This is a genomic window from Pseudomonas sp. LBUM1652, assembly GCF_059716105.1.
In genome coordinates this window covers 5,030,321-5,261,006 of sequence record NZ_CP166804.1, presented here as the reverse complement: position 1 = coordinate 5,261,006, position 230,686 = coordinate 5,030,321, and the positions used below count along the sequence as shown (strand labels likewise).

The window sequence follows — 230,686 nt, the reverse complement described above, 5'->3', positions numbered from 1 at the left end:
ATCCGCAGTGGGGCGAGCGCCCGTTTGCCCTGCTGGTGATCCGCGAAGGTCATGAAATCGGGGCACGTGAGCTCAAGGAACACCTCAAGCCGTTCGTCGAACTGGGGCACCTGAGCAAGTGGGCGATTCCAAGCCAGATCGCTGTTGTTACGGAAATTCCCAAGACCAGCGTCGGCAAGCTCGACAAGAAGCGCATCCGCCTCGACATCACCGAATGGCAGGCCAATAACAGCACCTTCCTCTCGACACTTTAAGTGTCTCTGGCGCGCCGAAAACGGCGCGCCAGACCCACCAAGCAAGCGCTTGGCTTGTGAAATCGAAAAAATCAGCCATCCTTGCCGTGCCGACATCTGTCGGACTGGCGAAAGGACTGTTCCAGAGTGGTTGGCGGCTGCAAATCACACTTTAGAGGGATCAAGCAGTACCACCTGCTGGCTATAGTCCGCTCAAGGATTTTTAAGAACGGGGCACACGCACAAAACGGGGCGATGCATTTTTGGAGTGACATCGGACAGCCGTTGGCATCCGGTCCTTCAGACGTTTTTAAAAGTACTCACTGCCATAACAATAATGCACATGGAGTAGCGTCGATGACCTCAGTAAACCAGTTCTGGCGCCGGGCGAAACTGCCTCTGGCGGTCAGTCTTGCCTCCTCGCTCGCCGGGCCTGCATTCGGCGTCAGTTTCAACGTCGGTGAAATCGAAGGCCAGTTCGACTCTTCCCTGTCGATCGGTGCCAGTTGGTCTACTCAGAGCCCGAACAAGAACCTCATCGGCGTCAACAACGGCGGTCAGGGGCTGTCGCAGACTTCCGACGACGGCCACGCCAACTTCAAAAGTGGCGAAACCTTTTCGAAGATCTTCAAGGGTATCCATGACCTTGAATTGAAATACGGCGACACCGGCGTGTTCGTCCGTGGCAAATACTGGTACGACTTTGAACTCAAGGACGAAAGCCGCGAGTTCAAGGACATCAGCGATTCGGGTCGCAAAGAGGGCGCCAAGTCGTCCGGCGCGCAGATCCTCGACGCCTTCGTCTACCACAACTACTCCATCGCCGATCAGCCGGGTTCCGTGCGTCTGGGCAAGCAGGTGGTGAGCTGGGGTGAAAGTACCTTTATCGGCGGCGGCATCAACTCCATCAACCCGATCGACGTGTCTGCATTCCGTCGTCCGGGCGCCGAGATCAAGGAAGGCCTGATCCCGGTCAACATGTTCTACGTGTCCCAGAGCCTGACCGAGAACCTCTCGGCCGAAGCGTTCTATCAGCTTGAGTGGGACCAGACCGTCGTCGACAACTGCGGCACGTTCTTCTCGCAGCCGGACATCGTTGCCGACGGTTGCAACGACAACCTGCGGGTGCTGAACAAGCGTTCACAAATCCCGGCCATCGCTTTGGGGCCGTTGGCTGCCAACGGTGTCAACGTAGACCAGGAAGGCGTTCTGGTGCGTCGTGGCCCTGATCGTGATGCCCGTGACAGCGGTCAGTGGGGCGCGTCCCTGAAGTACATGTTCGAGCCACTGGATACCGAGTTCGGCGCGTACTTCATGAACTACCACAGCCGTGCGCCGATCTTCAGTGCCACCGGTGCGCCACAGTCGGTCTACAACACCGCAGCGTCTTTGCCAGGACCGTTCGCTGCCCTCGCACCACTGCTGGTGGCGGGTAACTCGAATTACTTCATTGAATACCCGGAAGACATTCGCCTCTACGGCCTGAGCTTCTCCACCACCTTGCCTACCGGTACGGCGTGGAGCGGTGAGATCAGCTATCGCCCGAACGCACCGGTGCAACTGAACTCCACCGATATCCTGTTCGCCGGGGTACGTCCGCTGGGCGGCGCGCTGACCAACGCTTCGCTGCTCACTGGCGTTCCTGGCCAGGATCTGCATGGCTACGAGCGTAAGGAAATCACCCAACTGCAAACGACCTTCACACACTTCTTCGACCAGGTCATGGGCGCCAGCCGTCTGACCCTCGTCGGTGAAGTCGGCGCGACCTACGTCGGCGGGCTGGAAAGCCGGTCCGACAAGCGTTATGGCCGCGATCCGGTGTATGGCCCGGGTGAGTTGCCGGCCACGGGTACCACCAACACCTGCGCCAACATCCTCAACGCCAGCACCATCAATGGTGCCGGGCCGGGTTCGCCGCAGAACAACCGCAGCCGCAATTGCGACAACGACGGCTTCACCACATCGATGTCGTGGGGCTACCGCGGTCGTGCCATCTGGGAATACAACGACGTATTCGCCGGTGTGAACCTCAAGCCTAACGTGGCCTGGTCGCACGACGTCAGCGGCTACTCGCCAGGCCCTGGCGGCAACTTCGAGGAAGGTCGCAAAGCCGTCAGCCTGGGCGTCGATGCCGAGTACCAGAACACCTACACCGCGAGCCTGGCTTACACCAACTTCTTCGACGGCAAGTACACCACCGTGGATGACCGCGACTTCGTTGCGCTCAGCTTCGGCGTGAACTTCTAAGCACTGCATTTCAGGACGAACGAATTTATGAAAATAACAAAGAGTCTGTTCCACGCCGGTGTTTTGGGCCTGTCGCTGCTGGCGACCAGTGTCATGGCCGCAGTGCCTGCTGCCGAAGCCGACAAGTTGGGCAAGAGCCTGACCCCGATGGGCGCCGAAATGGCCGGTAATGCCGACGGTTCGATTCCGGCCTGGAAGCCGCTGCCGAAGAATGCCGGCAGCGTCGACAGCAAAGGTTTCCTGTCCAACCCGTACGCCAGTGAACAGCCGCTGTTCACCATCACCGCGAAAGATGCCGACAAGTACAAGGACAAACTTGCACCGGGCCAGTACGCGATGTTCAAGCGCTACCCGGAAACCTTCAAAATGCCGGTGTATCCGTCCCATCGCGGCGCCACCGTGCCGGATGAGGTGTTCGCCTCGATCAAGAAAAACGCCACGACCACCAATCTGGTGTCCGGTGGCAACGGTCTGGAAAACTTCGAAACCGCCGTGCCGTTCCCGATTCCGAAAACCGGTGTGGAAGTCATCTGGAACCACATCACCCGCTATCGCGGCGGCAGTGTGACCCGTCTGGTGACCCAGGCGACGCCACAGCCGAATGGCTCGTACAGTCTGGTGTACTTCCAGGACCAGTTCGTGTTCCGCGACAAGATGAAGGACTACGACCCGAAAAACCCGGGCAACATCCTGTTCTACTTCAAGCAGAAAGTGACCGCGCCGGCACGTCTGGCCGGTGGTGTGTTGCTGGTGCACGAGACCCTCGACCAGGTGAAAGAACCACGTTCGGCGTGGGTATACAACGCTGGTCAGCGCCGTGTGCGCCGTGCGCCACAAGTGTCCTATGACGGCCCGGGTACTGCGGCGGATGGCCTGCGGACCTCCGACAACCTCGACATGTACAACGGTGCGCCGGACCGCTACGACTGGAAGCTTGAAGGCAAGAAAGAGATGTACATCGCCTCGGACAGCTACAAGCTCGACGATCCGAAACTGAAGTACTCCGACATCATCAAGGCCGGCCACATCAACCAGGATCTTGCGCGTTACGAGCTGCGTCGCGTCTGGCACGTGGTTGCAACCCTGAAGGAAGGTCAGCGCCACATCTACGCCAAGCGTGACTTCTACATCGATGAAGATACCTGGCAAGCAGCCGTCATCGACCACTACGACGGTCGCGGTCAACTGTGGCGCGTAGCCGAGGCGCACGCCGAGAACTACTACGACAAACAAGTGCCGTGGTACGCGCTGGAAACCCTCTACGACCTGCAGTCCGGCCGCTATCTGGCACTGGGCATGAAGAACGAAGAGAAGCAGGCGTATGACTTCGGCTTCACCGCCACCACCAGCGACTTCACCCCGGCCGCTCTGCGCCAGGACGGTGTTCGCTAATCCGCTGTAAATCCGAGGCCGCATCCTCGTGAAAACGCCCCGACCGGTTCGGGGCGTTTTTTTGTCTGTAGCTTTTTTGTAGCCATTTGTAGCGGCAACCTTCATAACCGGTTCGATTAACGCTAGTCTGCGGACATCTGCAACGCCGCCAACAGCAATTCGAACAAGAGCCGGCCATGACTGATCTGTCCCCACTTCCGGGTCCCGCAAGCGTTGCCGTCGCGGCACTGGACGGGCGTTTTTTTCGCCCGCCATTACCCGACGGATACGTGCTGCGACCCCGCCTTTGCGAGCGCCTGCAAGCCGGGCTCGGTGGACGACTGTTGCTGGTCAGCGCCCCGGCCGGGTTCGGCAAGAGTTCGCTGGCGGTGGAGTTCTGCCAGAGTCTGCCGGCACACTGGCAAAGTCTCTGGCTGGGTTTGAGCCCGCGCGACAGCGACCCCGGACGCTTTCTCGAGCGCTTGCTTGAAGGTCTGCAGGACTACTTTCCGCAACTGGGCAGTCGCGCACTCGGCCTGCTGAAGATGCGTCAACGCCATCAACCCTTTGCTTTCGAAGAATGGCTCGACGGTCTGCTCGATGAGCTGACGCTGCACCTCGATACGGCAACCCCGTTGCTGCTGGTGCTCGACGATTACCATCTCGCCCAAGGGCCGGTGCTTGACCGCTGCCTGCAATTTTTTCTCAATCATTTGCCCGATGGCTTGCTGGTGATGGTCACCAGTCGGCAGCGCCCGGACTGGCATCTGGCGCGTTTACGTCTTTCGCGGCAATTGCTCGAATTGCATGAGCAGGATCTGCGCCTGACCCACGATGAAGCCCTGACGCTACTCGATCGCCACAGCACGTCTTTGCGCGGCGAGGCCCTGGAAAACCTCATTCAGCGCAGCGAAGGCTGGGTCGCCGGGCTGCGCTTCTGGCTGCTGGCTGTGTCCGAGGCCGGCAGCGACGCGGCATTACCGCAAGCGCTGAACGGCGGGGAAGGGCTGATCCGCGACTACCTGCTTGAAGAAGTCATCGATTGCCTGCCCACCGAAGTGCAGGCGTTTCTCTACGACACTGCACCGCAAGAACGCTTTTGCAGCGAACTGTGTGACGCCGTGCGCGAAGCTCACGACAGTGCCGAAATCCTGCGTTTCCTGCTTGCCCATCAGGTGTTTCTGGTGCCGCTGGACGAACACGGGCACTGGTATCGCTATCACCATCTGTTTTCTGATTTGTTGCGCAGCCGGCCGATTGCCCAGGCGATGGTGCCGACCGCCACCCTGCACTTGCGCGCCTGTCGCTGGTTCAATGCCCAGGGCTTGCTTGACGAAGCGGTAGAGCAGGCCTTGCGCGCCGGGCACCTCGACGTCGCCGCAAATCTGGTACAGAACCTCTCCGAAGAACAGCTGCTGGCCGAGCAAAACGTCGGCATGCTGCTGCGCTGGAAAATGGACTTGCCTGACAGCCTGCTGATCAGCACGCCGCGACTGATCGTTTTGTACAGCTGGGCGCTGGGGCTGGCCTGCCAGCTCGACGCAGCTGAAGAGTTGTCCAGTCACTTGAGCCGTTTCCTGCCGGCGCCGTCCGCCACGGCGCAAAGGTCGATGCTGGCGCAATGGCTGGCGCTGAGCGGAATCATTGCCCGTGGCCGCGGCCATCGGGAACTGACCCTCAGGTATTGCTCAGAAGCTCTTGAGAGTCTGCCGGCCAAGCGTTATGGCCAGCGATTGATGTGTTTGTCGACCTTGTCCAACCTAGCGATTGCCGACGGTGATCTGTGGCGCGCTCGCGGGCTGAACCGCGAATCCCTTGAGCTGGCGCAACGCGTCGGCAATCCCTTGTTCGAAGCATTGGCGCACTACGACCGTGCCCGCGTCTTGCAGGCGCGCGGCGAAATCCTGCGCTCACTGGATGAAGTGCATCAGGGCCTTGAGCGCTTGCGCGGCCTGTCGCCGCAACGGTTGTATGCGGTGCGCGCGCGGCTGACGCTGTACGAAGGTTTTCTACTGGCGATGCGCTTGCAGCCGCAGGCCGCACGTGTGCGCTTGCTGGCGGGGATTGGCGAAGCGCGAGCCTGTCGCGATATCAGCGTATTGATCGGTCATTGCGTGATCGCCCGCCTGGACGGTTCTAGCGGCGAGTTTGCCAAGGCCTTCGCCGAACTCGCCGAAGCCGAACGCCTGATGCACATCTGGGACGTGCCGCCGATTTACTATCTGGCGATGATCACCCTGGTCAAATGCGAACTGTGGCTGGCGCAGGGTCGTACCGATCTGGCTGAAGGTTGGCTGGCGCGGCTTGGCCAGACCTACACGGGCGAACGTGCAGCGGCGCCACCGGAATTTCATCCACAGTTGCCGTTGCATGTTGAGTTGCAGCAGGCGCTGCTCGACATGACTCAAGGGCAACCGATGATTGCCGAAGGGCGGTTGAATGTGTTGCATGAAAACGGTCAGCGAACGGGGCGGCAGTTGCTCAGTGTGATGGCGTTGACGCAGAAAGTGGTGTTGCTGCTGGCGGGTGGGCGTGAGCCGGAATCCCGCAAGGTGCTGGTTCAGGCACTGGAGGCTGCCCATGGCGGCGTGCTGCAACCTTTTGATGGCTTGTTCAAGCAACATCCTCACTGGTTGCGCGGACAACTGATGCTGATCTCGCAACATCCGGTCGGACAACAATTGCTGGAGCATTTTCCGGTGACCGAGGTACGCCCCACCGTTGAGTGTTCAGCAACAGAGCAGTTGAGCAGTCGAGAGCTCGCAGTCCTGCGGTTGATTGCTCAGGGGTGTTCGAATCAGGAAATCAGCGAGCAACTGTTTATTTCGCTGCACACGGTGAAAACCCACGCCAGCCATATCAACAGCAAACTGGGAGTTGAGCGGCGTACGCAGGCCGTGGCGCGCGCCAAGGAGCTCGGCGTACTGAGTTGAACGAACCCGCAGCACGCCCGAAAAAAAAACGCCCCGAACCAGTCGGGGTGCTTGTTTTGTGGTTCCCGGTCCATCCTGCAGACCGGGTCATGCGTGTGCGTTGAGCGTCAGGCCACCAGATCGTTGGTGCTGAAGCTGTTCACACCGACCAGTTGGATTTCAAAGTCCGCGCCGGCATTGCCAGTGACGTTGCCCGACAGCACGTGATCGACGAAACGCAATTGACCGGCACCGGTGAAGTCATTGGCGCCGATGAAAGTGAAACCATCCATGCCGCCTTGCAGCAGGTTGGCATCGAATTTCGTCAGATCGATCTTGTCGCCTTGCAGGCTGTTGAAGTCAGTGATGACATCACGGTTGGCACCCAGCCCCATATCACTGCGCGAACTGAAGACGAAGGTGTCGGCGCCAGCACCGCCTGTGAGCGTGTCCGTCCCCGCGCCGCCATCCAGGATATTGTCTGCGTCGTTGCCGTAAATGGAGTTGTTCAACCCGTTGCCGGTGCCTTTGCTGGCGGACCCGACGAGACTCAGAATCTCCAGGTTGGCCCCCAGGGTGTAATCGACGTACGAATAGACGCTGTCGATTTCCGAGAGCGACGTGCCGGTTTCGGTGACCACATCGCCGATGTTGTCGACGATATACGTGTCGTTGCCACCGCCGCCGGTCATGGTGTCAGCGCCTTTGCCACCGTTGATGAAATCATTTCCGCTGCTGCCGGTCAGGCTGTTGCCGAGATCGTTGCCAGCCAGCGTGAAATCGCCCGCGCCCGTCACTACCACGTTCTCGACATTCTTCAGATTGTTGAGGTTGAGGTCGACGGTGCCGGTCTGTGCAGTCGCTGTGTATTCAATGAAAAGAGAGTCGGTGCCTTCGCTGGCGAGCTCCTGAACCAACGCGAGCTCTCCCGCCTGATCGATGCTGTAGATATCGTTGCCCTTGCCACCGATCATGGTGTCGAGCCCTGCACCACCAATCAGTTGGTTGTTCCCCTCGTTGCCGGTAATGACGTTGTTCTGGCTGTTTCCGACGCCATAGATATTGCCGCTGCCAGTAAGAATCAGATTCTCCAGGTTGGCCCCTAGCGTGTAGTTGACGGATGCGCGAACAGTATCGATTTCGCTCGCGATGGTGCTGGTTTCGCTAACGACATCGCCGAGATTATCGACAATGTAGGTGTCGTTACCGGTGCCGCCAGCCATGAAGTCGGCGCCGGTGCCCCCGTCGAGGATGTTGTTGCCTGCGGTACCGTACAGCGAGTTGTTCAGCGCGTTACCGGTCGCACTCAAAGCGCTTCCGACCAGATTCAATACCTCTAGATTTGCTCCCAGCGTGTAGTCGATGTAGGAATACACCGTATCGATTTCAGAGAGCGAGATGCTGCTTTCAATCACCACGTCGCCGACGTTGTCGACAATATACGTGTCGTTACCGGCGGCACCGCTCATGGTGTCGGCACCTTTACCGCCGTTGATGAAGTCATTACCGCTGCCACCGGCGAGATTGTTGTTCAGGTCGTTGCCGGCGAAAGTGAAATCGCCGCCGGCCAGTACGGTGACATTCTCGATCTGCTGCAGGTTGCTCAGATTGAGATCAATCAGGCTGCCCGTTGCCGCAGCCGCATAACTGATGAGAAGTCTGTCCGTACCCTGATTGGCACTTTCGCTGACCAGCGCCAATTCTCCAGCCTGGTCTAGGACATACTCATCATCGCCCTTGCCGCCGACCATGGTGTCGAGGCCAGCGCCGCCATCGAGCCGGTTGTTGCCGTCATTGCCGTACAGCGAGTTGTTCAACGCGTTGCCGGTGCCGTTTACGGCGTTGCCGACCAGGTTGAGCACCTCGACGTTAGCCCCCAGGGTGTAGTCGACATAGGAGTAGACCGTGTCGATTTCCGAGAGCGAGGTGCTGGTTTCGGTGACGATATCGCCGATATTGTCGACGATGTAGATGTCGTTGCCAGCGCCACCGTTCATGGCGTCGGCACCCTTGCCGCCATTGATGAAGTCAGCGCCGCTGCCGCCGTTAAGGCTGTTGTTCAGGTCGTTGCCGGCCAGGGTGAAGTTGCCGGCGGCGGACACGACGAGATTTTCAACGTTGAGCAAATTGCCCAGGTTGAGGTCGATGGTAGCGGCGTTAGCCGCGTATTCGATGTAGAGAGTGTCGTTGCCTTCGCCGGCAACTTCCTGGACCAGTGCCAGTTCGCCGGCCTGATCAATGCTGTAGATGTCGTTGCCTTTGCCGCCGATCAGGGTGTCGAGGCCAGCGCCACCGATCATCCGGTTGTTGCCGTCATTGCCGGTGATCACGTTGTTCTGGGCGTTGCCGATGCCGGAAAAGTCACCGTTGCCGGTGAGAATCAGGTTCTCGACGTTGGCGCTGAGCCCGTAGGTCACGGAGGCGCGAACGGTGTCGATTTCGCTGGCCAGTGTGCTGGTTTCGCTGATCACGTCACCGATGTTGTCGACGATGTAGGTGTCATTGCCAGTGCCGCCGACCATCAGGTCCGCGCCCGCGCCGCCGTCCAGCACGTTGTCGCCGGCGCTGCCGTACAGCGAATTGTTCAACGCGTTGCCGGTGCCGTTTACGGCGTTGCCGACCAGGTTGAGCACCTCGACGTTAGCCCCCAGGGTGTAGTCGACATAGGAGTAGACCGTGTCGATTTCCGAGAGCGAGGTGCTGGTTTCGGTGACGATATCGCCGATATTGTCGACGATGTAGATGTCGTTGCCAGCGCCACCGTTCATGGCGTCGGCACCCTTGCCGCCATTGATGAAGTCAGCGCCGCTGCCGCCGTTAAGGCTGTTGTTCAGGTCGTTGCCGGCCAGGGTGAAGTTGCCGGCGGCGGACACGACGAGATTTTCAACGTTGAGCAAATTGCCCAGGTTGAGGTCGATGGTAGCGGCGTTAGCCGCGTATTCGATGTAGAGAGTGTCGTTGCCTTCGCCGGCAACTTCCTGGACCAGTGCCAGTTCGCCGGCCTGATCAATGCTGTAGATGTCGTTGCCTTTGCCGCCGATCAGGGTGTCGAGGCCAGCGCCACCGATCATCCGGTTGTTGCCGTCATTGCCGGTGATCACGTTGTTCTGGGCGTTGCCGATGCCGGAAAAGTCACCGTTGCCGGTGAGAATCAGGTTCTCGACGTTGGCGCTGAGCCCGTAGGTCACGGAGGCGCGAACGGTGTCGATTTCGCTGGCCAGTGTGCTGGTTTCGCTGATCACGTCACCGATGTTGTCGACGATGTAGGTGTCATTGCCAGTGCCGCCGACCATCAGGTCCGCGCCCGCGCCGCCGTCCAGCACGTTGTCGCCGGAATTGCCGTAAAGCGAGTTGCCGGCGCTGTTGCCAAGCAGTGTGAAGGCACCAGTGCCTGTCACTCTGACGTTTTCGAAGTTTTGCAGGTTGCCCTGGCTCAGGTCGATGGTGTCGGTTTGCGCAGTCGCATTGAAATCAATGACGAGGGTGTCAATGCCTTCGTTGGCGTTCTCTTGCACCAATGCAAGTTCGCTTTCCTGATCCAGGCTGTAACTGTCGTCACCCTTGCCGCCGATCAACGTGTCGAGACCGGCACCGCCCACCAATTGGTTGTTGCCGTCGTTCCCGGTGATTACATTGTTCTGACTGTTGCCGACGCCTGATAGGTTGCCAACGCCAGTCAGGATCAGGTTTTCCAGGTTGGCGCTGAGGCTGTAGTTCACGGAGGCGCGAACGGTGTCGATTTCGCTGGCCAGGGTACTGGTTTCGCTGATCACGTCACCGATGTTGTCGACGATGTAGGTGTCATTGCCAGTGCCGCCGACCATCAGGTCCGCGCCCGCGCCGCCGTCCAGCACGTTGTCGCCGGCGCTGCCGTACAGCGAATTGTTCAACGCGTTGCCGGTGCCGTTTACGGCGTTGCCGATCAGGTTGAGCACCTCGACGTTAGCCCCCAGGGTGTAGTCGACATAGGAGTAGACCGTGTCGATTTCCGAGAGCGAGGTGCTGGTTTCGGTGACGATATCGCCGATATTGTCGACGATGTAGATGTCGTTGCCAGCGCCACCGTTCATGGCGTCGGCACCCTTGCCGCCATTGATGAAGTCAGCGCCGCTGCCGCCGTTAAGGCTGTTGTTCAGGTCGTTGCCGGCCAGGGTGAAGTTGCCGGCGGCGGACACGACGAGATTTTCAACGTTGAGCAAATTGCCCAGGTTGAGGTCGATGGTAGCGGCGTTAGCCGCGTATTCGATGTAGAGAGTGTCGTTGCCTTCGCCGGCAACTTCCTGGACCAGTGCCAGTTCGCCGGCCTGATCAATGCTGTAGATGTCGTTGCCTTTGCCGCCGATCAGGGTGTCGAGGCCAGCGCCACCGATCATCCGGTTGTTGCCGTCATTGCCGGTGATCACGTTGTTCTGGGCGTTGCCGATGCCGGAAAAGTCACCGTTGCCGGTGAGAATCAGGTTCTCGACGTTGGCGCTGAGCCCGTAGGTCACGGAGGCGCGAACGGTGTCGATTTCGCTGGCCAGTGTGCTGGTTTCGCTGATCACGTCACCGATGTTGTCGACGATGTAGGTGTCATTGCCAGTGCCGCCGACCATCAGGTCCGCGCCCGCGCCGCCGTCCAGCACGTTGTCGCCGGCGCTGCCGTACAGCGAATTGTTCAACGCGTTGCCGGTGCCGATTACGGCGTTGCCGACCAGGTTGAGCACCTCGACGTTAGCCCCCAGAGTGTAGTCGACATAGGAGTAGACCGTGTCGATTTCCGAGAGCGAGGTGCTGGTTTCGGTGACGATATCGCCGATATTGTCGACGATGTAGATGTCGTTGCCAGCGCCACCGTTCATGGTGTCGGCGCCAGTCATACCGTTGATGAAATTGTCGAGCGCGTTGCCCGTGAGGATGTCATCGAAATTCGAGCCAGTGGCGTTTTCGATTTTGGCGCCATATGCAATCGCCAGCCCCTGGTTGAAATCGTTGCCACCCTGATCGGTGAATATCTTGCCGATTTTGCTGTATTGACCTTCATTGAGGTCGATCGACACCGCCGCCAACTGGTTACTTGCGTCGATCGTATCGTTGCCGCCAGCGTCCCAGATCGTCTCGAAAATGGATTGGTTGGGTGCCCACGAGTAATTGTTGTCGCCGGTCATCCAGTATTTGTTGATGCCATACAAACTCTGGATCGCCAGAATGTCGAGCACCATGGGTGTGGTCGGCAGATAGGAATAATTGTTGTTGTAGCTCATGACGCTGAATGCGACATCGTCAAGCGATGGATCGATGGTGAGACCATTGTTGGCTGACGGTGCGAATGGATGTTTCAAGCCAATCGCGTGTCCGATTTCATGAACAAACGTCATGAAGTCATAAGTGCCTTTGACGGGCGCAGGATTATTGGTGTTCGGGCCGAGCCAGACGTCACCGGCGTTTGGAGTTTCGGCGGGCGTGTAAGCCCATGCTGCGGCATCGGCATCCATGAGCTGGTAGCCGCCGAATCGCATGTCGCCTACGCTGGATGACGTCTCAGGGGCCAACTGGAACGTGATGTTGGCCACGGCTGACCACGTGTCGAGTGCGGTCATGATGCCCAGTTGCTGCGCACCAGTCAGCGCATACGCCGCTTTGTACTCGTTGTTGGCGCTGTAGTTGGGCGCAAAGACAGAAACGCCAGGCGTAATGAAGCTGTAAGTCAGACTGGTTACAGCGTCTGGCGAGTACCACTTGGTACTTTCCCATTTATAGCCGGATATCAGGCTGTCGACGGGTTTGACGCCGGTGGAGTAGGCGCGCGTAGCATAGGTGTAACCAGTTGGGCGTGGCATGCAGAGTTCCTGATAAATTCTGCGGCCTGTCCTGGAATGTGGCCGCTACAAGGGATCGATTTTGCACGAAAAATGCGTGCGATGGCATCATTGTGCCATTACTTTTTGATCAATGGCGCCAATTTCCCGTCCTCGTAATCTGTATCGACGTGTACGGTACAATCCTGAGCCGGATTTTTTCCCTGCCTGCTTCAGGATTCTTGTCATGTCTGTCCCAAGCCCGTCGCTCATCCGCGAAACCTTCCCCGTCGGCCCGCTCCAGTGCAACTGCACCATCATCGGCGACCCGATCACAAAAAAGGCCATCGTCGTCGACCCGGGCGGCAACCCCGATCTGATCATGGCGCGCCTCGACGCGCTGGGCCTCAAGGTCGTCAGCATCATCCACACCCACGCCCATCTCGATCATTTCCTCGCGTCCGGCCAGATGAAAGAAAAAACCGGCGCAACGCTGCATTTGCACAAAGAAGATCAGTTCCTGTGGGACAACCTCGAGATGCAATGCCAGATGTTCGGCGTGCCTTACGTGCCGGTGCCATCGCCCGATCGCTGGTTGAGCGATGATGAAGAACTCGCTTGCGGCTGCGGCGTGGCCCTGCATACGCCGGGTCATACGCCAGGTTCCATGAGCTTTTGGTTTTCCGAGGCTAAGCTGTTGATTGCCGGCGACACGTTGTTTCGTCGCGGGGTAGGGCGCACGGATTTGTGGGGCGGCGATCAGGCGACCATCGTGCGATCGATCAAGCAGCGGCTGTACACCCTGGATGAAGACGCGACGGTAATTGCCGGGCATGGTCCGGACACGCGTCTAGGGGATGAAATGCGCGAGAACCCGTTTGTACGGGCCTAAATATTTTGTCACGAGTGCCCGGTGGAATTTTTGCGCATAGTCACGATCAAACGCCCGCAGAGGTTTATTGCCAAACGGCCGCTGCACCACAGAATGCAGAAACGTAGGAGCTCTTCATGTTCACCAAGCGTCGTTTGATTATTGTCGCTACTGCCGTGGCCTTGCTGTCCGGATGCGCCTCGCCCAACCCGTATGACAATCAGGGTCAGGCCGACGGTGGCTCCCAAGGCATGAGCAAAACTGCCAAATACGGTGGCCTCGGCGCTCTGGCCGGTGCACTGGCCGGCGCTGCTATCGGTCACGATAACCGTGGCAAGGGTGCCTTGATCGGTGCGGCCGTGGTCGGTGCTTCGGCGGCCGGTTACGGTTACTACGCCGACCAGCAGGAGAAAAAACTGCGCGCCAGCATGGCCAACACCGGCGTTGAAGTGCAGCGTCAGGGCGATCAGATCAAGCTGATCATGCCGGGCAATATCACTTTCGCTACCGATTCGGCGAACATCGCGTCGAGCTTCTACCAGCCGCTGAACAACCTGGCCGGCTCGTTGAAAGAATTCAGCCAGAACCAGATCGAAATCGTCGGCTACACCGACAGCACCGGCAGCCGCCAGCACAACATGGACCTGTCCCAGCGCCGTGCGCAGAGCGTGGCGACTTACCTGACCTCGCAAGGTGTCAGTGGCGCCAACCTGTCGGCCCGTGGTGCCGGCCCGGATAACCCGATTGCCAGCAACGGTGACGTCAATGGCCGTGCGCAGAACCGACGCGTCGAGGTCAACCTGAAGGCGATTCCGGGTCAGCAGTATGGTGGTCAGCAGCAGCCGGGTACGGTTCAGCAGTATCCGTAACTGAATGCCTGAATGAAGAAATGCCCGATCCTGGTGATCGGGCATTTTTTTGTTTGGGCAGTGCCGGCCTCTTCGCGGGCAAGCCCGCTCCCACAGGGTTTTATGTTGAACACACATTCTGTGGGCAACATCACTCACTGTGGGAGCGAGCTTGCTCGCGAAGGGACCGGTCAGGCACCGAAGATTCCATGTCACAAAAAAGCCCCCGGACAACCGAATTGTCCGGGGGCTTTTTGTTTTCAGCGAAGACTGATTACTTCTTCAAACCATATTGCTCATCAAGCATGCCCGGCGAGTTCGGCGTCTTCGGAGCGTAGTCGCGCGGTGGCTCTTGATCGCGCGGGGGCGTCAGGCGTTCGCGTGGTGCCACCGCCGCGTCGGCGTGCAGGGCGGCGATCAGGCGCTGGCGGGTCTGCTCGTCCAGGGCCAGACGATTGGCGCCCTCGGCGAGATGATCCTGCACTTCCTGATAGCTCTGGGTCAGCTTCTTGACCAGCATTGCGGTGCTGTTGAAGTGGGTGACCACCTCGTTTTGATAACTGTCGAAACGCTCCTGGATATCATCCAGTTGACGCTGCGTACGGCTCGGCGCGGCGTTCGGCGCAACGCGCGCGATCAGGAATCCAATGGCGACACCCACAACCAGGGCAAGAGTCGGTAACAACCAAACTAAGAGCGAGTGTTCCACGAGTCCTTCCTCTATAAACGGCTTTGCTTTACGTTAACGGCTCGAACCTGCGCTGTATACCGCGATTCACTCGCAATAGATTGGCACAGACAATTTGCTAGACGAGTCGACCCGATTCGAGGTCACGGAGTTCCTTCCTTGCTGATGCGTGAAACCCCTGTAGTGATTGACGGCCCGGTGGGTCAACTTGAGTCTCTGTACCTGGACAACGAGCAGCCGCGCGGCATCGCGCTGATCTGCCATCCGAACCCGGTGCAGGGCGGCACCATGCTCAACAAGGTCGTCTCGACCCTGCAGCGCACCGCGCGCGACGCGGGCCTGATCACCTTGCGTTTTAACTATCGTGGCGTCGGCGCCAGCGAAGGGGCACACGACATGGGCACCGGCGAAGTCGATGACGCTCAAGCCGTTGCTGACTGGCTTCGGGAAAAACACCCGGATCTGCCGCTGACCCTGTTCGGTTTCTCCTTCGGCGGATTTGTTGCAGCAAGTCTCGGCGGCCGTCTTGAAGCCCAGGGTGTGCAGCTCAAGCACCTGTTCATGGTCGCGCCGGCGGTGATGCGTCTGGGCGAACAGGATCAACTGCCGCAACTCGGCGAGTTGACTCTGATCCAGCCGGAAACCGATGAAGTCATCGATCCGCAACTGGTTTACCAATGGTCTGAAAAACTCCAGCGCCCCCATGAGCTGCTGAAAGTGGCAGAATGCGGACACTTTTTTCATGGCAAGTTGACCGATCTCAAGGATCTGATCCTGCCGCGTCTCTCGAATTGATTGCAGTCTGACAAGCGATTACCCATGACGAACCGTACCCGCATCCTTACCGGCATCACCACCACCGGCACGCCGCACCTGGGCAACTACGCCGGCGCCATCCGCCCGGCGATCCTCGCCAGCCGCGACAGCAATGCCGATTCGTTCTACTTCCTGGCTGACTACCACGCCCTGATCAAATGCGATGACCCGCTGCGCATTCAGCGCTCGCGTCTGGAAATCGCCGCGACCTGGCTGGCCGGTGGCCTTGATGTCGACCGCGTGACCTTCTACCGCCAGTCCGATATTCCGGAAATCCCCGAGCTGACCTGGTTGCTGACCTGTGTTGCCGCCAAGGGCCTGCTCAACCGCGCCCACGCTTACAAAGCGTCTGTGGATAAAAACGTCGAGACCGGCGAAGACCCGGATGCCGGCATCACCATGGGCCTCTACAGCTACCCGGTACTGATGGCCGCGGACATCCTGATGTTCAACGCGCACAAGGTGCCGGTGGGGCGTGACCAGATTCAGCACGTGGAAATGGCCCGTGATATCGGCCAGCGCTTCAACCACCTGTTCGGCCAGGGCAAAGAATTCTTCACCATGCCCGAAGCGCTGATCGAAGAAAGCGTGGCGACGTTGCCGGGCCTGGACGGTCGCAAGATGTCGAAGAGCTACGACAACACCATCCCGTTGTTCTCCAGCGCCAAAGAGATGAAGGACGCGATCTCGCGGATCGTCACTGACTCGAAAGCGCCGGGCGAAGCCAAGGATCCGGACAACTCGCACCTGTTCACCCTGTTCCAGGCGTTCTCGACGCCGGCGCAGTCGGACGAATTCCGCAGCGAACTGCTGGGCGGTCTGGGTTGGGGCGAGGCGAAGAACCGTCTGTTCCAGTTGCTCGACAACGAACTCGGCGAGTCTCGCGAGCGTTATCACCAATTGATCGAGCGTCCGGCGGATCTGGAAGACATCCTGCAGATCGGCGCGAAAAAGGCCCGTGCCGTGGCGACGCCGTTCCTCAACGAGTTGCGCGAAGCGGTTGGCCTGCGTTCGTTCGTAAATCAGGTTCAAGTGGCCGCGACCACCAAGAAGAAAGCCGTGAAAGCCGCGCGTTTCGTCAGTTTCCGTGAAGACGACGGCAGTTTCCGCTTCCGTCTGCTGGCGGCTGATGGCGAGCAACTGCTGCTGTCGCGCAACTTCGCTGATGGCAAAGCGGCAGGGCAGGTGACCAAGCAATTGCAATCCGGTCAACCACTGGACGTGCGCAGCGAAGACCTGAGCTTCAGCGTGTGGCTGGAAGGCCAGTGTGTCGGCGACAGCCCGGTGTTCGCCGACAGTGCAGCACGGGACGCGGCCATCGAGGCCCTGCGCATCGCACTGACACCGGTTCAGGAATAATCAGCGGCTCGGCCCGACCAAGGGCTGATTGCCATTCCCACGGGCCGTCGCTACAGTGACGGCCCGTTTTTGTTGCCTTGCTAACGAATTATGACGCCCCTAGAACGATACCAAGCTGATCTGAAACGCCCGGACTTCTTCCATGACGCCGCGCAGGAAACTGCTGTGCGTCATTTGCAGCGCCTGTACGAGGATCTGATCGCCGCCGATCAGAACAAGCCCGGCCTGTTGAGCAAACTGTTTGGCAAAAAGGATCAGACGCCGGTCAAGGGTCTGTATTTCTGGGGCGGCGTGGGTCGCGGCAAGACTTACCTGGTCGACACCTTCTTCGAAGCGCTGCCGTTCAAGGAAAAGACCCGCACGCACTTCCACCGCTTCATGAAGCGTGTGCACGAAGAGATGAAAACCCTCGGCGGCGAGAAAAACCCGCTGACCCTCATCGCCAAGCGTTTTGCGGCGGAATCGCGGGTTATCTGCTTCGATGAGTTCTTCGTTTCCGACATCACCGACGCCATGATTCTCGGCACGCTGATGGAAGAGCTGTTCAAGAACGGCGTGACCCTGGTCGCAACGTCGAACATCGTTCCGGACGGCCTGTACAAGGACGGCCTGCAACGTGCGCGCTTCCTGCCAGCCATCGCGCTGATCAAGCAGAACACCGAGATCGTCAACGTCGACAGCGGCGTTGACTACCGTCTGCGTCACCTCGAACAGGCGGAGTTGTTCCATTATCCGCTCGACGAAGCCGCTCACGAAAGCCTGCGCAAGAGCTTCAAGGCACTGACACCGGAATGCACGGCGGCGGTGGAAAACGATGTGTTGATCATCGAGAACCGTGAAATTCGCGCGCTGCGTACCTGTGACGACGTGGCCTGGTTCGACTTCCGCGAACTGTGCGACGGCCCGCGTAGCCAGAACGACTACATCGAACTGGGCAAGATCTTCCACGCCGTGCTGCTCAGCGGTGTCGAGCAGATGAGCGTCACCACCGACGACATCGCTCGTCGCTTCATCAACATGGTCGACGAGTTCTACGACCGCAACGTGAAGCTGATCATTTCTGCGGAAGTCGAGTTGAAGGATCTGTACACCGGCGGACGTCTGAACTTCGAGTTCCAGCGTACGCTGAGCCGTTTGCTGGAGATGCAATCGCACGAATTCCTGTCCCGGGCGCACAAGCCTTAAACGGATTCGCCAAAAAAAAGGGCCTGCAATTGCAGGCCCTTTTTTGTGCGCTGAAGATCCCTGTGGGAGCGAGCCTGCTCGCGAAAGCGGTGTGTCAGCCAACAGTATTGTTGAATGTAAAACCGAATTCGCGAGCAGGCTCGCTCCCACATTGGATTTGTGTCGTTACGAGAATCTATGCCGCCTGCTGAAACTGCTGCCGATACTGGTTCGGTGACAATTCGGTGTGCTGGCGGAACAGTCGCGCAAAGAAACTCGCATCGTCGTATCCGACTTCATAGCTGATGGTCTTGATGCTCTTGCGACTGCCCGACAGCAAGCCCTTGGCCGTCTCGATGCGCAGCCGTTGCAGGTAATGCAGCGGTTTGTCGCCCGTGGCGGTCTGGAAGCGGCGCATGAAATTGCGAATGCTCATGCCGTGTTCGCGGGCGACGTCTTCGAAACGGAACTTGTCGGCAAAATGCTCTTCGAGCCAGTGCTGGATCTGCAGGATGATCACGTCCTGATGCAGCTTCTGTCCGCCAAAACCGATGCGCCCCGGCGAATAACTGCGCTGCACTTCGTAGAGGATGTCGCGCGCCACGGCCTGTGCGACGTTGGCCCCGCAGAAGCGCTCTATCAAGTAGATGTAGAGGTCGCAGGCCGATGTGGTGCCGCCGGCGCAGTAGAGGTTGTCGGCGTCGGTCAGGTGTTTGTCCTGATTGAGGAACACTCGTGGGAAACGCTCGGCAAACGCATTGAAGAAGCGCCAGTAGGTGGTCGCTTCCTTGCCGTTGAGCAGGCCGGCCTCGGCCAGCCAGAACACTCCGGTGGCTTCGCCGCACAATACCGCGCCGCGAGCATGTTGCTCGCGCAGCCACGGCAGGACCTGTGGGTAACGGCTGCAGAGCGTATCGAAATCGTCCCAGAACGCCGGAAGGATGATGACGTCGGCATTTTCCAGGCCGCCGTCGACCGGCATGACCACGTCGCTGAAACTGTTCACCGGTTTGCCGTCGGGGCTAACCAGGCGTGTTTCGAACGCCGGAGTCAGGCCGTGGCCCAGTTGTTTACCGTAACGCAGGCTGGCCAGATGGAAAAAATCCTTGGCCTGCATGAGAGTGGATGCGAAAACCCGGTCGATCGCCAGGATGCTGACGCGCCGCAAGGGCGTGGAGACTTGCTTAGACATAATTCAACTTTTGTTTTGTTTTTATAAGGGAAAGTGGTCACCAGACGGCTGGATCGTCTTATTTTTTGTCGGATGTGTCCAGTGTCCTGTATCGGAGGGGAGGCATAGTCTCTGAAGGTCATATCCCTCCAACAAGAAAGAAAGGTGCCGCATGATCCCTAGAACTTTGTTCAGCCCCGAGCACGAACTGTTCCGCGACAGCGTACGAACCTTCCTCGAAAAAGAGGCGGTGCCGTTTCATGCGCAATGGGAGAAACAAGGCTATATCGACCGCAAACTGTGGAACAAGGCAGGGGAGGCAGGGATGCTGTGCTCGCATCTGCCGGAAGAATACGGCGGGTTGGGGGCGGACTTTCTTTACAGCACCGTAGTGATCGAGGAGGTCGGTCGACTAGGCCTGACCGGTATCGGTTTCTCGCTGCATTCGGACATCGTGGCGCCTTACATCCTGCATTACGGCAGCGAAGCGCTGAAGCACAAATACCTGCCGAAACTGGTCTCGGGCGAGATGGTCACGGCGATTGCCATGACCGAGCCGGGCGCCGGTTCCGACCTGCAAGGCGTCAAGACTACTGCTGTGCTGGACGGCGATGAGTACGTGATCAACGGCTCGAAAACCTTCATCACCAACGGCTTTCTGGCTGATTTGGTGATCGTCGTCGCCAAGACTGATCCGAAGGCTGGAGCGAAGGGCACCAGTCTGTTTCTGGTGGAAGCAAACACGCCGGGTTTCGACAAGGGCAAACGCCTGGAGAAGGTCGGAATGAAGGCCCAGGACACGTCGGAATTGTTCTTTCAGGACGTACGCGTGCCGAAAGAAAACCTGTTGGGTCAGGCCGGGGCGGGGTTTGCCTATTTGATGCAGGAACTGCCGCAGGAGCGTCTGACCGTGGCGATTGGTGGACTGGCCTCGGCGGAAGCTGCGCTGCAATGGACACTCGATTACACCCGCGATCGCAAGGCGTTCGGCAAGGCGATTGCCGACTTCCAGAACACCCGCTTCAAACTGGCGGAGATGGCCACCGAGATTCAGATCGGTCGGGTGTTCGTCGACCGATGCCTGGAGTTGCATCTGCAAGGCAAGCTCGACGTGCCGACGGCGGCGATGGCCAAGTATTGGGGCACGGACCTGCAGTGCAAGGTGCTCGACGAGTGCGTGCAGTTGCATGGTGGCTACGGTTTCATGTGGGAATATCCGGTGGCCCGGGCGTGGGCGGATGCGCGGGTGCAGCGAATTTATGCCGGGACCAACGAAATCATGAAGGAAATCATTGCGCGGTCGCTTTGATGAGCGTTCCCAAGCTCTGCGTGGGAATGCCGCCGGGGACGCTCCGCGTTCCGCTTTGAGCGCGACACGGAGCGTCAGGAATGCATTCCCACACGCTGGGTGGGAATGATCACTCTTTTTTACTTATGGCGCAGGATTTGGATGATCCTTGTGAATCGCATCGATCCCTGCCAGCACTTCATCGGAAAGTTTCAGATCGAAACTGGCAATGTTGCTGTCCAGTTGCTCAAGAGTGGTTGCACCAATGATGTTGCTGGTGACGAACGGTTGCTGGGTCACGAACGCCAGAGCCATTTGCGCCGGATCCAGACCGTGTTCACGGGCCAATGCGACGTAACGGCTGCAGGCAGCTTCCGATTGTGGATTGAAGTAGCGGCTGAAGCGGCTGTAGAGGCTCAGGCGACCTTTTGGCGGGCGGGCGCCACCTTCGTACTTGCCCGACAGGAAGCCGAACGCCAACGGCGAATAGGCGAGCAGGCCGCACTGTTCGCGGATGGCGATTTCGGCCAGGCCGACTTCGAAGCTGCGGTTGAGCAGGTTGTAAGGGTTCTGGATCGACACAGCGCGCGGCCAGCCACGGGCTTCGGCCAGAGCGAGGAAACGCATGGTGCCCCACGGCGTTTCGTTGGACAGACCGACGTGGCGGATCTTGCCGGCCTTCACCTGCTCGTCGAGCGCTTCAAGGGTGTCTTCGAGCGGGGTCAGGTTGGCTTCGATCTTGTGCTTGTAGCCCAGTTGTCCGAAAAAATTGGTGCTGCGCTCAGGCCAGTGCAACTGGTAAAGATCGATGTAATCGGTTTGCAGGCGTTTGAGGCTGGCATCCACCGCTTCAGTTATGTGCTGGCGGTTGTGGCGCAGATTTTTGTCGCGGATGTAGTCGATGGTGTTTCCCGGGCCGGCGATCTTGCTGGCCAGGATCCAGTCGGCACGATCACCCCGACTTTTGAAGTAATTGCCGATGTAGCGCTCGGTGGTGGCGTAGGTTTCGGCTTTCGGCGGCACCGGGTACATCTCGGCGGTGTCGATGAAATTGATCCCGGCCTCTTTGGCCCGTTCAATCTGTGCGAAGGCTTCAGCTTCAGTGTTTTGCTCGCCCCAGGTCATGGTGCCGAGGCAGATTGCACTCACGTTCAGGTCGGTACGGCCTAGCTGGCGATAGTCCATCGGGTGCTCCTTGGGCAAAACAATCATAAAAGCAGGTTGAATTATTTTTCGCAATCTGCATAATTGCCGACCTCTTTCTGCAGTGGAAGTGATGCGCCGCCGCCGAAGAATCTTGCCGTTGAACGGACGCGCCGACCCGAGCCCCCGAAAGCGTCTGTATCCGGCTGCCTTTGACTTGTCAAAGTACGCACTATTCAGTAAGATCCGCCGTCTAATTTACAGGGCGGCCCCTGAGGCTATAAAGAATGAAAACTTTTACTGCTAAACCGGAAACAGTAAAGCGCGACTGGTTTGTCGTCGACGCTGCTGGTCAGACCCTGGGTCGTCTGGCCACCGAAATCGCGAGCCGTCTGCGTGGCAAGCACAAGCCTGAGTACACTCCTCACGTTGACACCGGCGACTACATCGTCGTAATCAACGCCGAGCAGATCCGTGTTACCGGCGCTAAAACCACTGACAAAATGTACTACTCCCACTCCGGTTTCCCGGGCGGTATCAAGTCGATCAACTTTGAAAAGCTGATCGCTAAAGCCCCTGAGCGCGTGATCGAGACCGCGGTTAAAGGCATGCTGCCTAAAAACCCACTGGGTCGCGACATGTACCGTAAGCTGAAAGTCTATGCGGGCGCTGCACACCCACATACTGCTCAGCAGCCCCAAGAACTGAAGTTTTAACGGAATAGTACATTATGTCGGCGACTCAAAATTACGGCACTGGCCGTCGCAAGACCGCAACCGCACGCGTTTTCCTGCGTCCGGGTACTGGTAATATCTCCATCAACAACCGTTCGCTGGAAAACTTCTTCGGCCGCGAAACTGCCCGCATGGTAGTTCGTCAGCCGCTGGAGCTGACTGAGACTGTCGAGAAGTTCGACATCTACGTCACCGTGATCGGCGGTGGTGTAAGTGGTCAAGCTGGCGCAATCCGCCACGGCATCACTCGCGCTCTGATGGACTACGACGAAACCCTGCGTGGCGCTCTGCGCAAAGCTGGCTTCGTTACTCGCGACGCCCGTGAAGTTGAACGTAAGAAAGTTGGTCTGCGTAAAGCGCGTAAGCGTCCGCAGTACTCGAAGCGTTAATTCCGCTTCCACGTTCAAAAAGAACGCCCGATTCCTCACGGAACCGGGCGTTTTTTTATGCCTGCGATTTATCAAAAGAATTGCGCTGCGACAACTTGCCACTTCCGTAGACCCCCTATACTGCAAGGCTTGAGGGTGAGAGCTCCGGGTAATTCCCTTGTCAGAATTGGGGCTTTTCATTACCATCTCGGCAAAATTTTTATAAGTTACATTGATTTATTTAGTAGATGCCTGATTTAACAGGCCACAAAGCTGATGGGAGAGGACTGAATGAGCAATGACGGCGTGAATGCAGGCCGGCGTCGCTTCTTGGTAGCAGCCACATCCGTGGTGGGTGCTGCAGGAGCGGTGGGGGCTGCGGTCCCGTTCGTGGGGTCATGGTTTCCCAGTGCCAAGGCGAAAGCCGCAGGTGCACCGGTGAAAGTGAATGTCAGCAAAATCGAGCCAGGACAGCAGATGATTGCTGAGTGGCGCGGCCAGCCGGTGTTCATTGTCCGCCGTACTGAGGAAATCCTGGGGAATCTCAAGAAGATCGAGGGCCAGCTCTCTGATCCAACCTCCAAAAACTCCACGCAACCCACCTATGTCGACCCTGAAGTGCGATCGATCAAGCCGGAAATTCTGCTGCTGATCGGGATCTGCACACACTTGGGTTGCTCACCGACCTTCCGTCCCGAAGTGGCACCTGCGGATCTGGGTAAAGACTGGGTAGGCGGTTATTTCTGCCCTTGCCACGGTTCTCACTACGATCTGGCTGGCCGCGTCTACAAGTCGCAACCTGCGCCTTTGAACCTGCCAGTTCCCCCGCATTCCTATGAGACCGATGACCTGATTGTCATTGGCGTCGATACGGAGAAAGCGTGATGAGCAAGTTCATGGATTGGGTTGATGCGCGCTTCCCTGCCACCAAAATGTGGGAAGACCATCTCAGCAAGTATTACGCTCCAAAAAACTTCAACTTCTTCTATTTCTTCGGCTCGCTGGCGCTGCTCGTTCTGGTCAACCAGATCGTCACCGGTGTCTGGCTGACGATGAGTTACACGCCGTCGGCAGAAGAAGCGTTTGCTTCCGTCGAATACATCATGCGTGACGTCGAGTACGGCTCGATCCTGCGCCTGCTTCACTCCACTGGTGCCTCGGCGTTTTTCATCGTGGTCTATCTGCACATGTTCCGTGGCCTGCTCTACGGTTCGTATCAGAAACCGCGTGAACTGGTCTGGGTGTTCGGCATGCTGATCTACCTGGCGCTGATGGCCGAGGCCTTCATGGGTTATCTGCTGCCTTGGGGGCAGATGTCCTACTGGGGTGCGCAGGTGATCATCTCGCTGTTCGGTGCGATTCCGGTCATCGGTAACGACCTGACCCAGTGGATCCGTGGTGACTATCTGATCTCCGGGATCACCCTCAACCGCTTCTTCGCCTTGCACGTGGTGGCCCTGCCAATCGTGATTCTCGGTCTGGTGGTGTTGCACATTCTGGCGCTGCACGAAGTGGGTTCGAACAACCCTGACGGCGTCGACATCAAGAAGCACAAAGACGAAAACGGCATCCCGCTGGATGGCATTGCCTTCCACCCTTACTACACCGTGAAGGATATTGTCGGCGTAGTGGTGTTCCTGTTCATCTTCTGCTTTATCGTGTTCTTCTTCCCGGAAATGGGCGGCTACTTCCTCGAAAAGCCAAACTTTGAACCGGCTAACCCGTTCAAGACGCCAGAGCACATTGCGCCGGTCTGGTACTTCACACCGTTCTACGCGATCCTGCGGGCAATTCCGGACAAGCTCATGGGTGTTATCGCCATGGGCGCGGCCATCGCCGTGCTATTTGTCCTGCCATGGCTCGATCGCAGTCCCGTCAAGTCGATGCGCTATAAAGGCTGGATGAGCAAAATCTGGCTGTTGGTGTTCTGCATTTCGTTCGTGATTCTGGGCATTCTGGGCGTTCTGTCTCCGACACCGGGGCGAACCTTGCTGTCGCAGGTCTGCACCTTCTTGTACTTCGCCTACTTCATTCTGATGCCGTTCTACACCAGGCTCGAGAAGACCAAACCGGTTCCGGAAAGGGTGACTGGCTGATGAAAAAGTTATTTTTTGCTCTGCTTTTTGCTGCTTTGCCTGTCCTGTCTTTCGCCGCTGAATCTGGCGGTCCGGAACTGGAAAAAGTCGACATCGACGTTTCCGACAAGGCTGCCCTGCAGGATGGCGCACGTACCTTTGCCAACTATTGCATGGGGTGCCACAGTGCCAAGTTCCAGCGTTACGAGCGCGTGGCTGATGACCTCGGCGTGCCTCACGAACTGATGCTGGAAAAACTGGTGTTCACTGGGGCCAAGATCGGCGATCACATGAACATCGGCATGCAGCCGGCGGACGCCAAGACCTGGTTCGGTGCTGCGCCACCGGATCTGACTCTGGTGGCTCGCGTGCGTGGCACTGACTGGCTCTACGGTTACCTGAAGTCGTTCTACGAAGATCCTGCACGTCCTTGGGGCGTGAACAACAAGGTCTTCCCGAACGTTGGCATGCCTAACGTGCTGGTCGGCCTGCAGGGTCGTCAGGTCGTGGGTTGCAAACAGGTGCAGATCGTCGAGGACGGCAAGAAGCAATATGATCCGCTGACCGGTACGCCTTTGACCCATGAAGCGTGCGATCAGTTGACCATCGTGCCGAAGTCCGGTGCTCTGAACGAAGAGCAGTTCGATGAGAAGGTCAAGAATCTGGTAACCTTCCTGGCTTACTCGGCTAACCCGGTTAAGCTGCAACATCAGCGCATCGGTACTTACGTTTTGCTGTACTTGGCGTTCTTCTTTGTGTTCGCCTATCTGCTCAAGCGTGAATACTGGAAAGACGTGCACTGATACGCTTCAAAGCATTGCTGTTAATCGCGCGCGTCCAAGGGCGTCTCCGATAGCGCAACGCCTGGTCAGCCAGGCTTTGCCGGAGGCGCCCTCTGGGCGCGCGCGTTTTTCCGGTTCCGATAATTTCAACAAGCGAGGAGGATCGCCATGGGCGTGACCAATCGGTTGGCCTGTTACTCCGACCCCGCCGACCACTATTCCCACCGGGTGCGTATCGTACTTGCAGAGAAGGGTGTCAGCGCCGAGATCATTTATGTGGAAGCTGGTCGCCAGCCGCCTAAACTGATTGAGGTGAACCCTTACGGAAGCCTGCCCACGCTGGTCGATCGTGACCTGGCGTTGTGGGAGTCGACCGTGGTGATGGAATATCTGGATGAGCGTTACCCGCACCCGCCATTGATGCCGGTTTATCCGGTGGCGCGTGCCAACAGTCGTCTGCTGATTCACCGTATTCAGCGTGACTGGTGTGGTCTGGTGGATCTGATACTTGATCCCAAGTCCAAGGAGGCCGCGCGTGTCGTGGCGCGTAAGGAATTGCGAGAAAGCCTGACGGGCGTGTCGCCGCTGTTTGCCGACAAGCCGTTTTTCCTCAGTGAGGAACAAAGTCTGGTGGATTGCTGCCTATTGCCAATACTCTGGCGTTTGCCGATTCTGGGTATTGAACTGCCGCGGCCAGCCAAGCCGCTGCTTGATTATATGGAGCGCCAGTTTGCGCGTGAGGCTTTCCAGGCGAGTCTGTCTGGTGTCGAACGCGATATGCGCTAAGGCTTAAGGAGCCGCTATGAACTCCAGTCGACCTTATCTGGTCCGCGCGCTCTACGAGTGGATTGTGGATAACGATTGCACCCCGCACATGCTGGTCAACTCCGAGTACCCAGCGGTGCAGGTGCCGCAGGGTTTCGCCAGTGACGGGCAGATTGTCCTGAACATCTCGCCCAGCGCTGTGCGGCATCTGCACATGGACAACGACGTAGTGACCTTCGAAGGTCGCTTCGGTGGTGTCCCGCACAGTCTGTACGTGCCGATCAGCGCAATCCTGGGCATCTACGCCCGGGAGAACGGGCAGGGCATGGTGTTCGATATCGAGTCGCCGATGGATGACGAAGACGACATCGAGCCGGATGACGACTTGCCGCCACCGGACAGCGAGCCACCGCGCCCTAGCGGCCGGCCAAGTTTGAAAGTGGTGAAGTAATAAAAAAGGCGATCCGGATGGATCGCCTTTTTTGTGTGCGCGTTTCAGCTATCAGTCGATGTATTCGAACAGTTTCACGATCTTCTGCACGCCGGAAACACCCTGGACCAGATTGGTTGCCTGGGTGGCTTCCTGTTTGGTCAGCAGGCCCAGCAGGTAAACGATGCCGTTCTCGGTCACAACCTTGATGCGCGAGCCCGGAATACTGGCGTCGGTGAGCATCTGTGTCTTGATCTTGGTGGTCAGCCACGCGTCGTTCTGGCGAGCCAGCAAGGAGGAGGGCTGCAGCACTTGCAGTTCGTTGTGCACCTTCTTCACGCGCTGCACATTGGCGGCGGCCTGTTCGGCCTTGGCCTTGAGGTCTTCGCGCGGCGTTTGACCCGCCAGCAGCACTACGCCGTTGAAGCTGGTGGCGACGATGTGCGAGTCGTTGTCCAGCGCCGGATCGGCCTTGGCGATGTTCACGCCTACTTTGGTTTCGATCAGCGAATCGTCGATCTTGCTGCCGAAGGTACGGGTGCCGCGGTCGTCTTCGATCGGCGCTTCACGGCTGGCGTTCACCACCGAGGTGCAGCCGCTGATGCCGAGGCACAGGGTCAAGGCCAGAAGGCCAAGGCGATTAGGGGTCATTCTTCACTCCCGAACAGTTGGCTGTCGATCAGATCGCAGAGGCAATGGATCGCCAGCAAGTGGACTTCTTGAATACGTGCAGTGACGTTGGCCGGTACGCGAATCTCGACGTCCTCGGGCAACAGCAGCGACGCCATGCCGCCGCCATCGCGTCCGGTCAAAGCTACGACAATCATTTCGCGATCATGTGCGGCCTGGATCGCTTGAATAATGTTCGCCGAGTTACCGCTGGTCGAAATAGCCAGCAAAACATCGCCTGGCTGACCGAGCGCACGGATCTGCTTGGAGAACACTTCGTTGTAGCTGTAGTCGTTGGCGATCGAGGTGATCGTCGATGTGTCGGTGGTCAGGGCGATGGCTGGCAGGCTCGGGCGCTCGCGCTCGAAGCGGTTGAGTAACTCCGAGGAAAAGTGCTGCGCATCGCCGGCGGAGCCGCCGTTGCCGCACGAAAGCATTTTGCCTTCGTTGAGCAGGGCGTTGACCATGATCTGGCTGGCTTGCTCGATGTGCGGTGCAAGTACGTCCATCGCCTGTTGCTTGGTGTCGATACTGGCCTGGAAAAGCTGGCGAATTCGGGATTGCATGTCCATCTGTGTGACCTTAAGTAGCGCGGCTGTCCGGCACGTGAATGTGCAGCCCGCAAAGCAAAGAGCAAAATGTGTCGGATGAAAAAGTCCGGGTTGGATGCAGATCAACTGTCGAAAGCATTCTGCAACCAGTTCAACTGACTCGGATGGCTGTCGATGGCCACCACGTCGAAGCGGCAGGGGGAATTGGCCCAGCGCGTCTCGCGCTGAAGAAAATACTGCGCAGCGAAAATCAGTTTCTGCTGCTTGCGCCCATCGATGCTAGCGAGCGCGCCACCCCATTGAGTGTTTTTTCTGTAGCGAACTTCAACGAATACTACTGTATCGCCATCAAGCATGACCAGATCAAGCTCGCCGCGTTTGCATAACCAGTTCTGCGCCAACAGTCGCAGCCCCTGTTTCTGCAGATGCTCGAGCGCATGGCGCTCGGCATCTTTACCGCTTTGCGAGCGTGACCTGTCGGGCATTAGCGCGCGGTGTCCGGCAGGCGTTGAATTTGACCGCTGACAAACTGCGCCCAAGGCAACTGACGCACAACACGCTGAGTCTGAGTCATGCCGAGGCTGCCCGACTGCCCTTCGATGCGGCTGTCCGGCAGGGCTTTGAGTTGGCCCAAACGCGGCGCCAGACGATAGGCGTCGACGCCCATGGCATACAGGCGGCCGAGGCTGCCGGCGGCTTGTGGCCACTGTGCGGTGACTTGCTGGCGCAGCGGATCGTTGGCTTCCAGTAGCCATGGGGTTTCGCAGAAGCGAATGCCGTTCATGTCGTTGTACTGGTTCACATCGCCGCTGGCGCTGTACACGTGGGAGGTCGCGTAAACCGGAACATCACCAGCGTACTGGAAGTTCAGGGTCGGCTTGATCTGCTGCGCTTGCTGTGGAGTGGCAGCAAGGAAGATGAACTCAATGTCCTGACGACGCGAAGGCTGTGCGGCGACGTTGGTGCCAGCCGCATTCTGCAGGCTCTTGGCGCGGGCTTCGCTCTGGCGCAACTGGAACATGTCGGCGATCTGCTGGGCGAGTTGCACCGGCTGATCAACACGCTCTGTGGCAACGATGCTGCCGCCATTGGCTTGCCAGTCCTGGCTGAACGCACGCAGCACGCGGTCACCCCATTCGCCTTTGGGCACCATGATTGCGGCGCGGTGCAGGCCGTCGGCGCGGGCGCGACGGGAGACTTCGCGGGCTTCGTCTTCAGCGGCCAGACCAAACTGGAACAGTTGCGCCGGGCCTTGATCGCCTTCGCTGTAGTTCAGCGCCAGGGTGGTGATTGGTAGTTGCGGGCGGGTGCTCAGTTGTTTGACCAGTGGTTTTTCCAGCGGGCCAACGACCAATTGCACGCCGTCTGCCTGAGCCTTGCGGTAGAACTCGTCCATCGAGGTCAGTTTCGAGCTGTCGTAGAACTCGATGGCTGGTGGTTTCTGCCCGGCCTGTTGAGCCTGGTAGTGCGCGGCCATGAAACCTTCACGCAATGCTTTGCCGACTGAAGCCAGCTGGCCGTCTTGCGGCAGCAGCAGGGCGATTTTGCTCAGGGGCTGGCTGGCCAGTTCCTTGAGCTTGGTCAGCGGCAGTGGCAGGTTGATCGCTGCTGGGTGCTTTGGATTCTGTGCGCGCCAGGTGTCGATAGCGGCCTGCTGCTGCTCCAGGGTGCCAGCGGTTTTAACCGCCTGCGCCAGAGCCATCCAGCCACCGAGGTCATCGGTGCTGTTTGGTTGCAATTGGTCGGTCGGCAGCGAGGCAATCAGTGTCCAGATCGCTTCGTGGTTCTTGCTCGCGGCTTCGCCTTGCAGCATCGGCGCAATGAAGATGCGCTCGCGGGCGGCGGCCAGCGTCTGGCCATCGGCTTCGAGGGCGCGGGCATGAACGGTGCCGGTGCGCACCTGCTGCTCTTCCGGCATCTCACCCAGCTTTTGCAGGCTCGGGTGGCTCAGTGCGGTCAGCGCGGCTTTCGGCTGATTGCGGGTCATGGCCAGTTCGGCGGCCAACGTGTTAGCAAAAATCTGCTGCCCCGGCTTTAGCTGTTCAACGGGCACTTGTTGCAGGATTTGCGCGGACTGTCCGGCATTGCCCTGACGATAAGCCAGATCCGCTGCGCTCAGGCGCAGCAGGGCGGCTTTTTCCGGGGTTTTAGCCTGGGTAGCCTGTTCGAGCAGTTGCTCGATGCTGGCATCCGGAGTCCGTGGAAGTTCGCCAAGGCTGGAGGAAGGGGAGCTGGCGCAGGCCGCCAAAAGGGCAGCGAGGCAGAGGGCAGTGAACAGCCGCAGGCAAGCGATCATGTAAGTGTTCCTGATACTCGATCAAATTAGCGTGGAATTGTACCCAAGCACTGGCCGGGGCGCGATGTTAGTGGCGTGAAACAGTCAATTTAGCTGGAGTAAATGTTGCGGAGCCGCACATCTGCGCGCAAAACCGTGTGCGGGCAGAGCGCATCGCAAGCCTCGTGACGCGTTACAATGCCGGCTTTTACCGATCATGAGGTGTGCGCTTTGACTGCTCCAGGTCCTTTGAATTCCGCTGCTGGCTCGCTTTATGTGGTGGCGACGCCCATCGGCAACCTGGACGACATCAGCGCCCGGGCACTGAAAATTCTCCGCGAAGTGGCATTGATTGCTGCCGAGGACACGCGTCACTCGCAGCGACTGATGCAGCACTTCGGTATCTCCACGCCGTTGGCCGCTTGCCACGAACATAACGAACGAGATGAAGGTAGCCGCTTTATTACTCGTTTGCTGGCGGGCGACAACGTTGCGCTGATTTCCGATGCCGGTACGCCGCTGATTTCCGATCCGGGCTATCACCTTGTGCGTCAGGCCCGTGCCGCGGGGATCAATGTGGTGCCGGTGCCCGGCGCTTGCGCCTTGATCGCGGCATTGTCGGCGGCAGGCCTGCCATCCGACCGATTCATCTTCGAAGGTTTTCTGCCGGCCAAGTCGGTTGGGCGCAAGGCGCGCCTGGAAGCGGTTAAGGAAGAGCCGCGCACGCTGATTTTCTACGAGGCCCCGCATCGCATTCTTGAATGTCTGCAGGATATGGAGGCGGTGTTCGGTGGTGAGCGCCAGGCATTGCTGGCTCGTGAGATAACCAAAACCTTCGAAACCCTCAAAGGATTGCCCCTGGCTGAATTGCGCGCGTTCGTCGAGTCCGACAGCAATCAGCAGCGCGGCGAGTGCGTGGTGTTGGTCGCAGGCTGGACAGCGCCGGAGTCTGAAGACGCCGTTAGCAGCGAGGCGATGCGCGTCCTCAATCTGTTGCTCGAAGAGATGCCGCTCAAGCGTGCCGCTGCGTTGGCAGCGCAGATCACCGGTGAGCGCAAAAACGTGCTGTATCAGGTCGCGCTGGACAAACAGAAAGACGTGTAAGCCGTCGCCCATAGCGGTCTTGGGGCTTTTAGCGCTTGTTCTTCGGCCGCTCTGCCGTTAACCTTCGCGGCGGAGAGTCGATCGGACAGTCGCTGCCCTCTATGAAAATTAGGGGGGGGAGGAAAGTCCGGGCTCCATAGGGCGAAGTGCCAGGTAATGCCTGGGAGGCGTGAGCCTACGGAAAGTGCCACAGAAAATAACCGCCTAAGCGCTTCGGCGACGGTAAGGGTGAAAAGGTGCGGTAAGAGCGCACCGCACGTCTGGCAACAGTTCGTGGCTAGGTAAACCCCACTTGGAGCAAGACCAAATAGGGTCCCAAGGCGTGGCCCGCGCTGGGACCGGGTAGGTTGCTAAAGATGTCCAGTGATGGCCATCGTAGACGAATGACTGTTCAAGACAGAACCCGGCTTACAGATCGACTCTCCACCTTTTTCTTTCCCTGCTTGAATCAGTGTTATCGGGGCTGTGTATTATCAGCAGGCCCACGCTGAAAGTTCGGCAGCGGCAAATGCAGTAATAGCCATTTCCCACCCTGCTTCAATCAACAGCAGAAGCGCCTTCGTAATACCGAAAAAATCTTACTCTTAACAAATTACTTTAACTTTCGAGCGCAGCTTTCAGTGCTGCATCAAGTTATGGGTCAAAAGTCTCCGCCAGATTCTCGTTGTGCCTCCTTTTATGCTCCTAAATCTCCGTTCTGTAAGGGTTTTCCTTTAATCCGCGCCTTGACGGTGTGGTGGGCGCATTCCTATAGTGTGCGCAAGTGGCGGAAAGTGGCATGAAGTGGGTTTTTTGAGCTCAAAACGATAAAAATTGGAGAAACGCAGACGTGTTTCGCGGAGCTAACGCTATCAGTCTCGATGCAAAGGGCCGTCTCGCTATGCCGAGCCGGTACCGTGACGAGCTCGATTCGCGCAGTTCCGGCCAATTGATCGTCACCATTGATGCCGTTGATCCGTGTCTGTGTGTCTATCCGCTCGACGAGTGGGAAATTATTGAAACCAAGTTGCGCGCACTCCCTTCGCTTCGCGAAGAGAACCGTCGCCTGCAACGTTTATTGATTGGTAATGCCGTCGACCTCGAACTCGATGGCAGCGGTCGTTTTCTGGTTCCACCGCGTCTGCGCGAATACGCCAAGCTTGATAAGAAAGCGATGCTGGTGGGCCAACTGAACAAGTTCCAATTGTGGGACGAGGATGCATGGAACGCGGTATCTGCCGCTGACCTTGCTGCCATTCAACAACCGGGCGCGATGCCTGATGAACTGCGTGATTTGATCCTGTGACTATTGATAGCGGCTTTAACCACATCACCGTACTGCTTGACGAAGCCGTCGAGGCTCTCGCCGTACGTCCTGATGGCTGCTATCTGGACGGCACGTTCGGGCGCGGCGGGCACAGTCGGTTGATCCTCAGCCAGCTCGGGACTGACGGGCGACTCATCGGATTCGACAAGGATCCACAAGCGATTGCCACCGGGCAAACGCTAGCGGCCGAAGACGGCCGCTTTGTCGTTGTGCAGCGCAGCTTTGCCGAGCTCGGTTCGGTCGTCGCCGAACGTGGTCTGGCCGGCAAGGTCAGCGGCATCCTGCTCGACCTGGGCGTGTCTTCGCCGCAGCTCGACGACGCTGAACGCGGCTTCAGTTTCCTCAACGACGGCCCGCTCGACATGCGCATGGATCCGTCCCGTGGCATCAGCGCTGCCGAGTTCGTTAACACCGCGCCGGCTGAGGAAATCGCCCGTGTGTTCAAGGAATACGGCGAAGAGCGTTTCTCCGGTCGCATGGCTCGCGCCGTCGCCGAGCGTCGCGATATCAAGCCTTTCGAGCGCACCGCCGATCTGGCTGAAGTACTCAAGGTTGCCAACCCGGCTTGGGAGAAGGGCAAGAACCCGGCTACCCGTGCGTTCCAGGGTTTGCGTATTCACGTCAACAACGAGCTGGGCGATCTGGAAGCCGGCCTTGAAGCCGCACTGGACGCCCTGGAAGTCGGCGGCCGTCTGGTCGTGATCAGCTTCCACTCGCTGGAAGACCGCATCGTCAAACTGTTCATGCGCAAGCTGGTGAAAGGCGAAGCCGACAACCTGCCGCGCAACCTGCCGGTTCGCCACGTAGCGTTCGAACCGAAAATCAAAGTCCATGGCAAAGCGCAGACGGCCTCCGACGCCGAACTCAAAGCCAACCCACGTTCCCGTAGCGCCGTCATGCGCGTCGCGGAGAAGTTGCGGTGAGCAAGCTTTTCGCCAAGCCACTGCCCGGCGGCAGCTTTTTCATGCTGCTGCTGTTTGTCGGCGTGCTCGTGTCGGCCATCGGCGTGTCTTACAGCGCGCATTGGAACCGCCAGTTGCTCAACAACCTTTACAACGAACTCAGCGTGCGCGACAAGGCGCAGGCCGAGTGGGGCCGGCTGATTCTTGAGCAAAGCACCTGGACCGCGCACAGCCGGATCGAAGTGCTGGCCACCGAACAATTGAAGATGCACATCCCGGGCGCGGCTGACGTGAAGATGGTGGCGCCATGATGAAACTCGAAGGCGCACTCTTCCCTTGGCGCTTCCGTCTGATGGTGGCGTTGCTCGGCGTGATGGTTGCGGCGATCTGCTGGCGCATCATCGACCTGCAAGTGGTTGACCGTGACTTCCTCAAAGGCCAGGGCGACGCGCGCAGTCTTCGTCACATCCCGATTCCTGCTCACCGTGGTCTGATCACCGACCGTAACGGCGAGCCGTTGGCCGTGAGTACCCCGGTGACCACGCTGTGGGCCAACGCCAAGGAAATGCAGACCGCCAAAGAGAAGTGGCCGGCACTGGCCGCCGCGTTGGGTCAGGACCCGAAAGCCCTGACCGAGCGCCTCGAAGCGCAAGCCAACAAAGAATTCATTTATCTGGTGCGCGGGTTGACCCCCGAGCAGGGCCAGTCTGTGCTCGACCTTAAAGTGCCGGGCGTCTACGGCATCGAAGAATTCCGCCGGTTCTATCCGGCCGGTGAAGTCACGGCGCACATGGTCGGCTTTACCGACATCGATGATCACGGTCGCGAAGGTGTCGAACTGGCTTATGACGAATGGCTCGCCGGTGTACCCGGCAAGCGGCAGGTCATCAAGGATCGGCGCGGACGGCTGATCAAGGATGTCCAGGTCACCAAAAACGCCAAGGCCGGCAAGCCCTTGGCGTTGTCCATTGACCTGCGTCTGCAATATCTGGCCAACCGCGAACTGCGTAACGCGATCATCGAGAACGGCGCCAAGGCCGGCAGCCTGGTGATCATGGACGTGAAGACCGGCGAAATTCTGGCCATGGTCAACCAGCCGACCTACAACCCGAACAACCGCCGCAACCTGCAGCCGGCAATGATGCGTAACCGCGCGATGATCGACGTGTTCGAACCGGGTTCGACCATGAAAGCCATCTCGATGAGTGCTGCCATCGAGTCCGGCCGCTGGAAACCGACCGACACCGTCGAGGTGTATCCGGGCACTCTGCAGATCGGCAAGTACACGATCAAGGACGTTTCCAAGAGCGAAGGCCCGGTGCTGGACATGACCGGCATCCTGATCAATTCCAGTAACGTCGGCATGAGTAAGGTCGCGTTCGATATTGGCGGTGAAACCATTTACCGTCTCGCGCAGAAAGTCGGTCTGGGCCAGGACACCGGCCTCGGCTTCCCGGGCGAGCGCGTCGGCAACCTGCCGAACTACCGCGATTGGCGCAAGGCTGAAACCGCGACGCTGTCTTACGGCTACGGTATTTCCGTGACCGCGATTCAGCTGGTTCACGCCTTCTCTGCGTTGGCCAACAACGGTCGCCTCGCGCCGCTCACCCTGATCAAAACCGACAAGCCGCCGCAGACCACTCAGGTGCTTCCTGAAGCTGTCGCGAAAACCATGCAGGGCATGTTGACCCAAGTGATTGAGGCCCCACGCGGCGTTTTCCGTGCGCAGGTGCCGGCGTATCACGTGGCCGGCAAGTCGGGTACTGCGCGCAAGACCTCGGTCGGCACCAAGGGCTACGCCGAAAACTCTTACCGTTCGCTGTTCGCCGGTTTCGGCCCGATGAGCGATCCGCGTTACGCCATTGTTGTGGTGATCGATGAACCGTCCAAGGCCGGTTACTTCGGTGGTCTGGTATCGGCGCCGGTTTTCAGCCGTGTGATGTCCGGCACCCTGCGTCTGATGAACGTGACTCCGGACAATCTGCCGACCACGCAACAGGCCAACGCCACCCCGGTTATTCCGCTGAAAGCCAATGGAGGGCGCGGCTGATGTCATTAAGTCTGAACAAAATATTCCCCCACGCCGGCCACGATCTGTTGATCCGTGAATTGGCGCTGGACAGCCGTAACGTGCGCGCGGGTGATTTGTTCCTCGCGGTGCCGGGCGGCAAATTCGATGGCCGTGCGCACATTGCCGATGCACTGGCGCGCGGCGCTGCCGCTGTGGCCTATGAAGTGGAGGGCGCTACCGTCCTGCCTATCACTGACGTTCCGTTGATTCCGGTCAAGGGGCTCGCGGCGCAGTTGTCAGATATCGCCGGGCGTTTTTACGGCGAACCAAGCCATCATCTGAACTTGATCGGCGTCACCGGCACCAACGGTAAAACCAGCGTGACCCAACTGGTCGCGCAGGCATTGGATCTGCTTGGTCAGCATTGCGGCATTGTCGGCACCCTCGGTTCCGGCTTCTATGGCGCATTGGAAAGCGGTCTGCACACCACGCCGAACCCGATTGCCGTGCAAGCGACTTTGGGCGACCTGAAAAAGGCCGGCGCGAAAGCCGTGGCCATGGAAGTCTCGTCCCATGGTCTGGATCAAGGCCGGGTGACTGCGCTGGCGTTCGACGTGGCAGTGATGACCAACCTGTCCCGCGATCACCTCGATTATCACGGCACCATGGAGGCTTACGCCGAGGCCAAGGCCCGGCTGTTCGCCTGGAATGATCTGAAGTGCCGCGTGGTCAACCTCGACGACGATTTCGGCCGGCAACTGGCTGCTGAAAAACGTGAGTCGCGCTTGATCACCTATAGCCTGCTCGACAGCAGCGCTTATCTGTTCTGTCGCGAAGCGCAGTTCGACGACCACGGCGTACGCGCCACGCTGGTGACGCCGCAGGGCGAACATCATCTGCGCAGCACCTTGCTCGGTCGTTTCAACCTGAGCAACGTACTGGCTGCGGTCGGTGCTTTGCTCGGCCTGGATTACGCACTCGACGAAATTCTCAAAGTGTTGCCGAAGCTCGAAGGCCCGGCCGGACGCATGCAGCGTCTTGGCGGCGGTACTCAGCCGCTGGTGGTGGTTGATTACGCCCACACCCCGGATGCGCTGGAAAAAGTTCTCACGGCATTGCGTCCGCACGTCAAAGGTCAGTTGCTGTGCCTGTTCGGCTGTGGCGGTGATCGTGATCGTGGCAAGCGTCCGTTGATGGCCGAAGTGGTCGAGCGTCTGGCCGATCAAGTGCTGGTCACCGATGACAATCCGCGCACCGAAGACCCGGCAGTGATTTTCGATGACATCCGTGCCGGTTTTACCGCTGTGGATAAAGTCACGTTCGTGGCTGGCCGTGGTCAGGCCATCGCGCAATTGATTGCCGCTGCTTCGGCCGATGACGTGATTGTGCTGGCTGGCAAAGGTCACGAGGACTATCAGGAAATCAACGGCGAGCGCCATGCCTTCTCTGATCTGGTCGAGGCCGATCACGCCTTGACCGCTTGGGAGGTGGCCCATGCTTAAAGCCCTGAAACTCAGTGAATTGACCAACGCGCTCGACGCACGCTTGATCAGCGCCGATGCCAGTTTCGACGGTGTGAGCATCGACAGCCGCGCGATCAAGCCTGGCCAACTGTTTATTGCCCTGACCGGCCCGCGTTTCGATGGTCACGATTATCTGAACGACGTCGCCACCAAAGGCGCCGTAGCAGCGCTGGTCGAGCGTGAAGTCGCCGACAGCACGTTGCCGCAGCTGTTGGTCAAGGATACCCGTCAGGCCTTGGGCCAATTGGGTGCCTTGAACCGCGCCGCCTTCACTCAGCCAGTGGCTGCCGTGACCGGTTCCAGTGGCAAGACCACGGTCAAGGAAATGCTCGCAAGCATCCTGCGCACGCGCGGCCCGGTGCTGGCGACCCGTGGCAATCTGAACAATGACCTCGGCGTACCGCTGACCCTGATCGAACTGGCCGCGGAACACACCTCGGCCGTGATCGAACTGGGCGCTTCGCGTCTGGGTGAAATCGCCTACACGGTCGGGCTGACCAAGCCGCATGTGGCGATCCTCAACAATGCCGGCACCGCTCACGTCGGTGAGTTCGGCGGCCCGGAAAAAATCGTCGAAGCCAAAGGTGAAATCATCGAAGGTCTGGCGGCTGATGGCATCGCCGTGCTGAATCTCGACGACAAGGCCTTCGGTATCTGGAAGACCCGCGCGGGTGCTCGCAAAGTGCTGACCTTCGCCCTGAGCAATTCGCAAGCTGACTTCTACGCCAGCGACCTGAGCACCGATGCCCGGGGTTGCCCGGCGTTCAATCTGCACACGCCTGAAGGTTCGGAGCGCGTTCAACTGAATCTGCTCGGCACCCATAACGTCGCCAACTCGATGGCCGCTGCTGCTGCCGCACATGCGTTGGGCGTGTCGCTGTTCGGCATCGCCACCGGGCTTGGCGCGGTGCAACCGGTCAAGGGCCGCACCGTCGCGCAACTGGCGAAAAACGGCATGCGCGTGATCGATGACACTTACAACGCAAACCCCACCTCAATGTGCGCGGCCGTTGATATACTCGCCGGCTTTTCCGGCCGCACCGTCCTGGTGCTCGGAGATATCGGCGAGTTGGGCGATTGGGCGGAGCAGGGGCACCGCGACGTGGGCGAATACGCCCGGGGCAAGGTTTCCGCGCTTTATGCCGTTGGGCCGAACATGGTTCACGCCGTAAACGCTTTCGGTGAACAGGCGCATCACTTCGGCACGCAAGCCGAACTGATCCAGGCCCTCGACGCCGAGCAGGACACAAACACCACCATTTTGATCAAGGGTTCGCGCAGTGCAGCGATGGAAAACATCGTTGCGGCTCTGTGCGGGTCCAGTCTGGAGAAACATTAATGCTGCTGCTGCTAGCGGAGTATCTGCAACAGTTCTACAAAGGCTTCGCGGTCTTTCAGTACCTGACCCTGCGCGGGATTCTCGGTGTGCTGACCGCGCTGGTTTTGTCGCTGTGCTATGGCCCGTGGATGATCCGCACTTTGCAGAACCGTCAGATCGGTCAATCCGTTCGTAACGACGGCCCGCAATCGCACCTGTCCAAGTCGGGTACTCCGACCATGGGCGGCGCACTGATTCTGTCTTCTATCGGCGTCAGCACCTTGCTCTGGGCTGACCTGAGCAACCGTTATGTCTGGACCGTACTGCTGGTGACCTTGTTGTTCGGCGCCATCGGTTGGGTTGACGATTACCGCAAAGTCATCGAGAAGAACTCCCGTGGCCTACCGAGCCGCTGGAAGTATTTCTGGCAGTCGGTGTTTGGCCTCGGCGCGGCGATCTTCCTTTATATGACCGCCAGCACGCCGGTAGAAACCACGTTGATCCTGCCGATGCTCAAGGACTACAGCATTCCGCTGGGCCTGGGCTTCATCGTGCTGACCTACTTTGTGATCGTCGGTTCGAGCAACGCGGTCAACCTGACCGACGGCCTCGACGGTTTGGCGATCATGCCAACCGTGATGGTCGGCGGTGGCCTGGGCATTTTCTGCTACCTGTCGGGTAACGTGAAATTCGCCGAATACCTGTTGATTCCTTATGTGCCGGGTGCGGGCGAACTGATCGTGTTCTGCGGCGCATTGATCGGTGCCGGTCTGGGGTTCCTCTGGTTCAACACCTATCCGGCCCAAGTATTCATGGGCGACGTCGGCGCACTGGCGCTGGGTGCTGCACTGGGCACCATCGCGGTGATCGTCCGTCAGGAAATCGTCCTGTTCATCATGGGCGGCGTGTTCGTGATGGAAACCTTGTCGGTCGTCATCCAGGTTGCGTCCTTTAAGTTGACCGGTCGCCGCGTGTTCCGCATGGCACCGATTCACCACCACTTTGAACTCAAGGGCTGGCCCGAGCCGCGTGTGATCGTCCGTTTCTGGATCATCACCGTGATTCTCGTGTTGGTTGGCCTTGCCACCCTGAAGCTGAGGTAGAACGAGTGTCTCTGATCGCTTCTGACCACTTCCGCATCGTTGTCGGCCTCGGCAAGAGCGGCATGTCCCTGGTTCGCTTCCTGGCGAACCGGGGCACGTCGTTTGCTGTGGCTGACACGCGGGAAAATCCACCGGAACTGGCCACGCTCAAGCGTGACTATCCGCACGTGGAAGTGCGTTGTGGCGAGCTGGACGTCGAATTCCTGTGCCGTGCCGACGAGCTCTACGTGAGCCCCGGTCTGGCGCTGGCGACCCCGGCCCTGCAAGCCGCCGCGGCCCGTGGCGTGAAACTGTCCGGTGACATCGAGCTGTTCGCGCGTAACGCGCAGGCGCCGATCGTGGCCATCAGCGGTTCCAACGCGAAAAGCACCGTCACCACGCTGGTTGGCGAGATGGCGGCTGCGGCCGGCAAGCGCGTGGCGGTGGGCGGCAACCTCGGTACGCCGGCGCTGGATCTGCTCAGTGACGATGTCGAGCTGTACGTGATGGAGCTGTCGAGTTTCCAGCTGGAAACCACCGACCAGCTCAACGCCGAAGTGGCTACCGTTCTGAACATCAGCGAAGACCACATGGATCGCTACAGCGGTCTGCCGGCCTATCACCTGGCCAAGCACCGGATCTTCCGTGGCGCGAAGCAGTTCGTGGTCAACCGTCAGGACGCGCTGACCCGTCCGCTGATGGGTGAGGGCCAGCCGTGCTGGACCTTCGGCCTGAGCAAACCTGATTTCAAGGCATTCGGTATCCGTGAAGAAGACGGCGAGAAGTATCTGGCCTTCGAATTCCAGAACCTGATGCCGGTGCGCGAATTGAAAATTCGTGGCGCCCACAACCAGTCCAACGCCTTGGCGGCGCTGGCGCTCGGCCATGCGGTCGGTCTGCCATTCGACGCCATGCTTTCGGCCCTGCGCACGTTCGCCGGCCTCGAACATCGCTGCCAGTGGGTGCGTGATCTGGACGGCGTCGCTTATTACAACGACTCCAAAGCCACCAACGTTGGCGCCGCACTGGCGGCCATCGAAGGCCTGGGTGCGGACATCGACGGCAAGGTCATTCTGATCGCCGGCGGTGACGGCAAGGGCGCCGAGTTCAATGATCTGCGTGATCCGGTGGCGGCCAACTGCCGCGCCGTGATCCTGATGGGCCGCGACTCGGACAAGATCGGTGACGCCATCGGCGATGCCGTGCCACTGATTCGCGCCACCTCGCTGGTTGAAGCCGTTGAGCAATGTCGCGCCGCCGCGCAAGCGGGCGACGTGGTGCTGCTGTCGCCGGCCTGCGCCAGTTTCGACATGTTCAAGAATTACGAAGACCGTGGTCACCAGTTCGTCCGCGCCGTGGAGGAACTGGCATGAGCCTGCTCAACATCATCAAGCCGTATCCGTCGCCGATCATCACCGGACGCGGGATCGACCTCGACTTCCCGATGCTTGCCGGTTGCCTGGCGTTGTTGGGGCTGGGCCTGATCATGATCGCCTCGGCATCGACCGAAGTCGCGGCGGCGCAGTCGGGCAGTCCGCTGTATTACATGATCCGTCACCTTATTTATGTGGTGCTGGGGCTGGGCGCGTGCATCGTCACCATGATGATTCCGATCGCCACCTGGCAGCGCCTCGGCTGGTTGATGCTGCTGGGTGCCTTTGGCTTGCTGGTGATGGTGATCATCCCGGGCATTGGCCGAGAGGTGAACGGTTCGATGCGCTGGATCGGTTTCAGCTTCTTCAACGTGCAGCCATCGGAAATCGCCAAAGTGTTCGTGGTGATCTACCTCGCCGGTTACCTGGTGCGGCGCCAGAAAGAAGTGCGCGAAAGCTGGATGGGCTTCTTCAAGCCATTCATCGTGCTGCTGCCGATGGCCGGCCTGTTGCTGATGGAGCCGGACTTCGGTGCCACCGTCGTCATGATGGGCGCTGCGGCGGCGATGCTGTTCCTCGGCGGGGTCGGCTTGTTCCGCTTCTCGCTGATGGTGGTGCTGGCGGTCGGGGCCGTGGTCTTGCTGATTCAAATGCAGCCGTACCGGATGGCGCGTCTTACCAACTTCGCCGACCCGTGGGCCGACCAGTTCGGTGCCGGTTACCAGTTGTCGCAAGCCTTGATCGCGTTCGGTCGCGGTGAGTGGCTGGGCGTGGGTCTGGGCAACAGCGTGCAGAAGCAGTTCTACCTGCCGGAAGCGCACACCGACTTCGTGTTCTCGGTGCTGGCCGAAGAGCTGGGCGCGGTGGGTTCGCTGTGCACCGTGGCGCTGTTCGTGTTCGTGTGTATTCGCGGCATGTACATCGGCTTGTGGGCCGAGAAAGCCAAACAGTTTTTTGCCGCTTATGTGGCTTACGGCTTGTCGTTCCTGTGGATCGGTCAGTTCCTGATCAACATCGGTGTGAACGTCGGCCTGCTGCCAACCAAAGGTCTGACCTTGCCGTTCCTCAGTTACGGCGGCAGTTCGTTGGTGATTTGCTGTGCCTGTCTCGGCTTGTTGCTGAGGATCGAGTGGGAGAGTCGAACCCACCTGGGCAGTGAAGAGATGGAATTCCATGAGAGCGACTTCGCCGAGGAGCCGAATCATGGGCGCTAACGTATTGATTATGGCCGGCGGAACCGGCGGCCACGTGTTCCCGGCGCTGGCCTGTGCCCGCGAGTTTCAGGCGCGCGGCTACACCGTGCACTGGCTCGGCACGCCACGCGGGATCGAGAACGAACTGGTCCCGGCCGCTGGGCTGGAACTGCATCGCATCAACGCCAGCGGCTTGCGCGGCAAGGGCAAGCTGTCGCTGCTCAAGGCGCCGTTCATGCTGCTTAAATCGGTGTGGCAGGCGCGCGCAATCATTCGTCGGCTGCGTCCGGTGTGTGTGGTTGGCTTCGGTGGTTATGTGACTGGCCCCGGTGGCCTCGCCGCGAAACTGGCTGGCGTGCCGGTGATTGTTCACGAGCAGAACGCTGTTGCCGGCACCGCCAATCGGTTGCTGGTGCCGTTCGCCGCCCGGGTGTGTGAAGCATTCCCCGACACCTTTACTCTGTCGGACAGCCGCCGTACCACCGGAAACCCGGTGCGCAGCGAGCTGTTCCTCGACACATCGCGACCTGCTCTGGCCGGTCGCAAAGCGCGTTTGCTGATCCTTGGCGGAAGCCTGGGCGCAGAACCGTTGAACAAGTTGCTGCCTGAAGCCCTGGCCCAAGTCGCTGCCGATTTGCGTCCAGAGGTGTTTCATCAGGCCGGCAAAAACCACGATGAAGTGACTGCAGAGCGCTACCGCGCCGCCGGCGTGGACGCGCAGGTGCAGCCGTTCATCAAAGACATGGCCCAGGCCTATGGCTGGGCTGACCTGGTGGTGTGCCGCGCAGGCGCGTTGACCATCAGTGAGCTGGCTGCCGCCGGTCTGCCCTCGATGCTGGTGCCTTTGCCCCACGCGATCGACGATCACCAGACCCGCAACGCCGATTATTTGGCCCGTGAAGGCGCTGCCTTCCTGATGCCGCAAAGAACGACTGGTGCCGCGGACCTTGCCGCGCGCCTGACAGAGGTCTTGATGCAACCGCAACGACTCGAAGAAATGGCCCAAGCGGCCCGCCGTCTGGCGAAACCCGATGCCACCCGTAGCGTGGTCGATACCTGTCTGGAGGTGGCCCATGGTTGAGAATCAGAAAGCCATGCCGCAACCGGAAATGCGCCGCATCCGTCGCATCCACTTCGTCGGCATCGGCGGCGTGGGCATGTGCGGCATTGCCGAAGTGTTGTTGAACCTGGGCTATGAAGTGTCCGGTTCCGACCTGAAAGCATCGCCGGTGACCGAGCGTCTGGAATCGTTCGGCGCGAAAATCTATATCGGCCACCGCGCCGAGAACGCCGCTGCTGCCGATGTGTTGGTGGTGTCGAGCGCCGTCAACACGTCCAACCCGGAAGTCGCGACCGCGCTGGAGCGCCGCATCCCGGTGGTGCCGCGTGCCGAAATGCTGGCTGAGCTGATGCGTTATCGCCACGGCATCGCCGTCGCCGGTACCCACGGCAAAACCACTACTACCAGTCTGATCGCTTCGGTGTTCGCTGCCGGTGGCCTCGATCCGACGTTCGTCATCGGTGGTCGTCTGAATGCCGCGGGCACCAATGCCCAGCTCGGCACCAGCCGTTACCTGATCGCCGAAGCCGACGAAAGCGACGCGAGCTTCCTGCATCTGCAACCTCTGGTGGCCGTGGTCACCAACATCGACGCCGACCACATGGCGACCTACGACGGTGACTTCAACAAACTGAAGAAAACCTTCGTCGAGTTCCTGCACAACCTGCCGTTCTACGGTTTGGCCGTGATGTGCCTGGACGATCCAGTGGTGCGCGAAATCCTGCCGCTGGTCAAACGTCCGACAGTGACTTACGGCTTCAGCGAAGACGCTGACGTGCGCGCAATCAATGTGCGCCAGCAAGGCATGCAGACGTTCTTCACTGTACTGCGTCCTGACCGCGAGCCGCTGGAAGTGTCGGTGAACATGCCCGGCAACCACAACGTGCTCAACTCTCTGGCGACCATCTGCATCGCCACCGACGAAGGCGTCAGTGATGAGGCCATCGTTCAGGGCCTGTCCGGGTTCCAGGGTGTCGGTCGACGCTTCCAGGTCTACGGCGAACTGCCGGTGGACGGCGGCCACGTGATGCTGGTCGACGACTACGGTCACCACCCGACCGAAGTCGCTGCCGTGATCAAAGCCGTGCGCGGTGGCTGGCCGGAGCGCCGTCTGGTGATGGTTTACCAGCCGCACCGTTACAGCCGCACTCGCGACCTGTACGACGACTTCGTCAATGTACTTGCCGACGCCAACGTGCTGCTGCTGATGGAAGTCTACCCGGCCGGCGAAGAACCGATCCCGGGCGCCGACAGCCGCAAGCTGTGCAACAGCATCCGTCAGCGCGGTCAGCTAGATCCGATCTACATCGAGCGTGGCGTCGATCTGGCGCCGCTGGTCAAGCCGCTGCTGCGTGCCGGCGACATTCTGCTGTGCCAGGGCGCCGGTGATATCGGCGGTCTCGCACCGAAACTGTTGAAAAGTGAGTTGTTCGCTGGCGCCGTGGCGGCGTCGGTCGAGGGGAAGTTGAAATGACTGCTGCCTACGCCAATCTGTCCTCCACTATCGCGCCGAAAGACTTCGGCCGTGTCGCCGTGCTTTTCGGTGGCCTGAGTGCCGAGCGTGAGGTTTCGTTGAAATCCGGTAACGCCGTGCTCGAGGCGCTGCAAAGCGCTGGCGTGGACGCGTTCGGCATCGACGTCGGCGCAGACTTTCTGCAGCGTCTGCTCAGCGAGAAAATCGACCGCGCCTTCATCATTCTCCACGGTCGCGGCGGCGAAGACGGCTCCATGCAGGGCCTGCTCGAATGCGCGGGCATCCCGTACACCGGCAGCGGCATCCTCGCTTCGGCACTGGCAATGGACAAACTGCGCACCAAGCAGGTCTGGCACAGCCTCGGGATTCCGACGCCGCGTCACGCCGTGCTGTGCAGCGAAGCCGATTGTATTTCGGCAGCGACGGAACTGGGCTTCCCTTTGATCGTCAAACCGGCGCATGAAGGTTCAAGTATCGGGATGGCCAAAGTGAGTTCTGCGTCCGAGTTGATCGACGCATGGAAAGCGGCCAGTACCTACGATTCGCAAGTCTTGGTTGAGCAATGGATTCAAGGTCCGGAGTTCACCATCGCCACCCTGCGTGACCAGGTGTTGCCTCCAATCGCCCTGGGTACACCGCACACGTTCTACGACTACGACGCCAAGTACATCGCCAACGATACCCAGTACCGCATTCCGTGCGGGCTGGATGCCGCCAAGGAACAGGAACTCATGGATCTCACGGCCAAGGCCTGTGAGGCGCTGGGTATCGCCGGTTGGGGCAGGGCGGACGTGATGCAGGACGCCGACGGGCAGTTCTGGTTCCTGGAAGTGAACACCGCACCGGGCATGACCGATCACAGTCTAGTGCCGATGGCGGCCCGTGCCGCCGGTCTGGATTTCCAGCAACTGGTTCTGGCCATTCTGGCCGCCAGTGTTGAAGACGCTAGAGGTTAAGACGATGCAAGGCGCTCAGCTCAGACATCAGCCACCCGCACCCGGCCGCAAGCCGGTGCCGCGGGGTGCCAGCCGAATGGTGGCCAAAGAGCCGATGTCCGCGCGCCTGCCGAAAGCCAATTTCGGTTTTCTGAAAAGCCTGTTCTGGCCGGTGCTGCTGGTCGCGCTCGGGTTCGGTACTTACGAAGGCGCGCAGCGTTTGCTGCCGTACGCCGACCGGCCGATCACCAAGATCGCCGTGCAGGGCGACCTGAGCTACATCAGCCAGCAAGCGGTGCAGCAGCGAATTGCCCCTTTTGTGGCGGCGAGCTTCTTCACCATCGATCTGGCGAGCATGCGCAAGGAACTTGAGCAAATGCCCTGGATCGCCCACGCCGAAGTGCGTCGGGTCTGGCCCGATCAAGTGGTGATTCGCCTCGAAGAGCAACTGCCGGTGGCGCGTTGGGGTGACGAGTCTTTGCTGAACAACCAGGGCCAGGCGTTTACGCCCAGGGAACTGGCGAACTACGAACACCTGCCACAGCTGTTCGGCCCCCAACGGGCCCAGCAGCAAGTGATGCAGCAGTACCAAGTGCTGAGCCAGATGTTGCGCCCGCTGGGCTTCTCGATTGCACGCCTGGAATTGCGTGAACGCGGGAGCTGGTTCCTGACCACCGGTGCCGGCAGTTCCGGCCCCGGCATCGAGTTGCTGCTGGGACGCGGCAACCTGGTGGAAAAGATGCGCCGTTTCATCGCCATCTACGACAAGACGCTCAAAGAACAGATTACGAACATTGCGCGCATCGATCTGCGCTACGCCAACGGCCTCGCTGTTGGCTGGCGGGAACCAGTAGCGCCGACGACAGCCCAACCCGCTGTCGCAAAGAATTAAGAAGAGGCAGGACCCATGGCAAACGTGCAAAGCGGCAAAATGATCGTCGGTCTGGATATCGGCACCTCCAAGGTGGTGGCGCTGGTAGGCGAGGTCTCGGACGACGGCACGCTGGAAATCGTCGGTATCGGTACACATCCGTCCCGCGGCCTGAAAAAAGGCGTGGTGGTGAATATCGAGTCCACCGTGCAATCGATCCAGCGCGCGATCGAAGAAGCCCAACTGATGGCGGGCTGCCGCATTCACTCGGCGTTCGTCGGCGTGGCGGGCAATCACATCCGCAGCCTGAACTCCCACGGCATCGTCGCGATTCGTGATCGCGAAGTCAGCTCGGCTGACCTTGAGCGTGTTCTCGACGCTGCCCAGGCAGTGGCGATCCCGGCTGACCAGCGCGTGCTGCACACCCTGCCGCAGGATTACGTGATCGATAACCAGGAAGGCGTTCGCGAACCTCTGGGCATGTCCGGCGTACGTCTGGAAGCCAAGGTTCACGTGGTCACCTGCGCCGTCAACGCCGCACAGAACATTGAAAAATGCGTGCGTCGCTGTGGCCTGGAAATCGACGACATCATTCTTGAGCAACTGGCTTCGGCCTACTCGGTCCTGACCGACGACGAGAAAGAACTGGGCGTGTGCCTGGTCGACATCGGCGGCGGCACCACCGACATCGCGATCTTCACCGAAGGCGCGATCCGCCACACCGCGGTGATCCCGATTGCCGGTGATCAAGTGACCAACGACATCGCCATGGCGTTGCGCACTCCGACCCAGTACGCCGAAGAGATCAAGATCCGTTACGCCTGCGCCCTGGCCAAACTGGCCGGTGCCGGCGAAACCATCAAGGTGCCGAGCGTTGGCGATCGTCCACCGCGCGAACTGTCGCGTCAGGCCCTGGCCGAAGTGGTCGAGCCGCGTTACGACGAACTGTTCACCCTGATCCAGGCTGAACTGCGTCGCAGCGGTTACGAAGACCTGATCCCGGCCGGCATCGTCCTGACCGGCGGTACGTCGAAGATGGAAGGCGCCACAGAACTCGCCGAAGAAATCTTCCATATGCCGGTACGCCTCGGTGTTCCGCATGGCGTGAAAGGCCTGGATGACGTGGTGCGCAACCCGATTTATTCCACTGGCGTTGGCTTGTTGATGTACGGCCTGCAAAAGCAGTCCGACGGAGTTTCGTTCTCCGGCATCGGCAGCCGCGACAGCTACAGCAGCGACGAGCCACAGGCGCCGCTGCTGGACCGATTGAAGAAGTGGGTTCAAGGCAACTTCTAAAGCTTTACCGCAACACCGCAACAAAACGCAGTAGGCGAAAAAACTAGAGAATGTAAGGAGAGGGAAAATGTTCGAACTCGTAGACAACATCCCCGCAAGCCCGGTAATCAAAGTTATCGGTGTTGGCGGTGGCGGCGGCAACGCTGTCAATCACATGGTCAAGAGCAACATCGAAGGCGTCGAATTCATCTGCGCCAACACTGATGCTCAAGCGCTGAAAAACATCGGCGCGCGTACCATCCTGCAACTGGGCACCGGCGTGACCAAAGGTCTCGGCGCTGGCGCCAACCCTGAAGTAGGTCGTCAGGCCGCTCTCGAAGACCGTGAGCGCATTGCCGAAGTCCTGCAGGGCACCAACATGGTGTTCATCACCACTGGCATGGGCGGCGGTACCGGTACCGGTGCTGCACCGATCATCGCCGAAGTGGCCAAGGAAATGGGCATCCTGACCGTTGCGGTCGTGACCCGTCCGTTCCCGTTCGAAGGCCGCAAGCGTATGCAGATCGCCGACGAAGGCATCCGCATGCTGTCCGAAAGCGTCGACTCGTTGATCACCATTCCTAACGAGAAGCTGCTGACCATCCTCGGTAAAGACGCCAGCCTCTTGTCGGCTTTCGCCAAGGCTGACGATGTACTGGCCGGTGCCGTTCGCGGTATCTCCGACATCATCAAGCGTCCGGGCATGATCAACGTCGACTTCGCCGACGTACGTACCGTGATGAGCGAAATGGGCATGGCGATGATGGGCACTGGCTGCGCCAGCGGTCCGAACCGTGCACGTGAAGCCACCGAAGCTGCCATTCGTAACCCGCTGCTGGAAGACGTGAACCTGCAAGGCGCACGCGGCATCCTGGTGAACATCACCGCCGGTCCTGACCTGTCCCTGGGTGAGTACTCCGACGTGGGTAGCATCATCGAAGCCTTCGCTTCCGAGCACGCCATGGTCAAGGTCGGTACCGTTATCGATCCGGACATGCGCGACGAACTGCACGTGACTGTGGTTGCCACCGGTCTGGGCGCGAAAATCGAGAAGCCTGTGAAGGTTATCGACAACACCGTTCACACTTCGATGGCTGCCTCTCAGGTGCAACAACCGGCTCCGTCCCGTCAGGAAGCGCCGGCGGTGAACTACCGTGATCTGGACCGTCCGACCGTCATGCGCAACCAGGCTCAGGCCGGTGCTGCGGCTGCCGCGAAGATGAATCCGCAAGATGATCTGGACTACCTGGACATCCCGGCATTCCTGCGTCGTCAGGCCGATTGATGGAATGTATCAGGGCTATGAAGGTGATTGGTGTTCAGCAAAGGCTCGGTCTGCTATTATCGCCAGCCTTTGTTGATACCAGTTCGCAATTTGCGCTGAAGCGGCCCAAGCCATGATTAAACAACGCACACTGAAAAATATTATCCGTGCCACAGGTGTAGGCCTGCACTCCGGTGAGAAGGTCTATCTGACCCTCAAGCCTGCGCCTGTCGACACTGGCATTGTGTTTTGTCGCGCTGACCTCGACCCTGTGGTGCAGATTCCTGCCCGCGCGGAAAACGTCGGTGAAACCACTATGTCGACGACGCTGATCAACGGCGACGTCAAAGTGGACACGGTAGAGCACTTGCTCTCGGCCATGGCTGGCCTGGGCATCGATAACGCCTACGTCGAGCTCTCCGCGTCCGAAGTCCCGATCATGGATGGCAGCGCTGGACCCTTCGTATTCCTGATTCAATCGGCTGGCCTGGAAGAACAGGACGCCGCCAAGAAATTCATCCGCATCCTGCGTGAAGTGACAGTGGAAGACGGCGACAAGCGCGCCACTTTCGTCCCTTTCGAAGGGTTCAAGGTGAGCTTCGAGATCGATTTCGATCACCCGGTATTCCGGGACCGCACCCAAAGTGCAAGCGTGGATTTTTCCAGCACTTCGTTCGTAAAAGAAGTCAGCCGCGCCCGTACTTTCGGTTTCATGAGTGACATCGAGTACCTGCGCAAGCACAACCTCGCACTCGGCGGCAGCGTTGAAAACGCAATCGTGGTCGATGCCGATGGCGTACTGAACGAAGACGGCCTTCGCTATGAAGACGAATTCGTGAAGCACAAGATCCTCGATGCCATTGGCGATCTGTACCTGCTGGGCAATAGCCTGATTGGTGAGTTCAAAGGCTTCAAGTCCGGTCATGCACTGAACAACCAGCTGCTGCGCAAGTTGATTGAGCAGACAGACGCTTGGGAAGTGGTGACGTTCGAAGACGCCAGCACCGCACCAATCTCTTACATGCGCCCTGTTGCGGCCGTGTAAGTAAAAAACCTCTCTAGTTTTTTGAAGGCCATCCTCGGATGGCCTTTTTTTATGCCTGTTGTTTTTGTATTGCTGACTTGGCGCCTTCGCCGCAGAACTTTCAGGAAGCAACCACCACCCGATTGCGGCCACCTTCCTTGGCCTGATACAACGCCTTGTCCGCCGCAAACAACAACTGCTCCAGCGTCATCTCACTGGCCGCTGTCCAGACACAAATACCGATACTCACCGTCATCGGCACCTGCGCTCCGTTGCGCCACGGCAATTGCTCCACCGCCTGACGAATATGCTCGGCAATCTGCTGCGCGCCCGCGCTGTCGGTCTCGGCCAGAATCACCGAAAACTCTTCGCCGCCATAGCGCGCCACCAGATCCGCCGGTCGTCGCACACTCGCCGTGATCACCTTGGCCAGCTCGCGCAACGCCTGATCGCCAGCCTGATGCCCATGGAGGTCATTGAAAGCCTTGAAGTGGTCGGCATCGATCATCATCACCGACAGCGGCTTGCCCGAACGTTGGGCGCGGAACCACTCGTGGCGCAGCGCCTGATCGAGCATCCGCCGGTTGGCTACCCCGGTCAGCGCATCGGTGGCCGCCAGTTGCGCCAGCTCGCGCTCGGCCCTTTGGCGCAAGCGCAGTTCCCGGGCCAGCAGCCACGTCAGCCACAGCAGACCGAGGCACAGTATGCCGGTGGCGCCGCTGATCAGTAACGCCGTGCGCCGCCAAGTGCCGAACACTTCATCGCCGGACAGTGCGACGATCACCGTCAACGGCAAATTGCCGACTCGCGAATAGGTATAGAGCCGCTGTTGGAAATCGATGCTCGAAACGCTGTTGAAACTGCCATTGCCGGTTGGGTCGCGCAGGATCCGCACCACATTGGGCCGATTGCCGAAGCTTTTGCCGATGGAGTCGCTTTGCAGGTACGGCTTCTGCGCCAGCAATACACCGTCGTTGTCGATGATGTTCAGCGTGCTGTTGTGGCCAATGTCGAGGCTGTTGAACAACTGGTCGAAGTAATCGAGCTTCAACGAAGCCACGGCCACGCCGACGAATTCCCCGGTTTCAGAGGAAATGCGTCGGCTGAAGCTGATGCGCCATTGATTGGCTTCATCGCAGTCGCAACGGGTCTTGAACGGGCGGCTGATAAACATGCCAGTGTCGCGGTTGAACGCATGGGCAAGGAAGTAATCGCGGTCGGCGAAGTTGCCGGGTTTGGGTTCGACGCGCGAAGAATCGGCAACCACATCGCCATGCTTGTCGAGCAACAGAATGTCGCCTTTGTAGCGGGCGGTGGTCGAACGGTCGAACAACGCCAGATGGCGGATCTGCGGCGTGACGTCGCGCAAGTCATCACGCTGCGAGGCGGCGATCAGGCCTTGCAGCGTCAGGTCGTACAACTCGACGGTGCGCAGCACGTCGGCATCGATCAACTGAGCGATGGTCTTGGCACTGCGGGTGGCCGACTCCTGAGCGTTGGCGTGCTCACGAATCAATAGAAAAGTGACGATGCAGATAATCGCGATCACGGTCAGCAAGCTGCCACAAATCAGCAGCAGTTCGGGGCGTCCGGTTTTGCCCGAAGCAGGTGGGGTACGGCTCGCGATCATGATGGGGTTGTCGGTTGGGAAGTTATATAAGCGTAGTTGCAGACGCAAAAAGGCCAGCCTTCAGGCTGGCCTTTTTACTGTAGCGCCGATCTTAGAAGACGTTGATCGGGTAGTCGATGATTACGCGGTATTCATCTGTGTCTGAATCAATCGCGCCGTACCCGTTACCTCCACGGTTAGTGGCCCATTGCAGGCGCACTGCCAGATCTTTGGCCTGGCCACTTTGCACCACGTACTTGAGGTCGATGTCGCGTTCCCAGTGCTTGGCGTTGCGTCCATCGGCGCTGTACCAGTTGGAATAGCCCTGGCTGTCCGGGTCCACTTTGGTCAGGTCAACCGTACCGCGCGAGTAGGACACCGCCGACGTCAACCCCGGCACGCCGACACCGGCAAAGTCGTAGGCGTACTTGAGCTTCCACGAACGCTCGTTGGGGCCGTTGAAGTCCGAGTACTGCTGGGAGTTGTCGAGGTAAACGCTGTCGCCCTGGCTGATGTAGTCGAACGGCGTATTGCCGTTGACCCGCTGATACGCGGCAGTGACGCTGTGGCTGCCGATGCCGACGGTGAAATGCAGGCTGTAGGTGTTGTTGTCGATGTCGCCGAGCAGCGCATCGCCGGTGTCTTGGGTGTGATAAAAGTGCAGGCCAGGGTTGAGGCTGACCAGATCATTCACTTGCCAGGTGTAATCCAGATCGTAGTAGTACTGGTTCCAGATGTCCTTCAGCTCCGAGGCATACAGGCTGCTGGTCAGGCCTTCAACGCCGCTCCAGGAAACGCCGGCCCAGTTCAGGTGACGGCTATCGTCACCATCGGTCAGGGTGCCATACGAAGTACCGATGCGCGTGTGGCCGCTCTGGTTGTAAGGCTTGGTGAAACTGGCCTGGCCGCCTTCAATCAACCAGCCATCGAAGCTGTGGTTGGTCAGGCTGACGCCACGAAACGTCTGCGGCAGCATGCGGCTGTCACCGCCGGCAATCACCGGGTTGGTAAGGAATAGATCTCCGGCCTTCAGTTCAGTGTCGAACGCACGCATTTTCAAGGTGCCGCCCGCTGTCGAGAACGACCCCGGCGCTTTGCCGTTGCCATCGCTGATCGGCAGGATGCTGGAGCCGTCCGTGCCGCCACCACCATCCAGTTTCAGCCCGAGCATGGCGTGGGCATCCATGCCGAAACCGACCGTACCTTCGGTGTAACCCGACTGGAAGATGCCGAGAAAGCCCTGGCCCCACTCGATGTTGTCGTCCGCCTTCTGCAGGCGGTTGCGATTCATGTAGTAGTTGCGGGCGTTGAGGTTGAGGCTCGAGCCTTCGACGAAGCCTTCTGGTGCGGGTTCGTCGGCGTGAACGGCAGGGGCAATCGTTGCGGCAATTGCAATGAACAGCGGCGTGTAACGGACTGGGTAACGCACGTGCGGTAAAGCTCCTTGGGTCAACGGCACCTCAATGTCTTGAGGCGCTAGATGTTTCTTGTTGTAAAAGACGCACCAAACAGCTTTCAGACCACAACGAAAAAAGGCCGCTGAAAGGCAGCGGCCTGGAATGACGACGGTTGAACGGGAAGAGCCAAACAACCGCGTCGAGGGAAACGGTGCAGTGCGCGACTCAGCTGTCTTTCTCGGACGCTTGAGCCTGGGCGGCGGCAGCTTGAGGCGCCTGCGTCGCGTCTTTGGCCTTGGCCATCATTTCTGCCTGATGCTGATCGTACGCCTGGGCACGTGCGCTGTTTTGCGCGACGAACGCTTGGGATTCTTCAGCCATCGCCATGGGCGACAGGATCAATGAGGACAAAACGAAAGCGCTGGCAATACCCATACTGTTGGACATTCTGAAAACCTTCTTGCTTGGCAAGTGCTGTTTGGTGCGGGCAAAGATAAGGTTGCCGGGCGGTGGGAAACAGCGTGATTTTCATAAATGACTGTTGCGCAGAAGGTAAAAGTCGAAGATCGCGGTGTAGTCAAGAGCAACCCCCTCACCCCAGCCCTCTCCCCTAGGGGGGGCGAGGGGGAAAGGGAGCAGATCCGGGGCTTTTCAGAATCCGGGTTCGACTGGATATTTCAGGTCGGCGTACCTTGAAAGAACAACGCGGTCAGTCCCCTCTCCCTCTGGGAGAGGGTTAGGGTGAGGGGCTTTTCAGACCGGTAAATAAATCCCGAAGGTATTCATCCCCCGATCACTGCGCACAAACACATCCCCACCATGCATCAGCGCAATCGCTTTCACGATCGCCAGCCCCAGCCCATGGTTGTTCCCACTGTTGCTGCGCGAAGCATCGACCCGATAAAAGCGCTCGAACAACCGTGGCAAATGCTCACTGGCAATCGGCGAACCGGGGTTGGCCACGCCGATACTCACCTGATGTTCCTCGACCTCGATGCGCACCTCGATCACCTGACCCGCTTCAGTGTGCTGCACTGCGTTACTCAGCAGATTGATCAACGCCCGTCGCAAATGCGCGACCTCGATCTGCACCTGTGCATCGCCGCTGACCTGCACCTGAACCTGCGCGTCTTCGAGGATGAAATCCAGGTATTCAAGAGTCGTTGCCACCTCATCGGCCAACGACGTCGAAGTCAGTTTGGTGGCCTTGTTGCCCTGATCGGCACTGGCCAGAAACAGCATATCGTTGATGATCGAACGCAGCCGCTCCAACTCTTCGAGATTGGATTGCAGCACTTCGAAGTAGTGCTCGGCCGAACGTCCGCGCGTCAGTGCTACCTGCGTCTGGCCAATCAGATTGGTTAGCGGCGAGCGCAGCTCATGGGCCACATCGGCGTTGAACGATTCCAGCCGCGAGTAAGCCTGTTCAACCCGTTCCAGCGTCGAGTTGAACGAGTCGACAAACTGCTCAAGTTCCGGTGGCAATGGCGAAAGACGCAAGCGCCCGGCCCGCAGCGGCGGTGCCAGGCGTTGCGCCTCATGGGACAGTTTGATCAGCGGTTTGAGGCCGATCCGCGCCACCCAATAGCCCAGTGCCGAGGCCATCAGCACACCGGCAATGGCCAAGCCGATCAAGGCGATCAGCAGGTTGTGCTGGGTCTCATGAAAGGTCTCGGTATTGATGCCGATCATAAAGCGCAGGGGCGGGCGCTGATCCTTGGCCGGCAACTCGGTCAGCAGCACCTTCAACGGGTAAGGCTGGCCGGGTAACTTCAAGTCATGCATGCCCGTCGGGCCTTTGGCGAAGGCGCGGATCTCGGCATTCGGCTCGCCGAACTCATAACCCGGATTGCCGCTCACCACCCAGAAACGAATGCGTTTGTCTTCTTCGCTCAGCAGCTTGAGCTTGGCGTTGATCTTCACCCAATGCTCGGGCGTACCAAAACGGTTGAGGGCCGACTCCAGCACGCTGTAACGCGCGTCCAGTTCGGCTTCCGGCAACAGGCCCAAACCCTTGTCGACCTGCTGATACAGCGCGCCGCCGATCAACAGAAACACCACCAACGCCACCAGCGTGAACATCCCGCTCAGGCGCAGGGCAATAGAATTACTGGACACCGCGGCTCTCCAGCACATAACCCATGCCACGGATAGTGTGCAGCAGTTTCTCGTCGAACGGCCCGTCGAGCTTGGCCCGCAGGCGTTTGATCGCGACTTCGACCACGTTGGCGTCGCTGTCGAAATTGATGTCCCAGACCATCTCGGCAATCGCGGTTTTCGACAGGATTTCACCCTGGCGGCGGGCGAGGACGCTCAGCAACGAAAACTCTTTGGCGGTCAAATCCAGCCGCGTGCCGGCACGGGTAGCCTTGCGGCTGATCAAATCTATCCACAGGTCGGCGATGCTCACTTGCACCGGTTCATGGCCGCCGCTGCGTCGTGTCAGCGCTTGCAGGCGCGCGACCAGTTCAAGGAAGGAAAACGGTTTGCCCAGGTAATCGTCGGCGCCATCGCGCAGGCCCTTGATGCGGTCTTCAACGCGTTCGCGGGCGGTGAGCATGATCACCGGGGTTTGCTTGCGCGCACGCAATGCGCGCAACACGCCAAAGCCGTCGAGGCCCGGCAGCATGACGTCGAGGACGATCACCGCGTAGTCGCTTTCCAGCGCCAGGTGCAGGCCCTCGACGCCGTCGCGGGCCAGATCCACTGTGTAACCCTGTTCCGTCAGACCGCGGTGCAGATAATCCGCGGTTTTTTCCTCGTCTTCGATAATCAGAACGCGCATGACCCGCCTCAGTCTGTGGTCGCCAGTGCCGGTAAAGGCATGGGTTTGGGCCGATGAAATAGCCGCTCAAGCCACAAGTATATGACCGGCGTGGTAAACAGCGTCAGCATCTGGCTCACCAACAAACCGCCCACCACGGCGATCCCCAACGGCTGGCGCAGTTCGGCGCCGGTGCCGTAGCCGAGCATCAGCGGCAGCGCGCCGAGCAGGGCGGCGAGGGTGGTCATGATGATCGGCCGGAACCGCGTGATGCACGCCTCGAAAATCGCTTCCTGCGGCGTCAGCCCACGGTTGCGTTGGGCTTCGAGGGCGAAGTCGATCATCAGGATGCCGTTCTTCTTGACGATGCCGATCAGCAACACCAGGCCAATCAGCGCCATGATCGAAAAGTCCTGGCCGCAGATCCACAACATGATCACCGCTCCCAGGCCCGCCGCCGGCAGCGTCGAAATGATCGTCAGCGGATGCACGAAGCTCTCGTAGAGCACACCGAGAATGATGTACACCGCCACCAACGCCGCGAGAATCAGCCAAGGCTGACTGGCCAGCGAACTTTGGAATGCCTGCGCCGCACCCTGGAAATTGCCGCTGATCGCGGTCGGCATGCCGATCTCGGCCTGGGCTTGGTTGAGGAGAATCACCGCATCGCCCAACGCCACGCCGGGGGCGAGGTTGAACGACAGGTTGGCGGCCGGGAACATGCCGTCATGGGCAATCGACAACGGGCCGATGGTCGGCGCGTCGAACCTGGCCAGCGCCGACAGCGGCACCATTTCCCCGCTCAGCGGCGAGCGCAGGTAGAAATAGTTGAGGCTTTCGGCCTTGCCGCGCTGCTTGGTGTCCAGCTCCAGAATCACGTTGTACTGGTTGACCTGAGTCTGGAATTCATTGACTTGCCGTTGGCCGAAGGCGTCGTACAGCGCCTCATCGACGTCACTCGCAGTCAGGCCAAAACGCGCAGCGGCGCTGCGGTCGATGCTGATGTGAGTGATGCTGCCGCCCAATTGCAGATCGTTGGAAATATCGCGAAACGCCGGGATGCTGCGCAGTTTTTCCGTCAGGCGCTGGGTCCAGGTGGCGAGGGTCGCGCCGTCGTTGCTCTTGAGCACGTATTGATACTGCGCACGACTCGGGCCGGAGCTGAGGTTGATGTCCTGGCCGGCGCGCAGATAAAGCACGATGCCAGGGACTTTCATCAGTTGTGGGCGAATTCGGTCAATGAACTGGCTGGCGCTGACGTCGCGGTCACCGCGTTTTTTCAGGGCGATCCAGAAGCGACCGTTGGCAATGGTCTGGTTACTCCCGGACACACCCACCGAGTGGGAAAACGCCTGCACGGCCGGATCGGCGGCGACGATTTCGGCCATGGCCAAGTGTTTTTTCACCATGTCGCCGTAGGAAATATCCGCAGCGGCTTCGGTGGTGCCGAGGACAAAACCGGTGTCCTGTATCGGGAAGAACCCCTTGGGGATAAAGATGTAACCGGCGACGGCCAAAGCGAGGGACAAGCCAAACACGCCGATCATCAATTTCTGATGGGCGAGGGCGCGGCGCAGGCCTTTTTCGTACCAGCCGAGCAAGCGTTCGCTGAACCCCGGTTTATCGCTGGCGTGGTGCACCGGTTTGCGCATGAACAACGCCGCCAGTGTGGGTGCCAGCGTCAGCGAAACCACCACGGAAATCATGATGGTCGAGGTTGCCGTCAGAGCGAATTCCTTGAACAACCGCCCGACCACGCCACCCATAAACAGCAACGGAATAAACGCCGCCACCAGCGAGAAACTGATCGAGACCACAGTGAAGCCGATCTCGCCGGCGCCTTTTATCGCGGCCTCGCGCATCTCGTCGCCGGCCTCCAGATGCCGGTGGATGTTCTCCACCACCACAATCGCATCGTCGACCACAAACCCCACGGCCACCACGATCGCCACCAGCGTCAGGTTGTTGAGGCTGAAACCGAGGATGTACATCAACGCGAAACTGGCGATCAGCGACACACCGAGCACTGCTGACACGATCAGCGTCGCCGACAACTGGCGCAGGAACAGCGCCATCACCGCCACCACCAGCAGGATCGCGATCAGCAGCGTGATCTCGACCTCATGCAGCGAGGCGCGGATGGTCTGGGTGCGGTCGATCAGAACGTCGACCTGCACAGAGGCTGGCAGCATGGCTTCGAGGCCGGGCAGGGCGGCTTGAATTCGATCCACTGTCTCGACGATGTTGGCGCCCGGTTGGCGCGAAATGACCAGGTTTACCCCCGGTCGATCACCCGCCCACGCTTGCACATAATCATCTTCCGAACCGTTGATGACGTTGGCGACATCTCTTAGGTGAACCGGGGCGCCATCCTTGTAGGAAACAATGAGTTGGCGGTATTCCTCGGGCTGGAACAACTGATCGTTGGTCGACAGCGTGGAAATACTCGACTCGCCGTAAAGCGCTCCTTTTGCCAGATTGAGGCTGGTCTGTTGGATCGCCAGACGGATGTCGGCGAGGGTCAGGCCAATGGCCGCGAGTTTATCCGCTGAGGCCTGCACCCGGATCGCCGGACGTTGCTGACCGGTAATGTTGATTTGGCCTACGCCGTCGATCTGACTGATCTGACGTGCCAGCAGGGTTTCCACCAGATCACTGAGTTCGGTGCCGGGCATCTGTGTCGAGCTGACACTGAGGATCAGCACCGGGCTGTCCGCCGGGTTGACCTTCCTCCAGGTCGGCAGCGTCGGCATGTCCTTGGGTAGCTTGCCGGCGGCGGTGTTGATCGCCGCTTGTACTTCCTGGGCGGCCGTGTCGATGCTCTTGTCGAGGCTGAATTGCAGGGTCAGCAGGGTTGAGCCCAGGGCACTGCTTGAGGTCATCTGGGTCATGCCGGGGATGGCGCTGAATTGCACCTCCAGTGGCGTGGCCACGGACGAGGCCATGGTGTCGGGACTGGCACCGGGCAATTTCGCGGACACCTGAATCGTAGGAAATTCCGCTTCCGGCAGTGGGGCAATCGGCAAGCGCGGGAAGGCAATAATGCCGACCAGCACCAAAGCGATGGTCAGCAGAATCGTCGCCACCGGGTGATCAATGCACCACGTCGAAATCCCTTTGTGTTCCTTCATGGTTTAGGCCCTGCTTGCACCACCTGCGGCGGCTCACTCATCACTTGCACAGTCGAACCGGATTTGAGCCGCGACTGGCCGTCAGTGACCAGCACGTCACCGGCCTTCACGCCTTTGATAATGTCCTGACCGCTGCCCTGATAAACCATCTGCACCTGTACGGCTTCGACCTTGTCGCCGTTCACGCGATAGACGAAGTGTTGATCGAGGCCGCGTTGTACGACGGTGGGCGGGACGACCAGCGCATCTTTCTCCAGAGCCGTCTGAATTTTTACCGTCACCAGCAGGCCCGGCCAGAGTTTCTGGCTGGCGTTGTCGAATTCGGCCTTGGCGCGGATGGTGCCGGTGTTGGCGTTGATCTGGTTGTCGATCAGGGTCAGATGACCTTCGCCGAGCAGATTGCCGGTTTCGCCATCGGTGTCGGCACCGATGTAGGCCTTGACCTGCGCGTGCTGCGGATCGTTGATCAGGCCTTGCAGGGTGGGGAGCATTTGCTGGGGCAGGGCAAATTCCACGGCGATCGGGTCGATCTGGGTCACGGTGAACAGTCCCTGGGTGTCGGTCATGCGCAGGAAGTTGCCTTCGTCGACTGTGCGAATCCCGACGCGGCCGGTGACCGGGGAGCGAATCTGCGTGTAGGAAAGTTGTACCTGCGCGGCGTCGATCGAGGCCTGGTTGCCCTGGGCGGTGGCTTTGAGCTGGTTGACCAGGGCTTGTTGCTGGTCGTAGGTCTGTTTGGAGACGCCGTCGTCGACGCTGAGCAGTTTGTAGCGTTTGAGGTTGACCAGGGCGACTTGCAGTTGGGCCTGGCTTTCGCCCAGTTGCGCGCGGGTCTGGTCGAGGCTGGCGCGGATTGAGCGGTCGTCGATGGTGGCGAGCAGGTCGCCGGTTTTGACCAGTTGGCCTTCTTTGACGAGGATTTTGGTGAGGGTGCCGTCGATCTGCGGGCGTACGACCACGCTGTGTAATGAAAGGACTGAGCCGATGCCGCTGGTGTAGCGGGGGACGTCTTTTTCGCTGACGGTTATGACTCGTACCGGGATGGCGGTTGGGGTGGCGAGTTTGGTCGGGGCCGGTTTGATTGCAAACCATAGGCCCATGGCTGCCAGGGCGATGAGCAGGGTGGCTAGCAGGGCTTTGTGTTTTTGGATTCGCATGCTTTGGGGCGCCAAGGGTATGGAGTTTGGGCAGGTTGGGTATTTATAAACTTGTTTGGGGGTCAGGAGGGTGACCGGAAACTGACGGCGCTGTCAGTTTGGTGGGGGTTTTGGGGGTGGGTGAATATCCGTTGCTGCGGGTGTTGCTGATTAGGGTTCCGCCCTTACGGCGGGTCACTTTTTCCAGACGCCGAAAAAGTAACCAAAAAGGCTTTGCCCTGACGTTCGGCCCTCGCTGTGGCTCGGGTTCCTTCGCTCCGGAATTGATCCGGGCGCATCGCCTCCGGTTTGCTGCGCTGCACCTCCTCTCGATGTGTTCGACTTCGTCGAACGGTCGCTGCGCTCCCACACCCGGATCAATCCCTCCGCTCAGCCTGCCGACGGGCTCTGAGATCAAGATCAAGAGCTTTACTCGAGCTAACGCTCATTGTTGAGTGGGGCGGCATTCGCCGCATGCGGGTTGTACCTGTCTCCTCTGTAGGAGCTGCCGCAGGCTGCGATCTTTTGATCTGGCTTTTGCTTTCTGTGGGAGCTGGCTTGCCAGCGATGAGGCCCACACAGTCACCCGATTACTTTGCTGTGTTTAGAGGTGTATGAAATCACCAGAACCTTCCCACAAGGTTTTCAGGTTGTCCGTCGGACGTGCGCTCTCTAGTCTTTGGCTGTCGCTGACAACTCAGCGATCGGGAGTGAGATCCCCGGATAGCTTGCAACTGACGCCAACACAACGATAATTGGCGCCAACTCAATCTGCTGCCTGCGTTATGGCGGCTGTGTGCGGGCAGACTTCGGTCTGGCCGGTTGCCTGCTTCGGTGGATCTCACCCTGCACATAGCTGCCACCCATTCGCCGCGTGAGATCCGGCGAACGATGGCTTCCGCTCAAGCATCAGCAGGAGTTGTATTTTGGACAAACTAGTACCGGATCCACCAAACGAAACATCCATCCCTCTCGCCGACGCCATCCGCGCCGAAGACCGCATCAAAAACCACGAGGCCATAAAACGCGCCCTCGATTTCTACCTCTGTCCCGAACCCTCGAAACCACGAAGACCCAGCACCATGTTCATGGTCTGTCCCAACATCGACACCGAAAGTCTGCTCGCCCACGCCTGTGAGTCGTTGGCGTCCGCCAGTGCGGCGACCAGTAATTTCGCCAATGAGTTAAGCGGCTTGCAGCGCAACACGGCGCTCGGCATCCAGCAAATCATCATGCTCGCCGAGCTTGCAGTTAACCGGGCGCTGGATAGGGTTGATCCGCAGACCTGAGTCCGCGTTATCGTTCTTCGCCAGCAGGCTGGCTCCCACGGGAGTACGCATTCCAATTGTGGGAGCAGCCTGCTGGCGATGACGAACAGCTGTGACAGTTTCAACCTGTGAACCACCCCGCAAACTCACCACCGGTCATTCCCGAATCGGGATCCTTCTTTGCTGCGCCAACTACGCTCCTAAAGATCCGCCCCCACCAGCGGATACACGTTGTATAGCCCAGTCGTTCACCGCGTGGGTCTCTACGGGAGTGTCCTGCAATGAAGCTAGTAACCGTCATGTTCTGTGTATTTGTCCTGCTTCCGTTCACGGTCTCCGCTGCCCCTCAAACCACCTCCGGTGAAATCCGCTTTATCGGGCAGATCGTCGATTCCGCCTGTGAAGTAGGGCGAGCCGGCACGTTGAGCTCCAGCGAGTCTCGCCAGATCGAACTCAAGCCCGGTCTGAAGCTCGACGTCGACACGTACCGCAACGCGTGCAGCCATGAAGCGCTGCCAATGACCATGACCTTTGAGCCGCTGAAGACCTCGCCCGATAAAGGCATCGTCACCATCACGTACCTGTAAACCGTTCGGCGTACGCTGCAAATCTTCAGGTGCTGACCCGTGGCGCGCAGGTATACTGCGCGCCTTCGCGGCTCACTTACCGGGCGCGACTTTTTGTTTTGCGGAGCTTTCATGACTTCCCCGATCCAACCGCCGGTTGACGACGCCGTGAGCGATGTCCCGGCTGAACTGGCCGACGCCAGCGAATCCAAAGCCGAGATCCCGGCGTTCAAGTTCCCGTTCAAACCGGGCGAATTGGCCGCTGCCAAAGACTCGAACCAGCCGTGGTACAAGAACGGCGCCAAGAACGGTCACACCAAGACCCCGGGCATGGCCCCGCCGGGTACCCGTCGTTCGATGGGCAAGCGCTGAGTTTCTCTCTCAGAAAGAGACTATTCCCACACGGATAAGCGATCCGTCTTCTGGGAATTCCGATGACCTCTCGTCGAAGATTCATGCCCTCGTGAATGCTTTGATGAAGGTCATCTCAATGTCTCTGGCAAAAATCATATCCATCTTGTCGGTGTTAGCCCTGACCAGCGGCTGCGTGTCCTCAGCGGTTGAACCGACGATTCGTTTCGGCGTTGAGCCCCTTGTTCCTCCATTTGAAAGCCGAAACGATAAAGGTGAGCTGGTCGGGCTGAACATCGAACTGGGCAATGCGTTGTGCGCGGAGTTGCAAAAGCGCTGCGTCTGGGTCGATCAGGATTACGCGACCAACATCGCGGCACTTGAGGACAATCGCTTCGATGTGATCATGCCGATGACCGCCACGGTGGCGCGTCGTGAGCGAATTGACTTCACTGACAATCTCTACCCGCTGAGCAGCCAATTGGTCGCGCGCAAGGGTTCCAACCTGCAACCGGATGTCCGGTCCCTCGAAGGTAAACGTATCGGCGTGCTGGCCGGCACCAGCCGTGAAGCGTTCGCCAGGGAACGATGGGCGCCGTCTGGCGTGACGGTGCGCAGTTTTCAGTTCAACGACCAGCTGATCGCCAGCCTGCTGACCGGCGAGATAGATGCCACTCTGCAAGACTCCATCGAAATCACTGAGGCGCTGCTGCGGCATTCCCGAGGTGCGGCATTTGAATTCGCTGGTCCACCGCTGAAAGATCCGATGCTGGGCACCGGCGTGGCCATGGCTGTGCGCAAAACCGACAGTAAACTGCGCGATGACCTGAACGCCGCCCTTGGACGTCTGAAGCTCAATGGTGTGTATCAAGTGATTACCGAAGGGTACCTTCCGCCCGTCGTTGAAGAGTCACTTCGTTATCAGCCCAATGCCGAAGGGTTTCCGTTCTCTGATTCGGTCAGGATTGGAGACACGATCTACTTATCCGGCGTGCTGGGGCTCAATGATAAAGGCGAGCTGACTAAAGGGGGCATTCGCCCGCAGATGACTCAAGTGATGGAGAACCTGCGTAGCGCTTTGCACAGCAGCGGTTCATCGCTGTATCACGTCGCCAAATGCACGGTGATTCTGACTGACGTCAAGGATTTTGCCGGCATGAACGAGGTGTATCGCAGTTATTTCCCGGCTGACCGCTTACCGGCGCGCACTACATTCGCTGGCAAACAACTGGTGGTGCCGGGCGCAAAAGTGGAGCTTGAGTGCCTGGCGGTGGCTCGACGCTGAGTCATCGAAGCTTTCTCCATCGACCGTCTCGTCTCTGGACACTGACGGTTGATGGCTAAATACCGGTGATTCGCAGCATCTGGATCAAGCCACCCGCAGAGAAATAAACGCATACGTCTGCGCCGGCTCCGTCACCACCTGCGCCCCGGCCGCGAGCACTTGCCCGGCGACATCATCACCGGACAAATGAAACAGCCATTCACTCGATGCTTCGCTCAGTGGCTGCGCGCTCACCTGATCAATCACCGCTGCAAAAGCGTCCATATTCGGCAGATACGCCGTGAACCCGTCGCCCTTGAGCGCGGTGGTACGAATCCCCAATGCGGCACAAATCGCATCCTTGAGCCGAATGTCATCGCGATCCGCCTGCCTTGAGCGCTGAATCAGTTCAATCAGTTCCTGATCAACCAATTCGCCACCGACGATCAGCGCAGGCCCCTGTTCCCATGACTCTGGCGGGCAATCCTTGGCTGCAGGGTTGAGCGGGATATGCGGATTGATTTCCGCCGGATAAATTCGACACACCAAAGGCCGACGCTCGTAGATGCGACATAGCTTGTCTTCGTCAAGATTCCGACAAGGGCCGACGTTGTACGCGGCAAAGGTGATCGCCACGTGCACGTCCGATGCGCCGCTGCGTACCAGCGCCGAACGCCGCTCGGCGTGTTCACGTTGCTGCGCCGGCAAGCCCAGACCGTTGCCGAGAAAAGCCTCTGCCAGCACGATGACCTGGCCGCCGTCCGCCGCCCACATGCGGGCTTCGGCCAGGGTCAGGGGCACATGATGGTCAGTGCAGCATTTGCCGCAACCTACGCAGGAAAACGTCGTAGTCATTGAGCGATCAATCTTCAATCAGGGTGTGAATCGGCGGCAGAAAATCGCCGTGCAGACCCGGATCGAAGCAAGTTATGCGCCATTCACTGGGCTTTGGCGGTTGGTCGGATCGAGTCCCACTCGGTGACGAACGCGGTTTTCGACTTTTTGTTGTACAGGCACAGTTCGGTGCCTTGCTGGCCTTTCATGTGTTTTTGCGGGTATTGGCCTTGCAGCAACACGGCGGTGTAGCCGACGCGGTCGTCGAATTGAGCGGGGGTGCCGACGGGTTTGGCGTTTTTCAGGCCGCTGGTTTTGGTGCAACTGGCGAGCACGGTTTTGTCGTAGGCGGCCCATGCGTCGGGGCTTGATGCGTGGGCTTGGGAAGCGAGGGCGGTGAGGCAGAGCAGGCTTGCGGTAATGGCTTTCATGGTTGGGGCATCCTTGTAATGACCAAGGTTGGAGTATGCCTGAGGGCTGGAAGTTGCTGGCGATGGCGGTTTATCAGGCGGGAACACGTTCCCGGCGAACCACATACATCCCGGCACTCTCATACAGCCGCTGCGCCCGAACGTTATCTTCCAGCACCTTCAAATCAACAAATCCTTCGCGCCGCTGCTGAAAAATTTTGAATGCATTCAACAGTAGCGCCCGACCCAAACCTCGGCCTTGAGCGCGCGGATGCACCACCAGATTTTTGATATATGAACTGGTCCAGCACTGCACCACACCGACCACGCCCTCGGCATCAAGAGCAATGAAACACAGCGACGGGTCATATTCCGGATCGCTTTCAAAGCGCCGTTGCCAGGTGTCGAGATCTGGCACTCGCCCCCCACCTTCCCGGTGACCGAGTTGCATGAGGTGATGCACAGCCAATGCCAACTCCGGCCGGTAAGTGCTGATCTCAACACCCTCCGGCCAGACCATTTCCGGCACGTCTGCTCGCAAATCGCGCCGCATCAAAAAGCAGTAGGTCTCGCCCAACACTCAGTGGCCGTTGGCGGCGACGTGCTTGGCCGCTTCGATCAGGCGTTGGGTCAGTTCCGGCGAGGAGAACTTGGTCAGCACCGCGTTGGCCCCGGCCAGTCGGGCTTTTTCGCTGTTCATCGCGCTGTCGAGCGAGGTGTGCAGTAGCACGTAAAGGTGAGCGAAGTCCGGGGTTTCACGCAGGGTGCGGGTGAAGGCGTAGCCGTCCATCTCGGACATTTCGATGTCGGAGACGATCAGGTTGATCTGTTGCGCCGTGCCTTGCAGGTCGAGCAAGCAATCGATGGCTTCCTTGGCACTGCGCGCGGTGTGACATTGCAGGCCCAGGTTGCGCAGGGTGTGCACCGATTGCTGCAGCGCCACCTGGCTGTCGTCGACCACCAGAATCCGCGCGTTGCCGAGTACATCGGCGTCTTCCATGGACAGGTCGGTCGGCGCCATTTCGATCTGCGCCGGGGCAATGCTGTGGATGACTTTTTCGATGTCCAGCACTTGCACCAGTGTGCCGTCCACTGAGGTCACGCCAGTGATGTAGGCCCGCGAGCCGCCGGAACCGAACGGCGGTGGCTTGATGTCGGTGGTCAGGCAATGGACGATCTTGCTCACCGCCTGGACGTGCAGACCCTGCTTCGAACGGCTGACGTCGGTGACGATCAGGCAGCCGCCGTTCGGGTCTTCCAACGGCCGCTCGCCGATGGCGCGGCTGAGGTCGATCACCGACAACGAGGCGCCGCGCAGGGTCGCAATGCCTTTAACGTGCGGGTGCGACTCCGGCATTTTGGTCAGCGGCGGGCAGGGGATGATTTCACTGACTTTCAGCAGGTTGATCGCCATCAGCTTGCCGCTGCGCAAGGTAAACAGCAGAAGCGAAAGTGAGTCTGCGCGGGCTTTGGTGGAAGACATATAAACCTTCTGTGGAAAAGGTGGTGGGCGAGGGTGCAAATCGCCAGAAACTATTGATGCCGGGTTATCGGCGTTAATGGGGTGGGCTTTAGGTCAGTTGTCGGGTGGGGGGCTTAGCTTTTCATCCCCAACCGCTTGGCCATCCGTCCGAGGTTGGCTCTATCAAGCCCCAACTCCCGCGCCGCACTCGCCCAGTTATCCTGATTGCGTTCCAGCGCCGCACTGATCAACCGCCGCTGATACTCCTCGGTCGCGCTGCGCAAATCCCCGCTGATCAACGGCATCGCCGCGACAACCCCGGCAATCGGTTCGGGCGAGTTATCCACAACCTCGCGCGGCAAATCCAGGTCCGCCGCACTCAGGCTGAGGATTTTCGGCCGCACCTTGCAGTTGCCCAAAGCCTTCAACGCACTGCGCCCGATCAAGTGTTCCAGCTCACGTACGTTGCCCGGCCAAGTGTAGGCGAGCAGGGCTTCCTGAGCGTCGCTGGTGAGCCGCAGGCTATTAAGGCCCATGCGCGAGCGGTTCTGTTCGAGGAAAAAACCGCTGAGCAGCAATACGTCACGGCCGCGATCACGCAGAGCCGGCACCCGCAACGGGTACACGCTCAGACGATGATAAAAGTCGGCCCGGTAGCGGCCACTGCGCACTTCTTCGGCCAGATCGCGGTTGGTCGCGGCGATCAGGCGTACGTCGACCTGATGTTCCTTGTCCGAACCCAAACGCTGCAACTGGCCGCTTTGCAGGACCCGCAACAACTTGGCCTGCACGGTCAGCGACAGCTCGCCGACTTCATCGAGAAACAGCGTGCCGCCATTGGCCAGTTCGAATTTGCCACGGCGGTCGCTGGTGGCGCCGGTGAAGGCGCCGCGCACGTGGCCGAACAGTTCGCTTTCCACCAGTGTGTCGGGCAGTGCGGCGCAGTTGAGGCTGATGATCGGTTTGTCGGCACGCTTGGAGGCTGCATGGATCGCCTGAGCCACCAGCTCTTTGCCGACCCCGGTTTCACCCGTGATCAACACGGTCAGATCGCTGCCGCCGACCAGATTGATTTCTTCCACCAGATGTTTATGCGCCTTGCTCTGGCCGATCATTTCGCGGTTCTGCTGACCGCTGGCCTGACGGTAGACCTCGGCGCGCTGGTGCTCGTCTTCAGCGCGGATTGCCAGCCGTTCGATGCGCTCGGCGGCGTTGACCGTGGCCGAGGCGAGGCTGGCGAAGGCTTGCAAAGCGTCCAGTTCGATCGGCTCGAAACGCTCGGGGTCGAGGGCATCGAGGGTGATCAGACCCCAGAGTTTTTCATCGACAAACAACGGGCAGCCGAGGCAGTCGTGAACTTCGAGGTGATCGTCGAGGCCGTCGACCAGACCGTCGTAGGGATCAGGCAAGTCGCTGTCGGCGGCAAACCGGGTCGGGCCTCTGCCTGCCAACAACACTTCAAAGCGTGGATGCTCGCTGACTTTGAAGCGCCGGCCCAGGGTGTCGGTGCTCAAACCATCGACTGCCAGCGGCACCAGCGATTCACCGTCGAGGCGCAACAACGCGGCGGCATCGCACGGCAGCAGGGCGCGCATGGCTTCGAGCAGGCGTCGGTAGCGTTCACCCTCGGGCAGTTCGCGTGAGAGGTCGGATACGAGGGGAAGCAACGCGGTGAGCAGGGATTTGGCAGTCATGGTCTTGTAGTCAAAGAGACAAGATGTAGTCGGGATGACTATAAAGAGCTTTGAGTCGATTTGACTACTATGTTTTTAAGCTGCTGATTTATATGAATAAATTAGTTGGCATGGAAACTGATAAGCCTAGGTAACTTTTAAATCAAGCTCAGGAGTCAACCTTATGCTTAGCGTCCAGGATCGTGCCATCGTCAAATCCACCGTGCCTCTGTTGGAAAGCGGTGGTGAAGCGTTGATTACCCACTTCTACCGCATGATGCTCGCCGAATACCCGGAAGTCCGCCCGTTGTTCAACCAGGCCCACCAGGCCAGCGGCGACCAACCGCGGGCCTTGGCCAACGGCGTGTTGATGTACGCGCGGCATATCGATCAGCTCGACCAGTTGGGTGATCTGGTGGCGAAGATCATCAACAAGCACGTAGCTCTGCAAATTCTCCCGGAACACTACCCGATTGTGGGTGCCTGCCTGCTGCGCGCTATCTCCGAAGTGCTCGGCGAAGAGATCGCCACGCCAGAAGTGATGAGTGCCTGGGGCGCGGCTTACGGGCAACTGGCTGATATCCTGATCGGCGCCGAAACCGACATCTACGACCAGAAAGAGCAAGCCGTCGGCGGCTGGCGCGGGGCGCGGGAGTTCATTGTGGCGGCCAAGGTCGAGGAGAGCGCGGAAATCATTTCGTTCTACTTCGAGCCAGCGGACAAAGGCCCGATCCTCGCAGCCGAGCCGGGTCAGTACATCGGTATGAAGCTGATCCTCGACGGTGAAGAAATCCGCCGCAACTACTCGCTGTCGGCACTGGCGAACAACGGTCAGTACCGCATCAGCGTCAAACGCGAACCGGGAGGCCGTGCCTCCAATCATTTGCACGATCAACTGCATGTCGGCGCGAGCATTCAGTTGTTCCCGCCATCGGGTGAGTTCGTTCTGACCGCCAGCGACAAGCCGCTGGTTCTGATCAGTGGCGGTGTCGGCATCACCCCGACGCTGGCGATGCTGGAAGCGGCGCTGGAGACTGAGCGTCCGGTGCATTTTATCCACTGCGCGCGCAATGGCAGCGTCCACGCGTTCCGCGACTGGATTGATGAGTTGGCCGAACGTCATCCACAGCTCAAGCGTTTCTACTGCTACGCCGAAGATGACGGCGTGAGCCCGGCGGCGGACAAGGTCGGCCTGTTGAGCGAGGAGTTGCTCGGCGAGTGGCTGCCGGCGCAGCGTGATGTCGACGCTTACTTCCTTGGGCCGAAAGGTTTCATGGGGGCGATCAAGCGCCATTTGAAAGCACTGGGTGTGCCGGAGAAGCAGAGCCGGTATGAGTTCTTCGGGCCGGCGGCGGCTTTGGAGTGATCTGAAACCGCGTCGCCTTCATTCGCGAGCAGGCTCGCTCCCACAGGATTTGTGTTCAACGCAGATCCAATGTGGGAGCGAGCCTGCTCGCGATTTGCCGTTACACGGTCCTGATTCGTAAAAAGTGTTTAAAGGTTAATCGTTTCTTAACCGGTTTATCGTTTATTCCCCGATGCTGATGATAGGCGCTCGTTCGTTTACCTGATCAGGATCGCCCTCATGTCGCACCTCACCTTGTCCCGTCATTTCAGCCTTGCCGCTCTGGGCCTGTCGGCCGCTTTGCTGGCCAGTCCGTTTGCCTCTGCCGAATCGGCCTTGATCAAACCGCAGACCCTGATTGTCGATCAGAGCCTGCCCAAGGCACAGGCGCAAGCCATGGAGCTGGCGGCGCGGCGTTATGGCAGTTTCTGGAACAGCGGTGAAGAGGCCTTGGCCACCGCCGCCTTGTCGCCGCAATTTGTCGACAAGACCCCACCCGAAGGCCGGGTGCAGGGGCCGACCGGGCCATTGCTGGCGTCGAAGTTTTTTCGCACGGCGGTGCCGGACTTGAGTTGCGAGATCGAGCAAATGATCGTCGCCGGTGATCGCGTGGTAGTGCATTTGCACTTTCGCGGGCATTTCACTGGCACGTTCAAGGCTCTCAAAGGGCAGGGTCAGCGTGTAGACTTCCGGGCAACCGATATCTATCAGATCGACAACGGTCGCATTGCGGCCAATTGGCATATCGAAGACAACATCAGCCTGATGGCGCAACTGCAAGCGCAGCCGCCGGCCAGCTGAACCATGGACATATAAGGGAAACGCGATGAGCGAGGAAACGATTCGACTGGGACGTGAGCGGCGCTTTCTGGTGCTGCTGGGCATCATCTGCCTGGCGCTGATTGGTGGCGCGCTGTACATGCAGATCGTGCTCGGCGAAGCGCCGTGCCCGCTGTGCATCTTGCAGCGCTATGCGTTGCTGCTGATCGCGCTGTTCGCGTTCATCGGCGCGGCCATGCGGACCAAGCGCAGCATCACCGTGTTCGAAGCGCTGGTGGTGATTTGCGCGATTGCCGGTGCCGGCGTGGCGGGGCATCACGTGTACACCCAGTTCTATCCGGCGGTGAGCTGCGGTATCGATGTGTTGCAGCCGATTGTCGATGATCTGCCGCTGGCGAAGATCTTCCCGCTGGGCTTCCAGGTCGACGGTTTCTGCTCGACCCCGTACCCGCCGATACTCGGTCTGTCGCTGGCGCAATGGGCGCTGGTGGCGTTCGTGCTGGTGGTGATTCTAGTGCCACTGCTGACCTCGCGTAACCGAAAAGCACTGCGCTGAGTCAACTATTCGGCTGATTGGCCGATACAGAAAACGCCCCGATTTGCGGTTCAGCAAATCGGGGCGTTTTGCATTTCAGGGTGTTTGTGAAAACACCGTGACGAACGGCAAGGGAGGGTGCGGCAGATGTGCGACATGTTGTCACACAGACCGTGTCGCAGGCCGTCGCAGCGACACGGATTGGTGCGCTGTTACAAAAAAGGATTGGTCAGTTTCATTGAATTTTGGCTTTTGCACGCGTGTGCCAGATCAGGCAGTTTTAACAAGCGCAGGCAAATGGCCAGAAGCCTTGGGGTATCGGGCTTTGCGCTGATCCGGCATTCAGGAAATGCCTTCAGAGCTGTCTGAACTGAGGCGTGTACACCTACAAAATTTGGTGTTTTTGTTGAGAATCGATTTCGATAACATGCGGCACTTTTGCAAAAATGGCGATGGATTGTTGCTCGAACGGATAAAAATTATTTCGGGATAAGACATGGTGTATAGGGCGCTACCTATCTACAATCGCCCGCACTGAATTCCCGGCACTGTTCAGCCTTTATTAAGGAGGCGAGCAGGAAGTCGGGTGTCGAGTAAGTCGTGAGGCTTTCAAGACACCCAGGTGTCGGTGCCTTCCAACTTTCCGCACCAAATGGAATTGGTCTGTAACAAGGCCTTTGACCACGAATTCGAATAAGAACTGACCGCTGTCCCAGGTTTTGTCGAGCGTCTGACGCGCGACGGGCGGCCCTTATTCAATCCAAAGAAAATGCCAACCCTTGGCAGGGTGAAGTGTTGGCGATCAAAACCCAACTGCATTGCGCAAGCTGCTTTAGAGGTCGTGAGATGAGTAAAAACAGGTACCCCAGATTACTAGGCCTAGTGCCGCTGCTCGGCACGTTGTTGCTGGGAGGCTGCAACATGACCTTGCTCAATCCAACGGGCCAGGTTGGCCTGGAACAGCGCAACCTGATCATCACCGCGACCCTGCTGATGCTGTTGGTTGTGGTGCCGGTCATCGTCATGACCTTCCTGTTTGCCTGGAAGTACCGCGCCTCCAACAAAGACGCCATCTACACCCCGAAATGGTCGCACTCGACCAAAATCGAAGTGGCGGTCTGGACCATCCCGGTGCTGATCATCATTGCCCTGGGTTACATCACTTACATTTCGACCCACGAACTGGACCCGTATCGTCCAATTCAATCCGACGTCAAGCCTGTGACCATCGAAGTGGTCGCGCTGGACTGGAAGTGGCTGTTCATCTACCCGGAACAAGGCATTGCCACGGTCAACAAGATCGTGTTCCCGGCGCACACGCCAATCAACTTCAAGATCACCTCCGATGCCGTGATGAACTCGTTCTTCATCCCGGGCCTGGGCGGCCAGATCTACGCGATGGCGGGCATGCAGACCAAGCTGCACCTGATCGCTGACCGCAACGCTGAAATGGACGGGATCTCCGCCAACTACAGCGGTGCTGGTTTCACCGGCATGAAGTTCAAAGCCATCTCAACCACTCAGGAAGATTTCGACGCCTGGGTAAGTGAAGTCAAGAAGTCACCTAAACAGCTTGATCAGGCTGAATACGCAGCCCTTGCCAAGCCGAGCCAGAACAACCCAGTCGAACTCTACTCCTCGGTCACGCCGAACCAGTTCCAGATCATCGTCGACAAGTACGAAGGTATGAAGCCGGGCAAGCCGCTGAAGCACGAGAAGAAAGAGAAAGAAGTGGCGGCCACGGAAATTGACTCGAGTTCGCATTCAGCTGCCGGGGCAGAGGAGTAAACGATGTTTGGTAAATTAAGTTGGGAAGCAGTCCCATTCCACGAGCCGATCGTGATGGTGACCATCGCCATGATCGCCCTCGGTGGTCTGGCGCTGTTCGCTGCAATCACTTACTTCAAGAAGTGGACTTACTTGTGGACCGAGTGGCTGACGTCGGTCGACCACAAGAAAATCGGCGTGATGTACATCATCGTCGCCATGGTCATGCTGCTGCGCGGTTTTGCCGACGCCATCATGATGCGTACCCAGTTGGCCATGGCCACCGAGGGTTCGCCTGGCTACCTGCCGCCTGAACACTATGACCAGATCTTCACCGCTCACGGTGTGATCATGATCATCTTCATGGCGATGCCATTCTTCACCGGCCTGATGAACCTTGCAGTGCCGCTGCAGATCGGCGCGCGTGACGTTGCGTTCCCGTTCCTGAACTCCCTGAGCTTCTGGCTGCTGGTATCCGGCGTTGTGCTGATCAACCTGTCCCTGGGCGTCGGCGAATTCGCCAAGACCGGTTGGGTCGCTTATCCACCGCTGTCGGGCCTGCAATACAGTCCTGGCGTGGGGATGGATTACTACATCTGGGCGCTACAGCTATCCGGGTTAGGTACGACGCTGACGGGGGTCAACTTCCTGGCCACCGTGCTGAAAATGCGTACCCCTGGCATGAAGCTGATGGACATGCCGATCTTCACCTGGACCTGCACCTGGGCTAACGTCCTGATCGTGGCTTCGTTCCCGATCCTGACCGCTACCCTGGCACTGCTGACCCTTGACCGTTACATGGATTTCCACATTTTCACCAATGAACTTGGTGGCAATCCAATGATGTACGTCAACCTGTTCTGGGCCTGGGGCCACCCTGAGGTATACATCCTGATCCTGCCGGCATTCGGCATCTTCTCGGAAGTGATCTCGGCGTTCACCGGCAAGAAACTGTTCGGCCACCACTCGATGATCTACGCTTCGGGCGCGATCTCGGTGCTGGGCTTCATGGTTTGGCTGCACCACTTCTTCACCATGGGTTCGGGTGCGAGCGTCAACGCCTTCTTCGGTCTGGCGACGATGCTGATTTCCATCCCGACGGGTGTGAAGCTATTCAACTGGCTGTTCACCATCTACCAGGGCCGTCTGCGCTTCACCAGCCAGGTTCTGTGGACGCTGGGCTTCATGGTGACCTTCGCCATCGGCGGGATGACCGGCGTACTGCTGGCCATCCCGGGTGCTGACTTCGTTCTGCACAACAGCCTGTTCGTGATCGCGCACTTCCACAACGTGATCATCGGCGGTGCGGTATTCGGTTACATCGCAGGTTTCGCGTTCTACTTCCCGAAAGCGTTCGGCTTCAAGCTGCACGAAGGCTGGGGTAAAGCGGCGTTCTGGTTCTGGATCTCGGGCTTCTTCGTCGCGTTCATGCCGCTCTATGCACTGGGCTTCATGGGCATGACCCGTCGTCTGAACGCCACCACCAACCCTGAGTGGGTACCGTACCTGTACGTTGCCATGTTCGGTGCGGTGATGATCGCTGTCGGTATCGCTTGCCAGCTGATCCAGCTGTACGTGTCGGTGCGTGACCGCAACAAGCCAGAGAACGTTTGCGATCACGGTGACCCGTGGAATGCACATACCCTGGAATGGTCGACCTCGTCGCCACCTCCGTTCTACAACTTCGCTGTGCTGCCTAAGGCTGACTGCATCGATCCGTTCACCGAAGCCAAGGAAAACGGTACTGCGTACCAGCGTCCGGCCAAGTACGAGCCGATCCACATGCCGAACAACACCGCTACTGGTGTGGTGATGGGCGCACTGTTGACCGTCTTCGGTTTCGCAATGATCTGGCACATCTGGTGGCTGGCAATCGCGAGCCTGGTAGGCACTGTCGTCTACTTCGTGATCCACGCTGCACGTGACGACCAGGGCTATATGGTTCCGGTTGAAACGATCGAGCGCATCGAAGCCGAGCAGCACAAGCGTCTGGTTGCGGCAGGGAAAATCCCGGCCGGTGCCACCCGTGTTGAAACCTCGTTGGAACAGGCTTAAACCATGTCGAATTTAGTGACCAATGCCGGACACGCCCATGGTGAACATGGGCACGATGACCATCACCACGACTCGGGCGAGATGACCGTATACGGTTTCTGGCTCTACCTGATGACCGACTGCATTCTGTTTGCGTCGATCTTCGCGGTGTACGCAGTACTGGTAAACAACGTTGCCGGTGGCCCGTCGGGCCACGAAATCTTCGAACTGCCATACGTGCTGGGCGAAACCGCTCTGCTGTTGTTCAGTTCGATCACCTACGGCTTCGCCATGCTGGCGTTGTTCAAAGGTAAAAAGCAGCAGGTTCTGGGTTGGCTGTTCATGACCTTCCTGCTCGGCGCCGGCTTTATCGCCATGGAGATCAACGAGTTCCACCTGCTGATCTCCGAGGGCTTCGGTCCTAGCCGTTCGGGCTTCCTGTCCGCGTTCTTCACCCTGGTCGGTACCCACGGTCTGCACGTATCCGCGGGTCTGATCTGGATGGGCATCATGATGTACCAGGTCAACAAGCACGGCCTGACGGCGACCAACAAGACCCGTCTGAGCTGCCTGAGCCTGTTCTGGCACTTCCTGGACGTGGTGTGGATCTGCGTATTCACCGTTGTTTACCTGATGGGGACTCTGTAATGGCTAATGCACACTCCCATGACAGCCATGATGCTGGCCACGGCAGCGTAAAGTCGTACGCCATTGGCTTCATCCTGTCGGTGATCCTGACCGTCATCCCGTTCGGCCTGGTGATGTACCCGAGCCTGCCGAAGGCGACGACGCTGGCAATCGTTCTGCTGTTCGCAGTGATCCAGGTGATTGTTCACCTTTATTACTTCCTGCACCTGGACCGTTCCATCGCTCAGCGTAACAACGTGATCGCGTTTGTCTTCACGGCCATCGTGATCGTGCTGCTGGTTGGCCTGTCGCTGTGGATCATGTTCAGCATCCACACGTACATGATGGCGAAGTGAGGTAGACCCGATGTCGCTCAAGCACTTTATCCAAATCACCAAACCGGGGATCATTTTCGGTAACGTGCTTTCTGTGGCAGGCGGGTTCTTCCTGGCCTCGAAAGGGCATGTCGATCTGGCGGTGTTTCTGGCAGCCATGATCGGCACCTCCCTGGTTGTAGCCTCCGGTTGCGTGTTCAACAACTGCATCGACCGCGACATCGACCTGAAGATGGAACGCACCAAAAACCGGGTGCTGGTCCAGGGCTTGATCTCCCTGAAACTGGCCCTGGTCTACGCGACCATCCTTGGTGTTCTCGGCGTTGCATTGTTGTACAAGGTGGCCAACCCGTTGGCCGCCCTGTTCGCCGTAATCGGCTTCGTGATCTACGTCGGCTTCTACAGCCTGTACCTCAAGCGCAAGTCGGTTCACGGCACGCTGGTGGGCAGTCTGTCGGGCGCCATGCCGCCAGTGATCGGTTACGTCGCCGTAACCAATAGCTTCGACATGGCCGCGCTGGTCCTGCTGGTGATGTTCAGCCTGTGGCAGATGCCGCATTCCTACGCCATCGCGATCTTCCGCTTCAACGATTACCTGGCCGCATCGATTCCGGTGTTGCCAGTGAAGCGCGGGATTCAAGTGGCCAAGAAACACATCCTGCTCTACATCCTGGCGTTCCTCGTGGCGACATTGATGCTGACCTTCAGCGGCTACGCCGGCATGAGCTACCTCGCCGTCGCCGCGGCCATGGGCATGTACTGGTTGTATATGGCCTGGACCGGCTACAAGGCAGTGGATGACACGGTCTGGGCACGCAAGCTGTTCGTGTTCTCGATCTTCACCATCACCGCGTTGAGCGTCATGATGTCCCTGGACTTCAAGGTGCCGAGCGAGCTGCTGCTGACGTACGCGCCGTAAGGTTTCAGGTTGTACAAGAAACCCCGCCATCGAGAGATGTGCGGGGTTTTTTGTTGGGTGATTTTCACTGATTGAGGTGCCGCAGCTCCTACAGGGTTAGTTGCGGTATCTTGGCAAAACCCCTAGATTTGGATCCAGCCGCGACAGTGATAGCGCCCTGCTATTCCACAGGTGCTCGACTGTTATTCACGCATCAATCAAAAGGCTGGGCGAAATGACTGAGAGGATGACCTGCGACGAACGCTTCATTGCCCTGGCACAAGAGCTCAACTACGACATCTACGGCGAGAACACCGCCGGCGGCAATTACGCGCCGCTGATCCGACATCACGATGAGCTGTACATCAGCGGCATGGTGCCGCGCACCCATGGCAAGATTCAGTACCCCGGTCGCGTTGGCCTGGAGTTGACCCTCAAGGATGCGCAGGCCGCTGCCAGCATCAGTGCGATGCGGTGTCTGGCGTTGATCGTCGATGCGGTGGGGTCGCTGGACAAGATCCGGGTGTTGTTGCGGGTCACGGTGTACGTGAAGTCCACCCCTGACTTCGTTGACCTGAGCGAAGTAGCCAACGGCGCATCGGATGTGTTCAGTCATGTACTCGGCGATGCCGGGCGGCACACGCGCACCACGGTCGGTGTCTATCAGTTGCCGAAGAACGCGGCGATCGAAGTCGACATGATTGCGGCATTGCACGCCGACGCATAACCCGCCCGCCGGAAAACAAAAAGCCCCGCCTGAATCTCAGTGCGGGGCTTTTCTGTCAGCGTTGCCGTATTACTGCGCGGCGATGCTGTAGCCATCGAACGCGGTCTGCTGTTGCAGGGCGGTGATGATGTTCTTGCGGTTGACCGCGTGTTCAGTGCCGGCGTTGTCGACGAAGGTTTCGCCGTCGACTTCGGCTTCTTCGCCTTCACCGACGAAGGTGAAACCGAGGAACTCCAGCGCTTCACGATCAACGCTCAGGCGCGAACGTGGCGTGCGCAGTGGCAGGGTCACGCTGCTGCCGTCCTTGCTGATGGTGAAGATTTCGACTTCTTTCTTCGCCCGTGCCGCTTTGCTCTTGCCGCCGCTCGGGTTGCTGATCGCCAGATGCGTATGGTTCAGCACTTTGAGCGCCAGACCGTAAACGATTTCCTGGAACGCCGGATCGTCCTTGAAGCTGGACAGGATTCGGCCGATCGAGAACTTGCTGCTCAGGTCTTCAAGCGCGGCAATGTCCGCAGCTTCGGCGTCCTTCAGGGCCTTGAGTTCACCCATCAGTTCGTAAGCCTTGTCGTCGTCGAAGCGGTCGTGTGCCTGACGGATCGCGGTGCGCAGTTCGCGGATCTGGTCGCTTTCGCGGGTCGACTGAAAAGCGTCCAGCACCATCTCGCTGATGATTTTGGCTTGTGGCAGGTGTTGTGAAAGATTGATGGAGTTTTCGTATTCCGCTTTGGACGATTCGGTGACTACGGATTCAGCGGTGTTGAAATCGGACATTGAAATTTCACTACTTTTTAACTTGAGTGGAGATGAGCAAGCGCGGGGCTTTTTCAGGTCGACTAATTTAGGGGAGTGGGGTGGCGTTGTCACGGAGCAACAGTCTGCCGGTCGAGTTTTTTGCCCTTTGCTCAGTGCTCGCTCTGTTTCAAGCGTGCGCGTTCCATGGCGATCACCGACGCCTCAAAACCCAGACTGGCGAAAAACGCCTCCGCACCTTCACGGCCGGCACGCAGCATCCAGGTGATATCGGGGTTGTCGCCCATCACATGTTCGACCAGTGCGCGGCCAACGCCTTCGCGACGATGTTGGCCGTCAACCACCACCATCGACAGATAACCGTTGGATAAACCGTCAGTGATGCCTCGGGCGAAACCGATGATTTGCCCGTCCTTGAAGGCGACGGCGGTACGCTGGGAGTTCTGGATCAGTTGGGCAAAATATTCGGCGGCGCCCGTGCGATGTCCCCAGCCGTGCAGGCCTAGAAAGCGCCTGGCCGATTCCACTTCGGCGGGTTGCAGATCGCGTACGGTGAGTGCGTTGTTCATTGGCTGTCGAGTCCTTTGTCAGCGTTGGTTTGAGTCTGCTTCGGGCGTCCGTCGTCAGGATCTGCCCCATGCTTTCATCGCGAATTCGACAAAGCGCCGCAGCTTCGGCAGTCGATAGCGATCCGGGGCGTAGAGCAAGTGCAATGGGCGACTGGGCGGTTGGTAGTCGGGAATGACCGTGACCAGTTTGCCGTCGCGCAGGTCCTGTTCCACCAGCGCGTCAGGCAGCATCACGATGCCCATACCGGTGCGTGCGGCCTGATGCAAGCCGGCGGAGCTGTTGATCAGCATCGGGCCGCTGACGTCGACCATGATTTCTCCGTCCGGACCACTGAGGCGCCAGCGCTTTTCCACTGATTGCCAATCATCGCCGGTAGGGTAGGCGAAGGACAGGCAGTCATGCTGTTGCAGGTCTTGCGGTGTGAGGGGCATGCCGCGTCGTGCCACATATTCCGGCGATGCGCAGACCGTCAGGGTGTAGTCGATCAATGGCCGCGCAATCAGGTTGGACTGCTCGAAGTTTCCCAGCCGGAAGGCGACATCGAGACCGTTTTCCATCAGGTCCGGGCGGCTGTTGGTCAGCACCACGTCGAGTTTGACCTGCGGCCATTGCAGGGAATACTCACTGAGCGCCGGAGCCATGCGTTCAACGCCGAAGGTCAGGGGAGCGGTAATTCGCAGGATGCCACGCGGCTCATCAAGGGCCTGTTCGGCAAGTCGTTCGGAGTCCGCCACGAGCCCCAACACGTCCAGACAACGCTGGTAGTAAACGCTGCCGAACTCGGTGAGGCGCTGCCGCCGTGTGGTGCGTTGCAGCAGTTGCACGCCGAGCCGTTGCTCCAGGGCTCGCAGGTGATTGCCTACCATCGTCGTCGACATATCGCACTGCAACGCGGCCGCGGTCATGCTCCCCGCTTCGACAACTTTGACGTAGACGCTCATCGACTGAAACAGATCCATTATCAAGCTCTGCTTTTAAATGATTGAAGTTTTGCCGAGTTTATCCAGTTCTGGTGGCTAACCATACTGCAAGCACACCGACCTTCACTGGAGTTTGAAGTCATGACCGCCGCCCTGATGAACACCTACCAACCGCTGGCCCTGAGTTTCACCAAGGGCCTGGGCACCCGACTGTGGGATCAGGCCGGTCGCGAGTATCTGGATGCGGTTGCCGGGGTCGCGGTAACCAACGTTGGCCACTCGCATCCGCGGATCGTTTCGGCGATCAGCGAGCAGGCGGGATTGCTGCTGCATACCTCCAATCTGTACAGCATCGACTGGCAGCTACAACTGGCAAAGCGGCTGACTGTGTTGTCGGGGATGGAGCGGGCGTTCTTCAATAACTCCGGTGCCGAGGCCAACGAAACCGCGCTGAAACTGGCGCGGCTGTACGGGTGGCGCAAAGGTATCGAACAGCCGCTGGTGGTGGTGATGGCCAACGCGTTTCATGGCCGCACACTCGGTACGTTGTCTGCCAGCGACGGCCCGGCAGTACGCCTGGGCTTCAATGAGCTGCCGGGGGATTTCATCAAAGTGCCGTTCGGTGATCTCGCCGCACTGGAGAACATTCAGCGCAAGCACGGTGAGCGGATCGTGGCGATTCTGGTCGAGCCGATTCAAGGTGAAAGCGGCGTGCAACTGGCGCCGCCCAATTACCTCAAAGCCCTGCGTGAACTGTGCAATCGGCATGCGTGGCTGCTGATGCTCGACGAGATCCAGACCGGCATCGGTCGCACCGGCCAGTGGTTTGCGTTTCAGCATGAAGGCATCGTCCCGGACGTGATGACGCTCGCCAAAGGACTCGGCAACGGCGTACCCATCGGCGCTTGCCTGGCGCGGGGCAGGGCAGCAGATCTGTTCACGCCGGGCAGCCATGGCAGTACGTTCGGCGGTAATCCGCTGGCCTGTCGGGTGGGATGCACGGTGCTGGATATCATCGAAGAGCAGGGTTTGCTGGAAAATGCGCGGGTGCAGGGTGAGCGTCTGTTGGCTCGGTTACGCGCAGAACTGGCGGACAACCCCAATGTGCTGGCGATTCGCGGGCAGGGATTGATGATCGGTATCGAGTTGAAACAGCCAATTCGCGATCTCACATTGATCGCTGCGCGGGATCATGGGCTGCTGATCAACGTCACACGCGGCAAGACCATACGGCTGCTGCCGCCGCTGACGATTGATGAGCGTGAGGTGGGGATGATTGTCAGAGGTGTCGGGCGGGCGTTGGATAGAGACTGAGCGAGTGATCAGTAGTGGTATTTGCAGGTGATGACGCAAATTTCTCCGCCTTCGATCCTATATACCAAACGATGCTCGGCAGTTATTCGTCGTGACCAAAAGCCGCTCAGGTTGTGCTTGAGCGGTTCAGGTTTACCTACTCCCTCGAACGGTTCGCGCTGGATTGCTTTGATCAACAGATTGATACGTTTGAGCCCGGCCTTATCGTTCTGCTGAAACCACAAGTAGTCTTCCCAGACTGTTGGGGTGAACTCGATTTTCATTCTTCGATCAATTGCCTGACTTTGGCTTTTCCAGCGCGCATTTCACCAATCGATTTGATCAACCGCTCGGCGTTGGCCGGAGAGCGCAGCAGGTAGGCTGTCTCTTCGAGTGCGTTGTACTCAGCCAGAGACATCATTACGACAGGTTCACCTTTTTGACGGGTTACCAGAAGTGGTGCTCGGTCTTCATTGACCCGATCCATCGTCTCTGCCAAGTGTGCACGGGCTGTGGTGTAGTTGATGGTTTGCATGTTGTAGTCCTCGCTGGATGCAAAGAACGTACAGAAATGAGTACATGATGACAAGGTGATACCTACCAGTGGTTGTTTCGCAAATGGGCTTTTTGCGAGCAACTTCAGTATCACTCAAGAATTCTGCAGACGTTTCTGAGAAAGTTGTAATCCCTATCCTCGGTCGCGAACCCTGAATAGCCATCACACTGTCGTCATGTGGCAGCCTCAGTGTAGGAAAAGGGTCGTGCGTCAGTCCGGATAGTCCGTCAAATCCGGCGCCAGCATCCGCGTCTTCGCCGCGCCATTCGAATTGTGCTGAATGATCTCTCGCGGCTGCCCCTGCTCATTGAAAAACACCTGCCCGATCCCCGCCGAGTTCCACAAGCGCTCACCTGCTTCAGCATGGTCCGGCGTGTACGGCACGATGCGCATGCGCCGGCGTTTGGTCAGCCAGTTCAGGGGTGAGCGCGGTGAGTAGAGCCAGCGGTTGAGCCGGTCGAACCATTCCAGCAGCGCCGGCGGAAATTCGTTCTTGATGCCGCTGCTGGTGATCTGCCAGATCCGCGGGCCGGCCTTGCGGTGTCGGATAAGCACTTCGTAGACGAAGGAATAATGCACATCGCCGGACAGCACCACGTAGTTACCTGGCGTACGCGTGTGTCGGAAGATGTTCAGGATCACCTGCGCCGCACCCCGATGGGCCATCCAGTTCTCCGCGTCGACCAGCAGTGGATAACCGAACCAACTGAAGATCTTCTGCACGGTTTCAATCAGCTTCACGCCAAAGATCGGCGCGGGCGAAACGATGATTGCTGACGGGTGATCAAGCAGGTCCTGCTGCAACTCGCTCAAGGCTTCCCAGTCGAGCAGCCCCGACGGTTGCTTGAGCGCCAACTCGCTGCGCCAGCGTCGAGTACGAGTGTCGAGGACTACCAGCGCGGGACTGGTCGGCAGCACGAAATGCCAGTTCTGAAAGCGCAGCAGGTCATCGATCAGATCGTCCTGTACCGGGCTGTCGAGGTAGTGATCATCGCCGCTGGCGATCAGACCTCGGGTTTTCTCCAGTACATCCTTGAAGGCATCCGGGTTGTTGCCCCAGCCCTGGCACAGCATATAAGCGATCAGTGCGTTGCCGATGATGCGTTTGGAGAACGGATGGCCGTAGGCCGTTTCCTCCCATTGCGCGGACAGATTCCAGTCATCGGTGATGTCGTGGTCGTCGAAAATCATCAGGCTCGGCAGATGCGCCAGTGCTCGGGCGACGTTGCTCAGGCCAGCCTTGAAGGCGTCGATACGAGTTTGTTCGAGGGTGTAACGCTTGAGCCGTTCGGGCGTGAGCGTTGGCGCTGCCGGATTGATCAGTGTCCACGCGACCGGCGACCACACCAGCAAGTACATCGCCATGACTTCGGCGAACGTTACCAGGTGATTGTCGGCGCTGCTGCTGGTGAAAATCGGCTTACGCGCGCCGCCGAAAAATCGCTCACGCAGAGTCTCGTTGCTCTCCAGCGCCGGTAACAAATCCGCGCGGTGGTAGTAACTGGCCGGGTGTTCGTAAAGCTTGGCGCTGTCGCTGACCACGGCACCTTCGAGGTGTTCGTCGAACAGGCCGAGGCGCTTGATCAAGGCATGAATCGCCCGTAGCGTCGGCCCGGCAACGTCATCGGCGTAGACCTGATCGCCGCTCATCATCAACAGAGCCGGGCGTTGCTGTGGATCGGTTTCGGCGGCCAACAGTTGATCGACACAGAGCAAACCGTCCGCCGCCGGGTGATGTGGCTTGCGACAGGAACCGTGGAGCAACTGATCGATGCGTGAGCGCACGACGAAGTTTGGACACGTAGCGCCGCCATACAACAGGTGCGGCGCCCAATCGGCGATACCGTCCTGGTCATCAATCAGCAGGTCGTAGTCGATAAATTCGTCGAGGGGCAGGGCGTTTTCGAGTCTGACATCGATGAGATGAACGAACGCTCGGCTGCCCACGGCAATGACTGCGCATTTCTCGGCATCGAGAAGAATGTTTCCTACACCCTGCAAGCGCAAGGTCAGCGACAGCGGGCGTGTAGCAACCAGCCACAGTACCAGGCGTTTGGGCTCCAGCCGTCGGATCAACGGGCCAGCCAGAACAGGTGGCAACGGGGTCAGCTCATCAAGTGTTGGGGACATCCGGGGACAAAGCTCAAGGCGCACAGGCCGGCGATGATAGCGCAGCCGGCGCCTTGAACGCTTAAGTGAGACTTAAGAGTCCGCTTTTTGCAGCTTCAGGCCCAGCAGGCGCCATTCGGCAGGAATCGCATCAACTCTCGGCTGCTCCTGCACGGAGCAATCGAAATGGTATTTCACATCGTCGCCGTTCATGTTGCGCGCGGTGACGGTGTTGCTGAAGGTGTAGACCTGATCCTTGAAGCGATGGCTGACGAGGCCTTTGCTGTCAGCAAAGCGCGCCGAGTTGGGAAAGCGCAACGTGCTGGTCACGAACGGGCTGCACATGACATACGCGATCATCGACTTGTCGGCCTGTGCATCGCCGCGCAATTTCTTGTTCAGCGCTGCCAGGGCCATGCGACCCTGATAGTCGCTTTGATCCAGCACGGTCTGTAACCCGATTGATTTCGGCGCCCGGCTGGCGTAGTTCGGCAGCAATGCGGAGTCGGCGGGAGAGGGCTTGTCGTCCGGCTCGATGGCAGCAAAAACCGGCGCATCCTTCAGCTCGGCAGCGGGCGTGACTGACTCGGCCTCAGGCAATAGGGAGGTCGGCTCGGCGACCTGCGTGTTTTCAGCCTGCGCCGCCTCGTAGTCATGCGACGAAGGAAACAGCGATAAAGTGATCGACAGCACCACCATCGCAACAATGAAACCACCCGCAGCGCCAACAATGTTGCCGTAGAAAATATTCCAGCTAGCGCGGTTCTTCACCACCCAGCGCCACATGAAACCCCAGGCCGCGACAAACGCCAGAAAACGCAAAAACTCCATTTGATCCTTTCCTTAAACCTTCAAAAACCTGAAAACAGTGCGCAGCAGATGATGAGCCCTGAAGATGGACGGCAAGATATCAAAATCGAAGCGCTACGCTATCAAGAACCGGGGAAATAATTCACTGCAAGGAACGCCAGCGTGGTAAATCCGGCGGCGAAACCACACAGTGCGCCCAGCAACTGACGTGCGACCGGATGCTCCGGTTGACGGCGATGGGCAACCCACATCCATACACCCGCCAACACCCCGGCGCTGTTCATGATTACCACCAGGCTGCGATCCAGGTTTGACGTCGCCATCGTCGTGCCAATGACCCCGCCATAAATCAGCGTGAATACGATTCCAGTCACCACGGCACTTCCGGCACCGGCAAGGTTGGCAAGTAACAAATTCCACTCACCCCGTTGCTTCACGACCCACGTCCAGGTTCCGGCCATTACCAGCAAGCACAACAAAGCATCCATTGATTCATTCCTGAGTGCGCGATAGCAGAGGCGGTTGGTGCGCCTCCAGCGAAAGTGGACGGCAAGATATCAAAATAGTAGCGTCACGCCACTGCCCTTATCCTCGTAACGGACTACACATGCCTGCAATCACTAAAACCTTGCGCCTGTTTTGTGCACTCACTCTGGGCTTTTCCCTGACCCCGGCATTCGCCGCCTGGCAAGAACACCCGGAAAACAGCTGGAAGTATTACGCCGGCAACTGCCAGCAAGTGCAGGGAAAACTGGCCGAGGTGCAGAGCGGTCGAACCAGTGCCTACGAGATGATGGTTGCTCTGGAGAGCAATCTGCGAACCATGAATGAGCACCGCTCGAACCTGACTCCCGATCACGTGGGTTCCGCCGAATTTGCCCAATGCGAAAACGTCGCCGCCCAGGCTGAGGCGATGATCGCCCAAGGCAAAGCCGAGTTCGCCGAGAAAATGGAACGTGGCGTGCAGGAAGGTCGGATCGCCCACCAGAACTCCCCCGAATACCAACGCGCGCGCTCCCTCGGCTTCAGCGACGTCGGTGACATTTCCTTCCTGAAACTGCACGAAGACACCGAAGGCGAAGCACGCCTGAAAACCATGCTGATCACCGTCGACGAAGTCTGCGGCCAATACTTCCGTGCCACGCAGTATGTGAAGCCGTATGTGATTTATACGGTCAGGCCTTCGGATGGCGGTTGTGGGGAGGTAAAGCGCGTGGCGATCATGGGTGGCCGAGCGGTGGAGAAGGGTGACTACATCGATGAAAGAGGCGAGTTTCAGTATCTGGGATGGAAGAATATTGTCGGTGCGGATGGGTTTCCGACGGATATTCGGGTGCTGAAAGCCCGTCGTTAAGTTGCGTCAACACTTGGATGTTTTCTTGAATAAAGGGATAAACAGATGATCGACTTCAACAACAAAGGCTTCTTCAAACTCAAGCAGAACAATGAATACGCCGAACGCGTCACCGCCCTGTTGCTGGACGGGGAAGAAGTGATCGACGCCTACAAGGCCATGCGCGACGGCGTGGTGTTTACCAACAAACGCATCATCGCCGTCAACGTCCAGGGCATCACCGGCAGCAAGAAGGATTTCACTTCGCTGCCGTACAAGAACATCGTCGCGTACTCCGTGGAAACCTCAGGGACGTTTGATCTGGATTCGGAACTGGAGATTTACTTTTCGTCTCTGGGGAAGGTGAAGTTCGAATTCACCGGGAAGACTTCGATGGTCGAGATTTCGAAGTACATCTCTAAGCATCTGTTGTAAGAACGCTCAGGGCGGTCAGTCAAAGAATGTCTTTCAAGTAACCCTTGAGCGCGAGGAGCGGCTGATCAAGCTGCTCCAGCGATTGCGCCTGGCTGAAATCGGCTGACAGCTTGTGCAGCTCCCGCCCCAACGGTTTCTCGACACCGCCCAATGCATTCATCGCCAAATCCAGGCACTCATTCACTTTGAACTGAATGGTCTCGACATCACCCCGGCGCACCAGCAATTCGAACACGTCTTTCTGATAATCACCCATGACCATGTCGTCCCGCAAAATCGGGCTCAGGCCTTCTTCCTCGTAAGCGAGTTTGAGGGAGAAAAGGGCGACTGTTTCCAGTGACGTTTCCATGGTGTGCCTTTAGCGATGTCCTTCAGAAAAAGATGGCGGGCTGTTTTCAGATGGACGTGATTATACGGAGAGGGATCAACAAGTGCAGCCCAAAGGCGAGACTGGGCACGCTGAAGCCGATCAGTAACCTTTACTGGATCGAACGCCATTTCCCTCGGAAGATCGGCGAGTATTATGGTGAGCCCTGACAACTCGACGTTAACTCTTGGATACGAGCGGAGCGACGACCATGGAATACGACAACAAACTGATGGACGACGCCGTGCTTGCCTTGCTGGCAGCGCTCAGTTCCGATGACGGCAATGCCTGGAAAGGCTTCGACTTCGAAATCATGAATCGATTACATGAGCAGGGTTTCATCAGTAACCCGGTGAACAGGAACAAGTCGATCTGGTTGACGGAGGAGGGCCTGGAGCGAGGTCGGCAGATTGCCGAGCGGTTGTTTGGAGGGAGTGCTCAACCTGAGCCTGTATCCAGTTCCGACACCTGAGTCACTGCTACGCCGACTGTAGCGAGAGGACTCGTCGCCGACTCGCTAGATGAGGAACTGGAGGAATTTTAGCATTGGGACATTTTCTGACTGAACCACAACTGACAAACATCAGAGCCGCACTGTCCGAACCTTTCAACCATTTTCCAACTGATTACGACTACGTCGCACGTCAGCTCAAAGGCGTCGATCCAGCGGTGCTCTATGAGATTTTTTATTCGGAAGTAGCGCCAGTGTGCTTTACGAACATTGCGGTGGTCTTGCCCACTGTCTGGACAGGTTTTGACCCTGATTGGCTCAGGGCCGCGATAGAGGAAAGGCTCGCGGCGCGGCAGCGTAATTGGTTTCGCAGGCAGTTCGACAAGTTGCTGGTTCGTTGGCTGAAATACAACTACGACTATATGTGGGAAGAAATCGCCAGCAGACTTTGAACTTGTGATTAGGGTTTTAGAAATCTTTGCTTTTAGCGATCAACACTTTCGTCCGGTTTCAACGCACGGCCAGTCTGATCGTAGGTGAGCTGGTGGCAAATGAGTGAAGGGGGGCTTTATTGCAGACGAAAAAAAAAAGGCCTTGCTAAGCAAGACCTTTCTTAATTTTTGGTGCCCCGAGGGAGACTCGAACTCCCACTCCTTTCGAAAACGGATTTTGAATCCGCCGCGTCTACCAATTCCGCCATCAGGGCTCAATGGCGGCGAAGTATAGAGATGAGATTACCGTTGGTCAATCACGTTTCATGGTCAATTTTCGATATTTCCGCTAGACTTTCCGGCCCTGCTAGACGAACCCCATCATGCGCGTTGCTGACTTTACCTTCGAACTCCCTGATTCGCTGATCGCTCGCCACCCTTTGGCCGAGCGTCGCGGCAGTCGCCTGTTGACCCTGGATGGGGTGAGCGGCGCCTTGGCACACCGTCAATTCACTGATTTGCTTGAGCATTTGCGCCCGGGCGATTTGATGGTGTTCAACAATACCCGGGTGATTCCGGCGCGGCTGTTTGGACAAAAAGCGTCCGGCGGCAAGCTGGAAATCCTCATCGAGCGGGTGCTCGATACGCATCGCGTGCTGGCCCATGTGCGCTCCAGCAAGTCGCCGAAGCCGGGTTCGAAGATTCTCATCGACGGCGGTGGCGAAGCTGAAATGCTTGCGCGTCACGACGCGTTGTTCGAGTTGGGCTTCGCTGAGGAAGTGTTGCCGCTGCTTGATCGCGTCGGGCACATGCCGCTGCCTCCTTATATAGACCGCCCGGATGAAGGCTCGGATCGCGAGCGTTATCAGACCGTGTACGCCGAGCGCCTGGGCGCGGTGGCGGCGCCGACGGCGGGGCTGCATTTCGATCAGTCGCTGATGGAGGCGATTGCGGCCAAGGGCGTCGAGACCGCATTCGTCACGCTGCACGTAGGCGCGGGTACTTTCCAGCCGGTGCGCGTCGAGAAGCTTGAAGATCACCATATGCACACTGAGTGGCTGGAAGTCGGCCAGGACGTGGTCGATGCGGTCGCTGCGTGCCGTGCGCGCGGCGGTCGAGTGATTGCCGTTGGCACCACCAGCGTGCGTTCGCTGGAAAGCGCCGCGCGCGATGGCGTGCTCAAGCCATTCAGTGGCGATACCGACATCTTTATCTACCCTGGCCGGCCGTTCCATGTGGTCGATGCCCTGGTCACCAATTTCCATTTGCCGGAATCCACGCTGTTGATGCTGGTTTCGGCATTCGCCGGTTATCCCGAAACCATGGCCGCCTACAAGGCCGCCGTCGACAACGGTTACCGCTTTTTCAGCTACGGTGATGCCATGTTCATCACCCGTAATCCCGCACCTACTGCCCCTAAACAAACAGGCCCAGAGGAAACAGAATGAGTCGCGAATGTCGCATGTCCTTTGAGCTCCTGGCCACCGATGGCAAGGCCCGTCGTGGTCGTCTGACCTTCCCGCGTGGCACCGTCGAGACCCCGGCTTTCATGCCGGTCGGTACTTACGGCACGGTCAAGGGCATGTTGCCGCGTGACATCGTCGCCACTGGCGCAGAAATCATTCTGGGCAACACCTTCCACCTGTGGCTGCGTCCTGGCACCGAGGTGATCAAGGCGCACGGCGACTTGCACGATTTCATGCAGTGGAAAGGCCCGATCCTGACCGACTCCGGCGGCTTCCAGGTGTTCAGCCTGGGCGCGATGCGCAAGATCAAGGAAGAGGGCGTGACCTTCGCCTCTCCGGTCGACGGCTCGAAAGTGTTCATGGGCCCGGAAGAGTCGATGCAGGTTCAGCGCGATCTGGGTTCCGACATCGTGATGATCTTCGACGAATGCACGCCGTACCCGGCTGACGAAGACGTCGCCCGTGTGTCGATGGAGTTGTCGTTGCGCTGGGCTCAGCGTTCGAAAAACGCCCACGGTGAAAACACCGCGGCGCTGTTCGGTATCGTTCAGGGCGGCATGCACCAGGATCTGCGCATGCGCTCGCTGGAAGGTCTGGACAAGATCGGCTTTGACGGTCTGGCCATCGGTGGTTTGTCGGTGGGCGAACCGAAGCACGAGATGATCAAGGTGCTGGATTATCTGCCGGGCATGATGCCGGCTGACAAACCTCGTTACCTTATGGGCGTTGGCAAACCCGAAGATCTGGTTGAGGGTGTGCGCCGCGGTGTGGACATGTTCGATTGCGTGATGCCAACCCGTAATGCCCGCAATGGGCATCTGTTCATTGATACAGGCGTGCTGAAGATCCGTAACGCGTTCCATCGCCATGATGATTCGCCGCTGGATCCGACCTGCGATTGCTATACCTGCCAGAACTTCTCCCGCGCTTATCTGCATCACCTGGACAAGTGCGGCGAAATGCTGGGAAGCATGCTCAATACCATCCATAACTTGCGCCATTATCAGGTGCTGATGGCTGGTTTGCGCGAGGCTATTCAACAGGGTACATTGGCCGCCTTTGTCGATGCCTTCTACGCCAAACGCGGGCTCCCCGTTCCGCCTTTGGACTGAGTTTTCTGACCCCAAGATTCAACATTTGCAACTGGAGTGCTAAATGAGCTTTTTTATCTCTAATGCCATGGCTGACGCAGCTGCACCGGCTGCTGCCGGCCCAATGGGCGGCGGCTTCGAGTGGATTTTCCTGGTCGGCTTCCTGGTCATCTTTTACCTGATGATCTGGCGTCCACAGGCCAAGCGCGCCAAAGAGCAGAAGAACCTGCTGAGCAGCCTGCAAAAGGGCGACGAAGTGGTCACCACCGGCGGCATCGCCGGCAAGATCACCAAGGTGGCCGATGACTTCGTGGTTCTGGAAGTTTCCGACACCGTGGAAATGAAGTTCCAGAAAGGCGCCATCGCCGCCACGCTGCCAAAAGGCACGCTGAAAGCGATCTAAGGTTCCAACTTCTACTCAATCGACGGGGCGCGCAAGGCGCCCCGCGTTCATAACGGGCGGCGTGATGCTGAACAAATACCCTCTGTGGAAATACATTCTGATCCTGGCGGTGCTGGCGATCGGTCTGATTTATTCCGCTCCCAATCTATACCCCGATGACCCGGCCATTCAGGTGAGCGGCGCCAGCACGGCACTGCAGGTCAATCAGGCCGATCTGGATCGTGTAAGCACCGCGCTCAAAGAGTCCGGGATCACCGTCAAGGCGGCCACGCTGGCGGACAACGGCAAGGGCGGTCTGATCCGTCTGGCCAAAGCTGAAGACCAGCTGCCGGCAAAAGACGTTGTGCGCAAGGCATTGGGTGATGACTACGTCGTCGCGCTGAACCTGGCGCAGACCACCCCGCAATGGCTGCGCAATCTGGGCGCGCACCCGATGAAGCTGGGCCTGGACTTGTCCGGTGGTGTGCACTTCCTGCTGGAAGTGGACATGGATAAAGCCCTCGATGCACGCCTGAAAGTCTACGAAGGCGACGTCAAGAGCCTGCTGCGTAAAGAGAAGCTGCGCTATCGCAGTCTGCCGCAACTGGGCGGTGCCATTCAGTTGGGCTTCAGCGATGAAGATTCCCGCGAACAGGCCCGTGCGCTGATCCGCAAGAACTTCAACGATTTCGACATTGTTCCGGCCGACCTCAACGGTCAACCGGTGCTGCGTCTGGCGATGACCCCGGCCAAGCTGGCGGAAATCCGTGAATACTCCATCAAGCAGAACTTGACCACGGTACGTAACCGCGTCAACGAGCTGGGTGTTGCCGAACCGATCGTTCAGCGTCAGGGCGCCAACCGCATCGTGGTTGAGCTGCCAGGCGTGCAGGACACTGCCGAAGCCAAGCGTATTCTGGGCAAGACGGCCAACCTTGAGTTCCGTCTGGCTGCAGAGCCGGGTGCTTCGAAAGCCACTTCCGAGAGCTTTGAATTCCGTGAGGGCAACCGTCCTCCTGCGCAGATCGAGCGTGGCCTGATCATCACCGGTGACCAGGTGACTGACGCCAAGGCCGGTTTCGGCGAGCACGGCACACCTGAAGTGAACATCCGTCTGGATGGTCACGGTGGTGAGTTGATGAGCCGCGCGACTCGTTCGAACGTCGGTCGCAGCATGGCAGTGATCTTCATCGAGCAGCGTCCGGTCACCACTTACACCAAGCAAATGGTTAATGGCGTCGAGAAAGACGTCGCGGTGCAGACGTTCAAGGAAGAGAAGAAGATCATCAGCCTGGCGACTATCCAGTCGCCGCTGGGTGCTCAGTTCCGCATCACTGGCCTGAACGGTCAGGGCGAATCGTCCGAGCTGGCGCTGCTGTTGCGTGCCGGTGGTCTGGCAGCGCCGATGTACTTCGCTGAAGAGCGCACAATCGGCCCGAGCCTGGGTGCTGACAACATCACCAAAGGTATCGATGCATCGCTGTGGGGCATGCTGTTCGTGTCGCTGTTCATCATCGCCATCTACCGCTTCTTCGGCATCATCGCCACTGTCGCTCTGTCGGTGAACATGGTGTTGCTGCTGGCGCTGATGTCGCTGCTGGGTGCAACGCTGACCCTGCCGGGTATCGCCGGTATCGTGTTGACCATGGGTATGGCGGTTGACGCCAACGTACTGATCTTCTCGCGGATCCGCGAAGAGATCGCCGCCGGCATGACCGTGCAGCGCGCAATCAACGAAGGCTTCGGCCGGGCATTCACTGCGATTCTCGACGCCAACCTGACAACTCTGTTGGTCGGCGGGATTCTCTTTGCTATGGGCACCGGCCCGGTCAAAGGCTTCGCAGTGACCATGTCCCTCGGGATCTTTACCTCGATGTTCACGGCCATCATGGTGACCCGCGCAATGGTCAACCTGATCTTCGGCGGACGTGACTTCAAGAAGTTGTGGATTTAAGGGGCTGCCATGTTACGTACAATCAACTTCATGGGCGTTCGCAACTTCGCGTTCGGCGTCACAGTATTCCTCACCCTGCTGGCTATGTTCAGTGTCTTCACCAAGGGCATGAACTGGGGGCTGGACTTCACCGGCGGTACGCTCATCGAGCTGACCTACGAGCGTCCGGCCGATGTCACCAAGGTGCGCGAGCAACTGGTGACTTCGGGTTATCACGAAGCCGTCGTGCAGAGCTTCGGTGCGACTACCGATCTGCTGGTGCGGATGCCGGGTGAAGACCCGCAGTTGGGCCATCAGGTAGCGGAAGCGCTGCTGAAGGTCGGCGGCGACAACCCGGCAACGGTCAAGCGTGTCGAGTTCGTCGGCCCGCAGGTCGGTGAAGAGCTGCGCGACCAGGGCGGCCTCGGCATGCTGCTGGCGCTCGGCGGCATCCTGATCTACCTGGCTTTCCGCTTTCAGTGGAAGTTCGCGGTCGGCGCCATTGTTTCGCTGATCCACGACGTGATCGTGACCATCGGCATCCTGTCGTATTTCCAGATCACTTTCGATCTGACGGTACTGGCGGCGGTGCTGGCGATCATCGGTTACTCGCTGAACGACACCATCGTGGTATTCGACCGGGTTCGCGAGAACTTCCGCGTGCTGCGCAAGGCGACGCTGATCGAGAACATCAACATCTCGACCACTCAGACCCTGCTGCGCACCATGGCGACGTCGATCTCCACCTTGCTGGCGATCGCGGCACTGCTGTTCTTCGGTGGCGACAACCTGTTCGGCTTCTCCATCGCCCTGTTTATCGGTGTTCTGGCGGGTACTTACTCGTCGATCTACATCGCTAACGTGGTGCTGATCTGGCTGAACCTGACCACTGAGGATCTGATTCCTCCGGTCAACACCGAGAAGGAAGTCGACGACCGTCCATAACGGCCATCGTTTTCCCCCGCTGTCAGCCGAAAAAGGCGCGAGTTGAACTCGCGCCTTTTTTTATGCTCCAAGGCTGGGAGAAGCGCGGGCGCGTCCCGCATGTGATGGTCAGGAGGTTCATGTGAACAAGTCGTTGCTGGTTGGTGCGGTATTGGGTGCTGTCGGTGTGACTGCCGGGGGTGCTGTTGCCACCTACAGCCTGGTTAAAAGCGGCCCTGAGTATGCGCAAGTACTGGCTGTTGAACCGGTCAAAACACAGATCAAGACTCCACGTGAAGTGTGCAAGGATGTAGCCGTGACCCGCCAGGCGCCGGTCAAGGATCAACACCAGATCCTCGGTACCGCGATTGGTGCGGTAGCGGGTGGTTTGCTGGGTAATCAGGTCGGCGGCGGTACTGGCAAGAAGATCGCCACCGTGGCCGGTGCGGTTGGTGGCGGTTATGCCGGTAACAAGGTGCAGGAAGGTATGCAGAATCGCGATACCTACACCACCACGCAGACTCGCTGTAACACGGTGAATGACATCAGTGACAAAGTTGTCGGTTACGACGTGCGTTATTCGCTGGATGGCAAGGAAGGCAAGGTGCGGATGGATCGTGATCCGGGCAACCAGATTCCGGTCGACAAGGAAGGCAAGCTGGTTCTGTCGCAGAATGAGCCTGCTCAGTAATAGTCCGAGCGTTTAAAAAAAAGCACCCCGAAGGGTGCTTTTTTTCGTTTCGCGTAAAGCTTAGCGCTTCAGCGAGGCTGGCAGGTGCGGCTGGATCGCCGTCAGAACTGCCTTGAAGCATTTGGTGTTGCCGGCAACGATATGGCCTTTTTCAAGGAAGTCGTGACCGCCGGTGAAGTCGCTCACCAGGCCGCCAGCTTCTTGAATCAGCAGGGCGCCTGCAGCCATGTCCCACTCGGACAGACCCGACTCCCAGAATGCATCGAAACGACCGGCAGCTACATAGGCCAGGTCCAGGCTGGCCGAACCGGCGCGACGGATACCGGCAGTCTGGCCGACCAAGGCGCGGAACATGCCCAGGTAGTTGTCGAGGTTGTCCATTTGATCGTCACGGAACGGGAAGCCGGTACCCAGCAGGGCGCCGTCGAGGCTTGTGCGACCGCTGACGCGCAGGCGACGACCGTTCAGTTGCGCGCCGCGACCACGGCTGGCGGTGAATTCTTCCTGGCGAACCGGGTCCAGAACAACAGCGTGCTCCAGGCGACCACGGTATTTGCAGGCGATGCTGACAGCAAAGTGTGGAATGCCGCGCAGGAAGTTGGTGGTGCCGTCCAGCGGATCGATGATCCACAGGTATTCTTCGCCTTCGATGCCGGTACCGGCGTGCAGGCCAGTCTCTTCACCGCGGATCGAGTGGTTCGGGTAAGCCTTGCGCAGCGCGTCGATGATTTTCTGTTCGGCGGCGCGATCCACCTCGGATACATAATCCTTGGCGTCTTTTTCGTCGACCTTGATGGTATCCAGGCGCTCGATGGAGCGGAAGATCAGTTCACTGGCGCTGCGGGCGGCGCGCAGCGCGATATTCAGCATGGGCTGCATGGATGTGTCACCTAAGGTTGTTAAAGAAAGCCGCGCATTCTATCAGAACTTTTCTTCAGGTGAAGGTTGCTGTTCGCTTTCATAGCTTAACGGTAGGCTGTTCTGTAAGATTTGCACCCCTTTCCTGTGTCCGAGAGCGCCTCCCTTGCTGCAGAACATTCGTGTCGTCCTGGTCAATACCAGCCACCCCGGCAACATCGGCGGGGCTGCGCGCGCCATGAAAAACATGGGTCTGTCGCGCTTGGTGCTGGTCGAGCCGCGCCTGTTTCCGCACCACGAGGCCGATGCTCGCGCTTCCGGTGCCGGTGACATCCTTGAAAACGCCCAGGTCGTCGCCACCCTGGAAGATGCCTTGGTCGGCTGCAATCTGGTGCTCGGCACCAGCGCCCGTGATCGGCGTATTCCCTGGCCGCTGCTGGACCCGCGCGAATGCGGCACCAAAGTGGTTGAGGAAGCCGGGCAGGGCGCAGAGATTGCGCTGGTGTTCGGCCGTGAAGATTCCGGCCTGACCAATGACGAGCTGCAGCGATGTCACTTTCACGTGCACATCCCCTCCGATCCTGAGTTCAGTTCGCTGAACCTTGGGGCGGCGGTGCAGGTGTTGAGCTATGAAGTGCGCATGGCATGGCTGGCCGCGCAAGGTCAGCCGAGCAAGATCGAGAAGGAAGAAGTGGCTTCGGTGAAAAGCGCCGAGCTGGCGACCATGGATGAGCTGGAGCGATTCTATGAGCATCTGGAGCAGACGCTGGTCGCCATCGAATTCCTCGATCCTGAGAAGCCGCGGCACCTGATGGCGCGCCTGCGCCGGTTGTACGGACGCAGCTCGGTCAGCCGGGCGGAAATGAATATATTGCGTGGCATCCTCACGGAAACCCAAAAAGCGGCCCGTGGTGAGCTTCTGAAACGGAAGGACTGAATGATGTTTGAGCGTTTGCGTGAAGATATCCAAAGCGTATTCCATCGAGATCCGGCGGCGCGTAACGCTTTTGAAGTCCTGACTTGCTACCCCGGTATGCACGCGATCTGGATTCATCGTCTGGCCGGGATGCTCTGGCGCAATGACCTGAAGTGGCTGGCGCGTCTGGTGTCGAACTTTGGTCGCTGGTTGACCGGGATCGAGATTCACCCGGGGGCGAAAGTCGGTCGACGCTTCTTTATTGATCACGGCATGGGCATCGTCATTGGCGAAACCGCCGAGATCGGCGATGACGTGACTATCTATCAGGGCGTGACCCTCGGCGGCACAAGCTGGAACAAAGGCAAGCGTCATCCGACCTTGGGTGATGGTGTTGTTGTCGGTGCCGGAGCGAAAGTGCTTGGGCCATTCACTGTCGGCGCCGGGGCCAAGGTCGGCTCCAACGCTGTGGTGACCAAGGAGGTGCCGCCGGGCGCGACGGTCGTGGGTATTCCGGGGCGAATCATCGTTAAATCCGATGAGGAGCAGGACGCCAAGCGCAAGGCCATGGCCGAGAAAATCGGCTTCGATGCCTATGGTGTCAGCGAAGACATGCCTGACCCGGTGGCGCGCGCCATCGGTCAGTTGCTTGATCACCTGCAAGCGGTGGATGGGCGACTGGAGGGGATGTGCGGCGCACTGAAGGATCTGGGCAGTAATTACTGTGCGAAAGATTTGCCTGAGCTGCGCGAAGAGGATTTCGCCTGTGTAAAAGGCAAAGACGAATCCAAAACTGGCTGACACCCCTGCGGCAGCTCCTGCACGGCACATCCTGCAACCGGTGTGCCATTAAGCCGCAGACCCTGATATCATTCGCGCGCTCTTTTGCGGGTAAACCCGACTAAAGCACTAGGTCTTATAGTTGACTTAAATGCTCGGGAATTGCATACTCCCGCCCATTCTGAACTCCGTGGTAACTGTCCATGCGACTGACTACAAAAGGCCGATACGCCGTGACCGCCATGCTCGACCTGGCGTTGCACGCGCAGCACGGGCCGGTGTCCCTGGCCGATATCTCCGAGCGCCAAGGCATCTCCCTGTCCTATCTCGAACAGCTTTTCGCCAAGCTGCGCCGCAGCAACCTGGTATCCAGTGTTCGCGGTCCGGGCGGTGGCTACCAGTTGTCCCGCGACATGCAGGGCATCCAGGTTGCACAGGTGATCGATGCGGTTAACGAATCGGTCGATGCCACCAAATGCCAGGGCCAAGGCGATTGCCATTCCGGCGACACTTGCCTGACCCATCACCTGTGGTGCGACCTTAGCCTGCAGATTCACGAATTTCTCAGCGGTATCAGCTTGGCTGATCTTGTGACTCGCCGTGAGGTGCAAGAAGTAGCCCAGCGTCAGGATCAGCGTCGTTGCAATGGCAAGGCGCCGCGCCTGGACAAGATTGAAGCGTCCGCCGTCGAATGACAGCCAAAGAGCTAGCGGCACGCCAGCCAGCCTGATTTAGGAGATAGTCCATGAAATTGCCGATTTACCTTGATTACTCTGCGACCACCCCGGTCGATCCGCGCGTTGCGCAAAAAATGAGTGAATGCCTGCTGGTCGACGGAAACTTCGGTAACCCGGCTTCCCGTTCCCACGTGTTCGGCTGGAAAGCTGAAGAGTCCGTCGAAAACGCTCGTCGTCAGGTGGCCGATCTGGTCAACGCTGATCCGCGTGAAATCGTCTGGACGTCCGGCGCCACCGAGTCCAACAACCTGGCAATCAAGGGTGCGGCACATTTCTACGCCTCCAAGGGCAAGCACCTGATCACCTCCAAGATCGAGCACAAGGCTGTCCTCGACACCATGCGCCAACTCGAGCGTGAAGGTTTTGAAGTCACCTACCTTGATCCGACTGAAGACGGTCTGATCACTCCGGCCATGATCGAAGCCGCTTTGCGCGAAGACACCATCCTCGTGTCGGCCATGCACGTGAACAACGAAATCGGTACCGTCAACGATATCGCCGCCATCGGCGAGCTGCTTCGTTCGAAGGGCATCCTTTTCCACGTTGACGCTGCTCAGTCCACTGGCAAGGTCGAGATCGACCTGCAGAAGCTGAAAGTCGACATGATGTCGTTCTCTGCCCACAAAACCTACGGCCCTAAAGGCATTGGCGCGCTGTACGTCAGCCGCAAGCCGCGTGTGCGCATCGAAGCGACCATGCACGGTGGCGGTCACGAGCGTGGCATGCGTTCCGGCACCCTGGCGACTCACCAGATCGTTGGTATGGGCGAGGCGTTCCGTGTAGCTAAAGAAGATATGGCTGCTGAAAACGTTCGTATCCAAGCCTTGAGCGACCGTTTCTACAAGCAGGTCGAGCATCTGGAAGAGCTGTACGTCAACGGCAGCCTGATCGCCCGCGTTCCGCACAACCTGAACCTGAGCTTCAACTACGTTGAAGGCGAGTCGCTGATCATGGCACTCAAGGATCTGGCGGTTTCGTCCGGTTCCGCCTGCACCTCGGCATCGCTTGAGCCTTCGTACGTACTGCGCGCCCTGGGCCGCAACGACGAACTGGCGCACAGCTCGATCCGCTTCACCTTCGGCCGTTTCACCACCGAAGAAGAAATCGACTACGCCGCGCAGAAAGTCTGCGAGGCCGTTACCAAGCTGCGCGCTCTGTCGCCGCTGTGGGACATGTACAAAGACGGTGTCGACATTTCGAAAATCGAGTGGGCGGCACACTGATTTCAAGTCGCCGCGAACCGGCCCTGCGCCCCACGGTTGCAGGGCTTAAAGAGCGACTCTCTGATGAGTGAGGATTAAGCATCATGGCTTACAGCGAAAAGGTCATCGACCACTACGAAAACCCGCGCAACGTCGGCAAGATGAACGCGGAAGACCCGGATGTCGGTACTGGCATGGTCGGCGCTCCGGCGTGCGGCGATGTCATGCGCCTGCAAATCAAGGTCAACGATCAGGGCGTTATCGAAGACGCCAAGTTCAAGACCTACGGCTGCGGTTCGGCAATCGCTTCCAGCTCCCTCGCCACCGAGTGGATGAAGGGCAAGACCCTGGACGAAGCCGAAACCATCAAGAACACCCAGCTGGCCGAAGAATTGGCCCTGCCGCCAGTGAAAATTCACTGCTCGGTACTGGCTGAAGACGCTATCAAAGCGGCTGTTCGCGATTACAAGCAGAAGAAAGGCTTGATCTGACTTTCTGGATTTGGCGACGAGTAAGGAGTCAACGATGGCTATCAGCATGACAGAAGCGGCTGCTCAGCACGTGCGACGCTCCCTCAACGGGCGCGGCAAAGGTGAAGGGATTCGTCTGGGTGTTCGCACCACAGGTTGTTCCGGCCTTGCCTACGTGCTGGAGTTTGTCGACGAGGTGGTTGAAGAGGATCAGGTGTTCGAAAGTCACGGCGAGAAAGTGATCATCGACCCGAAAAGCCTGGCCTACCTGGACGGCACCGAACTCGATTTCGTCAAGGAAGGGTTGAACGAAGGCTTCAAGTTCAACAACCCCAACGTGCGCGGTGAATGTGGCTGCGGCGAAAGCTTCAACATCTGAGGCTTGTCGTGGGTATTCCTTGTCATTTCGCTTTATTCGAGCTGCAACCGAGCTTCCGTCTGGATCTCGAGCAGTTGGCCACGCGCTACCGTGAGTTGGCGCGCGGCGTTCATCCTGACCGTTTTGCCGACGCTTCCGAGCGCGAGCAGCGGTCGGCGCTCGAGCAGTCTGCGCGGCTCAACGATGCTTATCAGACGCTCAAGAGCCCGCCGCAGCGTGCGCGCTATCTGCTGAAAGTCAGCGGTCATGAAGTGCCGATGGAAGTCACGGTTCACGACCCCGAGTTTCTTCTGCAGCAGATGCAGTGGCGCGAAGAGCTCGAAGACCTCCAGGACAGCGCCGATCTGGACGGTGTCGCGGTGTTCAAGCGTCGCTTGAAAGTGGCTCAGGAAGAACTCAACGAAAGCTTCGCAGCCTGTTGGGATGATGCAGCGCAACGCGAACAGGCCGAACGCCTGATGCGACGCATGCAATTCCTCGACAAGCTCACCTACGAAGTGCGCCAGTTAGAAGAGCGCCTCGACGATTAACCCAGTGCCGCTCCGGTCGCACGCCTGATATACAGATAAGTCCTGATCACGATGGCCCTACTGCAGATCGCCGAACCCGGCCAAAGTCCTCAACCGCACCAGCGTCGTCTGGCTGTGGGGATCGACTTGGGCACTACCAATTCGCTGGTCGCTGCGTTGCGCAGTGGTCTTTCCGAGCCATTGGCCGACGCTGACGGGCAGGTCATCCTGCCGTCTGCCGTGCGTTACCACGCCGATCGCGTCGAAGTCGGCGAGTCGGCCAAGCTGGCCGCCGCTTCCGATCCTTTGAACACCGTGCTGTCGGTCAAGCGCTTGATGGGTCGTGGTCTGTCCGACGTCAAGCAATTGGGCGAGCAACTGCCATACCGCTTTGTCGGTGGCGAGTCGCACATGCCGTTCATCGACACCGTGCAAGGCCCGAAAAGCCCAGTCGAAGTTTCCGCCGATATCCTCAAGGTGTTGCGTCAGCGTGCTGAAGCGACGTTGGGTGGCGAACTGGTCGGCGCGGTAATCACCGTTCCGGCGTATTTCGACGACGCCCAGCGCCAGGCCACCAAGGATGCGGCGAAACTCGCTGGTCTGAATGTGCTGCGCCTGCTCAATGAGCCGACCGCCGCCGCTGTGGCTTACGGTCTGGATCAGCACGCTGAAGGCCTCGTAGCGATTTATGACTTGGGCGGCGGCACCTTCGATATTTCGATTTTGCGTCTGACTGGCGGTGTTTTCGAAGTCCTGGCCACCGGCGGCGATAGCGCGCTGGGCGGCGATGACTTCGATCACGCGATTGCCGGCTGGATCATCGATAGTGCGGGTCTGTCCGCCGATCTCGATCCGGGCGCACAACGTAATCTGCTGCAAACCGCCTGCGCGGCCAAAGAAGCCCTGACCGATGCGGCCAGTGTTGAAGTTGCCTATGGCGACTGGAAAGCACAGCTGACCCGCGAAGCCTTCGATGCGCTGATCGAGCCGATGGTCGCGCGTAGCCTGAAAGCCTGCCGCCGCGCCGTTCGCGATTCCGGCGTCGAGCTGGATGATGTACACGCCGTGGTCATGGTCGGCGGTTCGACTCGCGTTCCTCGTGTTCGTGAAGCCGTCGCCGAAGCGTTCGGTCGTCAGCCGTTGACTGAAATCGATCCGGATCAAGTGGTGGCCATCGGGGCCGCGATCCAGGCCGATACCCTGGCTGGCAACAAGCGCGATGGCGGCGAACTGCTGCTGCTCGACGTGATTCCGTTGTCCCTGGGGCTGGAAACCATGGGCGGCCTGATGGAGAAGGTGATTCCGCGTAACACCACCATCCCTGTCGCTCGCGCACAAGATTTCACCACTTATAAAGACGGCCAGTCGGCCATGGCGATCCACGTATTGCAGGGCGAACGCGAGCTGATCAGCGATTGCCGCTCGCTGGCGCGCTTTGAATTGCGTGGCATTCCAGCAATGGTGGCCGGTGCGGCGAAGATTCGCGTGACCTTCCAGGTCGATGCCGACGGTCTGCTCAGTGTTTCCGCTCGTGAACTGGGTTCGGGCGTCGAGGCGAGCATTCAGGTCAAGCCGTCCTACGGTCTGACCGACGGCGAAATCGCCAAGATGCTGAAAGATTCGTTCCAGCATGCCAATGACGACAAGGTCGCCCGTGTCCTGCGCGAGCAGCAAGTTGATGCCCAGCGCCTGATCGAGGCGGTGCAGGGCGCTCTGGAGGCTGATGGCGAGCGTTTGCTCGACGCCGAAGAGCGCATGGTCATCGACATGCAAGTGCAGGAACTGACCGAACTGATGAAAGGTACTGATGGTTACGCCATCGAGCAGCAGACCAAGCGTCTGTCGCAAGTGACCGATGCTTTTGCTGCCCGCCGCATGGATCTGACGGTGAAAGCCGCTCTGTCGGGGCGCAATCTGAATGAAATCGAGGATATCTGATGCCGCAGGTCATTTTTCTGCCCCACGAGAAGTTCTGCCCGGATGGCATGGTTGTGGAGGCTGAGCCGGGGACTTCCATTCTCGAGCTGGCCCACGAACACCATATCGATATGGAAAGCGCCTGTGGTGGCGTCTGCGCTTGCACTACTTGTCACTGCATCATTCGTGAAGGCTTTGACTCGCTGGAAGAAGCGGATGAGTTGGAAGAAGATTTTCTTGATCGGGCCTGGGGTCTGGAAGCGCAATCGCGTCTAGGCTGTCAGGCGATTGTCGGGACTGAAGACCTGACCGTTGAAATTCCGAAATACTCGCTCAACCATGCTGCCGAAGCGCCGCACTGATTCAAGGAAGCTGACATGAGTCTGAAATGGGTTGATGTGCAGGAAATCGCTATCCAGCTGGCAGAAAGCAAGCCGGATGTTGATCCAAGATCGCTTAACTTCGTCGATCTGCGCAAATGGGTGATGGAATTGCCCGAGTTCGATGATGCGCCGGATCGCAGTGGCGAGAAAGTTTTGGAGGCCATTCAGGCCTACTGGATCGAAGAGCTCGACTGAGCCCACGCTACAGGTTAGGCAATACCAAAGAACCCGCGTATAATTCGCGGGTTTAATTTTTCGCAAATTACCGTTTCTGGAGTTACACCATGGCTGTTCAACGTACTTTCTCCATCATCAAGCCTGACGCAGTTGCAAAAAACGTCATCGGCGAGATCACCACTCGTTTCGAAAAAGCAGGCCTGCGCGTTGTAGCTTCGAAACTGAAGCAACTGTCCAAAGCTGAAGCTGAAGGCTTCTACGCTGAGCACAGCGCTCGTGGTTTCTTCGGCGATCTGGTTTCCTTCATGATCTCCGGTCCAGTTGTTGTTCAGGTTCTGGAAGGCGAAAACGCTATCGCTCTGAACCGTGAGCTGATGGGCGCTACCAACCCTAAAGAAGCTGCTGCCGGCACCATCCGCGCTGATTTCGCTGATTCCATCGACGCCAACGCTGTTCACGGTTCGGACTCCGAAGCCGCAGCTGCTCGTGAAATCTCGTACTTCTTCGCAGCTACTGAAGTAACCACTCGCTAAGCATTGGCTTAAGAGTGAAGGTGAATCCATGACTACATCGACTGTAAAAACCAACCTGCTGGGTCTGACTCAACAGGAAATGGAAAAATTCTTCGACTCAATCGGGGAGAAGCGTTTCCGTGCTGGTCAGGTAATGAAATGGATTCACCACTTTGGTGTCGATGATTTCGACGCCATGACGAACGTCAGCAAGGCCTTGCGCGACAAGCTCAAGGCTATTGCTGAGGTCCGTGGTCCTGAAGTGGTCAGCGAGGACATTTCCAGCGACGGCACCCGTAAGTGGGTGGTGCGCGTGGCGTCCGGCAGCTGTGTCGAGACCGTGTACATTCCCCAGGGCAAACGCGGCACTCTATGCGTTTCGTCCCAGGCAGGCTGTGCCCTGGACTGCAGTTTCTGCTCCACCGGCAAGCAAGGCTTCAATAGCAACCTCACCGCCGCCGAAGTCATCGGACAGGTGTGGATTGCCAACAAATCTTTCGGCAGCGTCCCGGCAACCGTCGACCGTGCCATCACCAACGTGGTGATGATGGGCATGGGTGAGCCGCTGCTGAACTTCGACAACGTCGTGGCCGCCATGCATCTGATGATGGATGACCTCGGCTACGGGATCTCCAAGCGCCGCGTGACCCTGTCCACGTCTGGTGTGGTGCCGATGATCGATGAGCTGGCCAAGCACATCGACGTCTCCCTGGCGTTGTCCCTGCACGCACCGAATGACGCATTGCGTAACCAATTGGTGCCGATCAACAAGAAATATCCGCTTAAGATGCTGCTCGAGTCGTGCCAGCGCTACATGTCCGCCCTTGGCGAGAAGCGTGTGCTGACCATCGAGTACACCTTGCTCAAGGACATCAACGATAAAGTTGAGCATGCGGTGGAAATGATCGAGTTGCTGAAGAACATTCCGTGCAAGATCAACCTGATCCCGTTCAACCCGTTCCCGCATTCCGGGTACGAGCGGCCTAGCAACAACGCTATCCGCAGGTTCCAGGATCAGCTGCATCAGGCCGGTTTCAACGTCACCGTGCGCACCACCCGTGGTGAAGACATCGACGCCGCTTGTGGTCAATTGGTAGGGCAGGTGCTGGATCGCACCCGCCGCAGCGAACGTTACATCGCCGTGCGTGAGTTGAACGCCGACGGCGATCTGGCACAGAACGCTGCGAACACTAACTAAGAGAGGATCTCTATGTCCCTGCGCTTTGCGCTGCTGTTGCTGTTGGCCAGCCTGTGTGCTGGTTGTGTTCTGTCGGGTGACTACAACCCGATGAAGACCAGCAAGGGCCGCGACGAGGCGCGCGCTGCCTATGTGCAGTTGGGGCTGGGATACTTGCAGCAAGGCATGACCGAGCGGGCCAAGGTGCCGTTGAAGAAGGCGCTGGATCTGGACGACTCGGATCCTGACGCCAATGCTGCCCTCGGGCTGGTGTTTCAGGCCGAAATGGAGCCGAAACTGGCTGACGAGCACTTCCGCAAGGCCTTGTCCGGTCGCCCCTCCGATGCGCGCATCCTCAACAACTACGGCAGTTTTCTCTACGAAGAACAGCGTTACAAGGAAGCCTACGAGCGTTTTGAACAGGCCGCCGCCGATACCCTGTATCCTGAGCGTTCGCGTGTGTTCGAAAACCTCGGCATGACCGCATCGAAGCTGGGGCAGCGCGATCTGGCGCAGCAGCAGCTGGAAAAAGCCCTGCGACTGAACCGTCAACAACCGCGCGCGCTGCTCGAAATGGCTGAGTTGTCATTCGAAGACAGGCATTATGTGCCCGCACGTGACTATTACGACCGTTTCAGCCTGCTTACCGAACAAAATGCACGTAGTCTATTGCTCGGTGTTCGGCTGGCAAAAGTGTTTGAAAATCGCGACAAGGCCGCCAGTTATGGCCTGCAATTAAAACGACTCTATCCCGGTACGCCGGAATATCAGCAATACCTGTCGGAGCAATGATGAAAGCGGCGCATCCCGAAGTTGTAGCAGCGAATCGCGTTAACCCCGGTGAGACCCTGCGCCAGGCACGCGAAAGCAATGGCTGGTCGCTGGCCGAAGTGGCCCTCAAGCTCAACCTCACCGTGACTTCCCTGAGTAATCTTGAAGCCGGCGCTTTCGACAAGCTGCCGGGGCATACCTTCGCTCGCGGTTACATTCGCGCCTATGCCAAGTTGCTCGGCATGGACCAGACCGTTCTGGTTCAACAGTTCGACCAGTCCACCGGAACCGACTCCCAGGGCAGCAATGTCCATGCGCTCGGTCGTATCGAAGAGCCGGTGCGTGTTTCTCACACCATTTTGCGTATCGTCAGCCTGCTGTTGCTGATCGCGGTCATCGGCGGTGGTTTCGTCTGGTGGCAGGATCAGACTTCGCAGCGCAGCAAAGACTTGACCAGCCTGGCTCCGGAGCACGTCGAAGTCGAAGGCGCCGATGGCACCACGCAGATTCACCCGATCGATGAGCCGGAAGATCAAGCCGTCGCCGAAAATCAGGCCGAGGGCGCAACCGCTCTGGCGCTGCCGCAATCGGAAACTACCGCTGAATCGACCGGCGCCGAGCCTGCCGCTCCGGTAACCGCTCCAACGGCACCGGCTGCTCCCGTTGCAACGCCAACTGCACCGGTTCATACGCCCGCGCCAGTGGTCGCCACCCCGGCTACGAACGTACCGGCCACTCCAGCGCCGACCGTCACCGCACCGGTTGTTCCTGCGACGCCTGCACCAATCGCAGAAGCGACCGCACCGCTCGCCGGAGAAGGTCAGGTGCAACTGCAGTTCACCGCCGATTGCTGGGCACAGGTTACCGATGGCCGCGGCAAAGTACTGTTCAGTGGTCTGAAGCACAAAGGCGATAACGTTTCCGTTAGCGGTAAACCACCGCTTGCCGTGCGTCTGGGCGTGGCCCGCGCGGCACAGGTCAGCTACAACGGCCAGCCGGTCGATATCGCTCCGTTCACCAGTGGCGAGACTGCTCGCCTGAAGTTGGGTCAATAAGTCATGCACGGCGAATCTCCAATCAAACGTCGCGAATCGCGCAAGATCTGGGTCGGCAACGTACCGGTGGGCGGCGATGCGCCTATCGCTGTGCAGAGCATGACCAACAGCGACACCAATGATGTTGCCGCCACCGTGGCGCAGATCAACCGTCTGGAAGCCGCCGGCGTCGACATCGTCCGCGTTTCGGTGCCGGACATGGACGCCGCCGAGGCGTTCGGCAGAATCAAGCAACTGGTCAAGGTGCCGTTGGTTGCCGACATCCACTTCGACTACAAGATCGCCTTGCGCGTAGCCGAACTGGGTGTGGACTGCCTGCGCATCAATCCGGGCAACATCGGCCGTGAAGACCGCGTGCGTGCCGTGGTTGATGCTGCCCGTGATCGCGGGATCCCGATCCGCATCGGCGTCAACGCCGGGTCCCTGGAAAAAGACCTGCAAAAAAAATACGGCGAGCCGACCCCGGCAGCGCTGGTTGAATCAGCCCTGCGTCATGTCGAGCACCTCGAACGCCTGAATTTCCAGGACTTCAAGGTCAGCGTGAAGGCATCCGACGTGTTTATGGCCGTCGAAGCCTACCGTCTGCTGGCGAAAGAAATTGTTCAGCCACTGCACCTGGGCATCACCGAAGCCGGTGGATTGCGTTCGGGCACAGTGAAATCCGCCGTGGGCCTAGGTATGCTGCTCGCCGAGGGGATTGGCGATACTATCCGCATCTCGCTGGCGGCCGACCCGGTCGAAGAAGTGAAAGTCGGTTACGACATCCTCAAGTCTTTGCATTTGCGTTCCCGTGGCATCAACTTCATCGCCTGCCCGAGCTGCTCGCGGCAGAACTTCGATGTGGTCAAGACCATGAACGAGCTGGAAGGGCGCCTTGAAGACCTGCTGGTGCCGCTGGATGTCGCGGTGATCGGTTGTGTGGTCAACGGCCCCGGCGAAGCCAAGGAAGCCCATATCGGCTTGACCGGCGGTACGCCAAACCTGATTTACATCGATGGCAAGCCGTCGCAGAAACTGACGAATGACAATCTGGTGGACGAGCTGGAAAGGCTGATCCGCCAGAAAGCGGCCGAGAAGGTCGAAGCTGACGCAGCGGTTATCGCGCGCGGCTGAGCCTGACTGAAAGCCGAACGAATTTAAGGATTTATAGTGAGCAAGTCATTGCAAGCCATCCGTGGCATGAACGACATCCTGCCCGAACAGACCCCGCTGTGGCGTTATTTCGAGAGCACGGTCGCGCGTCTGCTGGATAACTACGGTTACAAGCAGATCCGCATGCCGATCGTCGAGTTCACCGAGCTGTTCAAGCGCTCCATCGGTGAAGTGACCGACATCGTTGAAAAAGAGATGTACACCTTCGAAGACCGCAACGGTGACTCCCTGACCCTGCGTCCTGAAGGCACCGCGGCGTGCGTGCGTGCCGTGCTCGAGCATGGCATCACCGGCGGCGGCCAAGTGCAGAAGCTCTGGTACATCGGCCCGATGTTCCGCCACGAGCGTCCGCAGAAAGGCCGTTATCGTCAGTTCCACCAGATCGGTCTGGAGGTGTTCAACCTCGACGGTCCGGACATCGATGCCGAGCTGATCATCATGACCTGGCGCCTGTGGGGCGAGCTGGGCATTCGTGATGCGGTCAAACTCGAACTCAACAGCCTCGGCACCAGCGAGTCCCGTGGTCGTTATCGTGAAGCGCTGGTCGAGTACCTCTCTGCGCACCACGACAAGCTCGACGAAGACAGCCAGCGTCGCCTGAAAACCAACCCGCTGCGCGTGCTCGACACCAAAAATGCCGACACCCAGGCCGTGCTGGTCGATGCGCCGAAGATGGCGGATTACCTCGACGACGAATCCCGTGCCCACTTTGAAGGCCTGAAGGCCCGTCTGGATGCCGTTGGCATTCCTTACGTGCTCAACCCGAAGCTGGTTCGTGGCCTCGATTACTACAGCAAAACCGTTTTCGAATGGGTCACCGACAAGCTCGGCGCCCAGGGCACTGTTTGCGCGGGCGGCCGTTACGACGGTCTGGTCGAGCAGATGGGTGGCAAGCCGACCACCGGCGTTGGTTTCGCCATGGGCATCGAACGTCTGGTGCTGATGCTCGAAACCCTGGAGCAGATCCCGGAAGAAATCTCCCGTCAGGTCGATGTCTATCTCTGCGCCTTCGGTGAAGAAGCCGAGCTGGCGGGTCTGGCCTTGGCCGAACGTGTACGTGATCAGCTTCCAAACCTGCGTCTGCAAGTCAATGCTGGCGCCGGCAGCTTCAAAAGCCAGTTCAAGAAAGCCGACAAGAGCGGTGCGCTGTACGCACTGATCCTGGGTGACGACGAAATGGCCCAGCAAGTGGTAGGTTTCAAACCCCTGCGTGGCCAGGGCGAACAACAAAGCATTGCCTGGGATGCGCTTGCCGCTCACCTGGCCACCTGCGTCGTGCAGGGTTGAAGCTGTCTTAACAGCCGATTTAGCGATTAAGGAGTATTGGGGTGTCGAGTACCGAAGACGAACAGTTGGCGGATTTGAAAGACTGGTGGACACGCAACGGCAAACCTCTGGTCACCGGCGGCCTGTTGGCGCTGGTCATCGTGTTCGGCTGGCAGGCTTATCACAAGTATCAGGGCAACCAGTCGCAAGGCGCCTCGGTGCTCTATCAGCAACTGCTGGAAACCACGCTGACCCCGGACGGCAAGCCTGACGCAGCCCGCGTTGCGGATCTGGCCGGCAAGCTCAACAGCGAGTTCGGCGGCACTGCCTACGCGCAGTACGGCAGCCTGTTCGTGGCCAAGGTTGCGGTCGACAGCGGCAAGCTGGATGACGCGGCGACCGAGCTGAAAGCCATCGTCGACAAACCGGCCAACCCGGCGCTGGGCGAAATCGCCCGTCAGCGTCTGGCACAGGTTCTGGGCGCGCAGAACAAGGCCGAAGACGCCCTGAAGCTGCTCGATGGCGATGCCGACAAAGCGTTCCTGGCCACTCGCGAAGAACTCAAGGGCGACCTGCTGGTGCAGCTGGGCCGTACCGATGACGCGAACAAGGCGTATCAAAAAGCCAAGGCGGCACTGTCGGATGAAGCGGCGGTCGGTGGCCTTCAAATCAAGCTCGACGACCTGGCCAAAGGGGATGCGTGACGTGATCCGTTGGAAGCATGCAGCATTGCTGGCTCTGGCCCTTCTGGCCGCGGGTTGCAGCAGCAACAGTAAAAAAGAATTGCCACCGGCCGAGCTGACCGACTTCAAAGAAGAAGTGGTTCTGCAAAAGCAGTGGAGTCGTTCGATCGGTGACGGTCAGGGCGAAACCTACAACATGCTGGTGCCGGCGATCGACGGTGACACCATCTACGCGGCCGATGTGACCGGCGTGGTGATGGCCATGGATCGCAGCAACGGCGACGTGAAATGGAAACAGGATCTCGAACTGCCTGTCTCCGGCGCCGTTGGCGTGGGTTACGGTCTGGTTCTGATCGGTACGCTGCGTGGCGAAGTCGTCGCTCTGGACACCATCAACGGTGAAGAGAAGTGGCGTGCTCGCGTGAACAGCGAAGTCCTCGCGCCGCCGGCCAACAACGGCGACGTGGTGGTGGTGCAGACTCAGGACGATCGTCTGATCGGTCTGGATGCCTCCACCGGTACTCAACGTTGGGTGTATGACAGCACTCCGGCCGTTCTGACCCTGCGTGGCACCAGTGCACCGCTGGTGACCAACCGCCTCGCGGTGGCGGGTCTGTCGACCGGTAAAGTGGTCGCTCTGGACATTTCCAACGGCGTACCGGTGTGGGAACAACGCATCGCGATTCCACAGGGTCGTTCGGAACTGGAGCGCGTTGTCGACATCGATGGCGGTCTGCTGCTTTCCGGCGGCACACTGTACGTTGCCAGCTATCAGGGTCGCGTTGCGGCGCTGGATCTGGAAAGCGGTCGTCAACTCTGGCAGCGCGATGCGTCGAGCTACGCCGGTATTGCTCAGGGTTTCGGCAGTGTTTACGTGAGCCTGTCTTCGGGCACCGTTGAAGGCGTCGACGAGCGTTCCACCACCGCGCTGTGGAGCAACGACTCGCTGGCTCGCCGTCAACTGTCGGCTCCGGAAGTGTTCTCCAGCTACGTGGCTGTGGGTGACCTGGAAGGTTATCTGCATCTGCTAAGTCAGGTTGACGGTCGTTTCGTCGGCCGTGAGCGCATCGACAGCGACGGCCTGCGTGCCCGTCCGCTGGTGGTGGGTGACACGATTTATGTGTATGGCAACAGCGGCAAACTGGAAGCCCTGACCATCAAGTAACAACTATGCTTGGGGATAACACCCCAGGCAGCTTCACTTGTGGGAGTGAACCTGTTCGCCCTCACAGTGTTGCCCCGAGCACCAGCCGCTGCCTAGCAGCGGCTTTTGTATTTTCTGAAATAACGAAGTGGAGAGCCGCATGGTTCCCGTAATCGCCCTGGTGGGCCGACCGAACGTCGGCAAATCCACCTTGTTCAACCGCCTGACCAGGACTCGCGACGCCATCGTCGGCGACTTGTCCGGTCTGACCCGTGATCGCCAGTACGGTGAGGCCAAGTGGCAAGGGCGTTCCTACATTCTGGTCGACACCGGTGGTATCTCCGGTGACGAGCACGGTATGGACGAAAAAATGGCCGAGCAGTCGCTGCTGGCCATTGAAGAAGCAGATGTTGTGCTGTTCCTGGTAGATGCCAAGGCCGGTTTTACCGCCGCCGACCAGATGATCGCCGAACACTTGCGCAAACGTAACAAGCGCTCCTACGTGGTTGCCAACAAGGTCGACAACATCGACCCGGAAATGGCCCGCGCTGAATTTGCTCCGTTGGGCATGGGGCACGCGATTCCGATCGCGGGTGCTCACGGCCGTGGCATCACTCAGATGCTGGAAATCGCCCTGGGCGATTTCCCGAGAGACGAAGAAGAGCCGGAAGACGGCGAAGAAGAACTCGTTGCCGAAGGCGAGGAAGCCAAGCGCATTCCTGGCCCGAGCGAAAAAGACGGGATCAAGATCGCCATCATCGGTCGTCCGAACGTTGGCAAGTCGACCCTGGTCAACCGCATGCTCGGTGAAGACCGGGTAATCGTCTATGACCAGCCCGGCACTACCCGTGACAGTATCTACATCCCGTTCGAACGGAATGAAGAGAAGTACACGCTGATCGACACCGCCGGTGTGCGCAAGCGCGGCAAGATCCACGAAGAAGTCGAAAAATTCTCCGTGGTCAAAACCCTGCAGGCGATCAAAGACGCCAACGTGGTGATCTTCGTGATGGACGCCCGCGAAGGTGTGGTCGATCACGACCTCAACCTGCTGGGCTTTGCCATCGAGTCGGGTCGTGCGCTGGTGATCGCGATCAACAAGTGGGACGGTATGACGCCGAGCGAACGCGACTTCGTGAAGGTCGAGCTGCAGCGTCGTCTGTTCTTCGTTGACTACGCCGACATCCACTTCATCTCGGCGCTGCACGGTACTGGCGTGGGCAACCTCTACGCTTCCGTACAGAACTCGTTCAAGTCGGCGGTCACCCGCTGGCCGACCAACCGTCTGACCCAGATTCTGGAAGACGCTGTTGGGGAGCACGCGCCACCGATGGTCAACAACCGCCGGATCAAGCTGCGTTACGCCCACTTGGGTGGTGCAAACCCGCCGATCATCGTGATCCACGGTAACCAGATCGAGAAAGTACCGAAGTCGTATGTGCGCTATCTGGAAAACACTTACCGTCGTGTGCTGAAGCTGGTCGGTACGCCGATCCGCATCGAGTTCAAGGGCGGCGAGAACCCGTACGAAGGCAACAAAAACACGCTGACCGACCGCCAGGTCAACAGGAAGCGTCGGATGATGTCGCACACCAAGAAAGCCGACAAGAAGCGCCGCGACAAGAAGTGATCCGAGGCCCTGCACAATTTTGTGTGGGGCTTTTGTGGTGAGGGGATTTATCCCCGATGGGCTGCGCAGCAGCCCCAAAACCTGTGCCCGCGGTGTATCAGTCAAACCGCATTCAACGGATTTGCGACTGCTTCGCAGCCGATCGGGGATAAATCCCCCTCGCCACAGGTATCGCGGTGTTTTACAAAGAAGAAGGGCGCCGGTTGGCGCCCTTTTTTTATGGGCGCCGGATGGGCTATTCTCGGGCTCTCCCGCGCCGTCGTCAGAGCCGGGTGTTGAGCAGGGAACCCCCGATGATCACCAGTAAGCTGCCGAATGTCGGCATCACTATTTTCACGCAGATGTCTCAGCTCGCGGCGCAGACCGGTGCCATCAACCTGTCCCAGGGTTTTCCTGATTTCGACGGCCCGCAGTCCCTGCTCGATGCGGTCGGTTGGCATATTGCCAGTGGCCACAACCAGTATTCGCCGATGACCGGTCTGCCGGCGCTGCGTGAGCAGATCGCGGCAAAAATCGTCCGCAGCTATGGCGTGAGCGTGGATGCTGACAGCGAACTGACGGTGACCCCGGGAGCGACCCAGGCGATCTTCTGTGCGATTCAGGCAGTTATCCACAGCGGCGACGAAGTCATCGTCTTCGACCCGTGTTACGACAGTTATGCACCTGCAACGGAGCTGGCCGGCGGTCGCTGCGTGCATGTGCAGTTGGCAAGCGACGACTTTTCCATCGATTTCGAGCAACTCAGCGCTGCCATCACGCCGCGCACGCGAATGATCGTCCTCAACACCCCGCACAACCCGAGCGGTGCCCTGATCAGCCGTGCCGAGCTGGATCAACTGGCCGCATTGATCCGCGATCGCGACATCTATCTGATCAGCGATGAAGTCTATGAACATCTGGTATTCGACGGCGTGCCGCATGTCAGCGTGCTCGCTCACGAAGAGCTGTATCAACGCGCCTTCGTGGTCAGCTCGTTCGGCAAGACTTATCACGTCACTGGCTGGAAAACCGGTTATGTTGTCGCGCCGCCAGCGCTGACTGCCGAATTGCGCAAAGTGCATCAGTACGTGAGTTTCTGCGGCGTCACGCCGCTGCAATATGCCTTGGCTGATTACATGGCCGAGCACCCGGAGCACGTCGAAGAGTTGCCGGGCTTCTATCAGGCCAAACGCGATCTGTTCTGCGATCTGCTGGCACCGTCGCGATTCAGCTTTACCCGGGTCACCGGTACTTACTTCCAACTGGTCGATTACTCGCAGATCCGTCCCGACCTGAACGATGTCGAGATGGCCATGTGGATGACCCGCGAACACGGCGTGGCGAGCATTCCGGTGTCGGTGTTCTATCAGAGCCCACCCGAAGGCCAGCGCCTGGTGCGTCTGTGCTTTGCCAAACGCGAGGAGACGCTGCGCGAAGCGGCGGCAAAACTATGCGTGATTTGAGTATGTTGCCCGATCTCAATCTGGCGCTGATCCAGACCAGCCTGGCCTGGCATGACCGTCAGGCCAATCTCGAGCATTTCGATGCGTTGCTGGAGCAGGCGCGGGGGGCGGATCTGATTATCCTGCCGGAGATGTTCACCACCGGTTTTTCCATGGAATCAGAAACCCTCGCCGAAGCCGAGAACGGCCCGACCAGCAAATGGCTGCGGGTTCAGTCGGCGAAGCTCAACGCGGTGATCACCGGCAGTGTCATTATTCAGGCCGCCGACGGTAGCCATCGCAATCGCCTGTTGTGGGCGCGGCCCGACGGTGAAGTGCTGCATTACGACAAGCGCCATCTGTTCCGCATGGCCGGCGAGCACAACCATTACACCCCCGGCGAGCGCCAGGTGCAGTTCGAACTCAAGGGCTGGCGGGTTCGGCCGCTGATTTGCTATGACCTGCGCTTCCCGGTGTGGAGCCGGGATGCGCAAGACACCGATTTGCTGCTCTACACCGCCAACTGGCCCGGCGCGCGTCGTCTGCACTGGAATCGTCTGTTGCCGGCCCGGGCCATCGAAAACCTCTGTTACGTGGCGGCGGTCAATCGCGTCGGTACCGATGGCAAGGGTTTCGCGTACACGGGAGACAGTCAGGTGCTGGATTTCCAGGGTGAGACGTTGCTGGCGGCGGGGGAGGCTGATGGCGTATTCAAGGTTGTGCTGGAAGCGGCGCCACTGGCGGCTTATCGCGAAAGATTCCCGGCTAATCTGGATGCCGACACCTTCGAATTCACCTGAAATTCAAGCGGTGACGGGGAGGGCCCTTTCGCGAGCAGGCTCGCTCCCACATTGGAATGCGATCCTCCTGTGGGAGCGAGCCTGCTCGCGAACGGGGCTTTGAAATCTGCACAAAAATGTCAGGCAAAAAAAGGCCCCGGAGTTCGCACTCCGGGGCCTTTTGCATTTCAGCAGTCGATTAAGCCGCTTTCGCTTCCGGCTGGCTCAACGAGCGGTTCAGTGCACTGAACAGCGCCTTGAAGCTGGCGGTGGTGATGTTTTCATCGATGCCCACGCCGTGTACTGCACGTTCACCATTTACACGCAGCTCGATGTAGGCCGCTGCTTTGGCGTTGGTGCCCGCGCCGATCGCGTGTTCGTTGTAGTCCATGATTTCCACCGGAATCGGCAGGCCGGCCACCAATGCTTCCAGCGCACCGTTGCCCTTGCCACGCCAGTGCAGGTTGGTTTCGCCCTGACCCTTGCTCGCCACTTCCACTTCGACGGCGCTGTTGCCGTTTTCTTCCTGCAGGCGATGGCTGACCAGCGCGTACGGGGTGTTGGCTTGCAGGTATTCACTGATCAACAGCGAGTGAATCTGCTTGGCGGTCATTTCCAGGCCCAGGCGGTCGGTTTCACGCTGCACGACTTGGCTGAACTCGATCTGCATGCGACGCGGCAGGCTGATGCCGTACTCCTGCTCCAGCAAGTAAGCGATGCCGCCCTTGCCCGACTGGCTGTTGACGCGGATCACCGCCTCGTAGCTGCGGCCAATGTCGGCCGGGTCGATCGGCAAGTACGGCACTTCCCACAAAGCGTCCGGTTTCTGCTGGGAGAAGCCCTTGCGGATCGCGTCTTGGTGGGAGCCGGAGAACGCGGTATGGACCAGGTCGCCAACGTACGGGTGACGTGGGTGAACCTGGATCTGGTTGCACTCTTCGACGACTTTGCGCACGCCGTCGATGTCGGAGAAGTCCAGTTGAGGGTCGAGGCCTTGGGTGTACATGTTCAGTGCGACAGTGACGAGGTCGACGTTACCGGTACGCTCGCCGTTGCCGAACAGGCAGCCTTCAACACGGTCGGCGCCGGCCATCAGGCCCAGCTCGGTGGCAGCCACGCCGGTACCACGGTCGTTGTGGGTGTGCAGGCTGATGATGACGCTGTCACGACGGTTGATGTTACGGCCGAACCATTCGATCTGGTCGGCGTAGATGTTCGGGGTCGCGCACTCAACGGTGGCCGGCAGGTTGAGGATCATCTTGTGCTCAGGCGTCGGGTTCCAGACCTCGATCACCGCGTCACAGACTTCCTTCGCGAACTCCAGCTCGGTGGCGCTGAAGGTTTCCGGCGAGTACTCAAAGGTCCACTCGGTGTCCGGCTGCATCGCTGCGTATTTGACGAACAGTTTGGCGGCGTTGACCGCGATGGCCTTGATGCCGTCCTTGTCCTGATTGAAGACGATGCGACGGAAAGAAGGCGAGGTGGCGTTGTACAGGTGAACGATGGCTTTCTTCGCACCACGCAGGGATTCGAAGGTGCGCTCGATCAGGTCTTCACGGCCCTGGGTCAGCACCTGAATGGTGGTGTCGTCCGGGATGTGGCCTTCTTCAATCAGGGTACGCACGAAGTCGAAGTCGGTTTGCGAAGCTGCCGGGAACGAGGCTTCGATTTCCTTCACGCCCACTTGCACGAGGGTTTTCCAGAAGCGCAGCTTTTTCACCGCGTCCATCGGCTCGATCAGCGACTGGTTGCCGTCACGCAGGTCGGAGCTGCACCAGATCGGCGCGGCGTCGATGGTTTTCGACGGCCAGGTGCGATCCGGCAGATTGATGACAGGGAACGCGCGGTACTTGGAGGACGGATCTTTGAGCATGCTCATCGGGAAATTCCTTATTGTCTGGGCCGAAAAGAGGCGGCCTGCCGGTGGAACGAATGTTCTTGGAAAAGCGTGGGACGAGGCGCAGCGATTCAGCCCGGCAGTCGTGCGCTGACGAGGCACAGGCTGCGGTGCTGGCGAAGCTGAATAAGGGTGTGAGAGGTTTTCATGCTTTCAACCCTAACCGCGGGTGGGGAGGATGGCAAGCAGTCGAAAAAAATTGAGAGGAATACTCGAAAAGAGAGGGTTCGCGCGATTTTATTGTGTGATAAGCCAGAGAGTGTCTGGATTTTTGCGCAGGGTTTGATGGGGGCGCAATTGAAAGAGGTGGGTTTCAGCGGTATTTGTGGTGGGGAATAGGCCGCTATCGCGAGCAAGCTCACTCCTACGGGGGAGTTGTGTTGTGAACACGATCAACTGTAGGAGTGAGCCTGGTCGCGATGAGGCCAGAAGCCTCGCTGAATAAATCAGGGCTGGAACGCCCCAATGAAAATCGCCGGATCCACCCGCGCATCATTCAGGCTGATATTCCAGTGCATATGCGGCCCGGTCGCCCGGCCAGTCGAGCCGACCTTGCCCACCACTGCACCCCGCGCCACTTGATCACCCACCTTCACATCAATCTTCGACATATGGCAGAACATGCTGATAAAGCCCTGACCGTGGTCGACAAACACCGTATTGCCGTTGAAGAAGTAGTTACCGGTCAGAATCACCTTACCCGCCGCCGGGGTCTTGATCGGCGTGCCGGCCGGCACCGCGAAGTCCAGGCCTGCGTGCGGATTGCGCTCTTCGCCGTTGAAGAAGCGACGCACACCAAACTTGCTCGACAGTGGCCCGTTGACCGGTTTGTCCAGCAACAGGTTGCTCGGCGTGTTCGGGCTGAAGCTGCGGTAGGCCTTGATCTGCTCGGCCAGTTCGCCTTCGATGCGCTTGAGGTTGGCCGGGTTTGGATTGACCTGTTGGGGGTTCTTCAGGGTGATGCGCTGCTCCGGATATTTTTTGTTGCCGACCGTGAACGGCAGATTGCGCCCGCCAGTGCTGATTTGCTGCGATCCCGGTTTGACGGTCAGTGGCACGCCGACAATCGCCAGCCAATTGTTCTGCTCTTTGACCACTAACACCGGTTTGCCCTGATAGGTGGCTTTCGGCGCTTGAGCGGCAGCGCCCAGATCAACCACCGCCACGCCGCCCGGCACCGGTTTGTTCAGCAGCCGGGTGATGTAACTGTCGGCGTGGGCGTTGAAGGTCAGACAGAGTAAAAACAATGGAGCCAGAAAACGCGGCATGGATCAGTCCAGTAAAGAGAGGGTGACGGGCGTCAGGTGATTGTCCTCGACGCGCACTTGCAGTTCGCCTTCGCCGAGTTTGGCTTTCAGGCGCTGGCCAGTGTGGGTCTGCGCGGCGTTGCGGATCGCGTTGCCGCGCTCATCCAGCAGAATGCTGTAACCACGGCCAAGGGTTGCCAGCGGGCTGACCACATGCAGCGTCTGCATCTGACTGTGCAGTTGCAGACGACGGTTTTTCAGGCCTTCACGCATCGCTCGCGGCAAACGTTCGGCGAGGCTGTCGACGCGCTGGCGCAACATCGCCAGTTGCCGTCCCGGATGCTGCCCGGCGAGGCGGGTTTCCAGGCGAATCAGGCGTTCGCGTCGAGTATTGAGATGACGCTCGAAGGCCCGGCGCATACGCATGTCGAGGTCGTCCAGACGCTGAGCCTGCTGGCGCAGACGCTCGCCGGGATGGCGCAGGCGCCGGGCCATGCCTTCCAGACGAAGACGATCGCGCATCAAACGGTCACGCATGCGCATGACCAAACGGCGATGCAGGCTTTCGACCTGACGGATCAGGTGGCTGGAATCGGGAGCGAGCAGCTCGGCGGCAGCGGAAGGCGTGGGTGCGCGTACGTCGGCAACGAAGTCGCTGATCGACACATCGGTTTCATGGCCGACGGCGCTGACAATCGGTGTCACACAAGCATCGACTGCGCGGGCCACGGCCTCTTCGTTGAAACACCAGAGGTCTTCCAGCGAGCCGCCGCCACGGGCGAGGATAAGAGCGTCAAATCCGCGGGCATCGGCCATTTTCAAGGCGCGGACGATCTGCGCAGTGGCTTCGCGGCCCTGCACGGCAGTCGGAATCAACGTCAACTGAACCTGCGGCGCACGGCGGCGGAACACGCTGATGATGTCGCGGATCACCGCGCCAGTCGGCGAACTGATGATGCCGATGCGTTGCGGATGCGCCGGCAGCGGCACTTTGCGTTCGGCGCTGAACAGGCCTTCGGCGCTGAGCTTTTCCTTCAACGCATCGAAGGCCAGACGCAGCGCGCCGTCACCCGCCGGCTCCACGGTGTCGAGAATCAGTTGATAGTCACCACGGCCTTCGAACAGCGAGACCTTGCCGCGAACCTTCACGGCCAAGCCGTCTTTCAGCGCCTGGCGCACGCGTGCAGCGTTCTGACGGAACAAGGCGCAACGCACCTGCGCGCCGCTGTCCTTGAGCGTGAAATAGATGTGGCCGGACGCCGGGCGGGCGAGGTTGGAGATTTCGCCTTCGACCCAGATGTTGCTGAACACGTCTTCGAGCAACACCCGCGCGCGGCCGTTGAGCTGGCTGACGGTCAGGACTTCACGGTCCAGGCCAAGTCTTGCAAAGGGATCTTTAATCATGGGGCGCAGTTTAAAGGCATTCGCCGGTGAATGTCTGGAGGAAGTGTTGCACCAGCGGTGTCGGATTTTGCCGATAGGCGAGGGCCACAGTGCTTTGGCAATCTGAATCTGCCAGCGGTAGAAATCTTACGCCGGACGGTGCGATGTCCTGCATCGACTCGGGCAGCAGGGCGATGCCGAACCCCGCCTGAATCAACTGCAATTGCGTGGTTTTGCGCGACATCACTCTCGCGGCTTTCGGGAAGAAGCCCTGGCGCATGCACAGGTCGGCGCATAAATAGCTCAGGCCACCGCGCTGCGGATGGGGAATCGAGATGAACGGCTCGTCTTTTAATTGCGCCAGTTCGACAATTCTCAGGTCAGCCAATCGATGACTCGCCGGCACCGCTAACAGCAAGCGTTCAGTAAACAGGGGCGTAACCTGAATACCCTCGCGCTGACGCAACACCGGCAGACGCAGCAGGCCGATATCGAGGCGACCTTCGGCCAGTTCCTCCAGTTGCGCTTCCGACGACAGTTTGCCGATGTCCAGCGACACGCCTTGCTGCTGATCAAGGTAAGTGCTGATGTCGCGCAGCAATCGCCCGCTGATCGGTACGGTACTTGAGTGACTCAAGCGCAATGTGCCGAGTTGACCGTGGCCGACTTCGGTGGCCATGGTGCTGGCCTTGTTCAACTCAATCAGCAGATTGCGCGCTCGCGGTAACAACGCTTCACCCGCCGCCGTGAGTCGGGGTTGGCGTGCTGTGCGCTCGAACAGCGGTGTTTGCAGACGGGTTTCCATGTCTTTGATCTGCCGGCTCAGTGCCGATTGCGCGATGAACAAACGCTCGGCCGCCGCACTGAAGCTGCCGCATTCGGCGATTTCCACGAAGTAACGCAGTTGACGGGTTGAAAGCACAAGACATGCCTTTTCGAGATGGGTTGGCGACTTTGAAGATATTAGTCGCAACCCTCGGCGGTGGCTAAAGTCATCAAAGGCTTATAAAGGAAGTCGAGCGATGAGCGTTGTGGGGCTGCTGAGTGAGTGGGCATGGGGTGCCGAGGGCTGGGCGGTGATCGGATTGGCGATCGCGCTGGCCTATATCGTGTTTGGCATTGCCGGTTTCGGCACGGCGCTGGTGGCGGGGCCGATTCTGATTCTGTTCATGCCGTTGTCGAAGATTGTGCCGTTGCTGGTGCTGCTGGATTTCGTCGCGGCGCTTGGCAATCTGCTGCCATCGCGGCGGGACGTGGCGAAACCCGAATTGCTGCGATTGCTGCCGTGCATGGCGGTTGGTTGCACGTTGGGGGTGATTTTTCTGCTCAATCTCAAATCCGATCTGTTGTTGCTGTTGATGGGGCTGTTTATCAGCGCTTATGCGGTTTACAGCCTGTGGGTCAAAGCGCGGCCCGCGCAACTGTCAGCCGCTTGGGCGGTACCGATGGGGACGGTGGGCGGATTGTTCGGAGCGTTGTTTGGCAGTGGTGGCTTTCTATACGCTATCTATCTCAATAGCCGACTGCCTAAAGACGCGGCCCGGGCTACGCAAAGTGCGCTGATCAGTTGCAGCACGGTGGTGCGCTTGAGCCTGTTCGCCATCGCCGGTGTTTATGCCGAACTACCTTTGTTAATGCTGGCGCTGTGTCTGTTGCCTGCCATGGTGCTGGGGTTGTGGATCGGGCGGCGCTTGACCATGCGGTTGTCCCGCGAGGCGTTTGTGCGGCTGGTGACGTGGTTGGTGCTGGCGAGCGGCATTGCCTTGATCGGGCGCTATTTGAGTACTTGACCGGATTTCGTCAGGGATTAAGCTGCCGGCTTTTAGGGCCTCTTCGATTTGCTCGCGAAGGCGTCAGAAGCCATACCGCAGGACTTTCCATGAATTCGCAAAGCATCATCGTCCCGAAAATCTCCACCCTGCCGGTCCACGAACCCCGGGCCCGGGCGATCGTGCGCTGGCTGGTGCGCAAGAACATCATCGAGGAAGAACTGACCACCTGCGGCCGCACCGGCAATCGCATGGCCCACGCCATTGCTGACGGCGCTCGCGCCGTGGTGCTGCACCCTGAGGCGTTGCCGTTCGGCGAGCCGATCAACGGCTTGGAAATCGTCACCAAGCGCTGCATCTACACCCCGGCCAAGGGATTTCTGGAAGAGGCTGGTTGCGCCGAGTGCCGCCGCGAAGTTGGTGAAGCGCTGTTCGAAAGCCTGGAAGACTGGATGCCTGGGCGTACCGACAACTTCACTTGCCCGGAATGCGGACATGAAGACGACATCAACGGCTTTCTGTATTTGCAGGAATGCGCGTTCTCCAACCTGGGGTTCATCTTCAACAACTGGCTGGAAGCCGGGTTCAAGCAGAGCTTTATCGACGAATTCGCCGATTGGCTGGATCAACCTGTCTCTTGGGTCAAGGTGGAACTGTAGAAGCGGCGATTCCCGTACATCAGCAACATTGATATTAAGCAGAGTTTTACGTTGAACAGCGGGGGGTGTCTGACTATAATGGCGCGCTTCCATTTTCCCGCTCGGGAGCCCCCGCGATGCTGCGTATCAGCCAAGAAGCTCTGACATTCGACGACATTCTCCTAGTGCCCGGTTATTCCGAGGTGCTTCCTAACGAAGTCAGTCTCAAGACCCGCCTTACCCGTGGCATCGAACTGAACATTCCTCTGGTTTCTGCTGCAATGGACACCGTTACTGAAGCCCGTCTGGCAATTGCCATGGCTCAGGAAGGTGGCATCGGCATTATCCACAAGAACATGACCATCGAGCAGCAAGCTGCCGAAGTTCGCAAGGTCAAGAAGTTCGAAGCCGGCGTCGTCAAGGATCCGATTACCATCGAGGCAGATGCCACGGTTCGTGATCTGTTCGAATTGACCCGCATGCACAACATTTCCGGCGTTCCGGTACTGCACGATGGCGACCTGGTCGGTATCGTCACTTCCCGTGACGTGCGTTTCGAAACCCGTCTGGATGCCACCGTCCGTGAAGTGATGACGCCTAAAGAACGTCTGGTCACCGTACGCGAAGGCGCCGACAAGAACGAAGTCCGCGAGCTGCTGCACAAGCACCGTCTGGAAAAAGTTCTGATCGTCGATGACAAGTTTGCCCTCAAAGGCATGATGACCGTCAAAGACATCGAAAAAGCCAAAGCCTATCCGCTGGCCAGCAAGGACGATCAAGGTCGTCTGCGCGTTGGCGCTGCCGTTGGTACCGGTAAAGACACCGGTGACCGCGTAGCCGCGCTGGTCAATGCCGGTGTGGACGTGGTGGTGGTCGACACCGCTCACGGTCACTCCAAAGGCGTGATCGACCGCGTTCGCTGGGTTAAACAGAATTTCCCTGAAGTGCAGGTGATCGGCGGCAACATCGCCACCGGCGCAGCCGCCAAGGCCCTGGCCGAAGCTGGCGCCGATGCGGTCAAGGTCGGTATCGGCCCTGGCTCGATCTGCACCACCCGCATCGTCGCCGGTGTCGGCGTCCCGCAAATCAGTGCCATCGCCAACGTTGCTGCTGCCCTTGAAGGCACCGGCGTACCGTTGATCGCCGACGGCGGCATCCGTTTCTCCGGTGACCTTTCCAAGGCCATCGTTGCCGGTGCTTCCTGCGTCATGATGGGCTCGATGTTCGCCGGTACTGAAGAAGCGCCGGGCGAGATCGAACTGTTCCAGGGCCGTTCGTACAAGGCTTATCGCGGTATGGGGTCGCTGGGCGCCATGTCCCAGGCTCAAGGCTCTTCCGACCGTTACTTCCAGGACTCCTCGGCAGGCGCCGAGAAACTCGTTCCGGAAGGCATCGAAGGCCGTGTGCCGTACAAAGGCACCCTGAGCGCGATCATTCACCAGTTGATGGGCGGCCTGCGTTCCTCGATGGGCTACACCGGCAGCGCCGACATCGAAGAAATGCGCACCAAGCCTGAGTTCGTGCGGATCACCGGCGCTGGCATGGCCGAGTCCCACGTTCACGACGTGCAGATCACCAAAGAAGCGCCAAACTACCGCGTAGGTTGAGCCTTCAAGCAACAAGCTAAGCAACCGGGGCTGTTTTATTCAGCCCCGAGTTGTTTCTGAATCACGACTGTTTCTGAATGACTTAGACGAGACTGAATCATGGCCCTCGATATTCACGCTCACCGCATCCTGATCCTCGACTTCGGTTCCCAGTACACCCAACTGATCGCCCGCCGCGTGCGCGAGATCGGTGTGTACTGCGAACTGCACCCGTTCGACATGGACGAAGATGCGATCCGCGAATTCGCTCCTAAAGGCGTCATCCTCGCCGGCGGCCCCGAGTCCGTGCACGAAGCCAACAGCCCGCGCTGCCCGCAGGCCGTGTTTGACCTGGGTGTGCCGGTCTTCGGTATCTGCTACGGCATGCAGACCATGGCCGAGCAACTGGGCGGCAAGGTTGAAGGTTCCGAACTGCGTGAGTTCGGTTACGCCCGCGTTGACGTGGTCGGCAAGAGCCGTCTGCTCGACGGCATCGAAGACCATATCGACGCCGACGGCCTGTTCGGCCTCGACGTGTGGATGAGCCACGGTGACAAGGTCACCAAGATGCCGCAAGACTTCCACATCCTCGCCAGCACCCCGAGCTGCCCGATCGCCGGCATGTTCAATGACGATCGCGCTTACTACGGCGTGCAGTTCCACCCGGAAGTGACCCACACCAAGCAGGGCGGTCGGATCCTGTCGCGCTTCGTTCTCGACATCTGTGGCTGTGAAGCCCTGTGGACCCCGTCGAAGATCGCTGAAGACGCCATCGCCAACATCCGCGCACAAGTCGGCACCGACAACGTGCTGCTGGGTCTGTCCGGCGGCGTTGACTCCTCGGTGGTTGCCGCGCTGCTGCACAAAGCCATCGGCGATCAACTGACCTGCGTCTTCGTCGACAACGGTCTGCTGCGTCTGCACGAAGGCGAGCAAGTGATGGCCATGTTCGCCGAGAACATGGGCGTCAAAGTGATCCGCGCCAACGCCGAAGAGCAGTTCCTGAACAATCTGGCTGGCGAAGCCGACCCAGAGAAGAAGCGCAAGATCATCGGTCGCACCTTCATCGACGTATTCGATGCCCAGTCGAACAAACTGGACAACATCAAGTACCTCGCTCAGGGCACCATCTACCCGGACGTAATCGAGTCGGCTGGCGCGAAAAGCGGCAAGGCTCATGTGATCAAGTCGCACCACAACGTGGGCGGCCTGCCGGAAGAGATGAACCTGAAACTGGTCGAGCCACTGCGCGAACTGTTCAAGGACGAAGTCCGCCGTTTGGGTCTGGAACTGGGCCTGCCGTACGACATGGTCTACCGTCACCCGTTCCCGGGTCCGGGCCTGGGCGTGCGCATCCTCGGTGAAGTGAAGAAGGAATACGCCGACCTGCTGCGTCGCGCCGACCACATCTTCATCGAAGAACTGCGTAAAGCCGACTGGTACCACAAAGTCAGCCAGGCTTTCGTGGTGTTCCAGCCAGTGAAATCGGTTGGCGTGGTTGGTGATGGCCGTCGTTACGCCTGGGTTGTGGCCCTGCGTGCCGTGGAAACCATCGACTTCATGACTGCGCGTTGGGCTCACCTGCCTTACGAACTGTTGGAAACCGTTTCCGGCCGCATCATCAATGAAATCGAAGGCATCTCCCGCGTCACTTACGACGTGTCGAGCAAGCCGCCGGCGACGATTGAGTGGGAATGATCCCGCTGCACGTCGATGCCTGCATTGAGTGACTGAAAACCCCTGGCCCAGGCCAGGGGTTTTTCGTTTCAAGCGCCTTTGAAATCCTTTCAGGCGGGTAGGCGACTCTGAAGTTTCATGCCGACTTCTATCAGGCGCTGCGATAAAGCCGCGATATCCGGAAACAATATCCCACTGATTCGCGGCATGGACTGAAGCCAGATGTAAGCCTGGCCGTCCAGTGTCCGATTCACCGGTATTCGAACAATGTTGCCTGTGCTGTTACGGCGCACGAGCATGTAATCGTTTTGCGACTTTTCAAACAGGTAAGCGCCATTGCGATGCAGCAGGCGACCCAGCGTTTCCTCAGTCCATATCACCGCAGGCGCGTCGATTTGCAGGCGAAGGTCAGCGTAGAGGTAGTCGAACGAGTCGCGGGTCGATGCACCATTGTCAAAAGGGCCGCGAGCTACTTTGAGTCCCGGGTCGATGCTGACGCCTGGGTTTTCCAAGGCAGCGGCTTCTTCAATGCGTAAGCCGATGCCGCCTTTCAGTTCGCTGATTCCTGGCAGGCCTCTGAAATTATTGGTGTTCTGTGCATCGATCAGGGCAATCCATTTGCCCGGTCGATTGAGGAGTGCGTCGCCCCACATGATCCGGGACATCAGATGAGCGCGCATCATTTGCTCTTCAATCGACGTGAGCGGCACCCTGATTTTGCTACTCGCCGCGCACCCAAGGCCTTGGACGCGCACGCCATTGGCCTGGGCGGTCTTCACCAGTTCCAGGATGTTGTGCACCTCGTTCGGGTCGGTTCCGAGGCTGGTCAGGTAAATCCGCAGATCCTCGGACATCTGTCCTGTGGTGTAGAAACTGTTCAGATCAACCTGGGCAAAATCATTCAGCAACTCACCCACGTAGAGCGTCGTGGCGTGTCGTGCAAGCGCGGGCATGTTTTCGATCATGAAACGCATGCTGGTGATGCGATCAAGGGTTTCTCCCACTGCCAGGCCAACCGTTTTTTCAAAGAGGCGATCAATGAGTTCATCGGTCGACATCGAGTGACTGACTTCTGGCAGTGCCGGACGAGCAGGCAGATTGGTCCAATCCAGCTCTGAGTAATACTCTTTGGCCTGGTTCAGGAGTTGTGTGCGTTTTTGGCTGAAATGCAGCGCAACCTGATCATTGAAAGATGGATGTCTGGCCGTGCTCGCCACATCAGCGGAATCATCAGGGAGGTTCATCGCCCACTTTCTCAGCCTGACCTTGTCCAGGCTTCCAGTATCGGCGAGGGTGGTAACCAGGCGCAGTGGGCGGGCAGTCGGTGGCACCGGTTCGACCAGTGGCAGATCCGGCGATGACGTTGATGTAGAGGTAAACGAGGTCCCTTGAGTCTTCGGCGTGCATCCCTTGCCAATGCACTGACCGCCCCCTCTGAGACGCAGCGCAGGCATGCGCTCCCACTTGCCGGCAGCATTGAAGCGAACCGGCAACGAATAAGCGAACTGGTTGGGGTGTTGAGGATCGACGATGGCCCAGTTGCCACTGCTCTCGGAGGCGTCGAAGTAGCGCACGTAGTACGCGCTGCCATCGATATCGATCGCATAGGGGTGGGCGTTCTCGAGGCGGTAGATGCCTTGAAACTTTCCCGGCTCGGTTTCTGCGTAATAGCGATCAAGCAACTCGTTGCACTGATACCGGACAGGCACCTTCGGCGCAGACGGGCGTTGCGGCAGGGGCGCGGTGGGTGTGACCTCGACGGGAATTTCGTTTGCCATCTCGTCAGCCTCTTCGTCAGCGATCACCAACGACGCCTGATCGCGCGGTGGCAGGAAGGGCTCGTTCGCCGAGGTGAACTCAATCAGCCCGGCCATTTCTTCAGCTTCGGCAAATTCGACTTGCGGGCCCACCTCCAGATACGCGCCGGTGCCGATCAAAAACGGGACGTTGAACACTACTTCGATGCCGTTGAGCACCGCGCCAAGGGTGCCGGTCTTGCGCTCGGCAGCTGTCCTGCCGTTGACTGCAAGATCGATGTTCAGCCCCATATTGGCGATGCCGGCGCCAATCACCGGCAATGCCAGCGGCCAGCCGACGGTTGCCATTGGGCCGAATACTTTCAGACCCGCGCTCAAGTACCCTATCCAGAGTTTTTTGCGCAGATCACTGTTGGAGGTCAATGCCAGATTTGCCTCGGCCAACATGGCGCTACGAGTCGAATCGCTTAACCAGGTGAATGCGTCATCGCTGATCGCGACGTTGCTGTGGTTGATCATCCGGTGATCGCTGTGTCCCCAACTGCTCACCAGACGGGTCATCAGATCATTCAGTTTTTCGCTCATCTGATTGCGGTCAGTCAGCGAAAAGCGGTTCATGAAAACCTTGCGCTTATCCTCGGTGTTCATCTGTTCAAGCATCCACCAGTGCAGATCCGCTTCATCTTCCATCAACCGAAAGGGTTGAGCTTCGCCGGGCAGGTAGAGAGTTTGCCGGCCATTGTCCTCAACCAGACGCAGCACTTGGGTGGCGACATGACCATCGAGATCCAACACGCGCACATCACCACTCACCGGGTGCGTGGCTTGTAGCATTTGAAGGGTGACGGGCCAGGTAATGGGCCCTGCCACCGAGTCGATTACGCGCTGAAAATCAGTGCCGTCAAGTTGACCTTTTTGCAGCGCCTGTACCGCCAGGCTGAGGAAGTTGCACTTGGCCAGCGTCCGGAAATCGTTCCACGAGGACTGCCAGAAAGTGGTCAGCTGATGGGTGTAAAGCGTGCTGAAATCGATGTTCCAGAATGCATTCAGAACATCGCTACCCAGCAGCCGCACTTCATTATTCTGATTGAAGTTTTCAGCTTGCGGCCCGTCCGAGTAGAAGCCGCAGTACAGGCCCAGCAGATCGGCATTGTCCTGATCGGTGGCGCGAAAGCGGTGGATCACCAGTTGTGTGAGGGTCAACGATTCATAAGGCTTTTCCAGCAGGTGTTCCCAACCGGTAAACGTCAGATTGCTGCTCTGCGCTGCCCTGAATCTGTGGAAATAGATAAGGTCCGGATCGATGTCCGACAGTCCTTTGTCGATCAGCAGTTGAAGGGCGATCTCACGGGCCGCCTCCAACAGGCTGGGACATGTGTGTACGAGTGTTGTAGCGATTGCCTTGAGGCTGGCCTTGTCTGCTGCGTTCGGCAACAGGCGGCGTTCGGGGGCGTTCATGCACTTCTCCATCCTTGGGGAAAACGAAGATCGAGCATGATCGATCTGCTCAGGGGGGATGCATTACATATGTATTGCTTATCGCAAGGCCGAGGGGGGGAATGATCCCGCTGCACTTCGATGTGCGTATTGCGTGACTGAAAACCCCTGGCACGCGACAGGGGCTTTTCGTTCTGGCTCGGCCGTTAATCCGGAAGGCGGCTTTGTAAGGTCAGGCCCATTTCGATCAATCGATTAGACATGGCCTCGATGCTGGCGAACCGGATATCGTTCACTTGTGGCCATGACGGGCGGTGCAAAGAAACGCCTCCGTCCGCCAGTAGAACCACGCGCGTTCGCACGAGTATGCCCTGCTTGCTGCGGTGCACCACGGTGTAGGTGTCTGCGATTTTGTTGATGATGAACATGCCACGTCTGTGCAATAAGTTTTCTAACGCATCCTCCGTCCAGTTCATTGGTTCGGCTGGCATTCGCACGCGCAAATCAGCACGAAGAACATCATGATTGCCCTGTGCGGCAGCACCGTTTGGAAATGAACCTCGACGCACTTCGATACCCGGATCAACGTCGATATCCATGATCGTTCCCACTCCAACTTCCTCGATCCGCACACCGATGCCGCCCTTTATTTCGCTGATACCGGCAAGGCCTCTGAGCGTGTTGGTGTTTTGTGCACCGATCAGCACGATCCACTTTTTCGGGCTGTTGAGGTAGGTGTCGCCCGTCATGATGTCGCTCGCCAGGTAGGTGCCGATCATTTGCTCGTCATAGAGCGAGAGGGGCGTCTTCATTTTGTAGCTCGCGGCGCAATCGATGCCCTGGATTCGAACACCATTTTCCCTGGCCACCTTGACCAGCTCCAATGCATTGAAGCGCCCCGCCGGATCGGTGCCCAGGCTGGTCAGGTAGGTTTGCAGATCTGCCGACAGGGTCCCAGTCGTGAAGTAGCGGTTCAGCTCCACTTGAGCGAAGTCACTCAGTACCCCGCGCATGTAGAGGGTTTTTGCGTGTCTGGCCAGTGCCGGCATGTTCTCGATCATGAAGCGCATGCTGGCAATGCGATCCAGGGTCTCACCCACCACCAGTCCGGAGGCTGATTCAAAGATGCGATCCAAGAGCTCGGAAATTTCCATCTGCGCCCTGATTTCTGGCAGTGGCGGACGGGAAGGAGGGGTGATCCACGGAAGGTTGCTGAAGAATTTTCTCGCGGCGGCATGCAGCAATTTGCGCTTGCTGACTGCATACAGCTCAAAGGGGTCGGACATGCCGAAAGCGCCGTCGGCATTTGGCTCCAGTTGGGCGTGGGTTTCGTTCAGGTTCAAGGCCCAGCCTTTGATCGAACGGCGCACCGTCGGCTCGATATCGTAGGCAGAGGTCACGATGCGCACTGGGCGTAATACCGTATAAGGTGATTCGACCTCCGATTGAATCGCCGCTTCGGGCGCTGGCGGTTCATAGGTTTCGAGGGCGATATCGGGGGCGCACGGTTTTCCCACGCATTGACCGCCGCCGGATAGACGCAGCGCTTGCATCCGCTCCCAGGCACCTTCGGCATTCAGCCGCACCGGCAATGAATGAACAAACTGATTGGGACGCTCTGGATCGACGATAGCCCAAAAACCGCCGTCGCCTGGTTCGCCGAAATAACGCACGTAGTACGGATTGTCATTCATCAGGATGGCGAAAGGCGGGTCGGTATCAAGTCGAAAGATACCCTGAAACTGTCCGGGATCACTTTGCACGTCCAGCCCGTCGAGCAATTCGTTGCACATGTATTTGTCTGGAATGGGTGGTGGTGCGGCGCTGTCAGCCGGGGGCAACCGTGGGGGCTCAATAGCCGGGGTGATCACTTCGGGCTCACCGGCAACCCTTGCCGGCGCCTCATCAGCGAGCGAATCCCCTGGCTCCAATGCCGCGGCAGACTCGTTGAGCTCCGCCATCTCTGTCGCTTCGGCCGCGTCCACCGCACCACCAGCCTCCAGCATCGAGCCGGTACCTTTGAGAAAGGGCACGTTGAACAGCGCATCAATGCCGCTCAGCACGGCGCCAACCACGCCGGCCTTACGCTCCCCAGCGGTTTTGGCGTTGACTGCCTGGTCGATGTTCAGCCCCATGTTGGCGATGCTGGCGCCTATCACTGGCAGCGCGACTGGCCAGCCGACGGCGGCCATCGGGCCAAGCACTTTGAGGCCTGCGCTCAAGTAACCGATCCACAGTTTTTTGCGCAGATCAGCATTGGACGTCAGGCTGAGGCTGGCTTCGGCAAACATTGAGCGGCGGGTTGAGTCACACAACCAACTGAACGCGTCGCCAGTGATCTCGAGTTTGCTCTGATTGATCAGATGATGGTCGGAGCGGCCCCAGGTGCTCACCAGCCGATTCATCAAATCGGTGATGTTCTCCCTCACCTGCTGGCTTTCGGCAAGTGAATAGTGATTGAGCAAGGACTCGCGGCGGATCTCCTCGTTCATCTGCTCAAGCACCCACCAGTGCATATCCGCCAGCGTTTCGTTCACGACAAATGATTGCGCTTCACCCGGCAGATAGACGATTTGCCGACCCGGGGGGGAGATGAAGCACAGGAGGTTGGTGGAGGCATGCCCAGCGATATCGAGCGCGCGCACATCATCGGTTACAGAGTGACTCGATTGCAGCATGGACAGGGTCACCGGCCAGGTGACAGGCCCGATGACTGCGCCGACGATCCATAGGTAATCGCTGGCGGTCAGTTGCTTGAGTTCCAGTGCCTGCACCGCCCGGCTGAGGAAATTGCACTTGGCCAACGTACGAAAATTATCGGCGTGTGTGTTCCAGAAAGTCGTCAGCTTGTCGTTGTATCGCGTGCTGAAGTCGATGCCCCAGAAGGCGTTGAGCACCTCGTTGCCGTGCAGGTGACATTCATTGTTCTGGTCGAAATTTTCGGTCTCGGGGCCGTCCGTGTAGAAACCGGCGTAGAGGTCCAGCAGGTCGGCGTTGTCCTGGTCGGTGGCACGAAAGCGATGAATCACCAGTTGCGTGAGAGTCATCGATTCGTAGGGCTTTTCGCGGATGTGCTCCCAACCGGTAAACGCCTTGGTACTGCTTTGTGCCGATCTGAACCGATGGAAATAAACCCGGTCCGGATCGAACCTCGTCAGGCCCTTACGTTCCAGCAACTGGCGGGCGACTTGATGTGCCTCGTCGTGAAGGCTGGGGCACATTTGTACGACAGCCGCAGCGATGGTTTTGAGGGACGCTTTGTCTGCCGCATTCGGCAGAGGACGCTGTTCAGGCGAATTCATGCTTTCTCCATCCTTGAGAAATGAAGGCCGAGCATGGCCGATTCGCTCAAGTGGAGTGCGCTACATAGATACCGCACATTACCGAGGCAAACGTGCTGCGGTCAGCGGCGAGCCACGTCGGAGAAGTAGAACTTGTCCAGGGTGTGCCGGGATTCGGTGTACTCGAACTGCCGTCCGTCCTGAAGGAACGTCTGGTTGCTGACCACGATCACGTGGCTCTGCCCGTCAAGATCCAGATGTGACTGGTCATCCTTGCTGCGTGGCTGCGCTTCGATGGTCCGTTGGGCGTAAGCGATCTGCAGCTGCAGGGTCTGTTCGATATAGGCGTAGATCGATTGCTCGGCGATATCGAGTGACAGGCCGGGAATGACTTCGCTGACAAAGTGGTTGATGTCGAGAATGACCCGTTTGCCGTCGATCCGCCGCACGCGTTTGACCCGGGTTATCAGGCAGCCGGGCTCGGCCTTGATGTGCTCAAGCAGGCTGCCTTCAAGTGCAAACTGGGTCAGTTCGACGACTTCAGTGCTGACGTCGTTGCCCAGCCGCGGATAGGTTTCCTGGAAACTGACGATGCCACCGAGTTGAAACTCGATCGGATTGGTCGACAGGACGAACGTGCCTTTGCCATGGACTTTCTGGGCGAAACCGCGCTCCTGAAGCAGTTCGATGGCCTTGCGTACGGTGCCGCGGCTGGCCTGATAGCTGTCCATCAATTCGGTTTCCGACGGCAGGCGGGCGCCGCGCTCCAGGCGTTCGGTCGTAATGCTGGCCAGCAGATCGCTATAGATCTGGTTGTATTTACTCATGGAGGGGCTCGATGCCGGCTGTGCTCAAAGCTTCGAACCTTAAGGGCAGGGTAGGGCTTTGTCCATGTAGGGATTGGAAATCGACTAAGGGCACGGTAGGAAATTTCTCCGCTGGTCCGGCAAAAACATACAAAAACAAACTCGTCTGTACGAGTTGTTGCATTAACTCGTACAGACGAGTACTTTTCGCTTCGGCGTGCTGCCAATAACAACAATCCACAGCGGAAGAACTAGCATGAGCCACGACTATCCGAACATCGCCAGGGAACTGCTGCAAAGCCTTGGCGGCAGCGACAACCTCGAGCAGGCCGCGCATTGCGTCACGCGGTTGCGACTGGCCCTGAAGAATCCCGGTCTGGTCGACAGCGCCACGCTCAACCAGATCGATCTGGTCAAAGGCTCGTTCTTCACGGGTGGCCTGTATCAAGTGGTGATCGGTCCGGGCGAAGTAGAAAAGGTCTACGCCGAATTGCGCCGCCAGACCGGTCTCGCCGCATCGACCATCGCCGACGTCAAACAGAAAAGCGCCGAGAAGATCAACGCCATGCAGCGTCTGGTGCGGGTGTTTTCCGATGTGTTCATGCCGATCCTTCCCGCGCTGATCATTGCCGGCCTGCTGATGGGTATCAACAACCTGATCGGCGCGAAGGGCATGTTCATCGACGGGCAGACCCTGCTGGATGCCTACCCGAAACTCGACGGGCTCTGGAGCCTGATCAACCTGATGGCCAACACCTCTTTCGTATTTCTGCCGGCGCTGGTGGGCTGGTCGGCAGCCAAGCGCTTTGGTGGCAGTGAAATCCTTGGCATCGTGCTCGGCCTGATGCTGGTTCACCCGGACCTTCTCAATGCCTGGAACTACGGCAAGGCCGTGGCCGGGCTGGACGGCCAGCAGCTGCCGTACTTCGACATCCTCGGGCTGTTCCAGATCGAGAAGGTTGGTTACCAAGGGCAGATTCTGCCGATTCTGCTGGCGGCGTATGTCATGAGCGTCATTGAAAAATGGCTGCGGGCACGGGTGCCGAACGCGGTGCAACTGCTGGTGGTGCCGATCACCACCATCGTGGTTACCGGTGTGCTGGCGCTGGCGGTGATCGGCCCGGTAACCCGCCACATCGGCATCTACATCACCGAAGGTGTGGTCATGTTGTTTGATCTGGCGCCGATGGTCGGCGGGGCGATTTTCGGCCTGCTGTATGCGCCACTGGTCATCACCGGCATGCACCACATGTTCCTGGCGGTCGATCTGCAGTTGATCTCGACCCAGGGCGGCACCTTTATCTGGCCGATGATCGTCATGTCCAACCTCGCGCAGGGCAGTGCTGCGTTAGCGGTGTTCTATATGACGCGCAATGCGCGGGACAAAAGCATGGCTTCGACCTCGGCCATTTCCGCGTATTTCGGCATCACTGAACCGGCCATGTTCGGCGTCAATCTGCGCTACAAGTTTCCGTTCTATGCCGCGCTGACCGGTTCGGCGCTGGGCTGCATCTTCCTGTCACTGAACAAGGTTCAGGCCTCGGCCATCGGCGTCGGTGGCCTGCCCGGTTTCATCTCGATCATCCCGCAGTTCATCCCGATGTTTGTGTTCGGGATGGTCATCGCCATGGTGGTGCCATTCGTTCTGACCTGTGCACTGAGCATGAAGATTGTCCGGCCTGGATATCGGGTTGCCTGACGCGTCCACTTATTGAAGGAGTCCTGCCATGCAAGACTGGCAACGTTCGGTGATCTACCAGATCTACCCGAAGAGTTTTCACAGCCACGCCGGCAACCCGACAGGGGATTTGCTCGGTGTTGTGGCCAAGCTCGATTATCTGCAATGGCTGGGTGTCGAGTACTTGTGGATCACGCCGTTCCTGCGCTCGCCGCAACGTGACAACGGTTACGACATCAGCGATTACTACGCGATCGACCCGAGTTACGGCAGCATGGCCGACTGTGAGTTGCTGATCGCCGAAGCCGGCAAGCGCGGGATCAAGTTGATGCTCGATATCGTGGTCAACCACACCTCGATCGAGCACGCCTGGTTCCAGCAGGCGCGCAGCAGCCTCGACAATCCCTACCGCGACTTCTATATCTGGCGCGATCAGCCGAACAACTGGGAATCCAAGTTCGGCGGCTCCGCCTGGGAGTACGAGGCCCAGACCGGCCAATACTTCCTGCACCTGTTCGATCACACCCAGGCCGACCTGAATTGGGACAACCCCAAGGTGCGCGCCGAAGTCTTCAAGATGATGCGTTTCTGGCGGGACAAGGGGGTGGGTGGTTTCCGTCTGGATGTCATCAATCTGATCTCCAAGCCTGCGGATTTTCCCGAAGACGACAGCGACGGTCGACGCTTTTACACCGACGGGCCGAACGTCCATGAATACTTGCAGCAGATGCACCGCGAAGTCTTCGAAGGGCACGACCTGATCAACGTCGGCGAGATGTCATCGACCCGCCTCGAACACTGCATTCGGTATTCGAATCCGCAATCGAAAGAGTTGTCGATGACGTTCAACTTTCATCATTTGAAAGTTGATTATCCGAACCTGCAAAAGTGGGTTCGTGCCGATTTCGATTTTCTGCAACTCAAGCAGATTCTGTCCGACTGGCAGACCGGTATGCAGGCTGGTGGTGGCTGGAATGCGCTGTTCTGGTGTAACCACGATCAGCCGCGGGTGGTCTCACGCTTCGGTAACGACGGCGAGTATCGGGAGATCTCGGCAAAGATGCTCGGCACCGCGCTGCACTTCCTGCAGGGCACGCCGTTCGTGTATCAGGGCGAAGAGCTGGGGATGACCAACCCAGGGTTCGAGCATATCGATCAGTACCGTGATGTCGAAACGCTTAACATCTTCCGGCTCAAGCGCGATGCCGGTAGCAGTGACGCCGATAACATGGCGGCGATCATGCAGAAGTCCCGGGACAACGGGCGTACGCCGATGCACTGGAACGATGAACCGAATGGCGGTTTCAGTCGTGGCGAGCCGTGGATCGGAGTGCCGGCCAATGTTGCGCAGATCAACGTTGCCAACCAGCTCGACGACCCGCAATCGGTGCTGCATCACTACCGCCGATTGATCGCGTTACGGCGCACAGAGACGTTGATTTCCGACGGTGTCTATCGACAGTTGTTGCCCGAGCACAAGCAAGTCTGGGCTTACCTTCGCGAAGGAAGGGGCGAGCGCCTGCTGGTGGTGAACAACTTCTATGGCACGCCGTGTGAGATCGAATTGCCGCCCGTGATCGACGAGACGCAGAGCCAGCGGTTGCTGATCAGCAACTACCCGGACTGCCCGCGGCGCAAGCGACAGTTGACGTTGCGACCTTACGAATCGTTCGTCCTGCACCTGATCGATCACTGATACCTAACTAAAAAGCCGACGTTTAAAAAACACGCAGAGCCCTGCGCGGGGGAGTTTTGCGCGCCGAATTCATGCAAACACACAATAAAAATAATGGGGTGGCTTATGAAAACAACAATAAATCGCAGCCTTGCAGTTGCAGGTATTTGCCTTGCGTTACCGCAGACTTCACAAGCGCTGGAGTTCGGGGGGTACTTGCGCAGCGGCGTCGGCAACTCGACCAAGGGCGGTGGCCAATCGTGTTTCCAGTTACCGGGGGCGCAGACGAAATACCGTTTGGGCAACGAATGCGAACAGTATGGCGAGCTTGAGCTGCGCCAGGATTTGTACACCCTCGACGACGGCTCGGTGCTCAGCGTCGATGGCATGGCCTCGCTGTACAACCGCTACAACCGCAGCCCCACGTTCAACGAGGATAACGGCTCGATTCGCCTGCCACAGGCCTATGCACAATGGTCGAACATGCCCGCGCTCAATGGCGGTTCGCTGTGGGCCGGGCGCCGCTACTACAAGCGTAATGACATCCACATTTCCGATTTCTACTACTGGAACCAGAGCGCCACGGGCGGCGGTGTCGAGGACGTGCTGATCGGCGACCTGAAATACAGCTACGCCTTTTCGCGCAAGGACAACCTGTACCAGAAGGACTACATCAACCGTCACGACTTCAACGTGGCCGGTTTCAATACCAACCCGGGCGGTGAGCTTGAGTTCGGCTTGAGCTACATCGACAAACCCGACAGCCGCGATGCCCACCGTGGCTGGGCGATCACCACCCAGCATGTGCAGAAGGATTTTCTCGGCGGCAAGAACAAACTGGCCCTGCAATACGGTGAGGGGCCGGGTACCGGACTCGGCTATACCGGCAACGTCAAACTGGACGACAGCAACAAAAGTTATCGGGTCGTGGAGTTTTTTGACTGGCAGGTGACACCGCGCTTTGGCGGACAATTCGAAGCGGTGTATCAGAAGGACATTCGCCCGGACGGTGCTGATCAGAACTGGATGTCACTGGGCGTTCGCCCGGCCTATGCGCTCACCGAACAATTCAAACTGGTGACCGAGCTGGGTCATGATCAAGTCGAAGCCCCTGGCGGTACGCGCAAACTGAGCAAGTTTACGATTGCCCCGACGTGGTCTCCCAAAGGCCCTGAATTCTGGGCGCGCCCCGAGGTGCGTCTGTATTACACCTATGCCACCTGGAACGAGGCGGCCAAACGGGCGGCCAATGAACTGGCCAAAGGCTCGGCGCTATCGGACACCGGCGCCTTTGGCACCGCACGCCACGGGGCGAACGTCGGATTGCAGGTCGAATACTGGTGGAAATAAGCGATGCTGGTGGGGCGTTGCGCTCCATGGGCACTTCAAAGAATAAAACCGCAGGTGACGTCATGGCCACATCTCAACCCTTGCAACTGCTGGCGCCTTTGGCTGGCGTGCTGATACCGCTGGATCAAGTACCCGATCAGGTGTTTTCCAGCCGCGTGATCGGCGACGGTCTGTGCATCGACCCGACTTCGTCAACGCTGTGCGCGCCGCTGGCCGGGGTGATCAGCAACGTACAGGCCAGCGGGCATGCCGTGAGCATCACCGATGACCACGGCGTTCAGGTGTTGCTGCACATCGGTCTTGATACGGTGAACCTCGCCGGTCAGGGATTCACCCGATTGGTTGAAGAAGGTCAGCGGGTGGAATTCGGTCAGGCACTGATCGAGTTCGATGCCGACTACATCGCTTTGCATGCCCGCAGTTTGATGACGCTGATGCTGGTGGTCAGCGGCGAGCCTTTCACCTGGCTGACCGTGCCAACCGGTCTGGTCGAAACCGGCCAGCCATTGCTGAGCCTCGCCAGTGCAGAAACCACCGCCGAGGAGCCTGCGACGCCACAAGGCGAAGCGTTTTTCTCCCAGTTCTTGAAATTGCCCAATCCCAATGGCCTGCATGCGCGTCCGGCAGCGGTTTTCGCCCAGGCGGCAAAGGGTTTTGCAGCAAAAATCCTTTTGCACAAACAACAGGCCGAAGCCAACGCCAAATCTCTGGTGGCGATCATGGCGCTGCAGACCGCTTTGGGTGACAGCGTGCGGGTCAGTGCAGTGGGCGAAGATGCTGAGGCTGCTATCAGTGCGCTCTCCCGGTTGCTGGCCGAGGGTTGTGGTGAGGCGGTGACCGCGCTGCCGGCGGAGGTTCAAGTCGAGACCATCGAGCCTGAGAGTCCGGGTGTTCTGCTGGGGGTCTGCGCTTCACCGGGTTCGGCGTTGGGGCGAGTGATGCAGGTCACCGAGTCGACGCTCGACGTGAGCGAATTTGGTGCCGGCCCGGCTATCGAACAGGAGGCTTTGGCCAATGCTCTGATCGAGGCGGATATGGCCTTGCAGCATTTGCGCGATACCGCCACCGGCGAGGCCAAGGCCGAGATCTTCAAGGCGCATCAGGAGCTGCTCGAAGATCCAAGCCTGCTCGATCAGGCCCAGGCGTTGATTGCCGAGGGCAAAAGCGCCGCGTTTGCCTGGCGCGCCGCCACCGAGACAACAGCGACACTTTTCCAGCAACTGGGCAGTGCGTTGCTGGCCGAAAGGGCGGCGGATCTGGCTGACGTCGGCCAGCGCGTACTGAAACTGATCCTCGGGATTCGCGAGCATGCGCTGGAGCTGCCGGCCGGAACCATTCTGATTGCCGATCAACTGACACCGTCACAGATGGCCGGGCTCGATACGAGCAAAGTGCTGGGATTCGCCACGGTCGGCGGTGGTGCAACCAGTCACGTGGCGATTCTGGCGCGGGCCTGTGGTTTACCGGCAATCTGCGGGATGCCTGTACACATGCTGGCGCTGGCCAATGGCTCACAGGTGTTGCTCGATGCCGACAAGGGCGAGTTACAGGTGCATCCGGACGCCGTGGCGATCAATCAATGGCAGGCCAGGCACGAGCAACAACACCAGCGCCGTCAGCACGAACACGCGCAGGCAACACTGGCCGCCTGTACCCGCGACGGGCATCACATCGAAGTGACCGCCAACGTCGCTTCGCTGAGCGAGACTGAACAAGCGATGGGCCTGGGTGGTGCGGGCGTGGGGCTTTTACGCTCGGAGTTTCTTTATCTGGATCGCAACCACGCACCGACTGGCGACGAACAAGCGTCGACCTACAGCGCCATCGCCCGGGCCGTGGGGCCGTCGCACAATCTGGTGGTGCGCACACTGGATGTCGGCGGTGACAAACCACTGACCTACGTGCCAATGGATAGCGAAACCAATCCATTTCTCGGGTTGCGCGGGATCCGCCTGTGTCTGGAGCGCCCGCAGCTGTTGCGCGAGCAATTCCGGGCGATCCTTGGCAGTGTCGGTCTGACCCGCCTGCACATCATGTTGCCGATGGTCACGCAGCTCTCGGAGCTGCATCAGGCTCGGCAGATGCTGGAGCAGGAAGCGCTGGCGCTGGGCCTGGTCGAGCTGCCGAAACTGGGGATCATGATCGAAGTGCCGGCGGCGGCATTGATGGCCGATCTGTTTGCGCCGCACGTGGATTTCTTTTCGATCGGCACCAACGATCTCACCCAATACACCTTGGCCATGGATCGCGATCATCCGCGTCTGGCCAGTCAGGCCGACAGCTTTCATCCCTCGGTATTGCGCCTGATCGCCATGACCGTGAAAGCCGCGCATGCCTACGGCAAATGGGTCGGTGTGTGTGGGGCGATGGCCTCCGAACGTCTGGCCGTGCCGTTGTTGCTCGGGTTAGGTGTAGATGAGCTGTCGGTCAGCGTGCCGCAAATACCGGCGATCAAAGCCGCAGTGCGCGAGGTGCATCTGCTCGACTGCAAAGCCATCGCCGAGCAGGTGCAGGGGCTGGAAAGCGCTGAAGAAGTGCGCGAGGCGCTGCGCCTGTATCACGAGGCGACGGTCGATACTCTACGGGTTCTGGAGAACTGAACATGTTCGATAAATTGCAGAAAGCCTTCTGGAAAGCGCTGACCCCGGATCTGGTAGTGGATGAGCCGAAAGTGCAGGCCGTACCTGTCGAGGGGCTGAGTGCGCAGATCGTGGTGGCGCTGGGGGGAGTGGATAACCTCGAATCGCAACAACCGGCGGCGTTGACCCGAGTGCGAGTGACGTTGCGCGATGTCTCGCGCATGGATCGCCAGGCGTTGAGCGATGCCGGTGTCGCCGGCGTCATGCCGTTGGAGGGCGGTGTGGTGCACCTGATTACCGGCCTGCGACCTCAAGCCGATTGACGATGTGCGGCCTCAGGTCGCCCTTACTGTTTCGCAATTGCAGGTGTATCGTATTCGCCTTTTACGGGCCTTCAGGGTCCGTCGCTGATACGTGAGGTAGTTGAGTTCATGTCCTTTACCCGTCGCCAAATCCTCGGTGGCCTTGCCGGTCTTGTTGTCGTTGGCGTGGGAGCGGGGGGCGCGTCGCGTTACTGGCTGGGCAAAATGGCTGACGCTGAGGCTGGTCACGACTATGAGCTGATCGCCGCGCCACTGGACGTCGAACTGGTGCCGGGGCACAAGACCGAAGCCTGGGCGTTCGGCCCGTCGGCGCCGGGCACCGAGTTGCGCGTGCGTCAGGGTGAATGGCTGCGGGTGCGCTTCATCAATCACCTGCCGGTGGCGACCACCATTCATTGGCATGGCATTCGCCTGCCGCTGGAAATGGACGGCGTGCCTTACGTGTCGCAGTTGCCGGTGCTGCCGGGCGAATACTTCGACTACAAATTCCGTGTGCCGGACGCCGGCAGCTACTGGTATCACCCGCATGTCAGCAGCAGCGAAGAACTCGGTCGCGGGTTGGTCGGGCCGCTGATCATCGAAGAGCGCGAACCGACCGGTTTCAAGTACGAAAAGACCCTGAGCCTGAAAAACTGGCACATCGACGACGAAGGCAAATTCGTCGAATTCAGCATCCCGCGTGAGGCCGCGCGTGGCGGTACGGCGGGGCGGTTGTCGACCATCAACGGCGTGCCGTTGCCAGTGATCGAATTACCGGCAGGGCAGATCACGCGAGTGCGACTGCTCAACCTCGATAACACCCTGACGTATCGCATCAACATCCCAGGTGTCGAAGCGAAGATCTATGCGCTGGACGGCAACCCGGTCGAACCACGGCCGCTGGGCAAGGAATACTGGCTTGGCCCGGGCATGCGTATTTGCCTGGCGATCAAGGCGCCAGCGGCTGGCGAAGAACTGTCGCTGCGCAACGGCCCGGTTCGACTGGGCACCTTGCGTTCGGTGGCCAACACCGACGCCCCGACTGAATGGCCGAAAGCCTTGCCGGCCAATCCGGTGGCCGAGCCGGATCTGGCGAATGCCGAGAAACTCAACTTCAATTTCGAATGGGTCGGGTCGGTGTCGGTCAATGTCGACAACGGCAAGCCGCCAAGTCTGTGGCAGATCAACGGCAAGGCCTGGGACATCACCGACAAGACCTGTGCCGATCGGCCGATTGCCAGTCTGAAACTGGGCCAGAGCTATATTTTCGAATTGAAGAACATGACGCAGTATCAGCACCCGATTCATTTGCACGGCATGAGCTTCAAGGTGATTGCGTCGAACCGGCACAAGATCATTCCGTACTTCACCGACACCTATCTGCTGGGCAAGAACGAGCGTGCGCAAGTGGCGCTGGTGGCTGATAACCCGGGGGTATGGATGTTCCACTGCCACGTGATCGACCACATGGAAACCGGCCTGATGGCCGCCATCGAGGTGAAGTGATGCGCCAGATTCGCCCCGCAGCGATCATCGACCGCAGCCGTGATCGCGATTTCATGCACGAAGCCCTGGCCCTCGCCGCGCAAGGCGCAGCCCTCGGCGAAGTGCCTGTGGGCGCAGTGCTGGTGCAGGATGGTGAAATTATCGGGCGCGGTTTCAATTGCCCGATCACCGGAAGCGACCCCAGCGCCCACGCAGAAATGGTCGCGATCCGCGCCGCTGCTCAAGCCGTGAACAACTATCGCCTGCCGGGCAGCACGCTGTACGTGACGCTGGAGCCGTGCAGCATGTGCGCGGGGTTGATCGTGCATTCTCGGGTGGCGCGGGTGGTATACGGCGCACTGGAACCGAAAGCCGGGATTGTGCAGAGTCAGGGGCAGTTTTTTACCCAGGGCTTTTTGAATCATCGGGTGTTGTATGAAGGCGGGGTGCTGGCGGAGGAGTGTGGGGCGGTTTTGACTAAGTTCTTCAGAGCCCGCCGAGCCAAAAGCCCCTCACCCTAGCCCTCTCCCAGAGGGAGAGGGGACTGACCGAGGTGATTGGCAGAGGTGCGGCGACCGGGATATCGAGTTGAACTCGGATCCTGAAACGCTCAAAGATCGGCTCCCTCTCCCTGGGGAGAGGGCTGGGGTGAGGGGTGGGCTCACCGCGGTGTTAGGGAGTTTTAGTCACTTGCGGGCGACGATGACCGCCCGCATCGGCGCCGGCAGCCCTTCGATGGTCTTGCTGTGATCCTCAGGATCAAGGAAGTCGCTCAGCGACTGATACTTCATCCATTCGGTCCCGCGCTGTTCCTCGACCGTTGTCGTACTCACATCGACACAACGAATGTCAGTGAAGCCGGCGCGGCGCAGCCACAGTTCCAATGCAGGCACCGACGGCAGGAACCACACGTTGCGCATCTGCGCGTAACGGTCTTCCGGCACCAGCACCTGATGCTTGTCGCCCTCAACCACCAGCGTTTCCAGTACCAGTTCGCCACCCTTGACCAGGCAGTCCTTCAGCGCCAGCAAGTGCTCGATCGGCGAGCGGCGGTGATAGAACACGCCCATCGAAAACACCGTGTCGAAACCTTCAAGGTTTGGCGGCAGGTCTTCAAACGGGAATGGCAGGTGCCAGGCGTTTGGTTCGGACAGGTAACGTTGCACAGCCTGGAACTGGCAGAAGAACAGCCAGTTTGGATCGACGCCAATCACACTGTCCGCACCGGCACCGAGCATGCGCCACATGTAGTAACCATTGCCGCAACCGACATCGAGGATGCGTTTGCCTTTGAGGTCCAGATGCGGGGCGACCCGCGACCACTTCCAGTCCGAGCGCCATTCGGTATCGACATGCACGCCAAACAGATCGAACGGTCCCTTGCGCCATGGCGACAGGCCCATCAGCGCGGTGTGCATTTGCGCACGGGTTTCTTCGTCGCAATCGGTGTCGAGTTTCAAGCCGTTGAGCAGATCGACTTCGCTCGGCTGGATCTTCGGCAAGGCGTCCAGCGCACTTTGCCAGCGCTCCAGATCACCGTGGCCTTTCTCCATTTTCTTGTCGAGTTGCGCTTGCAGGGTGTTGGCCCAGTCGGCCAGCGGGGTACCGGCCAGGCGGCGGGCGAGGGGGGACAGATCAATCATGGCAAGGCAATCAACGAGGCAAAGTTAAGACACTGGAACCACGGCACGACTTTCGAGAACCCGGCGGCCAAGAGGCGTTCGCGGTGTTCTTCGAGGCTGTCGGGCTTCATGACATTTTCGATGGCGCTGCGCTTCTGGGCTATTTCCAGTTCGCTGTAGCCGTTGGCGCGTTTGAACGCGACGTGCAGATCGGTGAGCAAGGCGTGTTCTTCGGCATCGTTGAAGCGCAGCTTCTCCGAGAGAATCAATGCGCCGCCGGGCAGCAACGATTGGCGGATACGCGAGAGCAGGGCGGTGCGCTGATCCGGAGCGATAAATTGCAGCGTGAAGTTCAGCGCCACCACCGAAGCAGGCTGGAAGTCGAGCGCGAGAATATCGCCTTCGATCACTTCGACCGGCAGCAACTCCTGGAACATCGAATTCTGGCCATTGAGGTATTCACGGCAACGCTCGACCATCGCCGCCGAGTTATCCACAGCGATCACTCGGCAACCGTCGGTGCGCACATGGCGGCGCAGCGCCTGAGTCACTGCACCGAGCGAGGCGCCGAGGTCGTAGAGCACGCTGTTTGGCTGGGCAAATTGCGCAGCGAGCACGCCGAGGTTTTCGACGATGGTCGGGTAACCCGGCACCGAGCGCTTGATCATGTCCGGGAACACCCGCACCACGTCTTCGTTGAAGGCGAAGTCAGGCACCTGGGCCAAAGGCTGGGCGAAAATGCGATCGGGTTCTTTGCTCACGGCGGTTTCCGGCGGTGTCGGTGGAAAAGGCCGGCATTTTAGCCAAAGTGGCGCGGGGATGCGCGGGTTGTCCGACGTGGCGAGGGGATTTATCCCCGATGGGTTGCGAAGCGGCCCCAAAACCGGTCAGCACGGTATGTCAGGCAGACCGCGTGCATAGGTTTTACGACTGCTGCGCAGCCGGTCGGGGATAAATCCCCTCACCACAGGATTTAGCGGTGTTTTTGGGAGAAGGCCGACGCCGCGATGCCCCACTGCCCAAGCCAATAGCTGAGGATGATGATGTACGGCGCGGCATTGAACGGCGCGACGAAGCGGTTGATGCCGATCACGCTGTCGGAGAACACAAATGCTAGCGCACCGCCGGCTGCCAGTAACGCCGAACGCTTCGGCACATCAGTTCCCAGGCGAGCGAGGGCGCGCCAAAGCATCGCGCTGATGGCGGTGCCGTAAACAATCACGGGAATCAGCAATGGCCCGAGTCCGCTGGAAATCAGAATGCCCAGCAGCACCGCGCCGACAACGACGGCGAGCACCAGCGGCAACAGCGCCAGACGTTTGCAATCGCTGAGGTAAGCCTTGAGGTACGCCAGATGTGCAACCAGAAACGCTCCGAGGCCAAACACAAACAAATCCCCCGGCCACGCGAGCAATACATCGCCGAGCAGCGAGAAAATCAGTCCAAGGCTGATCCAGCGCCGATAGTCGCTGGGCGGGGCGTCGTGTAGCCAGCCGAGCAGCGCCAGCACCGGCAACGGTTTGACCAACAGGCAAAGCAGCGCCGCGTGGGTGCTCACACCGTAGAGAAAAGTCACCGCGCCCATCAGCGCCAGAATCAGCCAGCCCACGATCAGTTCACCGAAATGGCGCAGTCAAAGGTTTCCACCGGCAACACTTCCGGTGCCCACGGCTGTTGCGAGGTCAAGCGCAGACGCCCGGTGCCGGGGGCGAAGGCCTGAAAGCGCCAGGTCGAAAGGCCGGCAGCGCCGACCACACCGGCATCTTCCGGGTTGCTGTAAACCTCGGGGCTGAGCGCACGCAACACGCCACCGGCCGAGTCCTGAATGGCCCAGCGATAACCCGTGGTCGGGTTGCTGGGCAGCATCACGATCAGGTTTTGCCCGTTGGTCAGGCGCACGGGGCATTCGCTCTGTTTTTCCACGGTCACGTTGTGTTTCGGCTGCGTGGCGCAAGCGGCCAGCAAGGAAAGGGCGAGGGGGACAAACAGGCGAGTGGGGGACATAAGGTCAGCGGCTCCGGCGTTTACGACGAACGGCGAGCATAACTGAAGATGAGACAAAGTGTGACGGTGAGCCGATGCAGATAACCTGGCTGAGTTTGCATGGCTGCATGTGCAGCCATGCGAAACTGTCGGCGATTAAGGCTTCTTGGTGATGTCAAAGCTGCCAAGAATATCGAGGGTGTCCAGCAGATATCTAGCCACCACATGGAACGACATTTTGTAGTGCTGGGTTGATTCATTGAAGTCGATAGTGAACGTACCGCTATCAGCGGTGTACTTCGCGGAATCCCCGTTTTTCCGGAAACTATAAAAGAACTTTTTAAACGTTAAACTGCTTGCGTCTTTATTTACAAAGATATCGATCTGCCGAAATTCGTCACCTGGTAAGCTGGGTTCGCCTTCTACACCTTGGATGTGGTAGTGCTCGCCTTCAAGCTCGCAGTGAAGGGAATTTGCCGCGAAGTCGGGATGCTTTTCGATCTTCGCAACGAATGTACCCTCATCGGATTTTTTACTGATGGGTTGGGTGTTCATTTAGATAACTCCGAGTGTATTAAATTTATGGAGCCCGATTGGGCGCCCGCAAGAAAGGATGAGGGCGAAGAGACGTTTTTAGACAAAGTCGTTGGTTAATCAACGAATACATGGTTGTTGGATGAATCCTCGGTTTCAAGTTCCGAGTTTTACCCTGTATAGGGTTTTCGGCGAAGTTAAATGCTGCGATGTAATGCCGTTTGGCTGGATCACCGTCAGTGCCTTAGTTGATCTCTTGGCCATAAAAATTTAATTCGATCTGAGACGGCTCGCTTCAGTTTGCCCGCTAATGCAGAAACTTTTTTCAACAGCACTGTTCGCGTCGAAATAGTTGGTCCATGTTTTTTCTCCCTGGGTAGTCGGTGCGTCTTGCCCATGGATCATACGAATGCCTGGCGCCGCGGCCTACTGTCATAGTTGACAGTTCTTTATATCATTTGGTTATATTTTATGATCAGTAATGACTTTTTTAGTCGATCTACTTGGCGAGTGCGGCAGCGAGCAAGCCCGCTCTCCCACAGGCTAAAGGGACTGGGGTCGCTTTCTACATCGGATAAATGAAAGTGCACGCCGTCAGTAGAGTAGCCTTGAAGCATTGATGCTTTTCAACCTTGGCTAGAAAAGTAGCAGTGTTAGTGGCTGTATCAATAGAGATAGCGGTGATGGTGAGTGACGCCATGAGCGAATGACAGCTCATGGTGATTTAAATCTCTCAGCGACGTAACAGTAATAGTTGACAGATTCTAAGATTTTTTTGACTCACGGCGAGGATTCAGAGCGTGATCATATGAAAAATGATCACGCTCCATACGCTGTTAGAACAACACCTTCGCCACATCCGCAAAACGCTTGGCAAAGTGCACGGTAATACCTTCCTTCAAATACTCCGGCAATTCGTCGAAGTTGCCACGGTTCGGCTCCGGCAAAATCAGTTCGAAAATCTTCTGCCGCCGCGCCGCAATCACCTTTTCGCGCACCCCGCCAATCGGCAGCACATGCCCGGTCAGCGTTAACTCGCCGGTCATCGCCACGCCTTTTTTCGGCGCTTGATTACGCGCGAGTGAGAGCAGGGCACTGGCCATGGTCACGCCGGCGCTCGGGCCGTCCTTTGGTGTCGCGCCTTCTGGCACGTGCAGGTGGACGAAGGCTTCGTCGAAGAACTTCGCGTCTCCACCAAATTGCTTGAGGTTCGAGCTGACATAGCTGTAAGCGATCTCCGCCGATTCCTTCATCACATCACCCAGTTGCCCGGTGAGTTTGAAACCACGGTTGAGCGTGTGAATCCGCGTCGCTTCGATCGGCAATGTGGCGCCGCCCATGCTGGTCCACGCCAGACCGGTGATGACGCCAGTGCCGGACAGCACTTGTTCATTGCGGAACACTGGATGGCCCAGCGAGGCTTCCAGATCTTTCGGCCCGAGTTTGATCACCGCTTTCGGCTCGTCGATCAGCTTCATCACCGCTTTGCGCACCAGTTTGCCCAGTTGTTTTTCCAACTGACGCACGCCGGCTTCACGGGCGTAACCGTCGATCAAGGCCTTGAGGGCGCTGTCGCTGATGCTCAGGCTGCCCTTGGACACGCCGGCCTTTTCCAGCAGTTTCGGCCACAGGTGACGCTTGGCGATGGCAACTTTTTCTTCGGTGATGTAGCCCGACAGGCGAATCACTTCCATCCGGTCCAGCAATGGGCCAGGGATCGAATCCAATGTGTTGGCGGTGCAGACGAACAGGACTTTCGAAAGGTCCATGCGCAGGTCGAGGTAGTGGTCGAGGAATTCGACGTTCTGCTCCGGGTCGAGGGTTTCCAGCAGCGCCGAGGCCGGGTCGCCCTGGTAGCTCTGGCCCATCTTGTCGATCTCGTCGAGCATGATCACCGGGTTCATCACTTCGACGTCTTTCAACGCCTGCACCAGTTTGCCCGGCTGCGCGCCGATGTAGGTGCGGCGGTGGCCCTTGATCTCGGCTTCGTCGCGCATGCCGCCGAGGCTGAAGCGGTAGAACGGTCGTCCGAGGGATTCGGCGATGGATTTACCGACACTGGTTTTACCCACGCCCGGCGGGCCGACCAGCAGCACGATGGAACCGCTGATTTCGCCTTTGTAAGCACCGACGGCGAGGAATTCGAGGATGCGATCCTTGATGTCGTCGAGGCCGGCGTGGTGTTTGTCGAGGACTTTGCGTGCGTGCTTGAGGTCGAGTTTGTCTTCGCCGTACACGCCCCACGGCACCGAGGTCGCCCAGTCGAGGTAGTTGCGGGTGACCGCGTACTCCGGCGAGCCGGTTTCGAGGATCGACAGCTTGTGCATTTCTTCTTCGAGGCGCTTTTGCACCTGCGCCGGCAGGACTTTGCCTTCCAGACGCTGTTCGAACTGTTCAAGGTCGGCGCTGCGGTCATCCTTGGTCAGGCCGAGTTCCTGCTGGATGACTTTGAGTTGTTCTTTTAGGAAGAACTCGCGCTGATGCTCGCCGATCTTGCGGTTAACTTCCGCCGAGATCTCTTTTTGCAGGCGCGCGACTTCGACTTCCTTGCGCAGCATCGGCAGGACTTTTTCCATGCGCTTGAGCATCGGCACGCAGTCGAGCACTTCTTGCAGCTCGGGGCCGGTGGCGGACGTCAGGGCGGCGGCGAAGTCGGTCAGCGGCGACGGGTCGTTGGGGCTGAAGCGGTTGAGGTAGTTTTTCAGCTCTTCGCTGTACAGCGGGTTGAGCGGCAGCAGTTCCTTGATCGCGTTGATCAGCGCCATGCCGTAGGCCTTGACCTCGTCGGTCGGCTCGGTGGGCTGATGCGGGTATTCGACTTCGACCAGATACGGCGGGCGGTGGTGTTTGAGCCAGGTTTTGATGCGTACGCGGCTCAGGCCTTGGGCGACGAATTGGAGTTTGCCGTTTTCGCGACTGGCGTGGTGCACTTTGACCAGGGTGCCGTATTGCGGCAATGCGTCGGTGTTGAAGTGGCGCGGGTCTTCCTGGGGGGTGTCCATGAAGAACAGGGCCAGGGAGTGGTGTTCGGATTTGCTGACCAGTTCGAGGGTTTCGGCCCAGGGTTCTTCGTTGACGATGACCGGCAGGACTTGTGCCGGGAAGAATGGGCGGTTGTGGATCGGGATGATGTAGACCTTGTCCGGCAGGTTCTGGCCGGGCAGGGCGAGGCCTTTGCCGGAGGCGGTGTGTTCGATGTGATCTTCGCTGGCTTCGGTGTAGTCGTCGGAGTTATCGGGGAATTCTTGCTGGTCGCTCATGGGGCACCTGCACAATGGGGTATGGGTCTTAGATGGGGCAGGGCTTGGGTGGTTTCAATGGGGGGCGGTGTTTCTGGTTGTGTGTTCAGGGTTTTGACAGGGTTAACGCTTTGGACTTGGCGGCCTTTGGGCCGACCATGTTCTTGGGGTTTTGGGGGTATATCCGTTTTTGCGGTGCCGCTGCTGGCGGTTTCGCTTTTACAGCGAGTCACTTTTGCAGACGCCCAAAAGTAACCAAAACGCTGGGCCCCGGCGTTCGGCCCGCTCGCTGGGGCTCGGGGTTCCTTCGTTACGGTGCTCATCCGGGGGCATCGCCTCCGGTTTGCTTCGCTGCACCTCCTCTCGATGTGTTCGACTTCGTCGAACGGCGCTGCGCGCCTACCCCCGGATGAACACCTTCACTCAGCCTGCCGAAGGGGCCGGTACGTCAAAAGCTGCAGCCGAGCTAACGCTCATCCTGTTGAGTGGTGAGGAGCGCTCGCTTGGCTTTTGTTTCGTGGTGGGTTTGCCCACCCCAGCCCTCTCCCTAGGGAGAGGAGGCCTATTTGTGGGCTTTTCAAAATCTGAGTTCGCCTCGGTATTTCACGTCGGCGTACTTCTTTCAAACACCTCGGTCAGTCCCCTCTCCCTTTGGGAGAGGGTTAGGGTGAGGGGCTTTTCAGCTGTGTGTTGGGGATTGGGAAACTTCGTGGTTATCCAGCACGCGGTTCACCGCCAGTTCCGCCAGCATGATGATCTGCTGGATCGCCAAAATCGTGCGCCGTTGCGGGAGGTCAATGTAGGCGGCGATGTCGCTGGTCATGAGGCTGGCTTGTGCCAGTGATTCGCAGGCGTGGACCAGCAGGCTTTCGCTGTCTTGATCGGGCGCGACCTGGAACATGGTGCTGGGTTTGTGGAACCGCAAGGTGAGCGCGTTGGGTTTGAGGTAGTGGTCGAGGGCGCGTTCGGCGGCTTCGTGGAATTTCTTCGAATCGGGGGATTGGTAGGGCGAGGTGTCGTTGGTTTCTGGTGGATTGGGTGTGTGCTTTTTCATGGTGAAACTCCGAATGATAAGTGGGGCTATCACTCTCAATCACCGCGACGCGACAGAGGGTGGCAGCTGTACGCGGGTTCGCGGACCGAGCCATTCGGCAATCTCGGCATACCCGAAGGTATCCCGCGCACAGCCACCATCAAACCAAATGAAAAGCACTTGGGCGCTCCAGTTTGGGCCGGCGATTATGCATCAAATCGAATGAACTGCTCGGGCCGCGACGCCCGTTCGCTGATATTTGCAGCGACCCCCGAGCCTATTCACCCGGTTTCCGACGCACAACCGACGCGAGTTGTCGGAAATCTCCCGCCAATTACCCACTCTGTAGGACGTCCCCAATCCCCCTGTAGGTTCATGCAGGCTGTAGCGTGATTACGGAGCTTTGTTGCAGCGATTGATTCGCAAGATGGGGATGCCCGCTTCGGCAGGACGAACGGCAGTTAAAAGGCGACTTCAGAACAAATGCTGCTCCAACCTGCGGGGGCCGTTGCCGACATGATCGAAGATCCACTGCTCGATACCCGGCAATCGCCGCAGCGCGGCAAAGACCGCCGGCACGTCCCGTGGGGTACACAAGACATGCACATTGGGACCGGCGTCTACCGTAGCGCAGACATGTAGACCCTCGTTGCGCAATTGTCGAACGCGCTCCAGTAGCGCGAGCGTCGCCGCTTGCCAATAAAACAGCGGAGGCTGCGAGGTCATGGCAATCATGTGCATTTCAACGGCTTCGCGTTCAACCGCATCGGCCAGGGCATTGAAGTCCCGAGTCAGGATCGCGAGGCGTACGTCGTTCAAGCGTGCTGGCAGCAGGTTCAAGCGCGTGGAGTAAAAAGGGCTGGTGGGTGCGATGTGGTGGCCTTGTCGGGAGCTGACTTTTTTCTGGCGGGCATCGACCACGGCAATCAAGTCACACAGGGGCCAGTGCTGCGCGTCGGCCAGTTGCTGCGCGGGTCCCGACGGGTCTTGAGGATTACCGGGCCACTGGACGAATCCTCCGATTATCGAGCGTGCCGCCGAGCCCGATCCGGACAGGCGTGCCAGTAGGCTGAGCTGTGGATCATCAAGATCCAGTCCGCATTTGAGCGCAAACGCCAGAGCCAATGCACTGAAGCCAGCCGCCGACGAGGCAATGCCGGCACCTGTCGGGAAGCGATTGGTGGTCGCGATGCGCAGCGGTTGCCAATCGTCGAAGTACTGACGCAATTGGTGCAGATGGAATTCGATACCGTTGCGCAGGTGTGGCTCGGCGGGAATCAATACCCCGTCAGCGGTTTGCCAGAGAATTTCGTCTGCGCTGCCCGTGCCGGGAGAGGCCAAGGTGCAGAGGCTGACGCAGCGGCTCAGCGTCATGGACAGCGAGGCGTTGTTCGGAAGTGTCTGTCGCTCATCGCGCATGCCCCAGTATTTGATCAGCGCAATATTGCTCGGTGATGAAACGGTGATGGGTTTCATTGCTCGCTTAGCTCGAGGCCGCCGACTGCCAGCGGCGCGTCGATTCGCCGATAGCGTGCCAGTTCCGGCAGTTGTGGAGCATCGACGACCAGCATGGCGCCGGCCTGATCGCCTGAGAGCGCGCCTGCGCCACAGATTTTTGCTGCGCCGCCGGCGAGTTCTATCGCGCGGACGACTTTAGCGATGGGCCGGGGTACCACGCCAAGTGTTTCCAGATCGAGTTCATAGTCGCGCAGCACGGCTTTGAGGGTTTGCGGTATGGGGCTTTGTTGCTGCATGAGCTTGCAAAAGCGTTCGGCGTTGCGGCGCATGCTCGCCAACAATGGATTGTCCGCACCTTCGAGTCGATGGCGGGTGGCGGCGATGACGTGGCCGGTGCTCTCGCGGGCCGTACCGGTGTGGTACAGCTTGAGGTCCTGCGGCAGGCTCAGCGCTGTCGCGGGCCATGAAGCGAACTCGAAGGTATCGTTCACGCCGGATCGTCGTTCGATGATCGAACCGTACAGGCTGACGTTGTGATCAATGCCCGACGGCTGACCGTGCACGTAGCGTTCGAGGGTCATTGCCAGCCGATCCAGCGTCTGTAAGTCGGTTGAACGTTTGAACAGGCGTTGTAAGGTCGCCGTCAACGCGACCGCAAGGGCGCCGGAGCTGCCGAATCCTGCGCCGACAGGGATAGCCGATTCCACCCGCACGGAAAAACCGCACCGTGCTTGCGGATCAAGCCTGAGCAGGCACTCACCCAAAGCACATTTCACCAAGTGACTACGATCGCCGTCGTTGACCTGGGTAAAGGCCTGCACTGAAGGGCTTTTCTGAAAACACTGCCAGGCCTGTCGAACTTTGCGGGTGTAGTCGATCAGCGCGGCGGGACTGTAATGCTGGTGCAGCGACAGGTCAGGCAGATGAACCTCGATCTGTTCGTCTGCCCTCGGCCATCCCCAAACGTTGCAATACAAACCTACAGAAACGGCCAGCGCAGGGCAGCCGTGAAGCGCTGCGTGTTCGCCAATCAACATGATTTTGGCCGGGGTGCGCGCGTGGACCACAGTCATTGTTCACCGCCCAAGACGCACATGGGCTTGCACCAGTTGGTGAGAGGCCTGGGCTGCCATGATCGACAGCTCGCCGGCCAATACCAGCGCACCGAGTATTTCGGCCAGCCGTTGGGTATCGACTCCAGGTTTCTTCTCCCCGGGCACGATTCCCATCAAGGCCAGGGCTTCACGCTGGGTGCTCAGTCCCGTGCCGCCCCCGACGGTTCCCAGCGGTGTGTCAGGCAGCAGAATCGATGCGTACATCGCGCCATGTGCGCGAGCTTCAAGGCAGGTGACGCCGATCGCGCTTTCCGCCACCTGCGCCAAATCCTGACCGGTGGCGATAAAAAACGCGGCGAGGACATTGGCGTGATGGGCGTTACCGCCAATCATTCCGGCCATGGTCGAACCCAACAGGTTTTTGCGGTATTGCAATTCACACAGCGCGTCGGCATCGGTTTTCAGAATGTCGCGCAGGATGTCGGCGCTCAGGTGAACTTCGGCGTGGGTGCGTCGACCGCGACCGTTGATGAAGTTGACCATCGACGGCTTTTTATCGGTGCAATAGTTGCCTGAGATGCTGATGCACGGTACGCCCGTGGCGGGGCTGATCAATTGGGTGATGGCCCGGTCGCACGCAATACTAGCCATGTTCATGCCCATGGCATCAGCGCTGTGGAATCGAAAGCGCAGGTAAATCGACGTGCCGACGATGGCGGGCACGATATCAAGCAGGATGAGGTGCTGACTGTCCTGCTCGCAGAGTTGTTTGACCTGATCGAAATGGCTGCTGATCCACAGCAGAAATGCTTGAGTCTGCACGATGCCGTTGGAGCGGAAGACCGGCGCGCGCGTGATGCCCATATCCTCGCTGCGCACCACAGCGCCGCCGGCCGCATGCAACGCGGCGCAACCACGGGACACACTGGCGATGAGTGCGCCTTCGCTGGTGGCAAGCGGTGCATAGATGAGTTCCTGGGCGCAGGTGGCCTGCCCCTTGATCAACAGCGGGCCGACGACACCGACTGGCACCTGGATGGCGCCGATAAAGTTCTCGCACTTGGCGGCGGGAACGTTCGGCGTGTACTGGCTGATGCTGCGCAATGACACACCGACGATGTGTTGCAGGGCCTCACGCCGAATCAGAGCGGCTTCTTCTGGGGGGAGGTGGGCGGGCAACTGATGCAGGCGCAGTTCGCCCTTAATCAAAGCATCGATCCACTGATGGTCAAAACGGGTGTGTGCCATGACGTCGTCGCTCTGCAATTCAATGGAAGGCTTTGACTGCGTCGATCATGCATGCGCATCACGTCAGCGACTACTGTTAGACCTGACAGGGTTTCTAGACCGATTGGCGATCAAGCACGGTTTTTTAAGTGGTTTGGTTAACGATGAAAAATGCTGGGCAGGGACAGGCTGATCCAGAAGTGCAGCAGGCCATGAACCTCTCGAACCAACGTCAAAAGATCGCAGCCTGCGGCAGCTTTTACGGGCAAATTGTCAGGTTTTTGCGGGGATTTCGTGGTTATCCAGTACGCGGTTCACGGCCAGTTCGGCGAGCATGATGATCTGCTGGATCGCCAAAATCGTGCGCCGTTGCGGGAGGTCAATGTAGGCGGCGATGTCGCTGGTCATGAGGCTGGCTTGTGCCAGGGATTCGCAGGCATGTACCAGCAGGCTTTCGCTGTCTTGATCGGGCGCGACCTGGAACATGGTGCTGGGTTTGTGGAACCGCAAGGTGAGCGCGTTGGGTTTGAGGTAGTGGTCGAGGGCGCGTTCGGCGGCTTCGTGGAATTTCTTTGAATCGGGGGATTGGTAGGGCGAGGTGTCGTTGGTTTCTGGCGGATTGGGTGTTGGCTTTTTCATGATGAATACTCAGTTGGTGAAAGTGGAGCTGCCTTCGATTGCCGCGACGCAATCTGAGGTGGCAGCTGTACGCGGGTTCGCGGACCGATAACTGAGAAATCGGCATACCTCCAAGGACGGTATCCCGCGCACAGCCGCCATGACACAAACAACGGGCACCGAGGTGCCGTCAGGTTGGCGATTATGCATCAGTTATCGGGCCGCGACGCCCCATCGCTGAATTTGCAGCGACTCACCGAGCCTATCCATCCCATTTCCGACGCACAACCGACGCGAGTTGTCGGAAATCTCCCGCCAAACGCCCTCTTTGTAGGACTTCCCCAATGCCCCTGTAGGAGCCGCCGCAGACTGCGATCTTTTAAATGTGTCATACGTGCGTATTCCCCCAAGGGTAATTTCTTCGGTTATCGACCTATCTATCCCGGCAACGAGGAAGTTGAAATTTTCGCTCGATTGAACTTGCCGCAAAGCGATTGATGATCGACAGGCGCGCTTGAAAAAAGAGGGGAAAGGTGGCTAGTTTTTCTGATTATGTTTCCACGCATCTGCGTGGGAATTCAGTCCAGGATACTTTGCGTTCCGTCGGGAAAAATATCGCCATAGCGCTCAAACCATTTCGATGACCGCGAGAGGAAAAGTTATACGCTTTTTGCTCTTTAAGAATCAGATGATCTAAAGGACTGTCAGGTATGACAGTTACGCACTTGTAATTAAATCAGCATGATTACTCCTCACTTTGCAATTCGATGGAGCCGAATATGGAAAGCAAGCAGATGGTAACGTCCAGCTTTACGGGGTTTTTCAATGCCAAGATCCAAGGTCGGCCTGATTTCATAGCGAACTATCTCAGTATTTATGATGATGGCGAGAATTATCACTGTATCGGTAGAGAGAACACGGATGACATTGGCGAATTTACATTGCTCTACCTAACGGTGAAACATAACCCGTTGCCATATGAGTTCGCTATTTTATTCGTTGCCTTCAGATCTGGATCAGGCAATGAAAACATAGAGACAAGAACATGTGAGTCATTCGACTTTAACTTTGATGCGCAGACTCAATGCTACAAGGGATCCTTCCATATACCTGAAGATAAGGAAGAACGCATTAGGGATATTCTGGGTAGGTTCGAGATAACTACGCGCAATGTCAAACACTCCCTTGGAGACTAACAAAGATGGTGAGTTGAGAGGTTCTGTGTCAGTCACCTTTAACTGTAAACATTGATGCTTGCGCAGGCCCTCCCGCAGTCTTACCAGTGAATTCAAAAAACTGTATGGCACAAAAAAGGCGATGTCCCTCACGAGACATCGCCTTCTTTTTTACCGCCGCTAAATCTTATTCCGGCAGTTTGTACGCAATCACATAGTCACCCATTTTGGTGCCCAGCGAGCCGTGGCCGCCGACAACGAGCAGGACGTATTGCTTGCCGTCCTTGCCGGTGTAGGTCATCGGGGTCGCTTGGCCGCCAGCCGGCAGACGCGCTTTCCACAACTCTTTACCGGAGTTGACGTCGTAGGCGCGCAGGTACTGGTCGAGGGTGCCGCTGAGGAAGCCGACGCCGCCGGCCGTTACCATCGAGCCGCCCATGCTAGGCACGCCCAGGGTGAAGCCGATCGGGATTGGCGAGCTGTCGCGGCTGGTGCCGTTTTTGCGTTTCCACACGACTTTGCTGGTGGTCAGGTCGATACCGGCGACGTAGCCCCAGGCCGGGGCCTGGCACGGTACGCCGAATGGCGACATGAACGGGTGCATGATCACCGCGTATGGCGCGCCAGTGTTCGGTTGCACGCCAGCGGTTTCGCTCTCGCGTTTGCTGCCGGCGGCGACTTGCTCGCGTGGCACCATTTTCGAGACGAAGGCCATGTAGTTCGGGCTGGTGAACAGCATCTGGCGAACCGGATCGACCGACACGCCGCCCCAGTTGAACACGCCAACGTTACCCGGGTAGATCAGGCTGCCCTGTTCCGACGGCGGGGTGTACTGGCCTTCATAACGCAGTTCCTTGAACTGGATGCGGCACAGCATCTGGTCGAACGGGCTCGCGCCCCACATGGCTTTTTCGGTCAGTTCCGGGGCCAGCAGGTTGAGGTCCGAACGGGCCTGGGTCGGTGCGGTGCGGTCGCCTTTCACGGCGCCTTGCGGTACCGGGATTTCCTTGATCGGGATGATCGGCGTGCCGTCACGACGGTCGAGGACGTACAGGCTGCCCTGTTTGGTCGGAGCGATCAGCGCGGGTTTCACGCCGTCGGCGGTTTTCATGTCGAGCAGGGTTGGCTGGCTGCCAACGTCCATGTCCCACAGGTCGTGGTGGGTGAACTGGTAGTTCCAGCGCACTTTACCGGTGGCCAGGTCCAGGGCTACAACACCGGCGCTGAATTTCTCGGCGCCCGGGGTGCGGTCGGCGCCCCACTGGTCTGGGGTCTGGTTGCCCAGTGGCAGGTAAACCATGCCGAGTTTTTCGTCGACGCTGGCCAGCGACCACATGTTGGCCGAGTTACGGCTGTAGGTTTCGCCTGGGGCCAAAGGTTCGGTGGCGTCGGGATTGTTGCTGTCCCAGTTCCACACCAAGTGACCGTCGCGCACGTCGTAGGCGCGGATCACGCCCGATGGCTCGTTGGTCGACTCGTTGTCGGTGACGTGACCGCCCATGATCACCAGATCACGGGTAATCGCGGCCGGCGAGGTGGAGTAGTAGCCACCGGCGGTGAACGGGCCGATGCCTTGGGTCAGGTCAACCACACCTTTGTTGCCGAAGTCTTCGCAGATTTTGCCGGTGTCGGCGTTCAGCGCGATCAGGCGCGCATCAGCGGTTGGCAGGTACAGACGACGTGGGCAGGCCTGAGCAACGGCTTTGCCAGCTTCGGAAATCACGGCGGAGGCCGCATTTTCAGACTTGGCGTAAGCGGCTTCGTCGTAGTACGACACGCCACGGCAGGTCATGTGGGCGAAGCCTTTGAAGCCGACCGGGCTCTTGATCTGCGGGTCGAAGCGCCACAGTTCTTTACCGGTGTCCGGGTCCAGTGCCAGCACTTTGCTGTGCGCGGTGCAGGCGTAGATCATGCCGTTGGCTTTGAGCGGGGTGTTTTCGTTGGTCAGCTCAACCGGGTCATCAGCGGTCGGCAGGTCGCCGGTCTGGATGCGCCAGGCTTCTTGCAGCTTGCCGACGTTGGCCGGGGTGATCTGCTTGAGCGGGGAATAACGATCACCGAATTCGCTGCGACCATAGGCCTGCCAGTCGCCATCAGGCATGGCTGGCGCGGTGCTGGTCATGTCGGCTGTGTCGCGGCCCAGTTCGCCGAAAGTTTCGCCCGGGTGGGTGAACAGGCTGGCCAGAGCCGTGACGCCGGCCAGAACCACCGCCACGGTCAGACCGCCGGTGCCCATTGGCGCAGGGCCGGCGAGCAGCAGCGGACGACGGAACCACGGCAGCAGCATCACGAAACCGAGGGCAAACCACAGCGCCAGACGCGGCACCAGTTGCCACCAGTCCAGACCGACTTCCCACAAGGCCCAAACAGTGCTGGCGAACAGCACGATGGCGTACAAGCCCAGCGCCGCGCGACGGCGCAGCAGCATCAGAATGCCGGTCAGCGTGATGCCGATACCGGCCAGCAGGTAGTACAGCGAGCCGCCGAGCATGCTCAGCTTGACTCCCCCGGCCAGCATGGCCAGGCCCATCAGTAGAAGCAGAATGCCGAGCAGGCCCGGTAGCAGACGGCCCCGACTCGAAGCACTTACGGTGCTCATAGTGTGAATCTCCGTGACGTTTATGTAGTCCCGCGCTGTAGTCACTTTAGATGACGATTTGGCGTGGGCATGGTTCAGATAAAAACTTGTTTAGCTAACGAATTTTATGTGGGAGCGAGCCTGCTCGCGAAAGCGGTGTGTCAGTCGACTTCTTAGGTGAAGTTGAAATTGCTTTCGCGAGCAGGCTCGCTCCCACATTGGATCTCAGTGGTTTTCTAGAACGAGGACTGGATCTTCAGCCCCGCGATCAGTGCGTCATCGACCTTGTCCACGCCGCCCGGATGGCGGATGTATTGCAGGTTCGGGCGTACGGTCAGCCAGTTCGTCACGTGCACGCCGTAATACAGTTCGGCGCTGTATTCGGTGTCTTGCGGCGGCAGGAACGATGGATCGTCGTAGTCGTAGACCGCGTTGGCCCGGTTGCTCGCTTCGGCGTTTTTGCGATAGGCCGGGTTGACGTGCACGCGGGCCAGGGCGAAGCCGATGTCGTCTTTGGCGCGGGCGTCGAACGGGCCTTTGTAGGTGAGGCCGGCCTGGACGTAGTTGTCGATGGCGTTGGTCTTCTTGTCGTGCATCGTGGCGTTGGCGAACACGCTCAGGCCACGGCTGTTGTCGCTGGCGATGCTGGTGAGCTGCTGCTGGGCACCGAACCACACGCCGTGTTTGCTCGACGCGCTGCGGTAGGCTTCGCCGCTCAGCGCTGCCGGTTGGCCATTGTTGTCTTTATAGACGTCAGTGGCCTTGGCGTTGCTGTAGTAGTAACCGGCGCGGTATTCGCCCGGAAGGCCGTTGAGCTTCGGCGTCCACACCAGTTCCACCGGCAGGATCGCGCCTTGGGTGCCGCTGCCGCTGAGTTTGAAGCCGTTGCCGCGATCAAGGTTCGACGGGTTCTGCTCGTAGGCGCCGACCTGTGCGTACAGCTCCGGCGTCAGGTGATATTTGACGCGCATGGCCCACTGGCTGACCGGCCAGTTGTACCAGATGCCGCCGACCCAGTTGCCGACCTGCGAACCGCAGAACGCCAGGTTCTGGAAGTCGCACGGGAAGGTATTGAAGTCTTCGCCTTCGCCGAAACGGCCGACCTTGATGTCGAGTTTCTGATCGAAGAATTTCTGCTGGTACCACATCTGCGTCAGGCGCGTGGTCTGGCCACGGCCCCAGACTTCCTGAGCAGACGTGAAGCCGCCGACGCGGGGATCGTTGATGCGGTCGTTGCTGATGTTGTTGCCGCTGCGTTTGGTGATGGTCAGTTGAAACTCGGCGTCGTCCCAGCCGAGGATCTTTTGCAGGTCCAGGTGTGTGCCGAGGCCGAACTGGTCGCTGTAACGTGCGGTGCGGTCGTGGTCGTAGCCGCCGTGCAGGTTGCTGCCCATTTCGCCGGTGTAATCGAGTTTGAAGTCGTAGCCTTTTTCCGAGAGTTCGGTGCGCGTGCCGTTCCAGTCACCGAGCATGTACGGTGATTCGCTGTCGAACGCGGGAGCCGCGTGGGCGCAGGTGGCGAGGCCAAGGGCGGTGCAGCCGCCGATCACGCGCAGGGATGAGATAGCGCTGTCTCGGAAGAACGGAAAATCGGGCATAAAAGGGGTCTTTCTTGATCTTTTTTTGGGGATGAGCTGACCGCTACGATTTGACGCAGGCAGTGAAGCGATTCAGCGGAAAGGCGGCAGGATAATGATCTGTAACAAAAAGACAAAGGGGTTTTATTGACATGAACAGTTTCGGATTTGGTAACAGTGCGGCAAACGGGCGCATTGCGGGTCTGGTCGCAGGCTGCGATCTTTTCGGGTTGGCCTACATTTGATGCAAGGCCTTCCACCCGATCACCCCCTCGGCTAAGGTGCGCGGCTTCTGCATTTTCACTTCGTCCAAAGGCCTGGCATGAACGAACAATCCCCCGATCCGCTGCACGGCGTAACCCTCGAACAGATCCTCACCGCTCTCGTGGCCCATTACGAATGGTCTGGGTTGGCCGAGCGCATCGACATCCGTTGTTTCAAGAGCGATCCGAGCATCAAGTCGAGCCTGACGTTCCTGCGTAAAACTCCGTGGGCGCGGGAGAAGGTCGAGCGTCTGTACGTGAAACTGATGCGCACCAAGCGACCGCTCTGAGATGGACGCCGTATGGCGCCGACGCCTGATCATCCTCGCCGCCATGCTTGGCTGGGCGGGACTGGCCATTCAGCTGTACCTGATTTTCTTCGCGCGTTTGAGTGTCGGCGCCAGTCTGTTGGGCGGCCTGGTGAGTTTCTTCAGTTACTTCACGGTGTTGACCAACACGTTGGTGGCGACGGTGCTGACCTGCGCCGTCACGCTGCGTGAATCCGCCGCGCGCCGCTGGTTTTTGCAACCGTGGGTGAGCAGTGGGGTGGCGGTGAGTATTGTGGTGGTCGGGGTCGCGTATAGCCTTTTGCTGCGGCATTTATGGCACCCCGAAGGCTGGCAATTCATCGCTGACGAATTGCTTCACGACGTGATGCCGTTGCTGTTTCTGGGCTATTGGTGGTGTTGCGTACCCAAAGGCACCTTGCGTCTTTGGCATCTGCCGCTGTGGCTGATTTATCCGCTGGCGTATTTCGCTTATGCCTTGCTGCGCGGGCATGTGCTGGGGGCGTATGCGTATCCGTTCATTGATGTGTCGGTGCTGGGTTATCCACAGGTGTTCATCAATGCCGGGGGGATATTGGTGGGGTTTGTGGTGATTGGGTTGGCGGTGATTGGCCTCGATCGCTGGTCTCGGCCTCAACTGCACAGTTGATTGAAAACTGTGGCGAGGGGATTTATCCCCGATGGGCTGCGAAGCAGCCCTGATACCTGCCAGCGCGATTTACCTGATTCACCGAGGTGCCGGGTTGGGGCTGCTGCGCAGCCCATCGGGGATAAATCCCCTCACCACAATAGTCCCCAGTCACAGTTGGTTTGTACAAAGCAGGGGATATCATTCCTCTTCTTCAGAACCCTCGGCGCGCCAGTAGCCGACGGCTTTGACGAGCTTCTCATCGAGTCCATGCTCATCCAGCAACACCCGGCGGATCTGCCGCGAAACCTTGGTCTCTGTCGCCACCCACGCATACAGATTGCCTTTGGGCACCTGCAACTGTTTGACGGTGGTCAGCAGGTTGTCCTTGCCGCCGTCGCGCAATACCCAGATCACATTGACCTGCGCCGCGCTCTCCAGCGCTTGCTGCTCGGCGCCGTTTTCCACTTCGATCACCACCAGCGCCTTGCGATTGGCCGCCAGGCCTTCGAGGCGGCGGGCGATGGCGGGCAGGGCGGTTTCGTCACCGATCAACAGGTAGCTGTCGAAGATGTCCGGCACGATCATCGAGCCGCGTGGGCCGCCGATGTGCAGGAACTGCCCAGGTGCGGCCTGTTCCGCCCAGGTCGAGGCAGGGCCATCGCCGTGCAGGACGAAGTCGATGTCCAGCTCAAGTTTGTCGAGGTCATAGCGGCGCGGGGTGTAGTCGCGCATCTCGGGTGTCGGGCCATCGTTCTTGCTGCCGAGCACCATGGTTTCCAGCGCGGCCGTTTGTTCGGCGTTCTGCGGGAACAGCAATTTGACGTGATCGTCGGTGCCGAGGCTGATGAACCCGGCCAGCTCCGGCCCGCCGAGGGTGATGCGGCGCATGCGCGGGGTGATATCGACCACGCGCAACACTTCGAGGCGACGGCGTTTGATTTCGTGTGTCACGCGGTGAATGGTTTGGGTATCGACTGCAGTCATTCGGCTTTCTCCGGGGCAGGTTGAACGGCTGGGCCGTCGACGATGGCTTTGGCGGTGTCGTTGAGCAGGTCACGCACGCGCTGGATTTCTTCCGGGCTCCAGCGCCCGTGGTGCAGTTGCAGGGCGTGGCGCAAGTTGTGCACCGCCTCGTGGATTTCCGGCGGCCGGTCATGGCCACGCAAAGAGCGTTTGCTGACGTCGATGCGCATGCGCACGCCGTCGAGGGCTACGGCTTGCTCGCTCAGGGACAGGCGCCCGGCGTCGGTCACGCTGTAGCGTTTTTTGCCGCCCTCGGCATCGCCTGTGATCAGTTCGCTTTCTTCCAGAAAGGTCAGGGTCGGGTAGATCACGCCGGGGCTCGGGCTGTAGGCGCCGTCGAACATGCCTTCGATCTGGCGGATCAGGTCATAGCCGTGGCAGGGCTGTTCGGCGACCAGCGCCAGCAGCAGCAACTTCAGGTCACCGGGGGCGAACACGCGTGGCCCACGGCCGCCGCGTTCGCGGCCGGGGCGCTTTTCAAAGCCGTCACGGCCGTCGCCGTGTTCTCGGTGGGGGGAATGATGGTCTCTCATTTCTGTCTTCTCTCGTCACGTTTAGATAGAACTTAAGATATATCTTTACGCCGGCGCAAGACGTTTTTGCTTCGAGTACCGGCCAGCTGACGAGTGGGGGTCTGTGCCGATGTTGCAATAGGCATTTTCGCGAGAGTCTTCAGCCATCGATAACTTGAAAGTTAAAGTTAACACTCTATTTGTCTTGAGTGATTATTCTAAAATCGCAACTAAGGCCCGCTGTATCGAGGCCGTATTGCTGTATGGTTTTTCAACTAAAACTGTATGTAGGGAATAACTTACAGTCATCGTTTTGATTATTGATTTTTTGTTCTTTTTTCTTGCGGGTCATGGGGTTGTTTAACTACGCGCTTATAGGAAGTTACTTGCTTACTTTCCAGAGGCAACAGCCGATGATGCTCCGGCATTGAAAGTTCAAGTTGATCTGGCTCAACTCCCCTGGCGTTTGACTTGGACTTTCAATCACTCCTTCTCTTAAAGAAAACAAGGTACTGAACGATGTTCAAGAAAATCGCTATCGCTGCTCCTCTGGCTCTTCTGGCACTGGGTTCCTCGGGCGCTTTCGCCGCTGGTGAAGCCGCTCACTCGATCAACATCGTCGCTCAGGTTCCGACCAACGGCTTCTACGTGGTGCCGACCAATCCTGATCTAGTCAATAAGGATCAGGACATGAGCTACAACCCAAGCACCGGCAAGATGGGCGAAGTCACCGGTTTCTTCGACGTGCGCAACAACAACGGTTCGGTTCACGCCAGCCTCGACAGCGCACCGAAACTGATCGCGGGCAGCAGCAACATCGACTTGAAAGTCGAACTCAACAACAAGACCCTCACCCTGACTCCGCAAGAAGTAGTGGGTGAGGCCGAGTCGGACGTTAACTACCGTATGCCGGTGAAAATCAGCGCCATTGGCACTAACTTCGCCCCGGGTGATTACACCGGTGTTGTGGCAATGACCTTCGACGCCGTTCCTCCGGCCGTTACGCCTTGATCGAACGATCCGGCACCCAGCGCTGACCGCAGGTCAGCGTTCACCGACGGGGCAGGCAATCCTTCTGCTCCGTCGGACTTCCACTATTCGTAATCAGAGTAAGAGTTCATGTTCCCGATGACACCCATCGCGGCTGCGCTTGCGCTGCTGTTTTGTGCCAGCGCAGCCGTGGCTTCCAACTCCGCCGGCACCACGCCGCGAAGCCTGTTGGCTCAGGCCAAAGGTTTGCCGGCGGATTTCGAGGAGCACTTCTTTGACGTACCTCTGGCGGTTCGGGTCGAACTCGATCATCAGCCATTGGGCGAGGCCATGGTGGTGTTGTCCCGCGACGATCGCATCACCCTGCTGGAATTCACCGACACCAGCGAAAACCGTTTCGGCCCCGCCGAACGGGAGAAATGGGCGGCTTTTCTCAAGCCCGGCGTGCCACTGGGCAATTGCACCGGCTCCTGTCCCGATCAGGTGCTGGCGGTGCATTACAACCTGGAAAACTCGCTGGTTTCGATTCTCACTGAAAACGCCGAGCGCGACGTCGAGGCCAAGCGTTATTACGAACAGCCCGATGGCGGCAGCAGCGGTTTGATGGTGCGCAATCAGCTCAACCTCAATGGCGGTCAGGAGCAGGATCTGGGCGGACGTTTCGGCCTTGAGGCCAGTGGCAGTCTGGGTAACTGGAGCCAGACGCTGAACCTGCAATTGGCCCGTCTCGGCGGCCCCGATGACAAGCTTTATCACGCAGTACACGAGCTTCACACCCAGCGCGAACTGCAAGGCAGTTTTTTCCGCCTGGGCTATTTCACCCCCAATTCCGAAGGGCTGACTCGCTAACCGCGCACGTTCGGCACCAGTCCCGATACGGCTGTCGGTGTCATGTACGGCAGCTCCGACAGTCTGGCCATCAACAGCCCGATGCCCAGCGTCTATCCGATTTATGTCACCGCCAACCGTCAGGGTTCTGTGGAAATCTGGCGCGATGGCCTGTTGATCAATACACAATCGGTACCGGCCGGTTTGCAGACCCTCGACACCCGGCCCTTGCCCGGTGGCATTTATGAAGTGGAAGTCCGCCTGATTGAAGACGGCCAGATCACCTCCACCACCCAGGAGTTGGTGTACAAGCCCAACAACTGGCGCAACCTCGACGACCGCTGGCGCTACAACGTGTTTGCCGGTGAGGAAAGCAAACTGCTGAGCAACTGGGACACTCAGGCCAGCGGCAGCCCCACCGCCGGTGCGGCGCTCAATTACCTGCTGCATCCACGGGTGATTCTTGGCGTGTCGGCGCGGCAGATTCGCGAAAAGCTGCAATACGGCACGTCCATCGACTGGACGCTGGCCAACCACATCAGCCTGTATGCCAACGTCTACAAGACCGAGGATTACGGCACCGGTCTGGATCTGCAAAGCCTCTATAACTATGGTTCCGGCAGCGTGGTCGTCAGCCACAACCGCAGCTGGCTCGACACCACCAACACCTACGACACCCTGCCGGACGGCACCCGGATTCGTCCGCGCAATGTGTTTATCGGCCAGACCAGCAATTCGTCGCTGGCGCTCAACCATCGCGTCAGCAGCAAGAGTTCGATCAACGCGCGGGTGTCGCACAGCGAGGGCAACGTCGAAGGCGTCGGCATGGATCTGGGCTGGACCCAACGCACCGAACTGTTTGGCAGCGACGCCAGTTGGCGCTTGTCGCTGTTCGATCGGCCGGGCAGTTACAGCAGTGGCGATGCGCGCAATCGCGGCGTCGATTTGAGCGTCAACATGGCACTCGGTGCCCCCGGTCAGCAGATCACCGGCAGCATCGGTTCGCGCACGGCCCGCGATGGCAGCCGCGACAACAATGGCTCGATCGGCTGGCGCAAGGACTTCAAGGATCATGTACTGCAAAACGTATCGGTCACCGCGCTGACCGACACCTATGGCGTCGGGATGTCCAGTCTGACGAACTGGCGCACGGATGCGGTCAATGGCGACGCCTTCATTCAGCGTTCGTCCTACAACGGCAATTTCACCGGTGGCCTCAACGTCGACAGCACGTTGGTGGTCGGCGGCGAGAAAATGCTCATGACCAGTCAGTACGAGATGCGCGGTGCGGGGATGATCGTCGATGTGGAATCGGACATCGATGACATCGCTCTGCGCGCCGACGATTACAGCGGCGGCAGTGCGGCGTTGAAGCCGGGGCGCAACTTCATTCCGATCACCGCGTACCGCAACAGCTCGGTGAGTTTCGACTTCGAAGGCAACCACGTGCCGGCGGCCACCATTGAACCGGCGCGTACCCGCTATCACCTGAACAAGGGCGGCGTGGAGTACCGCAAGATCCGCGTGATGAAGACCCTGACGGTGCTCGGTCGTCTGGTCGACGGGCAAGGGCAACCGCTCAAGGGCCACCATGTGATCAACCACGCCAGCCGTGGGGTGACGGAAGTCGACGGGTTCTTCTCGATGGAGATGAACGCCGGCTCACCGACCCTGGAAGTGCGTCAGGGCAGCCAGTTGCTGTGCCAGTTCCGCCTCGATGCGAACCAGCACCGCAGTGAAAACAATGTGCTGATGATCGGCGATCTGCGCTGCACGCCGGACACGCTGGCCGACGTGACCTCCACCGATCAGAAGGCGGGTTGAGCCATGCACAAGTCCCTGTGTGGCTGGCTACTGGCTTTGGCTTTGCCATCGGCAGAAGGCGCGAGCCAGGAAATCCGGGCGTTGTTTCAGCCTGATCCGTCGCAACCGAGCAAAAACGTGTTTATCAACAAGACACCGGTCAGTGGTTACTGCGCAAGTCATGTAAGCGAGTGCGCCGACAACAATATGTTCAGTCTGCAACTGCCGATTCGTTTTAACGCGCAGCGTCCACTGGTGCCGGCGGACTATATCCAGATCAGGGTGCCTGCCAGTTGGCGACAACTCACCGTCACGAACAGTGAAACCGGGGAAACGGAAACCGTCGAAGTGCGTATTACCGGGATTGGTTCCAATTATGTCCTGAGTGATGCTGCCACCGCGATCACCGGCGAAGTGGATAACATCGATGCGCATCGCAAGCTCTGGGTGGAAAGCAGCTGGGTCAATGCGCCGCCTCCCTGTCAGTACAGCGGTATGGGCTACCTCACACCCAAGACTTACCAGTTTTTCTGGAAAACACCTCAGGAAGGGGCGTGCACCAAAACCGCCGCTTACGCCATCCCGCACATGTCTATGGAGTACCTCGACTTTGCCTATGAGCTGCGCACACCCAATCCCTTGAACATGTCGTCGGGTCTGTACAGCGGCTCGATGGTCTACAGCATCGGTCCGGCCGGCGATTTCGATCTGGGGTCTTTGATCCAGCCGGACGACAACGTTCTCAATCTGGATTTCGTCCTCGACGTGCAGCACACCCTGAAGGTCGATCTGCCACCGGGCGGCAACAAAGTCATGCTCGAACCCGAGGGCGGCTGGATGCGCTGGATCGACAGTGGCCGCAAGCCGACAAGCATCTACCGCGACCAGCTGTTCTACATCTCCGCCTCGTCGCGCTTCAAAGTCATGATGCTGTGCGATTCAACTGGCGGCACACGCTGCAAGTTAGGCAGCCCGCGAGGCAACGTCACCGAAGTGGAAACCTTCCTGACATTGCCCGCCGGAATCGGTGGGCCGAGTGGCGGTGAGGTGAAGTTGCTCAAGCTGCTTTACAACACTTGGGTCGGGCCTTTCCAGCCCACTGTCTATCTCGACCGCAAGGCCGGCTCACTGCGTTTTGAAATGCCCAGGGACGCTATCGATTTTCTTTTCAGGCCCGGCCTGAGCGACACGCTCAGCGGCAACATCACCATTATCTGGGACTCGGAAGTGTGAGCACTCCGGTCAGGCCATTTCGTTTTTCATGGAGTTGAAACCGATGAAACGTGTTTTTTTGCTGGGTGTGCTCAGCGTGTTTTACCTGACGGCACAAGCCGGTCCGCAGATCAACGTCGGCACGGTATACGACTATCTGGATGCCGATAAAAGTACCTACCTGAAACGGATCTTCAACAGCGGCGACGCGACAGCGTTCGTCAAGGTCAACGTGCTGGAGATTGTCTACGGTGCTGATGGCACACCGCAGGAAATCCCGGTTCAGAACGCCGCTGACGGCGCCTCGCGCAACGGGTTGATGGCCAGCCCCGCGCGGCTGATCGTGCCGGCCCAGGGCATGCAGGGCACGCGTTTGCTGTACATGGGCGAGCGTGATCGCGAGCGCTACTTCCGCGTACGTTTCGTGCCGGTGGTGCCGGAAAAGGAAGATGAGTTCGCCGTCACCGGTGAAGAACGCGAAGACTACAAAAAGTCGCTGAAAGCCGGGGTCAACGTGATGACCGGGTTCGGCATTGTGTTTTTCGTGCGGCCCAAGGATGCGCGTTTTGCCACCGCAATTACCGAGACCGACAGCCGTTATGAGCTGCGCAACGATGGCAACACGGTGGTGATTGTCGACGAGTTCAAAAGCTGCGCGGTGAACAAGGAAACCGACTGCGGCGCGACCACCAAGCACCACTTGCTGGCGGGCAAGACCTTCGCTTTCGACAAGGAGAAGGGGCGCGAGTACCGCTTTCTCCTGATCGAGGGTGGCGATAAGAAAGTCCTCAAGGTCGCAGGCGGCAAGGCCTGATTTCCAATGACGCAACGGGTAACCGACATGATCAAGCAATGCACCGTTGTCGCGCTGATGGTCACGGCGGCTCTGACAGCCAACGTGGCGTGGGCGGCCCGGGAAGAACACACCTTTGAAGTGTCCCTGACCATCCCCAGCCGACCGTTCTACATCATCCCCTCCGAGCCGGACTGGATTCACCGGCCCCAGCGGCTCGACTGGAATCACTCGACATCGAGTCTGAGCAGTGTGCGCAAGAACTTTGATGTGCGGCACGACACCAGCGCGATTGAAGCGCGCCTGGAGGCCGAGCCGTACCTGTCCAACGGTCGCGCCGGTGAGGAAATTTATTTGCAGGTGAGCTTCAACGGGGTGCAGTTGAGCGCCGAGACGACACCGCGCCAAGTGGTGTCGCAGGAAGAAGCCGCTACGGGAAAACGGGTTCTGTTGCAGATCGATCCGATCAAGCCGGACGGTGGTTACCGCCCCGGGGACTATAGCGGCAACGTGCTGCTGCTATTCAACGCCAGGGCGCCGGGCGAGTGAGTCGGACCGTGAAATTTCCTTGGCTTTATCGACACTGTTTTGGAGAACGCCCGTGAGCTTTTCAATCGCCCCGGCCTGCCGGTCATGGATCGGTTTGCTGCTGACACTGGTTGCCAGTGCGGCATCGGCAGAAGTGCATAACATCGACGCGACCTTCGAACCGGATTTTGCCAACCCGCAGAGAAATCAGTTCAAGAACCAGACGCCGTCCGAGGGGTTTTGTCGCCAGGTGCCTGCAACTTGCGAGTCCCTGGGTCTGTTTAGCCTGATTGCGCGCATACCGTTCGAGGCCAAGGCGCCGATTCAGGCCAACCACGCTGATCCGCGTCAGGGGGGGATGGCCAAGGTGCCTTCGGACTGGCGCACGGTCACCGTCACCCATGCTTCAGGTGATACGCACGTTGTCGAGCTAAGGATTGCCGGTATTGGTCATGAAACCGGATTCCCGATATCGGTCGGTGAAATAACCGGAGGCGGTTGGTGGGATGATTTATGGGAAGGGGGGGCCTGGAGCTACGCTCCGGCACCGTGCCTGGGGGTTGGTATAGCTACGGCGGGCCACCATGGCTACAACAGTTTCTGGAGAGTGCCGGAAGGCGCGGGTGTCTGCTCGAAAAAGGCCTTGTTCGATATTCCGATTGGCATGCATTACCAGTATTTCGTTTACGCCTACGAACTGCGCACACCTGATCCACTGAAGATGGAGTCGGGCGATTACACCGGCTCCATCACCTACACCGTCGGCCCGAATATGGACTTCGACATGGGCGATGTGTTGACCCCGGACGACTCGATTTTGACCCTCAACTTCAATCTGAAGGTCACCCACACCATGAAGGTCGACATTCCTCCCGGCGGCAATCGCGTGGTGCTGGAGCCGGTGGGGGGCTGGCAGTCCTGGCTGGATCAGGGGCGCAAGCCGACACGGCTGCTGCGCGACCAGACCTTCAATATCTCGGCGTCGAGCCGCTTTAAAATGAACATGGAATGCCAGTACGTCATGGGCAACAACTGTGCGTTATGGGAGTCGACCGCCGGCCACGCCGTGCCGCTGGAAGTCAGCGTCAGCCTGCCCAACGGCCTGACGGATGGCGCAGGGCAGCCAGTCAATCGCCGGCGACTGTTGCGCGATGGCAGTGGCACCGAGTTGTTCCAGCCGGGTTTCTATCTGGATCGCAAGGTCGGCACGCTGCATTTCGAGGTGGCCCGTGAAGCGGTGGATGAAATGCTCAACGAAGGTGTGGCTCGTAACTATTCGGGCAATGTCACGGTGATCTGGGATTCGGAGTTGGGTTGAGTCTGGCGGCGTCAGCCAGCCTGTAACGGGGCTGGCTGACGGCACCGATCAAAGTCCGGCGCGGGCCAACGCTTGATGGGTCAATGTTCTGCTCAACTGGTTGCGCGCATAACCGATGTCCTTCATCCAGCGGTCATAGCGGGCATCGCTCATGGGGTCGCCGCTGAAGACCTCCCGGTGGGGAATGTTCAGTTGATTGGCCAGGCCTTCCATTTTTCGTTGAAGCCGGTTCATTTGCGTTTGCGGGGTCGGGTTCGCCCATTCCGCCTGGGCCTTGCGCAACTCATCGAGCAGCCCCGGTTTTTCCTCGAACAGACGATCATTGATTTCGTATTGCGTCGGATGGGTTCGACGTAAATGACGTTCCCAGAACGGATTGGAATACGAGTCGATCATCCCGTCCACCAGCCCGTCTCCTTGCTCGCGGGCAATGATTGAATCGTAGGCCGCGTCGATCTTGACTTGCGTCACGCCTGAGCGCGGCTGATAGAGCATGCCCTCGGACTGCCACGGTAACTCCAGGCGCTTGCCAAGCCCCGTCTCGTAGGCCATGTGCACTTCGATTTCATCGGGCGCGGCATTTCGCCCAGGGTTGATCAGGTGCTGTTGCTCTTGGCGTTTGACCTCTTCCACGGCCACATCCGCTATCCGGTCCAGACGCGCGGCACTGCGTGCGAGCCGCGTAAGGTCGATGTCCAGCACCTTGGCGGATGTCGGCTGCGCATAGGCTTTCGATACCAATACCTTCATGCCCATGTAGTTGAACAGCTGCGCCCCGCCTTCTCGGCAGTTGTCCGGCTCCCGGGCGTGCTTGAACAGTTCTTCGCGCAGTTCGCTGTCCAGCGCAGCGGCATCGATCATTTCCCAGACTCGCTGCGTCAACTGTCTACGCGACTTGTCGGACTGGTAGTCCCGGGCGTCTCTCTGCTTGCGTATGACCTTGAACAAACCTTCGGAGCCGGGCTCTGCCAGCACATCCTGCCAGGACTCCTCGCGGTACTTTGTGAAAGACGTCGAAGGACTGAACGTTCCTTGCTCCTGAGGTAGCAATCGCCAGTGATTTATCTCGTCCGCAACGGCCGGGGAGTAGACTTGCTGGCGGCTGAAACCTACCGACTGGCGATAGTCGCCGTAACGTATCCGGTCGCCGTTGGACAGTCGGGCCGTGTCGAAACGCGCGCGACTGAGAATGAAGGCCTGATCGGATCCCGGCGTGACCTCGGGCAGGCTGCTGATCGGGCATTGGCGCATGTCCAGGGCGAATCCCCGTGAGCGATGTCTGTCTGCATTACCCACTTTGAACAGGCCCTCCGGCCAAGTCTCGATTGTGCTGTTGGCCAGGTCCAGCCGGTTCAGTCGGTACAGACGCCCGACGGCGGGCGGGCGACGCAGTGGGTTGCCGCTCAGGATCAGGGTTTGCAGGCGGGAGAGTCGACTCAATTGCTTGTTGCTGTTGGCCATGACGGTGATGTTGTTGTCTGCCAGATCCAGCGTTTCGAGCTGACGCATGCGACCCAGCGCCGGAGATATCTCGGTCAAATCGCATTGACGGGCGCTCAGTTGGCGCAAATGGGCGAAGTCATCCAGCAGACCTTTGTCTGCGACAGAAAAGCGTGTGTTGTCGAGTTTCAGCGCGGTGATCTGGTTCAGGTATTTTTTCATCCCGGGTTGCTGGCGCAGATCGTTCCACCAACGATCAAGATCGGGTTGTGAAAGGTCGGTGGACAAGTCCAGCGTATAGCCTTGTTCCGGGTGGTTGCTGCGCTCACCGAAGATGTCGCTTTTGCGTTCGAAACATTCAAGCAGTTGCTCTTCGATGTGTCTCCCGCCGTTTTGCAGGAAATCCCTCGATACTCCCGGGATCCGGTCGCCAAAGTCGTCCAGTTCGCCCGAATAACTTTCTCGCCAACTGCTCAGGGTTTGGCGCAAGGTACTGCGTTCGTTCTCCAGTTGCTCGATAGCAGGGACAATGTCCCCCTTGTTCTGGAGCGCCTGGATGAACGTTGTCACCTCTCGGTCGTTCATTTTTGGATACAGCTGTTTGATCCTTTTTTCCGGTGTTTTTTCGCCAAAGAACCACGGCCAGCCTCGCACCAGTGTCTCGGTTTCAATCGTGGGCACGGTGCGAATGGGTGGCTCGGCCAGCAAGGTTCTGCGTTCGCCGGGTGCGGCGGTGGTTTCCATGATCCACGCCTTGAGTCGGCGACCATCGGTGCCTTTGCTACCCAGTTCCACACGTTTGCCGTCGGGCAGGGCATTAAGCATCGCCTGGTAAAAATCGCTGGCGTCATGCAAGGGTCGGTTGTTGCCGTCCACTACCTCGTACTGGCCGTGTTCATTGCGAATCAGCCGCCGCACCTGCGTGGCGTCATCCGCCCCGGCGCTGCAACGCAAGGGGCCGTCATGGACGCCATCGAGGACTTCAATGCGCAGATCGGCAAAGGTATCGGTGTGAATCTTGAGGGTGTTCAGCGCCAGTCGTTCGGTGTCTGGCAGGACGCTCTCGTCGCGATAGAAACCCTCATAGGCACGTGCGGCAGAGGCTTCGAAATTCAACTCACGGGCTTGCGCCTTGATCCGCAGGGGCAGGCGGTTTTCATCGACGATACGCTGCATTTCGGCGGGTTTGGCCCCGGTCAGGAGTTTTTCTGCCAGTGTCAGTGGCATTTCAGGAAATGTCTGTTGCACCACGCGGATATCGGCCTTGTTTGATCGTTCACCCGCCTGGTACAGACGCTTGGCCACTTCTCCCTGACGGGCCTGCACTGCATCGGCCAAACGCTCACGCAGTGCCTGAGGACGTTCTGCTGGCGCGACGTCACGACCGAGCAGGGCCTTGCACTCGGCGTCATCGAGAAAATCGGCGAGGCGTTCGGGTAACTTGCCGTAGATAAGGTCTGTGTGACTGATGTTCAGGGTGTTGGCATCTGTGGCGCCGGGGTTGCCGTACTTGCGCGAATAGCCACTCAAGTCGGCCTGTTCGTACACCCTCAACGCCCGTTCACGGGGCCATCCCGGCAAGCCGGTGGTGATCGGTTCAAACCAGACGGCGTCCGAGGCGAGCGGCTGGCCGTCGCGAATAAGGGTGGCTGATCGCTGAACATCGTCATAGGCGGTGAAACGTTTGATGGTGTCGGCCAGCAGCGGTGGCGGTGGGCTGTTGTCATCATGCATCTGTCGTAATTCGTCGGTGTCGGTGCCGCTGCTGATGCGGATCTGTTCAAGCTCGGCGGGCGAGAAACGTTCGACGTCGTGTCCCAAACGCTGCATCAGGGTCTGATCCGACCAGTCCTGCGGGCTTTCGGCTTCATGCCGCCAGGCACCATGGTCGTTGTGCTCGATCTTCGGCCGGTAGGCGTTGGGGCGCGAAGGGTGTTTGATCCGGTGAGTTCTGGAGGTGGGTTGTGTCGAGGCTTTTTCGACGCTGTAGAGTTTGCCTTCCAAGGGCAAAAGGGTGTCGCGGCCCACCTGATGCAGGCCGTGCCTGTCGGGTTTCGAGGCGGCCGGCAGCGTCAGTGTTTTTTGCTCGTAAGGCGCAAGATCCGGATGCCACAGCGAAGGTTTGCCATTGGGCAGCGTTACCGGTTTCATGCCTTCCACCAGTGACGACAGTTTGAGCTTGAACGCGCTGCCGATTTCAGCGCCTGCGCCGAACGCAGCCAGTTGAATAAAGCTTGTCACCACACTGATCACATGTTCGCCCATTTCTTGCCAGAGACCTTCGGCGAGATCGACCAGGCCTTCGATGACATCAGTGGTGATTTGATAAACCGTGTACGCCATCATCAGTTCGCCAAGCCCCGGCACGAACGGCGTGGCGATCAACAAAGCGGCGTTGAAAATATCCGACACGATTTTCTTGAAGTTGTCCCACCAGGCCCAGCGTGCCTTGCTGTCTGTGTCGGCGGTGGACACGGCGAGTTCGCGGGCATCGTTGAGGATCTTGTTGAGTTTCTGTTGGTAGGCGTGGGTCCAGTAGTCCGGTGCCAGCGGCAGGTGTGCAAGTTGCAGTCGCGGGGTGGGTATGGGGTCTTTGCGCCACGGTGGCCGTTTATCGTTGTGGTCGTCAGGCTTGTGGTATCGAGTGATAAACAAGCGTTGCTCAAGCTCGGCGAAGAAGTGTCCGCGCTGTTGCTGGTCGACAAACTGGCTGAAGAATTGCCGGTAGCTCTGTTTCGTTGACGCGGTGACTTTGTCTTCGCGCAACTGACGCGACAGTTCGGCGCTGAACGCCTGTGGCGACGGGTATTCCTTGAGCGGGTGATCGGGATCGTGCGGGACATAGACAATCAGGCGATTGATCCCTCGACGGTCGCGCACGGGGTGCATCAACAAAAGGACACCGGTCAATCGCGTACCCAGCATCGACAGGTCACAGCATTGCAGCCGTCTGCCGTTGAGCATCAGCCGGGTCTGGTTGGCGGCCAGTTCGAGCAGCATCTTGTAGGCGTCGTACTCGATGTCCTGGGTGAGCAATGCCAGTTGCGCCGCAACGGCCAGTGCATCTTTCTGACTTTCGATCACTTTGTTTTTCAGCACGGCTTCGGCGACAGGCTCGCCGGGCAATAGATAGCTTTCGAGGTGTTTTTTGTATTGCGCACCGATGTCCAGTTCCCGGCACAGTGTCTGGAACTGGCTGATGCTCATTTTCTGTTTGATGGGCAGGATGTCGAAATTGCCGATCCGATCCGGTTTGCTGATGAAGTCGGAACCGGCGGCGACCTTTTCATGGCTGGCGAAATTGTGCAGTGCAGCATCCAGTAGGGACACGTTACGAGCGGTGACTCCGTCGGAAAGGTTCAGCACATACCAGGGGTTGTCCTTGGGCATGTACAGGCGCAGCCAGATCCTTTCGATGTCGGTATCGCTTTCGGTGTTGCGGGTGGTTTCGATGCCGAAGCGTTTTTTCAGCTCACCCTGGAGCAGGGGAGTGGCGAAGGTTTTCAGGTCGATTTTTTGCAGCAGGTGATCAACCTGGTTCTGTGAGCCCCATGCTTTGAGATTGGCGGCTCTGAGCTTTTCGAGGTAGGCGGTTGGCGCGCTGATGTACCACGGTTCGACGTTCAGCGGTGTCGCTGCGAGTGCCAGACCTCGGCCGACCGTGGCGGCCTTGAAGCGGTCATCGACTGCGTTGGCAATGAGTTCGTAATGCTGCCCTTTGTCCGGTATGTGAGCAGGCACGGGGGAGTCAGACATGGCCAATCATCCTTGATTGTTGTAGGAGTGATCAGCCTACCTGCGAGGGGGTAAAACAAAAGTTCAAAGATCAGCGAGCAAAGGGCGCTACGGGTGGCTAACCCGACGAAAATTCGAATTTGAAAAATACATAAGTACCACCCGCCAACGAGAAAAATCCTCACCCTGTATCAGAAATGCCTGACACGAATTGTTACTTCGCTCAAGGCTCTATTATGCCGGCCACTGCCACGCCGGGTGTCTGCATCGGATGACATTGCGAGTCGCTGCCCGGTTGCAAATACGGCGTGAGAATCGGCGCCATGCCCTTGAGCACCTGCACGGGCAGGGCCGAGGTGAATTTGAAGTTCTCCGCCGAGCGCCCCGGAACGAACGCGGTGAGGGTGCCGAAATGGTGGTCGCCGATGAAGAACACGAAGGTCGCCGTGCGGTTGATCGACTTCGAACTGAGGATGCGTCCTCCCGAGCCGATGGCCTCGATCCGGTTGTCGCCGGTTCCCGTTTTGCCACCCATGGCCAGCGGGCTGCCATCAGCCAGTTTGAAACTGCCGGAAACACGTTTTGCAGTACCGGCGTCCACCACCTGCGAAAGGGCTTCGCGCATGGCGTTGGCGACTTCGGACGGCATCACTCGTTTGCCGACGTTGGGGTCATTGACCAGCCGGGTTTCATACGGTGTGTCGGCGGCAAAATGCAGGCTGTCGATACGCAGCGTCGGCATCCGCACGCCATCGTTGAGGATGGTGCCGATCAACTCGGCCAGCGCGGCGGGACGGTCGCCGGAGCTGCCGATGGCGGTGGCCAGCGATGGCACCAGGTGATCAAACGGGTAACCGACTTTTTGCCAGCGCTGGTGAATCTCAAGAAACGCTTCGATCTCGAGCATGGTGCGGATGCGACTGTCACGGGCGCCTTTGTGTTTGCTCTTGAACAGCCAGCTGTAGACTTCCTGGCGTTCGAAATGGCTCGCTTTGACGATCTGGGTGAATGTTGCGTCCGGGTTGTTCAGCAGATAACCCATCAGCCACAGATCGAGCGGATGCACCTTGGCGATGAAGCCTTGATCCGGCAGATCGTAGCTGCCCGGGCCGTAGGAATCGTAGAGCCTGATCAGGCGATCATCGGTGAGCTTCTCGGTGACCTTGGCGCCTTTGAGGTGCGAGCGCACGAAGCTGTTGAAGTCTTCCTGGCTGGCGTTCGGCAACAGATAACGGTGCACGGCAGCCATGCGGATCGGTGTCGGACGCATGCTGTCGAGGAACGTGTCGAGGCGCGCCTGGGTGTTCTTGTTTTTGTATTTTTTCCAGAACTTGAGCAGGAACGAGGTGCCTTCGCGGTCGGCAAAACTGGCCAGGTATTCCTGGCGTCGCGGGTCGCGGTCGTCCTTGAGCAACTCGGCACTGCTGTTGGGGCCGGAATACGTGACGTAGCGCACCACGTCGCGCATCAGGCGGATGAACGGCAGGTTGATCGATTCACGCAGGGCATCACGCAGGGTTGGTATGCGGCCGTTGTCTTCCTTGCGAAAGTTGTTGAAGGTGTGCAACCCGCCGCCGGTGAAAAACGCCTCGCCGGGGCTGGCCGAGTATTTGCGATCGAGTGCGGCGCCGAGCATCTTCGACAGGTCGTGATCCTTATTCTGGATCAGATAGTCGATAACCCACTGGCTGAGGCGATCCTGATCGGGCACCTCGATTTTTTTCAGTTCCGGCACGCTCATCGCGCCGTACTTGTCGTGCAGTTCAGCGATGATTTGCAGGTACGTGGTGAGCACGCGCATTTTCGCCGTTGAGCCCAGTTCGAGTTTGCTGCCTTCGTTGATGTCGAACGGCTGGTCAGTGCTGTCGGTTTGCACCCGCACACGCGAGCCGTCCGGGGTCAGTTCGAACAGGGTGAAGCTGTAGCGCACCTGCGTGGTGCTGGTCGGCGTCAGCAGGCGTTCGCCGATCAGGCCGATTTCGCCGGCATAAGCCGGATCGGCGAGTTTCTTCAGGTAGGCGGTGGCCTGAGTTTGCAGGTCACCCTGCAGGGTACTGGTGGCCGAAAGGTCGAGGCGGTCGAGATCGTACAACGGGCGGTTGAGCATGCTCGCCAGACGACTGCGAGCAGCGCTGATGCCTTTGTTGGTTTCAATCGGCTGCAGGGTCGGCTGAGTCTGCCAGTCGCGGTAGCTGACCTTGCTGGCGAGCGCAGCATCGGCGAGGGCGCTGTCGATCACGCCGCTTTGCTTGAGCAGGCGCAAGTGGCTGTCGGTGAGGTCGGAGAGTTCTTCACGGCCCTTGGTCAGGTAATGCGACGGGCGCCGCTGGGCAATCATCAGCGAGAGCATTTCGCGCAGGGCCAGGCCTTTGTCGGCCATGGTTTTCGCATCCGTTGCCGGGCTGTTCAACTGGGCGTTGGCCTTGTTGAAATCGCTGCCGTACCAGACCCGCAAGCCTTCGGCCATGCCATGCACTTCGCCATGCCCCGGCACTGCCGACAGCGGCACGCTGTTGAGGTAATCGCGCACGATGTTCTGCCGCGCTTCCAGGGTTTGCGGGCCGGGCTGATAGGCGCGCACGCTGGCGGACATCATCTGGCGGATTTTCTCGGCGCCGGAGACGGTCAGGCCGTCAGGCGAATGCCGGTACTTCTCCAATTGCGTGGCCAACGTACTGCCGCCGGCCGATTGCCCGGGCAGGTTCAGCAACTTCGCCACTTGCGACCACGCGGCCTTGCCGAACCGTGGCCAGTCCACCGCCGGATTGGCGAGCGGTTGTTTGGGATCGAGCAGAAAGCGGTTTTCTATGAACAACAGGCTGCTGACCACTACCGGCGGAATCGTTGCGAAGCTCGCATACAGTTGCTGCGGATAGTTGTACTTGTACAGCGGCGCGGCCCGGCAATCGGTGATCGACAGCCCGGCCTGGATCTTCTCGGAATACGGTACGAACAGGCCTTTGTCGGTGTAGCTGAGCAGCGCGGGCGAAAAGCGTGTCTGCTCGGTGACAACATAATTGCGCTTGAGCAGGCGCGGCAGGAACTCATCGAGGGCGCTGTAACCCAGCCGCAGATCGAACGGCCCGTTACCCGGATAGCGAATGGCTTCACTGGGCCCGGGCTCCAGTTTGTAGGTCAGCGAGGCGGCATATTGGCTGAGCTCACGGGATTGAAAGCGCGAGGTGCGCATCTCTTTGGACGCGGCAAGCCCCACCACCACCGCGATAATCAGCAGCAACAACCAGAAAGCCTTCCACCCGTGCCGGCGGCGGCGGGTTTTTTCAGGGACAGGCGCTTGATCATCCACACGTTCAGTCGGAACCACGGCTTTACTCGAATCGGTTTGCCACAAAGCGCCCATAGTCGATTGATCCATTCACGCAGATTGATCGGACTTGTCTGAAGCTTAGACGGTGGTTGGCGGTGGTGAAAAAATTGTGAAAGGTTGGGAAGCTGAATAAATCTGAAATAAGTATCTGACTTTGGGGTCATGGGCTGTGGCGAGGAATTTATCTGTGGCGAGGGGATTTATCCCCGATGGGCTGCGAAGCAGCCCCACAACCTGACACTCGATTTATTCAGACAAACCGCAATCTCTGTGTTTGGGCCTGCTGCGCAGGCCATCGGGGATAAATCCCCTCGCCACAGATAATCCGAGCCAAGTCTGGTCTAGAGCCAGCAGGCATCCCAAAGCGGGTAGTCGCCGATTTTCTTCACCAGTCCAGCTCTTAGGGGATTGGCCACGATATAGCGGGCGAATGGCTTCAAGTCCTCGCCGTCGCGAATCGCGCGGTCGTAAAAGCCGGTTTTCCACAAAGGCCCCCGTCGTCCGGTTTTTTTGTTAACTGCGTGAGAGCAGCGTGCCTTTATCCCGCCAATCACCCCGCCCAGCGTGCCGGTTTGCAATTGCATCAACCAATGAAAATGGTCAGGCATGACAACCCAGGCAATTGACTCTGCTTGGCCTTCGTCATGAGCCTGACGAAGTTGGGCGACTAATAAACGACCTGTCTGCCAATCAGAAAATACCCGCTGCCGTGCGTGTACTACAGCGGTGATGAAGTAGGCGCGACCGACCTCCGAGCTTCGGCCAAGACGCAGACGATAGGAGTTTGGATAGGCAGACACATTCACTTCCGTGTGTTGGTTCATTGATCTCCTAAGGCTAGAGCTCGCTTATCCAAGCCGGATCTGTAACTGCTGAGTGAATTTTCCTTATCGTGTGAAGGATTGGTAAAGGTCTGTACCCGTGGCGAGGGGATTTATCCCCGATGGGCTGCGAAGCAGCCCCAAAAAAACCTCATCTCCCAAATATTCAGGCACACCGCATTCTCTGGGTTTGGGCCTGCTGCGCAGGCCATCGGGGATAAATCCCCTCGCCACAGATAATCCGAGCCAAGTCTGGTCTAGAGCCAGCAGGCATCCCAAAGCGGGTAATCGCCGATTTTCGTTACCAATCCAGCTCTTAGGGGATTGGCCACGATATAGCGGGCGAATGGCTTCAAGTCCTCGCCGTCGCGAATCGCGCGGTCGTGAAAGCCGGTTTGCCACAAAGGCCCCCGTCGTCCGGTTTTTTTGTTAACTGCGTGAGAGCAGCGTGCCTTTATCCCGCCAATCACCCCGCCCAGCGTGCCGGTTTGCAACTGCATCAACCAATGAAAGTGGTCAGGCATTACCACCCAGGCAATTGACTCCGCCTGACCTTCGTCGTGAGCCTGACGAAGTTGAGCGACTAGCAGACGGCCCGTTTGCCAATCAGAAAATATGGGCTGGCGTTCGTGTACCACCGCAGTGATGAAGTACGCGCGCCCAATTTCGGAACTTCGGCCAAGACGCAGACGATAGGAGTTTGGATAGGCAGGCACTTTCACTTCCGTGTGTTGGTTCATTGATCTCCTAAGGCTAGAGCTCGCTTATCCAAGCCGGATCTGTAACTGCTGAGTGAATTTTCCTTATCGTGTGAAGGATTGGTAAAGGTCTGTACCCGTGGCGAGGGGATTTATCCCCGATGGGCTGCGAAGCAGCCCCACAACCTGACACTCGATTTATTCAGACAAACCGCAATCTCTGTGTTTGGGCCTGCTGCGCAGGCCATCGGGGATAAATCCCCTCGCCACAGATAATCCGAGCCAAGTCTGGTCTAGAGCCAGCAGGCATCCCAAAGTGGGTAGTCGCCGATTTTCTTCACCAGTCCAGCTCTCAGAGGATTGGCGACGATATAGCGAGCGAACGGCTTCAAGTCCTCGCCGTCGCGAATCGCGCGGTCGTAAAAGCCGGTTTGCCACAAAGGCCCCCGTCGTCCGGTTTTTTTGTTAACTGCGTGAGAGCAGCGTGCCTTTATCCCGCCAATCACCCCGCCCAGCGTGCCGGTTTGCAACTGCATCAACCAATGAAAGTGGTCAGGCATTACCACCCAGGCAATTGACTCCGCCTGACCTTCGTCGTGAGCCTGACGAAGTTGAGCGACTAGCAGACGGCCCGTTTGCCAATCAGAAAATATGGGCTGGCGTTCGTGTACCACCGCAGTGATGAAGTACGCGCGCCCAATTTCGGAACTTCGGCCAAGACGCAGACGGTGAGAGTTTGGATAGGCAGACACATTCACTTCCGTGTGTTGGTTCATTGATCACCTAAGGCTAGAGCTCGCTTATCCAAGCCGGATCTGTAACTGCTGAGTGAATTTTCCTTATCGTGTGAAGGATTGGTAAAGGTCTGTACCCGTGGCGAGGGGATTTATCCCCGATGGGCTGCGAAGCAGCCCCAAAACCTCAGGTTTCATATATTCAGGCACACCGCATTCTCTGGATTTGGGCCTGCTGCGCAGGCCATCGGGGATAAATCCCCTCGCCACACAGGGACCCCGGACAGATCCGCGGGGTAGAGCCATTGCCAGAGCAATACCACCAAACCCCAGGGCATGACGATGCACCAATGCTGTGCAATACTCGGCGCCTTTTTCTGTGGCGAGTATTCCTACGTAAACCAGCTAATGCCTCTCCGAAAACCCCACTTTTACCGAGAGTTGTCGCTGAATGTTGTGGTTTATAGAGTGAAAACGCCTGCAGAAGGCTTTTTATACTGCACGCCCCGCTGATCTTGAAGGTTTGTCCTGCAAGACGCGTCTGCCCACGAAGCAGGCGCGGTTTCCTGCCAGCCAAGGCCTATCGGCCGACGCTTCGATACTCGGTGGTCATATCCAATAACAAGACGAGGTTGTATCCCTATGCCAGTTGGCAATCACCTGCCTCACGGCGAAACCGCTCAGGGCGGTCCGCTCAAACGCGAACTCGGCGAACGGCATATTCGCCTGATGGCACTCGGTGCCTGTATCGGCGTCGGTCTGTTTTTAGGTTCGGCCAAGGCCATCGAAATGGCTGGCCCGGCGATCATGCTCTCCTACATTCTTGGCGGGCTGGCGATCCTGGTGATCATGCGCGCCCTCGGCGAGATGGCCGTGCATAACCCGGTGGCCGGTTCGTTCAGTCGCTATGCACAAGACTACCTCGGCCCATTGGCGGGCTTTCTCACCGGCTGGAACTATTGGTTCCTGTGGCTGGTGACCTGCGTGGCGGAAATCACCGCCGTGGCCGTGTACATGGGCGTCTGGTTCCCCGACGTACCACGCTGGATCTGGGCGCTCGCGGCGCTGGTCAGCATGGGCTCGATCAACCTGATCGCAGTGAAAGCCTTCGGTGAGTTCGAATTCTGGTTCGCCCTGATCAAGATCGTCACCATCATTGCCATGGTGATTGGTGGCGTCGGCATTATCGCTTTCGGTTTCGGCAACGATGGCGTGGCACTGGGGATTTCCAACCTGTGGGCCCACGGCGGGTTCATGCCCAACGGCATTCAGGGCGTGTTGATGTCCCTGCAAATGGTCATGTTCGCCTACCTCGGCGTCGAAATGATCGGCCTGACCGCCGGTGAGGCGAAGAACCCGCAGAAGACCATCCCCAACGCGATCGGCTCGGTGTTCTGGCGGATTCTGCTGTTTTACGTCGGCGCCTTGTTCGTGATTCTGTCGATCTACCCGTGGAATGAAATCGGCACCCAGGGCAGTCCGTTTGTGATGACCTTCGAACGTCTGGGCATCAAGACGGCCGCCGGCATCATCAACTTCGTGGTGATCACCGCTGCATTGTCGTCCTGCAACGGCGGCATTTTCAGCACCGGGCGCATGCTCTACAGCCTGGCGCAAAATGGTCAGGCCCCGGCCGGTTTCGCCAAGACGTCGAACAACGGTGTGCCGCGTCGTGCGCTGCTGCTGTCGATTTTTGCGCTGCTGCTGGGTGTGCTGCTCAACTATCTGGTGCCGGAAAAAGTCTTCGTCTGGGTAACCTCGATCGCCACCTTCGGCGCGATCTGGACCTGGGTGATGATCCTGCTGGCGCAACTGAAATTCCGCAAAGGCCTGAGTGCCAGCGAACGTGCCGGCCTCAAATACAAGATGTGGCTGTACCCGGTCAGTTCGTACTTTGCCCTGGCTTTCCTGGTGCTGGTGGTCGGCCTGATGGCGTACTTCCCGGACACGCGCATTGCCCTGTACGTGGGCCCTGTGTTCCTGGTGCTGCTGACCGTGTTGTTCTACGTGTTCAAGCTGCAACCGACCAACGCGGCGCAAGGCGCGGTGCGTTCGGTTTCGTAGTTTGCAGAGGCTGAAACAGCAAAGCCCCGGTCGAGAGATCGGGGCTTTTTTGTGGGTGATACCCGGTCGCGGGGCGGGTAAAGCAGGCGCGACCGTTGGTCGGAATCAACCGCCTACCTGTAATTTCTGACAGTAGACCGGCCCATCCCCTTGGCCTAGCTTGAAAGCCCGGCAAGTGGCAACGGCAAGGAACGGGCATGAAAGGATTTTCCGCAACGAGCGTGATCGGCGTGGCCGATGCACTTATCCACTGGCAAATATTCTTCGTGCTCCGCACTGCGGTTGGCCTTGATCAGGCGGCCAGCAATTTTGCGGCGTTCTGTGTGGCCGCGGCATTCTCGTTTTACGTGAATGCGCTTTATACGTTCGAGCGAGAAACGTCGGTGTTCGTCTACCTGATGTTTATTGGCCTGATGGGGGCCGTGAGTTTCGGCGTGGGCGTGATTGCTGATGCCCGTAATCTTCCCGGGCTAGTGACCGTGGCTTCGTTTTCGTTGCTGAATATCTTGTTCGGGTACTGCTTTTTCCGTTTTGTATTGTTTCGTGAGCGTCAGACATGAACGTATCACTGACGGATTACCCCCTGACGTCCGAGTCTTGCGTGACTTCACTGCCCTTCGTAGTCGATCTGGACGGAACCCTCCTCAAGTCCGATTTGCTGTTCGAATGCGCAATGGCCTTTATCCGCAGTAAGCCGTCGCAATGTCTGAAACCTTTGGCCTGGCTCAGTCATGGCAAGGCGTATTTGAAAGAGCAATTGGCGCAATCGACGGAAATCGATGTCGCCACGCTGCCCTACGATCCCGACGTACTCTGGATGATTGAGGCGCAACGCAAAAGCGGCCGGAAAATAGTCTTGGCCACGGCCAGCCATTATTCATTGGCAGTACGCATTGCTGAACACCTGAAGGTGTTCGATGAGGTGTTGGGGACCACCCTTGAGCGCAACCTGTCGGGAATGCACAAACGTGATGTGCTGGTCACGCTGTACGGTGAAGGAGGGTTCGACTACGTCGGTAATTCGTTTGACGATCTGCCGATATGGCGCTCGGCCAGGCAAGCCTATGTGGTCAATCCGTTAGCGGGTGTCGAGCATGCCACTCGGCACTTGGGCAACGTTGTCCAGGTGATTCGCTCTGACACGACCAGCTTCAGAAGTTGGTACAAAGCCTTGCGCATTCATCAATGGGTGAAGAACGCGCTCATTTTTGTCCCTCTGCTCGCCGCCCATCAACTGGCCAACCCGCTGCCGCTGTGGCACGGCGTGCTGGCTTTCGTATTTTTCGGGTTGTGTGCATCGGGTGTGTACATCCTGAATGACCTGCTCGATCTTGCCGATGATCGCAAGCATCCGACCAAGCGCCATCGACCGTTCGCCAGTGGATCGTTGTCGATCAAGTCCGGATTGATGGTTTTTCCTTTGCTGTTGCTGGTGTCCTTTACTGGCGCCTGGTTTTGCCTGCCTCGGGCATTCGTCGCGGTGCTCGCCTGTTACTACGCACTGACGCTGGTTTATTCACTGGTGTTGAAGCGACTGATGGCGCTCGACGTGATTGCCCTGGCCCTGCTTTACACCCTGCGCATCATTGCCGGTGGCGCCGCTTTTGAGCTCGAATTGACGGGCTGGATGCTGGCCTTCTCCATGTTCATGTTTTTGAGTCTGGCGCTGGTCAAGCGTTATGCCGAACTGTTGCTGGCGCTGCACAGCGGGATCACCGGGAAAACCGGTGGCCGCGATTACTTTCCCGCCGATCTGGCGATGCTCTCTTCATTGGGTGCAGCGTCCGGTTATCTCGCCGTCATGGTGCTGGCGCTTTACATCCATGACAGCGCGACCACTGCGCTCTATGCACATCCTCGATGGATCTGGCTGGCATGCCCCGTATTGTTGCTCTGGATCACCCGGATCTGGCTACTCACCCATCGCGGCCGAATGAATGACGACCCGGTGGTGTTCGCATTGCGCGATCGTTTGAGTCTGGCGATGGGCGCGGTGTTTACGCTGATTTTCTGGGTGGCGGCATGAAGCCGGCACTGACCTCTTGGGGAGCCTACCCCGATGCACCGCAAACCGGCCATCCCTGCCACTGGCAAACTGACGTGGAGCTGCAGTGGCAGCAGTTGATCGAGGCCCACGGCAGCACGTTGCCGTTCGGCAATGGCCGCAGCTATGGCGACAGCTGTCTGGCCGTCAGTGATCATGTGTTGCAGTTACGTCCCTTGAGTCGCTTCATCGAAGCTGACTGGGAGAACGGTGAGATCTGCGCCGAGGCCGGGGTGACCCTGGGCGAGATTCTGCAACTGGCCATCCCGCACGGCTGGTTTTTGCAAGTTACGCCCGGGACGCGGCATGTGACGCTGGGCGGAGCGGTGGCCAATGATGTGCACGGCAAAAACCATCACCGGTGCGGGACGTTTGCTCATTCGGTGGTGAGTTTCGGTCTGCACCGGTCCCAGCAATCGCCCATGGTCTGTTCGCCAACGGAGAATCCCCAATGGTACGCCGCCACAATCGGTGGACTGGGCCTGACCGGCGTCATCACTTGGGTGAACCTTCGCTTGCGCAAGGTCCAGACCAGCCTGATCGACACCACGCGGGTGCGCTTTGACGGGCTGGATGACTTTTTTGCCCTGTCGGCCGAAATGGATGCCCGGCACGAATACAGCGTTGCATGGATCGACTGTCTGGCCAGTGGCAGTGCGCAAGGGCGCGGTGTCTTTACCGCCGGGGATCATTGCGAAACGGGTGCGCTTCAGGCCGCAGTGCCGCGTTCGCTGCACATGCCGATCCGGCCTCCGGTGTCGCTGATCAATCCGCTCACTTTGAAACTGTTCAACCGTCAATACTGGAACCGGCAACCGACAACCCGACAATTTCGGACGGTCGCCTACAGCCCGTTTTTCTATCCATTGGATCGAATCGAGCACTGGAACCATATATACGGACGCAAAGGCTTCCAGCAGTTTCAGTGTGTTTTGCCGAGCGCGGTGGCGCAGGCGGCATTGGCCGAACTGCTCAAGTCCATCGCCCGCAGCGGTGCCGGCTCCTTTCTCGCGGTGCTCAAACGTTGTGGCGATATGGCTTCCCCCGGGCTGCTGTCCTTTCCAATGCCGGGCATCTCACTGGCACTGGATTTCCCCCAGAACAGTGCCCTGACAAAAAAACTTCTGCCGCGTCTCGACGCCATCGTCCGCGAAGCGCATGGCCGTTTGTACCCGGCCAAGGACGCACATATGAGCGGCAGCGATTTTCGCCAGGCCTATCCCGCCTGGGAGCAAGTGGAAGCAATGCGCGACCCGGCCCTGATTTCCCGTTTCTGGCAGCGAGTCATCCGATGAAAAAAATACTCATTGTGGGCGCTACATCGGCCATCGCCAGTGCGTGCGCACGACTTTGGGCGGCTGAACGGAGCGAGTTTTTTCTCGTCGCCAGGGATGGGCAAAAGCTGCAGCAAACCTGCGCTGACCTGCAAGCCCGAGGTGCTAGAGCGGTAACTCCCTATGAGATGGATGTCAGCGATACCGCCGGGCACGCCGTCATGTTCGAGCGCTGTATGGCGGCGTTGCAGACGGTGGATATCTGTCTGATTGCCTATGGCTCCTTGCCGAATCAACGCGAGTGCGAACAAAGCGTTGAGGTAGCCTTAAGGGAGTTCGCCAACAACGGCAGTTCGGTGATAGCCCTGTTGACGCTGTTGGCTAACCGCATGGCCGCTCAGCATCGCGGCACTCTGGCGGTGATTTCCTCGGTGGCCGGGGATCGCGGACGTCCTTCCAACTATCTGTACGGCGCAGCCAAAGCCGCAGTTACCGCATTTTGCGAAGGCTTGCGCGCGCGCTTGTTCAAATCGGGTGTGCATGTGATCACCATCAAACCCGGTTTTGTCGATACACCGATGACCCGTGGGCTGGCGCTACCGGCGTTGCTGGTGGCGCAACCGGATAGCGTCGCGCAACGCATCGTCGCGGGTATCGAGCGCAAGGCGGCGGTACTTTATGTGCCCGGATTCTGGGCGTGGATCATGGGGTTGATTCGGGCCATACCGCAGCCGATTTTCAAGAGGCTGAATCTATGAGCCAGGCGCTGATGCTCTCCGGGTGGCGCTATCGGGTTCTGATCGGTTCGGTGGTCTGTTCCGCCCTTGCATATCTGGCCGTTTCCCTGTGGGGCGGGTGGCCGGCCGTGAACGCGGCCCTCAGTCGGGTGGGCTGGGGGGAGGGAGGGCAAATCGTCGGTCTGGTGCTACTCGGTTACGGTCTGCGTTTTTTGCGCTGGCAGGTCTACCTCAATGCCTTGCGCCATCCGCTGCCCTGGTGGCCAAGTCTGAAAATCTACTTGGCAGGATTCGCCTTGACCACCACCCCCGGCAAGGCAGGCGAGGCGTTGCGCGGAGTTTTGCTCAAGCGTTGGGATGTGCCGTATCCACACAGTTTTGCCGCACTGTTCAGTGAACGCCTGTCGGACTTGATGGCAATGGTGGCATTGGCCCTGTTCGGATTGAGCGCGCATCCCGAATGGTTTTCGATGATTTTTGCCTGTCTGGTGCTGTTGGTGTGCGGCGTATTGCTGGTATCCCGACCAGCACTTGTCGGTGCTCTTGATCGACGGGTCGATCAAAGGAACGGTTGGTTTCCCCGTTTGTTGCGTCATGTCGTTCAAGTGTTGCATCAGTCCCATAGTTGCCACACCCCACGCCGCCAGATTGGCGCGACGCTTTTGAGTGTTCTGGCCTGGGGGCTGGAAGCGCTGGCGTTTTACTGGATTCTCAATGCCATGGGTGCGGATGTGCCTCTGACGTCCGCGATGTTCATTTATGCCGTTGCCATGTTGGCCGGTGCCTTGAGTTTTATGCCTGGCGGGTTGGGCAGTGCCGAAGCGGTGATGGTGGCGTTGCTGGTATCGGGCGGCGTGGCATTGCCTGATGCGATTGCTGCGACGGTTTTGTTGCGGTTGGTGACGTTGTGGCTGGCGGTGGGGTTGGGGGCTGTAGCGTTGTCGAAAATCAAGGTCGATATATAAAAGAGTGATCCAGTTGCGTGACTATCTGTCAGGAGTAATAAAGGAATGAAGTTTAAACTTGAGAGCAGATTGCCGGCAGTTTATATGTCTCTATTAGCAGCCATGTTAGTGGGTATTTATTTACGATTGCGTCATATCGATTCTGGAGGCCTCTGGCTTGATGAGGCCTTTAGCGTTTCGGTCAGTGATCCTGATAATGACTTTGTTGATGTTTATCGAGCTACTTTAAGTGATGTTCATCCCCCCTTTTATCAGATTTTGTTATGGGTCTATTATCATTGCTTTGGTTTTGGGGAGTTTGCAGGGCGATATTTGTCAGCTGCTCTCGGTGTGTTATTGATTCCGAGCGTGTTTTTTTTGGGGCGCAAGCTGTTTGATGAGCAGGTAGGTATTCTGTTTGCATGGCTTGTGGCGATTAATTATTTCTTGATTCGATACTCTAATGAAACTCGCTCTTATGCGCTTTTGGTGTTATTGACGGTTGTGTTATTTTGGTTTTTTATACGTTGTGTCAGGCAGTCAGGAATTATTGATTTTTGTGGTTATTTTGTTATTTCTGCTATGTTGATAAATACCCATTATTTTGGTTATTTGGCGGTGTTTTCTCAAGCGTGCTTCGTTCTCTATGCGTTGCTGAAAAAAGACGTTTCACTCAATGTTTTTTATAGGTTTTTGGGGGCAGGATTTTTTACCGTTTTAACGGTCCTCCCAGGTCTTTCTTATACAGAAATGGCCTTTGCTCGGCAGGATTTTTGGATTCTCCCCCCGCACGAAACTTTTTTCTTGGACGTTTTTTTTGGTTATTTTGGCAATGAATTTTTGGCATCCATGGCAGCAATAATGTTCATTGCCGGATTCGTGTCGCTAACAATAAGTGAGCAAAGAAAAGAATCTTTTCGCCTACTGGCGTTTTGGTTGATATTAGGTGTGGCGGTACCGTATGTGTGTTCTGTTTACTTTACGCCCGTGACAACTTTTCGAAATTTTATTGTTTTACTGCCGGTTGTTTTGTTGTTGATTGCTTTTGCTATCGATGGCATCAAGGATAATGCAGTAAAGGTATTGGTTCTTGTGTTGTTTTTATGCTTTTCTGCAACGCCAGTGTTTAAAGGCGTCAGTAAGTTTGTGGGGGGGCAGAACTCAAGCTTCCAAGGTATGCAAATGCGTGAAATTGTCGAGTCGGCTAAAAATAAAGCTAATGGTGTTCCGGTTTATTCGAATGATGATATTCAGTTTGGGGTCTATTTCAAGTTGCTAGGATCCCCGGTGCAAGTTAGAAGTTTCAAAAAATATGCGTCCGATCTGAGCGGTCTGAGGAGATTTTATTTTCTGGAAACGACATATACTCGAAGCTTGGAGTTGGATGAGCTTTTTTTAAAGCAGATTAACGCTGTGCTTGTCAGCAAGGAAGAAAAGAATGAGGTGCGCTTGTTGGAGTTTCGTTCAATGAAACCATAGGCCCGTAGAGGAGCGTACATACTCGATAGCGTATGTACGCCCAAGTGTAATTACGCCACTGCCACTTCCTGCGGCTCAAAACTATCCGCCCGCGCCATCTGCCACATCCGCGAATTGAACTCTCCGTTCACTTCCCCGGTGAGCAATTCCCCCGGCTTCAAAAACACATGCAACTGCGAGAACAGCTTGATCTCGGTCGCCGACATGCGTCGTACCAGATGCTTGGCCGACAGTTGCGATGGATGGTCCAGCCCGGCCGCCGCGAGCATTTCAGCCAGGGCCTTCAACGTGTTGCGGTGGAAGTTGAATACCCGCTGCGCTTTGTCCGGCACGACCAGTGCGCGTTGGCGCAACGCATCCTGAGTGGCGACGCCGGTCGGGCATTTGTTGGTGTGGCAGCTTTGCGACTGGATGCAGCCGATGGCGAACATGAAGCCGCGCGCGGAGTTGGCCCAGTCTGCGCCGATGGCCAGCACGCTGGCGATGTCAAAGGCGCTGACGATCTTGCCGCTGGCGCCGAGTTTGATCTTGTCGCGCAGGTTCAGGCCGACCAGGGTGTTGTGGACGAACAGCAGGCCTTCGCGCATCGGCACGCCGATGTGGTCGGTGAATTCCACCGGCGCGGCGCCGGTGCCGCCTTCCTTGCCATCGACCACGATGAAGTCCGGCAGGATGCCGGTTTCCAGCATGGCTTTGGCGATGCCCATGAACTCCCACGGATGGCCGAGGCAGAACTTGAAACCCACCGGTTTGCCGCCGGACAGTTCACGCAATTGCTGGATGAAATGCATCATCTCCAGCGGCGTGGAAAACGCGCTGTGGCGGGATGGCGAGACGCAGTCTTCGCCCATCATGATGCCGCGGGTTTCGGCGATTTCCTTGGTCACTTTGTGCTTGGGCAGAATCCCGCCATGGCCCGGTTTGGCGCCTTGGCTCATCTTGATTTCGATCATGCGGACTTGCGGATTCTGCGCCTGAACGGCGAAGCGTTCCGGGTCGAAACGGCCGTCGCTGGTGCGGCAGCCGAAGTAGCCGCTGCCCAGCTCCCAGGTCAGGTCGCCGCCGTGTTCGCGGTGATACGGGCTGATGCTGCCTTCGCCGGTGTCGTGGGCAAAGTTGCCGAGTTTCGCACCCTGGTTCAACGCGCGAATGGCGTTGGCGCTGAGCGAGCCGAAGCTCATCGCCGAAATATTGAACACCGAGGCCGAGTACGGCTGAGTGCACTGCGGGCCGCCGACGGTGACGCGGAAACTGCTCGGGTCGCTCAACGGCGCCGGGCGCATCGAGTGGCCGATGAACTCGAAGCCGGACTGATAGACATCGATCAGCGTGCCGAACGGCTTGTCGGCGCTTTCATTCTTTGCCCGCGAATACACCAGCGAACGCTGTGCGCGGGAGAAGGGCAGGGCGTCGCTGTCGGATTCCAGCAGGTACTGGCGGATCTCCGGACGGATGCCTTCGACCAGATAACGGATGTTGCCCAGGATCGGATAATTGCGCCGCACCGCGTGCGGACTTTGCAGCAGGTCGAATATACCGATCAGGCTCAATACGCCGGTCACAGCGGTGATTGGCCACAGCCAGTCGTGTTCGAGAAAAGGCAGGCTGGCGAGGGTGAAAATCACGCAGACGGCAAAGAAGGCGTAGCGGCTCAGGAGTGACAGGCTCATACGGTTTCCTTGGGTTCGGACTCGGGTTTTAAAGATCGTAGCCTGCGGCAGTCCTACAGTTAGATGCATGGCTTGCCCCTGTAGGAGCTGCCGAAGGCTGCGATCTTTTCAGGCGTTTTGTGCCTGGAGAAATATCGAAAACAACTCGGACTGGGACTTGATCCCGAGCTTGCTGTACATGTGTTTCTTATGGACTTTCACGGTTTCTACAGAGATTTCCAGCTTACGAGCGATTTCTTTGCTCGAGCAACCGCTGAGCATCAAGCGGCCGACATCCAGTTCCCGGGCGGTCAGTTGCGCGCCCTTGAGTTGTTGCACCGAAGCTTCCAGTTGCACCCGCCAATCCGCCGGAGCAGGTGAGGCCGCGAGGGACACGGTTTCATTGATTTCGTAAGGCAGACGCTGGCGCAACAAGCCTAATACCCACGGCTGAATCAGCGACAACAGCGCGATCTGTTCAACTGTAAAACGCTGTTTGCTGCCCAGCGACAGGCACAACGTGCGTTCACCCTGGAGCTGACAATTGAACTGGATTTCGTCGGCCACCACATTCAGACGAAAGTATCGCTGGTAATACTCGGTCAGCTCGAAATGTTCTGGCGCCACTTCCGAGAGGCGATACAACCCGGTGCGCGATTGCTCGCGGCAGGCGATGTAGAACGGATCGAGCAGGTACAGACCGCGCAGATAATCCTGGAACAACTGATCAGGGCTACCGTCTTCACCAGGGCATTCGGCAAAGACTTGCGGGTGCTGATCGGCGCTGAACAGCAGCGCGACCCAGCTATCGAACGGCACGTACTGATCGAGAAGACGCACCAGTTGTGCCCAGAAATTCGGCTTGTCCAGCGCATCGATCAATTGCCCGACGGCGCGGTGCCAGGTGATGTCGTCAAACGAAAGTGTCATCGATCTACCCCTATCGGGTTACCCCGGCCGCGTGATTCCCTGGCCGGTTGCTTGCTGCGCATACTGGCCCACAGACAGGCACCGGGCAATCTTTCAGCGCCCGGCCAATAGAACAAGGACACCTCATGAAAGTCGAACTCGCCCAATTGGCGGGCCGTGACAATGGCACTGCCTACAACCTCCAGCGCGCCCTGGCGGCAATTGCGGCTTGTGCAGCCGACACGCAACTGATCGTGTTTCCGGAAACCCACCTGATGGGTTTCCCGACCGCCAACACCGTCGCACAAACATCTGAACCGGTGGATGGCCCGACCGTCAGCGCGGTGCTGGCCGCCGCCCGCGAACGCAACATCGCTGTGGTGATCGGCATGGCCGAGAACGACAACGGGCGCTTCTACAACACCACGCTGCTGATCACCCCTGATGGCATCGCCCTGAAATATCGCAAGACGCATCTGTGGGCGTCGGATCGCGGTGTGTTCGAGGCCGGTGACCGTTATGCGACCTGCGTGTGGAACGGTGTGCGCGTCGGTCTGCTGATCTGCTACGACATCGAATTCCCGGAAACGGCCCGGGCTCTTGCACAGCTCGGCGCTGAACTGCTGATCGTCACCAACGGCAACATGGACCCGTACGGCCCGACTCACCGCACCGCGATCATGGCACGCGCGCAGGAGAATCAGGCGTTCGCGCTGATGGTCAATCGGGTGGAAGCAGGGGATGACGGTTTGATGTTTGCCGGCGGCAGCGCGCTGGTGGATCCGCTTGGGACTTTGCTGTTTGAGGCGGGGCGTGAAGAAGGGCAGTTCACGGTTGAGCTGGATTTCAGCCAGTTGCAGATTGCGCGCAGGGATTACCGCTATCTGGATGATCAGCGGTTGAAATTGCCGGGGGAGGTGGTGGCGCGGTCTTCGGGTGTTCGGGAGTTGTTGATTCCTGCCGGTTAACCGCTGCCCTCACCCTAACCCTCTCCCGGTGGGAGAGGGGACTGACCGAGTCGCTTTTTCGAAGTACACCGACCTGAGATATCCAGCCGAACTCGGGGCTTGAAAGCGACAAAAATCTGCCCCCTTTCCCCCTCGCCCCCCCCTGGGGGAGAGGGCTGGGGTGAGGGGGAAAGATCTCAAGTCGTACAAATATTTCAGTCACACCAAAACAACAAAACAAACCCGCAACATTCGCCGAACTCGGCTCTGCCATAAATCCAATAATATTTCGGAGTAAGTCGCCCATGGCTCGTTTGCAACGCACCCTTTCGCTAGGGTCGGTGGTGCTGTTCGGCATCGCCTACATGACGCCGATCATCGTCCTCGGCACCTTCGGCATCCTCGCGCAATCCACCGCTGGCATGGTGCCCGCCGCGTATCTGGCGGCGCTGGTCGCCATGTTCTTCACCGCCATGAGCTACGGTCGCATGGCCGCCGCGTTCCCGGTCGCCGGCTCTGCTTATAGCTACGTGCGCAAGGCCATCAGCCCGAAACTCGGCTTTATCGCCGGTTGGGCGGTGCTGCTCGATTATCTGTTTCTGCCAATGGCAATCTGGCTGATCGGCGCCGCTTACCTGACCTCGGCATTCCCGTCGATCCCGCAATGGATCTGGGTGCTGGCGTTCATCGGCATCACCAGCGCGATCAATATCGTCGGCCTGAAACTGGCCAACGGCATTAACGCCTTGCTGATGCTGGTGCAGTTTCTGGTGCTGATCGCCTTCGTCGCCCTGTGCGTGCACTACATCGGTGGCGACGCGAGTACGCCGCTTTGGTCGATCAAGCCGTTCTTCAACGGCGACATGCAGATGCCACTGATCATGAGCGGCGCGGCCATCGCCTGTTACTCGTTTCTGGGCTTCGACGCGGTCAGCACCCTGACAGAAGAAACCCGCGATCCACGCCGCACCATTCCTCGGGCGATCATGTTGATCACCCTGATCGGCGGGCTGATCTTCGTCGGTGTGTCTTACTTTGTGCAGATCGCCCACCCGTCGTTCCAGTTCGACAGCGTCGACTCGGCGGCTTATGAAATCGCGCGCAATATCGGCGGCGACCTGTTCGTCTCGATCTTCCTCATCGGCCTGATTGTCGGCCAGTTCGCCTCGGGGCTTTCGGCGCAGGCCAGTGGTTCGCGACTGCTGTTTGCCATGGGGCGCGACGGGGTGTTGCCGAAATCCTTCTTCGGCACGCTGCACGCGCGCTTTGGCACGCCGGTCAACAGCATCCTGCTCTGCGCAGTGGTGGCTTTGCTGGCGCTGAAACTCGACGTGACGACGTCCACCTCGTTCATCAACTTCGGCGCGTTTCTCGCGTTCAGTCTGGTGAATCTGTCGGTGATTTTTCACTACTGGATCGGCGGCGAAAAAAAGGGCCTGCGTGAGCTGGTGCTGTTTCTGGTTTTCCCGCTCATTGGTCTGGTCGCGGACTTGTGGTTGATGGTCAGCCTCGATCATCTGGCGGTCTGGCTCGGCCTGAGCTGGCTGGCGATTGGCGTGGTGTATCTGGCGGTGCTGACCGGTGGTTTCCGTCGCCAGCCACCGGAAATGGATTTCCAGGAAGCCAGCTGAGGCGCCTTCAGGCAGCGGGCCGGCTCTGGCGCATCGGCAGTTCGACACGAAATGTGGTGCCCACACCCAGCTCGCTGCGCACCGATATGTTTCCGCCGTGTTTTTTCACGATGCCGTAAGACAGGGATAAGCCAAGCCCGGTCCCTTCACCGACGGGTTTGGTGGTGAAGAAGGGGTCGAAGATTTTTTGCAGGGTGTCCGGCGCGATGCCCGAACCGGTGTCGGCGACTTCAACCCAGGCGGTGTCTTGCGCTTGCCCGGTGCGCAAAGTGATGGTGCCACGCTCCGGCCCCATGGCCTGGGTGGCGTTGACGATCAGGTTCATGATCACCTGATTGATTTGTGAGGGTAGACACTCGATATCCGGCAATGCCTGATACTCCTTGATCACGTCGGCCTTGTATTTGAGTTCACTGGCGACGATGTTCAGGGTCGACTCGATGCCTTGCTGCAGATTGGCCCACTGCCACTGCTGATTGGAATCGACCCGGGAGAAATCCTTCAAGTCCTTGACGATCTGCCCGACGCGGCCGATGCCTTCCTTGGATTCGCGGATCAGCACGGGAATGTCTTCAAGCATAAAATCCAGTTCGACCTCTGTGCGCAATTGCGCCAGCCGTGTCGCAGCTTCGCTGTCCGCGGCGTTATCGAGCGTCTGGCAGGCATCAAGCACGGTCAGCAATTGTTTGAAGTAGCCGTCCAGCGTGCCGAGGTTGGAGGAAATGAAGCCAATCGGGTTATTGATTTCATGGGCCACGCCCGCTGCCAATTGCCCGAGTGAGGCGAGTTTTTCCGACTGCACCAACTGACTTTCCAATTGCTTGCGCTCGTCGATCTCTCGCTGCAGTTCTTCGCTGGCCTGCTTGAACTGCGCGGTGCGCTGATCCACCAGATGTTCCAGTTGGTGCATTTGCAGTGAGGCTCGTTCAGTCATCTGCCATTTGGTCAGCAGGGTGTTAGCCATCTGCTGCACTTCGATGTTGTCGAACGGCTTCTTCAGGATCAGCAGCCGATCATGGGCGTGCAGACGTTCCAGCAGTTCGTCCCAGGAATAATCCGAATACGCGGTACACACCACCACTTGCAACTGCGGATCCTGTTGCCACAGGTGCTCGATGGTTTTCGCGCCGTCCCAGCCATCGGGCATGCGCATATCGACGAAAGCCAGCGCGTAGGGACGTTGTTCCTGCATGGCCTGAACCAGTTTGCCCAGACCTTCTTCACCGCCGTAGGCAGAGTCCAGCTCGAACAAGGGGCGCAGGGGGCGGGCCTCGGTGCCGAACAGCGCGGTCTCGATTTCGTCCAGCTCCACCGAGTGTGGCGCCGCCGGAGCGAGAATCTTGCGAAAGTCCTCATGAATCGACGGCATGTCGTCGATGAGCAGAATGCGACGGTTCGAAAGCTCGCTCATGCGTTCTCCGTGACGCTGACCAGAGGAATTTGCAGGGTGAATAACGCACCCTTGCCCGGTCCGTCGCTGTGCGCGGTGAGGTGGCCGTTCATCTCGATGGCCGCCAGGGCACAGCTGTGCAGGCCGAAACCATGGCCCTCCTTGCGAGTGGTGAAGCCATGGGCAAAGATCCGCGTCATGTTCTCCGGCGCGATGCCCTCGCCATCGTCCCTGACGCTGATTTCGAGGAAGTCTTCCTCCACGACTTTGACCCCCAGGGTCATGGTGCGTGGGCGGTTGCTGAGGTCGGACATCGCGTATTTGGCATTGCTGATGAGGTTGATCAGGATCAGCAGCAAGCGGTGTTTGTCGGCCATCACCTGGGGCACGTCGGCGTATTCCTTGACCACCGTGACGTGATGTCGGGTCAGTGCCCCGGCGTTCATGCGCAGGGCATCCTCGAGCAGTTCGTTGATGAACAGCGGCTCGGTCATGCTGTTGGCCCCAGCGTAGGACTGCTGGGTGGCGACGATGTCCTTGATGTGGTCGACGCTTTTGTTCATCTGGTTCAATTCGTCGACCATTTCCTGCTGTTCCAGGGCGATCGCGCCGACCAGTTGATTGAGGTAACCGGGCAGCAATTTGCCCTTGGCATCCTCGTTGAGAAAATGGCCAAGATCGTGCGGATGCTCGTTGATCAATTGCATCGCCTTGCCCAATCCCTGCGTCTTGCTGGCACGCAGCTTTCGCGCGATCAGGTCGGAAGAAATGTTCACGCTGTTGAGCACATTGCCAACGTTGTGCAGCACATTGGTCGCGATTTCCGCCATGCCGGCCTGACGCGCAGCGTCGAGCAGTTCGCGCTGGGCATTCTTGAGTTCGCGGGTGCGTTCCTCGACCCGTTGCTCCAGTGCATCGTTAGCGGTTTGCAGAGCCGTGTTGACTCGGTTGATCTCGGCGAAGCTGCGGATCAGGCGAACGGTCAGCCAGATCAATGACAGCATCAGCAGCACGGCGAACAGCAACAGGTAAAAGTGGTATTGCCTCTCGATGACGTCGACCCGCTGCTGATCCCGGTCAAGCATGGTGGTGATGGTGTCCAGACGCTCGGCCACGGGAACGGCTTCGATGCTTTCCAGCAGCTGATTGACCAGCGGCTGCTCGCGCGCAATCAGCTTGATGTGATTGCTCATGATCCTGATCGGCGCCTGAAAATCCTCGGGCAGGCGTTGTGCATTCACCGCCAGTTTGTTCAGCCCGACCTCAATGTCGGCGGCCTTTTCAGCGGAGGTGACCTGGGAGAACTCCAGAGAACTGAGCAGCAGGTCGTAGGTGTCGGTGATGATGTTCTGCAACTGAAGTTTGTCGAAATCAGACAGGTTGGCCAGTTGCGCGTGGATGTCGTCTTCGGCCGTCGGCAGGAACGCCAGAGAGTTGCGCAACAAGGCATTGTGCGATTTGAACTGTTCCACCAGCCGGATTTTTTCCTGCGTCGCTTGCCGGTAGCCCTCGTGGGCGACGCTCCATTGCGCCGAGTCATTGCGACCATGGCCGGATTCCAGAGAATCGAAGCGCTGCCACAGTCGAGTCATTTCGTTCATGGGCGAGACCAGGGGGTCGTAGTTGTACGAGATCGCCACCCTGGCTTTGAGCACCTCATTTTCCCACAGGGCGTTCTGCTGTTTGATCTGCCGGATCAAATCCCGAGACTCGGTGTAGGTCATGGTCTGTTCGGTTCTGGACTTGAGGTAAAGAAACAACAGCGTCGAGGCCAGCACGACAACCACCAGTGTGAGCAACAGCAGGCTGCCGCGACGTGAGATGGTGTTCATGGCTTGCCCTCCCATTGGCCGGTCAGGGTCTTGAGAAACAGGATGATCAGTGTTTTGTCCTCTTCGCTGGGCATGCGCCCCAACTGGTACTGGAACATCGCGTCCACGGCCCGTTCGAGGGTGGGCGCCGAGCCGTCGTGAAAGTACGGCGCGGTGAGCGCGACATTGCGCAGACTCGGCACTTTGAACACGGCACGATCGGCTTCGTCGCCGGTGACATTGAAGCGCCCCTGATCGGCCCCGGTCGGGTTGCCGCGATCGGCGATGTAGTCGCCGAACACGCCAAATTTCTGGAACATGTTGCCGCCGATGTTCACCCCTTGATGGCAGGCAATGCAGCCGTATTCCTTGAAGCGCTGGTAGCCGTACTTTTCCTCCAGGGTCAGGATGTCGGTGTTGCCCAACAGGTATTGATCGAAGCGGGAGTCGGGCGTCAGCAAGGTGCGTTCGAAGGTGGCCAGCGCTTGCTGGATATTGGCCTTGGTCACGCCGTTCGGGTAACTGGCGGCGAAGTCCCGCTGATAATCGGCGTCTTTGGCGATGCGCTCGACCACAGTGTTCCAGTCGCTACCCATCTCATGCGGGCTGGTGATGACAACGTTGGTCTGCTCCTCCAGCGTCTCGGTGCGGCCGTCCCAGAACTGGCGGAAGTTCAGGGCGGCGTTGAACACTGTCGGCGTGTTGAAGGCCACCGGTTTGCCGTCGAAACCCAGTGAAAAGGCACGGCTGTCGGCACCGTTCTTGTCCAGTTGGTGGCAACTGGCGCACGACAGCGTGTTGTTGATCGACAGTCGAGGCTCGTGGAATAACCGGCGACCGAGTTCAACCCGTCGGGCATCCTGTTGCACCACCGGCGGCAAGGGTTTGAGCGGCTCGTTCAGCGGTTCCGCATGAGGGCTGGCACAGAGTCCGCAGAGGGCCAATACGATGGCGTGGCGCAAAAAGCTCATGGGTAAACGTCTTCCAGACTTGAGGCCGGTGTCGGGCTGTTCATCACACCGTCCATGGCGCGGGGCCTGCGCCGGCGAGCAAATGTGCAAACGCATCGGGCGGCAGGGCTTTGCTGAAGTAGTAGCCCTGGCCTTCTTCGCAATGTTGGGTCTTGAGAATAGCCAGTTGCTCGGCGGTTTCGATGCCTTCGGCGATGACGTTCAACCGCAGGCTCTTGCCCAGGCTGATAATGGCGCTAACGAGGGCCGCGTCGTTGCTGTCGTTGCTCAGGCCGCGAATGAACGACTGATCGATCTTCAGTACATCAACGGGAAACCGGCGCAGGTAGCTCAGGCTTGAATAACCGGTGCCGAAGTCATCGATGGCCAGTCGTGTCCCCAGCGCTTTCAGGCGATTGAGCACGGTCATCGTCGCCTCGACGTTCTGCATCAGGACGCCTTCGGTGATTTCCAGCTCCAGCCAATCGGCGGCCAGACCGCTTTGCTCGAGTATCCGCTCGACGTTTTCGACGAAGTCACGCTGGCGAAAGTCGATGGGCGAAATGTTCACCGACATGCGGATGGTCGGCAGTCCCGCGACTTGCCACGCCCGGGTCTGGCGACAGGCCTCGCCCAGCACCCATTGGCTTAGCGGCACGATCAGCTTGCTGTCCTCGGCCACCGGAATGAAGTCCGAAGGATAGACCAGGCCGTGGCCCGGTTTCTGCCAGCGCACCAATGCCTCGGCACCCACCACTCTGGCACTGCGCAGATCGATTTTCGGTTGGTAGTGCAAGACGAATTCCTGCTGTTGCAAGGCCCGGCGAATGCCCGACTCGATGCTCTGCTGTTCGCGGGCGCGCTGGTTCATCGCATCGATGAAGAAACCGATGTTGTCGGGGCCGTTGTCCTTGAAGTTGCGCATCGCGGTTTCGGCCTTTTTGATCAACTCGATGGCCTCGAGGCCGTCATCGGGATAGACGCTGATGCCCAGGCAGGCGGTAACGCTGATGTCATGACCGGCAATCGTCTGCGGCAGGCGGATGGCGGCGAGCACTTTTTCGGCAATGCCACGGGTTTGCTGGGGATGGCTGATGTCGCTGAGAATCACCACGAACTCGTCGCCACCGTAACGAAAGACCGAGTCTGACTCACGGACGCACTGCAACAGTTGCTGGCCGACCCGTTTGAGCATCTCGTCGCCCGCCGGATGGCCCAATGCATTGTTGATGCGCTTGAACCGATCCAGGCCGAGGAACATCACCACCAGTTGCTTGTCATGGCGCCGGCAGACGGCCATCGCATGGCTCAGGCGATCACCGAGCAGGGTGCTGTTGGGCAGACCTGTGAGGGTGTCGTATTGCAGCAGGTGCGAGACTTTCAGCAGTTCATGCACCCGCGCCTCGATGCTTTGCTCAAGGCCGAGCATCTTCAGCGCTGCGTCCTGGGCCAGTTGCCATTTCCACGTCAGGGCGTTGGCCATCTGGCGGATTTCCAGACTGTCGAACGGCTTTTTCAGGATCAGCAACTGGTCGCCGAACTCCAGGCGTTCAGCCATGGCTTCCCAGCTGTAGTCGCTATAGGCCGTGCACAAGGCAATTTGCAGGTTCGGATCGACGCGCCACAGTTGCTCGATGGTTTCCAGACCGTCCCAGCCGGGCGGCATGCGCATGTCTATGAAGGCGAGGGCGTACGGGTTGCCCTCGGCGAGTGCGCGTTGAACCAGCGCCAACCCTTCCTGACCCTGGTAGGCGGAGTCGAGCTGGAAGGTCAGATGCGTCGTCAGACGGGTGCCGAACAGCGTCTGTTCCAGCTGATTCAGATCGGCCTCGTCCGACGATTGTGGGGCGAGGATCTTGCGGAAATCGTCGTGAATCGCCGGTGTGTCATCGATGATCAGGATGCGCCGATTGGTTTGTGCGAATGCTGCGCTCATTCTTCACCCTCCTGCGGGTCCGCCGCCTTGCATCCGTCTCTGAGCAGTTGGCCAGCCTCCTCGGCGCTGACCGCCTCGATGAAGTAGAGCCCCTGCGCACTGGGCAGGGGACTGACCGTGGACGGCGCGAAATGCTGCTCGGGCTTGGGCGGACCTTCGGCGATGATGCCAATGTCCAGATCCCGGGCGAAGTTGACGATGGCGCGCAGCGCATTGGCGCCGGCCGCATCCTGGGCTGCGCTGTCGATGAAGCGCTGGGCGAGTTTGAGGTGATTAACCCGGTAGGTTTTCAGGTAATCGAACGAGGAGTATTCGGTGCCGAAATCATCGATGGCAATGGTCACGCCCAGTTCACGCAGACGCGGCAATGCGTCGTTGTGAGTCCACTTGGTCTGGGCCAGTGTCGCCTCGGTGACATCGAAACGCAGGTCCCAGGGCGCGAGCTCCCAGCGAGCGGTGGTGCGCAGAACGTCGTAGATCAGCTCGTGACCACTCTTGAGTTGGGCCAGAGAAAGCTTGATCGCGATCACCGGTGGTGCCACGCCTTCGTCGCGCCAGATCTGCATCTGGCGGCAGGCACGATCCAGCACCCAGCGCCCCAGAGGAATGATCGCGCCGGTTCTTTCCGCTGCCGGTACAAAGGCGCTGGCCGGCAACAGGCCAAGGCGTGGGTGCTGCCAGAGGACTTGCGCCTCCATGCCCAGAATCCTGCCACTGTGCAGGTCCATCTCCGGGGCGTAATGCAGCCTCAACTCATCCCCTTCGAGGGCCGTCATCAATTCGCTGACAATGGTCATGCGTTCCGCCACTTCCCGGGAGATCTCCTCTGAGTGGAAGTGGTACTGGTTGCGGCCCATTTCCTTGGCGCGGTACAGCGCCATGTCGGCCTGCCCCAGCAGGCTGTCGGCGTCGAGGCTGACGGCGCTGTAACTGCTGATGCCGATGCTGACCGAGATGTGCAGGGCATTGCCGGCCAGGTTGTAGGGCGCCAGCAGCTTGTCACGGATATGGGTGGCCATGGCGGCCGATTGGGTCGGGTCGCTGACGTCCAGTTGCAGAATCGCGAACTCGTCGCCGCCCAGACGCGCCACGATGTCGTTTTCGCGCACGCTGGATCTGATGCGGCGGGCGACTTCCTGCAACAGCAGATCGCCGACCGGATGGCCCAAGGTGTCATTGATGCGCTTGAAGTGATCCAGATCCAGGTAAAACACCGCGAACGGCATGGCGCCACGGCGCGCGGCGGCGAACGCCTGGTGCAGGCGCTCGATCAGCGTGGCGCGGTTGGTAAGCCCCGTCAGGCCGTCGGAGCGGGCCAGCAACGCCAGTTTGTCCTCGACCAGACGGCGCTCGGTAATGTCCAGAATGATGCCCTCGACTTCAAGCAGACGGCCGTCATGATCGCGTACCGGTATGTAGCGGTTTTCTACCCAGCGCCAGGTGCCCTGGCCGGTGCGCAGACGAAACTCGATGGTTGCGCCCGACGCGTGCCGATCCAGTACCCGGGCCATTGCCGCATCGACGTTGGCCTGATCATCGGGATGAATCAGTGCCTGCGCCCAGTTCGGTGAGCCCACCAGATCCGCCGCGACATGGCCGTAGCGAGTGATGTTGTGGGAGATATACATCAAGGCAAACGACGGATCGCCGCGCAGTCGATACAGGATGGTCGGGCTGTTCTGCACGATCATATTGGCGTCGGACAGTTCCCGGGTGCGCGCCTGAACCGCCTGTTCCAGCAGGTTCATTTTCAGCGCGGCGTCTTCAGTCATTTGCCATTTGACCGTCAGGGCGCTGGCCATCTGGCGGATCTCGATCGCATCGAAGGGCTTTTTCAGAATCAGCAGGCGGTCGTTCAGCGCCAGGCGGCGGTCGATGTCTTCCCAGGAATAGTCGGAATAGGCCGTGCAGAGGGCGACCTGCAACTTGGGGTCGACTTGCCACAGCCGTTCGATGGTCTCCAGACCATCCCAGCCCGGCGGCATACGCATGTCGATAAAGGCCATGGCATAGGGGCGATTGTCGGCCAGCGCGGCTTTGAGCTTGTCCAGCGCTTCACGGCCCTGAAACGCCGAGTCCAGTTCGAAATGCGGGGTCCGTACCGCAGACGGTGTACCAAACAACAGGCTTTCGGTCTCACCCAGGCCGTCGTCCGCCGGGGTGGCGGGGCAGAGAATCTTGGCGAAGTCGCCATGGATCGCCGGGCTGTCATCGACGATCAGCACACGTCGATTGACGAGCGCGGGGGGCAGGTTCATGCCGCACCGACCATGGGGTCATATGGTGTTGTCATCGGGAGCATCCGTTTCCCTCGGCACAGGCCTGTTCGAAGACCGACGGAGTCGTTCAACCTATTGAGCATAGTTGGCGTCCCGTTACTTCGCATGCGCATTCGCGCCGAAGATTTGCGTGAAGGCTGCCAAAAATCATCTAGCCTTTGACTCAGGCGCGGGCCAGCGAGGCGGTCGGCCCGTTGCGTCGTTTGCCCCTGTAATGCTTGAGGTCACGCCATGGAAGAGCAAACCGCCCCGCCGCAGCCACACCGTCCCAAAGTGTTGCTGGTCGATGACGAGGAATCGATCCTCAACAGCTTGCGCCGCCTGTTGCGGAGCCAGCCCTATGATGTCCTGCTGGCGACCAGCGGTGCCCAGGCGCTGGAACTGTTGGCGCAGCAGCCGGTGGACCTGGTGATGAGCGATGCCCGCATGCCCACTATGGACGGCGCCTCGTTGCTGGCCCAAGTCCGCGAACGCCATCCGGCAACCGTGCGCATCATGCTTACCGGCTATGCCGACCCGTCCGCCATCATCAAGGCGATCAATGACGGGCAGATTCACCGTTACATCAGCAAACCGTGGAATGACGAAGAGTTGCTGCTGATCCTGCGTCAATCCCTTGAGCATCAACAATCCGAGCAGGAGCGCCAGCGCCTGGAGCGCTTGACCCGGGTGCAGAACGACCAGCTCAAGTTGCTCAACAGCACCCTGGAAAAACATGTCGCCTCGCGCACAGCCGAACTGCAACAGACCGCCGACATGCTCGATCTGGCGTACGAAGAGCTCAAACACAGTTATGTCACCGGCACTGAGGTGTTTTCGCTGCTGGCCAACCTGCGCTTGCCCCCGGCCAAACAGACCAACCGGCAGATCATCGAATTAGTGCGCAGTTACTGCACACAACATGGTCTGGATGAAGCCACCAGCCGCGACCTGACCATGGCCGCGGCGCTCTACAACATCGGCAAGCTGAGCTGGACCGACGGCATGATGACGACGCCATCGGATCTGCTGCGCCATAACGATCGCGAGCGTTATCGCGCTTATCCAAAGCAGAGCGAATCACTGCTGATGACGCTGGACCCGATGAAGGATGCCGCACGGCTGATCTTGCATCACCAGGAGCGTTGGGACGGCAGCGGCTTTCCCGACCGGCTCAAGGGTGAGGCGATTCCGTTCGGTTCACGCTTGCTGAAACTGGCGGTGGATTTCGTCGAGTTGCAACGCGGTTTGATCCTTGAACGGCATATGAACAGCGATGAAGCGCTGCTGTACCTGCGTCAGTACGCCGGGCGATTGTACGACCCGGAACTGGTCGAAGATTTCATTCAGGTGTGTGCGGCCTTCCTCAGCGACGTCACCCTGGCCGATCCGACGGTCAAGGTGCTGACCACGCGGGATCTGGCGGCAGGGATGATTCTGGCGCGCAATCTCAATGCCGATAACGGCATGTTGTTGCTCAATGCCGGCAAGGTTCTCAGCGGACTGTTGGTGGAAAAGCTGATTGCCTTTGAGGCCATGGAAGGCGGCCAATACAAGATTTTCGTCAAGGTGCCCGAGGAGGTTGAGGCGGCGCTCAACGCCCAGAGTGGATGACCGGTGAGGTGACGCCATGGGCGGGGCGTGGGATCCTTGCGGTTTTTCCAGGCCGGTGGCTCACCCATGACCTCTGCATCCGTTGTCTCCCCGCGCATCATTCGCATCGCCGCTGCCCTGTTGCTCAATGCCGATGGCCAGACCCTGCTGGTGCGCAAACGCGGCACCACGGCGTTCATGCAACCGGGCGGCAAGATCGAACCGCACGAGTTGCCAGTACATGCCCTGGCCCGTGAGCTGGAGGAAGAGCTGGGATTGCTGATCGACCCGACGCAGGCCACTTTCCTCGGCCAGTTCTCCGCACCCGCCGCCAATGAGCCGGGGTTTGTCGTACAGGCCGAGATCTTTCAACTGACCATCGATGCCGAGGTCTGCCCGGCAGCCGAAATCGAAGAGGTGATCTGGGTCGATCCGGCCACTGATCCTGCTATCGACCTGGCGCCATTGACACGCGACCTGATCCTGCCGTTTTATCGCCGTTCGCTCACCGCCATCGCCTGATCATCCCCGCAAAGGACGTTGCCATGATCCCGCTTCAAGACCTGCTGATCTTCGCCGCCGCCGCGTTGCTGATGGTGCTGACGCCGGGGCCGAACATGATCTACCTGATCTCGCGTTCGATCTGTCAGGGACGCAAGGCTGGCGTGACATCGTTGCTCGGCGTGGTGGCCGGGTTCTTTGTGCATCTGTTTGCCGCCGCCGCCGGTTTGACGGCGGTGTTTCTTGCGGTGCCAATGGCCTATGAAGTGTTGAAGTGGGCCGGTGCGCTGTACCTGCTGTGGCTGGCCTGGCAAGCGGTGAAACCCGGCGCGCGTTCGCCGTTCGAAGCTCAGCAGTTGCCGGCTGATTCGTCACGCAAACTGATCACCATGGGTTTTCTCACCAGCGCTCTGAACCCGAAAATCGCCGTGTTCTACCTCTCGGTGTTTCCGCAATTCATCACCCCTGAACACGGCTCGGTGTTCACCCAGAGCATCATCCTCGGCCTGACCCAGATCAGCGTCAGTTTCTGCGTCAACTTGCTGATCGCACTTTTCGCTGCCGGCATCGCTTCGTGGTTCTTGCGCAACCCGACGTGGCTGGCGATGCAGCGTTACTTCATGGGGATGGTGCTCGGCGGCCTGGCCGTGCGGTTGATGCTTGAACAACGGCGAGGCGCTTGAGATGTGGATTGAGCGGCTGGATGCCAGCCATGCCCTGGCCTATCGCGAACTGATGCTTGAAGCCTACGACCGCCATCCACAGGCGTTCACCTCCAGCGTGCGCGAACGCGCGGCGATGCCGTTGAGCTGGTGGGAAGCGCGGCTGACCAGCAAGCTTGATGTGGTGCTGGGTGCATTTGAAGCGGGGGTGTTGGCCGGCATTGTCGGGTTGGCGTTCGAACCGCGCGAAAAGGCCCAGCACAAGACAACCCTGTTCGGCATGTACGTCTCGGCAGATTATCGCCAACACGGTCTCGGTTTCGAACTGGTGCAAGCCGCGCTGACCGAGGCACAAAACCACCCCGGGCTGAAACTCATCCAGCTCACCGTCACCGCCGGCAACGATGCGGCCTTCAAGCTGTACCAGCGCTGCGGATTTATCCAGTTCGGTCTGGAACCGCTGGCGGTGCGAGTCGGCGAAGACTACTTCGACAAGATCCACATGTGGCGTGAACTCTGACCCTCCCACCTAAGTGAACAGCATTACCCTAAGAGAGGGGCTTTTGTGGCGAGGGGATTTATCCCCGATGGGCTGCGAAGCAGTCCCAAACCCTACAAACGCGGTCTCTCTGAAACACCGTGTGCACAGGTTTCAGGACTGCTGCGCAGCCCATCGGGGATAAATCCCCTCACCACAATGAATCTTTTTATACGGCAAATGTTCAGGCAGTGGGATCGAGGTTGTCCAATGCCCGGTTTACCGTCAGTTCGCCGAGCATCACCACCTGCTGAATGCCGAGCAAGGTGTTGCGATGCGGCGTGTCGAGCAGGCCGGCGAAATCACTGAGCATCACACTTGCCGAGGCAAGGGATTCACAGGCGTGGGCGAGGAGGGTTTCGTTATCGGTGTCGGGAGTGACGTGGAACAGGGTGCTGGGGAGGCGAGGCGGGTTGGGCGTTACCTTGAACATGGCGAATCTCCATTTATACCTGGTGTTCCACCAACACCTGTCGCTAAACAAGTAAGGGTGGCAGCTGTACGCGGGTTAGCGAACCGAGAGGTATAAGACCCGGCAGACCCGAAGGTCTCCCACGTACAGCCACCAAAAACTGGCGCATGTTTGGACTTAATACCTGGTCGAGTCGCTAAACCCGATCGCTGAATGTTCAGCGACCGACAAACGATAGAGGTCAGGCACAAGGCGCACAAGCCGGCGGATTCTGGCGTAGCTGTAGGCAGTGACGCAAGGTTGCGTAGCCTGAGTCCATGTCTGGACATGTCGTTTAAACAGCAGCCGTTTAAGATTTTTTGATTTTGGAGTTTCAGCGCACCGCGCTAACACCATCCAGCGTCGAAAACGAAGTGTCCTTGGCCGTCAGCAGAAAATCGCGCATGTACGGCGCATCGAGCATGTCGGCGCGTATCCCGGCGTACAGCGTGGCGAACAGACCTTTCTCGCCCAGGCGCTTGCCCTTCACATAGCCGCGCGAGCTGTACTCATGCAGCGCCCAGTGCGGCATGCCGCAAACGCCTCGGCCGCTGGCGACCAGTTGCATCATCATTACCGTCAGCTCCGAAGTGCGCACCAGCGCCGGTTCGATGTCGGCCGGTTCAAGGAAGCGGGTGAAGATGTCCAGTCGGTCGCGTTCCACCGGGTAAGTGATCAGGGTTTCTGTCAACAAGTCTTCGGGGACGATGTAGGGTTTGCTCGCCAGCGGGTGCTGATTGGCCACCGCGAGCATGGCTTCGTAGGTGAACAGCGGCACATAGGTGATGCCGGCGATTTCCAGCGGATCAGAGGTCACCACCAAATCCAGATCACCTCGGGCCAGGGCCGGTAGCGGGGCGAAGGAGAAGCCCGACGCGAGGTCGAGTTCGACTTCCGGCCACGCATCGCGGAACTGGTCGATGGTCGGCATCAGCCACTGAAAGCAGCTGTGGCATTCGATCGCCATGTGCAGGCGTCCGGCAGTGCCGCCGGCCAGTCGAGCGATGTCGCGCTCGGCGCCGCGCAGCAGCGGCAGGGTGGCGTCGGCCAGTTGCAACAGGCGCAGGCCGGCGCTGGTGAAGCGCACCGGTTTGGTCTTGCGCACGAACAACGGCATTCCCAGCCGTTCTTCAAGCTCCTTGAACTGGTGGGACAGCGCCGATTGGGTCAGGTGCAACCGGTCGGCGGCATCGACCAGGCTGTCGGCTTCGCGCAGTGCGTGCAGGGTTTTCAGGTGACGGATTTCAAGCACCGGCTGGCTCCATGAGGAAAACTTGTGATCAACACGAAAAGGTTGAGTTTGTCTCATGTTGGCTTGACTGTCGACAATGGCGCCATCTTTTACGCAATGGAGCACATTCGACATGGCCGTGGCCCACACCCTTGGTTTCCCGCGCATCGGCGCCGACCGCGAACTGAAAAAAGCCCTCGAAGCCTACTGGAAAGGCGATCTCGATCAGGCCGCGCTGAACCAGGTTGGCCGTGATCTGCGCGCCACTCACTGGCAGTTGCAGAAAGCTGCCGGTATCGACTTGTTGCCGGTCGGCGACTTCGCCTGGTACGACCAGGTGCTGACTCACTCGCTGACTTTCGGCGTGATCCCTGAGCGTTTTGACGGCGTACGCGACGAGCGTGGCCAGCCGACCCTCGACACGCTGTTCGCCATGGCTCGCGGCGCCACGGCTGGTTGCTGCGCTGATGACCACGGCAAGACTCAATATGCACAAGAGCTGACCAAGTGGTTCGACACCAACTACCACTACCTCGTCCCGGAATTCAGCGCTGATCAACAGTTCAAGCTGAGCTGGGAACAGTTGTTCGATGAAGTCGAAGAAGCCAAGGCGCTGGGCCATAACGTCAAACCGGTGATCATCGGCCCGCTGACTTACCTGTGGCTGGGCAAGGCGAAAGGCAACGACTTCGACAAGCTCGACTTGCTTGAGCGTCTGCTGCCGATCTACAACCAGATTCTCGTGCGCCTCGCCGAGCAAGGCGTGGAGTGGGTGCAGATCGACGAGCCGATCCTCACCCTCGACCTGCCGCAAGCGTGGAAAAGCGCCTTCGAACGCGCTTATCACATCCTCCAGTATTCGCCGCTGAAGAAACTCGTGGCGACGTACTTCAGTGGCCTTGAAGACAACCTCGGCCTGGCCGTGGGCCTGCCGGTGCAAGGTCTGCACATCGACGCGGTGCGGGCGCCGGAGCAACTTGGCCAGGTGCTGGATCGCCTGCCGACTTACAAGATTCTTTCGGTGGGGCTGGTCAACGGGCGCAACGTCTGGCGCTGCGAACTGGAGCAGGCGCTGGCACAACTGCAGCCGGCGCAGGAGCGTTTCGGCGACAACCTGTGGGTCAGCAGTTCCTGTTCGTTGCTGCACAGCCCGGTGGATGTCGAGCGTGAAGACAAGCTCGATCCGGAGCTCAAGAGTTGGTTGGCGTTTGCCGTGCAGAAGTGCAGCGAAATCTCCGTGTTGCGCGATGCCTTGAACGATCCACAGGCGCCCAAAGTGCAAAGCGCATTGGCCGAGAACCGAGCGATTCAGGCCAGCCGTGCGCAGTCGCCACGCGTCCACAATGCCGAGGTACAAGCGCGGATCAAGGCGATCAATGCCAGCGACAGTCAGCGTCATTCGCCGTTTGCCAAACGCATCGCCCAACAACAGGCGCGCCTGCAATTGCCGACGTTCCCGACCACCACCATCGGTTCTTTTCCACAGACCGGCTCAATCCGTCTGGCGCGCCAGGCGTTCAAGCAGGGCAAGCTGTCGGCCAACGATTACCACGACGCCATGCGCAGCGAAATTCGCCACGCCGTGAAGATTCAGGAACGCCTGGGGCTGGATGTGCTGGTACACGGTGAGGCCGAGCGCAACGACATGGTCGAGTACTTCGCCGAGCAGCTCGACGGCTACCTGTTCACCCGTTTCGGCTGGGTGCAGAGCTATGGTTCGCGTTGTGTGAAACCGGCCGTGATTTATGGCGACCTCAGTCGCCCGAATGCCATGACCGTCGACTGGATCACCTACGCCCAAGGCCTGACCGACAAGGTCATCAAAGGCATGCTGACCGGCCCGGTGACCATGCTGATGTGGTCGTTCCCGCGTGAAGATGTGTCGCGCAAAGTCCAGGCGCAGCAATTGGCGCTGGCCCTGCGTGACGAAGTGGTGGATCTGGAAAACGCCGGGATCAAGATCGTGCAGATCGACGAAGCGGCATTCCGCGAAGGCCTGCCGCTGCGCCGCGCACAATGGCAGGCGTATCTGGATTGGGCCGTTGAGGCCTTCCGTCTGACGGCGTCGGGCGTGAAGGATGAAACCCAGATCCACACCCACATGTGCTACAGCGAATTCAACGACGTGATCAAGGCGATTGCCGACATGGACGCGGACGTGATCACCATCGAAACCTCGCGGTCGGACATGGAATTGCTCGAAGCCTTCGAAGCGTTCGACTACCCCAACGACATTGGCCCGGGCGTCTACGACATCCACTCGCCACGGGTGCCGGATACCGCCGAGATGGTCAAGTTGATGAAGAAGGCGGTGCAGCGGATTCCCGCCGAACGGCTTTGGGTCAACCCCGATTGCGGCTTGAAGACGCGGGCCTGGCCGGAAACGGAAGCGGCACTGGTGAACATGGTGGCGGCGGCCCGGCAGTTGCGCAGTCTGTTGGCGTAACTGGCCGCAAAAAAGCCAGCCTTTGCGTGCGGCTGGCTTTTCAGATTGTTGATCAGCGCAGCTTTCTAGACCGGGTCGTTAGCCGCAATTGCTTCGAAGTGCTCGAGCACGGCTGACTTCTTGCCAATGCCGGCGTAGGGCAGGGTGGCATCGTCCGCGTGGGTCAGGAAGCGGTGGTCTGGCAGTTTCAAGTGGGCCTTCTCGAAATTGCCGAACGCCGCTGTCGGTTTGCGATAGTGAAAGTGGGCATACCACAGCAGCTCCGCTGGCGACAGGGTCATGTCCCAGATTTCATATTCCTGCAGATAGTCGTTATGGCCGTGGCGCTTGCCGAGGTTTTTCAGCGCGCTGGTTTTACGGATTTCCACAGCGTTCTGCTCGATGAGGTCTTCAAGCATGCCGTCGGTGGGTTTTTGGCTGGTCAGTGATTGGCGGGTACGCAGGTTCCGGCCGATGAGGGTCAGTTCGCTGGCCTTGTCGCGCAGTTGTGGAATGATCGGGTTTTGCGCCGCCAGGGTCTCGATGCGGTCGGCGCGGCGATTGAGCTCGGCTGCCTCACTGACCATCATGTGTTCCAGGTCGACCGGGAGCATGTCCTGCTCGGCGTAGGATTCGACTCTGATCTGGTAGTCCGCCTGGGCATCCAGGCGCCGTTGCGCATCGGCCACCAACTTGGCGAGGCTCATCGGGGCGGGGGCGGACGGTTCTGTATTTCGCGGGTTGAGCAGGCGGTAACTGCCATCGCTGCCTTGCTCCCAGACTTCCTCATGGCCTGCGCGGCCGGTGGAAACGTATTGGTGTTTCTGGGTCGTCGGTTCCCAACGCTCGATGCCGTACATCAACTGATTATCGGCGGTTGTGAACACGCGCTGTGCGGCCTGCCCCCCCGTTGTCGGCGCGGGCGGTTCGATGATGCCTTTGCGGGCGCGTTCGGCGAGCCATTCGATCCCGCTCATCAATGCGGGGACTTCATTCAAGTGGAAGTGTTGCGGATAGGTGGCGGTCCAGATATTCATTTCACGGCGATAGCGGGTGTACAGCTCCAGGCAGTTGTGCAGAATCTGATTGCGTTTTGCCCGGGTCGCCTGGATGTTCGGCAGGTTGTACTGCGTGTACAAGGCCCTATCGACATTGCTGCGAAGCTCCCGAGCCTGTCCCATCAGGTAGAACCAGGAGACATCGTCGGTTCGGCCATAGCGTTTGACGGTTTCCAGGCGTTGACTGGTTTTCAGATAAAGCAGGTTGGCATCACTGTGCTTGGTGTTTATATCCTCGATCATCGCCGTTCTGGGTTCTTTGTGCGCGCGGATGCGGATGCGCTCATACCAGTAATTGGCATCGCCCTTGAGCTGCTCCATTTGCTCAAGCAGGCGTACGTAATCGACCCGCTGTGTGCGGATATCCTCAAGGAGGCTGATGCGTTGGGCCAGACTTTCGGGGGGCAGGTTATCCAGTGCCAAGGCCAGGTCATCAATTTTTTCAGTCACCCGTGCGGTGCTGTGGGAGAGATGGTAAGCGCGGCGCCAGTAACGGTCAGTCAACAGCGAGGCCTCCTTGCTCTGTATTTCAAGCAGCGCGCGTTTTTTGTTTCCCTTGGTCAAGGGCATCAAATCATCGAGGGTTTCGTAGTGCCGTGTTGCCAGTTGGATATCGCCGACACAGGCGGCCTCTGAGGCTGGCATCAAGGCCGGTCGATCCGCTTGCGATGCCGCGCCGTAACGGTTGATCGCGGCATCGCTCGCCACACCCCTGGCATCGAGCTGGTCGGCCAGGCTATCGGCGGCCTGGGTCAACTGACGATAACGGCGATACTTGCGATCCACCAGCCAGCGCGGCAGGCGCTGCCGAATCGCCTGTGGCCAGAAGGGATCGGCCGCATCAGCCAGGTGTCCGGCGATATTCCCGCCGCCCAGCGCCCCGCCTTCGACCGCCGTGCCATGCACACCGAACCACGTATCCCACTGGCCGGTTTCATCCAGGGCAATCGGTTGTTTATAGGTCTTGGTACTCGTGCCGTGTAAACGCCAGTTGTCGGCGTTGTTGCTGCGTTGAACTTCAAAGATCCGTCCCTGGCGCAGGATGAAGTCGCCGTCGGCATGCCGGTAGATGCCGCGATAGAGGCCTTCGGTGGCTGGTTCCAGCCCTGACAGCGAAATCGGCTTTTCATACTCGTAGCCGGCGAAACGCGCCGTCAGATGCCGAGCCTGACGTTGCGAGGGAACATGCAGCGCGCCGGCGCCTTGAGCCAGTCTGCGCAGTTGGCGAGTGCGGGTCAGTGAACGGGCCGCTCGGGAAAGGGCGGAAGTGGTCATTTCGCCCGGCAGCAGATCCATGGCCGCATCGATCAGCGACAACAACACCGATTCAAGTTCCGCCAGGCCATCACCCACATCACCGCGCAAAAATGCCGCGACCGCCTGATTGGCGCTGGTCCAGGCGTCGTAGACGGCAAACGCCACGCCGACAAAGGGCAGCAACCCCAAGGCCATTTTCAGGTAATTGAAAGCTCGCGGTCCCTTGAGGGCATAGCGTTCCATGTACAACGCATCATTGGCGCGCGATGTGCCGCGATGGGCTTCGATCAATCGGCCCATGTGGGCGTTGAGCAGGTGCGCGGCCAATGAGGTGGTCGAAGGCCAGGGCATACCGACGCCGACCATGGCGTCATGCTTTTTCACGATGGCCTGAGCGAGGCGGTTTTCATGGGCGCGCACATCCCCTTGCAAGGCCCGGCCTGCCAGATAGCTGATCCACGGGTCTTGCTCGCAGAGTTTGAATAGCGCCTTGCGGGCCTCCTCCAGACTGTCGTAACGACGCAGAACCTGGTCGTCGGGACTGTCTGGCAAATAGAGCAAGGTTGTCCCGCTGATTTGCTCCTGGATAAAGGTGACGCCTGACAGCGTGACGGGGCCTTGATTGGGGGTGTCCTTGCCACCGGCTCTGAGGAAGGCCGGCAGGAGCACAATGCGCAGGGCTCCAGTGTTCCAGGCATGGGTAGTGTCGGCTTCAATGGCAATGTTGAATATTTGCCATTCGTGATGGTTGATGCGTTGTTGTAAACGCGCGCATTCGCCTTGCATCTTGAGCATCAGCCGCCACGGTTCGATCAGGCATTCACGCCGATGCTCGCGCACGAAGGCGGATTCACCGAGCCCGCCCATGAAGGCGTCACGGATCGTTTGCTCGTAGGTTTTGGGCAAATCCAGTTCCGGCAGAATCTTGCGCAGGTACTCATGGGTGATGCCTGTGCGCAAGGCTGCTCGTGCGCTGTCATCGGCCGCGATGACTTCGACCGTCATGAACAGCAGGCGCAAGGACTCCGACTCCAGACGCATCGAGGGTGTGTTGTCGATGTTGGACTGCGCGAGGTCTTCGAGTGGCACCTTACTGCGTGAGGCGCTGGGCACCGCGACCAGCTTTTGCGGGGTGGTCATGGTTGAGCCGTCGCTCAATTGCTTTTGCAGTCTGGCGGAGTCCGGCAGGTCGATCTGTACCGAGAAAGGCCCCTGCACCGAGAAGTCCTCACGCAACCGTTGGTGCAAATGCTGACGGGTGAAGTCATCACGTGGCGGCAAGGCCCGCATCAGCAGTTGGTGGCTGCGGTGCATGGCGGCGATATAGGCCTGGATCTGCGTCTTCAGATTGCTGCGTTCGCTGGCCGGCAAGTTTCGTTGCCAGTGCGGCAGATTGTCGGCCAACCTGCCGGAGCGGTTTTGTTCCAGCAGATGGGCAAAGGCCAGATTCCGTGCGGCGTGCACTGGCACCTGGAGGGCGGCCCTGAAACGTTCGCGCAGGGCCTGCATTGGCCCGCTGCGTTCGGGTGTCAACATGGACTTGCCGGGGTGCGCACGGAGCACGGCGGCCTGCTCTTCGTACTCGCTGGTCACCTGATCGAGGGCGTGATGCAGTGGATCGCCGCTGATTTTTTTCAGTTGCAGGGTCAGTAATGGATCCTTTTCGGCAAGGGCGAACATCTGGCTTTCCAGCGCCCGACGACTGGCAAAGCGTTGCAGTCCTCCACCAGTGCCGGGCCAGTACAGCAACAGGCTGTGGGCAGACGTCGGGTCGAGCAACGTACCGGCGCGGGTCATGACAAACGGGCCGTTGAGCGTCTCGGTCGTTGGGCTGTCAGCCGTTTCGCTCGTCGAAAGTATCAGGCTGGCGGCTACACAATCGCTGTCGGGGTTGTCTGGCGGGTCGAGCAGGGCCTTGATCAGTTGGTGTTCTTCGCTGCTGATCTGTTCAAGCAACTTTTGCAAGTCGGTTTCGGCTAGCAAACCGGCCTTGTGTGCCTGATGCAGAGCGGTGAACTCACGATTGAGGGTAAGCAGGTCGAAAGGCTGCGAGCGGCCCAACAGCGCAGTCGCGGCGTTGTCGGCGGCTTGCTCGGCGGTTTCCAATGTTTGTTGCAAATCCTTGATCGGTTGCAGGGCGGCGTTGTCGCTCGACGTACCCAACCGGGCTTCCAGGGCATCACGCTGGCGCTTGAGAGCGGCCTGACGCAGGGCCAGAGGAATGTCGGCATAGAGACTGCCGAACAGCGACGGTTCATCGTCCTCGACACTGACGGATTCAAACACGGGGGGAGAACCGAACACGGCAGCGGTCTGCCGTTGACGGTCTGTCTGGTCAGAGAAGTCGAGGGCTTTGCTGCCATGTTCGGCAAACCCGGGCTTGCCGAGGCTACCGTTGCGCAGGGCGTCGATCCGGGCCTGGCGAAAGTGCGTCAGCAGGTCGCTCATGCCAGTGGTCAATGGCAACTCTCTGTGGGTGTATTCAAACCTCAGACCGGTTTGTGGCAAGCCACTGGGAATCAGCGACTGAGCGCCCAGCCAGGCCTCGAGTTCGCTGCGCTGGTCAAAGCCTTTTAATGCTTCGGGGCGCAACGGCAGGTACAACCAATGCACGGGTTGCTGCCGGGCGCCAAAGCCGATGACCCAGGCCGTGGGGCACTTCACTTTGCTGCCATTGCTTAACACCAGCGAAATCTGCTCGCAGGTGACTGTTGCATCGTGAGTGGTCGCGTCCATCAACGCGAACAGCGAGAGACGCTGTTCGGGCGTCACGCGATGCTGGGCGACGGCGGTCAGTACGGTCGCTTCGAAATGCTGGCGATACTGTTGATCGGCGCGTTCGCGACGGGATACCGAAGCGCCGGGCGCGCGCGCATCCCAGTATTGATCCCAGTCCCGGTCCAGTGCCTTCTCCAGATCCAGGGTCTTGAGCCGTTCAAGCAATTGCCGCGGCGTGAGGGCGAACAGCGCATGGGTGGCGGGCAAACCCGTCACGCGGCATTGCCGGTCAAGTGTGTTCGCAGGCAGCGGATGCTGAAAGCCAAAGGCACAGGCCTGCACGATCGGTATGAAATGTTCGGGGCTTTGCGGGGTGGCCGCAAAGCGAAAACCGATATCGGGCTCGCCCAGATCCAGTTCCTGCTCAAGCAATCGAGTCAGCGTTTTACGCGTGGTCGGCACACCGGCGAACAGTTCACGCAGCGCCTGGCTGCTATAGCGCCAGCGGTTCGAAGCACTCAGCGCCACTGCGGCGTCAGGGTTTTTGGGTAAATGGGCAACGGACGGTGTCTGCGCCGGACCGGGATCTGAGAGCGCGGAAATAAAACTGTCGGGCATGGCAACTATGGCTCGCGTAACGAAACGGCGGATCCGCTTCCTGTAGCCGTCATTCAAAGCAAATCGTCGATCTCCATGGCGGTACATAGTTATCGCGCAATGACCACTCGGCACTCTTCATCAAACTGTCATCGAACTGTGGCAGCGCGCTTGTACAAACTTCATCAGACTCGCGCTCTACTGGGGTTCTGCGTTTCGGTGTTTTTTCATGCACAAGGTTTTTTTATCAATCGCGGCCGTTTTGGCCGCGCTTTTGTTCGGCTCATCGTCGTTTGCCGCCGCGCGTTGCGATGTGAACGTGCCGACCGAGCGCGCCGATCTGGCGCAGGTGAGCATCGCCTACCAAAGCATCGGGCGCTCATCGGATCCGGCACTGTTGCTGGTGATGGGGCTGGGCGGGCAGTTGATCCACTGGCCGGATGAAGTGGTGGTGGCGCTGTGTCAGCAGGGCTTTCGGGTCATTCGCTATGACAACCGCGATGTCGGCTTGTCGACCTGGCGTCAGGCCCCGCTGGAGGCCAACCTGACGTTTGAAGTGTTGCGCTACAAACTCGGTCTGCCGGTGTCGGCACCGTACAGCCTGACCGACATGGCCGACGACGCGCTGGGCTTGATGGACGCGCTGCATGTCGAGCAATTCCACGTGCTGGGCGCAAGCATGGGCGGCATGATCGCCCAGCACATGGCGGCCATGGCGCCGCAACGGGTCGAGAGCCTGACGCTGATCATGACCACCTCCGGGGCCGAAGGGTTGCCGGCGCCGAGTGCGGCGCTGGTGCAACTGTTGTCGCGGCGTGGCGCGCCGAACCGTGAAGTGGCGCTGGAGCAGCAGGCTGATTTGCTGGCGGCGCTGGGCAGTCCGGCGGTTACCGATGATCGGCAGGCGTTGTTGCAACAAGCGGCGGCGTCCTACGACCGGGCGTTCAATCCTGAAGGCGTGAAGCGGCAGATCATGGCAATTCTGGCCGAACGGAGCCGGGTGGCGCTGCTCAATCAATTGCGCGTGCCGACGCTGGTGGTGCACGGCACGGCCGATCCGTTGCTGCCGGTGATGCATGGCGTGCATTTGGCGGCGCACATTCGCGGCAGTCAGTTGAAGCTGATTCCGGGGTTGGCGCATCGTTTTCAAGAGGCATTCAAAGCGCCGTTGCTGGCGGCGGTGTTGCCGTATTTGCAGGCGCATCGTGAAGACACTTCGCATTGGGCGCAGATTGAACCGGTGGTGGGAACAGGCCTTTTGTAATAATGATGCATTGAAAACACCGGGAAAAGTTAACCCCTTGGTAGTTTGCTGCGTGGTTTGAAACTAATAGAGAAAATGAAGTAAGAAGTTTCTTCGCTATTCTGAATCGGTATGTCCGACTGTAATTTCTGACAGTGGCGTAATTGGCATCATTAAAATATTCTCGGCTAATGGTCTCGCGAAGCGGGATAACTATAGGGAGAATAGAAAATGATACGTCTACGCAAAGGTCTTGTTGTAGCCACATTTTTTGCCATGCTTTCTCTTGATGCCGAGTTTGTTAAGGCAGATCAATATGATGACGCTCTTGACGCTATCGACAAAGAGAGCGCTGACGAAGAGGCAAAAGTCGCGGAGTGGGCGAAAAGTCGAAAACCAAAACCCGATACACCTTGTATGACAGCCTGGAAAGAAAATAGCGCAAACCATAGCTGTATCTCATCTGCCATCATCGATGGTCCTAACAATGAATGTACGTTTACAAGTATTACGTGCCCGAGAGTGAACACTTCACCAAACGATGAGTTTTCGACGGAATCAAAGGGCGACGCTTCATCCATTCATGTAAGGACTTCTGTGATCTATGAAAACCTGACAGTGCACATCAATACTGCGAGAGGTTACTTTAATTGTGATGGCGTATTAACGGTGAAGCGTTCGATCAACGATGTTGAGCCCTGCAAAAATTGATTTTCATCGGTTTGAAGTGGATTGTGTGCAGGTCATGCATGGATACGCACCCACACCGTGACAAGCACCGTCGCCGCCATCAACCACGCCACCGCCGCCACGGCGAGCGAAGCCTCCAGCCGCATCCGGTCGACCATCACATACAACGTCGCCAGATAAACAAAGTACGGAATGATCGACCACATCCCGAACACGATGGTGGTCTTCAGGTCATCAATCGAACGCCCCTTGCCGACGATGTAATGCGCGATCAAGGCAAAGGTCGGAAACAGCGGCACCAGGCCTGCGATGTAATAGTTCTTGGTCTTGGCCAGTGCCGCGAGAATCACGACCACGGCGGCGCCGAGTGCGGCTTTCAGTAGTAGATCCATCAGTGGCTCAGCCCGTATTTTTTCACTTTGTCGAACAGCGTGGTCTTGGCCATGCCCAGTTCCAGGCTCGCCTGTGTCAGGTTGCCGCCGCTGCGTTGCAGAGCATCGCTGAGCAAATTGCGCTCGAAGGCTTCCACTGCTTCGGCAAACGCCAGGCCCTGGCCAGCGCTGCCGGCGCCGGATTTCTTGAAGGCCGGCAGACCCAGGGCGAAACGCTCGGCGACGTTGCGCAGTTCACGCACGTTGCCCGGCCAGTCGTGGCTCATCAGGTTCGACAGGGTCTGGTTGTCCAGCTCCGGCAGCGCGCGGTCGAAGCGCAGGGCTGATTGCTGAGTGAAGTGTTCGAACAGTTGCAGGATGTCTTCGCGGCGTTCGCGCAGCGGTGGCAACTCCAGAGTCACCACGTTAAGTCGGTAGTACAAGTCGCTGCGAAACTCGCCAGCCTTGCTCGATTCGTCGAGGTCGGATTTCGTCGCCGCAATCACCCGGCAATCCACCGCCACACTCTGGTTCGAACCGAGGCGTTCAAGGGTGCGTTCCTGCAATACGCGCAGCAGTTTGATCTGCAACGGCAGCGGCATGCTTTCCACTTCATCGAGGAACAGCGTGCCGCCGTCGGCGTGTTCGATCTTGCCGATCCGGCGTTTGCCGGCGCCGGTAAAAGCGTTGGCTTCATGGCCGAAGATTTCGCTTTCGAACAGATTCTCCGGCAGGCCGCCGCAGTTCAGCGCGACGAACTGCTTGCTGTGACGGCGGCTGAAATCGTGCAGGCAGCGGGCGACCAGCTCTTTGCCGGTGCCGGTTTCGCCTTCGATCAGCACGTTGGCCGAGGTGTCGGCGACGTTGGCGATCAGTTCGCGCAGGTTTTGCATCGCTGGCGAGCGACCGATGATGCGTCCTTCAAGAGAATCACGCTCGGCCAGTTGCCGGCGCAGCGATGAAACCTCGCGGGCGAGGCTGCGTTGCTCCAACGCACGCCGCGCGACATCCACCAGACGCTCGGGGGAGAACGGTTTCTCCATGAAGTCGTAGGCGCCTTTTTGCATCGCGCCGACCGCCATGGAGATGTCGCCGTGGCCAGTGATCAGCACCACCGGCAAACTGCGGTCGCGTTGCTTGAGCCGGGTCAGCAGTTCCAGGCCATCGATGCCCGGCAAGCGAATGTCGCTGATGACGATCCCGGCAAAGTTGTCGCCGACACGTTCCAGTGCTTCTTCGGCACTGCCGACGCCGACGCAGGGAATGTCTTCCAGCGTCAGCGCTTGCTGGCAGCCGAGCAACACATGGGGGTCGTCTTCGACGATCAGCACACTAAGGTCGTGGTTCATATTGGCTCGGCAGGAGTAGGGCTTACCAACGGTAAACTGAGGACGAAGGTGGTGCCACCGCTGGCCGGGTGTTCGACACCCAGATGCCCGCCCGTGGCGGCGGCGAGGCTGGCGGAAAGGGTCAGGCCCAGGCCCAGGCCTTGCTCACCCGGTTTGGTGGTGAAGAACGGTTCGAACAGATGCTTGCGTGCTTCAATGTCGATGCCGTGGCCGTTGTCGCGCACCCGCAGGCGATATTTGCCGTTGAACTCTTCACCTTCCAGCCACAGTTCCGGCAGCGGTTGCGCCTGCATGGCGTCGAGCGCGTTGCCGATCAGGTTGACCAGAATTTGTTCGAGGCGGGTCTGGTCGATATGCAATTGCACATCCATGAATTGCCGGTGCAGTTGCAGCGCCGAACTCTCCAGGCGTGCGCCGAGCAATTGCAGCGCGGCATCGACGGCTTTGCCGAGGCTGGCCTGGCCGTGGTTGTCACCGCGCCGGGCAAACGAACGCAGGCTGGCGGTGATCCGGCCCATGCGGTCGATCAGGTCGTTGATGGTCTTGAGATTGGTGCTGGCAACATCCAGCTGACCGCGCTCCAGAAAGCGCACGGTATTGCCCGACAGCGTGCGCATGGCTGCCAGTGGCTGGTTCAATTCGTGGGCGATGCTGGTGGACATCTGGCCGATGGCGGCGAGTTTGCCAGCCTGGACCAGTTCATCCTGGGCGCGGCGCAACGTCTCTTCGGCCTGACGCCGCTCGCGGATCTGGCTCTTCAATCGATCGTTGCTGGCGCGCAGGTCGGCGGTGCGTTCGGTAATCCGACGCTCCAGTTGATTGTTGGCTTCCTGCAAGGCTTCGCGGGCGGCGAGGCGGGTGGCGATGACCTTGCGTCGCTCGTTCCAGGCGATCAGCAGGAAGGCCACCAGAGCAAACGCCACGGCCACCAGGATGCCCTGATTGATTGCTTCGCGCCGCAAATCCTGCAATGACGTGAGCAGGGTGAAATTCCACGGTGTGTCGCTCAAGGGACGGGTCTGCGCCAGATAGCTGATGTCGTCTTCATCGGAATCGACTTCGCTGTTGGCCGGGAAGGTGAGTTTCTCCACACCTTCGGACAATGTCTCCCTTGCCAGCGGTTGCAGTTCATTAAGGGGGAACCAGTAGTACTGCAGACTGCGGGCGAGTTTTTCCTTGGTCTCGTCGCTCAGCGGAACCACCGACTTCAAACGCCGCGCCGGATCGCTGGAGAGAATGATGATGCCGTTTTCGTCACTGACAAACGCTTCGAGGCGCGCACGTTGCCAGCGTTCTTCCATGGCTTCCAGACGCACCTTGACCACGGCGACGCCGACGATCTTGCCGTGTTCTTCAAGGCCGTGGGCCAGGTAGTAACCGGGTTCGCCGTTGGTGCTGCCGATCCCGTAGAAGCGGCCGGGTTCGCCCCGTATGGCTTTCTGAAAGTAGGCGCGGAAGGACAGGTCTTCACCCAGGTAACTGTCGACATCGCGCCAGTTGCTGGTGGCCATGACGCGGCCGGTGGTGTCCATCACGTAGATGGCCCGACTGCGGCTGCGCCGGTTCAGGCCTTCAAGGTAAGCATTGACCGTTTGCCGGTGTTCCGGGGTCGGGTCGGCCAGCAATTGCGGGACACTGGTTTCCAGTTCCAGCAGGCTGGGCAGGTAGGTGTATTTGCTGATCTCGCTCTCGACCGCACGGGCGTGCAGTTCCAGTTGGCGCTGGCCGTTCTCGCCGAGGCTGCGAATACCAAAATGCTCACTGGTCCAGAAGCCGATAAAGCCCAGGCCGATCATCAGGGCGATGACCAGCGGCGGCAGGAACAGATGACGAATCAGACGGGGTTTCACGGCAAGTGATGGCGGCGCTGCGCGATAGAGAGTGGGGTCGCATTTCATCACAGTTGCCTTGGGTCAACCACAACACTTGTTTGTGAATCACCGCTGGTTTGGAGGTGAACTCTGTGGCGAGGGGATTTATCCCCGATCGGCTGCGCAGCAGTCGTCAAACCTATGCACGCTGTTTGACTTTGAAGTGCTGGGGCCGCTTCGCAGCCCAATCGGGGATAAATCCCCTCACCACAGGGGATCTCATTGTCAGGCAGCCCGCTCCCCATAGTCGGGGAGCGGGTTGTTGCTTTTAGTGCTGCAGAATCTTCTCGAGGAAATGCTGCGCGCGTTCGGAGCGGGCGTTGATGTCGCCGAAGAACTCCTCTTTCGGGCAGTCTTCGATGATCTTGCCGGCGTCCATGAAGATCACCCGATCAGCCACTTTGCGGGCGAAGCCCATTTCGTGGGTCACGCACATCATGGTCATCCCTTCGTGGGCCAGTTGCACCATCACGTCGAGCACTTCGTTGACCATTTCCGGGTCGAGCGCGGAGGTCGGTTCGTCGAACAGCATGACGATCGGGTCCATCGCCAGCGCACGGGCAATCGCCACACGCTGTTGCTGACCGCCGGACAATTGCCCCGGGTGCTTGTGGGCGTGGGCCGACAAGCCGACGCGCTCAAGCAGTTGCAGACCTTTTTTGGTCGCCTCTTCCTTGCTGCGGCCCAACACCTTGATCTGCGCGATGGTCAGGTTTTCGGTGATGGTCAGGTGCGGGAACAGTTCGAAATGCTGGAACACCATGCCCACGCGCGAACGCAATTTCGGCAGGTTGGTCTTCGGGTCGGCAATCGACGTGCCGTCCACGACGACGTCGCCTTTCTGGAACGGCTCCAGCGCGTTGACGCATTTGATCAGGGTCGATTTGCCGGAACCCGACGGGCCGCAGACCACGATCACTTCGCCTTTTTTGACCTCGGTGCTGCAATCAGTCAGCACCTGGAAGTCCCCATACCACTTGTTGATGTTTTTGATAGAGATCATACGGCGAACCTTTTTTGCAGACGCTTGACCAGCAGCGAGGCGGCAAAGCTGATGATGAAGTACACGACACCGGCGAAAATCAGGAACTCATTGGAACGACCAATGATGTCGCCGCTGGCGCGGGAGGCGTTGAGGAAGTCCACCAGGCCCACGGTGTAAACCAGCGAGGTGTCCTGGAACAAAATGATGCTCTGCTGCAGCAGCAGCGGGGTCATCTTGCGAAAGGCTTGCGGCAGGATGATCAGACGCATCATCTGCCCGTAGCTCATGCCCAGCGCTTGCGCTGCGCCCATCTGGCCTTTGGGAATCGACTGCACACCGGCACGGACGATTTCGCAGAAGTACGCGGCTTCGAACATCATGAACGCCACGATGCACGAGGTGAACGCACCAATCGGGGTGTCTTCGCCGGTGATCCAGCGCAGCACGAACGGCACCGCCAGGTAGAACCAGGTGATCACCAGCAGCAGCGGAATCGAACGGAAATAGTTGACGTACGCACCGGCAACGTTCGACAGCAGTTTGTTATGCGACAGACGGCACAGCGCCAGAATGGTGCCGAGAATGATCCCGCCAACCACGCCCATGGCCATCAGCTTGAGGGTCATCACCATGCCGTTCCACAAACCGGGAATGGCCGGGACGATGCCACTGAAATCGAATTCCATTATTTACCCCCCACGGAGATCAGGCCGGGCACGGCCACTTTCTTCTCGACCACGCGCATCAACAGCATGAGGCTCATGTTCAGGGTGAAATAGATCAGGGTCGCCAAGGTGAACGCTTCGAACAGGTTGGCCGAGAACTCAGCGGTCTGTTTGGTCTGCGCGAGCAGCTCCATCAAACCGATCAGCGAGGCCACGGAGGAGTTCTTGAACACGTTCAAAAATTCCGAGGTAAGCGGCGGAATGATGATCCGGTAGGCTTGGGGCAGCAGCACGTTCCAGTAGATCTGCGGCAGCTTGAAACCCATGGCGCGGGCGGCAGATTCCTGGCCGCGAGGCAGCGCCTGAATACCGGTGCGCACTTGTTCGCAAACACGCGCGGCGGTGAACAGGCCCAGGCACACGACAACGCTCAGGTAGGCCGAGGTGGTCGGGTTGAGGTCCTGCTTGTACCACTCCTGCAAGTCCGCCGGCAGCAGGTCGGGCACCAGGAAGTACCAGATGAACAGCTGAACCAGCAGCGGCACGTTACGGAAGAGTTCGACGTAGCAGGTCGCGATGCCCGACACGATGCGGTTCGGCACGGTGCGCATGACACCCAGTATCGAGCCCAGCAGCAGGGCGATGATCCAGGCCACGATGGCGATGGCGATGGTCCAGCCCAATCCGGAAATGAACCAGTCGAGATAAGTCTCGCTGCCCACGCCGGTGGACTTGAAGAACACGCTCCAGTCCCAGTTGTAATTCATTAGGGTCTCCCCTCGATTCGATCGATGTACAAGTGCCCGCTTGGGGAACTCCGTTCCCTCCCTGATCGTGAAGATCAGGCACACGCGATCGGCTCGATAGCCACCGGTTCGAGTGTTTCCAAAAAATGCCAGCAGGGAGTGACAAACTCCTGAAAGGGCCGCGCCCCTTCAGGAGATAAGGTTAGTCAGAAATCAGGATTTCTTGTCGTCAGCCGCTTTGTCGGTCGGATTGGCGATCAAGGCCTTGAGCTCATCGCTCATCGGGAAGTTCAGGTTCAGGCCTTTTGGCGGGATCGGTGCCATGAACCACTTCTCGTAGATCTTGTTGATCGCGCCCGATGCGTAGGTCGCCTTGATAGCGTCATCCACAGCCTTTTTGAATGGCTCGTCACCTTTGCGCATCATGCAGCCGTAGATTTCGTACGACTGTGGTGTGCCGGTCACGGCCCAGTCGGTGGCTTTCTTGGCCTTGGCGGCTTCGCCAGCCAACAGGGCGTCGTCCATCATGAACGCGACGGCACGACCCGATTCCAGCATCTGGAAGGATTCGCCGTGGTCTTTGGCGGAGATGACGTTCATGCCCATCTGCTTGTCGGCGTTCATCGCCTTGAGGATGCGCTCGGACGTGGTGCCGGCGGTGGTCACGACGTTCTTGCCTTTCAGATCGTCGAAATCCTTGTACTTGGAGTCGGCCTTGGACAGCAGACGGGTACCGATTTCGAAGATGCCGACGGAGAAGTCAACTTGCTGCTGACGCTCGACGTTGTTGGTGGTGGAGCCGCACTCGACGTCCACGGTGCCGTTCTGCACCAGCGGGATACGGGTTTGCGAAGTCACCAGGTTGTATTTGACTTGCAGGTTTGGCAGGTCGAGGTCTTTCTTGATCGCTTCGACGATGGCCAGCTGGATGTCGTGGGAGTAGCCGACCGGCTTGCCGGAAGCATCCGCGATGTAGGAAAACGGGATGGAGGCGTCGCGGTGGCCCAGGGTGATCACACCGGACTCTTTGATCTTCTTCAGGGTGCCGGTGAGTTCGGCGGCGAAAACTGGCGTGCTGATCAGAGCGGCAGCAATGGCTGCGCCCAGGATATGGGGAACGATGCGCATCAAATTTTCCTCGACATTGTTTTTTTTATGGAGCCAGTTTGTCGGCCCTTTTGTGCTTCGAATGCCTGACGGCTCCTGAAGTGTTGGCTCAACAGGCATTCGTCGAGAGAGTGTAGAGCATGAGTCGTGCCAGACCACCAGCCTGTCATTAACTATATGATTTATAACGTTATTAAAGTTTTGTGATGGTTTTTTAAGATCAAACTGATCCGGTTAACCGAATCGACCGTCAGGTCGCGTTCGGAAAACCGAATGGGGAGAGGGCCGGGAGGGGGCTGGTTCTGGCTGTCCAACAAAAAAGCCCCTGAATCTCACAATTCAGGGGCTTTCGTTCAAGCGCTGCTCAGATCAGGCCGCTTCAATTTTGCGATTTTGCTCGACCTTACCCAGATACGCCGCCAGTTTTTCCTGCTCGGCCGGCGTGGTGAACAACCCCAGCTTGCTGCGGCGCCACAGAATGTCGTGCGCCGTGGTCGCCCATTCTTCGCTGCACAGGTAATCGACTTCACGGGTGTAAAGCCCGCCACCGATGTGTTCACCCATATCGGTGAGGGTCTCGACACCTTCGAGCATGCGCCAGGTGCGGCTGCCGTAGGTGGTGGACCAGCGGCGAGCGATTTCAGTCGGCACGAAGTCGAACTTGTCGCGGATCAGCGCACTCAGCGCCTGCGGCGTGGACATGTCTTCGCCGCCGGGCAGGGTGGCGGTGGCCGTCCAGCTCGGGCGCATCTGGGTGAAGAACGGCATCAGTTGCGCCATTGCCGATTCGGCGAGTTTGCGATAGGTGGTCAGCTTGCCGCCGAACACCGACAGCAACGGCGCTTCTTCGGTACCGCCAGACAGTGCCAAGGTGTAATCGCGAGTCACGGCCGACGGATTGTCGGATTCGTCGTTGCACAGCGGACGTACGCCGGAATAGCTGTGCTGGATGTCGTCGCGGCTGATCTGCTTCTTGAAGTGGGCGTTGACCACTTTCAGCAAGTAATCGGTTTCGCCCTCGGTGATCGCCACTTTGGCTGGATCGCCGGTGTACTCACGGTCGGTAGTGCCGATCAGGGTGAAGTGGTTCAGGTACGGAATGGTGAAGACGATGCGCTGGTCTTCGTTTTGCAGAATGTGCGCGTTTTCACCTTCGTACAGTTTCGGCACGATGATGTGGCTGCCCTGAATCAGACGGATGCCATACGGCGATTCCATCTTCAGGTCATCACGAATGAACTTGGCCACCCACGGACCAGCGGCGTTCACCAGCGCTTTGGCGGTAATCGAAAACAGGCTGCCGTCGGCGCGTTCCAGGTTCAGGTGCCACAGGCCCTTGGCGCGGCGGGCGCTGACGCAACGGGTCTGGGTGTGGACGTGGGCGCCTTTTTCACGGGCGGCCATGGCGTTCAAGACCACGAGGCGGGCGTCATCGACCCAGCAGTCGGAGTATTCGAAGCCGTTCTTGATTTCGCTTTTCAACGCGCTGTCGGCGCCGAACTTCAGGCTTTTCGAACCTGGCAGCTTTTCGCGTTTGCCGAGGTTGTCATAAAGGAACAGACCGGCACGGATCATCCACGCCGGACGCAGGTGCGGACGGTGCGGCAACACAAAGCGCATCGGCTTGACGATGTGCGGCGCCTTGGTCAGCAGCACTTCGCGCTCGGCCAGTGCTTCGCGTACCAGACGGAATTCGTAATGTTCGAGGTAGCGCAGGCCACCGTGGATCAGCTTGCTGCTGGCTGACGAGGTGTGGCTGGCGAGGTCATCTTTTTCGCAAAGGAACACCGATAGACCGCGACCGGCGGCATCCGCTGCGATCCCCACCCCATTGATCCCGCCGCCGATGACGGCGAGGTCGTAGATCTCGGAGATAGGGGGCGTACGCAAGGTAGATGTGGACATCGGCTGGCCTCGGGCTCTTTTGATTTTCTGTATTGGAAATCGAACATTAATGTTCATTTGCGAAAATGGTAGCCCATAAACACGCGCACAGCCAGTCGACTTCGATTGAAAAAACTCATCGAAGGGCAGGGAAAGGAAAATTTTCGAACATTAATAGGCGAAGAAGAGTGGTTGTGGTGAGGGGATTTATCCCCGATGGACTGCGAAGCAGTCCCAAAACCATCAAACGAGGTTCCACTTTGAAATGCTGAGGGGGCCGCTTCGCAGCCCCTCGGGGATAAATCCCCTCGCCACATGGGAATGCTGAGGGGGTTAAACGACTTCTAAACGAATCTTGTGCTGACTCAACAACTGCGCCAACGCCGGCACCGGCTGCTGATCGGTGACCAGACAATCAATCAGGCTGATCGGCCCAAGGCGAATCATCGCGTTACGTCCGAACTTGCTCGAGTCCGCCGCCAGAATCACCTGCCGTGCATTGGCAATGATCGCCTGGGAGACCCGCACTTCCTGATAATCGAAGTCGAGCAGGCTGCCGTCCTCGTCGATACCACTGATGCCAACCAAGGCGAAATCAACCTTGAACTGGTTGATGAAATCCACACTCGCCTGACCCACAACACCGCCATCGCGGCGCACGTTGCCGCCGGTCAGCAGCACATCGAAATCATCCTTGGCACTGAGCATCGATGCCACGTGCAGGTTGTTGGTGATGATCTTCAGATGGTTGTGATTGAGCAGGGCGCGGGCAATCGATTCGGTGGTGGTGCCGATATTGATGAACAGCGAGGCGTGATCGGGGATCTGCGCGGCGATGGCTTCACCGATGCGTTGCTTTTCATCGCGCATCTGATCGGCGCGCATCGCATAGGCAGTGTTTTCGACGCTGGAATCATAGGCCGCACCGCCATGGTAGCGACGCAGCAGATTGGCTTCCGCGAGCTGATTGATGTCGCGGCGGATGGTTTGCGGGGTAACAACGAACAGCGTGGCCATTTCCTCGATGCTCACATAGCCGCGTTCGCGGACCAGCTCGAGGATTTGCTGCTGACGGGGAGGCAGATTCATGGGGCTTCCTTTGGGCTGCCGTGCAAAATTTGCCCATGATGCCGCAGGAATCCGCTCCCGACCAGTTTCCAGCCTTAGTCAGTCCTCAGACTGGCTTATTCAGCGTCTTCACGCGCCCAGTCACGGGTGCGGCTGACGGCTTTTTTCCAGCCTTTATAAAGCTTCTCTTTCTCGACTTCGTCCAGGCTCGGCTCGAATTCGCGCTCGATCACTGCTTTGCCGCGCAGTTCTTCCAGGCTGCCCCAGAAGCCGCACGCCAGGCCGGCCAGGTAAGCCGCGCCCAGTGCCGTGGTTTCACGCATTTGCGGGCGCTCGACCTGAGTGCCGAGGATGTCCGCCTGGAACTGCATCAGGAAGTTGTTCGCCACTGCGCCGCCGTCCACGCGCAGGGCCTTCAGGCGTTCGCCGGAGTCCTGTTGCATGGCGTCGAGGACGTCGCGGGTCTGATAGGCGATCGATTCCAGCGCGGCGCGGATGATGTGATCCACGCGCACGCCGCGAGTCAGGCCGAACAGCGCGCCACGGGCATACGGGTCCCAGTACGGAGCGCCCAGACCCGTGAAGGCCGGCACCAGGTACACGCCGTTGCTGTCCTTGACCTTGCTGGCGAAGTATTCGGTGTCGTGGGCGTCGTTGATGATCTTCAGTTCATCACGCAGCCACTGCACGGTCGAACCGCCGTTGAACACAGCACCTTCCAGCGCATAAGCGACTTCGCCGCGCGGGCCGCAAGCGATGGTGGTGAGCATGCCGTGCTTGGATTTCACCGCTTTGTCGCCGGTGTTCATCAGCAGGAAGCAACCAGTGCCGTAGGTGTTTTTTGCCTGGCCCGGCTCGACGCACATCTGGCCGAACAGTGCCGCTTGCTGGTCACCAGCGATACCGCCGATGGCGATGCCGCTCTTGGTGCGACCGTAAATTTCCGAAGACGCTTTCACTTCCGGGAGCATTTCGCGCGGGATGTCGAGGATCTCCAGCATCTTCGAATCCCACTCAAGCGAGTGGATGTTGAAGAGCATGGTGCGCGAGGCGTTGGTGTAGTCGGTGACGTGGACTTTGCCGCCGGTGAATTTCCAGATCAGCCAGCTATCGATGGTGCCGAACAGCAGTTCGCCGTTGCGCGCACGCTCGCGGCTGCCTTCGACGTTGTCGAGGATCCACTTCAGTTTGGTGCCGGAGAAGTACGGGTCGGTGACCAGACCCGTGGTGTCACGGATGTAGTCTTCGTGGCCGTCACGCTTGAGCTGTTGGCAGATCTCGGTGCTGCGGCGGCACTGCCAGACGATGGCGTTATAGACCGGGCGACCGGTGGTCTTGTCCCAGACCACGGTGGTTTCACGCTGGTTGGTGATGCCGATGGCGGCCACTTGATCGTGATGCAGACCGGCCTGGGCCAGCGCTTCAACCATCACCGCGCTCTGGGTGGCGAAGATTTCCATCGGGTCGTGTTCAACCCAACCGGCTTGCGGGTAATGCTGGGCGAATTCGCGCTGCGCGGTGCAGACCACGTTCGCGTCGCGGTCGAAAATGATCGCGCGGGAGCTGGTCGTACCCTGATCGAGGGCAATGATGTAGTTCTTATTCTGAATGTCGGTCATGTCGATTGCCTTGGACGAAATAAGGGAGAGTGGGCCGGGGCGCAGGCTCTATAGGGCAGGAGCCTGCGCCGACTGTTTCAAGAAGTTCTTGGTTTGCCTTCAATGGCCGGTTCTGCATCCTTTGTAGCAGGTGTGGCGCCGGTCAGGTGACGGGCGATGAGCCCGCGATACCCGGCAGCGCCGAGGCAGGCACCGACAATCGGTGCAAAAATCGGAATCAGGAAGTACGGGATTTCACGGGCGCCGGTGAAGGAAATTTCACCCCAGCCAGCGAAGAAAGTCATCAGTTTTGGACCGAAGTCTCGTGCCGGGTTCATCGCAAAACCGGTCAGCGGACCCATCGAGCTGCCGATCACCGCGATCAACAGGCCGATCAGCAGCGGCGCCATCGGGCCTTTTGGCAGACCGTTGTTGTCATCGGTCAGGGCCATGATCACGCCCATCAGGATGGCAGTGATGATCATCTCGACCAGGAATGCCTGAGCGGTAGACAGCACAGGGTTCGGGAAAGTGGAGAACACCGACGCCAACTCAAGGCTGGCAGCCGAGCCACGAACCATTTGGTGAGTTTGTTCGTAATCGAAGAAAAGATTGCTGTACAGCGTGTAGACCAGCAGCGCACCACAGAAGGCGCCGGCAATCTGCGAGACGATATAGAACGGCAGTTTGCGCTTTTCGAAGTCAGCAAAGATTGTTAGCGCGATGCTCACAGCAGGATTGAGGTGCGCACCGGAAACCCCGGCGGTGAGGTAGATCGCCATGCTCACGCCGACGCCCCAGATGATGCTGATTTCCCACAGGCCGAAGCTGGCGCCCGCGACTTTGAGCGCGGCGACACAACCGGTACCGAAAAAGATCAGGAGTGCAGTCCCCAGAAACTCGGCCATGCATTGGCCCGAGAGCGATGGTTGCTGTAAAGCAGTTGTCATTGAAAACCTCGATTTTTGTTGTTGTCTGGCGCATTGCCAACAGGGCAATGCGCGATTTTCCCCGGGGCAGGATCCCCATCCTGTTCCCGGTTTACTGCTGGGTGCTGCGATGTCGACAATTCTTACATTATTCAGATTCGAAAAAATATAGACAAGAAACAAACCTGTCAAAGGTCGAAAGTGAACCGTCGGTCACAATTAAACTATTCGTTGTGTGAATGATCGTTTGTGATCCGCGTGCTCAAAAGTCTGCAAGCCACGGGAAACGTGGCTTGGAATAGAGCCTTTTGTGGTGCGATGGCCTAAAATCCGCCACAGGTTTTTTCTGCCACTGCCGAGCCTGGAGCTGCCATGACCCCTGCGTTGGACTTGTTGAAAAAAGTTCGTGCCGAACATCGCGTGCACAGTTACGAACATGATCCGAAGGCCGCGTCCTATGGGCTGGAGGCCGCAGAAAAACTGGCGCTTGAGCCTGCTCAGGTGTTCAAGACGCTGCTGGCGGCGAGTGAAAAAGGTGAATTGTTAGTGGCTGTCGTGCCGGTCGTCGGAACGCTCGACCTCAAAGGTCTGGCGCATGCCGCCGGCGTGAAGAAAGTCGAGATGGCTGATCCGGCAGCCGCGCAGCGTTCCACGGGTTACCTGTTGGGAGGCATAAGCCCGTTGGGTCAGAAGAAGCGCCTGCGCACTTTTATCGATAGTTCAGCCCAGGGTTTTGCGACTATTTATGTCAGCGCCGGTCGGCGCGGGTTAGAGGTTGAGCTGGCGCCAACGGTCTTGGCCGAACATACCCAGGCGAAATTCGCCGAGATTGGTCGAGCCTGAGATCGGCCTGCGCTGTATGAAGAAAATTGGTCGGTTCTGTCACTGGCGCTGATCCGACCTGCGCTGCATGCTCTGCCGACGAACTTAGGGAGAAGGTTATGCAGCTCGAGTTTTATCAGGTCGACGCATTCAGTGATCGGCCGTTCAGTGGCAATCCGGCGATGGTCTATCGACTCGACGCATGGCTGGCGGATGAGTTGATGCAGAAGATCGCCGCCGAGCACAACCTGGCGGAAACCGCATTTCTGGTGCGTGAAGGTCAGGCCTGGCACATCCGCTGGTTCACCCCGACTACAGAAGTGCCGTTGTGTGGGCACGCGACGCTGGCCAGTGCCTATGTCCTGTTTGAAATCTATAAGGAAACTGCCGAACGTCTGGACTTCGTTTGCAAGTCCGGACCGCTGAGTGTCAGTCGCGAAGGTGGCCGCTTGTGGTTGGACTTCCCGTCGATTGTGCCGTCGGAAATCGGTGTGACGCTGGATGTCGAGCGGGCGCTGGGCGTCGAAGCAGTGGATGTGCTCGGGTCAAATGAGTTGTTTGTAGTGCTGGAATCGGAGCAGGCTGTGCTCGATTGCAAGCCGGATATGGTCGCACTGGCCAAACTGCCATGGCTGGGCGCTATCGTCACAGCTCGCGGCAATCATCATGATTTTGTCTCGCGCTACTTCGCGCCGGCCATCGGCATCAATGAAGATCCAGTGACCGGTTCGACTCATTGCAGTTTGATTCCGTATTGGTCGAAGCGTCTGGGTAAATCCAGTCTGACCGCGTGCCAACGTTCGGCGCGGGGCGGGGAGTTGTTCTGTCGTCTGGAGGGTGAGCGGGTGAAGATCGGTGGCAATGCGACGCTGGTGGCGAGCGGTACCCTTATCTTGAGCTAACGCAAAACCCCTGTAGGAGTGAGCCTACAGGGGAGCGGTTTCGGATCAGAGGGCTGTGCTGTAGCGGCGCACGCCGTTTTCTGCGGCAGGGATTTGTGCAGCGGTGCTGCCCGAAGCCTGGAACAACACCAAGTGTTCGGCTGCAACGCGAATGCCTACCTCAGCTCCCACATGATGATCAGCATGGCTCGGGAAAATCGATTCCAGTTGCGAG

Annotated in this window: 195 protein-coding genes, 1 tRNA gene, 1 other RNA gene and 1 pseudogene (2 of these 198 cut by a window edge); 118 read left to right on the top strand and 80 right to left on the bottom strand. The window is 58.8% G+C overall.

Annotated elements, in window-relative coordinates; genetic code table 11:
* From ACA069_RS23660 to ACA069_RS23645, 4 genes are all read left to right on the top strand, one after another.
* A protein-coding gene (locus tag ACA069_RS23660) for a fatty acid--CoA ligase (protein ID WP_489881049.1) crosses the window boundary here: on the top strand, positions 1-254 show its 3' portion. The gene continues 1,429 nt to the left of window position 1, outside the view; only the last 254 of its 1,683 coding nucleotides appear in the window; the start codon falls outside the window, past its left edge; it ends in the stop codon at positions 252-254.
* Positions 255-590: 336 nt separating this feature from the next.
* On the top strand, positions 591-2,480 hold the full coding sequence (locus tag ACA069_RS23655; protein WP_187678020.1) for a DUF1302 domain-containing protein: 1,890 nt from the start codon (positions 591-593) through the stop codon (positions 2,478-2,480).
* Between the two features lie 27 nt (positions 2,481-2,507).
* Positions 2,508-3,872 carry a DUF1329 domain-containing protein gene (locus ACA069_RS23650; protein WP_187678019.1) on the top strand — a complete coding sequence of 455 codons (1,365 nt, stop codon included), beginning with the start codon at positions 2,508-2,510 and terminating at the stop codon, positions 3,870-3,872.
* A gap of 176 nt (positions 3,873-4,048) precedes the next feature.
* Positions 4,049-6,784, top strand: a complete 2,736-nt coding sequence (locus ACA069_RS23645; RefSeq protein WP_497615336.1) for a winged helix-turn-helix domain-containing protein — start codon at positions 4,049-4,051, stop codon at positions 6,782-6,784.
* Positions 6,785-6,891: 107 nt separating this feature from the next.
* On the opposite strand, the gene ACA069_RS23640 is transcribed toward ACA069_RS23645, so the two are convergent.
* The gene (locus ACA069_RS23640) at positions 6,892-12,582 is read right to left on the bottom strand and encodes a M10 family metallopeptidase C-terminal domain-containing protein (RefSeq protein ID WP_497615335.1); all 5,691 of its coding nucleotides are present in this window, start codon (positions 12,580-12,582) and stop codon (positions 6,892-6,894) included.
* Between the two features lie 205 nt (positions 12,583-12,787).
* On the opposite strand from ACA069_RS23640, the gene ACA069_RS23635 reads away from it, so the two are divergent.
* Positions 12,788-13,432, top strand: coding sequence for an MBL fold metallo-hydrolase (locus tag ACA069_RS23635; RefSeq protein ID WP_489878739.1), 645 nt, complete (start codon positions 12,788-12,790; stop codon positions 13,430-13,432).
* Between the two features lie 116 nt (positions 13,433-13,548).
* A complete protein-coding gene (locus tag ACA069_RS23630; protein WP_150616353.1) occupies positions 13,549-14,280 on the top strand; it encodes a YiaD family glycine zipper/OmpA-like lipoprotein in 732 nt (243 codons plus the stop codon).
* A 253-nt stretch (positions 14,281-14,533) separates the two neighbouring features.
* Here ACA069_RS23630 and ACA069_RS23625 read toward each other — a convergent pair whose 3' ends face one another.
* The gene (locus ACA069_RS23625; RefSeq protein ID WP_187678015.1) at positions 14,534-14,968 is read right to left on the bottom strand and encodes a Z-ring associated ZapG family protein; all 435 of its coding nucleotides are present in this window, start codon (positions 14,966-14,968) and stop codon (positions 14,534-14,536) included.
* A 144-nt stretch (positions 14,969-15,112) separates the two neighbouring features.
* On the opposite strand from ACA069_RS23625, the gene ACA069_RS23620 reads away from it, so the two are divergent.
* The 3 genes from ACA069_RS23620 (at position 15,113) to zapE (ending at position 18,307) form a co-directional block, all read left to right on the top strand.
* A complete protein-coding gene (locus tag ACA069_RS23620; RefSeq protein WP_497615334.1) occupies positions 15,113-15,742 on the top strand; it encodes an alpha/beta hydrolase in 630 nt (209 codons plus the stop codon).
* A gap of 24 nt (positions 15,743-15,766) precedes the next feature.
* Positions 15,767-17,122: a tryptophan--tRNA ligase gene (locus ACA069_RS23615; protein ID WP_497615333.1), complete on the top strand. Its 1,356-nt coding sequence runs from the start codon at positions 15,767-15,769 to the stop codon at positions 17,120-17,122.
* A gap of 90 nt (positions 17,123-17,212) precedes the next feature.
* On the top strand, positions 17,213-18,307 hold the full coding sequence (gene zapE, locus ACA069_RS23610) for a cell division protein ZapE (RefSeq protein ID WP_187678013.1): 1,095 nt from the start codon (positions 17,213-17,215) through the stop codon (positions 18,305-18,307).
* Positions 18,308-18,482: 175 nt separating this feature from the next.
* Here the strand turns inward: zapE and ACA069_RS23605 are convergent, their stop codons facing one another.
* Complete coding sequence (locus ACA069_RS23605; RefSeq protein WP_401271744.1) at positions 18,483-19,379, bottom strand: GlxA family transcriptional regulator; 897 nt, start codon at positions 19,377-19,379, stop codon at positions 18,483-18,485.
* Positions 19,380-19,629: 250 nt separating this feature from the next.
* On the opposite strand from ACA069_RS23605, the gene ACA069_RS23600 reads away from it, so the two are divergent.
* Entirely contained in the window at positions 19,630-20,766 is a 1,137-nt protein-coding gene (locus tag ACA069_RS23600; protein ID WP_489878742.1) for an acyl-CoA dehydrogenase family protein, read from the top strand.
* 123 nt (positions 20,767-20,889) lie between these two features.
* On the opposite strand, the gene ACA069_RS23595 is transcribed toward ACA069_RS23600, so the two are convergent.
* Positions 20,890-21,930, bottom strand: coding sequence for an NADP(H)-dependent aldo-keto reductase (locus ACA069_RS23595; protein ID WP_497615332.1), 1,041 nt, complete (start codon positions 21,928-21,930; stop codon positions 20,890-20,892).
* Between the two features lie 245 nt (positions 21,931-22,175).
* On the opposite strand from ACA069_RS23595, the gene rplM reads away from it, so the two are divergent.
* From rplM to ACA069_RS23560, 7 genes are all read left to right on the top strand, one after another.
* Complete coding sequence (rplM, locus tag ACA069_RS23590) at positions 22,176-22,604, top strand: 50S ribosomal protein L13 (protein WP_007917032.1); 429 nt, start codon at positions 22,176-22,178, stop codon at positions 22,602-22,604.
* Between the two features lie 14 nt (positions 22,605-22,618).
* Positions 22,619-23,011 (top strand): 30S ribosomal protein S9, encoded by a 393-nt coding sequence (gene rpsI, locus ACA069_RS23585; protein ID WP_008080273.1) that lies wholly within the window; start codon positions 22,619-22,621, stop codon positions 23,009-23,011.
* Between the two features lie 270 nt (positions 23,012-23,281).
* On the top strand, positions 23,282-23,875 hold the full coding sequence (gene petA / locus ACA069_RS23580; RefSeq protein ID WP_007917031.1) for a ubiquinol-cytochrome c reductase iron-sulfur subunit: 594 nt from the start codon (positions 23,282-23,284) through the stop codon (positions 23,873-23,875).
* Positions 23,875-25,086 carry a cytochrome b gene (locus ACA069_RS23575; protein ID WP_187678010.1) on the top strand — a complete coding sequence of 404 codons (1,212 nt, stop codon included), beginning with the start codon at positions 23,875-23,877 and terminating at the stop codon, positions 25,084-25,086. Before petA ends, ACA069_RS23575 begins: the two co-directional genes overlap by 1 nt.
* Entirely contained in the window at positions 25,086-25,868 is a 783-nt protein-coding gene (locus ACA069_RS23570; RefSeq protein WP_187678009.1) for a cytochrome c1, read from the top strand. Before ACA069_RS23575 ends, ACA069_RS23570 begins: the two co-directional genes overlap by 1 nt.
* Positions 25,869-26,015: 147 nt before the next feature.
* Positions 26,016-26,633 (top strand): glutathione S-transferase N-terminal domain-containing protein, encoded by a 618-nt coding sequence (locus ACA069_RS23565; protein WP_007961620.1) that lies wholly within the window; start codon positions 26,016-26,018, stop codon positions 26,631-26,633.
* A gap of 16 nt (positions 26,634-26,649) precedes the next feature.
* A complete protein-coding gene (locus ACA069_RS23560; RefSeq protein ID WP_016985146.1) occupies positions 26,650-27,063 on the top strand; it encodes a ClpXP protease specificity-enhancing factor in 414 nt (137 codons plus the stop codon).
* A 51-nt stretch (positions 27,064-27,114) separates the two neighbouring features.
* On the opposite strand, the gene ACA069_RS23555 is transcribed toward ACA069_RS23560, so the two are convergent.
* From ACA069_RS23555 to ACA069_RS23540, 4 genes are all read right to left on the bottom strand, one after another.
* The gene (locus ACA069_RS23555; RefSeq protein WP_187678008.1) at positions 27,115-27,693 is read right to left on the bottom strand and encodes a BON domain-containing protein; all 579 of its coding nucleotides are present in this window, start codon (positions 27,691-27,693) and stop codon (positions 27,115-27,117) included.
* Positions 27,690-28,283 carry a phosphoheptose isomerase gene (locus ACA069_RS23550; RefSeq protein ID WP_008082788.1) on the bottom strand — a complete coding sequence of 198 codons (594 nt, stop codon included), beginning with the start codon at positions 28,281-28,283 and terminating at the stop codon, positions 27,690-27,692. Before ACA069_RS23550 ends, ACA069_RS23555 begins: the two co-directional genes overlap by 4 nt.
* A gap of 101 nt (positions 28,284-28,384) precedes the next feature.
* Positions 28,385-28,747 carry a YraN family protein gene (locus ACA069_RS23545; RefSeq protein ID WP_187678007.1) on the bottom strand — a complete coding sequence of 121 codons (363 nt, stop codon included), beginning with the start codon at positions 28,745-28,747 and terminating at the stop codon, positions 28,385-28,387.
* Positions 28,747-30,558, bottom strand: a complete 1,812-nt coding sequence (locus tag ACA069_RS23540; protein ID WP_305439720.1) for a penicillin-binding protein activator — start codon at positions 30,556-30,558, stop codon at positions 28,747-28,749. Before ACA069_RS23540 ends, ACA069_RS23545 begins: the two co-directional genes overlap by 1 nt.
* Before the next feature lie 177 nt (positions 30,559-30,735).
* Between ACA069_RS23540 and rsmI the strand changes: the two genes are divergently transcribed.
* From rsmI to lpxC, 18 genes are all read left to right on the top strand, one after another.
* Complete coding sequence (rsmI, locus tag ACA069_RS23535; RefSeq protein ID WP_187678005.1) at positions 30,736-31,641, top strand: 16S rRNA (cytidine(1402)-2'-O)-methyltransferase; 906 nt, start codon at positions 30,736-30,738, stop codon at positions 31,639-31,641.
* 73 nt (positions 31,642-31,714) lie between these two features.
* Positions 31,715-32,068: RNase P RNA component class A (rnpB, locus tag ACA069_RS23530), an RNA gene on the top strand.
* 402 nt (positions 32,069-32,470) lie between these two features.
* Positions 32,471-32,926: a division/cell wall cluster transcriptional repressor MraZ gene (mraZ, locus tag ACA069_RS23525; protein ID WP_042560992.1), complete on the top strand. Its 456-nt coding sequence runs from the start codon at positions 32,471-32,473 to the stop codon at positions 32,924-32,926.
* Positions 32,923-33,870 (top strand): 16S rRNA (cytosine(1402)-N(4))-methyltransferase RsmH, encoded by a 948-nt coding sequence (gene rsmH / locus ACA069_RS23520; protein WP_497615331.1) that lies wholly within the window; start codon positions 32,923-32,925, stop codon positions 33,868-33,870. The genes mraZ and rsmH overlap by 4 nt, the downstream gene beginning before the upstream one ends.
* Positions 33,867-34,160 (top strand): cell division protein FtsL, encoded by a 294-nt coding sequence (gene ftsL, locus ACA069_RS23515; RefSeq protein ID WP_187678004.1) that lies wholly within the window; start codon positions 33,867-33,869, stop codon positions 34,158-34,160. Before rsmH ends, ftsL begins: the two co-directional genes overlap by 4 nt.
* Positions 34,160-35,899, top strand: coding sequence for a peptidoglycan D,D-transpeptidase FtsI family protein (locus tag ACA069_RS23510; RefSeq protein ID WP_187678079.1), 1,740 nt, complete (start codon positions 34,160-34,162; stop codon positions 35,897-35,899). Before ftsL ends, ACA069_RS23510 begins: the two co-directional genes overlap by 1 nt.
* Positions 35,899-37,362 carry a UDP-N-acetylmuramoyl-L-alanyl-D-glutamate--2,6-diaminopimelate ligase gene (locus ACA069_RS23505; RefSeq protein WP_187678003.1) on the top strand — a complete coding sequence of 488 codons (1,464 nt, stop codon included), beginning with the start codon at positions 35,899-35,901 and terminating at the stop codon, positions 37,360-37,362. Before ACA069_RS23510 ends, ACA069_RS23505 begins: the two co-directional genes overlap by 1 nt.
* The gene (locus ACA069_RS23500; protein WP_497615330.1) at positions 37,355-38,722 is read left to right on the top strand and encodes a UDP-N-acetylmuramoyl-tripeptide--D-alanyl-D-alanine ligase; all 1,368 of its coding nucleotides are present in this window, start codon (positions 37,355-37,357) and stop codon (positions 38,720-38,722) included. The genes ACA069_RS23505 and ACA069_RS23500 overlap by 8 nt, the downstream gene beginning before the upstream one ends.
* Positions 38,722-39,804 (top strand): phospho-N-acetylmuramoyl-pentapeptide-transferase, encoded by a 1,083-nt coding sequence (gene mraY, locus ACA069_RS23495; RefSeq protein WP_008082775.1) that lies wholly within the window; start codon positions 38,722-38,724, stop codon positions 39,802-39,804. Before ACA069_RS23500 ends, mraY begins: the two co-directional genes overlap by 1 nt.
* Before the next feature lie 5 nt (positions 39,805-39,809).
* Positions 39,810-41,156, top strand: a complete 1,347-nt coding sequence (murD, locus tag ACA069_RS23490) for a UDP-N-acetylmuramoyl-L-alanine--D-glutamate ligase (RefSeq protein WP_187678000.1) — start codon at positions 39,810-39,812, stop codon at positions 41,154-41,156.
* Entirely contained in the window at positions 41,153-42,370 is a 1,218-nt protein-coding gene (gene ftsW / locus ACA069_RS23485; RefSeq protein ID WP_370872556.1) for a putative lipid II flippase FtsW, read from the top strand. Before murD ends, ftsW begins: the two co-directional genes overlap by 4 nt.
* Positions 42,360-43,430 carry an undecaprenyldiphospho-muramoylpentapeptide beta-N-acetylglucosaminyltransferase gene (gene murG, locus ACA069_RS23480; RefSeq protein WP_187677999.1) on the top strand — a complete coding sequence of 357 codons (1,071 nt, stop codon included), beginning with the start codon at positions 42,360-42,362 and terminating at the stop codon, positions 43,428-43,430. The genes ftsW and murG overlap by 11 nt, the downstream gene beginning before the upstream one ends.
* Positions 43,423-44,883 (top strand): UDP-N-acetylmuramate--L-alanine ligase, encoded by a 1,461-nt coding sequence (gene murC / locus ACA069_RS23475; RefSeq protein ID WP_305439712.1) that lies wholly within the window; start codon positions 43,423-43,425, stop codon positions 44,881-44,883. Before murG ends, murC begins: the two co-directional genes overlap by 8 nt.
* A complete protein-coding gene (locus tag ACA069_RS23470) occupies positions 44,880-45,839 on the top strand; it encodes a D-alanine--D-alanine ligase (RefSeq protein WP_401272184.1) in 960 nt (319 codons plus the stop codon). The genes murC and ACA069_RS23470 overlap by 4 nt, the downstream gene beginning before the upstream one ends.
* 4 nt (positions 45,840-45,843) lie before the next feature.
* Entirely contained in the window at positions 45,844-46,710 is an 867-nt protein-coding gene (locus ACA069_RS23465; RefSeq protein WP_187677996.1) for a cell division protein FtsQ/DivIB, read from the top strand.
* A gap of 15 nt (positions 46,711-46,725) precedes the next feature.
* Entirely contained in the window at positions 46,726-47,985 is a 1,260-nt protein-coding gene (gene ftsA / locus ACA069_RS23460; protein ID WP_187677995.1) for a cell division protein FtsA, read from the top strand.
* A gap of 67 nt (positions 47,986-48,052) precedes the next feature.
* Positions 48,053-49,249 (top strand): cell division protein FtsZ, encoded by a 1,197-nt coding sequence (gene ftsZ / locus ACA069_RS23455; RefSeq protein WP_187677994.1) that lies wholly within the window; start codon positions 48,053-48,055, stop codon positions 49,247-49,249.
* A 112-nt stretch (positions 49,250-49,361) separates the two neighbouring features.
* On the top strand, positions 49,362-50,273 hold the full coding sequence (gene lpxC, locus ACA069_RS23450) for a UDP-3-O-acyl-N-acetylglucosamine deacetylase (RefSeq protein ID WP_007916984.1): 912 nt from the start codon (positions 49,362-49,364) through the stop codon (positions 50,271-50,273).
* A gap of 100 nt (positions 50,274-50,373) precedes the next feature.
* Here the strand turns inward: lpxC and ACA069_RS23445 are convergent, their stop codons facing one another.
* From ACA069_RS23445 to ACA069_RS23415, 7 genes are all read right to left on the bottom strand, one after another.
* Entirely contained in the window at positions 50,374-51,882 is a 1,509-nt protein-coding gene (locus ACA069_RS23445) for a sensor domain-containing diguanylate cyclase (protein WP_497615329.1), read from the bottom strand.
* A gap of 91 nt (positions 51,883-51,973) precedes the next feature.
* Positions 51,974-53,290 (bottom strand): OprD family porin, encoded by a 1,317-nt coding sequence (locus ACA069_RS23440; RefSeq protein ID WP_489878748.1) that lies wholly within the window; start codon positions 53,288-53,290, stop codon positions 51,974-51,976.
* Positions 53,291-53,483: 193 nt separating this feature from the next.
* Complete coding sequence (locus ACA069_RS23435; RefSeq protein WP_187677991.1) at positions 53,484-53,705, bottom strand: hypothetical protein; 222 nt, start codon at positions 53,703-53,705, stop codon at positions 53,484-53,486.
* Positions 53,706-54,011: 306 nt separating this feature from the next.
* Positions 54,012-55,376, bottom strand: a complete 1,365-nt coding sequence (locus ACA069_RS23430; protein ID WP_497615328.1) for a heavy metal sensor histidine kinase — start codon at positions 55,374-55,376, stop codon at positions 54,012-54,014.
* Positions 55,366-56,043: a heavy metal response regulator transcription factor gene (locus tag ACA069_RS23425; protein WP_007916978.1), complete on the bottom strand. Its 678-nt coding sequence runs from the start codon at positions 56,041-56,043 to the stop codon at positions 55,366-55,368. The genes ACA069_RS23430 and ACA069_RS23425 overlap by 11 nt, the downstream gene beginning before the upstream one ends.
* A gap of 8 nt (positions 56,044-56,051) precedes the next feature.
* Positions 56,052-59,153, bottom strand: a complete 3,102-nt coding sequence (locus ACA069_RS23420; protein WP_497615327.1) for a multidrug efflux RND transporter permease subunit — start codon at positions 59,151-59,153, stop codon at positions 56,052-56,054.
* Complete coding sequence (locus ACA069_RS23415) at positions 59,150-60,310, bottom strand: efflux RND transporter periplasmic adaptor subunit (RefSeq protein WP_497615326.1); 1,161 nt, start codon at positions 60,308-60,310, stop codon at positions 59,150-59,152. Before ACA069_RS23415 ends, ACA069_RS23420 begins: the two co-directional genes overlap by 4 nt.
* 905 nt (positions 60,311-61,215) lie before the next feature.
* On the opposite strand from ACA069_RS23415, the gene ACA069_RS23410 reads away from it, so the two are divergent.
* From ACA069_RS23410 to ACA069_RS23395, 4 genes are all read left to right on the top strand, one after another.
* Positions 61,216-61,578, top strand: a complete 363-nt coding sequence (locus ACA069_RS23410; RefSeq protein WP_497615325.1) for a DUF6124 family protein — start codon at positions 61,216-61,218, stop codon at positions 61,576-61,578.
* Between the two features lie 260 nt (positions 61,579-61,838).
* Complete coding sequence (locus tag ACA069_RS23405) at positions 61,839-62,144, top strand: type 1 fimbrial protein (protein WP_497615324.1); 306 nt, start codon at positions 61,839-61,841, stop codon at positions 62,142-62,144.
* A 111-nt stretch (positions 62,145-62,255) separates the two neighbouring features.
* Positions 62,256-62,495 carry a hypothetical protein gene (locus tag ACA069_RS23400; RefSeq protein ID WP_187677985.1) on the top strand — a complete coding sequence of 80 codons (240 nt, stop codon included), beginning with the start codon at positions 62,256-62,258 and terminating at the stop codon, positions 62,493-62,495.
* A gap of 118 nt (positions 62,496-62,613) precedes the next feature.
* Positions 62,614-63,759: a transporter substrate-binding domain-containing protein gene (locus ACA069_RS23395; protein ID WP_497615323.1), complete on the top strand. Its 1,146-nt coding sequence runs from the start codon at positions 62,614-62,616 to the stop codon at positions 63,757-63,759.
* 84 nt (positions 63,760-63,843) lie between these two features.
* Here the strand turns inward: ACA069_RS23395 and ACA069_RS23390 are convergent, their stop codons facing one another.
* From ACA069_RS23390 to norR, 5 genes are all read right to left on the bottom strand, one after another.
* Positions 63,844-64,593 (bottom strand): YkgJ family cysteine cluster protein, encoded by a 750-nt coding sequence (locus ACA069_RS23390; protein WP_497615322.1) that lies wholly within the window; start codon positions 64,591-64,593, stop codon positions 63,844-63,846.
* 83 nt (positions 64,594-64,676) lie between these two features.
* Positions 64,677-65,003 (bottom strand): hypothetical protein, encoded by a 327-nt coding sequence (locus tag ACA069_RS23385; RefSeq protein WP_497615321.1) that lies wholly within the window; start codon positions 65,001-65,003, stop codon positions 64,677-64,679.
* A gap of 73 nt (positions 65,004-65,076) precedes the next feature.
* Complete coding sequence (locus ACA069_RS23380; RefSeq protein WP_497618292.1) at positions 65,077-65,535, bottom strand: GNAT family N-acetyltransferase; 459 nt, start codon at positions 65,533-65,535, stop codon at positions 65,077-65,079.
* 27 nt (positions 65,536-65,562) lie between these two features.
* Positions 65,563-66,465 (bottom strand): chemotaxis protein CheV, encoded by a 903-nt coding sequence (locus ACA069_RS23375; RefSeq protein WP_187677981.1) that lies wholly within the window; start codon positions 66,463-66,465, stop codon positions 65,563-65,565.
* A gap of 113 nt (positions 66,466-66,578) precedes the next feature.
* Positions 66,579-68,138 carry a nitric oxide reductase transcriptional regulator NorR gene (norR, locus tag ACA069_RS23370; RefSeq protein WP_497615320.1) on the bottom strand — a complete coding sequence of 520 codons (1,560 nt, stop codon included), beginning with the start codon at positions 68,136-68,138 and terminating at the stop codon, positions 66,579-66,581.
* 163 nt (positions 68,139-68,301) lie between these two features.
* Between norR and hmpA the strand changes: the two genes are divergently transcribed.
* From hmpA to ACA069_RS23325, 9 genes are all read left to right on the top strand, one after another.
* Positions 68,302-69,483, top strand: a complete 1,182-nt coding sequence (hmpA, locus tag ACA069_RS23365; RefSeq protein WP_497615319.1) for an NO-inducible flavohemoprotein — start codon at positions 68,302-68,304, stop codon at positions 69,481-69,483.
* A gap of 219 nt (positions 69,484-69,702) precedes the next feature.
* Positions 69,703-70,263 carry an ester cyclase gene (locus ACA069_RS23360; RefSeq protein WP_187677978.1) on the top strand — a complete coding sequence of 187 codons (561 nt, stop codon included), beginning with the start codon at positions 69,703-69,705 and terminating at the stop codon, positions 70,261-70,263.
* Between the two features lie 25 nt (positions 70,264-70,288).
* Positions 70,289-70,798 carry a disulfide bond formation protein B gene (locus tag ACA069_RS23355; protein WP_187677977.1) on the top strand — a complete coding sequence of 170 codons (510 nt, stop codon included), beginning with the start codon at positions 70,289-70,291 and terminating at the stop codon, positions 70,796-70,798.
* Positions 70,799-71,623: 825 nt separating this feature from the next.
* Positions 71,624-72,565 (top strand): ubiquinol oxidase subunit II, encoded by a 942-nt coding sequence (cyoA, locus tag ACA069_RS23350; RefSeq protein ID WP_201236894.1) that lies wholly within the window; start codon positions 71,624-71,626, stop codon positions 72,563-72,565.
* Between the two features lie 3 nt (positions 72,566-72,568).
* Positions 72,569-74,599, top strand: a complete 2,031-nt coding sequence (gene cyoB / locus ACA069_RS23345) for a cytochrome o ubiquinol oxidase subunit I (protein WP_042560959.1) — start codon at positions 72,569-72,571, stop codon at positions 74,597-74,599.
* A gap of 3 nt (positions 74,600-74,602) precedes the next feature.
* Positions 74,603-75,226, top strand: a complete 624-nt coding sequence (cyoC, locus tag ACA069_RS23340; RefSeq protein WP_187677975.1) for a cytochrome o ubiquinol oxidase subunit III — start codon at positions 74,603-74,605, stop codon at positions 75,224-75,226.
* A complete protein-coding gene (gene cyoD, locus ACA069_RS23335; protein ID WP_007916940.1) occupies positions 75,226-75,561 on the top strand; it encodes a cytochrome o ubiquinol oxidase subunit IV in 336 nt (111 codons plus the stop codon). Before cyoC ends, cyoD begins: the two co-directional genes overlap by 1 nt.
* Before the next feature lie 10 nt (positions 75,562-75,571).
* Positions 75,572-76,459, top strand: coding sequence for a heme o synthase (gene cyoE / locus ACA069_RS23330; RefSeq protein ID WP_187677974.1), 888 nt, complete (start codon positions 75,572-75,574; stop codon positions 76,457-76,459).
* Positions 76,460-76,673: 214 nt separating this feature from the next.
* Complete coding sequence (locus ACA069_RS23325; RefSeq protein WP_497615318.1) at positions 76,674-77,165, top strand: RidA family protein; 492 nt, start codon at positions 76,674-76,676, stop codon at positions 77,163-77,165.
* A 69-nt stretch (positions 77,166-77,234) separates the two neighbouring features.
* Here ACA069_RS23325 and ACA069_RS23320 read toward each other — a convergent pair whose 3' ends face one another.
* From ACA069_RS23320 to ACA069_RS23310, 3 genes are all read right to left on the bottom strand, one after another.
* Positions 77,235-77,939, bottom strand: a complete 705-nt coding sequence (locus ACA069_RS23320) for a hypothetical protein (protein ID WP_187677972.1) — start codon at positions 77,937-77,939, stop codon at positions 77,235-77,237.
* Positions 77,940-78,070: 131 nt separating this feature from the next.
* A complete protein-coding gene (locus tag ACA069_RS23315) occupies positions 78,071-78,487 on the bottom strand; it encodes a GNAT family N-acetyltransferase (RefSeq protein WP_497615317.1) in 417 nt (138 codons plus the stop codon).
* Between the two features lie 54 nt (positions 78,488-78,541).
* A complete protein-coding gene (locus tag ACA069_RS23310; protein WP_497615316.1) occupies positions 78,542-79,447 on the bottom strand; it encodes a LysR family transcriptional regulator in 906 nt (301 codons plus the stop codon).
* A gap of 102 nt (positions 79,448-79,549) precedes the next feature.
* Here ACA069_RS23310 and ACA069_RS23305 point away from each other — a divergent pair, with 102 nt between their 5' ends.
* Positions 79,550-80,722, top strand: a complete 1,173-nt coding sequence (locus tag ACA069_RS23305; RefSeq protein WP_497615315.1) for an aspartate aminotransferase family protein — start codon at positions 79,550-79,552, stop codon at positions 80,720-80,722.
* Positions 80,723-80,730: 8 nt separating this feature from the next.
* On the opposite strand, the gene ACA069_RS23300 is transcribed toward ACA069_RS23305, so the two are convergent.
* The 5 genes from ACA069_RS23300 to ACA069_RS23280 form a co-directional block, all read right to left on the bottom strand.
* Positions 80,731-80,985, bottom strand: coding sequence for a Txe/YoeB family addiction module toxin (locus ACA069_RS23300; RefSeq protein WP_401271879.1), 255 nt, complete (start codon positions 80,983-80,985; stop codon positions 80,731-80,733).
* Positions 80,982-81,236 carry a type II toxin-antitoxin system prevent-host-death family antitoxin gene (locus ACA069_RS23295; RefSeq protein ID WP_086791676.1) on the bottom strand — a complete coding sequence of 85 codons (255 nt, stop codon included), beginning with the start codon at positions 81,234-81,236 and terminating at the stop codon, positions 80,982-80,984. Before ACA069_RS23295 ends, ACA069_RS23300 begins: the two co-directional genes overlap by 4 nt.
* Before the next feature lie 231 nt (positions 81,237-81,467).
* Positions 81,468-83,387 (bottom strand): alkaline phosphatase D family protein, encoded by a 1,920-nt coding sequence (locus ACA069_RS23290; protein ID WP_497615314.1) that lies wholly within the window; start codon positions 83,385-83,387, stop codon positions 81,468-81,470.
* A 72-nt stretch (positions 83,388-83,459) separates the two neighbouring features.
* Positions 83,460-84,197, bottom strand: coding sequence for a hypothetical protein (locus ACA069_RS23285; protein WP_497615313.1), 738 nt, complete (start codon positions 84,195-84,197; stop codon positions 83,460-83,462).
* A 101-nt stretch (positions 84,198-84,298) separates the two neighbouring features.
* Positions 84,299-84,664, bottom strand: coding sequence for a hypothetical protein (locus ACA069_RS23280; protein ID WP_187677964.1), 366 nt, complete (start codon positions 84,662-84,664; stop codon positions 84,299-84,301).
* Positions 84,665-84,783: 119 nt separating this feature from the next.
* Here ACA069_RS23280 and ACA069_RS23275 point away from each other — a divergent pair, with 119 nt between their 5' ends.
* Together ACA069_RS23275 and ACA069_RS23270 are read left to right on the top strand one after the other, a co-directional pair.
* Positions 84,784-85,530: a hypothetical protein gene (locus tag ACA069_RS23275; protein ID WP_497615312.1), complete on the top strand. Its 747-nt coding sequence runs from the start codon at positions 84,784-84,786 to the stop codon at positions 85,528-85,530.
* Between the two features lie 45 nt (positions 85,531-85,575).
* Positions 85,576-85,944 carry a PH domain-containing protein gene (locus ACA069_RS23270; protein ID WP_497615311.1) on the top strand — a complete coding sequence of 123 codons (369 nt, stop codon included), beginning with the start codon at positions 85,576-85,578 and terminating at the stop codon, positions 85,942-85,944.
* Positions 85,945-85,963: 19 nt separating this feature from the next.
* Here ACA069_RS23270 and ACA069_RS23265 read toward each other — a convergent pair whose 3' ends face one another.
* Positions 85,964-86,293: a hypothetical protein gene (locus ACA069_RS23265; RefSeq protein ID WP_489878767.1), complete on the bottom strand. Its 330-nt coding sequence runs from the start codon at positions 86,291-86,293 to the stop codon at positions 85,964-85,966.
* A 229-nt stretch (positions 86,294-86,522) separates the two neighbouring features.
* Here ACA069_RS23265 and ACA069_RS23260 point away from each other — a divergent pair, with 229 nt between their 5' ends.
* Positions 86,523-86,783, top strand: a complete 261-nt coding sequence (locus ACA069_RS23260; RefSeq protein ID WP_497615310.1) for a DUF6429 family protein — start codon at positions 86,523-86,525, stop codon at positions 86,781-86,783.
* Positions 86,784-86,857: 74 nt separating this feature from the next.
* A complete protein-coding gene (locus ACA069_RS23255; protein WP_497615309.1) occupies positions 86,858-87,214 on the top strand; it encodes a DUF7079 family protein in 357 nt (118 codons plus the stop codon).
* Between the two features lie 169 nt (positions 87,215-87,383).
* Here ACA069_RS23255 and ACA069_RS23250 read toward each other — a convergent pair.
* Positions 87,384-87,468: transfer RNA gene (locus ACA069_RS23250), tRNA-Leu, on the bottom strand.
* Positions 87,469-87,576: 108 nt separating this feature from the next.
* On the opposite strand from ACA069_RS23250, the gene queA reads away from it, so the two are divergent.
* The 6 genes from queA (at position 87,577) to ACA069_RS23220 (ending at position 93,680) form a co-directional block, all read left to right on the top strand.
* Positions 87,577-88,641 (top strand): tRNA preQ1(34) S-adenosylmethionine ribosyltransferase-isomerase QueA, encoded by a 1,065-nt coding sequence (queA, locus tag ACA069_RS23245; RefSeq protein ID WP_489878768.1) that lies wholly within the window; start codon positions 87,577-87,579, stop codon positions 88,639-88,641.
* Positions 88,642-88,655: 14 nt separating this feature from the next.
* Positions 88,656-89,771 (top strand): tRNA guanosine(34) transglycosylase Tgt, encoded by a 1,116-nt coding sequence (gene tgt / locus ACA069_RS23240; protein ID WP_170947342.1) that lies wholly within the window; start codon positions 88,656-88,658, stop codon positions 89,769-89,771.
* Between the two features lie 43 nt (positions 89,772-89,814).
* Positions 89,815-90,153, top strand: coding sequence for a preprotein translocase subunit YajC (gene yajC, locus ACA069_RS23235; protein WP_007916913.1), 339 nt, complete (start codon positions 89,815-89,817; stop codon positions 90,151-90,153).
* A 64-nt stretch (positions 90,154-90,217) separates the two neighbouring features.
* Positions 90,218-92,086, top strand: a complete 1,869-nt coding sequence (gene secD / locus ACA069_RS23230; protein ID WP_401272038.1) for a protein translocase subunit SecD — start codon at positions 90,218-90,220, stop codon at positions 92,084-92,086.
* Between the two features lie 9 nt (positions 92,087-92,095).
* Positions 92,096-93,010, top strand: a complete 915-nt coding sequence (gene secF, locus ACA069_RS23225; protein WP_187677956.1) for a protein translocase subunit SecF — start codon at positions 92,096-92,098, stop codon at positions 93,008-93,010.
* Between the two features lie 121 nt (positions 93,011-93,131).
* Positions 93,132-93,680 (top strand): glycine zipper 2TM domain-containing protein, encoded by a 549-nt coding sequence (locus ACA069_RS23220; protein WP_187677955.1) that lies wholly within the window; start codon positions 93,132-93,134, stop codon positions 93,678-93,680.
* A gap of 60 nt (positions 93,681-93,740) precedes the next feature.
* Here ACA069_RS23220 and suhB read toward each other — a convergent pair whose 3' ends face one another.
* Positions 93,741-94,559 (bottom strand): type III secretion system regulator SuhB, encoded by an 819-nt coding sequence (gene suhB, locus ACA069_RS23215; RefSeq protein ID WP_016984379.1) that lies wholly within the window; start codon positions 94,557-94,559, stop codon positions 93,741-93,743.
* Positions 94,560-94,704: 145 nt separating this feature from the next.
* Here suhB and trmJ point away from each other — a divergent pair, with 145 nt between their 5' ends.
* The 21 genes from trmJ to ACA069_RS23110 all read left to right on the top strand — a co-directional run bounded on the left by trmJ (position 94,705) and on the right by ACA069_RS23110 (position 113,619).
* Positions 94,705-95,475, top strand: coding sequence for a tRNA (cytosine(32)/uridine(32)-2'-O)-methyltransferase TrmJ (gene trmJ / locus ACA069_RS23210; protein WP_008084663.1), 771 nt, complete (start codon positions 94,705-94,707; stop codon positions 95,473-95,475).
* A gap of 3 nt (positions 95,476-95,478) precedes the next feature.
* Complete coding sequence (cysE, locus tag ACA069_RS23205; protein WP_187680639.1) at positions 95,479-96,255, top strand: serine O-acetyltransferase; 777 nt, start codon at positions 95,479-95,481, stop codon at positions 96,253-96,255.
* A 182-nt stretch (positions 96,256-96,437) separates the two neighbouring features.
* Entirely contained in the window at positions 96,438-96,929 is a 492-nt protein-coding gene (iscR, locus tag ACA069_RS23200; RefSeq protein ID WP_007956690.1) for a Fe-S cluster assembly transcriptional regulator IscR, read from the top strand.
* 50 nt (positions 96,930-96,979) lie between these two features.
* Positions 96,980-98,194, top strand: a complete 1,215-nt coding sequence (locus tag ACA069_RS23195; RefSeq protein ID WP_187680638.1) for an IscS subfamily cysteine desulfurase — start codon at positions 96,980-96,982, stop codon at positions 98,192-98,194.
* Between the two features lie 83 nt (positions 98,195-98,277).
* On the top strand, positions 98,278-98,664 hold the full coding sequence (gene iscU / locus ACA069_RS23190) for a Fe-S cluster assembly scaffold IscU (protein ID WP_003227907.1): 387 nt from the start codon (positions 98,278-98,280) through the stop codon (positions 98,662-98,664).
* 34 nt (positions 98,665-98,698) lie between these two features.
* Entirely contained in the window at positions 98,699-99,022 is a 324-nt protein-coding gene (iscA, locus tag ACA069_RS23185) for an iron-sulfur cluster assembly protein IscA (RefSeq protein ID WP_157710466.1), read from the top strand.
* An 8-nt stretch (positions 99,023-99,030) separates the two neighbouring features.
* Positions 99,031-99,552, top strand: coding sequence for a co-chaperone HscB (hscB, locus tag ACA069_RS23180; RefSeq protein WP_187680637.1), 522 nt, complete (start codon positions 99,031-99,033; stop codon positions 99,550-99,552).
* A gap of 51 nt (positions 99,553-99,603) precedes the next feature.
* Positions 99,604-101,469 (top strand): Fe-S protein assembly chaperone HscA, encoded by a 1,866-nt coding sequence (gene hscA, locus ACA069_RS23175; RefSeq protein ID WP_489878770.1) that lies wholly within the window; start codon positions 99,604-99,606, stop codon positions 101,467-101,469.
* Positions 101,469-101,810, top strand: a complete 342-nt coding sequence (gene fdx / locus ACA069_RS23170; RefSeq protein ID WP_497615308.1) for an ISC system 2Fe-2S type ferredoxin — start codon at positions 101,469-101,471, stop codon at positions 101,808-101,810. Before hscA ends, fdx begins: the two co-directional genes overlap by 1 nt.
* A 15-nt stretch (positions 101,811-101,825) precedes the next feature.
* The gene (iscX, locus tag ACA069_RS23165) at positions 101,826-102,026 is read left to right on the top strand and encodes a Fe-S cluster assembly protein IscX (protein WP_194691274.1); all 201 of its coding nucleotides are present in this window, start codon (positions 101,826-101,828) and stop codon (positions 102,024-102,026) included.
* 89 nt (positions 102,027-102,115) lie between these two features.
* Complete coding sequence (ndk, locus tag ACA069_RS23160) at positions 102,116-102,541, top strand: nucleoside-diphosphate kinase (protein WP_042560926.1); 426 nt, start codon at positions 102,116-102,118, stop codon at positions 102,539-102,541.
* 28 nt (positions 102,542-102,569) lie between these two features.
* On the top strand, positions 102,570-103,718 hold the full coding sequence (gene rlmN / locus ACA069_RS23155) for a dual-specificity RNA methyltransferase RlmN (RefSeq protein WP_187680634.1): 1,149 nt from the start codon (positions 102,570-102,572) through the stop codon (positions 103,716-103,718).
* Between the two features lie 12 nt (positions 103,719-103,730).
* Positions 103,731-104,489 (top strand): type IV pilus biogenesis/stability protein PilW, encoded by a 759-nt coding sequence (gene pilW, locus ACA069_RS23150; RefSeq protein ID WP_187680633.1) that lies wholly within the window; start codon positions 103,731-103,733, stop codon positions 104,487-104,489.
* Positions 104,489-105,523: a RodZ domain-containing protein gene (locus tag ACA069_RS23145; RefSeq protein WP_489878772.1), complete on the top strand. Its 1,035-nt coding sequence runs from the start codon at positions 104,489-104,491 to the stop codon at positions 105,521-105,523. Before pilW ends, ACA069_RS23145 begins: the two co-directional genes overlap by 1 nt.
* Positions 105,524-105,526: 3 nt before the next feature.
* Complete coding sequence (gene ispG / locus ACA069_RS23140) at positions 105,527-106,636, top strand: flavodoxin-dependent (E)-4-hydroxy-3-methylbut-2-enyl-diphosphate synthase (RefSeq protein ID WP_095190527.1); 1,110 nt, start codon at positions 105,527-105,529, stop codon at positions 106,634-106,636.
* 36 nt (positions 106,637-106,672) lie between these two features.
* Entirely contained in the window at positions 106,673-107,962 is a 1,290-nt protein-coding gene (gene hisS / locus ACA069_RS23135; RefSeq protein ID WP_201236920.1) for a histidine--tRNA ligase, read from the top strand.
* A 41-nt stretch (positions 107,963-108,003) separates the two neighbouring features.
* On the top strand, positions 108,004-108,645 hold the full coding sequence (locus tag ACA069_RS23130; protein WP_489878773.1) for a YfgM family protein: 642 nt from the start codon (positions 108,004-108,006) through the stop codon (positions 108,643-108,645).
* Positions 108,638-109,789, top strand: a complete 1,152-nt coding sequence (gene bamB / locus ACA069_RS23125) for an outer membrane protein assembly factor BamB (protein WP_187680629.1) — start codon at positions 108,638-108,640, stop codon at positions 109,787-109,789. The genes ACA069_RS23130 and bamB overlap by 8 nt, the downstream gene beginning before the upstream one ends.
* Positions 109,790-109,928: 139 nt before the next feature.
* The gene (der, locus tag ACA069_RS23120) at positions 109,929-111,398 is read left to right on the top strand and encodes a ribosome biogenesis GTPase Der (protein WP_187680628.1); all 1,470 of its coding nucleotides are present in this window, start codon (positions 109,929-109,931) and stop codon (positions 111,396-111,398) included.
* A 293-nt stretch (positions 111,399-111,691) separates the two neighbouring features.
* Positions 111,692-112,840, top strand: coding sequence for a pyridoxal phosphate-dependent aminotransferase (locus tag ACA069_RS23115; protein WP_497615307.1), 1,149 nt, complete (start codon positions 111,692-111,694; stop codon positions 112,838-112,840).
* Positions 112,828-113,619 (top strand): amidohydrolase, encoded by a 792-nt coding sequence (locus ACA069_RS23110; RefSeq protein ID WP_497615306.1) that lies wholly within the window; start codon positions 112,828-112,830, stop codon positions 113,617-113,619. The genes ACA069_RS23115 and ACA069_RS23110 overlap by 13 nt, the downstream gene beginning before the upstream one ends.
* Before the next feature lie 178 nt (positions 113,620-113,797).
* Here ACA069_RS23110 and leuA read toward each other — a convergent pair whose 3' ends face one another.
* From leuA to ACA069_RS23090, 4 genes are all read right to left on the bottom strand, one after another.
* On the bottom strand, positions 113,798-115,477 hold the full coding sequence (gene leuA / locus ACA069_RS23105) for a 2-isopropylmalate synthase (protein WP_489878776.1): 1,680 nt from the start codon (positions 115,475-115,477) through the stop codon (positions 113,798-113,800).
* Positions 115,478-115,941: 464 nt separating this feature from the next.
* A complete protein-coding gene (locus ACA069_RS23100) occupies positions 115,942-116,763 on the bottom strand; it encodes a peptidoglycan DD-metalloendopeptidase family protein (RefSeq protein ID WP_497615305.1) in 822 nt (273 codons plus the stop codon).
* 3 nt (positions 116,764-116,766) lie between these two features.
* Positions 116,767-118,146, bottom strand: coding sequence for an exodeoxyribonuclease VII large subunit (gene xseA / locus ACA069_RS23095; protein ID WP_489878778.1), 1,380 nt, complete (start codon positions 118,144-118,146; stop codon positions 116,767-116,769).
* A 10-nt stretch (positions 118,147-118,156) separates the two neighbouring features.
* Positions 118,157-119,047 (bottom strand): LysR family transcriptional regulator, encoded by an 891-nt coding sequence (locus tag ACA069_RS23090; RefSeq protein ID WP_489878779.1) that lies wholly within the window; start codon positions 119,045-119,047, stop codon positions 118,157-118,159.
* A 100-nt stretch (positions 119,048-119,147) separates the two neighbouring features.
* On the opposite strand from ACA069_RS23090, the gene ACA069_RS23085 reads away from it, so the two are divergent.
* The 4 genes from ACA069_RS23085 (at position 119,148) to guaA (ending at position 123,816) form a co-directional block, all read left to right on the top strand.
* Positions 119,148-119,915 (top strand): sulfite exporter TauE/SafE family protein, encoded by a 768-nt coding sequence (locus ACA069_RS23085; protein WP_497615304.1) that lies wholly within the window; start codon positions 119,148-119,150, stop codon positions 119,913-119,915.
* 89 nt (positions 119,916-120,004) lie between these two features.
* On the top strand, positions 120,005-120,553 hold the full coding sequence (locus tag ACA069_RS23080; RefSeq protein ID WP_187680620.1) for a sugar ABC transporter ATPase: 549 nt from the start codon (positions 120,005-120,007) through the stop codon (positions 120,551-120,553).
* A gap of 116 nt (positions 120,554-120,669) precedes the next feature.
* A complete protein-coding gene (gene guaB, locus ACA069_RS23075) occupies positions 120,670-122,139 on the top strand; it encodes an IMP dehydrogenase (protein WP_187680619.1) in 1,470 nt (489 codons plus the stop codon).
* 99 nt (positions 122,140-122,238) lie between these two features.
* Complete coding sequence (gene guaA / locus ACA069_RS23070) at positions 122,239-123,816, top strand: glutamine-hydrolyzing GMP synthase (RefSeq protein WP_187680618.1); 1,578 nt, start codon at positions 122,239-122,241, stop codon at positions 123,814-123,816.
* A gap of 89 nt (positions 123,817-123,905) precedes the next feature.
* Here guaA and ACA069_RS23065 read toward each other — a convergent pair whose 3' ends face one another.
* From ACA069_RS23065 to treR, 3 genes are all read right to left on the bottom strand, one after another.
* Positions 123,906-127,010, bottom strand: a complete 3,105-nt coding sequence (locus ACA069_RS23065) for a membrane-targeted effector domain-containing toxin (protein ID WP_497615303.1) — start codon at positions 127,008-127,010, stop codon at positions 123,906-123,908.
* 185 nt (positions 127,011-127,195) lie between these two features.
* Positions 127,196-130,291, bottom strand: coding sequence for a membrane-targeted effector domain-containing toxin (locus tag ACA069_RS23060; RefSeq protein ID WP_497615302.1), 3,096 nt, complete (start codon positions 130,289-130,291; stop codon positions 127,196-127,198).
* Positions 130,292-130,392: 101 nt separating this feature from the next.
* The gene (gene treR, locus ACA069_RS23055; RefSeq protein ID WP_497615301.1) at positions 130,393-131,097 is read right to left on the bottom strand and encodes a trehalose operon repressor; all 705 of its coding nucleotides are present in this window, start codon (positions 131,095-131,097) and stop codon (positions 130,393-130,395) included.
* 235 nt (positions 131,098-131,332) lie between these two features.
* On the opposite strand from treR, the gene treP reads away from it, so the two are divergent.
* The 7 genes from treP to tadA all read left to right on the top strand — a co-directional run bounded on the left by treP (position 131,333) and on the right by tadA (position 140,666).
* Complete coding sequence (treP, locus tag ACA069_RS23050) at positions 131,333-132,775, top strand: PTS system trehalose-specific EIIBC component (protein WP_497615300.1); 1,443 nt, start codon at positions 131,333-131,335, stop codon at positions 132,773-132,775.
* 28 nt (positions 132,776-132,803) lie between these two features.
* Positions 132,804-134,450: an alpha,alpha-phosphotrehalase gene (treC, locus tag ACA069_RS23045; protein ID WP_497615299.1), complete on the top strand. Its 1,647-nt coding sequence runs from the start codon at positions 132,804-132,806 to the stop codon at positions 134,448-134,450.
* Positions 134,451-134,555: 105 nt separating this feature from the next.
* A complete protein-coding gene (locus tag ACA069_RS23040; protein ID WP_401266369.1) occupies positions 134,556-135,779 on the top strand; it encodes a maltoporin in 1,224 nt (407 codons plus the stop codon).
* Positions 135,780-135,841: 62 nt separating this feature from the next.
* Complete coding sequence (gene ptsP, locus ACA069_RS23035) at positions 135,842-138,379, top strand: phosphoenolpyruvate--protein phosphotransferase (protein ID WP_497615298.1); 2,538 nt, start codon at positions 135,842-135,844, stop codon at positions 138,377-138,379.
* A gap of 2 nt (positions 138,380-138,381) precedes the next feature.
* Positions 138,382-138,681 (top strand): PTS sugar transporter subunit IIB, encoded by a 300-nt coding sequence (locus ACA069_RS23030; protein WP_497615297.1) that lies wholly within the window; start codon positions 138,382-138,384, stop codon positions 138,679-138,681.
* A gap of 108 nt (positions 138,682-138,789) precedes the next feature.
* Positions 138,790-140,166: a multicopper oxidase family protein gene (locus ACA069_RS23025; protein WP_187680609.1), complete on the top strand. Its 1,377-nt coding sequence runs from the start codon at positions 138,790-138,792 to the stop codon at positions 140,164-140,166.
* Complete coding sequence (gene tadA / locus ACA069_RS23020) at positions 140,166-140,666, top strand: tRNA adenosine(34) deaminase TadA (RefSeq protein ID WP_497615296.1); 501 nt, start codon at positions 140,166-140,168, stop codon at positions 140,664-140,666. Before ACA069_RS23025 ends, tadA begins: the two co-directional genes overlap by 1 nt.
* A 165-nt stretch (positions 140,667-140,831) precedes the next feature.
* Here tadA and cmoB read toward each other — a convergent pair whose 3' ends face one another.
* From cmoB to ACA069_RS22965, 11 genes are all read right to left on the bottom strand, one after another.
* A complete protein-coding gene (gene cmoB, locus ACA069_RS23015; RefSeq protein ID WP_497615295.1) occupies positions 140,832-141,788 on the bottom strand; it encodes a tRNA 5-methoxyuridine(34)/uridine 5-oxyacetic acid(34) synthase CmoB in 957 nt (318 codons plus the stop codon).
* The gene (cmoA, locus tag ACA069_RS23010; protein WP_095190508.1) at positions 141,785-142,528 is read right to left on the bottom strand and encodes a carboxy-S-adenosyl-L-methionine synthase CmoA; all 744 of its coding nucleotides are present in this window, start codon (positions 142,526-142,528) and stop codon (positions 141,785-141,787) included. The genes cmoB and cmoA overlap by 4 nt, the downstream gene beginning before the upstream one ends.
* A gap of 212 nt (positions 142,529-142,740) precedes the next feature.
* Complete coding sequence (locus tag ACA069_RS23005) at positions 142,741-143,376, bottom strand: lysoplasmalogenase (protein ID WP_497615294.1); 636 nt, start codon at positions 143,374-143,376, stop codon at positions 142,741-142,743.
* A gap of 2 nt (positions 143,377-143,378) precedes the next feature.
* Positions 143,379-143,771 (bottom strand): protease inhibitor I42 family protein, encoded by a 393-nt coding sequence (locus ACA069_RS23000; RefSeq protein ID WP_187680605.1) that lies wholly within the window; start codon positions 143,769-143,771, stop codon positions 143,379-143,381.
* A gap of 135 nt (positions 143,772-143,906) precedes the next feature.
* The gene (locus ACA069_RS22995; protein ID WP_489878794.1) at positions 143,907-144,305 is read right to left on the bottom strand and encodes a hypothetical protein; all 399 of its coding nucleotides are present in this window, start codon (positions 144,303-144,305) and stop codon (positions 143,907-143,909) included.
* An 815-nt stretch (positions 144,306-145,120) separates the two neighbouring features.
* Positions 145,121-147,544, bottom strand: coding sequence for an endopeptidase La (gene lon, locus ACA069_RS22990; protein ID WP_497615293.1), 2,424 nt, complete (start codon positions 147,542-147,544; stop codon positions 145,121-145,123).
* Positions 147,545-148,202: 658 nt separating this feature from the next.
* Positions 148,203-148,577: a DUF6124 family protein gene (locus ACA069_RS22985; protein WP_497615292.1), complete on the bottom strand. Its 375-nt coding sequence runs from the start codon at positions 148,575-148,577 to the stop codon at positions 148,203-148,205.
* 453 nt (positions 148,578-149,030) lie between these two features.
* Positions 149,031-150,032 (bottom strand): diphosphomevalonate decarboxylase, encoded by a 1,002-nt coding sequence (mvaD, locus tag ACA069_RS22980; protein WP_497615291.1) that lies wholly within the window; start codon positions 150,030-150,032, stop codon positions 149,031-149,033.
* Positions 150,029-151,087 carry a mevalonate kinase family protein gene (locus tag ACA069_RS22975; protein WP_497615290.1) on the bottom strand — a complete coding sequence of 353 codons (1,059 nt, stop codon included), beginning with the start codon at positions 151,085-151,087 and terminating at the stop codon, positions 150,029-150,031. The genes mvaD and ACA069_RS22975 overlap by 4 nt, the downstream gene beginning before the upstream one ends.
* A 3-nt stretch (positions 151,088-151,090) precedes the next feature.
* Positions 151,091-152,317 carry a hydroxymethylglutaryl-CoA reductase gene (locus ACA069_RS22970; protein WP_497615289.1) on the bottom strand — a complete coding sequence of 409 codons (1,227 nt, stop codon included), beginning with the start codon at positions 152,315-152,317 and terminating at the stop codon, positions 151,091-151,093.
* Positions 152,318-152,569: 252 nt separating this feature from the next.
* The gene (locus ACA069_RS22965; RefSeq protein ID WP_497615288.1) at positions 152,570-152,935 is read right to left on the bottom strand and encodes a DUF6124 family protein; all 366 of its coding nucleotides are present in this window, start codon (positions 152,933-152,935) and stop codon (positions 152,570-152,572) included.
* A 758-nt stretch (positions 152,936-153,693) separates the two neighbouring features.
* Here ACA069_RS22965 and ACA069_RS22960 point away from each other — a divergent pair.
* The gene (locus ACA069_RS22960; protein ID WP_497615287.1) at positions 153,694-154,110 is read left to right on the top strand and encodes a hypothetical protein; all 417 of its coding nucleotides are present in this window, start codon (positions 153,694-153,696) and stop codon (positions 154,108-154,110) included.
* 166 nt (positions 154,111-154,276) lie between these two features.
* Here the strand turns inward: ACA069_RS22960 and ACA069_RS22955 are convergent, their stop codons facing one another.
* A complete protein-coding gene (locus ACA069_RS22955; RefSeq protein ID WP_497615286.1) occupies positions 154,277-156,688 on the bottom strand; it encodes a glucose/quinate/shikimate family membrane-bound PQQ-dependent dehydrogenase in 2,412 nt (803 codons plus the stop codon).
* A gap of 215 nt (positions 156,689-156,903) precedes the next feature.
* Positions 156,904-158,265 (bottom strand): carbohydrate porin, encoded by a 1,362-nt coding sequence (locus tag ACA069_RS22950; protein ID WP_497615285.1) that lies wholly within the window; start codon positions 158,263-158,265, stop codon positions 156,904-156,906.
* A gap of 301 nt (positions 158,266-158,566) precedes the next feature.
* Between ACA069_RS22950 and ACA069_RS22945 the strand changes: the two genes are divergently transcribed.
* Positions 158,567-158,797 (top strand): VF530 family protein, encoded by a 231-nt coding sequence (locus tag ACA069_RS22945; protein WP_187680225.1) that lies wholly within the window; start codon positions 158,567-158,569, stop codon positions 158,795-158,797.
* 1 nt (position 158,798) lies between these two features.
* Entirely contained in the window at positions 158,799-159,443 is a 645-nt protein-coding gene (locus tag ACA069_RS22940) for a Pr6Pr family membrane protein (RefSeq protein ID WP_497615284.1), read from the top strand.
* 180 nt (positions 159,444-159,623) lie between these two features.
* Here the strand turns inward: ACA069_RS22940 and ACA069_RS22935 are convergent, their stop codons facing one another.
* On the bottom strand, positions 159,624-160,409 hold the full coding sequence (locus ACA069_RS22935) for a siderophore-interacting protein (RefSeq protein WP_497615283.1): 786 nt from the start codon (positions 160,407-160,409) through the stop codon (positions 159,624-159,626).
* Complete coding sequence (locus tag ACA069_RS22930) at positions 160,406-160,981, bottom strand: PadR family transcriptional regulator (RefSeq protein ID WP_187680222.1); 576 nt, start codon at positions 160,979-160,981, stop codon at positions 160,406-160,408. Before ACA069_RS22930 ends, ACA069_RS22935 begins: the two co-directional genes overlap by 4 nt.
* A 498-nt stretch (positions 160,982-161,479) precedes the next feature.
* Here ACA069_RS22930 and ACA069_RS22925 point away from each other — a divergent pair, with 498 nt between their 5' ends.
* The 6 genes and pseudogenes from ACA069_RS22925 to ACA069_RS22900 all read left to right on the top strand — a co-directional run bounded on the left by ACA069_RS22925 (position 161,480) and on the right by ACA069_RS22900 (position 168,432).
* Positions 161,480-161,971 (top strand): CS1 type fimbrial major subunit, encoded by a 492-nt coding sequence (locus ACA069_RS22925; RefSeq protein WP_187680221.1) that lies wholly within the window; start codon positions 161,480-161,482, stop codon positions 161,969-161,971.
* Between the two features lie 108 nt (positions 161,972-162,079).
* Positions 162,080-164,602: pseudogene (locus ACA069_RS22920) on the top strand (CS1-pili formation C-terminal domain-containing protein).
* A 3-nt stretch (positions 164,603-164,605) separates the two neighbouring features.
* A complete protein-coding gene (locus tag ACA069_RS22915; protein ID WP_489878800.1) occupies positions 164,606-165,814 on the top strand; it encodes a hypothetical protein in 1,209 nt (402 codons plus the stop codon).
* 43 nt (positions 165,815-165,857) lie between these two features.
* Positions 165,858-166,607: a molecular chaperone gene (locus ACA069_RS22910; protein ID WP_489878801.1), complete on the top strand. Its 750-nt coding sequence runs from the start codon at positions 165,858-165,860 to the stop codon at positions 166,605-166,607.
* A gap of 27 nt (positions 166,608-166,634) precedes the next feature.
* Positions 166,635-167,135, top strand: a complete 501-nt coding sequence (locus ACA069_RS22905; RefSeq protein WP_401266407.1) for a CS1 type fimbrial major subunit — start codon at positions 166,635-166,637, stop codon at positions 167,133-167,135.
* 52 nt (positions 167,136-167,187) lie between these two features.
* The gene (locus ACA069_RS22900; RefSeq protein ID WP_489878802.1) at positions 167,188-168,432 is read left to right on the top strand and encodes a hypothetical protein; all 1,245 of its coding nucleotides are present in this window, start codon (positions 167,188-167,190) and stop codon (positions 168,430-168,432) included.
* Between the two features lie 48 nt (positions 168,433-168,480).
* Here ACA069_RS22900 and ACA069_RS22895 read toward each other — a convergent pair whose 3' ends face one another.
* The 5 genes from ACA069_RS22895 to ACA069_RS22875 form a co-directional block, all read right to left on the bottom strand.
* The gene (locus ACA069_RS22895; protein ID WP_497615282.1) at positions 168,481-173,628 is read right to left on the bottom strand and encodes an NEL-type E3 ubiquitin ligase domain-containing protein; all 5,148 of its coding nucleotides are present in this window, start codon (positions 173,626-173,628) and stop codon (positions 168,481-168,483) included.
* 202 nt (positions 173,629-173,830) lie between these two features.
* Positions 173,831-176,968 (bottom strand): transglycosylase domain-containing protein, encoded by a 3,138-nt coding sequence (locus ACA069_RS22890; protein WP_497615281.1) that lies wholly within the window; start codon positions 176,966-176,968, stop codon positions 173,831-173,833.
* 308 nt (positions 176,969-177,276) lie between these two features.
* On the bottom strand, positions 177,277-177,735 hold the full coding sequence (locus tag ACA069_RS22885) for an REP-associated tyrosine transposase (protein WP_497618291.1): 459 nt from the start codon (positions 177,733-177,735) through the stop codon (positions 177,277-177,279).
* 278 nt (positions 177,736-178,013) lie between these two features.
* On the bottom strand, positions 178,014-178,472 hold the full coding sequence (locus ACA069_RS22880) for an REP-associated tyrosine transposase (RefSeq protein ID WP_497618289.1): 459 nt from the start codon (positions 178,470-178,472) through the stop codon (positions 178,014-178,016).
* Positions 178,473-178,747: 275 nt separating this feature from the next.
* On the bottom strand, positions 178,748-179,206 hold the full coding sequence (locus ACA069_RS22875) for an REP-associated tyrosine transposase (protein WP_497618287.1): 459 nt from the start codon (positions 179,204-179,206) through the stop codon (positions 178,748-178,750).
* A 624-nt stretch (positions 179,207-179,830) separates the two neighbouring features.
* On the opposite strand from ACA069_RS22875, the gene ACA069_RS22870 reads away from it, so the two are divergent.
* The 7 genes from ACA069_RS22870 to ACA069_RS22840 all read left to right on the top strand — a co-directional run bounded on the left by ACA069_RS22870 (position 179,831) and on the right by ACA069_RS22840 (position 187,730).
* Positions 179,831-181,252 carry an amino acid permease gene (locus ACA069_RS22870; protein ID WP_401266415.1) on the top strand — a complete coding sequence of 474 codons (1,422 nt, stop codon included), beginning with the start codon at positions 179,831-179,833 and terminating at the stop codon, positions 181,250-181,252.
* A 197-nt stretch (positions 181,253-181,449) separates the two neighbouring features.
* Positions 181,450-181,812: a GtrA family protein gene (locus tag ACA069_RS22865; protein WP_187680211.1), complete on the top strand. Its 363-nt coding sequence runs from the start codon at positions 181,450-181,452 to the stop codon at positions 181,810-181,812.
* Positions 181,809-183,278, top strand: coding sequence for a UbiA family prenyltransferase (locus ACA069_RS22860; protein WP_497615280.1), 1,470 nt, complete (start codon positions 181,809-181,811; stop codon positions 183,276-183,278). The genes ACA069_RS22865 and ACA069_RS22860 overlap by 4 nt, the downstream gene beginning before the upstream one ends.
* Positions 183,275-184,591 (top strand): FAD-binding protein, encoded by a 1,317-nt coding sequence (locus tag ACA069_RS22855; protein WP_401266421.1) that lies wholly within the window; start codon positions 183,275-183,277, stop codon positions 184,589-184,591. The genes ACA069_RS22860 and ACA069_RS22855 overlap by 4 nt, the downstream gene beginning before the upstream one ends.
* Positions 184,588-185,328, top strand: coding sequence for an SDR family oxidoreductase (locus ACA069_RS22850; RefSeq protein WP_497615279.1), 741 nt, complete (start codon positions 184,588-184,590; stop codon positions 185,326-185,328). Before ACA069_RS22855 ends, ACA069_RS22850 begins: the two co-directional genes overlap by 4 nt.
* Positions 185,325-186,272, top strand: coding sequence for a lysylphosphatidylglycerol synthase transmembrane domain-containing protein (locus ACA069_RS22845; RefSeq protein ID WP_497615278.1), 948 nt, complete (start codon positions 185,325-185,327; stop codon positions 186,270-186,272). The genes ACA069_RS22850 and ACA069_RS22845 overlap by 4 nt, the downstream gene beginning before the upstream one ends.
* A gap of 45 nt (positions 186,273-186,317) precedes the next feature.
* Positions 186,318-187,730, top strand: coding sequence for a glycosyltransferase family 39 protein (locus ACA069_RS22840; protein ID WP_497615277.1), 1,413 nt, complete (start codon positions 186,318-186,320; stop codon positions 187,728-187,730).
* A gap of 50 nt (positions 187,731-187,780) precedes the next feature.
* Here the strand turns inward: ACA069_RS22840 and ACA069_RS22835 are convergent, their stop codons facing one another.
* Positions 187,781-189,400, bottom strand: a complete 1,620-nt coding sequence (locus tag ACA069_RS22835) for an FMN-binding glutamate synthase family protein (RefSeq protein WP_497615276.1) — start codon at positions 189,398-189,400, stop codon at positions 187,781-187,783.
* Between the two features lie 108 nt (positions 189,401-189,508).
* On the bottom strand, positions 189,509-190,309 hold the full coding sequence (locus ACA069_RS22830) for a helix-turn-helix transcriptional regulator (RefSeq protein WP_187680203.1): 801 nt from the start codon (positions 190,307-190,309) through the stop codon (positions 189,509-189,511).
* A 125-nt stretch (positions 190,310-190,434) separates the two neighbouring features.
* On the opposite strand from ACA069_RS22830, the gene ACA069_RS22825 reads away from it, so the two are divergent.
* Positions 190,435-191,256: a carbon-nitrogen hydrolase family protein gene (locus ACA069_RS22825; RefSeq protein ID WP_497615275.1), complete on the top strand. Its 822-nt coding sequence runs from the start codon at positions 190,435-190,437 to the stop codon at positions 191,254-191,256.
* A 284-nt stretch (positions 191,257-191,540) separates the two neighbouring features.
* Positions 191,541-192,866 (top strand): APC family permease, encoded by a 1,326-nt coding sequence (locus tag ACA069_RS22820; RefSeq protein WP_401266438.1) that lies wholly within the window; start codon positions 191,541-191,543, stop codon positions 192,864-192,866.
* A 7-nt stretch (positions 192,867-192,873) separates the two neighbouring features.
* Here the strand turns inward: ACA069_RS22820 and ACA069_RS22815 are convergent, their stop codons facing one another.
* Genes ACA069_RS22815 through ACA069_RS22795 form a run of 5 tightly spaced genes read right to left on the bottom strand, consistent with a single transcriptional unit; the run spans position 192,874 to position 201,211 of the window.
* On the bottom strand, positions 192,874-194,277 hold the full coding sequence (locus ACA069_RS22815; protein ID WP_497615274.1) for an ATP-binding protein: 1,404 nt from the start codon (positions 194,275-194,277) through the stop codon (positions 192,874-192,876).
* The gene (locus tag ACA069_RS22810) at positions 194,274-196,088 is read right to left on the bottom strand and encodes a DAHL domain-containing sensor histidine kinase (RefSeq protein WP_497615273.1); all 1,815 of its coding nucleotides are present in this window, start codon (positions 196,086-196,088) and stop codon (positions 194,274-194,276) included. Before ACA069_RS22810 ends, ACA069_RS22815 begins: the two co-directional genes overlap by 4 nt.
* Complete coding sequence (locus tag ACA069_RS22805) at positions 196,085-197,038, bottom strand: cytochrome-c peroxidase (protein WP_187680199.1); 954 nt, start codon at positions 197,036-197,038, stop codon at positions 196,085-196,087. The genes ACA069_RS22810 and ACA069_RS22805 overlap by 4 nt, the downstream gene beginning before the upstream one ends.
* A 43-nt stretch (positions 197,039-197,081) precedes the next feature.
* On the bottom strand, positions 197,082-198,953 hold the full coding sequence (locus ACA069_RS22800) for a putative bifunctional diguanylate cyclase/phosphodiesterase (RefSeq protein WP_497615272.1): 1,872 nt from the start codon (positions 198,951-198,953) through the stop codon (positions 197,082-197,084).
* Positions 198,950-201,211 carry an EAL domain-containing protein gene (locus ACA069_RS22795; RefSeq protein ID WP_497615271.1) on the bottom strand — a complete coding sequence of 754 codons (2,262 nt, stop codon included), beginning with the start codon at positions 201,209-201,211 and terminating at the stop codon, positions 198,950-198,952. Before ACA069_RS22795 ends, ACA069_RS22800 begins: the two co-directional genes overlap by 4 nt.
* A 252-nt stretch (positions 201,212-201,463) precedes the next feature.
* Here ACA069_RS22795 and nosR point away from each other — a divergent pair, with 252 nt between their 5' ends.
* The 4 genes from nosR (at position 201,464) to ACA069_RS22775 (ending at position 204,487) form a co-directional block, all read left to right on the top strand.
* Positions 201,464-202,825 (top strand): response regulator c-di-GMP phosphodiesterase, NosR family, encoded by a 1,362-nt coding sequence (gene nosR / locus ACA069_RS22790; RefSeq protein WP_497615270.1) that lies wholly within the window; start codon positions 201,464-201,466, stop codon positions 202,823-202,825.
* A 66-nt stretch (positions 202,826-202,891) separates the two neighbouring features.
* Complete coding sequence (locus ACA069_RS22785) at positions 202,892-203,326, top strand: NUDIX hydrolase (protein WP_497615269.1); 435 nt, start codon at positions 202,892-202,894, stop codon at positions 203,324-203,326.
* Positions 203,327-203,349: 23 nt separating this feature from the next.
* A complete protein-coding gene (locus ACA069_RS22780; protein ID WP_497615268.1) occupies positions 203,350-203,988 on the top strand; it encodes a LysE family translocator in 639 nt (212 codons plus the stop codon).
* Between the two features lies 1 nt (position 203,989).
* Positions 203,990-204,487 (top strand): GNAT family N-acetyltransferase, encoded by a 498-nt coding sequence (locus ACA069_RS22775; RefSeq protein WP_497615267.1) that lies wholly within the window; start codon positions 203,990-203,992, stop codon positions 204,485-204,487.
* A gap of 202 nt (positions 204,488-204,689) precedes the next feature.
* On the opposite strand, the gene ACA069_RS22770 is transcribed toward ACA069_RS22775, so the two are convergent.
* The gene (locus ACA069_RS22770) at positions 204,690-204,938 is read right to left on the bottom strand and encodes a DUF6124 family protein (RefSeq protein WP_497615266.1); all 249 of its coding nucleotides are present in this window, start codon (positions 204,936-204,938) and stop codon (positions 204,690-204,692) included.
* Between the two features lie 352 nt (positions 204,939-205,290).
* The gene (gene metR / locus ACA069_RS22765) at positions 205,291-206,208 is read right to left on the bottom strand and encodes a transcriptional regulator MetR (RefSeq protein ID WP_187680192.1); all 918 of its coding nucleotides are present in this window, start codon (positions 206,206-206,208) and stop codon (positions 205,291-205,293) included.
* A gap of 112 nt (positions 206,209-206,320) precedes the next feature.
* Between metR and metE the strand changes: the two genes are divergently transcribed.
* Complete coding sequence (gene metE / locus ACA069_RS22760; protein WP_497615265.1) at positions 206,321-208,633, top strand: 5-methyltetrahydropteroyltriglutamate--homocysteine S-methyltransferase; 2,313 nt, start codon at positions 206,321-206,323, stop codon at positions 208,631-208,633.
* A 65-nt stretch (positions 208,634-208,698) separates the two neighbouring features.
* Here the strand turns inward: metE and ACA069_RS22755 are convergent, their stop codons facing one another.
* Complete coding sequence (locus ACA069_RS22755; RefSeq protein ID WP_497615264.1) at positions 208,699-214,263, bottom strand: dermonecrotic toxin domain-containing protein; 5,565 nt, start codon at positions 214,261-214,263, stop codon at positions 208,699-208,701.
* Between the two features lie 208 nt (positions 214,264-214,471).
* On the opposite strand from ACA069_RS22755, the gene ACA069_RS22750 reads away from it, so the two are divergent.
* The gene (locus ACA069_RS22750) at positions 214,472-215,506 is read left to right on the top strand and encodes an alpha/beta fold hydrolase (RefSeq protein ID WP_497615263.1); all 1,035 of its coding nucleotides are present in this window, start codon (positions 214,472-214,474) and stop codon (positions 215,504-215,506) included.
* 210 nt (positions 215,507-215,716) lie between these two features.
* Positions 215,717-216,196, top strand: coding sequence for a hypothetical protein (locus ACA069_RS22745; protein WP_497615262.1), 480 nt, complete (start codon positions 215,717-215,719; stop codon positions 216,194-216,196).
* Positions 216,197-216,228: 32 nt separating this feature from the next.
* Here the strand turns inward: ACA069_RS22745 and ACA069_RS22740 are convergent, their stop codons facing one another.
* The 11 genes from ACA069_RS22740 to ACA069_RS22690 all read right to left on the bottom strand — a co-directional run bounded on the left by ACA069_RS22740 (position 216,229) and on the right by ACA069_RS22690 (position 228,769).
* On the bottom strand, positions 216,229-216,567 hold the full coding sequence (locus ACA069_RS22740) for a GlpM family protein (RefSeq protein WP_325717581.1): 339 nt from the start codon (positions 216,565-216,567) through the stop codon (positions 216,229-216,231).
* The gene (gene aauR / locus ACA069_RS22735; protein WP_187680187.1) at positions 216,567-217,895 is read right to left on the bottom strand and encodes a two-component response regulator AauR; all 1,329 of its coding nucleotides are present in this window, start codon (positions 217,893-217,895) and stop codon (positions 216,567-216,569) included. The genes ACA069_RS22740 and aauR overlap by 1 nt, the downstream gene beginning before the upstream one ends.
* A complete protein-coding gene (gene aauS / locus ACA069_RS22730; protein ID WP_401266476.1) occupies positions 217,892-219,793 on the bottom strand; it encodes a two-component sensor histidine kinase AauS in 1,902 nt (633 codons plus the stop codon). Before aauS ends, aauR begins: the two co-directional genes overlap by 4 nt.
* 241 nt (positions 219,794-220,034) lie before the next feature.
* Positions 220,035-220,769 carry an amino acid ABC transporter ATP-binding protein gene (locus ACA069_RS22725; protein ID WP_187678185.1) on the bottom strand — a complete coding sequence of 245 codons (735 nt, stop codon included), beginning with the start codon at positions 220,767-220,769 and terminating at the stop codon, positions 220,035-220,037.
* Positions 220,766-221,437 carry an amino acid ABC transporter permease gene (locus tag ACA069_RS22720; protein WP_095190467.1) on the bottom strand — a complete coding sequence of 224 codons (672 nt, stop codon included), beginning with the start codon at positions 221,435-221,437 and terminating at the stop codon, positions 220,766-220,768. Before ACA069_RS22720 ends, ACA069_RS22725 begins: the two co-directional genes overlap by 4 nt.
* Positions 221,437-222,183 carry an amino acid ABC transporter permease gene (locus tag ACA069_RS22715; RefSeq protein ID WP_042560752.1) on the bottom strand — a complete coding sequence of 249 codons (747 nt, stop codon included), beginning with the start codon at positions 222,181-222,183 and terminating at the stop codon, positions 221,437-221,439. The genes ACA069_RS22720 and ACA069_RS22715 overlap by 1 nt, the downstream gene beginning before the upstream one ends.
* A gap of 192 nt (positions 222,184-222,375) precedes the next feature.
* On the bottom strand, positions 222,376-223,290 hold the full coding sequence (locus tag ACA069_RS22710) for a glutamate/aspartate ABC transporter substrate-binding protein (RefSeq protein ID WP_305439570.1): 915 nt from the start codon (positions 223,288-223,290) through the stop codon (positions 222,376-222,378).
* Between the two features lie 348 nt (positions 223,291-223,638).
* Entirely contained in the window at positions 223,639-225,174 is a 1,536-nt protein-coding gene (gene glpD / locus ACA069_RS22705) for a glycerol-3-phosphate dehydrogenase (RefSeq protein ID WP_497615261.1), read from the bottom strand.
* Positions 225,175-225,486: 312 nt separating this feature from the next.
* Entirely contained in the window at positions 225,487-226,242 is a 756-nt protein-coding gene (locus tag ACA069_RS22700; protein ID WP_007916700.1) for a DeoR/GlpR family transcriptional regulator, read from the bottom strand.
* A 95-nt stretch (positions 226,243-226,337) separates the two neighbouring features.
* Positions 226,338-227,840, bottom strand: a complete 1,503-nt coding sequence (glpK, locus tag ACA069_RS22695; protein ID WP_187678182.1) for a glycerol kinase GlpK — start codon at positions 227,838-227,840, stop codon at positions 226,338-226,340.
* Between the two features lie 77 nt (positions 227,841-227,917).
* Positions 227,918-228,769, bottom strand: a complete 852-nt coding sequence (locus ACA069_RS22690) for an MIP/aquaporin family protein (RefSeq protein ID WP_187678181.1) — start codon at positions 228,767-228,769, stop codon at positions 227,918-227,920.
* A gap of 351 nt (positions 228,770-229,120) precedes the next feature.
* Here ACA069_RS22690 and ybaK point away from each other — a divergent pair, with 351 nt between their 5' ends.
* Positions 229,121-229,591, top strand: coding sequence for a Cys-tRNA(Pro) deacylase (gene ybaK / locus ACA069_RS22685; protein WP_497615260.1), 471 nt, complete (start codon positions 229,121-229,123; stop codon positions 229,589-229,591).
* Between the two features lie 98 nt (positions 229,592-229,689).
* Positions 229,690-230,472 carry a PhzF family phenazine biosynthesis protein gene (locus ACA069_RS22680; protein WP_497615259.1) on the top strand — a complete coding sequence of 261 codons (783 nt, stop codon included), beginning with the start codon at positions 229,690-229,692 and terminating at the stop codon, positions 230,470-230,472.
* Between the two features lie 45 nt (positions 230,473-230,517).
* On the opposite strand, the gene ACA069_RS22675 is transcribed toward ACA069_RS22680, so the two are convergent.
* On the bottom strand, positions 230,518-230,686 hold the end of the coding sequence (locus ACA069_RS22675) for an ABC transporter ATP-binding protein (protein ID WP_497615258.1). Its footprint extends 941 nt past the window's final position; only the last 169 of its 1,110 coding nucleotides appear in the window; its start codon lies beyond the right edge, outside the window — the gene reads right to left on this strand; it ends in the stop codon at positions 230,518-230,520.

What these genes read in the sequence shown, in the direction of transcription:
- ACA069_RS23655 (WP_187678020.1), top strand. Translation starts at nt 591, where the DNA reads ATGACCTCAGTAAACCAGTTCTGGCGCCGGGCGAAACTGCCTCTGGCG.
- ACA069_RS23650 (WP_187678019.1), top strand. Translation starts at nt 2,508, where the DNA reads ATGAAAATAACAAAGAGTCTGTTCCACGCCGGTGTTTTGGGCCTGTCG.
- ACA069_RS23645 (WP_497615336.1), top strand. Translation starts at nt 4,049, where the DNA reads ATGACTGATCTGTCCCCACTTCCGGGTCCCGCAAGCGTTGCCGTCGCG.
- ACA069_RS23640 (WP_497615335.1), bottom strand. Translation starts at nt 12,582, where the DNA reads ATGCCACGCCCAACTGGTTACACCTATGCTACGCGCGCCTACTCCACC.
- ACA069_RS23635 (WP_489878739.1), top strand. Translation starts at nt 12,788, where the DNA reads ATGTCTGTCCCAAGCCCGTCGCTCATCCGCGAAACCTTCCCCGTCGGC.
- ACA069_RS23630 (WP_150616353.1), top strand. Translation starts at nt 13,549, where the DNA reads ATGTTCACCAAGCGTCGTTTGATTATTGTCGCTACTGCCGTGGCCTTG.
- ACA069_RS23620 (WP_497615334.1), top strand. Translation starts at nt 15,113, where the DNA reads ATGCGTGAAACCCCTGTAGTGATTGACGGCCCGGTGGGTCAACTTGAG.
- ACA069_RS23615 (WP_497615333.1), top strand. Translation starts at nt 15,767, where the DNA reads ATGACGAACCGTACCCGCATCCTTACCGGCATCACCACCACCGGCACG.
- zapE (WP_187678013.1), top strand. Translation starts at nt 17,213, where the DNA reads ATGACGCCCCTAGAACGATACCAAGCTGATCTGAAACGCCCGGACTTC.
- ACA069_RS23600 (WP_489878742.1), top strand. Translation starts at nt 19,630, where the DNA reads ATGATCCCTAGAACTTTGTTCAGCCCCGAGCACGAACTGTTCCGCGAC.
- ACA069_RS23595 (WP_497615332.1), bottom strand. Translation starts at nt 21,930, where the DNA reads ATGGACTATCGCCAGCTAGGCCGTACCGACCTGAACGTGAGTGCAATC.
- rplM (WP_007917032.1), top strand. Translation starts at nt 22,176, where the DNA reads ATGAAAACTTTTACTGCTAAACCGGAAACAGTAAAGCGCGACTGGTTT.
- rpsI (WP_008080273.1), top strand. Translation starts at nt 22,619, where the DNA reads ATGTCGGCGACTCAAAATTACGGCACTGGCCGTCGCAAGACCGCAACC.
- petA (WP_007917031.1), top strand. Translation starts at nt 23,282, where the DNA reads ATGAGCAATGACGGCGTGAATGCAGGCCGGCGTCGCTTCTTGGTAGCA.
- ACA069_RS23575 (WP_187678010.1), top strand. Translation starts at nt 23,875, where the DNA reads ATGAGCAAGTTCATGGATTGGGTTGATGCGCGCTTCCCTGCCACCAAA.
- ACA069_RS23570 (WP_187678009.1), top strand. Translation starts at nt 25,086, where the DNA reads ATGAAAAAGTTATTTTTTGCTCTGCTTTTTGCTGCTTTGCCTGTCCTG.
- ACA069_RS23565 (WP_007961620.1), top strand. Translation starts at nt 26,016, where the DNA reads ATGGGCGTGACCAATCGGTTGGCCTGTTACTCCGACCCCGCCGACCAC.
- ACA069_RS23560 (WP_016985146.1), top strand. Translation starts at nt 26,650, where the DNA reads ATGAACTCCAGTCGACCTTATCTGGTCCGCGCGCTCTACGAGTGGATT.
- ACA069_RS23555 (WP_187678008.1), bottom strand. Translation starts at nt 27,693, where the DNA reads ATGACCCCTAATCGCCTTGGCCTTCTGGCCTTGACCCTGTGCCTCGGC.
- ACA069_RS23550 (WP_008082788.1), bottom strand. Translation starts at nt 28,283, where the DNA reads ATGGACATGCAATCCCGAATTCGCCAGCTTTTCCAGGCCAGTATCGAC.
- ACA069_RS23545 (WP_187678007.1), bottom strand. Translation starts at nt 28,747, where the DNA reads ATGCCCGACAGGTCACGCTCGCAAAGCGGTAAAGATGCCGAGCGCCAT.
- ACA069_RS23540 (WP_305439720.1), bottom strand. Translation starts at nt 30,558, where the DNA reads ATGATCGCTTGCCTGCGGCTGTTCACTGCCCTCTGCCTCGCTGCCCTT.
- rsmI (WP_187678005.1), top strand. Translation starts at nt 30,736, where the DNA reads ATGCCGGCTTTTACCGATCATGAGGTGTGCGCTTTGACTGCTCCAGGT.
- ACA069_RS23510 (WP_187678079.1), top strand. Translation starts at nt 34,160, where the DNA reads ATGAAACTCGAAGGCGCACTCTTCCCTTGGCGCTTCCGTCTGATGGTG.
- ACA069_RS23505 (WP_187678003.1), top strand. Translation starts at nt 35,899, where the DNA reads ATGTCATTAAGTCTGAACAAAATATTCCCCCACGCCGGCCACGATCTG.
- ACA069_RS23500 (WP_497615330.1), top strand. Translation starts at nt 37,355, where the DNA reads ATGCTTAAAGCCCTGAAACTCAGTGAATTGACCAACGCGCTCGACGCA.
- mraY (WP_008082775.1), top strand. Translation starts at nt 38,722, where the DNA reads ATGCTGCTGCTGCTAGCGGAGTATCTGCAACAGTTCTACAAAGGCTTC.
- ftsW (WP_370872556.1), top strand. Translation starts at nt 41,153, where the DNA reads ATGAGCCTGCTCAACATCATCAAGCCGTATCCGTCGCCGATCATCACC.
- murG (WP_187677999.1), top strand. Translation starts at nt 42,360, where the DNA reads ATGGGCGCTAACGTATTGATTATGGCCGGCGGAACCGGCGGCCACGTG.
- murC (WP_305439712.1), top strand. Translation starts at nt 43,423, where the DNA reads ATGGTTGAGAATCAGAAAGCCATGCCGCAACCGGAAATGCGCCGCATC.
- ACA069_RS23470 (WP_401272184.1), top strand. Translation starts at nt 44,880, where the DNA reads ATGACTGCTGCCTACGCCAATCTGTCCTCCACTATCGCGCCGAAAGAC.
- ACA069_RS23465 (WP_187677996.1), top strand. Translation starts at nt 45,844, where the DNA reads ATGCAAGGCGCTCAGCTCAGACATCAGCCACCCGCACCCGGCCGCAAG.
- ftsA (WP_187677995.1), top strand. Translation starts at nt 46,726, where the DNA reads ATGGCAAACGTGCAAAGCGGCAAAATGATCGTCGGTCTGGATATCGGC.
- ftsZ (WP_187677994.1), top strand. Translation starts at nt 48,053, where the DNA reads ATGTTCGAACTCGTAGACAACATCCCCGCAAGCCCGGTAATCAAAGTT.
- lpxC (WP_007916984.1), top strand. Translation starts at nt 49,362, where the DNA reads ATGATTAAACAACGCACACTGAAAAATATTATCCGTGCCACAGGTGTA.
- ACA069_RS23445 (WP_497615329.1), bottom strand. Translation starts at nt 51,882, where the DNA reads ATGATCGCGAGCCGTACCCCACCTGCTTCGGGCAAAACCGGACGCCCC.
- ACA069_RS23435 (WP_187677991.1), bottom strand. Translation starts at nt 53,705, where the DNA reads ATGTCCAACAGTATGGGTATTGCCAGCGCTTTCGTTTTGTCCTCATTG.
- ACA069_RS23425 (WP_007916978.1), bottom strand. Translation starts at nt 56,043, where the DNA reads ATGCGCGTTCTGATTATCGAAGACGAGGAAAAAACCGCGGATTATCTG.
- ACA069_RS23420 (WP_497615327.1), bottom strand. Translation starts at nt 59,153, where the DNA reads ATGAAGGAACACAAAGGGATTTCGACGTGGTGCATTGATCACCCGGTG.
- ACA069_RS23415 (WP_497615326.1), bottom strand. Translation starts at nt 60,310, where the DNA reads ATGCGAATCCAAAAACACAAAGCCCTGCTAGCCACCCTGCTCATCGCC.
- ACA069_RS23405 (WP_497615324.1), top strand. Translation starts at nt 61,839, where the DNA reads ATGAAGCTAGTAACCGTCATGTTCTGTGTATTTGTCCTGCTTCCGTTC.
- ACA069_RS23400 (WP_187677985.1), top strand. Translation starts at nt 62,256, where the DNA reads ATGACTTCCCCGATCCAACCGCCGGTTGACGACGCCGTGAGCGATGTC.
- ACA069_RS23395 (WP_497615323.1), top strand. Translation starts at nt 62,614, where the DNA reads ATGTCTCTGGCAAAAATCATATCCATCTTGTCGGTGTTAGCCCTGACC.
- ACA069_RS23390 (WP_497615322.1), bottom strand. Translation starts at nt 64,593, where the DNA reads ATGACTACGACGTTTTCCTGCGTAGGTTGCGGCAAATGCTGCACTGAC.
- ACA069_RS23385 (WP_497615321.1), bottom strand. Translation starts at nt 65,003, where the DNA reads ATGAAAGCCATTACCGCAAGCCTGCTCTGCCTCACCGCCCTCGCTTCC.
- ACA069_RS23380 (WP_497618292.1), bottom strand. Translation starts at nt 65,535, where the DNA reads ATGCGGCGCGATTTGCGAGCAGACGTGCCGGAAATGGTCTGGCCGGAG.
- ACA069_RS23375 (WP_187677981.1), bottom strand. Translation starts at nt 66,465, where the DNA reads ATGTCTTCCACCAAAGCCCGCGCAGACTCACTTTCGCTTCTGCTGTTT.
- norR (WP_497615320.1), bottom strand. Translation starts at nt 68,138, where the DNA reads ATGACTGCCAAATCCCTGCTCACCGCGTTGCTTCCCCTCGTATCCGAC.
- hmpA (WP_497615319.1), top strand. Translation starts at nt 68,302, where the DNA reads ATGCTTAGCGTCCAGGATCGTGCCATCGTCAAATCCACCGTGCCTCTG.
- ACA069_RS23360 (WP_187677978.1), top strand. Translation starts at nt 69,703, where the DNA reads ATGTCGCACCTCACCTTGTCCCGTCATTTCAGCCTTGCCGCTCTGGGC.
- ACA069_RS23355 (WP_187677977.1), top strand. Translation starts at nt 70,289, where the DNA reads ATGAGCGAGGAAACGATTCGACTGGGACGTGAGCGGCGCTTTCTGGTG.
- cyoA (WP_201236894.1), top strand. Translation starts at nt 71,624, where the DNA reads ATGAGTAAAAACAGGTACCCCAGATTACTAGGCCTAGTGCCGCTGCTC.
- cyoB (WP_042560959.1), top strand. Translation starts at nt 72,569, where the DNA reads ATGTTTGGTAAATTAAGTTGGGAAGCAGTCCCATTCCACGAGCCGATC.
- cyoC (WP_187677975.1), top strand. Translation starts at nt 74,603, where the DNA reads ATGTCGAATTTAGTGACCAATGCCGGACACGCCCATGGTGAACATGGG.
- cyoD (WP_007916940.1), top strand. Translation starts at nt 75,226, where the DNA reads ATGGCTAATGCACACTCCCATGACAGCCATGATGCTGGCCACGGCAGC.
- cyoE (WP_187677974.1), top strand. Translation starts at nt 75,572, where the DNA reads ATGTCGCTCAAGCACTTTATCCAAATCACCAAACCGGGGATCATTTTC.
- ACA069_RS23325 (WP_497615318.1), top strand. Translation starts at nt 76,674, where the DNA reads ATGACTGAGAGGATGACCTGCGACGAACGCTTCATTGCCCTGGCACAA.
- ACA069_RS23320 (WP_187677972.1), bottom strand. Translation starts at nt 77,939, where the DNA reads ATGTCCGATTTCAACACCGCTGAATCCGTAGTCACCGAATCGTCCAAA.
- ACA069_RS23315 (WP_497615317.1), bottom strand. Translation starts at nt 78,487, where the DNA reads ATGAACAACGCACTCACCGTACGCGATCTGCAACCCGCCGAAGTGGAA.
- ACA069_RS23310 (WP_497615316.1), bottom strand. Translation starts at nt 79,447, where the DNA reads ATGGATCTGTTTCAGTCGATGAGCGTCTACGTCAAAGTTGTCGAAGCG.
- ACA069_RS23305 (WP_497615315.1), top strand. Translation starts at nt 79,550, where the DNA reads ATGACCGCCGCCCTGATGAACACCTACCAACCGCTGGCCCTGAGTTTC.
- ACA069_RS23300 (WP_401271879.1), bottom strand. Translation starts at nt 80,985, where the DNA reads ATGAAAATCGAGTTCACCCCAACAGTCTGGGAAGACTACTTGTGGTTT.
- ACA069_RS23295 (WP_086791676.1), bottom strand. Translation starts at nt 81,236, where the DNA reads ATGCAAACCATCAACTACACCACAGCCCGTGCACACTTGGCAGAGACG.
- ACA069_RS23290 (WP_497615314.1), bottom strand. Translation starts at nt 83,387, where the DNA reads ATGTCCCCAACACTTGATGAGCTGACCCCGTTGCCACCTGTTCTGGCT.
- ACA069_RS23285 (WP_497615313.1), bottom strand. Translation starts at nt 84,197, where the DNA reads ATGGAGTTTTTGCGTTTTCTGGCGTTTGTCGCGGCCTGGGGTTTCATG.
- ACA069_RS23280 (WP_187677964.1), bottom strand. Translation starts at nt 84,664, where the DNA reads ATGGATGCTTTGTTGTGCTTGCTGGTAATGGCCGGAACCTGGACGTGG.
- ACA069_RS23275 (WP_497615312.1), top strand. Translation starts at nt 84,784, where the DNA reads ATGCCTGCAATCACTAAAACCTTGCGCCTGTTTTGTGCACTCACTCTG.
- ACA069_RS23270 (WP_497615311.1), top strand. Translation starts at nt 85,576, where the DNA reads ATGATCGACTTCAACAACAAAGGCTTCTTCAAACTCAAGCAGAACAAT.
- ACA069_RS23265 (WP_489878767.1), bottom strand. Translation starts at nt 86,293, where the DNA reads ATGGAAACGTCACTGGAAACAGTCGCCCTTTTCTCCCTCAAACTCGCT.
- ACA069_RS23260 (WP_497615310.1), top strand. Translation starts at nt 86,523, where the DNA reads ATGGAATACGACAACAAACTGATGGACGACGCCGTGCTTGCCTTGCTG.
- queA (WP_489878768.1), top strand. Translation starts at nt 87,577, where the DNA reads ATGCGCGTTGCTGACTTTACCTTCGAACTCCCTGATTCGCTGATCGCT.
- tgt (WP_170947342.1), top strand. Translation starts at nt 88,656, where the DNA reads ATGTCCTTTGAGCTCCTGGCCACCGATGGCAAGGCCCGTCGTGGTCGT.
- yajC (WP_007916913.1), top strand. Translation starts at nt 89,815, where the DNA reads ATGAGCTTTTTTATCTCTAATGCCATGGCTGACGCAGCTGCACCGGCT.
- secD (WP_401272038.1), top strand. Translation starts at nt 90,218, where the DNA reads ATGCTGAACAAATACCCTCTGTGGAAATACATTCTGATCCTGGCGGTG.
- secF (WP_187677956.1), top strand. Translation starts at nt 92,096, where the DNA reads ATGTTACGTACAATCAACTTCATGGGCGTTCGCAACTTCGCGTTCGGC.
- suhB (WP_016984379.1), bottom strand. Translation starts at nt 94,559, where the DNA reads ATGCAGCCCATGCTGAATATCGCGCTGCGCGCCGCCCGCAGCGCCAGT.
- cysE (WP_187680639.1), top strand. Translation starts at nt 95,479, where the DNA reads ATGTTTGAGCGTTTGCGTGAAGATATCCAAAGCGTATTCCATCGAGAT.
- iscR (WP_007956690.1), top strand. Translation starts at nt 96,438, where the DNA reads ATGCGACTGACTACAAAAGGCCGATACGCCGTGACCGCCATGCTCGAC.
- ACA069_RS23195 (WP_187680638.1), top strand. Translation starts at nt 96,980, where the DNA reads ATGAAATTGCCGATTTACCTTGATTACTCTGCGACCACCCCGGTCGAT.
- iscU (WP_003227907.1), top strand. Translation starts at nt 98,278, where the DNA reads ATGGCTTACAGCGAAAAGGTCATCGACCACTACGAAAACCCGCGCAAC.
- iscA (WP_157710466.1), top strand. Translation starts at nt 98,699, where the DNA reads ATGGCTATCAGCATGACAGAAGCGGCTGCTCAGCACGTGCGACGCTCC.
- hscA (WP_489878770.1), top strand. Translation starts at nt 99,604, where the DNA reads ATGGCCCTACTGCAGATCGCCGAACCCGGCCAAAGTCCTCAACCGCAC.
- fdx (WP_497615308.1), top strand. Translation starts at nt 101,469, where the DNA reads ATGCCGCAGGTCATTTTTCTGCCCCACGAGAAGTTCTGCCCGGATGGC.
- iscX (WP_194691274.1), top strand. Translation starts at nt 101,826, where the DNA reads ATGAGTCTGAAATGGGTTGATGTGCAGGAAATCGCTATCCAGCTGGCA.
- ndk (WP_042560926.1), top strand. Translation starts at nt 102,116, where the DNA reads ATGGCTGTTCAACGTACTTTCTCCATCATCAAGCCTGACGCAGTTGCA.
- rlmN (WP_187680634.1), top strand. Translation starts at nt 102,570, where the DNA reads ATGACTACATCGACTGTAAAAACCAACCTGCTGGGTCTGACTCAACAG.
- pilW (WP_187680633.1), top strand. Translation starts at nt 103,731, where the DNA reads ATGTCCCTGCGCTTTGCGCTGCTGTTGCTGTTGGCCAGCCTGTGTGCT.
- ACA069_RS23145 (WP_489878772.1), top strand. Translation starts at nt 104,489, where the DNA reads ATGAAAGCGGCGCATCCCGAAGTTGTAGCAGCGAATCGCGTTAACCCC.
- ispG (WP_095190527.1), top strand. Translation starts at nt 105,527, where the DNA reads ATGCACGGCGAATCTCCAATCAAACGTCGCGAATCGCGCAAGATCTGG.
- bamB (WP_187680629.1), top strand. Translation starts at nt 108,638, where the DNA reads ATGCGTGACGTGATCCGTTGGAAGCATGCAGCATTGCTGGCTCTGGCC.
- der (WP_187680628.1), top strand. Translation starts at nt 109,929, where the DNA reads ATGGTTCCCGTAATCGCCCTGGTGGGCCGACCGAACGTCGGCAAATCC.
- ACA069_RS23115 (WP_497615307.1), top strand. Translation starts at nt 111,692, where the DNA reads ATGATCACCAGTAAGCTGCCGAATGTCGGCATCACTATTTTCACGCAG.
- ACA069_RS23110 (WP_497615306.1), top strand. Translation starts at nt 112,828, where the DNA reads ATGCGTGATTTGAGTATGTTGCCCGATCTCAATCTGGCGCTGATCCAG.
- leuA (WP_489878776.1), bottom strand. Translation starts at nt 115,477, where the DNA reads ATGAGCATGCTCAAAGATCCGTCCTCCAAGTACCGCGCGTTCCCTGTC.
- ACA069_RS23100 (WP_497615305.1), bottom strand. Translation starts at nt 116,763, where the DNA reads ATGCCGCGTTTTCTGGCTCCATTGTTTTTACTCTGTCTGACCTTCAAC.
- xseA (WP_489878778.1), bottom strand. Translation starts at nt 118,146, where the DNA reads ATGATTAAAGATCCCTTTGCAAGACTTGGCCTGGACCGTGAAGTCCTG.
- ACA069_RS23085 (WP_497615304.1), top strand. Translation starts at nt 119,148, where the DNA reads ATGAGCGTTGTGGGGCTGCTGAGTGAGTGGGCATGGGGTGCCGAGGGC.
- ACA069_RS23080 (WP_187680620.1), top strand. Translation starts at nt 120,005, where the DNA reads ATGAATTCGCAAAGCATCATCGTCCCGAAAATCTCCACCCTGCCGGTC.
- guaB (WP_187680619.1), top strand. Translation starts at nt 120,670, where the DNA reads ATGCTGCGTATCAGCCAAGAAGCTCTGACATTCGACGACATTCTCCTA.
- guaA (WP_187680618.1), top strand. Translation starts at nt 122,239, where the DNA reads ATGGCCCTCGATATTCACGCTCACCGCATCCTGATCCTCGACTTCGGT.
- ACA069_RS23065 (WP_497615303.1), bottom strand. Translation starts at nt 127,010, where the DNA reads ATGAACGCCCCCGAACGCCGCCTGTTGCCGAACGCAGCAGACAAGGCC.
- ACA069_RS23060 (WP_497615302.1), bottom strand. Translation starts at nt 130,291, where the DNA reads ATGAATTCGCCTGAACAGCGTCCTCTGCCGAATGCGGCAGACAAAGCG.
- treR (WP_497615301.1), bottom strand. Translation starts at nt 131,097, where the DNA reads ATGAGTAAATACAACCAGATCTATAGCGATCTGCTGGCCAGCATTACG.
- treP (WP_497615300.1), top strand. Translation starts at nt 131,333, where the DNA reads ATGAGCCACGACTATCCGAACATCGCCAGGGAACTGCTGCAAAGCCTT.
- treC (WP_497615299.1), top strand. Translation starts at nt 132,804, where the DNA reads ATGCAAGACTGGCAACGTTCGGTGATCTACCAGATCTACCCGAAGAGT.
- ACA069_RS23040 (WP_401266369.1), top strand. Translation starts at nt 134,556, where the DNA reads ATGAAAACAACAATAAATCGCAGCCTTGCAGTTGCAGGTATTTGCCTT.
- ptsP (WP_497615298.1), top strand. Translation starts at nt 135,842, where the DNA reads ATGGCCACATCTCAACCCTTGCAACTGCTGGCGCCTTTGGCTGGCGTG.
- ACA069_RS23030 (WP_497615297.1), top strand. Translation starts at nt 138,382, where the DNA reads ATGTTCGATAAATTGCAGAAAGCCTTCTGGAAAGCGCTGACCCCGGAT.
- ACA069_RS23025 (WP_187680609.1), top strand. Translation starts at nt 138,790, where the DNA reads ATGTCCTTTACCCGTCGCCAAATCCTCGGTGGCCTTGCCGGTCTTGTT.
- tadA (WP_497615296.1), top strand. Translation starts at nt 140,166, where the DNA reads ATGCGCCAGATTCGCCCCGCAGCGATCATCGACCGCAGCCGTGATCGC.
- cmoB (WP_497615295.1), bottom strand. Translation starts at nt 141,788, where the DNA reads ATGATTGATCTGTCCCCCCTCGCCCGCCGCCTGGCCGGTACCCCGCTG.
- ACA069_RS23000 (WP_187680605.1), bottom strand. Translation starts at nt 143,771, where the DNA reads ATGTCCCCCACTCGCCTGTTTGTCCCCCTCGCCCTTTCCTTGCTGGCC.
- ACA069_RS22995 (WP_489878794.1), bottom strand. Translation starts at nt 144,305, where the DNA reads ATGAACACCCAACCCATCAGTAAAAAATCCGATGAGGGTACATTCGTT.
- lon (WP_497615293.1), bottom strand. Translation starts at nt 147,544, where the DNA reads ATGAGCGACCAGCAAGAATTCCCCGATAACTCCGACGACTACACCGAA.
- ACA069_RS22985 (WP_497615292.1), bottom strand. Translation starts at nt 148,577, where the DNA reads ATGAAAAAGCACACACCCAATCCACCAGAAACCAACGACACCTCGCCC.
- mvaD (WP_497615291.1), bottom strand. Translation starts at nt 150,032, where the DNA reads ATGAAACCCATCACCGTTTCATCACCGAGCAATATTGCGCTGATCAAA.
- ACA069_RS22975 (WP_497615290.1), bottom strand. Translation starts at nt 151,087, where the DNA reads ATGACTGTGGTCCACGCGCGCACCCCGGCCAAAATCATGTTGATTGGC.
- ACA069_RS22970 (WP_497615289.1), bottom strand. Translation starts at nt 152,317, where the DNA reads ATGGCACACACCCGTTTTGACCATCAGTGGATCGATGCTTTGATTAAG.
- ACA069_RS22965 (WP_497615288.1), bottom strand. Translation starts at nt 152,935, where the DNA reads ATGAAAAAGCCAACACCCAATCCGCCAGAAACCAACGACACCTCGCCC.
- ACA069_RS22960 (WP_497615287.1), top strand. Translation starts at nt 153,694, where the DNA reads ATGGAAAGCAAGCAGATGGTAACGTCCAGCTTTACGGGGTTTTTCAAT.
- ACA069_RS22955 (WP_497615286.1), bottom strand. Translation starts at nt 156,688, where the DNA reads ATGAGCACCGTAAGTGCTTCGAGTCGGGGCCGTCTGCTACCGGGCCTG.
- ACA069_RS22950 (WP_497615285.1), bottom strand. Translation starts at nt 158,265, where the DNA reads ATGCCCGATTTTCCGTTCTTCCGAGACAGCGCTATCTCATCCCTGCGC.
- ACA069_RS22945 (WP_187680225.1), top strand. Translation starts at nt 158,567, where the DNA reads ATGAACGAACAATCCCCCGATCCGCTGCACGGCGTAACCCTCGAACAG.
- ACA069_RS22940 (WP_497615284.1), top strand. Translation starts at nt 158,799, where the DNA reads ATGGACGCCGTATGGCGCCGACGCCTGATCATCCTCGCCGCCATGCTT.
- ACA069_RS22935 (WP_497615283.1), bottom strand. Translation starts at nt 160,409, where the DNA reads ATGACTGCAGTCGATACCCAAACCATTCACCGCGTGACACACGAAATC.
- ACA069_RS22930 (WP_187680222.1), bottom strand. Translation starts at nt 160,981, where the DNA reads ATGAGAGACCATCATTCCCCCCACCGAGAACACGGCGACGGCCGTGAC.
- ACA069_RS22925 (WP_187680221.1), top strand. Translation starts at nt 161,480, where the DNA reads ATGTTCAAGAAAATCGCTATCGCTGCTCCTCTGGCTCTTCTGGCACTG.
- ACA069_RS22915 (WP_489878800.1), top strand. Translation starts at nt 164,606, where the DNA reads ATGCACAAGTCCCTGTGTGGCTGGCTACTGGCTTTGGCTTTGCCATCG.
- ACA069_RS22910 (WP_489878801.1), top strand. Translation starts at nt 165,858, where the DNA reads ATGAAACGTGTTTTTTTGCTGGGTGTGCTCAGCGTGTTTTACCTGACG.
- ACA069_RS22905 (WP_401266407.1), top strand. Translation starts at nt 166,635, where the DNA reads ATGATCAAGCAATGCACCGTTGTCGCGCTGATGGTCACGGCGGCTCTG.
- ACA069_RS22895 (WP_497615282.1), bottom strand. Translation starts at nt 173,628, where the DNA reads ATGTCTGACTCCCCCGTGCCTGCTCACATACCGGACAAAGGGCAGCAT.
- ACA069_RS22890 (WP_497615281.1), bottom strand. Translation starts at nt 176,968, where the DNA reads ATGGGCGCTTTGTGGCAAACCGATTCGAGTAAAGCCGTGGTTCCGACT.
- ACA069_RS22870 (WP_401266415.1), top strand. Translation starts at nt 179,831, where the DNA reads ATGCCAGTTGGCAATCACCTGCCTCACGGCGAAACCGCTCAGGGCGGT.
- ACA069_RS22865 (WP_187680211.1), top strand. Translation starts at nt 181,450, where the DNA reads ATGAAAGGATTTTCCGCAACGAGCGTGATCGGCGTGGCCGATGCACTT.
- ACA069_RS22860 (WP_497615280.1), top strand. Translation starts at nt 181,809, where the DNA reads ATGAACGTATCACTGACGGATTACCCCCTGACGTCCGAGTCTTGCGTG.
- ACA069_RS22855 (WP_401266421.1), top strand. Translation starts at nt 183,275, where the DNA reads ATGAAGCCGGCACTGACCTCTTGGGGAGCCTACCCCGATGCACCGCAA.
- ACA069_RS22850 (WP_497615279.1), top strand. Translation starts at nt 184,588, where the DNA reads ATGAAAAAAATACTCATTGTGGGCGCTACATCGGCCATCGCCAGTGCG.
- ACA069_RS22845 (WP_497615278.1), top strand. Translation starts at nt 185,325, where the DNA reads ATGAGCCAGGCGCTGATGCTCTCCGGGTGGCGCTATCGGGTTCTGATC.
- ACA069_RS22840 (WP_497615277.1), top strand. Translation starts at nt 186,318, where the DNA reads ATGAAGTTTAAACTTGAGAGCAGATTGCCGGCAGTTTATATGTCTCTA.
- ACA069_RS22835 (WP_497615276.1), bottom strand. Translation starts at nt 189,400, where the DNA reads ATGAGCCTGTCACTCCTGAGCCGCTACGCCTTCTTTGCCGTCTGCGTG.
- ACA069_RS22830 (WP_187680203.1), bottom strand. Translation starts at nt 190,309, where the DNA reads ATGACACTTTCGTTTGACGACATCACCTGGCACCGCGCCGTCGGGCAA.
- ACA069_RS22825 (WP_497615275.1), top strand. Translation starts at nt 190,435, where the DNA reads ATGAAAGTCGAACTCGCCCAATTGGCGGGCCGTGACAATGGCACTGCC.
- ACA069_RS22820 (WP_401266438.1), top strand. Translation starts at nt 191,541, where the DNA reads ATGGCTCGTTTGCAACGCACCCTTTCGCTAGGGTCGGTGGTGCTGTTC.
- ACA069_RS22815 (WP_497615274.1), bottom strand. Translation starts at nt 194,277, where the DNA reads ATGAGCGAGCTTTCGAACCGTCGCATTCTGCTCATCGACGACATGCCG.
- ACA069_RS22810 (WP_497615273.1), bottom strand. Translation starts at nt 196,088, where the DNA reads ATGAACACCATCTCACGTCGCGGCAGCCTGCTGTTGCTCACACTGGTG.
- ACA069_RS22805 (WP_187680199.1), bottom strand. Translation starts at nt 197,038, where the DNA reads ATGAGCTTTTTGCGCCACGCCATCGTATTGGCCCTCTGCGGACTCTGT.
- ACA069_RS22800 (WP_497615272.1), bottom strand. Translation starts at nt 198,953, where the DNA reads ATGAGCGCAGCATTCGCACAAACCAATCGGCGCATCCTGATCATCGAT.
- ACA069_RS22795 (WP_497615271.1), bottom strand. Translation starts at nt 201,211, where the DNA reads ATGAACCTGCCCCCCGCGCTCGTCAATCGACGTGTGCTGATCGTCGAT.
- nosR (WP_497615270.1), top strand. Translation starts at nt 201,464, where the DNA reads ATGGAAGAGCAAACCGCCCCGCCGCAGCCACACCGTCCCAAAGTGTTG.
- ACA069_RS22785 (WP_497615269.1), top strand. Translation starts at nt 202,892, where the DNA reads ATGACCTCTGCATCCGTTGTCTCCCCGCGCATCATTCGCATCGCCGCT.
- ACA069_RS22780 (WP_497615268.1), top strand. Translation starts at nt 203,350, where the DNA reads ATGATCCCGCTTCAAGACCTGCTGATCTTCGCCGCCGCCGCGTTGCTG.
- ACA069_RS22775 (WP_497615267.1), top strand. Translation starts at nt 203,990, where the DNA reads ATGTGGATTGAGCGGCTGGATGCCAGCCATGCCCTGGCCTATCGCGAA.
- ACA069_RS22770 (WP_497615266.1), bottom strand. Translation starts at nt 204,938, where the DNA reads ATGTTCAAGGTAACGCCCAACCCGCCTCGCCTCCCCAGCACCCTGTTC.
- metE (WP_497615265.1), top strand. Translation starts at nt 206,321, where the DNA reads ATGGCCGTGGCCCACACCCTTGGTTTCCCGCGCATCGGCGCCGACCGC.
- ACA069_RS22755 (WP_497615264.1), bottom strand. Translation starts at nt 214,263, where the DNA reads ATGCCCGACAGTTTTATTTCCGCGCTCTCAGATCCCGGTCCGGCGCAG.
- ACA069_RS22750 (WP_497615263.1), top strand. Translation starts at nt 214,472, where the DNA reads ATGCACAAGGTTTTTTTATCAATCGCGGCCGTTTTGGCCGCGCTTTTG.
- ACA069_RS22745 (WP_497615262.1), top strand. Translation starts at nt 215,717, where the DNA reads ATGATACGTCTACGCAAAGGTCTTGTTGTAGCCACATTTTTTGCCATG.
- ACA069_RS22740 (WP_325717581.1), bottom strand. Translation starts at nt 216,567, where the DNA reads ATGGATCTACTACTGAAAGCCGCACTCGGCGCCGCCGTGGTCGTGATT.
- aauR (WP_187680187.1), bottom strand. Translation starts at nt 217,895, where the DNA reads ATGAACCACGACCTTAGTGTGCTGATCGTCGAAGACGACCCCCATGTG.
- aauS (WP_401266476.1), bottom strand. Translation starts at nt 219,793, where the DNA reads ATGAAATGCGACCCCACTCTCTATCGCGCAGCGCCGCCATCACTTGCC.
- ACA069_RS22725 (WP_187678185.1), bottom strand. Translation starts at nt 220,769, where the DNA reads ATGATCTCTATCAAAAACATCAACAAGTGGTATGGGGACTTCCAGGTG.
- ACA069_RS22720 (WP_095190467.1), bottom strand. Translation starts at nt 221,437, where the DNA reads ATGGAATTCGATTTCAGTGGCATCGTCCCGGCCATTCCCGGTTTGTGG.
- ACA069_RS22715 (WP_042560752.1), bottom strand. Translation starts at nt 222,183, where the DNA reads ATGAATTACAACTGGGACTGGAGCGTGTTCTTCAAGTCCACCGGCGTG.
- ACA069_RS22710 (WP_305439570.1), bottom strand. Translation starts at nt 223,290, where the DNA reads ATGCGCATCGTTCCCCATATCCTGGGCGCAGCCATTGCTGCCGCTCTG.
- glpD (WP_497615261.1), bottom strand. Translation starts at nt 225,174, where the DNA reads ATGTCCACATCTACCTTGCGTACGCCCCCTATCTCCGAGATCTACGAC.
- ACA069_RS22700 (WP_007916700.1), bottom strand. Translation starts at nt 226,242, where the DNA reads ATGAATCTGCCTCCCCGTCAGCAGCAAATCCTCGAGCTGGTCCGCGAA.
- glpK (WP_187678182.1), bottom strand. Translation starts at nt 227,840, where the DNA reads ATGACCGACATTCAGAATAAGAACTACATCATTGCCCTCGATCAGGGT.
- ACA069_RS22690 (WP_187678181.1), bottom strand. Translation starts at nt 228,769, where the DNA reads ATGACAACTGCTTTACAGCAACCATCGCTCTCGGGCCAATGCATGGCC.
- ybaK (WP_497615260.1), top strand. Translation starts at nt 229,121, where the DNA reads ATGACCCCTGCGTTGGACTTGTTGAAAAAAGTTCGTGCCGAACATCGC.
- ACA069_RS22680 (WP_497615259.1), top strand. Translation starts at nt 229,690, where the DNA reads ATGCAGCTCGAGTTTTATCAGGTCGACGCATTCAGTGATCGGCCGTTC.